This is a genomic window from Bacillus sp. S10(2024) (genome assembly GCF_050473865.1).
Classification (GTDB): Bacteria; Bacillota; Bacilli; order Bacillales; family Bacillaceae_G; genus Bacillus_A.
Genome location: NZ_JBFLUR010000002.1, coordinates 632,335 through 863,020 on the forward strand (window position 1 = coordinate 632,335; position 230,686 = coordinate 863,020).

General features: G+C 34.4%; 214 protein-coding genes and 13 pseudogenes (2 of these 227 running past the window's edge). 181 read left to right on the forward strand and 46 right to left on the reverse strand.

Annotated features, from left to right (window positions below; genetic code table 11):
- From AB1280_RS03275 to AB1280_RS03425, 31 genes are all read left to right on the forward strand, one after another.
- Positions 1-613, forward strand: the 3' portion of a protein-coding gene (locus AB1280_RS03275) for a glycosyltransferase family 4 protein (protein ID WP_429757256.1). The gene continues 533 nt to the left of window position 1, outside the view; only the last 613 of its 1,146 coding nucleotides appear in the window; the start codon falls outside the window, past its left edge; its stop codon occupies positions 611-613.
- On the forward strand, positions 597-1,664 hold the full coding sequence (locus AB1280_RS03280; RefSeq protein ID WP_272188004.1) for a glycosyltransferase family 2 protein: 1,068 nt from the start codon (positions 597-599) through the stop codon (positions 1,662-1,664). Before AB1280_RS03275 ends, AB1280_RS03280 begins: the two co-directional genes overlap by 17 nt.
- A 10-nt stretch (positions 1,665-1,674) precedes the next feature.
- On the forward strand, positions 1,675-2,778 hold the full coding sequence (locus tag AB1280_RS03285; RefSeq protein ID WP_429754863.1) for a glycosyltransferase family 1 protein: 1,104 nt from the start codon (positions 1,675-1,677) through the stop codon (positions 2,776-2,778).
- A 36-nt stretch (positions 2,779-2,814) separates the two neighbouring features.
- Complete coding sequence (locus AB1280_RS03290; RefSeq protein WP_429754864.1) at positions 2,815-3,717, forward strand: glycosyltransferase family 2 protein; 903 nt, start codon at positions 2,815-2,817, stop codon at positions 3,715-3,717.
- 72 nt (positions 3,718-3,789) lie between these two features.
- Entirely contained in the window at positions 3,790-4,860 is a 1,071-nt protein-coding gene (locus AB1280_RS03295; RefSeq protein WP_429754865.1) for an EpsG family protein, read from the forward strand.
- 73 nt (positions 4,861-4,933) lie between these two features.
- Positions 4,934-5,701, forward strand: a complete 768-nt coding sequence (locus tag AB1280_RS03300) for a glycosyltransferase family 32 protein (protein WP_429754866.1) — start codon at positions 4,934-4,936, stop codon at positions 5,699-5,701.
- Entirely contained in the window at positions 5,694-6,302 is a 609-nt protein-coding gene (locus tag AB1280_RS03305) for an acyltransferase (protein WP_429754867.1), read from the forward strand. Before AB1280_RS03300 ends, AB1280_RS03305 begins: the two co-directional genes overlap by 8 nt.
- A 91-nt stretch (positions 6,303-6,393) precedes the next feature.
- Positions 6,394-7,596, forward strand: a complete 1,203-nt coding sequence (locus AB1280_RS03310; protein WP_272187998.1) for a glycosyltransferase — start codon at positions 6,394-6,396, stop codon at positions 7,594-7,596.
- An 80-nt stretch (positions 7,597-7,676) separates the two neighbouring features.
- Entirely contained in the window at positions 7,677-8,708 is a 1,032-nt protein-coding gene (locus AB1280_RS03315) for a glycosyltransferase (RefSeq protein ID WP_429754868.1), read from the forward strand.
- A gap of 17 nt (positions 8,709-8,725) precedes the next feature.
- A complete protein-coding gene (locus tag AB1280_RS03320) occupies positions 8,726-9,886 on the forward strand; it encodes a polysaccharide pyruvyl transferase family protein (RefSeq protein WP_272187996.1) in 1,161 nt (386 codons plus the stop codon).
- Positions 9,887-9,899: 13 nt separating this feature from the next.
- The gene (locus tag AB1280_RS03325) at positions 9,900-11,090 is read left to right on the forward strand and encodes a glycosyltransferase (RefSeq protein WP_429754869.1); all 1,191 of its coding nucleotides are present in this window, start codon (positions 9,900-9,902) and stop codon (positions 11,088-11,090) included.
- Positions 11,091-11,102: 12 nt separating this feature from the next.
- On the forward strand, positions 11,103-12,284 hold the full coding sequence (locus tag AB1280_RS03330; protein ID WP_429754870.1) for a glycosyltransferase: 1,182 nt from the start codon (positions 11,103-11,105) through the stop codon (positions 12,282-12,284).
- Between the two features lie 18 nt (positions 12,285-12,302).
- Positions 12,303-13,490, forward strand: coding sequence for a glycoside hydrolase family 88 protein (locus tag AB1280_RS03335; RefSeq protein WP_429754871.1), 1,188 nt, complete (start codon positions 12,303-12,305; stop codon positions 13,488-13,490).
- 6 nt (positions 13,491-13,496) lie between these two features.
- Positions 13,497-14,057: an acyltransferase gene (locus AB1280_RS03340; RefSeq protein ID WP_429754872.1), complete on the forward strand. Its 561-nt coding sequence runs from the start codon at positions 13,497-13,499 to the stop codon at positions 14,055-14,057.
- Positions 14,058-14,257: 200 nt separating this feature from the next.
- The gene (locus AB1280_RS03345) at positions 14,258-15,427 is read left to right on the forward strand and encodes an acyltransferase family protein (RefSeq protein ID WP_429754873.1); all 1,170 of its coding nucleotides are present in this window, start codon (positions 14,258-14,260) and stop codon (positions 15,425-15,427) included.
- A 103-nt stretch (positions 15,428-15,530) separates the two neighbouring features.
- Positions 15,531-16,457, forward strand: coding sequence for an SP_1767 family glycosyltransferase (locus AB1280_RS03350; RefSeq protein WP_429754874.1), 927 nt, complete (start codon positions 15,531-15,533; stop codon positions 16,455-16,457).
- Between the two features lie 44 nt (positions 16,458-16,501).
- Positions 16,502-17,509 (forward strand): glycosyltransferase, encoded by a 1,008-nt coding sequence (locus AB1280_RS03355; RefSeq protein ID WP_429757257.1) that lies wholly within the window; start codon positions 16,502-16,504, stop codon positions 17,507-17,509.
- 203 nt (positions 17,510-17,712) lie between these two features.
- Positions 17,713-19,260 carry a lipopolysaccharide biosynthesis protein gene (locus AB1280_RS03360; RefSeq protein WP_429754875.1) on the forward strand — a complete coding sequence of 516 codons (1,548 nt, stop codon included), beginning with the start codon at positions 17,713-17,715 and terminating at the stop codon, positions 19,258-19,260.
- Positions 19,261-19,352: 92 nt separating this feature from the next.
- Positions 19,353-22,922 (forward strand): fibronectin type III domain-containing protein, encoded by a 3,570-nt coding sequence (locus tag AB1280_RS03365; protein WP_429754876.1) that lies wholly within the window; start codon positions 19,353-19,355, stop codon positions 22,920-22,922.
- 128 nt (positions 22,923-23,050) lie between these two features.
- Positions 23,051-24,079, forward strand: coding sequence for a UDP-glucose 4-epimerase GalE (gene galE / locus AB1280_RS03370; protein WP_272187985.1), 1,029 nt, complete (start codon positions 23,051-23,053; stop codon positions 24,077-24,079).
- A 593-nt stretch (positions 24,080-24,672) separates the two neighbouring features.
- On the forward strand, positions 24,673-25,263 hold the full coding sequence (locus tag AB1280_RS03375) for a sugar transferase (RefSeq protein ID WP_429754877.1): 591 nt from the start codon (positions 24,673-24,675) through the stop codon (positions 25,261-25,263).
- 20 nt (positions 25,264-25,283) lie between these two features.
- On the forward strand, positions 25,284-25,916 hold the full coding sequence (locus AB1280_RS03380) for an acetyltransferase (RefSeq protein ID WP_272187983.1): 633 nt from the start codon (positions 25,284-25,286) through the stop codon (positions 25,914-25,916).
- A gap of 14 nt (positions 25,917-25,930) precedes the next feature.
- Positions 25,931-27,082, forward strand: coding sequence for a DegT/DnrJ/EryC1/StrS family aminotransferase (locus tag AB1280_RS03385; RefSeq protein ID WP_429754878.1), 1,152 nt, complete (start codon positions 25,931-25,933; stop codon positions 27,080-27,082).
- Between the two features lie 614 nt (positions 27,083-27,696).
- Positions 27,697-28,038, forward strand: coding sequence for a helix-turn-helix domain-containing protein (locus AB1280_RS03390; RefSeq protein WP_272187981.1), 342 nt, complete (start codon positions 27,697-27,699; stop codon positions 28,036-28,038).
- Between the two features lie 1,157 nt (positions 28,039-29,195).
- On the forward strand, positions 29,196-31,136 hold the full coding sequence (locus AB1280_RS03395) for a lasso peptide isopeptide bond-forming cyclase (RefSeq protein WP_429754879.1): 1,941 nt from the start codon (positions 29,196-29,198) through the stop codon (positions 31,134-31,136).
- A gap of 14 nt (positions 31,137-31,150) precedes the next feature.
- Positions 31,151-31,306, forward strand: coding sequence for a paeninodin family lasso peptide (locus AB1280_RS03400; RefSeq protein WP_139207593.1), 156 nt, complete (start codon positions 31,151-31,153; stop codon positions 31,304-31,306).
- A gap of 158 nt (positions 31,307-31,464) precedes the next feature.
- Positions 31,465-32,391: an HPr kinase/phosphorylase gene (locus tag AB1280_RS03405; RefSeq protein WP_272187979.1), complete on the forward strand. Its 927-nt coding sequence runs from the start codon at positions 31,465-31,467 to the stop codon at positions 32,389-32,391.
- A 3-nt stretch (positions 32,392-32,394) separates the two neighbouring features.
- A complete protein-coding gene (locus AB1280_RS03410) occupies positions 32,395-32,700 on the forward strand; it encodes a lasso peptide biosynthesis PqqD family chaperone (protein ID WP_429754880.1) in 306 nt (101 codons plus the stop codon).
- A gap of 39 nt (positions 32,701-32,739) precedes the next feature.
- Positions 32,740-33,192 carry a lasso peptide biosynthesis B2 protein gene (locus AB1280_RS03415; RefSeq protein ID WP_272187977.1) on the forward strand — a complete coding sequence of 151 codons (453 nt, stop codon included), beginning with the start codon at positions 32,740-32,742 and terminating at the stop codon, positions 33,190-33,192.
- A gap of 21 nt (positions 33,193-33,213) precedes the next feature.
- On the forward strand, positions 33,214-34,401 hold the full coding sequence (locus AB1280_RS03420) for a nucleotidyltransferase domain-containing protein (protein WP_429754881.1): 1,188 nt from the start codon (positions 33,214-33,216) through the stop codon (positions 34,399-34,401).
- A gap of 13 nt (positions 34,402-34,414) precedes the next feature.
- Positions 34,415-36,217 (forward strand): ABC transporter ATP-binding protein, encoded by a 1,803-nt coding sequence (locus tag AB1280_RS03425; protein WP_429754882.1) that lies wholly within the window; start codon positions 34,415-34,417, stop codon positions 36,215-36,217.
- A 76-nt stretch (positions 36,218-36,293) separates the two neighbouring features.
- Here AB1280_RS03425 and AB1280_RS03430 read toward each other — a convergent pair whose 3' ends face one another.
- Positions 36,294-37,121, reverse strand: coding sequence for a peptidoglycan-N-acetylglucosamine deacetylase (locus AB1280_RS03430; RefSeq protein ID WP_429757258.1), 828 nt, complete (start codon positions 37,119-37,121; stop codon positions 36,294-36,296).
- 224 nt (positions 37,122-37,345) lie between these two features.
- Here AB1280_RS03430 and AB1280_RS03435 point away from each other — a divergent pair, with 224 nt between their 5' ends.
- The 3 genes from AB1280_RS03435 to AB1280_RS03445 are packed head-to-tail and all read left to right on the forward strand — an operon-like array spanning position 37,346 to position 39,030.
- Positions 37,346-37,657: a PadR family transcriptional regulator gene (locus AB1280_RS03435; RefSeq protein WP_272187974.1), complete on the forward strand. Its 312-nt coding sequence runs from the start codon at positions 37,346-37,348 to the stop codon at positions 37,655-37,657.
- Positions 37,658-37,660: 3 nt separating this feature from the next.
- Complete coding sequence (locus tag AB1280_RS03440) at positions 37,661-38,206, forward strand: DUF1700 domain-containing protein (RefSeq protein WP_272187973.1); 546 nt, start codon at positions 37,661-37,663, stop codon at positions 38,204-38,206.
- 5 nt (positions 38,207-38,211) lie between these two features.
- Complete coding sequence (locus AB1280_RS03445; protein ID WP_429754883.1) at positions 38,212-39,030, forward strand: DUF4097 family beta strand repeat-containing protein; 819 nt, start codon at positions 38,212-38,214, stop codon at positions 39,028-39,030.
- A gap of 24 nt (positions 39,031-39,054) precedes the next feature.
- Here AB1280_RS03445 and lexA read toward each other — a convergent pair whose 3' ends face one another.
- Positions 39,055-39,675 carry a transcriptional repressor LexA gene (lexA, locus tag AB1280_RS03450; RefSeq protein WP_272187971.1) on the reverse strand — a complete coding sequence of 207 codons (621 nt, stop codon included), beginning with the start codon at positions 39,673-39,675 and terminating at the stop codon, positions 39,055-39,057.
- Between the two features lie 141 nt (positions 39,676-39,816).
- On the opposite strand from lexA, the gene AB1280_RS03455 reads away from it, so the two are divergent.
- Both AB1280_RS03455 and AB1280_RS03460 read left to right on the forward strand, forming a co-directional pair.
- Positions 39,817-40,473: a YneB family resolvase-like protein gene (locus AB1280_RS03455; protein WP_272187970.1), complete on the forward strand. Its 657-nt coding sequence runs from the start codon at positions 39,817-39,819 to the stop codon at positions 40,471-40,473.
- A gap of 45 nt (positions 40,474-40,518) precedes the next feature.
- Positions 40,519-40,758, forward strand: coding sequence for a DUF896 domain-containing protein (locus AB1280_RS03460; protein WP_272187969.1), 240 nt, complete (start codon positions 40,519-40,521; stop codon positions 40,756-40,758).
- A gap of 45 nt (positions 40,759-40,803) precedes the next feature.
- Here the strand turns inward: AB1280_RS03460 and AB1280_RS03465 are convergent, their stop codons facing one another.
- Positions 40,804-42,387: a bifunctional metallophosphatase/5'-nucleotidase gene (locus tag AB1280_RS03465; RefSeq protein ID WP_429754884.1), complete on the reverse strand. Its 1,584-nt coding sequence runs from the start codon at positions 42,385-42,387 to the stop codon at positions 40,804-40,806.
- A 148-nt stretch (positions 42,388-42,535) separates the two neighbouring features.
- On the opposite strand from AB1280_RS03465, the gene AB1280_RS03470 reads away from it, so the two are divergent.
- Entirely contained in the window at positions 42,536-43,273 is a 738-nt protein-coding gene (locus AB1280_RS03470; protein ID WP_429754885.1) for a MerR family transcriptional regulator, read from the forward strand.
- A 367-nt stretch (positions 43,274-43,640) separates the two neighbouring features.
- Here the strand turns inward: AB1280_RS03470 and AB1280_RS03475 are convergent, their stop codons facing one another.
- Genes AB1280_RS03475 through AB1280_RS03485 form a run of 3 tightly spaced genes read right to left on the reverse strand, consistent with a single transcriptional unit; the run spans position 43,641 to position 44,801 of the window.
- Entirely contained in the window at positions 43,641-44,033 is a 393-nt protein-coding gene (locus AB1280_RS03475; RefSeq protein WP_429754886.1) for a hypothetical protein, read from the reverse strand.
- A gap of 54 nt (positions 44,034-44,087) precedes the next feature.
- Complete coding sequence (locus AB1280_RS03480) at positions 44,088-44,630, reverse strand: DUF6973 domain-containing protein (protein ID WP_429754887.1); 543 nt, start codon at positions 44,628-44,630, stop codon at positions 44,088-44,090.
- Positions 44,631-44,645: 15 nt separating this feature from the next.
- The gene (locus AB1280_RS03485) at positions 44,646-44,801 is read right to left on the reverse strand and encodes a hypothetical protein (RefSeq protein ID WP_429754888.1); all 156 of its coding nucleotides are present in this window, start codon (positions 44,799-44,801) and stop codon (positions 44,646-44,648) included.
- 805 nt (positions 44,802-45,606) lie between these two features.
- Here AB1280_RS03485 and AB1280_RS03490 point away from each other — a divergent pair.
- The 8 genes and pseudogenes from AB1280_RS03490 (at position 45,607) to AB1280_RS03525 (ending at position 57,543) form a co-directional block, all read left to right on the forward strand.
- The gene (locus tag AB1280_RS03490) at positions 45,607-47,514 is read left to right on the forward strand and encodes an isopeptide-forming domain-containing fimbrial protein (protein ID WP_429754889.1); all 1,908 of its coding nucleotides are present in this window, start codon (positions 45,607-45,609) and stop codon (positions 47,512-47,514) included.
- 680 nt (positions 47,515-48,194) lie between these two features.
- A complete protein-coding gene (locus AB1280_RS03495) occupies positions 48,195-50,156 on the forward strand; it encodes a M6 family metalloprotease domain-containing protein (protein ID WP_429754890.1) in 1,962 nt (653 codons plus the stop codon).
- A gap of 352 nt (positions 50,157-50,508) precedes the next feature.
- A pseudogene (locus AB1280_RS03500) lies at positions 50,509-50,604 on the forward strand (replication-relaxation family protein); the annotation flags it as partial.
- Positions 50,605-50,955: 351 nt separating this feature from the next.
- Positions 50,956-52,956 (forward strand): transketolase, encoded by a 2,001-nt coding sequence (tkt, locus tag AB1280_RS03505; protein ID WP_272187965.1) that lies wholly within the window; start codon positions 50,956-50,958, stop codon positions 52,954-52,956.
- Between the two features lie 205 nt (positions 52,957-53,161).
- Positions 53,162-53,602 (forward strand): sporulation inhibitor of replication protein SirA, encoded by a 441-nt coding sequence (sirA, locus tag AB1280_RS03510; RefSeq protein ID WP_272187964.1) that lies wholly within the window; start codon positions 53,162-53,164, stop codon positions 53,600-53,602.
- Positions 53,603-53,680: 78 nt separating this feature from the next.
- Complete coding sequence (locus AB1280_RS03515; protein ID WP_251226635.1) at positions 53,681-53,902, forward strand: YneF family protein; 222 nt, start codon at positions 53,681-53,683, stop codon at positions 53,900-53,902.
- A 126-nt stretch (positions 53,903-54,028) separates the two neighbouring features.
- Entirely contained in the window at positions 54,029-55,780 is a 1,752-nt protein-coding gene (locus AB1280_RS03520; RefSeq protein ID WP_272187963.1) for an ABC transporter transmembrane domain-containing protein, read from the forward strand.
- Entirely contained in the window at positions 55,780-57,543 is a 1,764-nt protein-coding gene (locus tag AB1280_RS03525; protein ID WP_429754891.1) for an ABC transporter ATP-binding protein, read from the forward strand. Before AB1280_RS03520 ends, AB1280_RS03525 begins: the two co-directional genes overlap by 1 nt.
- 576 nt (positions 57,544-58,119) lie before the next feature.
- Here the strand turns inward: AB1280_RS03525 and AB1280_RS03530 are convergent.
- The gene (locus tag AB1280_RS03530; protein WP_272187960.1) at positions 58,120-58,326 is read right to left on the reverse strand and encodes a DUF3903 domain-containing protein; all 207 of its coding nucleotides are present in this window, start codon (positions 58,324-58,326) and stop codon (positions 58,120-58,122) included.
- A 139-nt stretch (positions 58,327-58,465) separates the two neighbouring features.
- On the opposite strand from AB1280_RS03530, the pseudogene AB1280_RS03535 reads away from it, so the two are divergent.
- The 4 genes and pseudogenes from AB1280_RS03535 (at position 58,466) to AB1280_RS03550 (ending at position 63,296) form a co-directional block, all read left to right on the forward strand.
- Positions 58,466-58,868 (forward strand): annotated as a pseudogene (locus tag AB1280_RS03535) (NUDIX hydrolase).
- 449 nt (positions 58,869-59,317) lie between these two features.
- Positions 59,318-60,214: an acetoin biosynthesis transcriptional regulator AlsR gene (alsR, locus tag AB1280_RS03540; protein WP_429754892.1), complete on the forward strand. Its 897-nt coding sequence runs from the start codon at positions 59,318-59,320 to the stop codon at positions 60,212-60,214.
- A 169-nt stretch (positions 60,215-60,383) separates the two neighbouring features.
- Positions 60,384-62,270, forward strand: a complete 1,887-nt coding sequence (locus tag AB1280_RS03545) for an FtsX-like permease family protein (protein WP_429754893.1) — start codon at positions 60,384-60,386, stop codon at positions 62,268-62,270.
- 450 nt (positions 62,271-62,720) lie between these two features.
- Positions 62,721-63,296: an FtsX-like permease family protein gene (locus AB1280_RS03550; RefSeq protein WP_429754894.1), complete on the forward strand. Its 576-nt coding sequence runs from the start codon at positions 62,721-62,723 to the stop codon at positions 63,294-63,296.
- An 85-nt stretch (positions 63,297-63,381) separates the two neighbouring features.
- Here the strand turns inward: AB1280_RS03550 and AB1280_RS03555 are convergent, their stop codons facing one another.
- A complete protein-coding gene (locus AB1280_RS03555; RefSeq protein WP_429754895.1) occupies positions 63,382-64,290 on the reverse strand; it encodes an EamA family transporter in 909 nt (302 codons plus the stop codon).
- A 479-nt stretch (positions 64,291-64,769) separates the two neighbouring features.
- Between AB1280_RS03555 and AB1280_RS03560 the strand changes: the two genes are divergently transcribed.
- Together AB1280_RS03560 and AB1280_RS03565 are read left to right on the forward strand one after the other, a co-directional pair.
- A complete protein-coding gene (locus AB1280_RS03560) occupies positions 64,770-65,477 on the forward strand; it encodes a cytochrome c biogenesis CcdA family protein (protein WP_272187954.1) in 708 nt (235 codons plus the stop codon).
- Positions 65,478-65,566: 89 nt separating this feature from the next.
- Entirely contained in the window at positions 65,567-66,073 is a 507-nt protein-coding gene (locus AB1280_RS03565; protein WP_429754896.1) for a CcdC family protein, read from the forward strand.
- A 26-nt stretch (positions 66,074-66,099) separates the two neighbouring features.
- Here AB1280_RS03565 and AB1280_RS03570 read toward each other — a convergent pair whose 3' ends face one another.
- Together AB1280_RS03570 and AB1280_RS03575 are read right to left on the reverse strand one after the other, a co-directional pair.
- Positions 66,100-66,531 (reverse strand): DUF2621 domain-containing protein, encoded by a 432-nt coding sequence (locus AB1280_RS03570; protein ID WP_429754897.1) that lies wholly within the window; start codon positions 66,529-66,531, stop codon positions 66,100-66,102.
- Between the two features lie 103 nt (positions 66,532-66,634).
- Positions 66,635-66,934, reverse strand: coding sequence for a hypothetical protein (locus tag AB1280_RS03575; protein WP_272187950.1), 300 nt, complete (start codon positions 66,932-66,934; stop codon positions 66,635-66,637).
- 257 nt (positions 66,935-67,191) lie between these two features.
- Between AB1280_RS03575 and AB1280_RS03580 the strand changes: the two genes are divergently transcribed.
- The 8 genes from AB1280_RS03580 to AB1280_RS03615 all read left to right on the forward strand — a co-directional run bounded on the left by AB1280_RS03580 (position 67,192) and on the right by AB1280_RS03615 (position 76,708).
- Positions 67,192-67,884, forward strand: a complete 693-nt coding sequence (locus tag AB1280_RS03580; protein WP_429754898.1) for an aspartate/glutamate racemase family protein — start codon at positions 67,192-67,194, stop codon at positions 67,882-67,884.
- Between the two features lie 245 nt (positions 67,885-68,129).
- On the forward strand, positions 68,130-68,699 hold the full coding sequence (locus AB1280_RS03585; protein WP_429754899.1) for a DJ-1/PfpI family protein: 570 nt from the start codon (positions 68,130-68,132) through the stop codon (positions 68,697-68,699).
- A 428-nt stretch (positions 68,700-69,127) separates the two neighbouring features.
- Complete coding sequence (gene hutP / locus AB1280_RS03590; protein WP_272187946.1) at positions 69,128-69,568, forward strand: hut operon transcriptional regulator HutP; 441 nt, start codon at positions 69,128-69,130, stop codon at positions 69,566-69,568.
- A gap of 107 nt (positions 69,569-69,675) precedes the next feature.
- A complete protein-coding gene (gene hutH / locus AB1280_RS03595) occupies positions 69,676-71,193 on the forward strand; it encodes a histidine ammonia-lyase (protein WP_429754900.1) in 1,518 nt (505 codons plus the stop codon).
- 16 nt (positions 71,194-71,209) lie between these two features.
- Positions 71,210-72,868, forward strand: coding sequence for a urocanate hydratase (hutU, locus tag AB1280_RS03600; protein WP_429754901.1), 1,659 nt, complete (start codon positions 71,210-71,212; stop codon positions 72,866-72,868).
- A gap of 12 nt (positions 72,869-72,880) precedes the next feature.
- Positions 72,881-74,152, forward strand: a complete 1,272-nt coding sequence (gene hutI / locus AB1280_RS03605; RefSeq protein WP_429754902.1) for an imidazolonepropionase — start codon at positions 72,881-72,883, stop codon at positions 74,150-74,152.
- Complete coding sequence (gene hutG / locus AB1280_RS03610) at positions 74,131-75,102, forward strand: formimidoylglutamase (protein WP_272187942.1); 972 nt, start codon at positions 74,131-74,133, stop codon at positions 75,100-75,102. The genes hutI and hutG overlap by 22 nt, the downstream gene beginning before the upstream one ends.
- A gap of 574 nt (positions 75,103-75,676) precedes the next feature.
- A complete protein-coding gene (locus AB1280_RS03615) occupies positions 75,677-76,708 on the forward strand; it encodes a serine hydrolase domain-containing protein (protein ID WP_429757259.1) in 1,032 nt (343 codons plus the stop codon).
- Between the two features lie 144 nt (positions 76,709-76,852).
- Here the strand turns inward: AB1280_RS03615 and AB1280_RS03620 are convergent.
- Positions 76,853-77,997, reverse strand: a pseudogene (locus tag AB1280_RS03620) (IS4 family transposase).
- A gap of 704 nt (positions 77,998-78,701) precedes the next feature.
- Between AB1280_RS03620 and AB1280_RS03625 the strand changes: the two are divergent.
- The gene (locus AB1280_RS03625) at positions 78,702-79,136 is read left to right on the forward strand and encodes a hypothetical protein (RefSeq protein WP_429754903.1); all 435 of its coding nucleotides are present in this window, start codon (positions 78,702-78,704) and stop codon (positions 79,134-79,136) included.
- A 409-nt stretch (positions 79,137-79,545) separates the two neighbouring features.
- Here the strand turns inward: AB1280_RS03625 and AB1280_RS03630 are convergent.
- Positions 79,546-80,013: pseudogene (locus tag AB1280_RS03630) on the reverse strand (galactosyltransferase-related protein); the annotation flags it as partial.
- Between AB1280_RS03630 and AB1280_RS03635 the strand changes: the two are divergent.
- The 5 genes and pseudogenes from AB1280_RS03635 to AB1280_RS03655 all read left to right on the forward strand — a co-directional run.
- Positions 80,005-80,109, forward strand: a pseudogene (locus AB1280_RS03635) (IS6 family transposase); the annotation flags it as partial. The pseudogenes AB1280_RS03630 and AB1280_RS03635 sit on opposite strands and share 9 nt — an antisense overlap.
- 440 nt (positions 80,110-80,549) lie before the next feature.
- Positions 80,550-80,813: a transcriptional regulator SplA domain-containing protein gene (locus tag AB1280_RS03640; protein ID WP_429754904.1), complete on the forward strand. Its 264-nt coding sequence runs from the start codon at positions 80,550-80,552 to the stop codon at positions 80,811-80,813.
- Positions 80,810-81,838, forward strand: a pseudogene (gene splB / locus AB1280_RS03645) (spore photoproduct lyase). Before AB1280_RS03640 ends, splB begins: the two are co-directional and overlap by 4 nt.
- 342 nt (positions 81,839-82,180) lie before the next feature.
- Positions 82,181-83,398 carry an NAD(P)/FAD-dependent oxidoreductase gene (locus AB1280_RS03650; RefSeq protein WP_429754905.1) on the forward strand — a complete coding sequence of 406 codons (1,218 nt, stop codon included), beginning with the start codon at positions 82,181-82,183 and terminating at the stop codon, positions 83,396-83,398.
- 451 nt (positions 83,399-83,849) lie between these two features.
- Positions 83,850-84,131 carry a MarR family transcriptional regulator gene (locus AB1280_RS03655; RefSeq protein WP_429757260.1) on the forward strand — a complete coding sequence of 94 codons (282 nt, stop codon included), beginning with the start codon at positions 83,850-83,852 and terminating at the stop codon, positions 84,129-84,131.
- A gap of 56 nt (positions 84,132-84,187) precedes the next feature.
- On the opposite strand, the gene AB1280_RS03660 is transcribed toward AB1280_RS03655, so the two are convergent.
- Entirely contained in the window at positions 84,188-84,544 is a 357-nt protein-coding gene (locus AB1280_RS03660; RefSeq protein WP_429754906.1) for a carboxymuconolactone decarboxylase family protein, read from the reverse strand.
- A 173-nt stretch (positions 84,545-84,717) separates the two neighbouring features.
- Between AB1280_RS03660 and AB1280_RS03665 the strand changes: the two are divergent.
- The 3 genes and pseudogenes from AB1280_RS03665 (at position 84,718) to AB1280_RS03675 (ending at position 86,864) form a co-directional block, all read left to right on the forward strand.
- Positions 84,718-85,144 (forward strand): annotated as a pseudogene (locus tag AB1280_RS03665) (ferritin-like domain-containing protein).
- 155 nt (positions 85,145-85,299) lie between these two features.
- On the forward strand, positions 85,300-85,473 hold the full coding sequence (locus AB1280_RS03670) for a hypothetical protein (RefSeq protein WP_001025956.1): 174 nt from the start codon (positions 85,300-85,302) through the stop codon (positions 85,471-85,473).
- Positions 85,474-85,688: 215 nt separating this feature from the next.
- A complete protein-coding gene (locus AB1280_RS03675) occupies positions 85,689-86,864 on the forward strand; it encodes a DUF4272 domain-containing protein (protein WP_429754907.1) in 1,176 nt (391 codons plus the stop codon).
- Positions 86,865-87,072: 208 nt separating this feature from the next.
- Here the strand turns inward: AB1280_RS03675 and AB1280_RS03680 are convergent, their stop codons facing one another.
- The 3 genes from AB1280_RS03680 to AB1280_RS03690 form a co-directional block, all read right to left on the reverse strand.
- Entirely contained in the window at positions 87,073-87,498 is a 426-nt protein-coding gene (locus AB1280_RS03680; RefSeq protein WP_429754908.1) for a GNAT family N-acetyltransferase, read from the reverse strand.
- 203 nt (positions 87,499-87,701) lie between these two features.
- On the reverse strand, positions 87,702-89,258 hold the full coding sequence (locus AB1280_RS03685) for a PAS domain-containing sensor histidine kinase (RefSeq protein ID WP_429754909.1): 1,557 nt from the start codon (positions 89,256-89,258) through the stop codon (positions 87,702-87,704).
- Positions 89,259-89,747: 489 nt separating this feature from the next.
- Entirely contained in the window at positions 89,748-90,557 is an 810-nt protein-coding gene (locus AB1280_RS03690; protein WP_272191233.1) for a YitT family protein, read from the reverse strand.
- 153 nt (positions 90,558-90,710) lie between these two features.
- Here AB1280_RS03690 and AB1280_RS03695 point away from each other — a divergent pair, with 153 nt between their 5' ends.
- From AB1280_RS03695 to AB1280_RS03705, 3 genes are read left to right on the forward strand one after another with little or no spacing between them, the layout of a single operon-like run.
- Entirely contained in the window at positions 90,711-91,514 is an 804-nt protein-coding gene (locus AB1280_RS03695; RefSeq protein WP_429754910.1) for a protein phosphatase 2C domain-containing protein, read from the forward strand.
- 11 nt (positions 91,515-91,525) lie between these two features.
- Positions 91,526-91,999 carry a peptidoglycan recognition protein family protein gene (locus AB1280_RS03700; protein WP_429754911.1) on the forward strand — a complete coding sequence of 158 codons (474 nt, stop codon included), beginning with the start codon at positions 91,526-91,528 and terminating at the stop codon, positions 91,997-91,999.
- Position 92,000: 1 nt separating this feature from the next.
- A complete protein-coding gene (locus AB1280_RS03705) occupies positions 92,001-92,246 on the forward strand; it encodes a DUF2164 domain-containing protein (protein WP_272191230.1) in 246 nt (81 codons plus the stop codon).
- 230 nt (positions 92,247-92,476) lie between these two features.
- On the opposite strand, the gene AB1280_RS03710 is transcribed toward AB1280_RS03705, so the two are convergent.
- Together AB1280_RS03710 and AB1280_RS03715 are read right to left on the reverse strand one after the other, a co-directional pair.
- Positions 92,477-92,947 (reverse strand): VOC family protein, encoded by a 471-nt coding sequence (locus AB1280_RS03710; RefSeq protein WP_429754912.1) that lies wholly within the window; start codon positions 92,945-92,947, stop codon positions 92,477-92,479.
- A gap of 33 nt (positions 92,948-92,980) precedes the next feature.
- Positions 92,981-93,280: a VOC family protein gene (locus AB1280_RS03715; protein ID WP_429754913.1), complete on the reverse strand. Its 300-nt coding sequence runs from the start codon at positions 93,278-93,280 to the stop codon at positions 92,981-92,983.
- A gap of 1,384 nt (positions 93,281-94,664) precedes the next feature.
- Between AB1280_RS03715 and AB1280_RS03720 the strand changes: the two genes are divergently transcribed.
- On the forward strand, positions 94,665-95,156 hold the full coding sequence (locus tag AB1280_RS03720) for a DinB family protein (protein WP_429754914.1): 492 nt from the start codon (positions 94,665-94,667) through the stop codon (positions 95,154-95,156).
- A 9-nt stretch (positions 95,157-95,165) separates the two neighbouring features.
- Positions 95,166-95,381, forward strand: coding sequence for a hypothetical protein (locus AB1280_RS03725; RefSeq protein ID WP_429754915.1), 216 nt, complete (start codon positions 95,166-95,168; stop codon positions 95,379-95,381).
- A gap of 355 nt (positions 95,382-95,736) precedes the next feature.
- On the opposite strand, the gene AB1280_RS03730 is transcribed toward AB1280_RS03725, so the two are convergent.
- A complete protein-coding gene (locus AB1280_RS03730) occupies positions 95,737-96,537 on the reverse strand; it encodes an ANT(4')-I family aminoglycoside nucleotidyltransferase (protein ID WP_429754916.1) in 801 nt (266 codons plus the stop codon).
- Positions 96,538-96,859: 322 nt separating this feature from the next.
- Here AB1280_RS03730 and AB1280_RS03735 point away from each other — a divergent pair, with 322 nt between their 5' ends.
- The 4 genes and pseudogenes from AB1280_RS03735 to AB1280_RS03750 all read left to right on the forward strand — a co-directional run bounded on the left by AB1280_RS03735 (position 96,860) and on the right by AB1280_RS03750 (position 100,571).
- Positions 96,860-98,098: an esterase/lipase family protein gene (locus tag AB1280_RS03735; protein WP_272191218.1), complete on the forward strand. Its 1,239-nt coding sequence runs from the start codon at positions 96,860-96,862 to the stop codon at positions 98,096-98,098.
- A 408-nt stretch (positions 98,099-98,506) separates the two neighbouring features.
- Entirely contained in the window at positions 98,507-99,520 is a 1,014-nt protein-coding gene (locus AB1280_RS03740; protein WP_272191217.1) for a S66 family peptidase, read from the forward strand.
- A gap of 24 nt (positions 99,521-99,544) precedes the next feature.
- Positions 99,545-100,120 (forward strand): annotated as a pseudogene (locus AB1280_RS03745) (GNAT family N-acetyltransferase).
- Positions 100,121-100,397: 277 nt separating this feature from the next.
- Positions 100,398-100,571: a Fe3+ hydroxamate ABC transporter substrate-binding protein gene (locus tag AB1280_RS03750; protein ID WP_272191215.1), complete on the forward strand. Its 174-nt coding sequence runs from the start codon at positions 100,398-100,400 to the stop codon at positions 100,569-100,571.
- Positions 100,572-100,816: 245 nt separating this feature from the next.
- On the opposite strand, the gene alkA is transcribed toward AB1280_RS03750, so the two are convergent.
- On the reverse strand, positions 100,817-101,728 hold the full coding sequence (gene alkA / locus AB1280_RS03755; RefSeq protein ID WP_429754917.1) for a DNA-3-methyladenine glycosidase II: 912 nt from the start codon (positions 101,726-101,728) through the stop codon (positions 100,817-100,819).
- Positions 101,729-101,936: 208 nt separating this feature from the next.
- Here alkA and AB1280_RS03760 point away from each other — a divergent pair, with 208 nt between their 5' ends.
- The 5 genes and pseudogenes from AB1280_RS03760 to AB1280_RS03780 all read left to right on the forward strand — a co-directional run bounded on the left by AB1280_RS03760 (position 101,937) and on the right by AB1280_RS03780 (position 105,188).
- Positions 101,937-102,650, forward strand: coding sequence for a 2OG-Fe(II) oxygenase (locus AB1280_RS03760; protein ID WP_272191213.1), 714 nt, complete (start codon positions 101,937-101,939; stop codon positions 102,648-102,650).
- Positions 102,651-102,891: 241 nt separating this feature from the next.
- Positions 102,892-103,530, forward strand: coding sequence for a bifunctional transcriptional activator/DNA repair enzyme AdaA (locus AB1280_RS03765; protein WP_429754918.1), 639 nt, complete (start codon positions 102,892-102,894; stop codon positions 103,528-103,530).
- A complete protein-coding gene (gene adaB / locus AB1280_RS03770) occupies positions 103,514-104,047 on the forward strand; it encodes a methylated-DNA--[protein]-cysteine S-methyltransferase (RefSeq protein ID WP_429754919.1) in 534 nt (177 codons plus the stop codon). The genes AB1280_RS03765 and adaB overlap by 17 nt, the downstream gene beginning before the upstream one ends.
- A gap of 28 nt (positions 104,048-104,075) precedes the next feature.
- Positions 104,076-104,887: pseudogene (locus AB1280_RS03775) on the forward strand (SPL family radical SAM protein).
- Between the two features lie 115 nt (positions 104,888-105,002).
- On the forward strand, positions 105,003-105,188 hold the full coding sequence (locus AB1280_RS03780) for an Ada metal-binding domain-containing protein (RefSeq protein ID WP_429757261.1): 186 nt from the start codon (positions 105,003-105,005) through the stop codon (positions 105,186-105,188).
- Between the two features lie 170 nt (positions 105,189-105,358).
- Here AB1280_RS03780 and AB1280_RS03785 read toward each other — a convergent pair whose 3' ends face one another.
- Positions 105,359-106,042, reverse strand: coding sequence for a DNA alkylation repair protein (locus AB1280_RS03785; RefSeq protein ID WP_429754920.1), 684 nt, complete (start codon positions 106,040-106,042; stop codon positions 105,359-105,361).
- 430 nt (positions 106,043-106,472) lie between these two features.
- On the opposite strand from AB1280_RS03785, the gene AB1280_RS03790 reads away from it, so the two are divergent.
- From AB1280_RS03790 to AB1280_RS03805, 4 genes are all read left to right on the forward strand, one after another.
- Positions 106,473-107,123 (forward strand): 2OG-Fe(II) oxygenase, encoded by a 651-nt coding sequence (locus tag AB1280_RS03790; protein WP_272191208.1) that lies wholly within the window; start codon positions 106,473-106,475, stop codon positions 107,121-107,123.
- A 348-nt stretch (positions 107,124-107,471) separates the two neighbouring features.
- Positions 107,472-109,085, forward strand: coding sequence for a long-chain fatty acid--CoA ligase (locus AB1280_RS03795; RefSeq protein WP_272191207.1), 1,614 nt, complete (start codon positions 107,472-107,474; stop codon positions 109,083-109,085).
- Positions 109,086-109,195: 110 nt separating this feature from the next.
- Positions 109,196-109,378 (forward strand): HAD hydrolase-like protein, encoded by a 183-nt coding sequence (locus AB1280_RS03800; RefSeq protein ID WP_272191206.1) that lies wholly within the window; start codon positions 109,196-109,198, stop codon positions 109,376-109,378.
- An 89-nt stretch (positions 109,379-109,467) separates the two neighbouring features.
- Positions 109,468-109,752, forward strand: a complete 285-nt coding sequence (locus tag AB1280_RS03805) for an HAD hydrolase-like protein (protein WP_429757262.1) — start codon at positions 109,468-109,470, stop codon at positions 109,750-109,752.
- 19 nt (positions 109,753-109,771) lie between these two features.
- Here AB1280_RS03805 and AB1280_RS03810 read toward each other — a convergent pair whose 3' ends face one another.
- Complete coding sequence (locus tag AB1280_RS03810) at positions 109,772-110,980, reverse strand: alanyl-tRNA editing protein (protein ID WP_272191205.1); 1,209 nt, start codon at positions 110,978-110,980, stop codon at positions 109,772-109,774.
- Between the two features lie 287 nt (positions 110,981-111,267).
- Between AB1280_RS03810 and AB1280_RS03815 the strand changes: the two genes are divergently transcribed.
- Positions 111,268-111,660, forward strand: coding sequence for a hypothetical protein (locus tag AB1280_RS03815; RefSeq protein ID WP_272191253.1), 393 nt, complete (start codon positions 111,268-111,270; stop codon positions 111,658-111,660).
- An 87-nt stretch (positions 111,661-111,747) separates the two neighbouring features.
- Positions 111,748-112,986 (forward strand): MDR family MFS transporter, encoded by a 1,239-nt coding sequence (locus AB1280_RS03820; protein ID WP_429754921.1) that lies wholly within the window; start codon positions 111,748-111,750, stop codon positions 112,984-112,986.
- Positions 112,987-113,113: 127 nt separating this feature from the next.
- Here the strand turns inward: AB1280_RS03820 and AB1280_RS03825 are convergent, their stop codons facing one another.
- Positions 113,114-113,497 (reverse strand): Hsp20/alpha crystallin family protein, encoded by a 384-nt coding sequence (locus AB1280_RS03825; RefSeq protein WP_272191203.1) that lies wholly within the window; start codon positions 113,495-113,497, stop codon positions 113,114-113,116.
- Positions 113,498-113,645: 148 nt separating this feature from the next.
- The gene (locus AB1280_RS03830) at positions 113,646-113,792 is read right to left on the reverse strand and encodes a small acid-soluble spore protein P (RefSeq protein ID WP_020063100.1); all 147 of its coding nucleotides are present in this window, start codon (positions 113,790-113,792) and stop codon (positions 113,646-113,648) included.
- Positions 113,793-113,999: 207 nt separating this feature from the next.
- On the opposite strand from AB1280_RS03830, the gene AB1280_RS03835 reads away from it, so the two are divergent.
- Positions 114,000-114,266, forward strand: coding sequence for a hypothetical protein (locus AB1280_RS03835; RefSeq protein ID WP_272191202.1), 267 nt, complete (start codon positions 114,000-114,002; stop codon positions 114,264-114,266).
- Positions 114,267-114,369: 103 nt separating this feature from the next.
- The gene (locus tag AB1280_RS03840) at positions 114,370-115,038 is read left to right on the forward strand and encodes a polysaccharide deacetylase family protein (protein WP_429757263.1); all 669 of its coding nucleotides are present in this window, start codon (positions 114,370-114,372) and stop codon (positions 115,036-115,038) included.
- A 34-nt stretch (positions 115,039-115,072) separates the two neighbouring features.
- Here AB1280_RS03840 and sspO read toward each other — a convergent pair whose 3' ends face one another.
- Positions 115,073-115,222, reverse strand: a complete 150-nt coding sequence (gene sspO / locus AB1280_RS03845; RefSeq protein WP_020063103.1) for a small acid-soluble spore protein O — start codon at positions 115,220-115,222, stop codon at positions 115,073-115,075.
- 282 nt (positions 115,223-115,504) lie between these two features.
- Between sspO and acnA the strand changes: the two genes are divergently transcribed.
- The 3 genes from acnA (at position 115,505) to AB1280_RS03860 (ending at position 119,477) form a co-directional block, all read left to right on the forward strand.
- Positions 115,505-118,228: an aconitate hydratase AcnA gene (acnA, locus tag AB1280_RS03850; RefSeq protein WP_429754922.1), complete on the forward strand. Its 2,724-nt coding sequence runs from the start codon at positions 115,505-115,507 to the stop codon at positions 118,226-118,228.
- Positions 118,229-118,447: 219 nt separating this feature from the next.
- Positions 118,448-119,092 carry an alpha/beta family hydrolase gene (locus tag AB1280_RS03855; RefSeq protein WP_272191251.1) on the forward strand — a complete coding sequence of 215 codons (645 nt, stop codon included), beginning with the start codon at positions 118,448-118,450 and terminating at the stop codon, positions 119,090-119,092.
- Between the two features lie 241 nt (positions 119,093-119,333).
- Positions 119,334-119,477 carry a group II intron maturase-specific domain-containing protein gene (locus AB1280_RS03860; RefSeq protein ID WP_272191199.1) on the forward strand — a complete coding sequence of 48 codons (144 nt, stop codon included), beginning with the start codon at positions 119,334-119,336 and terminating at the stop codon, positions 119,475-119,477.
- A 131-nt stretch (positions 119,478-119,608) separates the two neighbouring features.
- On the opposite strand, the gene AB1280_RS03865 is transcribed toward AB1280_RS03860, so the two are convergent.
- Positions 119,609-121,120, reverse strand: a complete 1,512-nt coding sequence (locus AB1280_RS03865; RefSeq protein WP_429754923.1) for a DUF5050 domain-containing protein — start codon at positions 121,118-121,120, stop codon at positions 119,609-119,611.
- Positions 121,121-121,282: 162 nt separating this feature from the next.
- Positions 121,283-121,623, reverse strand: a pseudogene (locus AB1280_RS03870) (IS4 family transposase); the annotation flags it as partial.
- Between the two features lie 168 nt (positions 121,624-121,791).
- Here AB1280_RS03870 and AB1280_RS03875 point away from each other — a divergent pair.
- From AB1280_RS03875 to AB1280_RS03885, 3 genes are all read left to right on the forward strand, one after another.
- On the forward strand, positions 121,792-122,193 hold the full coding sequence (locus AB1280_RS03875) for a BlaI/MecI/CopY family transcriptional regulator (protein WP_429754924.1): 402 nt from the start codon (positions 121,792-121,794) through the stop codon (positions 122,191-122,193).
- Positions 122,190-124,145 (forward strand): M56 family metallopeptidase, encoded by a 1,956-nt coding sequence (locus AB1280_RS03880; protein WP_429754925.1) that lies wholly within the window; start codon positions 122,190-122,192, stop codon positions 124,143-124,145. Before AB1280_RS03875 ends, AB1280_RS03880 begins: the two co-directional genes overlap by 4 nt.
- Before the next feature lie 77 nt (positions 124,146-124,222).
- Positions 124,223-124,579 (forward strand): hypothetical protein, encoded by a 357-nt coding sequence (locus tag AB1280_RS03885; protein ID WP_429754926.1) that lies wholly within the window; start codon positions 124,223-124,225, stop codon positions 124,577-124,579.
- Between the two features lie 40 nt (positions 124,580-124,619).
- On the opposite strand, the gene AB1280_RS03890 is transcribed toward AB1280_RS03885, so the two are convergent.
- Both AB1280_RS03890 and AB1280_RS03895 read right to left on the reverse strand, forming a co-directional pair.
- Positions 124,620-124,985 carry a hypothetical protein gene (locus AB1280_RS03890; protein ID WP_429754927.1) on the reverse strand — a complete coding sequence of 122 codons (366 nt, stop codon included), beginning with the start codon at positions 124,983-124,985 and terminating at the stop codon, positions 124,620-124,622.
- A gap of 4 nt (positions 124,986-124,989) precedes the next feature.
- Positions 124,990-125,322 (reverse strand): annotated as a pseudogene (locus AB1280_RS03895) (hypothetical protein); the annotation flags it as partial.
- 576 nt (positions 125,323-125,898) lie between these two features.
- Between AB1280_RS03895 and AB1280_RS03900 the strand changes: the two are divergent.
- The 6 genes from AB1280_RS03900 (at position 125,899) to AB1280_RS03925 (ending at position 134,064) form a co-directional block, all read left to right on the forward strand.
- A complete protein-coding gene (locus AB1280_RS03900) occupies positions 125,899-127,665 on the forward strand; it encodes a LytS/YhcK type 5TM receptor domain-containing protein (protein ID WP_429754928.1) in 1,767 nt (588 codons plus the stop codon).
- Positions 127,643-128,383: a LytR/AlgR family response regulator transcription factor gene (locus AB1280_RS03905; RefSeq protein WP_272191250.1), complete on the forward strand. Its 741-nt coding sequence runs from the start codon at positions 127,643-127,645 to the stop codon at positions 128,381-128,383. The genes AB1280_RS03900 and AB1280_RS03905 overlap by 23 nt, the downstream gene beginning before the upstream one ends.
- A 137-nt stretch (positions 128,384-128,520) precedes the next feature.
- Positions 128,521-129,723, forward strand: a complete 1,203-nt coding sequence (locus AB1280_RS03910) for an L-lactate MFS transporter (protein ID WP_429754929.1) — start codon at positions 128,521-128,523, stop codon at positions 129,721-129,723.
- Positions 129,724-130,211: 488 nt separating this feature from the next.
- Positions 130,212-130,985, forward strand: coding sequence for a Cof-type HAD-IIB family hydrolase (locus AB1280_RS03915; RefSeq protein ID WP_272191195.1), 774 nt, complete (start codon positions 130,212-130,214; stop codon positions 130,983-130,985).
- 41 nt (positions 130,986-131,026) lie between these two features.
- Positions 131,027-131,503, forward strand: coding sequence for a DinB family protein (locus AB1280_RS03920; protein WP_272191194.1), 477 nt, complete (start codon positions 131,027-131,029; stop codon positions 131,501-131,503).
- 1,280 nt (positions 131,504-132,783) lie between these two features.
- Positions 132,784-134,064: a serine dehydratase subunit alpha family protein gene (locus AB1280_RS03925; protein WP_272191192.1), complete on the forward strand. Its 1,281-nt coding sequence runs from the start codon at positions 132,784-132,786 to the stop codon at positions 134,062-134,064.
- Between the two features lie 349 nt (positions 134,065-134,413).
- Here AB1280_RS03925 and AB1280_RS03930 read toward each other — a convergent pair whose 3' ends face one another.
- Entirely contained in the window at positions 134,414-135,040 is a 627-nt protein-coding gene (locus tag AB1280_RS03930) for a class I SAM-dependent methyltransferase (protein WP_429754930.1), read from the reverse strand.
- 312 nt (positions 135,041-135,352) lie between these two features.
- Between AB1280_RS03930 and AB1280_RS03935 the strand changes: the two genes are divergently transcribed.
- A complete protein-coding gene (locus AB1280_RS03935; RefSeq protein ID WP_429754931.1) occupies positions 135,353-136,372 on the forward strand; it encodes a zinc-binding alcohol dehydrogenase family protein in 1,020 nt (339 codons plus the stop codon).
- A gap of 222 nt (positions 136,373-136,594) precedes the next feature.
- On the opposite strand, the gene AB1280_RS03940 is transcribed toward AB1280_RS03935, so the two are convergent.
- Positions 136,595-136,786: an acetyltransferase gene (locus tag AB1280_RS03940; protein ID WP_429754932.1), complete on the reverse strand. Its 192-nt coding sequence runs from the start codon at positions 136,784-136,786 to the stop codon at positions 136,595-136,597.
- A gap of 378 nt (positions 136,787-137,164) precedes the next feature.
- Between AB1280_RS03940 and AB1280_RS03945 the strand changes: the two genes are divergently transcribed.
- The 12 genes from AB1280_RS03945 (at position 137,165) to tlp (ending at position 144,478) form a co-directional block, all read left to right on the forward strand.
- Positions 137,165-137,890 carry a metallophosphoesterase family protein gene (locus tag AB1280_RS03945; protein WP_429754933.1) on the forward strand — a complete coding sequence of 242 codons (726 nt, stop codon included), beginning with the start codon at positions 137,165-137,167 and terminating at the stop codon, positions 137,888-137,890.
- Positions 137,891-138,472: 582 nt separating this feature from the next.
- Positions 138,473-139,033 (forward strand): hypothetical protein, encoded by a 561-nt coding sequence (locus tag AB1280_RS03950; protein WP_429754934.1) that lies wholly within the window; start codon positions 138,473-138,475, stop codon positions 139,031-139,033.
- Positions 139,034-139,159: 126 nt separating this feature from the next.
- A complete protein-coding gene (locus AB1280_RS03955) occupies positions 139,160-139,513 on the forward strand; it encodes an SH3 domain-containing protein (RefSeq protein ID WP_272191472.1) in 354 nt (117 codons plus the stop codon).
- Positions 139,514-139,576: 63 nt separating this feature from the next.
- Positions 139,577-140,104 (forward strand): histidine phosphatase family protein, encoded by a 528-nt coding sequence (locus AB1280_RS03960; protein ID WP_429754935.1) that lies wholly within the window; start codon positions 139,577-139,579, stop codon positions 140,102-140,104.
- Positions 140,105-140,134: 30 nt separating this feature from the next.
- Entirely contained in the window at positions 140,135-140,806 is a 672-nt protein-coding gene (locus AB1280_RS03965; RefSeq protein ID WP_272191474.1) for an HAD family hydrolase, read from the forward strand.
- Positions 140,807-140,954: 148 nt separating this feature from the next.
- Positions 140,955-141,461 carry an N-acetyltransferase family protein gene (locus AB1280_RS03970; protein WP_429754936.1) on the forward strand — a complete coding sequence of 169 codons (507 nt, stop codon included), beginning with the start codon at positions 140,955-140,957 and terminating at the stop codon, positions 141,459-141,461.
- Positions 141,462-141,492: 31 nt separating this feature from the next.
- The gene (locus AB1280_RS03975) at positions 141,493-142,047 is read left to right on the forward strand and encodes a GNAT family N-acetyltransferase (RefSeq protein WP_429754937.1); all 555 of its coding nucleotides are present in this window, start codon (positions 141,493-141,495) and stop codon (positions 142,045-142,047) included.
- 100 nt (positions 142,048-142,147) lie between these two features.
- Complete coding sequence (locus tag AB1280_RS03980; RefSeq protein WP_272191476.1) at positions 142,148-142,723, forward strand: peroxiredoxin family protein; 576 nt, start codon at positions 142,148-142,150, stop codon at positions 142,721-142,723.
- 96 nt (positions 142,724-142,819) lie between these two features.
- Positions 142,820-143,710, forward strand: a complete 891-nt coding sequence (locus AB1280_RS03985) for a 3'-5' exonuclease (protein WP_272191477.1) — start codon at positions 142,820-142,822, stop codon at positions 143,708-143,710.
- Positions 143,711-143,818: 108 nt separating this feature from the next.
- Positions 143,819-143,962: an FbpB family small basic protein gene (locus tag AB1280_RS03990; protein WP_090913336.1), complete on the forward strand. Its 144-nt coding sequence runs from the start codon at positions 143,819-143,821 to the stop codon at positions 143,960-143,962.
- A 42-nt stretch (positions 143,963-144,004) separates the two neighbouring features.
- The gene (locus AB1280_RS03995) at positions 144,005-144,139 is read left to right on the forward strand and encodes an acid-soluble spore protein N (RefSeq protein WP_272191479.1); all 135 of its coding nucleotides are present in this window, start codon (positions 144,005-144,007) and stop codon (positions 144,137-144,139) included.
- Positions 144,140-144,244: 105 nt separating this feature from the next.
- Positions 144,245-144,478, forward strand: a complete 234-nt coding sequence (tlp, locus tag AB1280_RS04000) for a small acid-soluble spore protein Tlp (RefSeq protein WP_429754938.1) — start codon at positions 144,245-144,247, stop codon at positions 144,476-144,478.
- A gap of 17 nt (positions 144,479-144,495) precedes the next feature.
- Here the strand turns inward: tlp and AB1280_RS04005 are convergent, their stop codons facing one another.
- On the reverse strand, positions 144,496-145,785 hold the full coding sequence (locus AB1280_RS04005) for a glycosyl hydrolase family 18 protein (RefSeq protein ID WP_429754939.1): 1,290 nt from the start codon (positions 145,783-145,785) through the stop codon (positions 144,496-144,498).
- 110 nt (positions 145,786-145,895) lie between these two features.
- Between AB1280_RS04005 and AB1280_RS04010 the strand changes: the two genes are divergently transcribed.
- Positions 145,896-146,315, forward strand: a complete 420-nt coding sequence (locus tag AB1280_RS04010; protein WP_272191482.1) for an acyl-CoA thioesterase — start codon at positions 145,896-145,898, stop codon at positions 146,313-146,315.
- Positions 146,316-146,340: 25 nt separating this feature from the next.
- On the opposite strand, the gene AB1280_RS04015 is transcribed toward AB1280_RS04010, so the two are convergent.
- Positions 146,341-146,631, reverse strand: coding sequence for a HesB/YadR/YfhF family protein (locus tag AB1280_RS04015; RefSeq protein WP_098918374.1), 291 nt, complete (start codon positions 146,629-146,631; stop codon positions 146,341-146,343).
- Positions 146,632-146,739: 108 nt separating this feature from the next.
- Positions 146,740-147,333, reverse strand: a complete 594-nt coding sequence (plsY, locus tag AB1280_RS04020; protein WP_272191483.1) for a glycerol-3-phosphate 1-O-acyltransferase PlsY — start codon at positions 147,331-147,333, stop codon at positions 146,740-146,742.
- 266 nt (positions 147,334-147,599) lie between these two features.
- On the opposite strand from plsY, the gene AB1280_RS04025 reads away from it, so the two are divergent.
- The 14 genes from AB1280_RS04025 to AB1280_RS04090 all read left to right on the forward strand — a co-directional run bounded on the left by AB1280_RS04025 (position 147,600) and on the right by AB1280_RS04090 (position 165,073).
- Complete coding sequence (locus tag AB1280_RS04025) at positions 147,600-149,456, forward strand: anaerobic ribonucleoside triphosphate reductase (RefSeq protein ID WP_272191498.1); 1,857 nt, start codon at positions 147,600-147,602, stop codon at positions 149,454-149,456.
- A complete protein-coding gene (nrdG, locus tag AB1280_RS04030) occupies positions 149,453-149,905 on the forward strand; it encodes an anaerobic ribonucleoside-triphosphate reductase activating protein (protein WP_272191484.1) in 453 nt (150 codons plus the stop codon). Before AB1280_RS04025 ends, nrdG begins: the two co-directional genes overlap by 4 nt.
- A 15-nt stretch (positions 149,906-149,920) precedes the next feature.
- Positions 149,921-150,598 carry a response regulator transcription factor gene (locus AB1280_RS04035; protein WP_272191486.1) on the forward strand — a complete coding sequence of 226 codons (678 nt, stop codon included), beginning with the start codon at positions 149,921-149,923 and terminating at the stop codon, positions 150,596-150,598.
- Positions 150,599-150,775: 177 nt separating this feature from the next.
- Positions 150,776-151,984: a S1C family serine protease gene (locus AB1280_RS04040; protein WP_429754940.1), complete on the forward strand. Its 1,209-nt coding sequence runs from the start codon at positions 150,776-150,778 to the stop codon at positions 151,982-151,984.
- 72 nt (positions 151,985-152,056) lie between these two features.
- Positions 152,057-152,470 (forward strand): CoA-binding protein, encoded by a 414-nt coding sequence (locus tag AB1280_RS04045; protein ID WP_272191488.1) that lies wholly within the window; start codon positions 152,057-152,059, stop codon positions 152,468-152,470.
- A gap of 441 nt (positions 152,471-152,911) precedes the next feature.
- The gene (parE, locus tag AB1280_RS04050) at positions 152,912-154,876 is read left to right on the forward strand and encodes a DNA topoisomerase IV subunit B (protein WP_272191489.1); all 1,965 of its coding nucleotides are present in this window, start codon (positions 152,912-152,914) and stop codon (positions 154,874-154,876) included.
- 1 nt (position 154,877) lies between these two features.
- Positions 154,878-157,301 (forward strand): DNA topoisomerase IV subunit A, encoded by a 2,424-nt coding sequence (gene parC / locus AB1280_RS04055; RefSeq protein ID WP_429754941.1) that lies wholly within the window; start codon positions 154,878-154,880, stop codon positions 157,299-157,301.
- Positions 157,302-157,444: 143 nt separating this feature from the next.
- Positions 157,445-158,653 carry a branched-chain amino acid ABC transporter substrate-binding protein gene (locus AB1280_RS04060; RefSeq protein WP_272191491.1) on the forward strand — a complete coding sequence of 403 codons (1,209 nt, stop codon included), beginning with the start codon at positions 157,445-157,447 and terminating at the stop codon, positions 158,651-158,653.
- Positions 158,654-158,719: 66 nt separating this feature from the next.
- A complete protein-coding gene (locus tag AB1280_RS04065) occupies positions 158,720-159,706 on the forward strand; it encodes a branched-chain amino acid ABC transporter permease (RefSeq protein ID WP_272191492.1) in 987 nt (328 codons plus the stop codon).
- 9 nt (positions 159,707-159,715) lie between these two features.
- On the forward strand, positions 159,716-160,999 hold the full coding sequence (locus AB1280_RS04070) for a branched-chain amino acid ABC transporter permease (protein ID WP_429754942.1): 1,284 nt from the start codon (positions 159,716-159,718) through the stop codon (positions 160,997-160,999).
- Positions 161,000-161,009: 10 nt separating this feature from the next.
- Entirely contained in the window at positions 161,010-161,786 is a 777-nt protein-coding gene (locus AB1280_RS04075) for an ABC transporter ATP-binding protein (RefSeq protein WP_429754943.1), read from the forward strand.
- 64 nt (positions 161,787-161,850) lie between these two features.
- Complete coding sequence (locus tag AB1280_RS04080) at positions 161,851-162,552, forward strand: ABC transporter ATP-binding protein (RefSeq protein WP_429754944.1); 702 nt, start codon at positions 161,851-161,853, stop codon at positions 162,550-162,552.
- Positions 162,553-162,692: 140 nt separating this feature from the next.
- The gene (locus AB1280_RS04085) at positions 162,693-163,721 is read left to right on the forward strand and encodes an oxidoreductase (RefSeq protein WP_429754945.1); all 1,029 of its coding nucleotides are present in this window, start codon (positions 162,693-162,695) and stop codon (positions 163,719-163,721) included.
- Positions 163,722-163,921: 200 nt separating this feature from the next.
- Positions 163,922-165,073, forward strand: coding sequence for a branched-chain amino acid ABC transporter substrate-binding protein (locus tag AB1280_RS04090; RefSeq protein WP_429757264.1), 1,152 nt, complete (start codon positions 163,922-163,924; stop codon positions 165,071-165,073).
- Between the two features lie 290 nt (positions 165,074-165,363).
- On the opposite strand, the gene AB1280_RS04095 is transcribed toward AB1280_RS04090, so the two are convergent.
- Together AB1280_RS04095 and AB1280_RS04100 are read right to left on the reverse strand one after the other, a co-directional pair.
- Positions 165,364-165,621, reverse strand: a complete 258-nt coding sequence (locus tag AB1280_RS04095) for a hypothetical protein (RefSeq protein WP_429754946.1) — start codon at positions 165,619-165,621, stop codon at positions 165,364-165,366.
- Complete coding sequence (locus tag AB1280_RS04100; protein ID WP_429754947.1) at positions 165,621-166,709, reverse strand: hypothetical protein; 1,089 nt, start codon at positions 166,707-166,709, stop codon at positions 165,621-165,623. Before AB1280_RS04100 ends, AB1280_RS04095 begins: the two co-directional genes overlap by 1 nt.
- A 1,178-nt stretch (positions 166,710-167,887) precedes the next feature.
- Here AB1280_RS04100 and AB1280_RS04105 point away from each other — a divergent pair.
- The 7 genes and pseudogenes from AB1280_RS04105 to AB1280_RS04135 all read left to right on the forward strand — a co-directional run bounded on the left by AB1280_RS04105 (position 167,888) and on the right by AB1280_RS04135 (position 174,626).
- On the forward strand, positions 167,888-169,906 hold the full coding sequence (locus tag AB1280_RS04105; RefSeq protein ID WP_429754948.1) for a T7SS effector LXG polymorphic toxin: 2,019 nt from the start codon (positions 167,888-167,890) through the stop codon (positions 169,904-169,906).
- 11 nt (positions 169,907-169,917) lie between these two features.
- Positions 169,918-170,307, forward strand: a complete 390-nt coding sequence (locus tag AB1280_RS04110; protein WP_033730812.1) for an immunity 22 family protein — start codon at positions 169,918-169,920, stop codon at positions 170,305-170,307.
- Between the two features lie 429 nt (positions 170,308-170,736).
- Positions 170,737-171,519, forward strand: a complete 783-nt coding sequence (locus AB1280_RS04115) for a recombinase family protein (protein ID WP_429754949.1) — start codon at positions 170,737-170,739, stop codon at positions 171,517-171,519.
- A gap of 156 nt (positions 171,520-171,675) precedes the next feature.
- A pseudogene (locus AB1280_RS04120) lies at positions 171,676-172,911 on the forward strand (IS110 family transposase).
- Positions 172,912-173,131: 220 nt separating this feature from the next.
- Positions 173,132-173,587: a YrhA family protein gene (locus AB1280_RS04125; protein WP_429754950.1), complete on the forward strand. Its 456-nt coding sequence runs from the start codon at positions 173,132-173,134 to the stop codon at positions 173,585-173,587.
- Between the two features lie 266 nt (positions 173,588-173,853).
- Complete coding sequence (locus AB1280_RS04130; RefSeq protein ID WP_429754951.1) at positions 173,854-174,210, forward strand: deaminase; 357 nt, start codon at positions 173,854-173,856, stop codon at positions 174,208-174,210.
- Between the two features lie 197 nt (positions 174,211-174,407).
- A complete protein-coding gene (locus AB1280_RS04135; RefSeq protein WP_429754952.1) occupies positions 174,408-174,626 on the forward strand; it encodes a hypothetical protein in 219 nt (72 codons plus the stop codon).
- Positions 174,627-175,500: 874 nt separating this feature from the next.
- Here the strand turns inward: AB1280_RS04135 and AB1280_RS04140 are convergent.
- On the reverse strand, positions 175,501-176,934 hold the full coding sequence (locus AB1280_RS04140) for an IS4 family transposase (protein ID WP_429754953.1): 1,434 nt from the start codon (positions 176,932-176,934) through the stop codon (positions 175,501-175,503).
- A gap of 307 nt (positions 176,935-177,241) precedes the next feature.
- Here AB1280_RS04140 and AB1280_RS04145 point away from each other — a divergent pair, with 307 nt between their 5' ends.
- The 11 genes from AB1280_RS04145 (at position 177,242) to cdiI (ending at position 185,519) form a co-directional block, all read left to right on the forward strand.
- Positions 177,242-177,601, forward strand: a complete 360-nt coding sequence (locus tag AB1280_RS04145; RefSeq protein ID WP_429754954.1) for a DUF3862 domain-containing protein — start codon at positions 177,242-177,244, stop codon at positions 177,599-177,601.
- A gap of 522 nt (positions 177,602-178,123) precedes the next feature.
- The gene (locus tag AB1280_RS04150; RefSeq protein WP_429757265.1) at positions 178,124-179,416 is read left to right on the forward strand and encodes a hemolysin family protein; all 1,293 of its coding nucleotides are present in this window, start codon (positions 178,124-178,126) and stop codon (positions 179,414-179,416) included.
- A gap of 346 nt (positions 179,417-179,762) precedes the next feature.
- Entirely contained in the window at positions 179,763-180,296 is a 534-nt protein-coding gene (locus AB1280_RS04155; RefSeq protein WP_429754955.1) for a hypothetical protein, read from the forward strand.
- A 24-nt stretch (positions 180,297-180,320) separates the two neighbouring features.
- A complete protein-coding gene (locus tag AB1280_RS04160) occupies positions 180,321-180,824 on the forward strand; it encodes a hypothetical protein (RefSeq protein ID WP_429754956.1) in 504 nt (167 codons plus the stop codon).
- Between the two features lie 727 nt (positions 180,825-181,551).
- A complete protein-coding gene (locus AB1280_RS04165) occupies positions 181,552-182,070 on the forward strand; it encodes a hypothetical protein (protein WP_429754957.1) in 519 nt (172 codons plus the stop codon).
- The gene (locus AB1280_RS04170) at positions 182,067-182,291 is read left to right on the forward strand and encodes a hypothetical protein (protein WP_429754958.1); all 225 of its coding nucleotides are present in this window, start codon (positions 182,067-182,069) and stop codon (positions 182,289-182,291) included. Before AB1280_RS04165 ends, AB1280_RS04170 begins: the two co-directional genes overlap by 4 nt.
- 10 nt (positions 182,292-182,301) lie before the next feature.
- The gene (locus AB1280_RS04175) at positions 182,302-182,670 is read left to right on the forward strand and encodes a hypothetical protein (RefSeq protein WP_429754959.1); all 369 of its coding nucleotides are present in this window, start codon (positions 182,302-182,304) and stop codon (positions 182,668-182,670) included.
- 248 nt (positions 182,671-182,918) lie between these two features.
- The gene (locus AB1280_RS04180; protein ID WP_429754960.1) at positions 182,919-183,569 is read left to right on the forward strand and encodes a hypothetical protein; all 651 of its coding nucleotides are present in this window, start codon (positions 182,919-182,921) and stop codon (positions 183,567-183,569) included.
- A gap of 17 nt (positions 183,570-183,586) precedes the next feature.
- A complete protein-coding gene (locus AB1280_RS04185; protein ID WP_429754961.1) occupies positions 183,587-184,318 on the forward strand; it encodes a PoNe immunity protein domain-containing protein in 732 nt (243 codons plus the stop codon).
- 317 nt (positions 184,319-184,635) lie between these two features.
- On the forward strand, positions 184,636-185,115 hold the full coding sequence (locus AB1280_RS04190) for a CdiA family toxin C-terminal domain-containing protein (RefSeq protein ID WP_429754962.1): 480 nt from the start codon (positions 184,636-184,638) through the stop codon (positions 185,113-185,115).
- Between the two features lie 20 nt (positions 185,116-185,135).
- Positions 185,136-185,519 (forward strand): ribonuclease toxin immunity protein CdiI, encoded by a 384-nt coding sequence (gene cdiI / locus AB1280_RS04195; protein ID WP_429754963.1) that lies wholly within the window; start codon positions 185,136-185,138, stop codon positions 185,517-185,519.
- Positions 185,520-186,334: 815 nt separating this feature from the next.
- On the opposite strand, the pseudogene AB1280_RS04200 reads toward cdiI, so the two are convergent.
- Positions 186,335-186,427 (reverse strand): annotated as a pseudogene (locus AB1280_RS04200) (IS3 family transposase); the annotation flags it as partial.
- A gap of 24 nt (positions 186,428-186,451) precedes the next feature.
- Here AB1280_RS04200 and AB1280_RS04205 point away from each other — a divergent pair.
- Complete coding sequence (locus tag AB1280_RS04205; protein WP_429757266.1) at positions 186,452-186,934, forward strand: ABC transporter substrate-binding protein; 483 nt, start codon at positions 186,452-186,454, stop codon at positions 186,932-186,934.
- A 27-nt stretch (positions 186,935-186,961) separates the two neighbouring features.
- Here AB1280_RS04205 and AB1280_RS04210 read toward each other — a convergent pair whose 3' ends face one another.
- Complete coding sequence (locus AB1280_RS04210) at positions 186,962-187,552, reverse strand: TetR/AcrR family transcriptional regulator (protein ID WP_429754964.1); 591 nt, start codon at positions 187,550-187,552, stop codon at positions 186,962-186,964.
- Between the two features lie 163 nt (positions 187,553-187,715).
- Here AB1280_RS04210 and AB1280_RS04215 point away from each other — a divergent pair, with 163 nt between their 5' ends.
- From AB1280_RS04215 to AB1280_RS04235, 5 genes are all read left to right on the forward strand, one after another.
- Positions 187,716-188,606 carry an ABC transporter ATP-binding protein gene (locus AB1280_RS04215; RefSeq protein ID WP_429754965.1) on the forward strand — a complete coding sequence of 297 codons (891 nt, stop codon included), beginning with the start codon at positions 187,716-187,718 and terminating at the stop codon, positions 188,604-188,606.
- Complete coding sequence (locus tag AB1280_RS04220) at positions 188,603-189,409, forward strand: ABC transporter permease subunit (protein ID WP_429754966.1); 807 nt, start codon at positions 188,603-188,605, stop codon at positions 189,407-189,409. The genes AB1280_RS04215 and AB1280_RS04220 overlap by 4 nt, the downstream gene beginning before the upstream one ends.
- A 711-nt stretch (positions 189,410-190,120) precedes the next feature.
- Entirely contained in the window at positions 190,121-191,824 is a 1,704-nt protein-coding gene (locus AB1280_RS04225) for a peptide ABC transporter substrate-binding protein (protein ID WP_429754967.1), read from the forward strand.
- A gap of 304 nt (positions 191,825-192,128) precedes the next feature.
- Positions 192,129-193,838 carry a peptide ABC transporter substrate-binding protein gene (locus AB1280_RS04230; protein ID WP_429754968.1) on the forward strand — a complete coding sequence of 570 codons (1,710 nt, stop codon included), beginning with the start codon at positions 192,129-192,131 and terminating at the stop codon, positions 193,836-193,838.
- A gap of 296 nt (positions 193,839-194,134) precedes the next feature.
- Entirely contained in the window at positions 194,135-194,854 is a 720-nt protein-coding gene (locus AB1280_RS04235; RefSeq protein ID WP_429754969.1) for a class I SAM-dependent methyltransferase, read from the forward strand.
- 24 nt (positions 194,855-194,878) lie between these two features.
- On the opposite strand, the gene AB1280_RS04240 is transcribed toward AB1280_RS04235, so the two are convergent.
- Positions 194,879-195,190: a hypothetical protein gene (locus AB1280_RS04240; RefSeq protein ID WP_272190220.1), complete on the reverse strand. Its 312-nt coding sequence runs from the start codon at positions 195,188-195,190 to the stop codon at positions 194,879-194,881.
- Between the two features lie 176 nt (positions 195,191-195,366).
- On the opposite strand from AB1280_RS04240, the gene AB1280_RS04245 reads away from it, so the two are divergent.
- The 4 genes from AB1280_RS04245 to AB1280_RS04260 all read left to right on the forward strand — a co-directional run bounded on the left by AB1280_RS04245 (position 195,367) and on the right by AB1280_RS04260 (position 201,836).
- The gene (locus AB1280_RS04245) at positions 195,367-195,702 is read left to right on the forward strand and encodes a hypothetical protein (protein ID WP_272190219.1); all 336 of its coding nucleotides are present in this window, start codon (positions 195,367-195,369) and stop codon (positions 195,700-195,702) included.
- Positions 195,703-196,162: 460 nt separating this feature from the next.
- Positions 196,163-198,259 (forward strand): vWA domain-containing protein, encoded by a 2,097-nt coding sequence (locus tag AB1280_RS04250; RefSeq protein ID WP_429754970.1) that lies wholly within the window; start codon positions 196,163-196,165, stop codon positions 198,257-198,259.
- A gap of 17 nt (positions 198,260-198,276) precedes the next feature.
- Positions 198,277-201,639, forward strand: a complete 3,363-nt coding sequence (locus tag AB1280_RS04255) for a tubulin-like doman-containing protein (protein WP_429754971.1) — start codon at positions 198,277-198,279, stop codon at positions 201,637-201,639.
- A gap of 56 nt (positions 201,640-201,695) precedes the next feature.
- Positions 201,696-201,836: a phosphonate ABC transporter permease gene (locus AB1280_RS04260; protein ID WP_429754972.1), complete on the forward strand. Its 141-nt coding sequence runs from the start codon at positions 201,696-201,698 to the stop codon at positions 201,834-201,836.
- Positions 201,837-202,499: 663 nt separating this feature from the next.
- On the opposite strand, the gene AB1280_RS04265 is transcribed toward AB1280_RS04260, so the two are convergent.
- Complete coding sequence (locus tag AB1280_RS04265; RefSeq protein WP_272190243.1) at positions 202,500-202,991, reverse strand: CarD family transcriptional regulator; 492 nt, start codon at positions 202,989-202,991, stop codon at positions 202,500-202,502.
- A gap of 244 nt (positions 202,992-203,235) precedes the next feature.
- Between AB1280_RS04265 and AB1280_RS04270 the strand changes: the two genes are divergently transcribed.
- The 4 genes from AB1280_RS04270 to shc all read left to right on the forward strand — a co-directional run bounded on the left by AB1280_RS04270 (position 203,236) and on the right by shc (position 207,020).
- Entirely contained in the window at positions 203,236-203,484 is a 249-nt protein-coding gene (locus AB1280_RS04270; protein ID WP_272190242.1) for a DUF1294 domain-containing protein, read from the forward strand.
- Between the two features lie 141 nt (positions 203,485-203,625).
- The gene (rarD, locus tag AB1280_RS04275; protein ID WP_429754973.1) at positions 203,626-204,555 is read left to right on the forward strand and encodes an EamA family transporter RarD; all 930 of its coding nucleotides are present in this window, start codon (positions 203,626-203,628) and stop codon (positions 204,553-204,555) included.
- Positions 204,556-204,633: 78 nt separating this feature from the next.
- Positions 204,634-205,059 (forward strand): divergent PAP2 family protein, encoded by a 426-nt coding sequence (locus AB1280_RS04280; protein ID WP_272190214.1) that lies wholly within the window; start codon positions 204,634-204,636, stop codon positions 205,057-205,059.
- A gap of 101 nt (positions 205,060-205,160) precedes the next feature.
- Positions 205,161-207,020: a squalene--hopene cyclase gene (gene shc, locus AB1280_RS04285; RefSeq protein ID WP_429754974.1), complete on the forward strand. Its 1,860-nt coding sequence runs from the start codon at positions 205,161-205,163 to the stop codon at positions 207,018-207,020.
- A gap of 19 nt (positions 207,021-207,039) precedes the next feature.
- Here shc and AB1280_RS04290 read toward each other — a convergent pair whose 3' ends face one another.
- On the reverse strand, positions 207,040-207,189 hold the full coding sequence (locus tag AB1280_RS04290) for a YfhD family protein (protein WP_429754975.1): 150 nt from the start codon (positions 207,187-207,189) through the stop codon (positions 207,040-207,042).
- 132 nt (positions 207,190-207,321) lie between these two features.
- On the opposite strand from AB1280_RS04290, the gene fabG reads away from it, so the two are divergent.
- Entirely contained in the window at positions 207,322-208,062 is a 741-nt protein-coding gene (gene fabG, locus AB1280_RS04295; protein WP_272190211.1) for a 3-oxoacyl-ACP reductase FabG, read from the forward strand.
- 94 nt (positions 208,063-208,156) lie between these two features.
- Here fabG and AB1280_RS04300 read toward each other — a convergent pair whose 3' ends face one another.
- A complete protein-coding gene (locus AB1280_RS04300) occupies positions 208,157-209,641 on the reverse strand; it encodes an aldehyde dehydrogenase family protein (RefSeq protein WP_429754976.1) in 1,485 nt (494 codons plus the stop codon).
- A 280-nt stretch (positions 209,642-209,921) separates the two neighbouring features.
- On the opposite strand from AB1280_RS04300, the gene AB1280_RS04305 reads away from it, so the two are divergent.
- From AB1280_RS04305 to AB1280_RS04335, 7 genes are all read left to right on the forward strand, one after another.
- Entirely contained in the window at positions 209,922-210,200 is a 279-nt protein-coding gene (locus tag AB1280_RS04305; RefSeq protein WP_429754977.1) for a YhdT family protein, read from the forward strand.
- A gap of 2 nt (positions 210,201-210,202) precedes the next feature.
- Complete coding sequence (gene panF, locus AB1280_RS04310; RefSeq protein ID WP_272190208.1) at positions 210,203-211,642, forward strand: sodium/pantothenate symporter; 1,440 nt, start codon at positions 210,203-210,205, stop codon at positions 211,640-211,642.
- A 312-nt stretch (positions 211,643-211,954) separates the two neighbouring features.
- Positions 211,955-212,242, forward strand: a complete 288-nt coding sequence (locus AB1280_RS04315) for a hypothetical protein (protein ID WP_429754978.1) — start codon at positions 211,955-211,957, stop codon at positions 212,240-212,242.
- A gap of 172 nt (positions 212,243-212,414) precedes the next feature.
- Positions 212,415-213,362 (forward strand): nucleoside hydrolase, encoded by a 948-nt coding sequence (locus tag AB1280_RS04320; RefSeq protein WP_272190206.1) that lies wholly within the window; start codon positions 212,415-212,417, stop codon positions 213,360-213,362.
- Between the two features lie 127 nt (positions 213,363-213,489).
- On the forward strand, positions 213,490-214,590 hold the full coding sequence (locus tag AB1280_RS04325; RefSeq protein WP_429757267.1) for a serine hydrolase: 1,101 nt from the start codon (positions 213,490-213,492) through the stop codon (positions 214,588-214,590).
- Between the two features lie 101 nt (positions 214,591-214,691).
- A complete protein-coding gene (gene argH / locus AB1280_RS04330; RefSeq protein ID WP_429754979.1) occupies positions 214,692-216,200 on the forward strand; it encodes an argininosuccinate lyase in 1,509 nt (502 codons plus the stop codon).
- A 71-nt stretch (positions 216,201-216,271) separates the two neighbouring features.
- A complete protein-coding gene (locus AB1280_RS04335) occupies positions 216,272-217,108 on the forward strand; it encodes a GNAT family N-acetyltransferase (RefSeq protein WP_429754980.1) in 837 nt (278 codons plus the stop codon).
- Positions 217,109-217,137: 29 nt separating this feature from the next.
- Here AB1280_RS04335 and AB1280_RS04340 read toward each other — a convergent pair whose 3' ends face one another.
- Positions 217,138-217,887 carry a (S)-benzoin forming benzil reductase gene (locus AB1280_RS04340; protein ID WP_429754981.1) on the reverse strand — a complete coding sequence of 250 codons (750 nt, stop codon included), beginning with the start codon at positions 217,885-217,887 and terminating at the stop codon, positions 217,138-217,140.
- 129 nt (positions 217,888-218,016) lie between these two features.
- Between AB1280_RS04340 and AB1280_RS04345 the strand changes: the two genes are divergently transcribed.
- From AB1280_RS04345 to AB1280_RS04355, 3 genes are all read left to right on the forward strand, one after another.
- Complete coding sequence (locus tag AB1280_RS04345) at positions 218,017-218,469, forward strand: ferritin family protein (RefSeq protein WP_429754982.1); 453 nt, start codon at positions 218,017-218,019, stop codon at positions 218,467-218,469.
- A gap of 160 nt (positions 218,470-218,629) precedes the next feature.
- The gene (locus AB1280_RS04350) at positions 218,630-219,031 is read left to right on the forward strand and encodes an NUDIX hydrolase (protein WP_429754983.1); all 402 of its coding nucleotides are present in this window, start codon (positions 218,630-218,632) and stop codon (positions 219,029-219,031) included.
- A gap of 85 nt (positions 219,032-219,116) precedes the next feature.
- Complete coding sequence (locus AB1280_RS04355; protein WP_429754984.1) at positions 219,117-219,734, forward strand: acetate uptake transporter; 618 nt, start codon at positions 219,117-219,119, stop codon at positions 219,732-219,734.
- 46 nt (positions 219,735-219,780) lie between these two features.
- Here the strand turns inward: AB1280_RS04355 and AB1280_RS04360 are convergent, their stop codons facing one another.
- Positions 219,781-220,893, reverse strand: a complete 1,113-nt coding sequence (locus AB1280_RS04360; RefSeq protein WP_429754985.1) for a phosphodiester glycosidase family protein — start codon at positions 220,891-220,893, stop codon at positions 219,781-219,783.
- Between the two features lie 480 nt (positions 220,894-221,373).
- Between AB1280_RS04360 and cspD the strand changes: the two genes are divergently transcribed.
- The 8 genes from cspD (at position 221,374) to AB1280_RS04400 (ending at position 229,802) form a co-directional block, all read left to right on the forward strand.
- Positions 221,374-221,574: a cold-shock protein CspD gene (gene cspD / locus AB1280_RS04365; RefSeq protein ID WP_035430809.1), complete on the forward strand. Its 201-nt coding sequence runs from the start codon at positions 221,374-221,376 to the stop codon at positions 221,572-221,574.
- Between the two features lie 121 nt (positions 221,575-221,695).
- On the forward strand, positions 221,696-222,544 hold the full coding sequence (locus AB1280_RS04370) for an exonuclease (protein ID WP_429754986.1): 849 nt from the start codon (positions 221,696-221,698) through the stop codon (positions 222,542-222,544).
- A gap of 794 nt (positions 222,545-223,338) precedes the next feature.
- Positions 223,339-223,887 (forward strand): AarF/UbiB family protein, encoded by a 549-nt coding sequence (locus tag AB1280_RS04375; RefSeq protein WP_429754987.1) that lies wholly within the window; start codon positions 223,339-223,341, stop codon positions 223,885-223,887.
- A gap of 342 nt (positions 223,888-224,229) precedes the next feature.
- Positions 224,230-224,886, forward strand: a complete 657-nt coding sequence (locus AB1280_RS04380) for a PIG-L deacetylase family protein (protein WP_272190240.1) — start codon at positions 224,230-224,232, stop codon at positions 224,884-224,886.
- Positions 224,883-226,208 carry a glycosyltransferase family 4 protein gene (locus tag AB1280_RS04385; RefSeq protein WP_429754988.1) on the forward strand — a complete coding sequence of 442 codons (1,326 nt, stop codon included), beginning with the start codon at positions 224,883-224,885 and terminating at the stop codon, positions 226,206-226,208. The genes AB1280_RS04380 and AB1280_RS04385 overlap by 4 nt, the downstream gene beginning before the upstream one ends.
- Positions 226,198-227,373 (forward strand): carbamoyl-phosphate synthase, encoded by a 1,176-nt coding sequence (locus tag AB1280_RS04390; protein ID WP_272190192.1) that lies wholly within the window; start codon positions 226,198-226,200, stop codon positions 227,371-227,373. Before AB1280_RS04385 ends, AB1280_RS04390 begins: the two co-directional genes overlap by 11 nt.
- Before the next feature lie 5 nt (positions 227,374-227,378).
- Positions 227,379-228,434 (forward strand): phosphotransferase, encoded by a 1,056-nt coding sequence (locus tag AB1280_RS04395; RefSeq protein ID WP_429757268.1) that lies wholly within the window; start codon positions 227,379-227,381, stop codon positions 228,432-228,434.
- A 39-nt stretch (positions 228,435-228,473) separates the two neighbouring features.
- Positions 228,474-229,802, forward strand: a complete 1,329-nt coding sequence (locus tag AB1280_RS04400; RefSeq protein WP_429754989.1) for a glycosyltransferase family 4 protein — start codon at positions 228,474-228,476, stop codon at positions 229,800-229,802.
- Between the two features lie 294 nt (positions 229,803-230,096).
- Here AB1280_RS04400 and AB1280_RS04405 read toward each other — a convergent pair whose 3' ends face one another.
- Positions 230,097-230,686: the 3' portion of a DUF3900 domain-containing protein gene (locus AB1280_RS04405; RefSeq protein WP_429754990.1), read on the reverse strand. It continues 499 nt past the right edge of the window; only the last 590 of its 1,089 coding nucleotides appear in the window; the start codon falls outside the window, past its right edge; it ends in the stop codon at positions 230,097-230,099.

Genomic DNA, 230,686 nt, shown 5'->3' on the forward strand with positions numbered 1-230,686 from the left:
GGTACAAGAAGAATATAAAAAAGATTTAAAGGTGAAATTTGGTTATAAACCAAATGATTTCCTAATGTTTTATGCTGCTGAATTTAACAAAAATAAAAATCAGCAATTTTTACTTCACTCGCTAGCCTTACTAAAGGACGAAGCACCTAATGCAAAGCTTTTACTCGCGGGAAATGGTCCATTAATGGAAGATTGTAAGAGCTTGGCTATTGAGCTTGGAATTGCCGAGATGGTTCATTTTCTTGGATATCGAACAGATATTGCCTCATTATTACCAATATGTGATGTTGCTGTTGCATCTAGTCTTCGAGAAGGCTTGCCTGTTAACATTATGGAAGCTATGGCTTGCGGTCTTCCAGTTATAGCTACTGATAATAGAGGGCATAGGGAGCTTATAATGGATACAATAAATGGTTATCTTGTATCGCCTACAGAGGTAGAGCTTTTTGCCTCACGAATACTAGAGTGTATTCATTCAGGGGCACTGCGTGAAAAGATTGGGATTGAAAATGTAAATAGAATAAAAAAATACTCGATCGACAAAGTAAGTACTGAATTGAATAATATTTATATACCATATATGTTGAGGGATGTAGATGAAACCAAGAATTAGTGTGATAGTTCCTATATATAATGTTGAACAATACTTAAGTAGATGTTTGGATAGTTTATTATCACAAAGTTTTAATGATATAGAAATTATAGCTGTAAATGATGGTTCAACAGACGGAAGTGCAAAAATACTTTATGAATATGCAAAAAAAGATAATCGTATTGTGACGATTGAAAAGGAAAATGGTGGAGTTTCCTCAGCTAGGAATGAGGGGATACGTGTAGCAAAAGGGGAATATATTGGTTTTGTTGATCCAGATGATTGGGTAGATAAAGATATGTATGAGTCAATGTATAAAAGCGCAGTTGATGAAAAAGCTGATATTGTTATGTGTACATATGTTCGAGAGTTTGGTAGTCATTCAAAGATAAAAGAATTCAATCTTCCTGAAAAGGTGTGTTATCACAATAAAGAAGTTCAATTAAAAGTTATGAGACGTTTGATTGGTCCTTTAAATGAAGAAATAGCAACTCCAGAACTTCTTGATGCATGGGGGACAGTGTGGTCAAAGTTATATCGCTTAGATATTCTTAAAGAAAATAATCTTGAATTTGTAGATCTTAGCAAAATAGGGACTAATGAGGATTCGCTTTTTAATATATACGCTTTTTATTATGCGAAAACTTTTGTTTTTATAAATAAACCTTATTATCATTATTGGAGGGTAAACACTACATCAGTTACATCGTCTTATAAGCCTAATTTAATGAATCAGTGGTTTAATCTTTACGGTATAATTGAAACCTTCTTAGATAAAAAAGAAATGGAAAAAGATTTTTATATAGCCTTAAATAATCGAATATGTCTTAGTACATTAGGGCTTGGCTTAAACACAATAAGCAAAGAAAATAAGGGATCTACTTTGATGAAAATCAGTAGGTTACATTCAATATTAAAGGATAAACGCATCAAACAATCCTTTAGGCAATTTGAGATTAAATATTTTTCAATTGCTTGGAGGGTATTTTATTTTTGTGCAAAATTCCGATTCACGCTAGGATTTTATTTTATTTTAGTAGTAATTGATAAACTTAGAAAATTAGTTAGATAGGGGGAGAATATTGGAACCGAATCGTATATTGCAAGTAGTGACAATCATGAATCGTGGCGGGCTTGAAACGATGTTAATGAATTATTATCGAAAGCTTGATCGTAATAAGATACAGTTTGATTTCATGGTACATAGAGAAGAAAAAGGGCATTATGATGATGAGATATTGAGTCTTGGTGGAAGAATTTATCGAATGCCGCAAATAAGACCTGGTAATTATCGTTTATATTTCAAATTACTCGATAAATTCTTTCTTGCTCATCCTGAATATAAAGTAGTACATTCTCATATTAACGAAAATAGCAGTTTTGTACTTGGAGCAGCCAAACGTGCGGGTGTTCCTTGTCGTATTGCGCATAGTCATTTAAGCGATTTGGGTATAGATATAAAGCTACCTTTTCGTTTGTATGCGAGATTTTCTATGAAGGATAATCCTACCAAGTATTTTGCATGTTCAAAAAATGCAGGACAATGGTTATTTGGACGAAAGGTATGTGAATCTAAGGAAGTAACTGTTCTGAACAATGCAGTTAATGTAGAAGAGTTTAAATATAATGAAGAAATCAGGAAGCAAATTAGGCAAGAAATAGGTGCAGAAGATAAATTAGTATTAGGACATATCGGAAGATTTAATAAGCAAAAAAATCATGATTTCTTAATTGATGTGTTTAAAGCTGTGCATGATAAGAATCCTAATTCCCTGCTTGTTATGGTAGGGGATGGTCAATTACGATCATTGATAGAAAAGAAGGTGGCCGCCTTAGGTTTATCGTCTCATGTGAGATTCTTAGGGGTTAGAGGAGATATATCGCGCCTTATGCAAGGGTTCGATTTATTTTTATTTCCTTCGCTTTTTGAAGGGTTACCTGTTGTATTGGTTGAAGCGCAGGCTGCTGGCTTAAAATGTGTTGTATCCGATTCGATAACAGATGAAACGGATGTGTCAGGTCGAATAGAATTTGTAAGCTTAAAGGAAACGCCAGAAGTGTGGGCAAAAAAAATTCTTACTTCATCATATGAACATGAAGATACATCTGATTTATTAAGTAAAAATGGATATAACACTGCTACGATGGCAAAATGGCTAACGGATTATTATTTAATTCATAGTTAAATGTTAAACAAACTTAGATTTCTGGAGGTTTTTTTGATGGGTCCTACTTTAACGGTCTTTACACCAGCATTTAATCGTGCATATACATTACATCTATGTTACGAAAGTTTGAAAAGACAAACTTCTAAAGACTTTATTTGGTTAATCATTGATGATGGATCTACAGATAACACGAAAGAACTTGTGGAAAAGTGGATTTCAGAGGGCTTAGTTCCAATTCGTTATCACTATCAAGAAAATCAAGGAATGCACGGGGCTCACAATACAGCTTATGAATTAATTGACACAGAACTAAATGTTTGTATAGACTCTGATGATTATATGGCTGATGATGCTGTGGAGAAAATTCTTTCGTTTTGGGAACAAAACGGAAGTGATCGTTATGCTGGTATAGTTGGCTTGGATGCAAATCAGAATGGAAACATTATTGGAACAAAGATGCCGTCTGATTTAAGGGCATCTAAACTTTCAGACTTATATGTGAAACATAACGTAAAAGGTGATAAAAAACTTGTATATCGATCCGAACTGACACGTAATTCCCCGCCTTATCCAATATTTCCAGGGGAAAAGTATTGTCCACTTAGTTATAAGTATATTGTTATTGATCAAGAATGCCCCTTACTTATTATGAATGAAGTGTTGTGCTTTGTAGAATATTTAGATGATGGGTCAAGTATGAACATTATTAAGCAGTATAAGAAAAACCCACGTGGTTTTTCTTTTTTTAGAAAAATTGCTATGCAATATGCACCTTCATTTAAAGACAGATTTCGAGAGTGTATGCATTATGTGTCTAGTAATTTGATAATAAAAAACTATAGATTTTTAAAAGAGTCACCGTGTAAATGGACTACCTTCCTAGCAACGCCATTTGGCTTGTTACTTTATTGTTATATTATGAAAACAAATAGAGCTACTGTTTTGAAGAGTAAATAAGACAAAGAGAAGTATAAATAAAAAGAATAGGAATGTAGTAATATATGCTTACGATGTGGAAGTGATTGGTAAATGACTGTGTTATGGATGAATCTTGCTTTAGTTTATTTTTTCTCTTTCTTTGCAAGGTATTTTTCTAAACCGGCTGTTACGGTAGAATCTTTTGTCAAACCGAATAAATTTTTAGCATTTTGCGCTATGACAATTTTAATATTAGTATCTGGCCTTCGTAATAATATTGGAGATACTTTTGCCTATATGCATTCATATGCTACTTTGAATTTTAGCTGGGAAACTATTAAGTCGCAAAAGGACATTGGATTTAATATCTATCAGATGTTTTTACAAAATTTTTCCCATGATCCGCAACTTCTGATTTTTGTAACGGCGTTAATTACAAACACATTAATTGTGATTGTATTATATAAATATGCAAGAATGTTTGAGTTAAGTTTATTTGTATATATAACAGGTGGCATGTTTTTAACTTCAATGAATGGAATAAGGCAATTTTTGGCGGCTGCGATTGTATTTGCTGCAACGAAATATATACTCGAAGACAATTGGAAAAAGTATATTTTAATTATCCTGTTTGCATCAACTGTACATCAGACTGCGCTTATCCTCATTCCTATTTATTTTATAGTTAGGAAAGAAGCTTGGTCAAAACAAACATATATTCTTCTCGTTTGCGCTGTATTTATCGTTATAGGGTTTAATCAATTTATGGATGCTTTATTTACGGTGATAGAAAATAGTCAATATAGTGAGTATAAAAACTTTTCTGAGGGCGGTGCAAATATACTTAGGGTTATTGTTTATGCTGCACCAATTCTTCTCGCTTACCTAGGGAAAGAAAGATTAAGAGAATTGTTTCCCAAAAGCGATTCTATTGTAAATATGTCTATACTAGGACTTGTCTTTATGATTATTTCAACACAAAACTGGATATTTGCTAGATTTTCTATTTACTTTGGATTGTATCAATTAATATTAATTTCTTGGGTTGTAAAAGTTTTTACGAAAAAAGATCAAAAGCTTATTTATTATGCTATTTTATTATTCTATATGATGTATTACTACTATGAATGTGTAGTAAGCCTTTCAGGCGTTGGATATGGAAGTAACTTTATAAAGCTTTAGAGTTATATTTGAATAAGTATAACGAATAGAGCATAAAAAAGGGGACTTCCTACTTTAAAGAGGAGGCTTTAAAGTGAAAAAAATCGAAAAAATACCCAGAACTATACATTACTGCTGGTTTGGAGGAAATGAAAAATCTGATATTGTAAAAAGATGTATAGAGAGTTGGGAAAAGAATCTATCGGAATATGAAATAATAGAATGGAATGAAGATAATTTTGATATAAACTGTAATTCATATGTAAAAGAGGCATATAGATCTGGCAAATTTGCATTTGTAAGTGATTATGTTAGAGTACATGCTTTATATTATTATGGCGGTATTTATTTGGATACTGATGTAGAGGTATTTAAATCTTTTAATAATCTATTGCATCATGATTCATTTTGGGGATTTGAACAAGAAAATTATATAGCTACAAGCACAATAGGAGCAGCTAAAGGAAATAAGTTTATAAAAACATTTCTAGATTCATATGAAGAAAAGGACTTCATTAAAGAGGATGGCAGCTATGATGATTTGACGAATGTGGCTATTGTAACGGAGATATTAAAAAATCTAGGGTTAATAACAAATGGAGAGTATCAGGAAATAGAAGGGATAGGAACCTTCTATCCACAAACGTATTTCTCACCATATGACTATATTAATTGTAGAAAATTTATAACGGAAAATACATATGCCATGCATCATTTTCATAAGAGTTGGTTACCACCTAAAACGCGGATAAAGAGTAAAATAAAATTAATTTTAGCAAAAATTATAGGTGGGGATAATATTGCTAAGTTAAGAAAACATGTGGGGCGAAAAGAAGTTTTTAAGGAGAAAATGCATGATTAATATATTAAAAAAAATATTCCAAACGCTAGCTACAGAAAGTCGTAACAGAGGGTTATACTTTGCGGTGTTGATGAATATTTCACACTTAATCAGTGTATTAAGAGGTGCTTTCTATAAGTTAATATACTTCCGTAATATAAATTGCTCAATCTTTTCACTCCAAACAAAAAGTAGGATAGAGATTTTTAATAAGCATTCAAAAATTAATATCGGGAAATTTGTGTTTGTTCGAAAAAATGCGAGTATTCGCATTGATTTTAATGGGGTACTAAATATAGGCGAGAAAGTGTTTATTAATGATAACTGTAACATTAATTGTATAAATAAAATATCAATTGGAAGAAATACAAAGATAGCTCCTAATGTAAGTATTAATGACCATGACCATAATTATAAGAACATTGAAGATGGTCACTTAATAAAGGGTGAAGTAAAGATAGGGGAGAATGTTTGGATTGGTTCTAATGTAGTTATATTGAGAGATACGTTTATAGGTGATAATACTGTGATAGCCGCTGGAAGTGTTGTAAAAGGACATATTCCTTCAAATACACTGTTTGTAAATAAACGAGAAAACGTATGTATCAATCGCACTAGTTGAAGCGGTTCATGTGAAAGTATCGTCTATATATTTTCAAAATGTATAATGATGTCACTTATATCAAGAACAAAATATGAACGCGGGGAATTACATGAAAAAGAATATTTTAATTTCTATTTATGATATGGAAATCGGCGGTGTGGAAAGAAGCTTAATTAATATGCTAGAGACCTTTGACTATAACAAATATAACGTAGATTTACTAATATTAAATCACACAGGAGATTTCATACATTTAATTCCTAATAAAGTTAATGTGTTACCGCAAATAGGTAAATATACTGTATTTAGAAAATCCATTAGGCAATGTATACAAGAAGGTTATTTTTTAGCATCATTTATAAGAATAGTAAGCAAGTATATTGCAGGTAGGAAATCAAAACAAAGGCAATTTAAAGAAGGATCAGGATACATTCAGATGCAGCTTGTTTCAAAATATGTATCATACTTCTTGCCTAAACAGAAAAAAAAGTATGACTTTGCAATTAGTTATGCATGGCCGCACGACATTTTAGCAGATAATGTAAATGCGAATAAAAAAATAGCTTGGATCCATACAGATTATAGTACGTTAGAAATTGATAATGAAATAGATGTTACTATGTGGAATAAGTTTGATTATATTGCATCTATATCGGATGAATGTACAAAAACATTCTTGACTGTATACCCATCACTGAGAGAGAAAATCTTGCTTATAGAAAATATTACTTCACCAGAGTTTATTCGGAAAATGGCCGCTAATGTTGTAGGTTTTGACAAGGAAGATAATGGAACTTTTAATATCGTATCAGTTGGAAGATTGTCCTATGCCAAAGGATTTGATCGTGCTATAAAAGCACTTAAAGTTTTACATGACAAAGGATTTAATAATATAAAGTGGTATGTGATAGGATATGGCTCAGATGAAGCTACTCTTAAAGAATTAATAGCAAAGAACAATTTAGAAGATAGCTTTATATTATTAGGCAAGCAAACCAATCCATATCCATATATGAAAGCATGTGATTTATACGTGCAGCCGTCTAGATACGAGGGAAAAGCAGTTACAGTTACAGAGGCTAAAATACTTGAGAGACCTATATTGATTACGAATTATCCTACTGCAGGTAGTCAGTTGGAAGATGAGGTTGAAGGTATAATATGTGATTCAAGTATTGAGGGGTTAGTTAAAGGGATTGAAACTCTATATAAAGATGATAAGCTCAGAAATACATTGATTCATCATTTAAAAAGTATGGATTATAGTAATAGCTATGAGTTAAATAAATTATATAAAATTATAGAACACTAAAACAGATTATTTAGGAGATTATATTACAAATATATCAATTATTATAATGCAGGGTATTCTGGTAGAGGCGGGATTTAGGCATGAGCATAAAAGTAAGTGTAATAATACCGGTTTATAATGCAGGGAAATATATTACACAGTGTGTGGAATCACTTTTAAATCAAACACTAGAGCAATGTGAATTTATATTTATTAATGATGGTTCGACGGACAATAGTAGAGAAATTATTGAGGGCTATAAAGAACTAGATCGTAGAATAATACTTATAAATCAAGAAAATCAGGGTGTAAGTATTGCAAGGAATAAAGGGTTGAGTGTAGCAACTGGGGAATATGTTGGATTTGTTGATGCTGATGATTACATAGAGAGAAAGATGTATGAAATATTATATAACTCTGCAAAGCAAGATGATTGTGATGTAGTTATATCAAATATTAACGGCGAAATGGAAGGACATAAGGTAGCGATAAGGTACCCATTTCCAGTAGACACTGTTCTTAAAAAAGAATATATATACCAGGAACTATTGCCTTATTTTCTTAAGACGGATCATTTAAATACCGCTGTGAATAAAATTTATAAAAATAAAATAATGAATGAAAATGATGTGAAATTTCCGGAAAAAGTTACATTAGGAGAAGACGGAATGTTTAACATTGAATTCTTTAGTAATGCAACTAGTATGAAATATATAAATTATGCTGGATACCATTATAGAGAGGTAACGGGCAGTGCCACTAGAAACATAGTAGAAAAAGATTATTTTAAGAGAGCTGTAGAAGTGTATAACATGGACTTGCCACAAATATATACTGATAAGGTCGACAAAGTAATGGTGCACCAGTTAAAATCAATAAAATTTATAAATAATGTAATGTCTTATATATATATTTATTTTACCCCATCTAAAGATGTAAGTTTTAGTATGAGGTATAAATATGTAAAAAATATGATTCGAAATAAATATGTTAGAGAAGCGTTATCTATCTATTGCAGTGAAAATTATAGTAAATTAGGAAGATATGAGAAAGCTGTGATAAACATGATAAGGAAAAAGTCAGCAATTGGACTATATTGTGCTGTTGCTTACAGTAGATTTCGAAGTAAATAGTATTGGGAGAGGTTAATATGAAAATTATGATGTTTGCCCATGGAGGCAGTTTAAATAGAGGATGCGAAGCAATAGTTCGTTCTTCTACGAGTATTATAAAAGAGAAAAAAGATGACGCAAAAGTGTACTTAGTATCAAGTAAACCAGAAACGGACAAGATTATTCCAAAGTTGGATGAAATATATGATGGTTCTAGCAGTGATATAAAGAAGTATTCCTATGATTGGTGGATGGCTGTACTTAAAGTAAAGCTTTTTAATGATGAATCTTATGCATTAGCTAAAATAGAAAATAACATCATTAAACGTATAAAAGATGTAGATGTATGCTTATCTATAGGTGGAGATAACTATTGTTACGGAGAGCAGCCTGCATTGTATGAGATAGATAGAAGAGTAAAAGCACAAGGGAAAAAATTGGTTTTATGGGGATGTTCTATCGGTGAAGAGGACATGTCTGAGAAAAAATTAGAGGACTTAAAGTTGTTTGATGCAATACTAGCTCGTGAAAGCCTTACTTATAATATGTTAAAAAGTAAGGGGCTCAATAATGTTAAATTATGTGCTGATCCGGCATTTACTATGGAAAAAGAGGAACTGGAACTGCCTAAGGGATGGCAGGAAGGTAATACAGTTGGATTAAACTTTAGCCCACTTGTATGGGAGAGAAATAAAGACTCCCAAGGTGCAGTGAGAGAATTAATAAATCATATATTAAATACTACAGATTTAACGATTGCTCTTACACCTCATGTTATAATCGATGGAAATAATGATTATGAAGTTTTATATAAATATTATGAGGAATTCAAAAATACTGGGAGAGTAATCATACTGCCAAATGACTTAAATGCAATACAATATAAGGGGTATATCGCTAGAATGAGATTCTTCATAGGAGCTAGAACACATGCGACTATAGCAGCGTATTCGAATTATGTTCCGACTATGGTGTTAGGGTATAGCATAAAGTCAAAAGGAATATCGAAAGATATATTTGGAGAAGAAAAATTAGTTTTAGGGTTAGAAGAAATATCAAACAGTGAGAAACTAAAAGCTAAATTTGATGAGATGGTAAGCGAAGAAACACAATTAAGACAAACATTACAGAAATCTATCCCTAATATAAAGAAGATGTCGTATAAAGCAGTAGAATATTTAAAAGAATTGGCTAAGTAATTTGAGGTACATTATGAAAAAAAATCTACTGTTTGTTATGCCTAGTTTATCTGCTGGCGGTGGGGAAAAAAGCTTAGTAAATTTGCTATCTCAAATAGACTACAGTTTGTATAATGTAGATTTATTTCTATTCAGTAAAACAGGGGTATTTATAAAGTCACTACCGAAGGAAGTAACTATATTAGATCTGCCAAGTGATTATCAGGTATTTGCACGTAGCTTCCAACATTCAATAGGGAACTTTTTAAAGAATGGAAAAGTTAACTTGGCGTATGCAAGATCGTTATTCGCTATTAAGAATAGAGTGATAAAGGAAGCTGCTATTTCAGAACAGTATACGTGGAAATATCAAAGCAAATCATTTGAAACTTTAGAAAAAGAGTATGATGCAGCAATAGGATATCTTGAAAAATCATCCATATATTTTGTGATTGATAAAGTGCGGGCTAAAAAGAAGATCGGATGGATTCATACAAACTATTCAGATTCAGGAATGGATTATAAATTTGATACTGCCTATTTTGAACAACTTGATCATATCATAACAGTTTCAGATGAGTGTGCAAAATCATTACAAGACAATTTTCCACATCTGACAAATAAAATTGCGGTTATACACAATATAGTAGCACCCCAGATGATACATGATTTATCTAAAAGGGCTACAAAAGATGATGGCTTATTTGATAACAATTATACAAGTATTATAACTGTTGCCAGATTAAGCCGCGAAAAAGGCGTAGATTTAGCAGTAAAGTCTTGTAAGCTACTTCTTGATAAAGGGTACAGGATTAAATGGTATGTGCTAGGAGACGGGGATGACCGGGATACATTAGAAAGATTGATAGAAGACTATCACTTATCAAACCATTTTAAGCTATTAGGAGTTAAAGAAAATCCATATCCTTATATTAGAAAAGCAGATATATATGTACAACCATCTAGATATGAAGGGAAGTCTATTGCAATCGATGAAGCAAAAATACTGCATAAACCAATAGTAGTAACTAACTTTGAAACTGCAAAAGATCAAATTCATCATGGAATTAATGGAATCATTGCTCATATGTCCGAGGAAGGGATAGCAACTGAAATTGAAAATCTCATTAAAAACATAGAATTGCGAGAAAGGCTCATAAACTATTTATCTACAGAAACATTAGGGACCGAAACAGAAATAAATAAGCTCTACGGAATTCTATAAAAGGTGATTAGCATGAAAAAAGACATATTATTTGTTATTAATAATTTGAACTGCGGTGGAGCTGAGAAGTCATTAATTTCTCTATTGAATACGATTGATTACTCTCGTTATAATGTAGATTTATTTCTATTTAAGCACGAAGGTTTATTCTTTAATAAAATACCTGCTCAAGTAAATATATTAGAAGAACCTTCTGAGTACCGGTTGTTTGATATGTCCATAAAAGTAGCTATTATGCAATGCTTGCGGCAAGGGAATATCAATATCGCCTTATCGAGGATTCGTGCAGGCTATATATTTAAAAGTGAGAAAAACAGTGCCCGTTGCGAACAAAGGGTCTGGCGTTATTTAGCTAAATCTTTACAAACTCTTCATAAAACATATGATGTAGCAATTGGGTACTTAGAAAAGAACCCCGTTTACTTTTGTGTAGATAAGGTAAAGGCAAACAAAAAAATTGGCTTTATCCATACCGACTATGACAAGTTCGGAATGGATGCTAACCTTGACATGCAGTATTTTCATTCATTAGATCATATCGTAACAGTGTCAGAAGAATGCGCGAATGTTTTAAAACAAAGATTCCCTATATACAAGGATAAGATAGGTGTTATTCATAACATCGTATCTCCAAGTATGATTTATAAAATGTCGCAAGAAAAAGCAGATATAAAGCATAAGGGGATAAAGCTTGTTTCTGTAGGGAGATTAAGCAATGAAAAAGGATTTGATTTTGCTGTAAAGGCATGTAAGAATCTTGTTCAAAATGGATATGAAATAAAGTGGTATATCGTTGGCGAAGGCGAGGAACGGAATAAGCTAGAAATAATGATAGAAGAGAACCACCTCCAAGAGCATTTTTTTCTGCTAGGAATGAAAGAAAATCCATATCCATATATAAAAGAAGCCGATATATATGTTCAACCATCTAGATTTGAAGGGAAATCGATTGCAATAGACGAAGCAAAAATACTACATAAACCAATAGTGGTAACAAACTTCAGTACAGCTAAAGATCAAATAAAGCACGAAGAAAACGGGATTATTGTAGAGATGAACAGCAATGCAATTGCAGAAGGCATTCAAAAAATGATACATGATGAAAAGTTAAGGAATAAATTAATACAGAATTTATCAAATGAAGAGCTGGGAACCGAGTCGGAGATAGAAAAATTATACACATTATTGAAGTAGTATAGAAAGGACATAATCATGATTATACAAGCAGTAGCTTTTACATTACTTGTTGTAATAGTAATTATCATAATGATTGATTTAGTTCCTATATGTAAAGCTTGGATAAGCAGAATAAAAATAGGAAGATATACGAATCAAAATGTATGGAATCAATCAATTACTAATATAGGTGTGAAATGGCTAAATAAAACACCAAAAATTAAAGTAACGGATAATACAAGATTAATAGCCATTGATATGCTGAAAGGGAACTATACAGAACGTGCTATACAGCACTGGCAAGAAGCAGCTTTACTACTGGGATTGGCGGAATATTTGAAGTGTAACGACGATAAAGAAGTGAAGCATGAAATTACGAAATTTTTAAATTCGAAATTCGATCGTAATGGGCAATGGATAAATAAACCTCAATATGTAGATGGTGCAATACTTGCCTATGCTGTTATGAAGCTAAATTTTGTAGACGTAGATACATACAAACAAGCATTAGATACTGTTTGGGAAATGATCCATGGCCATATAGGAGAAGACGGCACAGTACAATATAGAAAGTTCATGAAGCATTATAGATATGTAGATACTATCGGTTTCATATGCCCGTTTTTAGTTTCTTATGGTGTCCGATATAAAAAAGCTGAATGTATAAACTTAGCAGTAAAGCAGATTAAGGAATATGAACAGTACGGTATGTTGAATCAATATAATATACCGTGTCATGCTTATGATCTGAAGAGTAAAGCGCCTCTTGGATTATATGGATGGGGAAGAGGGCTTGGTTGGTTTGCTATAGGCCTTATCGATGCTTGGAATGAACTTCCGGAAAATAGTGAGCATAAATACGAGCTAGAAGAAAGCGTAAAACGATTTGCCAAAGCTGCCCAGGGTTTTCAGCAAAATAACGGGAATTGGAACTGGATGGTAACGAGGGAAGAATGTACACCAGACTCTTCTACAACAGCAACATTAGGCTGGTTTATGCTTCAGGCAGCAAAAATAGAAGAGATTTCAGAAGAATGTTTAAAAAGTGCAGAAAAGACTATTCAGTATTTAATGAAAGTGACGAAAAGGAATGGAGCAGTTGATTTTTCACAAGGCGACACCAAAGACATAGGTGTATACTCTATGCTGTTTGATATACTTCCCTTTACTCAAGGGTTCTGTATTAGAATGATAAATTCATCTAACAATTCTAAGGTCGTGTGATTAAGTATGATAAAAAGACTGGTCAATTTTTTAAAGGCTAGATTGAAAAAGTTTGTACTAGATGAAATATGGTTAGAAGATTATATAAAGCTGGGAATGAAGATAGGAAATAATTGTTCTATCCAACCAGGAGTAATATTTGACTACTCTCATTGCTGGCTAATAAGGATAGGTAACAATGTTACTATAGCACCACAAGCGTATTTATTAGCCCATGATGCTAGTACAAAAAGATTAAATGGTTATACGAAAGTTGCTAGTATTACTATAGAAGATAATGTGTTTATTGGTGCAAGAGCTTTAATTATGCCAGGGGTTACTGTAGGTAAGAACTCAATAGTTGCAGCTGGAAGTATAGTAACAAAATCCGTACCAGAAGGAAGTATCGTAGCTGGCAATCCGGCAAAAGTCATATCTACGGTAGAGAGCTACATAGAAAAGAATAGAACATTAAGTGGTGTTGCTAAATTTTATGATAGCAGCTTCACTATTCAAGGGAATATATCCCATTCTGATAAGAGAAAAATGTATGAAGAACTAGTGAATGGCACAGGATTTATTGAATAAAGATCTTTCGCAAAAGGATATTTTTATAAGGAATTTTGGGACAGAAATGTATAGCTTACTATGTTTATAGTGGAGCTAATCATTTTCTGTCTTATTTTTAGATATACGGTAGAGCATGTACAAGCGGAATGTATTAAAAATATGAATTTACAGAATAGATCTGAGTTGGTGGAAAGTATTTTTTTAGAGAGGGAGAAATCATGATAAAACGTTATAAAGAGTTAGATTCCCTTAGGGGCATTGCTGCATTAATGGTATTGTTAGCTCATTTTTTAACTGTTTTTCCTATGTTTGGACAAAGAATAATAAGTTCAAATTACAGTAACTATATAAAGATTTTATGGGATGGTCATGCAGCGGTAGTAATGTTCTTTGTACTAAGTGGTTTTGTATTGTCATTGCCTTTTTATCAACATAAAGAATTTAACTATTCTAAATACCTAATTAAGAGGCTATGTAGAATTTATATTCCTTATTTTTTAATTTTGGTTATGGCGATTATTTTCACAAGTATATTAAACTCTAAAATTGATACAATCCCTGAACTAACCGGATGGGCTACTTCTTGGGGCAGTGAATTATCCTTTAAAAATGTAATACAGCATATTTTGTTCTTAGGAGAATATAATTCGGATACATTTATTATGGTGATTTGGTCTTTAGTTCATGAGATGAGAATTTCTATAGTATTTCCTTTCATTATTTTTCTCTTACTTAAAGTAGATTGGAAAATAAGTATTGGAGGAGCAATGATTCTTTCAGCTATTGGTTATTTATTGATGATGAATATTCCAAGCGAGTTTCATGCGCCAGTATCGACGAATTATTTTGTTACACTCCATTATATCGCAATGTTTATAATTGGCGCATTGCTAGCTAAAAACAGAGAGTATTTAATAAGTAAGATTATGGACTCGAAAGTAAAATATCTATTGCTTCCTTTCGGTATTTTATTTTTTAATTATCCGCGTATTCCTTTTATGCCATTATCAAAATTGGTCGGTGAAATGGATTATTCTCTGTATCTTATCGTGATTGATTGGTATATATCTTTTGGTGCAGCCTTGATTATTCTTTCTGCATTAAGTCTAAAACGATTTTCGAAGTTATTAGTAATGAAACCTATTTATTTTATGGGGGAAATATCGTATAGCCTTTACTTAGTGCATCCGATTGTTTTGCTCACGACGATTCATGTTCTTTATGGGAAAATATCTATCCATTTCACGTTATTGGTTTCTTTCGTGATTACGATAGTTGCGTCAATCTTATGTCATAAGTTCATTGAAATTCCATCAATAAAAATAGGACGGAAACTGGCTGCAGCAAATAATAGAATTGCTTTTCCATGGAGGAAAAAGGTCAGTTAAAGGATAGAAAATAATTAAGTGAACTACCTAACCTAAGGATAGCAAGAGAATAATTATTTTATGGACTATCCAATTGAAGGAAATACTTAGAAGGGGGTTCGGTATGGGGAAAATAAAGGCAAAAAGTACGTTGGTTTTTGTTTGGAACACATTGGTTGATATAAAAATTCAAAGCATGAATAGAGCGCTTATTATGAAAGATTGGTTTATGAAAAAATTGTTTAGACCGCCTATCATTCAATCTATAGACGACACCTTAGCCAAAATAATTTATGATAAGGCTTCTGTAGCTAGGTACGGTGATGGGGAGTTTAAATTAATTCAGAATCGAGATATAACATTTCAACAAGCTGATCATTTGTTGTCCAAAAGGTTAAGAGAAATATTGTTAAGCGAAGATCGTCATTTCTTAGTTTGTTTGCCAGATGTCTTTCAAGACCTAACAAAATATGCAGATGAACCAAGGGATTATTGGAGTCTCCATATCGCGAAATTTAGATTAAAGTGGTACAAAAATTTTAAAAAAGGAAAAATATATTACAATTCTTTTATATCGAGAATTTATTATCCTTTCCGTGATAAATCAAAATGTAAAGATTGGTTTATGTTATTAAATTTAATATGGAAGGACAGAGATGTAGTTGTAATAGAAGGAAATAAGAGTAGATTAGGTGTTGGAAATGACTTGTTTGATAATGTTAAATCGCTTGAAAGAATTTTAGTCCCAGAGGAACATGCATTTTCACATTATAATAAAATCTTAACAGCAGCTAAACAAACTGATCCATCTAAATTAATTCTATTAGCAGTGGGACCTACCGCTACTGTATTGGCATACGATTTATATAAGGCGGGATATCAAGCCATTGATATAGGACATGTAGATATTGAATACGAATGGTTTTTAAGACAAGCAAAAACAAAAATTAAAATTGAAAATAAATACGTATGCGAAGCAGGGGCCGGGCAAGGTGTAGGAGATATTCAAGATGAAAAATATTTGAGTGAAATTAAAGCTGTAATAAGATAAGCATAAAGGATGTAGCAGATGGGAGTAATGTAGAGGTGAAAGGATTGTGCGAATTAATAAGTGTGATTGTTCCCATATATAATGTGGAAAAATGGCTACCTCGATGTATTGAAGGCATTTTAAATCAGCCGTTTACCAATATTGAATTAATTCTTGTTAATGATGGTTCGTCGGATAAATGTGGTAAAATATGCGAGGAATATGCAAAAAAAGATAATAGAATTAAAGTAATACATAAAGAAAACAAAGGAGTGAGCAGTGCAAGAAATACAGGGATTGAAGTTGCCACAGGAAAGTATATAGTGTTTATTGATCCTGACGATGAGATAAGTAAAAGCTATTTTACTAAATTATATAGCACTGCGGAAAATTATAACTGTGATGCGGTAATATGTGGATACGAAACAATTCCCAATCATAGTATAATCACTCCTAATTTTAAGTTAAATACTGTTATGAATGGGAGGGACTTTGTATTAAGTTCTTCAAATATTCATTCTAGTAATGATCTATGTTTCTCATGGAGATATATGTATAATTTAAGCATTATAAAAGACAAAAACATCAGATTCAATGAACAAGTGTTTATTGGGGAAGATGTTATTTTTAATTTGGAGTTTCTACTGAAGTCACAAAGAGTATGTGCGCTATCAGAAATTCTATATTTTTATAATGTAAATAATTTAAATAGTTTAATGAGAGCTCCGTATAAACCAAATTTAGAGGGAAGTTTAGTTTTACAATATAAAATAAGAAAACAGCTTTCCAAGGAATTTGGTTTATTACAAGAGAAACATTTTAGAAAAGATATGGCAAATTACTATATAAACAACATATATAGGTTATTAATTAATAATTTAAAAAGCGATCCTTATGCGAATGTGAATAGTGCGTTTCGTAGGATTGTAAATTATGAGATGTTCTCTGATAGTTTCAAGGAAATCGGCTTTTCATATCAATGTAATAATTTTAAAGAGTATCTTTATTATTTAGCGTTAAGGTTTAAGGTGTACCCATTAATTATTCAAGCATATAAAAGAGAAATGATATAAATCGCAATTAAAAACATGATATAAAGCTTTTGGAAGAAAAGTCTAGAGGCGTTCAACTGTAATCCAAAAGGAGAGAGCGGATGCAGGTCGTTATGTATTCGACATAGTAGCAGCGACTTGTATGTCGGAAAATTAAAGTAGCTTTATAGAGATAGTATCTTTCAACGAAAAGTGGTTCTATATTTTTGGAAGCAGGGGGAAAAATGAGAGTTAGAAATTCAATTATCAATATATCAGCCGGCATAGGTAGTCAAGTTATTATTACAATATTAAGTTTTGTCTCAAGAACAATGTTCATTACTTACCTAGGAGTTGAGTACTTAGGGGTAAATGGACTATTTACAAATGTATTAGGAATGTTATCTTTAGCTGAGGCAGGAATAGGATCTGCTATTATATATAATCTTTATAAACCAGTAGCAGATAATGATGAAGAAAGAATCAATGTCCTAATGAAATTTTATAAAAAGGCATATATGGTAATCGCCTTAATCGTCTTACTGTTGGGACTAGCACTTCTTCCTTTTCTTGGATATATCGCTAAAGATGCGAAAGTTGAAAATATTCATGTGATTTACATCATCTTTTTACTGAATACAGCTTCGTCGTATTTATTTTCTTATAAAAGCTCATTTTTAAATGTTTGTCAAAAGGGATATATTGTTACAGGAGTCTACTCTATTTCATCCATTGTGTCTACTTGTATAAAGTTGGGGATTTTATATTTTACACACAGTTATATTTTATATCTCATAATAGATATTATAATAACAATTACTACCTCTGCAGGTTTGGCAATGATGGTAGATAAAATGTACCCATTCTTAAAAAACAAAACAGCAAGTAAATTAGATGGTGAAACAAAAAGTAATATTGTAAAAAATGTAAAAGCCTTAATATTACATAATATAGGTGGATACGCTGTTTTTGGTACTGATAACTTGTTGATTGCTTTTGCTGTTAGCGTGAAAGCTGTCGGTTTATATTCTAATTATTATATGTTAATTAACATTTGCAGAACGTTTATTAATCAAGTTTTTGATAATATGAATCACAGTGTAGGAAACTTAGTAGCAAAAGAAAGCGATGATAAAATTTATAGCGTATTTAAGGTTACTATGTTTTGTAACTTTTGGATTTATTCATTCTTTACAATATCTTTGTATGTTCTAATGGAACCATTCATTACCTTGTGGATTGGTTCAAAATTTATAATGGATACAAGTATATTGATAATATTGATGATTAATTTTTATGTATCAGGAATGAGACGTTCTATATCTATGGTGAAAACAACATCCGGAATTTTTCATGAAGACCGATATGCTCCCTTTGTTGAGGCTACTGTGAATCTTGGTATTTCTATTATTTTAGTTCAATATTTGGGCATAACAGGTGTTTTCATCGGAACGCTTATAAGCACCTTGACAGTTCCGTTTTGGATTGCACCTTATTTAGTATATAAAAAGGTATTTCATCAACCGGTAAGAAAGTACTTTTTAAAATATGTGTATTATGCAGCAATAGGAATTGGAACCTGTCTAATAACAAGTTTTGTATGTAGTCTCATTCCATATGGGGGGTTTTTACAATTAATTATAAGAGGGATTATTTGTTTGATTATTCCCAATGTGCTGTATACGCTTATTTTTTATAAAACAGTTGAGTTTAAATATTTATTTGGAATTGTAAAAAGCATAATAGGAATGCTTTTTGGTAAATTAGGAATAAATAAGAAAATCACCTATTAATCTAGGTAGTATAATTTTACAATATCGTTAACATACCCAATCCGTTGCCTTTATAAAGCATAATATGTAGAAAAAAGAAAAGGTGTGATTGGATGGAGATATATGTAATAGAGTTAGATAGGTGGAATATAAAAAACGATGGGACAAATTCTGTTGCTACTACAAAGGGTATAAATGATGCGTTAGTGTGGGCTAAATCTCAAGGCTATAATCATGTTATATTACCAGCCGGCACATATAAGCTAAAAATCGACAGTACAACTTTTTCATGTATTGTGATGCAAAGTAATATGCATTTTGAAATGGCGGATGGATGTATATTGCAGTTAGAAGCGAATTCATCGCCTTGGTATAGGATATTTGAAGTCAAAGGAATTAAAAATGCAAAGATTAGCGGTGGGAAAATAGTTGGAGATAAACACACACATATATATGAATTAGGAGTGAAATTTGTAAGAGGAGGCGTCAATGCTGACGGTTCATTGAATAATCAATCAAATTTTATTCGCAGTGAAATAATAGATAGATATAAAGATCCAGGATTGTTGAAATCCTTTAGACTATGGCCTATTTCGGGTTTGGCTGCCAAAGTATATAGTTTTTATCAGTATAAAGATACGGTTTCTGCTAGTACGTTGGCCGGTTTTAGAACAAATGTACAATTTGCTTCGATAGAGTCAACAGGAAGAGGGTGGTTTGCACCAATAGCCAATGCTAATAAGATGGTTTTTGTGATTGACATTACCTCAACGCCGTTAAGTGATGCTCAAATTGCTCAACTTACTGCTACAGTTACTAGTGAAAACTATACCCATGAGTGGGGACAAGGCATAGAAATAGTTGGTTCAAATAATATTGAAATAAATAATGTAGAGATATGCGAATGTACTGGGGATGCTATTTCTACGGGATGGCTGCAATATAGAGTTAACCCGGATGAGTATACGCAAGAAGAAATGGGGTCGCATATCTATATTAACGGTTGTGATCTTCATCATTGCAGAAGACAAGGAATTACCCTTGGCGGCTCAAATGATATTTATATTTATAATAATAAAATACATCATATCGGAAAAGCGAGCGATGATGTTACATCGGACTTTCGTAATGGGACTGCGCCAATGTTCGGGATAGATATTGAGTCTCTGGTCAGTGAAAGCAATATACCATATAAATCTCCTTACTACGGAAAAGATGGATTAGAATTAAATTTTAGAATCTATATTTACAAAAACTATATTTATTATAACGAAAGAGGACATTTTGTAAACGCAGACGGTAATAATATAACGATAGAAGATAATACTTTTGAGGGTCGCAATGTTGGGGGCGTTAGTTCATATCCGACAAATATGTATGTAAAATATCTTAACAATATTTTTATTAGATGCGAGCTTTTGGTTGAGGGGGATAATTTTGTTCACGGAGTAATTGGAAATAATGCAAACGTAAAACTAGCCGACATAAGGGGAGCTACAATACAAAATGTTCGCTTAAAAGACGGGATATTTTATGGCAATGGTAGTTATGGATACTTTGGAACATCTGCTGTAGATGTTGAAAACAGCACATTTTCTTTTAAAACGGCTCATGGTATGGGGAATTCTGCTCAAATATGTTTTGAAGAATGGGTAGGAAAAGTTCCTGCTGGAATTAGTGTAGATAAAGTATATTATGTAGTAAATCGAACGGACTATAGCTTCCAGGTTTCTGAAAAGATAAATGGTGAACCTGTAGCGATTTATGATTCAGGAGAATGGGGATTTAATATAAGTAGGTATAATTATGGAAGATGCTATATCTCAGATGTTGTAGTAGAAAGAGATTGGAATTATGACAGTTCACCAGGGTTTGCCCTTATTCTGACAGGGGGGATTATGGAGAATGTCGTAGTTAAGAATTACAATGTAGACATTAAGCCATTTGATAATTATGTGGGGAGACCGAATATAATAGACGGTTTAACTATAGTGGGAGCAGGCGGCAATATAAGTTCCTGCAATATAAGCGATAGTAAAATGATAACAGGAACGTATCGAGATATTGTGCTAGGTTCTACGCAAAATCCTTATATAGGTGTGTATGCAGAGAATTGTTTATTTGAAAACATGGGTGTAAATCTTATTAACGCCGTCATAAGTAATAGTATGTTTATTAATAATTGTACAGTTTATAAAAGCGATAATGTTCTACAGGCAATATTAACAAATAGTTATTTAGAAAATAGTAAAATATTTCTTCACTGGTTGAGTTTACAAAAGGGAGTGCTCATAGCAAAATGTCTATTTAATAATGTAACTACGGATGTTAGTCCAAATACGATTATGATAGATAACTTAGATATAACGAACTCTTTAGCTGACTTGAAAGCGCCCGTTGTTACAGCTACTCCAAGTGGAGGTGTATTTAGCGCTTCTCAAAAAGTAATACTAACTACGAATGAACCAGCTAACATGTATTATACTCTTGATGGAACAACACCTACTACATCCAGTGCTTTATATACGGGAGGATTGACAATTTCACAATCTACTACATTAAAAGTTCTTGCAGTTGATAACGCAGGAAATCAAAGTAAGGTAAAAGCATTTAGATATATCATTAAAACGGCTGCTCCGGCTGATGTTACAAATTTAATTGTTTCTGCTGTAAGGAATTCTAGTATTGATTTATCATGGACAGCAAGTACGTCTAAAGATGTTGTGAAATACGATGTTTATAAAGGGACAACTTTGTTAGGAAGCGTTACAGGAACAACATATACGGCTACAGGGCTTGCTCCAGCAACTCTGTATACATTTACTGTAAAAGCGGTAGATAAGTTTGGGATTGCTTCAAGCGGTGTATCAGTAACAGCCACTACTACTAATGACAATACTCCGCCAAGTGATATAACAAATCTAGTTGCAAGCAGCATTTCAGTTAATACAGTTGGTTTAACTTGGACAAAGAGTGTATCCTCTAATGTTCAGTCATACGAGGTGTATCAAGGAGCTACTTTAATCAATTCTGTTACGACTCCTTACTATATTGTACCAGGATTGAAGGCTACTACAGAATATTCGTTCACAGTTAAAACAAAAGATCTAAATGGCAATCTTTCAAACGGTGTAAATGTAAAGGTAATAACACAGACAACAGCAGTAAATTATGTAACAGACGGACTTCTTTTATACCAAGAAAATCCTGTGAACAATTCAACTATCTTAAATCCGGACAGTTATTTTATAACAAATAAGCTATTTACAATTTCTCTCACAGTTCAATGTCCTATATCATCTTCTTTATTAAGAAGATCAGGCAGTTCAGATAATAAGTTTAAAATTGAACGAAATATGAATAACCAATTTACAGCACAGTTTTGGGCTAAAAATATAAATACGGGCAGTAATGATTATCCTTCAGTTAGTTCAAGTGTTTATACTGATGAAACAGCCTATTATCATGTGGTTGTCTTGCGAAATAGCGCAAATCTAATTATGTATGTTAATAATGTAGAAGCAGCTAGGTATATAATGGGAAGTGATAAGGTGATTAACGAATCCACACTGCCAATGCTTTTAGGTACAAGTGCAAAAACAATAGTATTTAAGAATATTGCTTATTATACCCGAGCGTTAACAACTGCTGAATTAACGCAAAATTATAATGCTTTAAAATAGGAACCGATCGTTAAATGGAATAAGGGCATAGAAAAAGCATTTCAATTTGTTATGTTAGAACAACGAACTGGTATGCTTTTTTTATGTTTTGTGTAAAAAGACATATGATAACAAGGAGGAAAAAACACATGAAAATTTTAGTGACAGGCGGAGCAGGATATATTGGAACTCACACGTGTGTAGAATTATTAAATGGCGGATATGAGATAATTGTCGTTGATAATTTTTCAAATAGTAAACCAGAAGCTTTAAAACGTGTTCGTGAAATCACAGGGAAAGATTTTAAATTTTATCAGGCAGATATATTAGATAAAGAGATGTTAGATAGCATTTTTAATGAAAATCAGATTGATGCTGTTATTCATTTTGCAGGACTAAAGGCGGTGGGCGAGTCGGTTGCGTTACCACTTTGGTATTATCATAATAACATTACAGGTACACTTGTATTATGCGAAGTCATGAAAAAGCATGGTGTAAAGAAAATGGTCTTTAGTTCTTCAGCGACAGTATATGGAATGGCGGAACAAGTACCGATTTCCGAGAATTTTGCACTTGGGGCAACGAATCCTTATGGGCGCACAAAACAAATAATTGAAGAAATATTACGTGATCTGTATGTGTCTGACCATGAGTGGAGTATTTCTCTTTTACGTTATTTTAATCCAATTGGAGCACATAAAAGTGGGCGAATTGGAGAGGATCCAAAAGGTATTCCAAATAATCTTATTCCGTACATTACGCAAGTAGCTGTTGGAAAGCTAAGTGAATTAAGCGTTTTTGGGGATGACTATCCAACACACGATGGTACAGCTATGAGAGATTATATACATGTTACAGATCTTGCGATGGGACATTTAAAAGCACTTGAAAAGATATCGAGATCTCAAGGGGTAGAAGCGTATAATTTAGGGACAGGATGTGGTTATAGCGTATTGGAAATGGCGGCCGCTTTTGAAAAAGCATCCGGTAGGAAAATTCCTTATAAAATTGTAAATCGTCGTCCGGGTGATGTGGCTATTTGTTATGCGAATGCAACAAAAGCAAAATTAGAATTAGGATGGGTTGCTAAAAGAGGAATTAAAGAGATGTGTGAAGATTCATGGAGATGGCAGTTTAATAACCCAAATGGTTATGAGGAAAAAAATTATATATTATAAGAGATGTAAGTGAATAAAAAATTGTTGGTAATAGAGTGGAAAATAATACAAATTTCATTTAAAATAGCTAGAGTTTGTATATGGAAATATATTTCTTAAAAGAGGGTTTAAACATGAACATTTCTGAAAGAATAACTCAGCAGCAATTTAAAGAGATACTCCTGTATATATACAGGAGAGGTGAAGAATCAAAAAATGTGGAAGTAAACCATTTGATAGAAGAAATTAAACACTACCTCATTTCGATTATGTATACATCAAAATAATATATAAATCTAAAAAATAAATAGAGATAAAAAATTGATTCTAAGATTTATTGTGAAATAATATTTATATAAATACGAATTGAAAATCGGCATAAAACCGTTCTTTTTAATGAACTAGCATCTGGTCATGTGTAGATATGATCAGTACTTTTTCTGACACGTTCAAAGTGGAACATAAGAGAGAAAACGAGTATAGGTTCTTTTTTTCTGTATAGCGGCAACTTATATGTTGAAAAATCAAAAAGATTTATATATTACGAAAGCCTTGCATACTATCGCTTTGTGAAAAGGTGCTCACAAAAATCTTGGATAGGAGTATGATTATTAATGAAAAGAACTTTTGATTTATTCATTTCTTTGTTTTTGTTATTGTGTTTATCTTTTGTCATCCTTGTAGTAGCCATTTTTGTTAGATTGAAGTTAGGATCACCTATCATATTTAAACAACAACGCCCAGGACTATATGGTAAACCATTTTATCTTTACAAATTTCGCACAATGACTGATGAAAAAGATAATAAGGGTAATCCTTTGTCTGATCAAGTAAGATTAACTACATTTGGTAAGTTTCTTAGGAAATATAGTTTAGATGAATTGCCACAACTACTAAATGTCGTGAAAGGTGATATAAGTTTAGTAGGACCGAGACCATTGTTAATGGAATACTTGCCTTTATATACTAGTGAACAAGCTAAAAGACATCATGTAAAACCTGGAATTACTGGTTGGGCACAAGTGAATGGGAGAAATGCAATTACCTGGGAAGAAAAATTCGAATTAGATGTATGGTATGTAAATAATCAATCTTTTTTAATTGATATGAAAATATTATTTCTTACACTAATAAAAGTGTTTAAATCAGAAGGAATAAATCAGGATGGTCATGTAACAATGGAACGTTTTAGGGGGATCAATTAAACTGTGAGAGAAGGTAACAAATGAAAGTTGTATTGATTGGACAAGGTGGTCACAGTAAAGTTATAAAGGATATTATTTTGTCAAACAAGGCATATGAAATCGTTGGATATTTAGATGATCAATATGAAGAGATAACTACAGTAGATGATACTTATTTCGGCCCGATTTCAAGTGTATATCACATGATTAACGATTTTAAGCAAGCAAAATTTGTTATTGCAATAGGGAACAATAAAGTTAGAAAAAAAATTGCCGAAAAATTGGATCTGCCTGACAATTGTTATGTCACGCTAATACATAAAACAGCCGTTATAAGTCCGAATGCTAAGATAGGGAATGGTACAGTTGTTATGCCCAATGCAGTGATTAATGCTGGCACTCAAATTGGTAATCATTCTATCATCAATACAGGTTCTGTTGTGGAACATGACAATGTACTAGGTGATTTTGTCCATATTTCTCCACATGCTACACTTACAGGTTCTATCATCATTGAAGAAGGGGTGCATATAGGGGCAGCAGCTACTCTGATTCCAAGTGTTAAAATCGGAGAATGGTCTGTTATTGGAGCGGGAGCGGTTGTAATAAAGGACATTCCCCCTAGGTGTACAGTCGTTGGAATTCCGGCCAAAGTAATTAATAAATTGAACTAATAGGAGTGATAAACATGGTAATAACACAGCAGAAAAAACGAATCTATCTCTCTACTCCGCATATGAGTGGCAATGAGCAAAAGTTTATACAAGATGCATTTGATACAAACTGGATTGCTCCTCTTGGTCCAAATGTAGACTCTTTTGAAAAAGAACTCGCATCATTTGTTGGAGCTAGAGATGCTGCAGCAGTTAGTTCTGGTACTGCAGCTATTCATTTAGCGCTTCGGTTATTAGGAGTTCAAAAAGGAGATAAAGTGTTTTGTTCAAGTCTTACTTTTATAGCAAGTGCTAATCCAATTGTTTACTTAGGGGCTGAACCAGTATTTATCGATTCAGAGCCAGAAACATGGAACATGTCGCCGCAGGCTTTAGAACGTGCGTTAATTGATGCTCATAAAAAAGACAAATTGCCAAAAGCTATTATCACTGTTAACTTATATGGACAGAGCGCGAAAATGGATGAGATATGTTCTTTATCAAATCAATATAATGTCCCTATAATTGAGGATGCAGCAGAATCTTTAGGTTCTACATACAAAGGAAAAGCTAGTGGTACATTTGGTAAATTTGGTATTTATTCATTTAATGGAAACAAAATTATTACAACTTCGGGTGGAGGAATGCTTATTTCTGATGACATTGAGTCATTAGAGAAAGCACGTTTCTTTGCAACCCAAGCAAGGGATGTAGCACCTCATTATCAGCATAGCGAGATAGGATATAATTATCGAATGAGTAATATATTAGCTGGTATTGGAAGAGCTCAATTAGAAGTGTTAGAAGATAGAGTGAAGGCTAGAAGATTAATATTTGAACGGTATTATCAAGAATTATCTAATATACAAGGATTTTGCTTTATGCCTGAATTAGAAAATACTCATTCAAATCGTTGGCTCACAACTTTAACAATTGATGAAAAAGAAACAGGCCTATCTATTCAATCGTTATTGGAGGCTCTAGCCAAAGAGAATATTGAATCTCGTCCTGTGTGGAAGCCACTTCATATGCAACCTGTTTTTGAAGGAGTAGAATATTATTCTCATGGTGAAAATCACAATGTGTCTGAACAATTATTTAAAACAGGTATATGTCTTCCTTCTAGTTCAAACATGACAGAGACGGAACAACAAAAGGTTATTCAATGTATTAAAAGTGCTTTATAAAATTAAAGAGCCTTCTGAATGAGATGTGTAAATTCAGAAGGTTCTTTTTACTTGTAAGGAGCTTAAATACGAGAAAAAGTATATGAATCCATTTTTTTTTGTGATTTTTTCATTTTTTTGTAGAATTTTTCCTTTAATTGAATATCAAGGCAATCCCTATAGAGAATATAATTATAAGTATATATAGCTGTATGGAAATTATTCTTTGACTTTTTATATGCGCGTGTTAAAAGTGAAAACATAATGTTAAACCGAACCCCCCCATTAAATTGTGTAGGTACAAAGAATGATATGTAACTCAATATCTATTTTGCATTACTGAAACTTATTAACTCTAACTATTATGATTATACGATATTAAGGGAGATATATAAATACAAGTTGATAAATTTGCATAAAACTTTCAATAAGGGGGAGGAAGTATCTAACTATGCATAGAATGAGAGCCTATTTCTGTCACATGCGTAGTTAAAACGAGGGTGTAGGTTGCTCAGTTTTCCGCATCATCTGCATGTTAAAAAATCAAAATGGATTTCTATCGTATCCTGTATAGAGAAAAATAAGATGTAGAAAATAGAACTAAAGAACATTTATAAAGGGAGGGCTATAACCGGATGATTGGGAGAAATATTTATCAAATTCGAAAGAAAAAGGGGTTTACTTTATCTGAATTAGCGGAGAGAGCGGGAATTTCAAAATCCTATTTAAGTAATATTGAAAGAAGTATAAATCAGAATCCGTCTATACAAGTGTTAGAAAAGATAGCATTCGTATTAGAAGCAGACCTCAATATGTTACTCGAAGCGAAAACAAATACAGAAACAAAACAGCAGATTGAAAAAGAGTGGATTGATCTTGCTTATGAATTGAAAAAGGCAGGGATTAATAAAGAAAAGCTTGGGGATTACAAAATATTAATTGATTTTATTAAGTGGCAGAATTCAAGGGAGAGATAAGTAATAGAAAGTATGAAATGTGTTAAGTAGTTTATCTTCGGTTAGAAATTGTACATAAAAAGATTGATTTCTCTTCATTTTCTAATGTGCGCACTTAATAAAGAACTCAAGACTACTACCATGAGTACACAAACTTGTTTTTGGCATACATCTGTTCTGTACAACATATTTTAAAATGTTAACAATAACATTTTAATTATCTTTTCACCTCCATCATTCAGATTAACTATAATATTTTTTATTTCATCTAGAATTGTAAGCGTTTTTACGAAACACAACACTAATACCCCACATCTTGAAGTTCGACAAAAAATAAAAAGTTATGCAAGAGATAAACTGCTGTAACATTTCTATATAGATATCATTAAGCTTCTGTTGAAAAAAGCTCATTGTATATTTATCACTCAAGACTGTAAAATAAGGAATTTATTTATGGTATTGGATCTATAATAAAAAATGAAAGAACTAAAGTTAAACTCCTGAATTTTTTGAGTAAACAAGCAAGTTCGTTGACATTCAAATTACAAAGAGGAAGAGGAAGAATATTCCTATGGCTATAAATACTTCAAATTATATAAAAAAATATTTACAAACTGAATATCATTATATAAAATAAAAGCAAGTTCGTTATACAGAACAGAGGTAAACTTAAATGTTTACTTTAAGGAAATATATTTATTTGAATAGTGAAATGTATAATCTTAATCCAGTGTAGATTCATAAGGCTGAGAAATGGATAAAATATACATTTGGAGCAGGAATTCTCTATAAAGAACTTTGAAAAAAAACTTTTAAAGCTGAAAATACGTAATATTATGTTGACATAATGAAATAAGAATGATATTTTATATCTTGTATTTGTTCTATTTATAGAACGGAATAGTGATATAAAAAATTATGTGTATACAATGATTCGTAGATTGTAGCTGTTATTTTTATCAAACAATATAGGATCGTTCTTTAAAAAGAATGAACAGAATTAATAGTATAGAGAGTTTTTTACATATTAGTGGTTATTTATCCTGTATTAACGATTAGTAACCCTTACCTTCAGATTCTGAAGAATTCAGAGAAAATAGGTAAAAAACCCCTCTTTGATAACCGTTTCACTTTATCTGATTGGATTTTACTTATTTGTTGCATAACGGGAGGGAAAAATGAGTGCTATAACTGGAATTTTACATTTTAACAATGAGTCTATACCGATTGAATATGGTATTAGATTAATGAAGGATTTGCAAAAGTATCCTGCTGATGATATTCAAATATGGCACAAAGAAAACGTTTTCCTCGGCTGTCACGCGCAATGGGTCACACCAGAGTCTGTTGGTGAACAATTACCTTTTTATGATAACGAAAGGAAATTGGCGATTACAGCAGATGCTATTATCGATAATCGTGAAGAGTTATTTGAGAGGTTGCAAGTAGATTATGCTGATAGGAAAAGGATAACAGATAGTCAGTTAATTTTGCTCTCCTATCAAAAATGGGGTGAAGAAAGCCCTAAATATTTAGTAGGCGATTTTGCCTTTATGATTTGGGATGAAAAAAACCAAAAATTATTTGGGGCAAGGGACTTTTCTGGGAGTCGAACGCTATATTATTATTGTAATCAACAGCAATTAGCTTTTTGTACGACAATACAACCATTGCTGTCATTACCTTATGTTCAAAAGCAATTAAATGAACAGTGGCTTGCCGAATACTTGGCTATATGTGGAATGGTTGATGTAGCCGATACCACTATAACGCCTTATAAAAATATAGAACAAGTACCACCATCTCATAGCATTATAGTAGTTGGGAATAAAGTAACGCTTTCGAGATATTGTACGTTAGTTCCAGAAAGAAAGCTTCGCTTAAAGTCAAATGAAGAGTATGTAGAAGCATTTCAAGAAATTTTTCAAGAGGCTGTTACATCTCGAGTACGAACTCACCGACAAGTTGGAGCACAGCTAAGCGGAGGATTAGATTCGGGTGCTATTGCGAGCTTTGCTGCCAAGGTTTTACGTGAAGAAAACAAACCATTACATACATTTAGCTACATACCATCAAATGATTTTGAGGATTTTACACCTAAACATCTAATGCCGGATGAGCGACCGCTTATTAAAGAAACGGTACGATATGTAGGAGGTATAGAAGACAATTACTTAGATTTTAAGGGAAGGGATCCATTTTCTGAAATATCGGATTTCCTTGGGATAATGGAGATGCCATATAAATTCTTTGAGAATTCTTTTTGGATGAAAGGAATGTTTGAGGAAGGGTACAAGGAAGACGTTGGAGTCCTTTTAAATGGTGGAAGAGGAAATCTATCTATATCATGGGGATCAGCTCTGGATTATTATGCTCTTCTTTTAAAAAGGCTAAAGTGGATTCGCTTAGCTCAAGAATTGCATCAATATAGTAACAATGTAGGTGGAGCTCGGTTGCGGAGGTTACCATTCATTGCGAGGTTGGCATTTCCGTCTATTGATCGAGCGTTCTCATCAAGTACGCCGTATATATTTCCGATGGTAATTAATCCGGATTTTGCAAAAAAGATGGATGTGTTTAATAAACTTAGGGAATATGGAATTGATGAAACGGGATGGTTTTCTGCAGCGAACATATATGAACAAAGAAAAAGTCACTTTGAAGAGTTGTTTCACTGGAATGCAAGTAATACAGTGGCAACAAAATTATCATTGCACTACTCATTGTGGAAACGTGATCCAAGTAATGACATACGTGTGATTCGTTATTGTTTATCTGTACCAGAAGAGCAATATGTACAGAAAGGTATGGATCGCGCTTTGATTCGTAGATCTACCGAAAAGTATTTACCTGATAAAGTGCGATTAAATCAACACATTCGAGGTGTACAAGGAGCAGATTGGGTTCATCGAATGAGTCCGCACTGGAATATGTTTATAGAAGAATTAGAGCGAATGAGTACAGACCAAAAAGCTTTAGAATTTTTAGATGGTGAAGTAATAAAGCGAGCGCTTCTAAAAGCTAAAGAGGGGCCTCTTTTAGAACGTGCAATCGATCCTGATTATAAGATTTTAATGCGTAGCTTAATTGTTTATCGATTTATTCAACAATTTACTTGAAAGGAGGTGAGAATATGAAAAAGGAATGGCAACAACCTGTATTAGAAGTACTTGATGTTAACATGACAATGGCTTCAACAGTTTATGGTCCATATACTGATGAAGCGTATAACCCTGGTCACCCTGTTGATCCAAAAGATCCTAATACTTGGAATCGCTTTACTAGCTGAGTAAGGAGTAGCATATACAATTTATCTTACTGAATGTATATCTATGAAACTATGTAAAATGTTCTTATTTTTAAGTTCGTATATGCTAAAAAGACCTTTATACTTTTTTATTGTATAAAGGTCTTTCATTTAACCATGGATATATTGGAGTGAAAATAATGCTAGAAACTGAAAAAAAGGTTATGTATAAAGCCTTTGATTTCAAAATTTCAAGTGAGATTCCTTTGCCGGAATTACAACGAATAAATGAACAACAGGTTTCAATAGACATTGAAATTCAAATTGATAATATATTAAGTTTTTCATCTGAGTTAGTAGATACACCATTTAAACATGTTGTTAAAGATGATCAAGTGATGTTTTATGTGCCTGATGTGGGCTTTTTTTCGGCACAATCGGGAAAAAGGATAGCAGTTTGCCCACTCGATGGTGCGGATGATAGTTTGGTCAGGCTCTATATTCTTGGAACATGTATGGGTGTAATATTGATGCAAAAGAAAATACTTCCTTTGCATGGCAGTGCTGTAGTAATTGATGGAAAAGCATATGCTTTTGTAGGTGAGTCAGGTGCTGGAAAGTCGACGTTAGCTTCAGCGTTTATGAAGAGAGGATATAAACTTTTAAGTGATGATGTAATACCTGTATCTCTTTCTAATGATAATGTTCCTATCGTAACACCATCATATCCGCAGCAAAAGTTATGGCAAGAGAGTCTTGATAATTTTGGTATGGATAAAAGTCAATATAAATCAATATATGGTAGAGAAAATAAATACAGTGTTCCAGTTTCTTCTCATTACTTTCCTAAACCAGTGCCACTTGCGGGTGTATTTGAACTAGTGAAGACAGAGAATGAAATAGTTCAAATACAACAAATTGAAAAACTTGAACGTTTACATACCATTTTCCGTCAAACTTATCGTAATTTTCTTATTCCGCGTTTAGGGTTAATGGACTGGCACTTTCACATCTCTACAAACATTGTAAATAAGCTTGCTGTTTATCGATTATGTCGACCGTTGTCTGGGTTTAGTGCTCCGCAACTAGTTGACCTAGTAATAAACACTGTAAATAAAGGAGAATGAGTGATGTCGAAAAAACAGGATACTTTATTAAATCAATTTGTTGCACAAGTCCCAGGGAATATAGTAAGTGATATGGATGGGGAAAAAGTAATGTTAAGTATTTCCAATGGGAAATACTACAATCTAGGTGCAGTAGGTGGAACGATTTGGGCACTTATAGAGAAACCAATATCGGTTACCGAAGTGGTTACTGAATTAATGAAAGAATATGAGATTGATCAGTCTACATGTGAAAAGCAAGTTATTTCTTTTTTGGAACTCTTGTTAGATGAGGATTTGATTGAAATCGTAGCAGGGGCAGCCGAGTAATCTAGCATTTTATCCTAGATAAGAAGTAGGGAAGTATGTATGAATATTATAAAAAAGATACGAACGTTTCTTTCACTAGATATGAAAACAATACTTTTATTTATAGAGGCTTATATTTATTTGGGATGGGCTCGTATTCTTAAAGGTAGGCCATTCTCTAAGATTGCTCCTACATTAGGTGTTCCTATGAATGAAACATCTTTAAGTTATAATGAGTCTAATAAATTTGTATTGAGAGATATTTCCGAAGCGATACATATTATGAGCCGTCATACCTTTTGGGAAAGTAAGTGTCTTGTAAGGGCTATAGCTGGAATGAAAATGCTAGAGAGACGACAAATGGAGAGTACACTATATTTAGGAACTGCGAAGGATGAGAACGGAAATATGATTGCTCATGCATGGTTGCGTAGCGGTCCTTTTTATATTACTGGAGCAGAAGAAATGAAGAGGTTCACTGTAGTTAATAAATTTGCTAGAAAAATTGGTTGAAAAATCTTGAAGGAGAATATCATGCATAATAGTTGTGAGCTTGATTTAAAATGTGTGCCTAAGGAGCTCAAATTGCAGCTGGAAATTATGAAAAGAGAAACTGCTGCAGAGCTACAAGAAATCGATAAGGCTTGGTTTGCAAACATTGATTGGGATAAATTTCTCGAATTAACGATTCATCACCGTGTGTATTCGTTCATTTATCCAAAGATGAAAGAATTGGATGGAAATTTGGTTCCTGTACATGTCATACAAACTTTACATCAATATTTTAAGATGAATACATTTCAAATGCTTCATTTAAGTGCAGAAATGGAACATATGAGTAAATTGTTTGCTCAAAACGAAATTCGTCTCCTTGTTTTAAAAGGTCCTGTACTTGCTGATGATCTTTATGGTGATATTTCTCTACGTACTTCGAGTGATTTGGATGTTCTCATTCCTTTACATAATCTTGATAGAGCGGAAGAACTTTTATTAAACCTTGGCTATGTTAAAGATGATTATATTGAGAGCGTTTTAAACGACTGGAAATGGAGACATCATCATGTAACATATATTCATCCTCAGAAGAACATTAAGATCGAAATTCATTGGAGATTAAATCCTGGTCCAGGAAAGGAACCACATTTTGAGGAACTATGGAATCGAAAGAGAATAAGTTCTCTTACTGGTACCCCTGTTTACATTTTAGGTAGAGAGGATCTATTTTTATTTCTAGTTTCTCATGGTGCACGCCATGGTTGGTCAAGGTTGCGTTGGTTAGTAGACATTAATCAAATTGTAAAGCAACAACTTGATTGGGAAAAAACTATTAAGTTATTGAAGAAAAATTATTACTTCCATATAGGTGGTCAAGCATTGTTTTTAACTTCGCAGTTACTAAAAACTCCATTAATTGAAGAAGTGGAACCATTGTTATTTGGAAACCGTCCGAAGACGTTAGCGCAGGAAGCAGTATTTTATTTGGAAAGAATGGTGAACTTACATACAGATCCAGTTCCAGATGATGTAGCAATGTACCATAGTCGTCACTTATTTTCATTAATGTCTTATCAGCAAAAGTTTTTATATACGATGAGTTGCCTTTATCCCTATCCAATTGATGCTGAAACATTGCCGTTACCTAAGCAACTTCATATGTTGTATTTTCCTTTACGTCCTATTTTATGCATCTGGAGAAAAGTAAGAAAGCACGAATTATCATGAGGAGGACAAAATAGTGGAACATCTCTTATATTTTGCAAAGAAGTTACATTCTTTTTCTGGGAAAATATTGTATATAAATCTATTAGGGATGGCTTTAGTCAGTCTTTTGGAGGGAATAGGAATTCTTTTATTAATTCCTATGATAAGTATCAGCGGAGTTGTAAAGGTAAGTAATGGTTCAACTCCAGTTCCAGAGATGTTTAAATTTCTGCACAATATTCCTGAAACAATAAGTTTGTTGCTTATTTTAGGCATTTATATCTTTTTGGTAATAGCTCAGTCCCTCCTACAGCAAAATCTTACCCTTCGCAATACAAAAATTCTTATGAATTTTACAAACCATATAAGATTAGAAATTTATCGTGCTTTATTACAGGCGAATTGGAGTTTTTTTGTGAAAAAGAGAAAGTCTGATCTTATCAATGCGATGACTGAAGAATTAGGACGCGTTATAAATGGAACAAACTTATTTTTTCAGATGTTAACTGCTCTTATTTTTACACTAATACAACTTGGAATCGCCTTATGGTTATCTGTAAAGATAACAGTTTTTGTACTATTCGCTGGTTTAGTACTTGCCTATTTTTCTAGACACTTTATAAAAAAATCAAGAGTGCTAGGAAATCAAACATCTGAGATAGCTAAAAGTTATCTTGGGGGTATAACAGACCATTTTAATGGAGTTAAAGATATTAAAAGTAATATGTTGGAAGAATCTAGATATACATGGTTGCACAATTGGTGCCAAAAGATAGAGCGAGAGCAACTGGCATTTATGAAATTAAAAAATAGCTCACAACTTTTTTATAAAGTTACATCGTCTATTCTAATTGCATCTCTTGTTTTTACATCTGTAAAACTATTCCAAGCTCAGCCGGGACAATTAATATTAATTATCCTTATTTTTTCTAGGCTATGGCCGCGATTTACAAGTATTCAGTCTAATTTAGAGCAACTTGCTGCAAGTGTTCCTGCTTTTAAGTCTTTAGTCGAATTGCAGGAAGACTGTAACAAAGCCGCGGAGCTGCAGGATATACAACGACAATATAAAAATGTAAAGCCACTGTCTATAGAACAAGGGATTGAATGTCGAAATATTAATTTTCGCTACAATTCGAAGGAATCCTTATATGCTCTTCAAAATATTAATTTCCAGATACCTTCCAACTGCATGACAGCTATTGTCGGTCGTTCGGGAGCTGGAAAAAGTACCTTAATTGATATTTTAATGGGACTCATGCAACCAGAAAAAGGACAAGTATTAATAGATGGCACTCCGCTTACAAGTGATAATTTATTGTCATTAAGAAAATCTATTAGCTATGTTCCACAGGATCCATTTTTATTTAATGCAAGTATAAGAGAAAATTTGCTAATGATTGAACCGGATGCAAGTGAAGAACAAATTTGGGAGGCGCTGGAGTTTTCAGCAGCAGCTGAATTTGTAAAAAGGCTTCCGCAAGGGCTTGATACATTCATTGGAGATCGTGGAGTTAGACTTTCTGGAGGGGAACGGCAACGACTTGTGCTAGCGCGTGCTATTTTACGAAAACCTTCGATTCTCGTTTTAGATGAGGCTACAAGTGCCCTAGATACGGAAAATGAAGCGAAAATTCAAGCTGCGCTAGAAAGATTAAAGGGAAAGATGACCATTATCGTTATTGCCCACCGTTTATCAACGATACGTAATGCCGACCAGGTGATTGTATTAGATAAGGGAGAAATCGTTCAAAAAGGAGCCTTTATCCAATTGGCGAAAGAAGAAAGAGGTATGTTTAGTAAGTTGCTAGGAAATCAGGTAGAAGTTAGCGTCTAGAGATAGTAGTTATTTGGAAACCTGCTGGCGGGATTTTCATCAGTGGGGAATGCTCCCCGCTGATGAAAATTTCACTTTATAGTCTTTGCTTTGTAGTATTAAACATTTTTGGAAGAGTTACGAACCGTGCTCCATTAGATGTGAGATCAGGAATAAACCGGTCAAGAGCGTCTACGGAACCTTGTAATTTCCCCCCTGGTGCAGTGTGTTGTAAGAGGATACTTCCAGGAAAAGTATTCCCTAATACTTTGTTAGTAATTTCCTGGGAATTTAAGCCTTTCCAATCTAATGTATCTACACTCCATTGAATAATCATAAAGTTCTGTTCAGTAGCCCATTTCATTTGATTTTCATTTATAATCCCGTAAGGAGGACGAAAGAATTTAGGGGAGTATCCAGTTAGCTTTTGTAATATTTTTTCTGTTTTTAACATCTGTTCATGATATTGCTTATCATCTATTTTATTTAAATTAGGATGATTATAAGTATGATTTCCTACGATATGTCCTTCATTAACGATGCGTTTTACAACTTCGGGATATCTTTCAGCATTTTCTCCTAATAGAAAAAAAGTCGCCTTTACACCATGTTTTTTCAATTTATTTAATACTTGAGGCGTGTAAACGGGATCTGGACCATCATCGAATGTGAGAGCGACTTCGGCCTTGTTATAAGGTCCTGCAAACGCATATGCATATTTTTCTACCCATGAAAAAGGAGTCCATGAGCCCCTAACTGTCTGACTTTTTTGTAATATAGGAACGGTCTCCACGTAATGTAAAGGATAAAATCTATTTTGAACAAGAGGATAAAAATTTTTAAAAGAGGAAGTGGTACATGGAATATTGTAATAAGGACCATATTGACAAGGCACTACGATTTGAGTTGGGTAAAAATCGTACATCATTAAAATCCCTCCATAAAAAAGATAACAATCTCTTTAAAACTTTTATATGTTAATAATTGCGGTTTGATTAGGAAAGAATGGAGAAGTCTTCGATGAGCGGAAATTTGTTTTGTTTTGGAAAAAACCGGAACAGTACCTTGTAATATTCAATACTAAATGATATATTATTAATAATAAGGTACCTTGCATTGAATAGTACTAGATGGAGAGGAGTATTGCTTTTGAATGTTCAATTTAAAAAAGGGGTATTGGAGCTTTGTGTTCTTGCGCTTGTAAAGAAACGAGATTGCTATGGCTATGAATTAGTTCAGCAAATTTCAAATAAATTTTTAATATCAGAAGGATCAGTGTATCCTTTGCTACGTCGTTTAACGAAAGAAGGGTACTTTCAGACGTATTTGAAGGAATCATCGGAAGGACCTCCGCGTAAATATTATCAGTTAACAAATCAAGGCACAGAGCAGCTTTATGCACTTGTGACAGAGTGGCGTGATTTTGCAAGAGGCGTACAAGAAATTATTGAAGAGGTGTAGAGAATGACTAAAGAGGAATTTTTTCAAGAATTATCAGAACACCTTAGAAAACTACCAGAAGAAGAACGAAACGATATTTTATATGATTACAGAGAACATTTTCAATTTGGAATAGAAGAAGGGAAAACCGAAGAAGAAATTATAAAAGCACTTGGTTCTCCTAAGACAATTGCGAAGGAAACGTTAGCGTCTCATCGTATAGAGCAGGTGAAGCATAATCCAACTTTTTCTAACGTAGCAAGAGCAATTGTAGCAATTATTGGACTTAGTTTTTTAAATTTGGTTATTGTGTTAGGTCCGTTAGTAGCAATCGGGAGTCTTATTTTAACGCTTTGGTCAGTTAGTGCTGTATTTGTTTTCTCACCGCTACTTCTGTTAGCGAAAATTGTTTTCGCTCAAATTTTTATTTTATCGGATGTATTTGCCTCTATTATACTCTTCGGTGTTGGTTTACTTTTAGGGATTGCTGCGTATTATTGTACGATTTGGTTTAAAAGGTTTTTTGTTAAGTACGCCAATTGGAATTTAAAAGTAATTAAAGGAGAGTAGATAAGATGAGAAAAATTGTGCTGCTAGCAATTATTTGTATTGCGATTGGAGGAATCGGTTTATTTTTTACAAGTTCAGCCTTTTTTATAAAAACTGCGAATGGAACAGCAGAAACAAAGAAATTGGAACAGAAACAATTTAAAAATGAGCAAATTAAAAACATTCATGTTGACATAGATGTTGGAGATGTTGTGATTGAAAAAGGTAAGACTGATTTATTTGCAATTCGGTATAGTGGCAATCAGGAAAAGCGAAAATTAGACGTAAATGAAAACGGTGAAGTGCTACAAGTGGAAGTGAAAACGAACAAGAAACATATATTTGACTTTTCTTTTTTATCATTTGATTTGAAAGATGAAAGCTTAACGGTTATTGTGCCTGAACGCATATATAATAAAATTGAAGCAGAGACAGCAGCAGGAACGATTCATGTGCAAAATATTCAAGGTGAAGATATATCTGTGCATTCAGCAGCGGGCGATGTGGAAATGAAGGAAATGAAAGCGCAAAATGTAAATGTGTCATCTAGCGCGGGAAAAGTTGTTCTTCATAAAGTAGAAGGGAAAGTGCGTGCAGATGCGGCAGCAGGAAGTGTAGAGATAACGCAGCATAATCCAGAGTATAGTGTTGAGGCGGAGTCGGCAGCAGGAGATGTCAGTATTCAGTTGCAGGGAATGCCGAAAGATGCTGTTGTGAAAGGTTCTTCTAATGCAGGAAAAGTACAAATTTTCGGGAAGGAAAATAAAGAAATTACTTTAGGTAACGGAAAGGTGCAGATTAAGGGGGAAACAGCAGCGGGTTCTGTAAAAATTGTGGCGAATTAAAAACAGACCAAATTTGGTCTGTTTTTAATGTAAATGACGATAGACACCAATTACTTTTCCAATAACAGAAACGTTATCTAAAATAATAGGTTCTAAAGAAGAGTTTTCAGGCTGTAAGCGGAAATGATCTTTTTCTTTGTAAAAACGTTTTACCGTAGCTTCGTTGTCTTCTGTTAAAGCGACAACGATTTCACCATTGTATGCAGATTGTTGCTGGCGAACAACAACTAAGTCTCCATCAAAAATTCCCGCTTCAATCATACTGTCTCCAGAAATGCGCAACATAAATACTTGATCTGAACCCGAAACGAGATTCGCCGGAAGTGGAAAATGTTCTTCTACACTTTCAACTGCTGTAATTGGTAAACCAGCTGTAACTTTTCCGACAATCGGTACGTGAACGACTGGTTGCGTATCTGCTTGGATAGTGTCGTCTCCTAAAATTTCAATCGCTCTCGGTTTTGTTGGATCGCGGCGAATGTATCCTTTTTCCTCTAAGCGAGATAAATGTCCGTGCACAGTAGAGCTAGAAGCAAGGCCGACTGCTTGACCGATTTCACGTACGGAAGGTGGATAACCTTTTTCTTGAACTTTTTGTTTAATGAAGTCGAGAATGTCTTGTTGCCGTTTCGTTAACTTCTCCATGTTTTTCACACCTCGTTTTCTATAAATTTTCTTGTTTTTATTATAACATGCAAGAAAACATTCTACAAACGTAAGTTCGAACGAAAGCGGGATTTATGGTACACTATGATGTAAGAAGTGAGATAGAGAAGAGGGTATGAAATGAATGCGATTATTTATGCACGTGTAAGCACAACGAAAGAAGCGCAGGAAACATCATTAGTACGCCAAAAAGATGAATTATTGCATTTAGCTAAGCTGTATGAAATGAACGTTGTTAAAGTAGTAGAAGAGAAAGCGAGCGGATATAGCATAGAACGAGATGGTATTTTGGAAGTGTTAGATACCATTCGTGATGAACATGTTGATGTGCTCCTTATTCAAGATGAAACGCGTCTTGGAAGAGGAAATGCGAAAATCGCTTTAATGCATTGTTTGAATAAAGAAAGGATTAAAGTATATACACATGCACATAATGGCGAATTACAGCTTTCTGATTCAGATTCAATGGTGCTTGATATTATTGGTATAGTAGAAGAATACCAGAGAAAGATTCATAATTTAAAGATTAAACGAGGAATGAAACGAGCTGTAGAAAATGGATTTCGGCCCGAAAAAAACTTAAAGAATCGACATTTAAGCACAGGTCGTGAGAAAAAAGAGGTACCTATTGAAGAGATTGTTCGTCTGCGCCGTAATGAGTTAACATTTGAAGAAATTGCAGCAACGCTCCGTGGTTTTGGTCATAATGTATCAAAAGCTACGGTACATCGCCGATATGTAGAGTATACGAAGCAATTGCTTGATAAACAAGAGTAACTGTTGTATGATAATAATCAGTTTTTAGTAGAAAGGGGATTCGAGATGCTAAGTCACGAACTCATTGAACGCATTAATTTCTTAGCGAAAAAAGCAAAAACAGAAGGTTTAACGGAAGAAGAGCAACGTGAGCGTCAATCGCTCCGTGAACAATATTTAAAAGGTTTTCGTCAAAATATGTTAAACGAATTGAAAGCAATCAAAGTCGTTAACGAAGAAGGTAAAGACGTTACGCCGAAGAAGTTAAAAGAATTAAAAAAACAAGATAAAGCAAAGTTAAATTAAAAGATGGGCGCAGCCCATCTTTTTTTAGTTTGATAGGAAAATTTGTTATTTAACAACTTTCCAATTATGATTAATTGTCGCTTTGATTGTTTTTCGTTCTAGTATGTAATTGGCAATGAGCTCAGACATATCAATTGATATATCTTTTATAATGGGCTTATTTTGAAACATAACATAATTTCCGCCGCCGCTTGCACGATAATTGTTCATGACAACGTCATACTCTTGATGCAAGTTAATAGGAGCCCCTTCATATTGCAAGGAAACAACTTTTTCCCCAACTGGTTTTGAAATGTTTAATATGTATGAAATTCCTTCCCACATATCGTAATTATAATGCTGTGTTTTTGGTTCGATATATGCAGGGTTTACAATGATATTTCCATCTGTATCTAACGAGAAATATTCAGCAGTTAGCTCAAGTGCTTCTTTTATATCTTTTCCTGTAACACGAACAACTTTTAATGTATTTGGATAAATATAATTCGAAACAATATCTCTCATTGTAATGTGGTTGGGAAAGCCGGATGATTCATTATGAAACAGACTAGTACAAGAAATATTGACTTCTGCTGCATCCATCTGTACTTTATTTATAAATTCGATAAAGGCGCAATCTTGTAAACGAGATTGCATCGCATCGTGAATCAACATATCACCAGTAATAGTGCCGATTGGCTTATCTAACCATTCTTGTGTTTGTTGCTCATATATTGATACAAGTGAAAGTACTGTCTCATCTGCTGGAATGCCTTCGGTAGGCAATAATTCAGAATGACATTCTTTAATAATCCACTGATTTTGATTCTTTTTTAAAGTGACGTGGACTTTCCCTAATGAACGACCGTTGGACCCAGTTTGTAGAACTGGTACACCATTTACTTTTGTATGAGCAATATAGCGATGTTGATGTCCAGTTAATAATATATCAATTCCTCCAATTTCTTGGCACATTGCATATCCTTGATTTTCCCCTGTTATAATCTCTGTTGGTTCTCCCGTTTGTAAATCACATTCAAAACCGCCGTGGTAGGCTACAATGAGTAAATCCGGTTGCTCTTGTTTTTGAATATACAAAACCCACCGCTTTGTTGTTTCGAGTGCATTTTCGAATATTACATCTTTTATATGCTGCGGCTGTTCCCAATTTGGAATGTAATGTGTTGTTACTCCTAAAACAGCAATTTTTATATTTGGATGTATATGTTTAATTATATATGGCTTTCCAAAGTACGGTTTCCTTGTTTGCTTATTAATAATATTAGCGGCTAGATAGGGCATATTTGCATGAGCAACAGCTTTGTTTAATAGGTTCATCCCATAGTTAAATTCGTGATTTCCAATAATCGCTGCATCATAACCGATATGATTGGCGATAATCGACATTGGATTTTCTTCATGCTGCATGTATTTGGAGTAGTAATAAGTAAACGGAGTTCCTTGTATGAAATCACCGTTATCAATAACGAGTACATGTTCATTTTGAGCGCGTTCCTGTGCAATGCGCGTTGCAACCTTTGCTAGTCCAAGTTCTTCCTTTTCGTTATTTTGATAGTGAATTGGGTAAACTGCACCATGAATGTCACTCGTTAATAAAATAGCTACATTTACAATGGTATTTTGATTCAATGTTATCACCCTTCTTTTATAAAACCCTTACACAGTTAATTTTGAAGTAAACATATGTGCAACTGCGGATTTAGAATTTTTTTATCCTTTCGTGTTGACTCTCACGCTACGTTATACTTTATTGTATGTACTAAGGGAGGGCAAAACAATGATAATGAGAGTGAAAGAAGTAGCAGATTTAGTCGGTATTAGTGTGCGCACACTGCATCATTATGATGAAATTGGGTTATTAACCCCGGAGGAGACGACTGAATCAGGTTATCGCCTTTATTCCGATGATAATCTGGAGACATTGCAGCAAATTCTATTTTTTAAAGAACTTGGCTTTCCTTTAAAGAAAATTAAAGACATTATCAATAATCCTTCATTTGATCGACAAGAGGCGCTTGTTTTACATCGTAAAATGTTGCTTGAGAAGCGTTCTAGATTAGATAAAGTGATTGCGACGATTGATAAGACGATTCAACACTCGAAGGGAGAAATTCAAATGACAAACAAAGAAAAATTTGAGGGCTTTGATTTTAGTCAAAATCCATATGAGCAAGAAGCACGTGGAAGATGGGGAAATGAAGCGGTCGACAAGGCTAATAAAACAGCAAGCAGTATGACGAAAGAGAAACAGGAAGAATATAATGCAATTTATAGGAAGCTTGCGGCACTTCGTGATGGTTCACCTGAATCAGAACAGGCTCAAGAAGCAATTCAAGAATGGTATACCTACTTGCAGAATTTTGGTCATTACTCATTGGATGCGTTTAAAGGTTTAGGACAAATGTATGTTGATGATGAACGATTTACAAAAAATATTGACCAATTCGGTGAAGGGTTAGCGAAGTTTATGCGGGATGCGATGGTAGTGTATGCAGATCGTCGTAATAAGAAGTAAGATGTATGCGTGTAATTTAAGAGGCCCTATTCTCCAAATGGAGAATAGGGGCCTTTTTGGTCGAGTGCGGAGAAGCTGAACTGTGTAGTTGTAAGGCTGTAAATTGTTAGACAAAATATTTTGTTCGAAACGATAAGTAAAGAAAGCGAGTATTATATAAAATGAATAAAGTAGAAAGCACTCTCATGTAAGAAGGTTTTTCTACTTTACGATTCTAGTCTATTATCTGCTTTTAGATAAGGCGCATAATACCGGTTTTAAGATTCTACTTATCAAGCGTGTAGCATTAGATATAGACCTAACAAACGTCCTTTAAATATGATAATTCTTAATTCAATGTATAGGCACGTTTGGTGAACCCATTTAGCTACTTTTGCTTTATTTGTATGTCTAACGTTCCATCTTGACGAATAGACTTAATAACGATATCTATTGCTCCTTTTCCTCTTCCTTCAAAATAACCAAAAATAATTACTTTATGTATTTTTTTATTATTATCTTGATAATTTAATGTTAAACTATTTTCTCCTACATCTTTTAACTTAATTTTAGTTTTATATTGTTTATTGGAATGAATAGTGGGTATTTTAAATTTTTGAAGTCTACGACCATCAGTAATTGTGAGATTTTCAATATCTCGATTTGTTTTATTGTTTATTGTAATATCAAAACCATGATTAAAAAATACAAAATACAATATTCCTATAGTCGAGATACTTAATATTGCTAAAATTGTATAAAACCATTTGTTTTTTTTCATCATGTATACTCTTTTCTTGTTTATAATTTTTTAGTCTGAAAGATAAAAAAGAATTTAATACCAAGTAGGTCTTAAGTTTCCATTTCCCTCAAATACTCTCAAATAACCCCATCTTGCTAATTGTCTTAATTTATCATGTTCTTCACCAGCATGCGCTCTTCCGGCAGCATTATTGTGTAAATCCATCGCTTTATCATTTCCACTACTAGTTGATTCATGGGCAGTAGCAAATTTAGCAGTTAAATCTTGTCCAATTCGATGCGCCATGTGTTCGTTCCAATGAGCATGTCTAAAAGTATCTTGATGATCCCAATATCCTTCATCATGTGGATACATTTGTTTTGACATAGTTAATGCCCAATTCTTTGTTTCATTAACTATAGGTATTGCCCATGGATATTCTTTAACCAAGTATAGTTCTTGAAGTGTTAACTTTGGATAGTAATAGCTGTACCTAACTTTAGAGCCATTACCATTTTCTTCGGATATTTCAAGTGCTTTATTAAAAATTTGTACAGTTTTATCTTCATTTGGTTTTGTGGAATTATCGATATCTTCTATATAGTCTAATAACTGATTAACATCTTCTTCATTCAATTTAATTATTCAGAATTATCCTTCTGAATAAATTTTGAATAATTCTTGCATCTCTTGGTTTAATTGTTTCTCAATTTGTTCTGCCTCAAACTGTATTTGTTGTTCACTTAAAGACGGTTCATTAGTTTCAGCATAAACATTATTAGTAACGGCTCCTAATGATAAAAACATAGATACTGCTCCTACTGTAATTCCTATTTTTTTAACATAGTATCCCCCTTGATATTTTATAATCGCGAAAATATTTTATATTCTAAATATATTTTTTTCAAGTAAAATTTTCCTTTTTTGAAAAGATAGTATTTTTAGTGGGTTAAAAAATATTTCTATTCCACAGATGTAAGAAATAAAGAACGGTCGCTTATTTGCTTGTCACCCAATTGGTGTAAACTTGATAAATTTTATGTAAATTGGCTTAGATAATGAAGAGGGCTGGCTTTTGTGAGTCAGCTCTTTTTTTATAGACTTTTTTTCATTTTTTGAATACAAATTCACTTTAGCTTGATAGAGATGTGGCGATACTTCAAATATCCCTAATATTTCTCAATAACCATTTTATGTAAATGTGGTATATTTTATTTGTAAAAAATAAGGAGGGATGTATGGAAAGAAATGCCCAACTATAGAATTATTGGTGAAGATAGACACAGTTTTCAGATTTGTTATGTTTAATTAGAGATGTGGTATCCTGCTTAAAAAATGATTTAACCTAAAATTCTTAAAGTGAAGATTGTTATTGATAAAGTTTATAAGAATTACATATTTGTTTATCTTCTACTTTATTCATATCACTCTAAATTTCTTTAACTATTGTATTTTATTCAATTAAATTAAATTGACTTGTTAAGAATTATTCTTTTGTGAAGAGAAAGGTATGATTTGAACCACCTTTCCAAAATAAGGGAATGTGTGCGATTAATGTCGAGTTTTAAATGATTTCAAGAAACGAGGCGATAAAATGGCGCGGAGGATCCTATTGTACAAAAAAACTAGGGAACGTTTTAAACAAATTGTAGTATTCTTCATGATGTTTTTATTAGCATTTAGCGGCATGCTGCCTAGCGGTTTGCCGATGCTAAAAGTGAAAGCGGAAGATAATACTAATACAGCAGGTACGTGCTCACAACAACAGAAGCAAGTGGTGTTAATTAATGGTGATTTTGAAACTCCAACTGCAGGAGAACCAGTTTCATTTTTTGATGCTAAAGATGTTCCGGGATGGAATACTACGGATGTAAACGGAGAAATAGAGATTTGGAGAGATCAGAATCCAGCATCTGGACATCAACATGCAGAATTAAATGCATCGAGTTTTGGAATGCTGTATCAAGATGTAGAGACAACACCAGGACAAACAATACATTGGAGACTAGCCCATAAGGGAAGACTAGGGACTGACACTATGAGACTTCGAATTGGTGCAGTGACTGCAAATCCTCTAGAGACTCCAGAAGTGCAACAAATGACTGATGGAAACGAAACATGGGGGCACTATGAGGGAACATACATTGTTCCACCAGAACAAACGGTAACACGATTTGGTTTTGAGTCTGTGTCTGCTGCCGGTGGGGACATAGGAATAGGGAATTTCTTAGATGATATTTTTCTTGGGTCAGGACCTTGTGTCTCAGCGACAAAATCTGTTGATAAAGACGGAGCCGTATATTTAGGAGATGAATTAACATATAAAGTGAATGCCAAAAACTATGGTGGTGACATTGCTTCTGACTCTGTTTTCATAGATACGATTCCTGATGGAACAGAATATGTTCCGGGGTCAATCAAAGTGATGAAAAATGGAACTACAACAGGTATAACGGATGCGATAGATGGTGATGAAGGAGATTTCCAAAATAATAAAGTTACTGTTAAATTAGGAAAGTTACCTTATATAAAAGAGACGCCAGAAGGATTTACCGTACAATTTAAGGTGAAAGTTAAATTAAGTAATATTGGTAAAACAATAACGAATAAGGCGCAGATACAATATCAAGATTTATTAGTAAAACAACAAAAACAAACTGAAACGAACAAAGTTGTTAATGATGTTACCCCAAGAGATTCAAAATTAGAATCAGAAAAAACAGCGAAAAACCTCCAAAATAAAAATACAGAAGTAGGCGATGAAATCGAGTATACGATCAAAACACGTAATACGGTTTCCGATAGCCTAGTAAAAAATCTAGTAATTGCGGATACATTACCGGAAGGCTTAGAATATGTACCAGGCACATTACAAGTAGACGGAAAAGTTGTAACAGATGCAGCCGACACAGACAATGGTCAATATGTGAACGGAACGGTAACTGGAAAACTGGGAAATGTAACAGATACAGAGTGGCATACAGTGGTATTTCACGCAAAAATTAAGTCAGGTCAATTTGGAAAAACGATTACGAACACAGCGGAAGTAACAGGGGAAGGTATATCAATACAAACTCCGAAAACGGACGTATCAGTGGATCCAGAAAAAACAGCTAACAAGCCAGCGATTAATCCAATCAAAGATACAGATAGAGAGATTACGGGTACAGGAACTCCTGGAGACGAAATTGTTGTCAAAGATCCAACAGGAAAAGAGATCGGTAAAACAACTGTAGATAAAGATGGAAAATGGAAGTTAGATGTTCCGGCAGGAACAAAATTAACCAAAGGTGATGAAATCACCGCTGTAGCGAAGAAACCTGGAAGCGAGAAAGAAAGCGAACCAGCAATAACAGTAGTTACAAGTGAAGAGAAAACAGTGGATCCGACAAAACCGATAGATCCGATGAAACTGTTACCAAGTACAGGTGGTCAATTTTCAATAGCACCATATGCAGGTGGATTACTTCTTGTAATTGGTTTACTTTTCTTAGTGAGAAGTAAAAGAAAATATAACTAAGAAGTAGTTAAACTTACCCATTATACAATGGCAGGTTTCATAGAAAGACTTTAGAATTTAAGCAGATGGTTTCGGTAGTGCACCGAAACCATCTTTTTTTAGCATCTAGGCCCATTACCAGCGTTACTGTAAACAGGGGCAAAGTAAATATTTTAAATAGTAGAGTTCTGGCTTCCAGAATTCTTTTTATATGGGGTCTCGCCCATCAACTTAAAAAGTTAATAGTGTCCCCAGAATGAAATTTTGTATTAACTTATAACAAAAAACACATTTTTTCGTTTTGGGGTTGATCTGTTTTCTTAGCTTGGTGGGCATGGGATCACCATATTAAAAAAAGAATATACGTTTAGAAACAATATAACCGATTCCCTGTACGTTAAGGAATCAGTTATATATTTTACTCCTTTTTAAAGAATTTTTATCTTGTAATTAAGGTTTCTATAGAAGACATATGAAGTGTTCAGCCAATTGCAATTACAAAACAAATTCCTTTATTCATTTATAATTCCAATAATCATATTTCTCAACTTATTTTATAAGATTTAAACCTCTTATTTTTTCCATAAAATGTAATCAAAGTTATGCTGTTGAATACTTTTTAAAGGGGGGGAGGTGATTTTCATGAATCTATAGAGGAAACCATTCCAACATGATAACAACTTCTAAAAGGAGGAAGGTTAATGCAAAGAATTTTTAAATTTCTGTTCACGTCTGTTTTTTCTTTGATTTGTGTTTTGTACTTTCAAACGAACGCTTTTGCTGCACCAGCATATGATGGAGTTGTCAAAATGGAGCAACCGTCAGGCGAATCGTTTCAAGCCACGGTGCATGGAGATGAATGGTTTCATTGGGCAAGCACAAAGGATGGCGACGTACTTTTACAAGATCAGAAGGGCTATTGGAATTACGCTGAACTTACATCAGACGAACTGAAATCGACGGGGAAAAAATATAAAATTGACAAGAAGCCTGCAAAAGCGGTAAATGAAAACAATTTGAATAAGTGGATAAAAGAGTATAATCCTCAAGCAAAGAAAAAGCAGGAGCACATGAATGAGCTCCAAAAAGGATCACCAGAAAATATTGACGGAACTGTCACTCCGGTTTCAGGACCCCAAAAATTACTTGTTTTGTTAATTGGGTTTACAGATGTTGATATCGCATATAGCGAGAACGATTGGAGCAACAGATTCTTTTCTGCAAATCAAAAGTCAGTAAAGAATTACTATAATGAAGTGAGTAATGGAAAAGCACAGATCACTCCGGCAGCCGAAACATATGGTACGCAAAATGATGGGGTGGTTAAAGTAAAATTAGATTACGCTCATCCGGATACATCGGGAAAAGACATTAGAACGGTTATAACAGATGCACTGGCTAAAGCTGATCCTCAGGTGAATTTTGCTAGTTTGGATACCAATAATGATCAAGTCATCGACTCTAAAGATGGCTTCTACATTGTAACTGTTCTTGCTGGCAATGAAGAGGCTAGTGGTGGTTCAGCGCCAAATATTTGGGCACATCAGTGGTATGCTCCTAACACAAATCATGATGGTGTTACAGTATCAGGTATGTATACGACGCAGGGTGAAAAACAATATGGCCATATGGCAACGATTGGTATCCCTGCTCATGAATTGGGCCATTCCCTTGGCCTTCCAGATCTATATGGCACTAATAATCATGTGGATAAGCTAAGTATAATGGGTAATGGAGCTTGGAATAGTCTTCCAGGAGAGGATTATGGAGCTACACCCGATCATATGGATGCCTGGTCAAAAGTAAAATTAGGATTTGTAACACCAACTGTAGTAAGTACCGCCAACAATTTTACTCTAAATGCGATCCCAAATAACTATAATGTTTTAAAGATTCCTTTAAAGGATAATACGTATTTTTTAGTTGAGAATCGCGAAAAAGTTGGGTATGATGCAAGCTTGCCAACAAATTCTGGTGGCATCGCGGTTTGGCATATTGATGAATCCATGAGTAATAATTCTAATGACCCTCATCCTTTCATTGATATAGAGCAATCTATCAGTGAATACCAAGATCCGTTCTATTACACGAATAACAATCATGCTGCTTCCTTTGGTCCAGACACCAATCCGAACAGTAATACCTACGCTGGAGAAAAATCGGGAGTAACAATTACGACGACAAGCACAAGTAATTCTGTCATGAATGTAGCAGTCGCAACAAAAGAAGCTAGTTTGATTCCGCAAACAAACTGGACACTAAAATATGTAGATAGCTATAATTCGGGCAATTTAGGTACGTATGCCTTTGATGGAAACAAAGACACGTTTTGGCATACGAACTGGAACCCCGTAGCTCCAATGCCGCACGAGATTCAAATTGATTTAGGCACAACCTATAGCCTCTCCAAATTCAGTTACCTACCAAGACAAGACGGCACACCGAATGGAACGATCAAGAACTATGAGTTCTACGTTAGTAGTGATGGAGTGAATTGGGGAACAGCTGTAGCCACAGGTACCTTTGCAAATGATACCACTTTGAAACAAGTCAGTTTTGCAATCAAGACAGGTCGCTATATTAAACTGCGTGCCTTAAGCGAGATAAACAATAATCCATGGACAAGTGTGGCTGAACTCAATGTATTTGGAGTGGCGCAATAATGTCTTTGTGAGGGTAGCTGTTGAAATCATTGATACGCTATCCAAAAAGTTATCATCTGCTGAGAGTTTCGTTCTGGGGGGCATTATAAAATTTTAAGTTGATGGAGATGTATGGTGACCCCTTCTAAAATATAATTTTACTCATAGAGAAATGAGTTTTCATCTATTTGCGCCGATCTATTCCACACATATACTCAAATTGTATATTTTTCGACTTGGTGTAGGAGATGGCAATAAAAAGCTACTCCTATTTTTTATACACATATTTATTAATAGAAGAAAACAAAATAGCATAGGATAAAGTCTAGTAGGGAATGGGATTTTATCTACAATTTGTAAGTTAAAGTTTGCGATGCGAAGGCACTTAATGCTTGTACATGATATGGGTGGCATTAGAAATGCAAATCGAATACTAAAAGAATTAGAGCGATACGTAGATGTAACAGTTGTATTGTAATTGTCTAGATATTTGGTATATTGAAAAGCCTATAGAATTTCGTTGTGATGGAGAAAATATTTGTATCATTTCAGATGAAATGTTTAAAGATAATGAAGAATTGGATGTAATTATTGATCAATGACAAGACATAAATAATCTAAAGGTATGGGAAAAGAGTATAAAAATCCAAAAAGTATAGCAGATTGAAACCCTATACATTGTGGAAAATAGTACGTTTTTTTGAACAAATACGAAAAAACATCAACATATTTGTCGATACATGTTGTATAATCTTGCAAGGAAAGATATCATATAAATGTGTAAAACGTTTACTTTAATATAAGCGAAGGGAAGAATAGCATGACACATTCAATCGAACAACTTTCTATCAACACGATTCGCACATTATCCATTGATGCGATTGAAAAATCAAACTCTGGTCATCCAGGAATGCCAATGGGTGCAGCTCCAATGGCGTATACATTATGGACGAAATTTATGAAACATAATCCAAAAAACCCAACGTGGTTTAACCGTGATCGTTTCGTATTATCTGCAGGTCATGGTTCAATGTTACTATATAGCTTACTGCATTTAGCTGGTTATGACGTAACAATGGATGATTTAAAGAATTTCCGTCAATGGGGAAGTAAAACACCAGGTCACCCTGAGTTCGGTCACACACCAGGTGTAGACGCAACAACAGGTCCACTTGGACAAGGTATTGCAACAGCTGTAGGTATGGCGATGGCTGAAAGACATTTAGCAGCAAAATACAATCGTGATGAGTATAATCTTGTTAATCACAATACATATGCAATTTGCGGTGACGGAGACTTAATGGAAGGCGTTTCTGCTGAAGCATCTTCATTAGCAGCTCATTTAGGATTAGGTCGTCTAGTTGTGCTATATGATTCTAATGATATTTCATTAGATGGCGATTTAAATCGTTCTTTCTCTGAAAGTGTAGAAGATCGTTATAAAGCATACGGCTGGCAAGTAATCCGTGTTGAAGATGGAAACGATATCGAGGCAATTGCGAAAGCGCTTGAAGAAGCAAAAGCTGACGAAAAACGTCCAACATTAATCGAAGTAAGAACAACAATCGGATTTGGTTCACCAAACAAATCTGGAAAATCAGCTTCACATGGTTCTCCGCTTGGCGCAGAAGAAACGAAGTTAACAAAAGAAACATATGCTTGGGCATTTGAGCAAGACTTCCATGTACCAGAAGAAGTGTATGAAAACTTCCGTAAAACAGTACAAGATGTTGGTGAATCAGCACAAGCTGAGTGGGATAAAATGCTTGATGATTATGCGAAAGCATACCCAGAATTAGCAACTGAACTGCAAGCAGCAATGAACGGTCTTCTTCCAGAAGGTTGGGATAAGAACTTACCAACATACGAAATCGGTTCAAAAACAGCAACTCGTTCATCTTCTGGACAAATTATTAATGCAATTGCTGAATCTGTACCGTCATTCTTTGGTGGATCTGCTGACCTTGCTGGTTCTAACAAAACATATATGAACAAAGAAAAAGACTTCACAAGAGAAGACTATAGCGGTAAAAATATTTGGTACGGTGTGCGTGAATTTGCAATGGGTGCAGCAATGAACGGTATCGCACTTCACGGCGGTTTAAAAACTTACGGTGGTACGTTCTTCGTATTCTCTGATTACCTACGTCCAGCAATTCGTCTTGCTGCGTTAATGCAACTGCCAGTAACATATGTGTTCACGCATGATAGCATCGCAGTTGGGGAAGATGGACCAACGCATGAGCCAATCGAACAGCTTGCAGCGCTTCGTGCAATGCCAAATGTGGATGTTCTTCGTCCAGCTGATGGTAACGAATCTGTTGCAGCTTGGAAACTTGCGTTAGAATCTACAAAAACACCGACTGCATTAATCTTAACTCGTCAAGATCTTCCAACATTAGAAGGTGCAAAAGATGATACGTATGAAAAAGTTGCAAAAGGTGCATATGTAATTTCTTCAAGTAAGAAAGAAACTGCTGATGTAATCTTACTTGCAGCTGGATCTGAAGTAAGCTTAGCAATTGAAGCGCAAGCAGCATTAGCTAAAGATGGTATTGATGCATCTGTTGTTAGCATGCCGTCTATGGATCGCTATGAAGCGCAATCAGCTGAATATAAAGAATCTGTATTACCAAAAGCAGTAACGAAACGTTTCGCGATTGAAATGGGTGCTAGTTTCGGATGGCATCGTTACGTTGGTCTTGAAGGAGATGTATTAGGTATCGATACATTCGGTGCTTCTGCTCCTGGTGAAAAGATTATGGAAGAATACGGATTCACTGTAGAAAACGTTGTTCGCAAAGTAAAAGAAATGCTATAATGATTTTAGAAAAATCTCTCCGGCATGGAGGGATTTTTCTATGTAAAAGAAAATATCTGTTATTTTTGAGGTAGTAAAACTTTATTGATGGAAGTTCGCTTTATTCGACAGAAAAAGTTTTTTCTTTCTCCGCAGTCAGACAATCATTGCATTTTTATTTCTATATAATGAAGGGAATAAAGTTGTCCAATGCGGGAGGGAAAGTATGAGAACGTATGAACTATACTTAATTCGAGAAGATATTACAAAGGCGTATTTCGGTCGGGAGTTTTTATTATTTGATTTGTTTGCTCGTTTTGCACAGTCTCGTTCCCTTTCAGAAAAGAAAGTGTTGTATAAACAAATGAAGTATATAACGTTGCCTTTACAAGTAATGAAATTACATCATAAAATGGAACAAGCGCTGCGAACATATGAGAAATACGAAAGAAATGGATATATGCACATGGTGTCTAATGAAAATGTGTACGGGGAAGTGCGTATTAAACCACAGTATATCCGGATGCATACTTCTGAAAATGTTGAGTTAGAAACGGTTATTTTTGAAGTACTTAGAAAATGTGAATTGACATTTCTTGCGATGGATTATAAGAGTAAACAGTATGGATGGCTAAATCCTCTCAAACAAGCGCGTACTTATATATAAAAAATGTCGAATACAATCTTGTCTTATTGAAAAGGTTTTAGTACACTGTAAGGTAGACAACATGAAGGAGGAAAATATATGTCGATTTGGGTAGGTGTGCTAGTGGGCGTATTAGCACTAGTAGCAGGCGTAGCGTTAGGATTTTTCATCGCACGCAAATATATGATGAACTATTTACAAAAAAATCCACCAATTAATGAACAAATGTTAAAAATGATGATGATGCAAATGGGACAAAAACCATCCCAAAAGAAAATCAATCAAATGATGAGCGCAATGAACAAGCAACAACTGAAATAAGCGCTAGAAAGGGCACTCCTGTTGGAGTGTCCTTTCATTTTGCTTCCTTTAAATGTTTTAAACTTTAAAAAATTCTGTAATTTTGATAAACTGAAAACATCGCTCATTTGGGATAGGAGGTATAAAATGAAAGTTTTTTTAGACTTAGCATGGTTTTTTAAACAAGAAAAGCGAGCGTACATAATGGGGAGTTTTTTATTGTTAGGCGTTGCTCTTCTTGAACTCGTACCACCTAAAATAATCGGGATCATTGTTGATGAAATTAGCAATCATTCTTTAACGACTCAGAAGTTATTACAATGGGCCATAATTTTAGTTGGTGCCGGGGGAATGGTGTATATTTTGCGTTATGCATGGCGAATGATGATTTTTGGCTCTTCTTTAAAGTTAGCTCGTCAATTACGTCGAAAACTGTATGAGCACTTTACGAATATGAGTCCAGCCTTTTATCAAAAACACCGGACTGGTGATTTAATGGCCCACGCAACGAATGATATTCAAGCGGTACAGCAAACAGCAGGTTCTGGAGTGTTAACGCTTGTAGATTCGTTAACAGTTGGCGGATGTGTTCTTTTTGCGATGGGATTTACAATTAGTTGGAAATTGACATTGCTCAGTTTAATTCCAATGCCAATTGTAGCAATCACGACAAATTATTATGGAACTTTATTACATCGTCGCTTTCATAAAGCGCAGCAGGCTTTCTCAGAAATCAATGATAAAGTTCAAGAAAGTATGAGTGGAATGAAGGTAATTCGTTCACTTGGTCAAGAAAAAGAAGATTTGCAATCATTTCGTAATAAATCGGAAGAAGTGGTACAGAAAAATATTCTCGTTGCCCGCATTGATTCATTATTTGATCCAACAATTTCTTTAATTGTAGGTTTTTCTTTTTTAATTGCAGTATGTTACGGTTCTGTATTAGTTGTTCGCGGAGAGCTTACGATAGGAGAACTTATAACATTTACTACTTATTTAGGTACGCTCGTATGGCCAATGTTAGCGTTTGGCTGGCTATTTAATATTATGGAGCGTGGCCGTGCGTCTTATGATCGCATTCAAAATTTATTTATGCAAGTGTCTGATGTGGTGAATAGAGAAGGGGCAAGTGAAGAAGTAGCAAGTGGTGACATCGAGTTTGATATTGATACATTCTCGTATAAGAAAAATGAAGTAATAAATTTACAAGACATTCATTTTTCTTTACGAAAAGGAGAAACTTTAGGAATTGTAGGACGTACGGGAGCTGGAAAAACGACATTATTAAAATGCTTAATTCGAGAATATGATCATTTTGACGGGAATATACGAGTTGGGGGAAATGATATTCGAGATTTGACACTACACGCTATTCGTTCCTCCATTTCGTATGTACCACAGGATCATTTCTTATTTTCTGCAAGCATTGGTGAAAATATTGCATTTGGAAAACCTAGTGCTACATATAAAAATATTGCACATGCTGCTACTATAGCGTGTATTCATGAGGATATTACTAAATTTTCAGAAGGATATGAAACAGTGGTTGGTGAACGCGGCGTTTCTTTATCTGGTGGTCAAAAGCAGCGTATTTCAATTGCGCGTGCATTATTAACAAATGCAGAAATTTTAATTTTAGATGACTGCTTATCTGCAGTAGATGCAAAGACAGAAGAAACGATTTTGACATCATTAAAACGTGAACGTCAAAATAAAACGACTATTATTACAGCTCATCGCTTAAGTGCGATTCAACATGCAAATTTAATACTTGTTATTGATGATGGAAAGATTGTGCAGCGTGGTACGCACGAAAGCTTAATGCAACAGGTTGGTTGGTATAAAGACATGTATGAAAGTCAGCAATTAGAGGCACTAGTTGAGAAAGGAGGAGTATAATGCAGGAGAAAAAACAAAGTGATTTATGGCGTCTATTATCATATTTGAAGCCTTATAAAAAACTGCTCGCTTTTGCATTTTTATTTTTAGTTGGTGCAACTATTGCGGAAATGATCGGGCCTTTTTTAATTAAGGTATTTATCGATGAGCACTTAGTCCCGAAAAATTTTGAGCAAAATGCATTAGTAACGTTATTTATTGCTTATATTGTTTTTCATTTATTAAAGGTGTTGTTTACATATTTTAATTTATTGTATTTCCAGAATATCGCCTTCAAAATTGTGCAAGATTTGCGTATAGAAGTATATGAACATGTACAAAGTTTATCGCTGAGCTTCTTTGATCGTACACCGATTGGAACACTTGTTTCGCGAATAACAAACGATACAGAAGCAATTAAAGATTTCTTTGTAAGTGTACTATCTACCTTTGTAAAGAATATTGTATTTTTAATTGGTATTTTAATATCTATGTTTTTATTAGATGTGAAACTTGCACTGTTTTCATTACTTCTTATTCCAATTATGATTACAATCATGGTTCTTTATCGTCGGAAAAGTTCAGTTTTTTATTTAGAACTTCGCAATCAATTAAGTATTTTAAATGCAAAATTGAATGAATCGATTCAAGGCATGAACATTATTCAAGTATTCAGACAAGAGAAACGAATGCGTAAAGAATTTGAAGAAGTGAATGAAAAACATTATGGAGCGGGGCGTCGTAATTTGAAATTAGACGCTTTGTTATTACGCCCAGCAACAGATCTTGTTCATACTTTGGCAATTGTATTGGTGGTCACGTTGTTTGGGATTGATGCAATGAATAGCCCTGTTGAAGTGGGGGTATTATATGCCTTTGTAAACTACATTCACCGTTTCTTTGAACCGGTAAATGAAGTGATGATGAAATTGTCTTTTTTTCAGCAAGCACTTGTATCTTCATCACGTGTGTTTCATTTAATAGATGAAAAGGATTTAGCGCCAGTACAACAAGGGAATGGAACGCCTTCAATGACCGAAGGAGAAATTGAGTTTAAAAATGTTACCTTTTCTTATGATGGAAAACGTAATGTGCTAAAAAACGTGTCTTTCCATGTAAAACCTGGGCAAAATGTTGCTTTTGTTGGGCATACAGGTAGTGGGAAAAGTACAATTATGAACCTATTGATGCGTTTTTATCAAATTAATGGAGGGGAAATTATAATTGATGGAGCGCGGTTAGAGAACTTTCAAGAAAAGGAAATAAGGAAACGTATTGGTCTTGTATTACAAGATGCTTTCTTATTTGCTGGAACAGTGAAGCAAAACATTCGTATGTATGATGAAAGTATTACAGATCAAGAAGTGGAAGAAGCTGCAAAATTTGTGCAGGCAAATGCATTTATTGAACAGCTACCAAATCAATATGATACAGAAGTAGTTGAGAGAGGAGCGGCGTTTTCAAGTGGTCAAAGACAACTTGTAGCGTTTGCAAGAACTGTTGCAACAAATCCGAAAGTATTAGTGTTAGATGAAGCGACGGCAAATATTGATACAGAAACAGAAGAAGCGATTCAAACAGCATTACAGCATATGCGAAAAGGGAGAACAACAATCGCAATTGCACATCGCCTATCTACAATTCAAGATGCGGATCAAATCTTTGTAATGCACGACGGACAAATTGTAGAAAGAGGAACACATCAAGAATTACTGACCCAACAAGGGTTATATTACAATATGTATTTGTTGCAGAATAAAGGGAACCTTCAGAAAGCTTTGTGAGAAGAAGGTTTTGAAGACTTTTCTTAAAAAATCGTATAAATAAGCTGACTGTATATATCTATTTAATTTTTTGATATAAAAGTCACTGCTATGTAGAATACAACATGAACTGCACCCGGCTTCTTTTTTGGTTTTAAATCGCATGTGACAGGAAAAGGTCCAGATCGCTTCTATGCACGGCCAGATGCTCTGGTATCCCCATTAAAAACAGAGAGGTTTATTAATCTTAGGAATAAAAGATTAATATGTATTACATATTAATTATATATGTAATACATATTTCCGATATGAAGAAGATTACTATATTATAATAGTTGTAACGTTCGAATGTTTGATGTATTACCGGTAATATCCCTATCCCTTTTCTAAAAATGCGAACTAAAATTCCCTTTTTCTGGATGATTTGTTGTAGATTATACAGAAAATATTGTTCGATATCCATTATGGAACGTACATAATGGAAAGATCCCGATCTCATAGAGGATGCCCCTAATCTTCATGTGATAATATGTACGGTAAGAAAATGCAAATGTTTTCTCTGTGTATGATCGGAAAATAGAAGGCTGACCAAAGTGGTCAGCTTTTTGTTGTTTCTGTTATAAATTCTTCTGTTATAACTTCTGTCTTTAATAATAATGTTTTCCCAAAACGTCGCTGACATTCTTCAGTTATTTTTTGAATTGCCAATGTGTTAGAAGAAGCAGCAATAGTCACGGTTGCTTGTCTTGTTCCTCGATCTTGCTCACAAAATACACAATCCACAACATACTTAGAAATTTTCACAGAATCCTTCCTTTCTGTTTTTAGGAATGCGCTATCAATGAAGTTGCTGGAAATATTCGCTAGACTATACGTTTTTTCCTCTTTTTTCAAGGAAGAAATAAGTGAAATACAGAATAAGTATGTATGGGAGGGGAAAGTAGTGAAACGTTGGGTTTGGATCAGCTGCAATTTGTATTAATGATAATAATGAAGTATTGATGGTACTACAAGGAAAGCCAGAAGAAGAAAAATTTTGGTCTGTACCTTCAGGTGGATTAGAAAATGGAGAAACGCTAGAAGAGTGTTGCATCCGTGAAGTATGGGAAGAAACTGGCTATCGTATTGAAGTTATTGAAAAGGTACATGAAAAAATAGGTGTTACGTTTAATGTTCCTGTGCAAGTACACTATTATGTTGTGAAAATAGTAGGGGGAGATCGGAAAATTCAAGATCCAGACGGATTAATTTATAAAATTGAGTGGAAACGACTGGATGAACTTCAATACCTTCCGCTCTCATTTCCGGAAGATTATGACTTGTTACTTAGATGTGTGAATATTTAGTGCACATTAGGAAATGATTGAGGCGAGAAATGTGAAAATGTACATGAACGAATTGAATAGCAAATGAAATGAAATAAAAGAAAACGCATTTTAGTATTCTCTTGTATGCGTTTTCTTTTGTTTGTATAAATATATATCTATTTTAATTTTTGGATATGCAGGTCGTTGCAATGCAGAATACAACATGACCGCTATTTACTTTCTCTATTTTTTTAAACATGGCATGTGGTAGGAAAAGACCCTGACCTCCTATGCGAGGCCAGATGCTCTCGTCTCTCTCAAAAAAAAGGTGTTTTATGTCATTTTTTTACTTATAGATTTGCTATGATTGTTTATATCATCGATAAAGTATTTAGGGATTTTACCGTATGCTTTTTAAAAACATTTGTCTAATATATAATTCTTATGTTATTAATTTATTATACATATTAATAAAAAGGGTGTTCTATATGGAATTACGGCATTTACAATATTTTATTGTTGTAGCAGAAGAGCTTCACTTTGGCAGGGCAGCTGCTCGTTTACAGATGACACAACCACCGCTAAGTCAACAAATTCAACAATTAGAACAAGAGATGGGAGTAACGTTATTTTCAAGAACGAAACGAAGGGTAGAATTAACAGAAGCAGGGGAATTGTTTTTAAAAGAAGTGAAAAAAGCTTTTATACAAATTGAAAAGGCAGTCGAAGTTGCCCAAAGAGCGCAAAGAGGAGAAATCGGTGAGCTGTCTATTGGGTTTGTTGGTTCAGCGATGTATGATATTCTGCCGCCAATTGTTCGGGAATATCGAAAAAAATTTCCGAATGTATCTGTTGTACTTCATGAATTGTCTACACCAGAACAAGTAGATGCGCTTCATGATAGTCGAATTGATGTCGGGATGTTGCGTCCACCTATTACAAGTCAGTTATTACAGTTGGAAACAGTGCAACACCTTCCTTGTACACTTTGTTTACCGAAAGCGCATCCACTTGCGAATAAACAAGTAATATGTATTGAAGACTTGCAAAAAGAAGCTTTTGTTTTCATTACTCGAAATGTTTGGCCGACTTTATATGATAATATTCTTTCATTATGCCGTGATGCGGGATTTAGTCCACAAATTGTACAAGAGGCGACAGAATATCAAACAGTTATAGGGCTTGTTGCTGCTGGGATTGGGATAACGGTAATACCTGTGTCTGCAAATAAATTATATCAATCTGAAGTTGTCTATAAAGAAATACGTGATTCTAAAATTGTTGCAGAACTAGCCGTTGCATACCGAAAAGCGAATATAAACCCAGAATTACAAGAGTTTTTGAGAATAGCGAAAGGCAAGGTAATGAACACATTTACAAAATGACGAGAAAAATGACAAAATTGTAAGAATGCACGAATGCATGTAAGAAAGTTCGATGTTTTCCTTTTTCTTTTTTTATTATAGTGAAAAAAGAAGAAAGAAGAAGGAGATGTCATACTTATGGTGGTACCTATTTTTATGAAAGTAAAAAAAACGTGGGAGGGGAATGAAGATGACGTTTTCTCAACTCGCGTTTAAAAACGTAAGTCGAAACATACGTGCATATGCTGCTTATTTTTTAAGTAGTGCATTTTCAGTTATGATTTTCTTTTTATATGCTTTATTTATTTATCATCCTGATATAGATGGACAAGGTGCTATTCGGCAAGGAATGCTTGTTGCGGAATACATAATTTATTTCTTTTCTTTTTTCTTTATTTTTTACTCTGTTAGTTCATTTTTAAAGATGAGGAATAAAGAGTTTGGGATTTTTGTTATTCATGGTATTACAAATTGGCAATTAATACGGATGATTTTCTTTGAAAATATGATAGTTGGCATAAGTGCTCTTATTAGCGGTATTGTTTTTGGATTTTTATTTGGAAAGCTATTTTTTCTGTTAGCAAGTACAGTAATGGGATTGGGAAGTTTACCATTTTATATGCCATGGCAAGCAATGAAATTAACGGCTGTTGTGTTTTTAGCATTGTTTTTCATTGTTGCTTTTACAACAAGCTTATTTGTGAAAAGTAAAAAAGTAATTGCGTTATTAAAAGGGAATAAGAAGCCAAAACCTGAACCGAAAGCTTCTATTTTTTTATCTATAATAGCAGCAGCTTTAATAGCTCTTGGATATACGTTATCTTTAACAGCAAAGCCTGGAGCTGTCGCGGTTTTATTACTTCCTGTTGCAACCATAGTAATTATTGGCACGTATTTTTTATATTCGCAACTTAGTGTATTTATCATAAAGTTTTTAAAAAAATCGAAGTCGTTCTATTGGAAGAAAACAAATTTATTATCATTTTCTATGTTAGCATATCGGATGAAAGATAATGCACGTATGTTTTTTATGGTAACGATTGTATCGACAGTTGCTTTTTGTGCCATTGGAACATTTGCTGCTTTTATAGAAACGCAAAAGGGCGAGTCGATGAAGAACATCCCATTTGCATTTAGTTTGATTACATATAATGAACATCAAGAACAGGAAGCTCAATATGAAAAGAAGATTGAAGATACTTTTCAAAAGGAAAATGTTATTTTTCGAAAAGAAAGTATGCAGTTGAAATTCCAATCTATTTCGAACGATTCACAAGCCGTAATCATGAGTCAGGATAATTATAATAAATTTGCAAAGCGGCTCGGATATGAAACGGTGGAATTAGAGGGAAATAAAGCGGTTCGCGTTCCTTCTTTTGGATTGGAAAGTAGTGTTATAGATTATTCTAAAGAATCAGATATAACATTGAAAGAAAGTGGAAAACAAATTCATGTTTCTTCTATGTTAAAGCAGAATTTGTTTTCAGGTGGTGTATTTCCTGGAAAGATTTTTGTTGTTTCCAATGAAATGGATCAGCTGATTACAGGTGGGCAGAAAACAGCGAGTTATACAGGATATACAGTAAAGAGTTGGGAAGGGACGACGCGGATAGCAGAGCGGTTAGAAAACCAGCTGAATCAAAAAGGGCAATATGAATTTTCATCACGTGTGATCACGTATAACCAGATTAAAAAAATGACAAGTATCATTCTATTTATCGGGTTGTTTGTCGGAGTTATTTTTTATTTATCTGCCATAAGCTTTTTATATTTCCGCTTGTTTACTGATTTAGAAACAGATAAACAATATTATCAATCACTATTGAAACTTGGTATGGAAGAAGAGGAAATGAAACAAATTGTAACGGTGCAAATGGGCGCGCTATTCTTTATCCCGATCGTTATAGCTGTTTTGCATACGAGTGTTGCCTTGACAGCATTACAAACACAATTTACTACACCAATTCTTCGGTCATCACTAATTGTTATGGGGTTATTTTTAATTGTTCATATTGGTTACTTTTTATTATTAAGAAGATGCTATTTTAAACAATTGAAAAAGCAAATTATGCGATGAAAATGGTGATGTTACGTAGTAACATTGCTGTTTTTAACTTCAATATAATATGTGTATACGTGTTTTTCTCGAGTAATACTCCCGCCTCAAAATTCGGTGCAAACAAAGAATGAAGGTGGGCGATAAACTGCCCGTAAAAACCTGATTGGTTCAGCTTATAATTAGTGGAGGATAAAGAAAACTTCCACTGATTAAAGTTTCACTTTATTTTCTTGAATGAGACGCTATATTGAACGATTAACTTTAAGAGAAGGTACAGACACTGCTATTTTGTTTGTGTTAAAAATTCGTACAACAAGAATAATTTTCTTATTAATACGTACATCGAATTCATATATGTATGTTTCTAAGACTTAAGTCTTAGAAACAATTCCTATTAGAGTGCCATGTGAAAACATGTGTTATGTTATACACTAATGTTGGGATAGCAAGTTGTACGGAGGAGTTGTTATGTCGTTACTTCAATTAGCACGAAAAAATATACAAGAGCATGCAACAGAACGTTTACAACATTTTGTTTTTATTGTTTGTAGTGTGATTATATATTTTCTTTTATTATCTATTCAATATAATGAAGCTGTTGTAGGAGCAATAAAGCATAAATCATTATTAATAAAATTTTTATATAATGGATCAACAATAATCTTCAGTTTATCATGTTTGTTTATACTGTATGTACATACTTGTTTTATGAAAAAGCGTCAAAAAGAATTCCAATCGTATCGATTAACTGGCACGAAACGACGGCAAATAGCGTTTATATTATGCTATGAGCAACTCATGATAGGAGGAGGAGCGCTAATAGTGGGGCTTCTTCACGGTATGTTATTTTTAAAGTTATTTACTGTTGTTATTTTGAGAGTAACGGGTTGTCATGGAATAAGTAGTGCACCGATTACAATATATGGTCTTTTGTATACAGCTATTTTATTTCTTATTATAATTTTACTGACAATGGGACAATGTTATCGATACACGTATCAGTTGACTGTTATAGATTTATATAACATGAAAGAGAAAGTATAAAGAGCAGCTTCCGTCAGTGGGAGTCTTATTGCCCACGAATAGCGGGACAAATAAAAAACCGGGCTTTTTATAGAAGTCCGGTTTTTTATGCTGCAACCTTTTTATGTGTATGCTGCCTTGTGTATCGTCCGCGCATGTTATAAGCAATTTGTGGAATTGTAATACCGATAAGAATAAGGGAAACTCCAAGCCATTGTGAAGTCAGTACAGCTTCTTTTAAAAGAAGCACTGACATAATTGTTGTAACTGGAAGTTCAGCAGCACCTAAAATTGTTGCTAAACCAGAACCAATCTTAGGAATTCCAATTGTAAAAGTAATAGTTGGAATGACAATACTAAATGTTCCTAATGCTAATCCGTATTTCCATAGTCCATTTACAAGTGTACCGTTATATATAAATGTTGGTGGAAAAGCAATCATTACTAATGTTAATGCACCTGCCATAAGCGTTATACCACGAGGCAATGGCGGGACTTCTACTGCTACTCTTCCACTCACGAAAATATAAAAAGCAAATGCTACCGCTGATAATAATCCGAAGAAAATTCCTTTCATGTCAATTGCTCCTGCTGATTGTTCAAGTAAACCACTTGAAAGAAACGTTCCAACAAGCAAGAAAAGTACAGAAATCAATTTTTCTCTAGAAGGAAATGTTTTCGTTGCAACTGCTTCAATGATAACTCCGATCCAAACGAATTGAAATAGTAAAACAATAGCAATAGAAGCAGGTACCGTTTGTAATGCACCGTAATAAAAAATACCTGTTAAACTAGCTGATGTTCCTGCAATGAATAAAATAATCATTTGTTTAAATGGTATACGATGTCTAGAGAATAATAATGTAATCGCAAGTAAAATGAACCATCCGAACAAATATTGACTTCCGATTACTTCTCCAAGCGAAAATCCTTCGCTGTATGCAAATTTAACAAAGATTGCTAAAATACCGTAACTACATGCTCCTAATAAAACGAGTAATGAATAACGAAGCATCTATTTCCCTCCGATCTTTTCTATATAGTAATGTGTTCAAAAACGAACAATAATAGCTAGATGGAAGTATACAAAAATAAAAATGGAGGGTCAACTGAAAGAAAAGTGTGACATTTTATAGAATAATAATAAAAGTACGATATTTATGCATAATGATGAAAAAAAGGAGACAAATTCATTGAGAATATAAGATAAATATGAATATAACTTTCATGATAAAAAAATATTTTCTAATAGTAAATAAAGTGAAATATATAAGTGGAAATTGAAAAAACTCTTTGTTTTTAGAGGGATAAGTGTATTTATCCATGCATGGGATTGGTCAGTCCTTTTTCTCTGCCGCTTGCAAACAGGATTTATACATATAAACGAAGAATAAGATTTAAATATATTCATAGTGATAATGGTATGTTCACGAATTATTCATGGTATTCGCCTTGAATTTTGTTACAATAAATTGAGGAGAAAGGAGGCATAACATGCAAGACATTAATATATTTTTAGCATTTGGAGCAGGTTTTTTATCGTTTATTTCCCCTTGTTGTTTACCACTGTATCCGGCATTTTTATCATATATAACAGGAATGTCTATTTCTGATTTGAAGGAAGAGAATGCAATGCTTCGTAAACGTAGTATGTTGCATACTGCATTTTTCTTAATTGGATTTTCGATTATTTTCATAGCAATCGGCTTTGGAACAAGTTTTCTAGGGAAGTTTTTTGTAGATTATCAAAATTTAATTCGACAATTAGGAGCAATTTTTATCGTTGCTTTCGGTCTCGTTATAACAGGGGTATTTAAACCAACATTTTTAATGCAAAATCGGAAAATTACATTTAAAAGCAGACCGAGTGGTTATTTGGGCTCTACTCTTATTGGAGTTGCATTTGCTGCCGGGTGGACACCTTGTACAGGTCCGATTTTAGTATCAGTTATTGCGCTTGCTGCAACAAATCCACAATCAGCGATGTTATATATGATTGCTTACATACTTGGTTTTGCAATTCCATTCTTTATTTTATCATTCTTTATTACAAAGATGACGTGGATTAAAAAACATAGTGCAGCGTTCGTTACGATCGGTGGTTATATTATGATTGCGATGGGTGTGTTACTATATTTTAATGGCCTTACAAAAATTACAATCTTCTTTTCAGATTTATTTGGTGGATTTAAAGGGTTTTAGTTTTTTTTGTTGAAAAGTTGGAAATACTAACAGAAATGCATAGAATGATACAATATTTTTGCTATTTCCAAAACAAAGGGTGAGTGCGAATGAATTTAGCTCTCTTATCAAGTATTATGGCAGTTTGTATGGCTATTGGAGTCATGTTTATTCGTTTGAAGGCGGCAAAGAAACCAGCAACTTTGAAAAAAATTGTTCTTCCACCAATCTTTATGAGTACAGGGGCATGTATGTATTTGCTTCCTGAATTTCGCTTAACAACATCAGAAATATTAGAAGCGATTGTTGTAGGATTAATTTTTTCAATCTTTCTTATTAAAACATCAAAATTTGAAGTACGTGGACAAGAGATTTATTTAAAACGCTCTAAAGCGTTTATATTTATTTTAATCGGTTTACTTGTTGTTCGTATTGTATTTAAATCATATTTAAGTCAATCACTTGATGTAGGGCAATTAAGTGGAATGTTCTTCTTACTTGCGTTTGCAATGATTGTATCTTGGCGCATTGCAATGTTTCGTTCCTATACAAAATTGCAAAAGGAAATGAAAAAACAAGAAGAGTTTTATAATGAGAAAGATATGAAGTTAACATAAAAAACCTCAAAAATTTTTGAGGTTTTTTATTTTGCTAATAACGATTGATAACGTGAGTAATCAATTTGTTTTTCTTTTAACTTTTTAATTAAAAATTTATGATCGCGCTTTGGAGTTGCTACAATATACCCCTTAATAATTAAATCTTCAGTTATTTTTGATGCTTTCTCTTCTAAAGCTAACTCTCCGATTTTACCGGCAATTTTTGATTTTGCAACATCGCGGAAAAGTTCAGGAACTGGACTTACAAGTTCCTCTAATAATTGTTTTTGCTCTACATCCCATAAGTGTTGTGTTTGATTAATATAATGCTCTTCCCAATCTAAAATAGACATGCCATCTTCTTTTGGTAATCGTTTTAGGAATTTTCTGAACATAAAATATCCACCAATGGACATAAGTCCTAGTAAAATAACCGTCCAGATAACAATAAACCAACTGAACCATCCTTCGAGCAATTTGAACCCTCCTTTATGATCGCAGTCTTCCTTTACTAGTATTATAAGCAGTGAGGTTGATAGAAATCAAGAACGCTTGGCCATTGTGACCAAGCGTTCTGAGTTACACGAAGTATAATTGTTCAACACATAATATGTCATTATCATCTTCTAAATATTCAATGATAAGCGTGCCAACTTTGCGATCTTTGTCATCAGTAGTGAAAATAGAGTAAGAAGTAAAGCGTGCTGCTGATAAGCCGCTTATATGTGTAGGAAGGGCAATATATTCGTTGTCTTGAAAGAAAGTCATAAGTTCAATGTCTTCAAACTGTTTGCGATTTTCAACTGCTGCTCCAGTATGACGCTTTTGTAATTGCTTCAATGTTTCGTTCCATGATCGTATCTTTGTGTCGTATACCATTGTTCAAACTCCTTACTGTATGTAGTGAAAAGAACATATGTTCCTGTATAGTATACCCCTTTTAAAAGAAAAGGAAAAGCAAAAAATAATGTAAGCTTGGGTTTCCAAGCTTACATAGCGGAAAAATACGTTCAAATTAATCTCTGTTTTTTATTATAAGACAGATGGAAAAAGGAAACAAGGAGATAAGAACCTTGTTTATAATTTCGAAAATTCTATATAATTAATGTGAGAGATTTTTTGTAGGGAGGAAAATAATGAAAACGATTGGACTTATTGGTGGGATGAGCTGGGAATCAACTGTAGAGTATTACCGGTTTATTAACGAAGAAGTAAAAAGAAAGTTAGGAGGATTGCATTCAGCAAAATGCGTTTTATATAGCGTTGACTTTGAAGAAATTGAACGTTATCAATCAAAGGATAACTGGAAACAAGCTGGTGAAGTATTAGGTGAAGCTGCATGTTCATTAGAAAAAGCTGGAGCTGATTTCATTGTCATTTGCACAAATACGATGCACAAGGTTGTAGATAATATAAAAGAAAAAATCAAAATCCCTATTTTACATATTGCCGATGCTACAGCTAATCAAGTAAAAAAGGAAGGAATTAGCACGGTAGGTTTACTGGGAACAAAATATACAATGGAGCAAGAATTTTATAAATCTAGATTAGAATCGAACGGCATAAAGGTGATAGTCCCAAATGAAAATGATCGGGAAATTGTAAATAAAGTGATTTATGAAGAACTTTGTTTAGGAAAAGTGTGTCAAAAATCAAGGGATTATTACAAAGAAGTAATTAATCGTTTAGTTTGTAATGGAGCTGAAGGAATTATTTTAGGCTGTACAGAAATTGGGTTATTAGTAAAACAAGAGGATTCTAGTGTTCCGTTATTTGATACGACTTTCATACATGCTGTTGAAGCTGTTAATAAATCTTTAGAAAATTGAGTGAATCCATCGAAAACTATGGAAATATCGCATACAGGTTATTTTATATTTAATTGTTTCAAAAGAAGTGCTACAAAAAAAGAATTTGATATAAGACAACGAAGCACATTTGAAGAACAAATGAAATTAATAGAAATAGAGAAAAGCTGGTATGAACAATTTCCGGTTACGCATTTGAATATAGATGTAAAGTCAGTAGAGGAAGTAGAGTATTGTTCTATAAAATGTTTAGAGGAGACTAGGATATGAGGAAAAAAATACTAGTTTTAATTTATCCTACTTTTGCAGAATTTGAAATTACAATTGCTACTGCTGTTTTGAAAGATTCTTATATAGTTGAAACAGTTGGATTAACAAAAGAGATTGTTGAAAGTGAAACAGGGTTACAAGTACAACCACATTATGAGTTAAGTGAGATATGTGTAGATGATTATGAAGGAATTATTATTCCAGGTGGCGATTTAGTACACGTAAAAGATTCCGAAGTATTATTTGAACTCGTACGTCAAATGCATAAAAAAGAGAAGCTAATTGCTGCGATATGCGGAGGACCATTTGTATTAGTAGTTGCTGGTATTCTACAGTATGTACCGTATACAGTCACATTAGATTATAGAAAGTTAGATTGTTTTTCTAAAACTCATTTTGCATACGAAGGTATAGTTCATCATAAAAACATTATTACAGCGCAAGGACACGCATTTGTTGACTTTGGACTTGTCATAGCTGAATATTGCGGGGTATATACAGAACATAAATCCGACTTTTATCGCGGGAAAAGAAACGTAATGATGGAAAGTATGTTGAAAGAATAATAGATTGACGGAAAAAAGAAAGCTGTCTTTTTCTAAAAGAGGCAGCTTTGCTAGTGTAGAACAATTTTAATTATTTCTTGCAACGATAAATCGTCACAGCCTTCGGATCGCGCCATATACCGTTATGATGTAATTTTACTATATAAATCTATCTTGATTTTTCAATGTGAAGATTGCTGCTATACAGAAAAGAAGGAATCTGTACTTGTTTTCTCTCTTTGTTTGAACTCCGCACGTGGCAGAAAAAGGCCCTGACCGCTTCTATGCATGGCCAGGTGCTCTCGTCCACCTAAAAAGAATGATTTTATGTCGTGTTTTAATTTTGATTTATCTAAATCATTATAATTTAACCATTGACGATTTAAGCGTTTTCATATATTCTTAAATTAAGAAATATTTAAACTATTCAAAAGAAAAGAGAGAGTCACATGCTTCTTCATGAAACACAACGAATTGGTCGCATGGCGATGCTACTTGCGCTTGCGGAGGAACACGAGAGTCCAATTTTATCTCTTCCTAAGGGCTGGAAATATTGTACGGGCAAAGTCGGTTCAATGAATTCGCAAAAAGTTGTTGCCGCAATGGAAACAGCTGCACGTAGTAACCATGTTATTGAAACAGATGTTTACAGAGAAACACATGCGCTTTACCATGCAATTATGGAAGCGTTGTACGGAGTAACGAGAGGACAAATTCAGTTAGCAGACGTTCTCCGTACAGTAGGGCTTCGTTTTGCAATTGTGCGCGGCACGCCATACGACGGTGAAAAAGAGGGCGAATGGGTTGCTGTTGCATTATATGGTACGATAGGTGCGCCTGTGAAAGGATCAGAGCATGAGGCGATTGGATTAGGAATTAATCATATATAAAAAAACTGCCCATAGTTTATTAGTTAATAGGGGGCCTTACAACTTTTTAGGACATTCGTCTGTCTTAAAAGGGTAAGGCCCCTTGTGCTGTTTAAAGGAGGAAAATCATGATTACATTAACTGGATATTCATTAACACTGCAAGAAATGAAACGAATACTGTTTGAAGGAGAGCAGGTAACTGCTTGTCCAAATAGTATGCAAAAAGTTACAGAGTGCAGGCAAGCAGTAGAACAGATTGTTGAGGAAGGGAAAGTCGTTTACGGCATTACAACAGGTTTTGGGAAATTTAGCGATGTCCTTATTCAAAAAGAAGATGTGAAAGCACTTCAACATAACTTAATTCAATCTCATGCATGTGGTGTTGGTGAACCTTTCTCAGAAGAAGTGTCACGCGCTATGCTTGTATTGCGTGCGAACACAATGCTGAAGGGGGTTTCTGGTGTTAGACCACTTGTTGTAAATATGCTTCTTGAACTTGTAAATCGTCAAATCCATCCTGTTGTACCGCAGCAAGGTTCACTTGGAGCGAGCGGTGATTTAGCACCTCTTTCGCATCTTGCGCTTGCTTTATTAGGAGAAGGAGAAGTGTTTTATAAAGGTGAGCGTGTCCATACGATGAGCGCTCTAACAAAAGAAGGATTAGAACCAATTACATTAGAAGCAAAAGAAGGATTGGCTCTAATTAACGGGACGCAAGCAATGACAGCACAAGGTATTGTTGCCTATTTAGAAGCTGAAGCAATTGCTTATCAAGCTGAATTAATTGCTTCGATGACAATTGAAGGGTTACAAGGCATTATTGATGCATTTGATGAAGATGTTCATCTTGCACGTGGATATAAAGAGCAAGTAGAAGTTGCTAATCGTATACGTAATGTGCTTAGTGATAGCAAACTTGTTACGAAGCAAGGAGAACTTCGTGTGCAAGATGCGTATTCACTTCGCTGCATTCCGCAAGTACACGGAGCATCTTGGCAAGTGTTGAATTATGTGAAAGAAAAATTAGAAATTGAAATGAATGCTGCAACGGACAATCCGCTTATTTTTGACGGCGGTCAAAAAATAATTTCTGGCGGTAATTTCCACGGACAGCCAATTGCATTTGCGATGGACTTTCTAAAGGTAGGAATGGCAGAGATTGCGAATATTTCTGAACGTCGTATTGAAAGACTTGTCAATCCGCAGTTAAACGATTTACCACCATTTTTAAGTCCAGAACCAGGTCTTCAATCTGGTGCGATGATTATGCAATATGCAGCGGCAGCACTTGTTTCAGAAAATAAAACGTTAGCTCATCCAGCGAGCGTAGATTCTATTCCATCATCAGCAAATCAAGAAGATCACGTAAGCATGGGGACAATCGCGTCGCGTCATGCACATCAAATTATTCAAAATGTACGCCGCGTATTAGCAATTGAAACGATTTGTGCGATGCAAGCAGCTGAGTACCGTGGTATTGAGCAAATGAGCACGCAAACGAGAGCGTTTTATCATCAAGTTCGCCAAATTGTACCATCTATTACAAATGATCGTATTTTTTCAACAGATATTGAAAATACGGCTCATTGGTTAAAAACAACAAATTGGACAATGGACCGTTTAAACGCAAATACAACACTATAATAAGGGAGAGATAACAATGGAAAACGTAAAACAAACAATCCGCGCGCCAAGAGGTACTGAATTACATGCGAAAGGTTGGATACAAGAAGCAGCACTTCGTATGCTTATGAATAACCTTGATCCTGAAGTAGCTGAAAAGCCTGAAGAGCTTGTTGTATACGGTGGTATCGGCCGTGCTGCTCGTAATTGGGATAGCTATCATGCAATTGTAGAGTCTCTTAAAAATTTAGAGAGTGATGAAACGTTATTAGTTCAATCTGGGAAACCAGTGGCAATTTTCAAATCCCATGAGGATGCACCTCGCGTTCTTCTAGCAAACTCAAACTTAGTGCCAAAATGGGCAAATTGGGAGCATTTCCGTGAGCTTGATCAAAAAGGCTTAATGATGTATGGCCAAATGACAGCTGGTAGCTGGATTTATATTGGTACACAAGGAATTTTACAAGGAACTTACGAAACATTTGGTGAGGCAGCACGCAGGCATTTTGGCGGTTCATTAAAAGGAACGTTAACAATTACTGCTGGTCTTGGCGGAATGGGTGGAGCGCAGCCGCTTGCTGTTACAATGAATGGTGGGGTTGTCATTGCAATCGACGTTGATAAGCGCAGCATCGATCGCCGTATTGAAAAAAGATACTGTGATATGTATACAGAATCTCTTGAAGAAGCATTAGCGGTTGCGAAGGAGTATAAAGAAAAGAAAGAGCCGATCTCGATTGGATTATTAGGGAATGCAGCTGAAATTTTACCGGATCTTGTAAAACGCGGCATTACACCAGACTTAGTAACAGACCAAACGTCTGCACATGATCCGTTAAATGGTTATATTCCAGTTGGATATTCATTAGAAGCAGCAGCAGTACTTCGTCAAGAAGATCCAGAGCGTTATGTTCAATTATCAAAAGAAAATATGAAAAAACACGTAGAAGCAATGCTTGCTATGCAAAAGAACGGTGCGATTGCATTTGATTATGGAAACAATATTCGCCAAGTTGCATACGACGAAGGCTTAAAAAATGCTTTCGATTTCCCAGGATTCGTTCCGGCATTTATTCGTCCATTATTCTGTGAAGGAAAAGGACCATTCCGCTGGGTAGCACTTTCTGGTGATCCAGAAGATATTTATAAAACAGATGAAGTGATTTTACGTGAATTTGCTGATAATGAGCATTTATGTAATTGGATTCGTATGGCACGTGACCAAGTTGAATTCCAAGGACTTCCATCTCGTATTTGTTGGTTAGGATACGGAGAGCGTGCGAAATTTGGTCGCATTATTAACGAAATGGTAGCAAAAGGGGAATTATCTGCACCGATCGTTATCGGTCGTGACCATTTAGACTGCGGATCTGTTGCTTCGCCAAACCGTGAAACAGAAGCAATGAAAGATGGCAGTGATGCGGTAGCTGACTGGCCAATTTTAAATGCGTTAATTAACAGTGTAAACGGTGCAAGCTGGGTGTCTGTTCACCACGGCGGCGGTGTTGGTATGGGATATTCTCTTCATGCGGGAATGGTTATTGTTGCAGATGGAACTGAAGCAGCGGCAAAACGAATTGAGCGCGTGTTAACTTCTGACCCTGGAATGGGTGTTGTTCGTCACGTTGATGCTGGATATGATCTTGCGGTGCAAACAGCAAAAGAAAAAGGCGTTAACATTCCGATGATGAAGTAAGGAGGGGAAACTATGTTAGACATTTTACTAACGAATATCGGTCAATTATTAACAATGGATCAAGAAGATGGATTACTACGGCGGGAAGCGATGAATACGCTTCCTGTCATTGAAAACGGTGCGGTAGGTATTGAAAATGGTGTAATCACATTCGTAGGAACAATGGAAGACGCGAAGGAATTAAGTGCGAAAGAAGTTGTAGATTGTGAAGGGAAAATGGTTTCACCGGGTCTTGTTGATCCGCATACACATCTTGTATTTGGTGGTTCTCGCGAAAATGAAATTGCTCTGAAATTACAAGGTGTTCCGTATTTAGAAATTTTAGAACAAGGCGGTGGCATTCTTTCCACTGTAAATGCGACAAAACAAGCGACGAAAGAAGAACTTGTTGAAAAGGCAAAATTCCACTTAGATCGCATGTTATCTTTTGGTGTAACAACAATGGAAGCGAAGAGTGGTTATGGATTGGATGATGTAACAGAGTGGAAACAATTAGAGGCAGCAGCAGAGGTTCAGAAGGAGCATCCAATTGATGTTGTGTCAACATTTTTAGGAGCTCATGCAGTGCCAAAAGAGTATAAGGGAAGATCGAAAGAATTTTTACAGTGGATGCTCGATTTATTACCAGAAATTAAGGAAAAACAATTGGCAGAGTTTGTTGATATTTTCTGTGAAACAGGAGTGTTCTCTGTTGAAGAATCAAAAGAATTTTTACGTAAAGCGAAAGAACTTGGTTTTGATGTAAAGATTCATGCAGACGAAATTGATCCGCTTGGCGGTGCAGAAGCGGCTGTTGAAATTGGTGCAGCATCAGCTGATCATTTAGTCGGGGCATCTGATAAAGGGATTGAAATGTTAGCTAATTCGAATACAGTTGCTGTATTACTTCCAGGGACAACGTTCTATTTAAATAAAGAAAGTTTTGCTAGAGGGCGTAAAATGATTGATGATGGTGTAGCAGTAGCTTTAGCGACTGATTTTAATCCTGGTAGCTGTCCGACCGAAAATATTCAACTGATTATGAGCATTGCAATGTTAAAACTGAAAATGACACCAGAAGAAGTGTGGAACGCTGTAACAGTAAACTCAGCGTATGCGATTAATCGCGGTGATGTTGCTGGGAAAATTCGTATTGGGCGTAAGGCAGATATCGTATTGTGGGATGCATACAATTATGCGTATGTACCGTACCATTACGGTGTTAGCCATGTGAATACAGTATGGAAACAAGGGAATATTGCATATACACGAGGTGAAAAAGCGTGGAGCAAGACCACTATTTAAAGAAAAATGCAAAGTTTATGGATCGTGAAGTAACGAAATGGAGCGATATCATTAAGAGCTGGGATGAGAGTGAAGAAATCTTCGGCGGGGCATTAATTGGTGCTCCGCTTTCAAAACCATCAATTAGTCACTCAGGTGCATGCTTTGCACCAAAAACAATTCGGGCAATGCTAGATGCGTATAGTACGTATGCAATTACAGAAGAGCATGATATGAAAGAAAGTGTCTTTTATGATTGCGGTGATATTACCATGCATGTTACGGATATAAAAGAAAGTCATGCACGCATTGCGAAAACGCTAGAAAGTCTGACAAAATCGAATCCACAGATGGTACCGATTGTTCTTGGCGGAGATCACTCGATTAGTTTTCCGAGCATAAGTGGGTTTGCACGCAGCAAAGGAAAAGTTGGGATTATTCAATTTGATGCTCATCATGATTTACGTAACTTGGAGGATGGCGGGCCGTCAAACGGGACACCGTTTCGCAGTTTACTAGAGAATGATGTCATTACAGGAAAGCAATTAGTGCAAATTGGGATTCGAAACTTTTCTAATGCTTATACGTATCATGAATATGCAAAAGAGCATGGCGTCACGGTATATACGATGCAACATGTTAGAGAGCGTCATATAAAAGATATTATTATCGAAAGTATAGAATTATTGCGTCGCCAAGGGATTACATCTATATATGTTTCTGTTGATATGGATGTATTAGATCAAGCATTTGCGCCGGGGTGTCCAGCGATTGGACCAGGTGGTATGGATAGTACGACATTACTGGATGCAATGGCAGTGCTTGGGAAAGAACCACTTGTAGCAGGTATGGATATTGTGGAAATCGATCCAACTCTTGATTTTCGTGATATGACAAGCCGCGTTGCAGCACAGGTCATTATGAGTTTTTTACTGGCACGTGAAACGGTGTGTAAGCAAGTAAATATATGAGGAAAAGGAGCTAATTCAAAGTTTCGTTTTGACGGAATGGGGAATTAGCTCTTTTTCTTTCTGGCTATTTCATTGTTCTTTTTTATACGGAAATACTAAGGAGCATATTTGAAGTGAAGTTGAAGGAGATATTATTATGGGTTACAAAATATTTAGAGCGAGCAGCATTATCCATCTGATATTGTAGGAAGCACATTAATTGGAAGTTTAACTAGTATTACGGTGAACGCTATGTTCTGGTTATGAAATTGCTTGGTTTCATGTGTTTTGCGTAGCTGCAATTGTGTATGTGCTTTCGGAAAAATACGTTAATGATGAGTACCGCCACATGCCTATTAAGTTAAGAAACTCATCGTTCTCTAAAACGAAAAAAATGCACTGGATTCTCATAGACAACTGTGATGAGATAAAATTTTTGTTTTTGGGGTACTTTAAAATCTTAGCTTGATGGCAATAGGGGCATCTCAAAATCTTGTCCTGAAAAACTGGACTTTATTCTTTCCTTGTATTAATGAGAAAAAGGAAATTAGTACTAAAATGTAGAATAATAGATTACTATCTATGAATAAGGGGGATTATTTTGAGCAATCGAGTTTTAAACCTTACTAAAGCAATTCATAACATAATAGATGAACAATTTTCTGGAGCTATTTACATCAAGGATAACAATAAAGTCTTATTTGAATCAGCATTTGGTTATGCGAACAGGGCGGATAAAAAATTGAATACTGTTCATACACGTTTTGGAATTGCATCTGGCTGTAAGTTGTTTACAGCTGTTGCTATTTGCCAACTTGTTGAAAAGGGTTTACTATCATTTGAAACTCGTCTTGAAAATTGTTTGAACATAAAATTTCCGCATTTTAACAAAGGCGTAACAATTCATCACCTTTTGACTCACAGTTCTGGAATACCGGACTATTTTGATGAACAAGTAATGGATGACTTTGAAGACCTTTGGAAACAAATACCTATGTATCTCTTGAATGAAGCAAAAGATTTTCTTCCTTTATTTCAAAATGGGGAGATGATGTTCCAACCTGGAGAAAAATTCCACTACAATAATGCTGGATTTATTGTTTTAGGTTTAATCGTGGAACAACAATCAGGACTTTCTTTTACCGACTACATTGAAGCAAATCTCTTCCAACGATGTGGAATGAATGACTCAGGATATTTTCCTTTAGATCGACTCCCTAAAAATACTGCCTATGGGTACATAGATAATAAAGATGAAACATGGAGAACAAATACCTACTCGATTCCAATAAAAGGTGGACCTGATGGGGGGGCTTTTATTACACCATCAGATATGATCAAATTTTGGGAAGCATTGTTAAATCATCAACTTTTAAGTAAAGAATACACAGAAATACTTTTAAATTCACAAATCCATGTTAAAGATGGGGTAGATTATGGATATGGACTTTGGATCACTAAAAGGGAAAATTCTATAATTAAGTATCATGTAATGGGATATGACCCTGGCGTGAGCTTCCATTCTGCTTTTTATCCTAAATCAGGAATCAAGATAGCGATACCTTCAAACAAAAGTTCAGGATCCTTTGAAGTAATGAAGGGGATTGAAGAAATTTTTGAGATATGACCAAACTTTTTTATAAGAGTAGCACCACATTGCTATCAAGCTAAGCTCATACAACGTCAATTATAGTAAAGGTTGAAAGGCTACGTGTAGAGAATTTAAAGATTTGCATACGAAATAAACCCTAATGGGTTTCATTTTTTTAATTTAAGCCGCTTGATCATCAGACATGGTACAATTGTAAACGACACCTAATATATCAAAGACTGTTTTCTTCTTATATCTATGAGATTTTCGTCCGTTTTGCTGTAGGAGGTTGAACAGGCGAATTAGAATCTTTGATAGCTCTTGGGTGTCTTTCTGTATAGCTTGGAAAAGAAGAAAAAAATAGTCTTTAATCATATAAATAGCTTTATATTCACTCAATTCTTGTTTCTTTTTTTTCTCTTATAGTTTGATCTTGTAATCGTTTTTCTTGTTGTTCTTTTGTTAGTCGATGAACAATCACACGAGTAGGTACTTTATCAGTCATTCCTACATAAGCGTCGGATATTTCACATGTTTGTCCTGGCTGAAGAGAGTTCATTAACACCTCCATATCTATCTGTATATACTCTGTACCTTTTTTGATTCTTCCATCTCGAAAATAATTAGGATCGGGATTTTTTTGATAAATACGTGTATTCGACTTGATACGAGAGATATAGAAAGCCTTTTTATCCGGTATATGTTGAAGATCTTTCAAATGAAAATATCCTAAATCTCGAATACATAAATCATTCGCTGTCACAGTTGGGACACACAGGGAACTGTAGGTTCGATCATGTTGTTTACCTAAACCCGTATGAATATGAAGACTGTCCACTTAATAGATCATACTCAAGCTGAATTTTCACCCCTGCTGTATGGCTACATCCTCCTGCACCTGGATAAACGAATGAAAAGGAATCTGGGAGTTGAAATGCAGTTGAATCTAAAATACGAATACGTTTGAAAACAGAAATATATGGAGAAGAAATCGGTATAGATGAGGCCAATTTTTGGTTTAGTAGTTCCGCTAATATGTGTTGTAAAAATTGGACCGCCGCTTTATTAAACCGTTGATTCAATCCCTCAGGACTGATGAGCACTTCTGTTGACGCTTCTAAACAGCTGGATAACTGAGTTAAAGAAGTTGTAGCGATATTTTGGCTCATCCATACACATAAAGCAACTAAATCCTTTGCTTGGTACTTACTGGTTCGCTCTACAAAACCAACATCTCTACCAAGATTTCGTAAGGTATTTGGGGATAAGAAACTTTGAATTTCTTGAGCAAATAGTTGTAATTTATCAGATACAGAAATAGACATACAAAACGCCATCCTTTCCTATGATTCTACAGAAAAAATAGCGTATTTTTTCATTTTAGGGGGTATTTTGTTTTATTAGCTTGATAGCGATGGGGTACCGCCAGCATTTCGGAAAAACCCCATGCTAAGAGCATACAAGAATTTATGAAAAAAATCGGGAGGCATAGGGATCTATGGGGAGGCCAAAAGGCGCGTCAAAATAGGAATGTATAAAAAGATGCATAGAATCATAGAAAAGGAAAAAGGCGAATCCCTTGTAAGAGTAAAGGTCCGCCTTTTTCCTTGCTTCCCATAATGAGACGTTATGTCAACCTTACATGTATGGAATATACATAGTGTTATAAAAAATTCCATCTGATAGAATGGAAGTAATAGGAAAAAGGGAGCGGGGTTATCATGATGGAAATCTTAATACTATTGGTATTACTTTTTATGTTATATGAACTAATTAAAACAAAAAATGAACTGGAATTTTTTAGAAACGATATTAAACGATTATTAGAAAAGGAAGATAAAGATATATAAAATTACTTCCGCTATCGAGAATTATGTCAATTAAAGGTATATTAGGGTGTAATTTTTTAAAAACTACACACGGCTATTCTGTAATATTAAAGATACGTAATAGTATATAGTTTTTTTTAACCAACATCCTATCTATAATGTTGGACATTTTATTTATAAAATGAGGAGGAGAAACTAGATTGAGAGAATGTTGTTTTAAAATAAGTTTATCATTAGAAGAAGCTAAAAAACGTTATTGTGACTGGATGAATAAAGAAATCAAATTTCAATTAGATCAATATGGGAATTTTATCGATGAATCAGTGTATTTTTCTGAACATAAAGATGGATGGACATATTTTGTAGACCTTGAAGGCGAAGCATTCTTTGGTCTATCAAATGTATCTTGGATAGAACTTGCAAAAGATAATTCTGTTACATACGCTTACTATGATGAAAATTTTAATGCAGAACTTGTAATTATAGAAGAAGGTTCATTAATAAGAGAATTTTCACTTTATGAAGATGAACCAGATAACAATATAAATTTCGGAGAATTTGAATATGAAAAAGGTTCAACAATAAAAGAATGGAATGATGTAGTAACTTTTCTTGAAAAAGAATTAATCATTTAATTAATAATGTGTTTAAATATATCTTTTTTATTAAAATTTATTATTCAAGTAACAAGTAGGTTAATTGAATAATAAGGCAAAAGGATCTTCTAATTGAAGATTCTTTTTTACTGTCTAAAATGTGACTTATGTAAAAAGCTAGCATAAATCTAGATTTTTCTTTTTTTGTTTATAGGTATTTAAACTCTTTATTTATCGTGTTTTGAATGTATACTTTTGTCGGTGATTTTGGAGAAAATGAGTAAAGTACGATAAAACCAATAAAATCAAAGTAAACAAATATTCAAAAGTTTGCATTCAACAAAATTAAAAGAATCCTAAATAAATAAGATTCTTTTAGTTTTGTTAAATTTTATTTATCTTGGTTCATTAGTTCATTTGATGATGATTTGTTTAGGATTCTTCACTGTTATCTTTCTTGGTTATCATAATATGTTTTATCTGCGTATTTTTTATCATTTCCCCTTAGATAGGCTAAGATTACTTTTGGATTTTTAAGTAAAGTCCAGTCTCCATATGTATCAAATCTTCTACATGAAGTTATCATTCCATTTTTAATTGTACCGAATTTTTTATTATTTTGTTTTCCCCATTCTTTTAACCGTTTAGCAAAATCTGCATCTTCTGCCATAAGCATGTTTTCATTAAATCCGTTGATTGCCATAAAGTCTTTTCTGTAGCACCAAAAAATCCCTACAGATATAGCTCCATACTTAAAAAATAAGGGGGTTATTATTAATATTGCGGAAATAAATATTCCTAAGGATATTCTTTCAAACTTTCCAGTTACCCCACCGCCAATGTATTTGCCTGAAGCTAAATGTTTATCTACATTAGACAACATAGACTCTGTCATTTGGGTATCAGCGTCGAAGCTATGCATATGATGAGAAAAGGGCAACTTCACCAAAGGGTGAAATCTGCCCGAAATGAAGCTGAATTCATTCATAAATTGTTTGGATTAGCTGTTTAACCTCTCAGTTAACAGAACATTGCCGTTCTATGTTTTTTGTAAAGTATTTTTGCACCAGAACCTATATCCATTTTATTTTTCACTCCATTAAAAATAAAAAACATTTCGAAAAATAACATAAAATTCGTGTTATTTATATGAGTTAGACACGCAACACAAATAATGATTTCACTTTGTATAAAAATTAATTTGTTAGAATATTTCAAGCGCATGTTTTGATTAGTCTCTTTTCAAAACACGCTCGTTTTATTCTAAAATAGCACTGGTCCGCTCTGATAAGAAGTAATAGTATTAATTACCTAAAAATATTACCCTCCCCAAATTTAATTAACTCCATTTGATTTTTCCATAATATAGATGACATAATTCTAAACCCTAAAGGGAAAATTTTATTAATGAAAAACTTTATGCAGTAAATTTTATAAAAAAAAGGTGATCGAATGGAATTGTCTAACAAAAGCAAAACTTATCATACTGGAGATATTGTCTATGTTTTTTATCGCAATCCCCACACTCAGGATGTAGCAAATATACAAGCCGCAGCTGTTGTAAATAGCCCTAATACTCCTAATGAATTAGCATTGTTTCTTTATGAAAATTATTATCCACTTTCACATGAAATGGCTGTTTATTCTTCAGAAGAAGAGGCAAACCAAGCTTACAACTACTATTATGGGGATGCTTCAGAAGGGATGATAGAATGAATAATCCATTCATGCCTAAACTTGTATACTTTGAACCCAAAGCACTGGATTATCCATTAGGGAGAGAGCTTCATGAAAAATTTGCAAAGATGGATGTTGAAATTCGGCATACTACTTCTCATAATCAAGTGAGAGATCTCCCAGGAGAAAACGATTTTCAAAAGTATCGGGTAGCAAAATCTACTCTTGTCGTGGGCGTTAGAAAAACACTAAAATTTGATACCTCAAAGCCTTCAGCAGAGTATGCTATTCCGTTTGCAACAGGCTGTATGGGCCATTGTCATTATTGCTATTTATAAACAACAATGGGAAGTAAGCCATATATCCGTACCTATGTAAATGTCGACGAAATTCTAGAAGCTGCTGACAAATATATAGAGGCACGTGCACCTGAACTGACAAGGTTTGAAGCCTCCTGTACATCCGATATTGTGGGAATTGATCATTTGACTCATACCCTCAAACGCGCAATTGAGCATTTTGGAGAATCCGAGTATGGAAAATTGAGGTTTGTTACAAAATTTCATCATGTAGATCATTTACTTGATGCAAAGCATAATGGAAAAACAAGATTTCGGTTTAGTGTAAACGCTGATTATGTTATTAAAAATTTTGAGCCAGGAACTTCTCCACTAGCTAAAAGGATTGAGGCAGCTGGAAAAGTAGCAAGAGCAGGATATCCCCTCGGATTCATTGTTGCTCCGATTTATCTTCATGAAGGTTGGAAAGATGGATACTATCAGATGTTTGAGCGTCTTGATGCTGAATTACCCACTGATGCACGTGATGATATCACATTTGAATTTATTCAACATCGTTTTACAAAGCCTGCTAAGAGAGTGATTGAAAAAAATTATCCAATGACAAAATTGGAATTAGATGAAGAGAAAAGAAGATATAAATGGGGAAAATACGGAATTGGAAAATACATTTATCAAAAAGAAGAAGAAGAAGATATAAAAAATTATCTTTATTCTTATATGGAGAAGTTCTTTCCCAATGCAAATTTAGAATATTTTACATAAAAGAATACCAACTCTGTTACAACAGTATATAGGTGTTAGAAATAAACACCAGTTTATAACGCCACATTAAATGTATCTCAATTTAACTCCGTTGATTACTTACAAGAGGTTAAATCAATTTTTTATATATAAGTGATAATGTTTTTGTATGGATTTTCAGATTAAAGATGAAATTCATTTATTTGTTAAAGAATTTATGTCAGGTATACCTAGTTAGTTATATTAGTACGAAATAACCTTTAATAAAATTATAAACCGAATTTTTAAAGACAGTATATATTTGAATTAGTTTGGAAATAAAAATGAGGATGTAATTATTTTATATAGGATGGTGTAATAGTAATGGATTTACAGACAGGGAAATTATATTGGAACACAACTTTTCCTAATCCACCTTCTTATCCTTGTTTAGAAAAAGACATAATTTGTGATGTTTTAATAATAGGTGCTGGCAGCTCAGGGGCTCAATCAGCATACTATTTATGTGATTCGGATTTAAGTGTAGTTGTAGTTGATAAACGAAAGATTGGACATGGTAGTAATCTAACCAATACAGCGCTCATACAATATTTGGGTGATAAAATGTTTTTTGAGCTTGTTAATACATTTGGGGAAGAGTATACAGTAAAACATATGAAATTATGTGAAGAAGCAATTAATGATATTGAATTTGCAAATCAAAAATTACCTTTTCATTCTGATTTTATGCGACGTGATAGTTTATATTTTGCAAGCTATGAAGAGGATATTAGGAAATTAGAAAAAGAGCTTTATTACTTACAAAAGCATGGTTTTAAAGCAGATTGGTTATCAGAAAAACAAATTGGACAGAAATATCCATTTAAAAAGCGTGCTGCCCTTTATACATATGAAGATGGTGAAATAAATCCCTATAAATTTACACATAGTTTATTAAAGCAAGCTTTTAATCAAGGAGTACAGATTTATGAAGATACTGAGATTGTTGGGAAAAAATTAGAAAAAGACTTCGCTACTTTTTATACCAAAAGTGGTAATTCCATTACTGCCAAGAAAGTAATCGTAGCTGCAGGTTATGAAGGATTAGAATTAAAAAAAGAAAAGAACGCTACGCTGATTAGCTCGTATGCAATTGTCACTACCCCTGTTGAAGATTTTTCATCTTGGCATAAACGCACTCTCATATGGGAAACCGCTAGACCATATATATACATGCGAACTACAGCAGATAATCGAATTATTATAGGTGGTCTAGATGAAGATACAAACATTGCTGAAGAGAGAGATTCAAAATTAATCCATAATAAAGAAAAGCTATTACATCAATTCAATAAGCTCTTTCCTAATATTACAGTTAAACCTGAATTTTATTTAAGTGCCTTTTATGGTGGTACTCATGATGGTTTACCTATAATCGGAATGTATGAAGAATTTCCTAATTGTTATTTTATCTATGCGTATGGTGATAATGGTTTAGTTTATAGTATGGTACTTTCTAAAATTATCCGAGATGTAATTATAAAAGGTTCTAGTCCTAATTTAAATTTATACTTGCAGTCTAGACCGAAATTAAATAAATAGAATGTATACGTACATAAAAAAATTAGAGATTCAGGAATTAATGTACTTAATGATATAGAAATTACATATTTATAGGTATTATAATGAATAAGGAGAACCAACATTTTCAAATACTAAATTTAAAATTTAGAATGTAAATATTTCGGACAGACCCAAAGATTTAGGGCCTGTCCATTTTTATTAAATAAAGGTTGTTGTGAAGTTTATAAGTTCGCCATCCCAATGTTAAGAAATCTTAATGTTTGTGAGATACATCGCGTTTATTTGAATATATTATTTGAGTTTTTGACTTTTGGATATATAATTAGTATTCTAACTAGAAGGGGTTGTATATGGACAATTTAGGGTATCTTATCTATTGCATAAAGTTAGCGTGATGACGAAAACAGAATTATCAAATCGATTAAAAATATATAAAATAACAGCGCAGAAATAGGCTGTCTTAAAGGATATATCTTTTCATCCGAATGGAACGACACTTTCTCTGGTTGCAGAGAGACGGTTGGTGGACAGACCAAAAGTGACAGGAAGTATCCAACGGTTATTGCAAAAAGAATTTATTTTCACAACACATAATCCAAACGACAAAAGATCGCACCTGATATTGCTAACAGAGAAAACAAAAAACTTGAGTATAATTAGCACACGCTCAAGTTTTTTGTTTTTATTTATTGTGTGGGTGTTTTTGCCCATCCCCCCTTTTCGAGGGGATGGGCAAAAAAATCCTGTGTAAGAATAGTAACACATAAACTCCAGAAATATATTCCTCAATCCATGATGATATTCTTATTACTGCTTTAACTCTTGCATACATTCTTGTACAAGAGTAACTGTCTGACTCATAGTAGCTCCACCACCAAATGCAGCTGTCACTCCCACTGCCTCAAAGATCTCCTGTTCTGAAGCTCCTTGATCTAGACATCCTTTAATGTGATAAATGATACAATATTCATTCTGAGAATAAAGGCTAATACCTAAAGCAATTAGCTGTTTTTGCTTTTTGGATAAGGTGCCTTCTTTAAAGCATTCCTCTGTAAAAGAATTAAATTGTTCAGCTAGCTTAGGCATCTTCTCAGTAAATAAACCCAAACCATACTTATAATGATGAAGTGCAGATTCTGTAGAGTTTCTATCTTCAAATTCCATATTTAATCCAGCTCCATTTCTCATATATTTAAACAAAAGTTAGTATTAACCTAATCCGAATTGATTAAACCCCAATGATATTTATATCAGGAGGAGTGAAAGGTGAGAGAGGATTTAAAGGAATGATATAACAAGAAATTAGCTTAGGATATTGTACAAAAGGACGTGATTATATGGAAAAAAGTATAGTTAATACATTAAATTCCTTTTTAAAAGGTCAGTACATGGGTATTCATGCTTATGAGCATTATATAGAAAATTTAAAAGATCCAGAAATAAAAAAAGGAATTTCAAAGAATACAATAAGATCACAAACAACATGCTTTAAAAGTAGCAGAAAGAATACAAAATCTTGGAGGAGTACCAGTTAATAATGAAGGAATCGTTGGCTTTGTTCAAGGTTTGATAAGTCAATTTACAGTACCAGATACAACAGAAGGAATTGTAAATAGTGCGTTAAAGGGCGAAGATTATTATGGGATTAAAATATCAGAAGAAATTGTACAAGGTGATTTGGATCCAGAAAGTCATAAGTTAATACATGATATTTTAGATAAAGATAGGGAACATGTAAATGTATTAAAACAACTTACGCATTAACATTTTTAGTTACGCTGTATCATAATTAAGTAGAGGTATTTAAAATAGTTCCACATATTTTCCACAAAACAGGAAAATACTAATACTTGATTTAATAATTTAATTTCAAAGTATTAAATCATAATTACTAACTGCGATACTAGGAGGACGTTACTATGAATATTCGTGAAGGATTAATTCCAACTACACTAGGTACAGCAGTTACAGCTGCGGGTTATGCTCTTAAGCAAACTCGTGGGTCTAATAAGATGATTGCAAATACAGTATTTGGATTCGGTTTAGCTCACGTTGTTTTAGGTGTAATTGATCTTGTGGAACATCGTCGTTAGAAGATAGGGCAAGCACCTTTTGGTGCTTGCCTTTTTAATATCGAAAGTGCTTATTAATTTTTAATTTTGTTTATTTTATTAAAGTAATTCAAAAATTAGCTATATATGTGACGTGCCCCCTATTAGTCATGTATAATATGTTAAACAGCTTATGTTCTTTTGTTTTTTTAAATTTAATAGCTAAGTTGAATATAAGCATTAGAGGAGGGGGAAAATTGAGATTTTTCACGATATTTGCATCAAGGAACGATACAAATGATATAGAAGGTTTCATTACTCAAGTTTTCCAAAATGGATTCAAGGTTGTACGTAATAAAAATGAATATACTATTCAATCGAAGAGACTATTTGGCAAAAATAAAATTATTATTCGGGTGGATTCTGAAGAATCATCTCCTGATTATTTTTCCAATAATATTCCTGGAATGATGCATATGTACGATCAAATTGCATTTCAAGAAGAACGCCTTAAGACGATGGTTTTGGCACAGATTTCTGTAATTAATACTATAATTGCTATAGAGACGGAGAAGGATTATAGTGATGACTACGTGGAGCTGTTCCTTAAGTTACTCAATCAGGTAAACGGTATTGGTTTTATCCCTGATCGTACTCTCATCGGGAAGGATGGACAAGTAATCGTATTTCCAGATGGATCCTCTGGTCCTTCAGAATTTACTCCTCATGCATGTACGAAGATAATAATGGGCCAGGAAAGTACTTCTACCGATGGGGAAAAAAGAAGACAGAAATCGATAAGAAACCTGCAAGATAAAGGGATTCCATATATCGAAGGGTTGCCTCAATTGCCGCCTTTGACAAGTATTCAGTTAAGAAATCGAGAAGAGATTACGAAGAGAGCAGTAGCTTTGCTGATTGTTATACAATATGCTTGTGATGTTGTCCAAGAAGGAGATTTGAAAACTTCCAAAGAGTTCGTCATGGAGCTGCTGAAAAAGTTCGGTGTGGTTGAATCATTAACGAAGCAGGAAAGAGATTTCCTAAATTCAGAGCAACCTGACCAGAAAGAAGCCATACAGATTGCATGGCAGTATGAAGCTCAATGGGTTTTACTTTGGTCAATAGGTCTCGTGAATACACTGAAATTTCCAAAAGAAGTCTGTGACTGTCATTACGCAATTAAACTCGTTTCTAATTGTGGTTCTTTTAATGAATTTTATCAACAAACAAGATTACGAAGTGCAGAAGAGATTTTGGACGAGGCCGACCTCATTTATCGGCTTCATTGGGCTTGTGTACATGATAGAATTAATGGGAGAGAAGCGACTGCTGGTGTGCAGGAAAGTATTGTTGTTGAAAGACGAAGGGGCTTGTTCTGGCTAATCAGTTATAAAAATGAAGATTGGGACTGCATCTCCATGGATACATAATCTATATTCTTTGTTCTGTAGAGCTTTTTTATTTCAGATAACGAGAATTATGTAAATGAGCTGTCCATATGGGCAGCTCATTGTATTTTTGCTTAGCGTGTTTTTTTTTCAAAATGCTGGCGATACTCTATATAGGGATAATTTTGTTTTGGGGAACAATTAATTTCTTAAGTTGATGGTAATGGGGCGCGACCTCGATATAAATTTTTTAATCACATTTCGTTATTACAGTAAACATTCCTGTCATACTAGGTGAGTAATCCTTAAAATCATATTTTTCATAAAATTTTTCTTTTCCCTCTGATGCAAATAATCCTACAAACGCTTTATTTGGTGCGTTTTCTTTTAGATACTCTACTAACGCATTTATAATTTTTTTGCCAATACCCATTCCTTGATAATCTGGATGAACTACCACATCTTGAATGTAAAAGTAAATAGCTCCATCCCCAACAATTCTTCCCATTCCTATGGCCTTACTCTCATCCTTAACAGTAACGGCAAAAACAGAATTTTTTAATGATATGTCGGTAACATCAAAGTTCATATAATCTTCCCAACCCACAACTGAACATAAATATTTATATTCTTCTAATGTTGGTGCATAATTTGAGATTGTATATTGTCTTTCCATAAATCCTCCCACTATTTCTCTATAATTTTAAGTTAGCATCTTTGTGTTTCTTTTTTTCAAATGTTCAGATTTAATTATATATCATATTCATGTAAAATTTAACATAATCCCTCTTAGAAGTAGTGCAGATTCCCATATTAGTGAGTATTGTATAAAAAAGAAGAGCAAGCAGAAAAGTAAATTCTGTTTGCTCTTCTTTTTTGTTAAGCTTTTGGGAATATAGGTAACCGAATATATACAGTTGTCCCTTTATTTAATTCACTTGTAATTTGTAATTTTCCATTATGTTCTTCAATGATTTTATAGCACATCATTAAACCTAATCCAGTTCCTTTTTCTTTCAAACTATAGAAGGGTTCACCTAGACGAGAAATACGATCTTGTGGAATTCCACAACCTTCATCGGTAATGCTGATGACTATAGACTGATTTTCTATTTTCATTGTTTGAATGGAAATAGTCCCTCCGTGAGGCATTGCTTCTATTGCATTTTTTAATATGTTTATGAATACTTGCTTGAGCTGATTTCCATCACATTGAATTGCAGGTAAAGAGGACGTGTGATGCATGGTGATATGTGTACCATGCATCATTGCTGTTGGTGAAATAAATGTTACCACTTCCTCGATTAATGTTTGAATTAGATAAGATTGTATGGATATGGCTTGTGGTTTAGACATTGCCATAAATTGATTTGTAATCGATTCCATTTGAGTAATTTCATTTAGCATAACATCAACATACCATTTGTTATTTTCACTCATATCAGGTTCTAGCAATTTTAAAAATCCTTTTAAAGAAGTTAAGGGGTTCCGTATTTCATGGGCAATACCAGCAGTTAGCTGTCCAACAACTGCGAGCTTTTCGGATTTTTTTAATAATTCTTCTGTTTCCTTTAAATTTGTAATATCTTGTCCCATAATGACAATCCCTTTTCGCGATCCATCAGGATGAAAAAGTGGAACTTTTATAATGTTAAGAATGATAGGAGTGGAGTCAGCATGAAGAATAATTTCCTCACGACACATGCTCTCTTTGTTTTGCCATGCATATTGATCGGACTTTTCGCAGTATAAGAAGGAGTTACGATAAGATTCATTATATTGGATGAGCTCACTATCCTTTTTACCGCGATATGGTACATTTTCAAAATGTAAACTAGAAATTGCATAATCATTAGCCTCAAGCCATCTTCCTTTTTCATCTTTCAAAAGAATAAATGCTGGCATCGCATTTATAAGAGTTCGTAAGCGTTTTTCACTTTCTTTTAACGCGAGTTCCATTTTTTTTCGTTCGGTAATATCTCTTAGGCTACTTACAAACGCTACTGCTTCTCCATATGTATTTACAATAGGGGAGATAAAATTAGTGACATGTATTAAACTTCCATTTTTTTGTTGCCTAATTGTTTCTTTCGATGTAAACAGTTTATTATGTGCAAGATTTTGATATAGTTTGTTGTATTGATCTTTTGAGAAATCTGGGATCGTAGGTATTATTTCTCCAAGTATTTCTTGTTCAGTCCAGCCGAAAAGAGTTTCAAAGGCATTGTTTACTTTCATTACACGTAGCTCTAAATCAAGAACAACGATAGCGTCTACTGTGTCTTTAAGAAGTGAATCTAATTGTTGTTTTGTTAATGTGAAATTTTCTTTGCAGTGTGTTGTGTTTTCTATCTCTTTCATTCTATTTTTTGTAAAAGTAGTGCGTCTTTTTGGATATATGCTTTTTTTTCCAGACGTAAATCTTTTCCTCCGCATTCATAATTCCCCCGGATATATTCATATATGTATAACGATTTTGAAATAGGTAATATACTGTATATTTTATTTTAAATACATAACGCTGCAAATGTTATATTCTTTAAGAGTATAGACGTGATATGGATAAATAGTCAATTTCTTATTAAATATTTCTGAATTACAAGTTTTATTTCGGGTTGACAATATGTAAGATAAGTTCTTTCGTTTTTCTTATACACCTTTATAATAGTTGTGGAAGTTATTGTTAAAATAACCTCGGACATAATCAATGATAGTAACGGGGAGTAGATTGTTATGACGTTTTATGTTCAGCATATTGAAGGTTTTTAAGGAAATTTAACACAAAAAGGAGTTTCCGTTATAGTCGATACAGCACGTCCTAATGTTACGAGATTTTGTATAGTAGGATCCATTTGGGAATCGAATTGAATTTATGGAACGTAAAAATAAATAAAAAACGAGGTGGATGCAGTGCCACCTCGTTTTTTATCCTCTTCTAAATAATCCTAATACTTCCACAGTTTCTGTAATATTCACGAATGCTTGTGGATCAATTTCAGAAATCATAGCTTTCATTCCTGCTAGTTCTTCCCTAGAAATAACAGTCATTAGCACACGTTTCTTCTCATTAGAGTATGCGCCTTCTCCATCAAGTAGTGTAATACCTCGAACAAGACTTGAAAGGAGCTTTTCTTTCATTTGTTCTGCTTGACTTGTTACAATCATTAGAGTTACTTTTCGGTGCTTTGTGTGGATGGCATCAATTACTTTCCCAGTAATGAAAATTGATAATAAGCTATTTAAGGCTGTATCCCAATCAAAGAAAAATCCAGAAATAACGATTACAATAGCGTTAAGTACGATTAAGAGTCCGCCAAGTTGAATATCTTTTTTACGTGAAAGTAACATTCCAATAACATCAAAACCACCTGTTGAACCATAGCAGTTGAAAACAAGTCCAATACCCGCTCCGGCAATTACACCACCAAATAAAGAAGAAAGTAGTGCATCTGTTGCCACTGCATGTACAGGAATCACGTATAATGCTGCCGAAAGGGTAATAACGGATATAATTGTATATCCAATAAATCGTTTTCCAAGTCCAATATACCCTAAAATAAGAATAGGTAGGTTTAGTAAAAAGTTCACTAATCCGGTATTAAAGGGAGTTAAGATTCCAACGATAATTGCGATTCCACTAATCCCACTACTTAAAATTTTGTGGGGGATAAGGAAAAGATTAAAAGAAAGTGCTACAACTAAAGATCCTAAAATCACTCCGAGTAATCGATACATATCTTTCCCGTCCTTTATTAAAGATGCTATATACAAATTGACAATAATTCAAAATTATATATGAGATTGTAAGATTTGCGGAAAAACAGTTTATTTTGGTAAGTTAGACTAGTTCGAAAAATGGAAGCGGTTTATACTAAGGGGGAAGGGAATATGAAGGTCCAGTTTTTTCAACAAACAAGTCCATTAAAACAAGAATGTGAAGATGCACTAATTTATAATGAAGTTTTAAGATTATATGGTGTGTGTGATGGGGCGACGCCGTTAATTAATTTTCAAGATGAGAATGGACATAACGGAGCATATTTAGCTTCCCATTTGTTTCAGCAACATTTTGAATTGATTTCAAGAGTGGATTCATTACAAACTGATGTTGCTACAGCTAATCAGTTACTGCAAGAAAAAATGAAATTATATCAGATTGATACGACAAAAAAGGATGAACTTTGGTGTACTTGCATTGCTGTTATTCATATTACAGATAAAACAATAGAATATGCGCAGCTTGGAGATTGTATGATTGTTGCTAAATTTGTTGACGGATCTGTAAAAGTACTTACAAAAGACACAGTGAAAGGCATTAGTAAACGGGCCAAGCAACAACGCGAGGAAGACCGTAAAAAGGGACTTTCTGTTCCAAATGAAGCAATATTTAATGATAAAATAAGGCAATTACGCTACAATCGTTACATGGCAAATACTTTAAACGGATATTCTGTTGCAAACGGGATGAATGAAGCAATATCTTTTATTCAGCAAGGGAAACTGTTACGACAAGAAATTACCAATCTATTTATTTGTTCAGATGGCTTGTTTCATCTCGATTGGCCGCTAGAAACAAGTGCACAATTTGTGTGGGAACATGGTATTAAGAAATACATAAAAATAATAGAAGAATTAGAAGCGAAACAGCTTATTCATCCAGATGATAAAACAGCAATTAGTATTCATTTGTAAAGGGTGAGGTTATGCAAATTCAGAGGGCTCATTTATCTTTTCGTGATCCGCTGAAACCATTGCAAGCTGTTACACATCTTATCATTCATCACACGGCGGAACTTGGCTGGGATGTATATAAGACACATGAATTTCATCAAAATAGTCGAGGATGGAGCGGAATAGGATATAATTATTTTATTGAAGAAAATGGCATCATTTACGAAGGAAGAGGGCTGCATATAGGGGCTCATGCGAAAGGTTATAATACAGAAAGTATAGGGATTTGTATATCTGGAAATTTTGACGTCTATAATCCAACACCAGTACAAATGATTTCTTTGCAGTGGCTATGTAAACAGTTTATGTATCAATTTTCTTTAGATAGTAAGCAAGTACTCGGTCATCGTGAATTAGATGGGGTAACAAAAACGTGTCCCGGAACGCGGTTTTCAATGGAAACACTACGGAATGTTTTATCAACTAATGAAAAAGGAGCTCTATAATATGATGTTTATGAAATTACAAAATGAAAAAAAAGAAACACTTGTAGAACATATTCAAGAATTTTTTGAAGAAGAAGAGTTAGGAGAGATTGGCCGTTTTCAAGCGGAGCGATTAATTGAAGAAATGATAAAAGAACTAGGGCCGCACATATATAATCAAGCAATAGGGGATGCTAGAAAACTTGTTGCAGATAAACTTACTAATATAGAAGAAGACTTATATGTGTTAGAAAAGCCAACTAAATAGAAGCAATGTATAAAAAACACCCCTCGTTCCATTTGATTCACGAGGAGTGTTTTTATTTAGGTTTTGTTTATTGACTATGTTGCCTTTGTTTGGAATTAAATAAGTTATCAATTAGGGGTCACCTTACATGCCCATCAATTTAAGAAATTTTAATACCTTCAAATACAAGAAAACGTAATCCTTTCTAAACAAGCTAGATTAGAAAGGATTACATTTTTTTCGGCTTATAACTACAATTTTATTGATTTTTCTTGGTGTTCCGCATCCCATTCACTTAAATAGGCTGCATATTCTAATTCATCTGGATTATCATGTAACATAGAAATGAATTCCAATTTATTTCCATCACAATCCAGAAAGTATACACTTGCAGCTGGCATCCATCTTTGGACAATTGGCTCTTGATTTCCTTTCCCTTGACTTCCTATCACTTCTATGCCACGCTCCTCTAACCACAATTTAGAAGTCTTTAAAAACTCTAAATCTACACCAAAAGCAAAGTGTTTCGTTTTAAATTTTTCAATATTATGTACTTCCCATAGTCCAAGCATTTGTTTTTTATTTTCTCCTACCCAAAAGAAAGCCACTCTTCTTTTGGATAGTTTTCTTGCTAATGTTAATCCTAGCTTGTTTTGATAGAAATCTATCGTCTTTTCTAAATTTTTTACATGTAAATGAGTTTCGTATATGTTTTGTATCATTATGTTTATTCCCTTCTTTACTATAATTTATAATTATCTTCCGTGTATAAATTCCCACTCTTTCCAAGACATAATTTCAAGTTCCGGTCTTGGTCTATCCTCTAACATAGAAATAAACTCAACTGAGTGACCGTCTGGATCTGTAAAATAAATCGACACAGCAGGCATAAAAGGGAATACCATTAATTCTTCGGAATTTCCACCAAAGAAATTTGCAGATTCAATTCCTAATTCATTTAAATAATTTCTCGCCTTAATAATATCTTTCACATCTACTCTAAAAGCGAAATGTTGACGCTGACTCCGGTGAAGGATAATTTTCTCTAATGCCAAACATAGTTTCTCCAAGTTTTCCGATCCAGTAAAATTTAGATTTTCAATTAGAGTCTTCATACAAAGAAATAATATTAAATAATTTTTCATAGAATTCAGCGGATATTTTATAATTACATACATTAATATGTGTTTCAAAACTCCCTTTAATCATCAAAACTCCTTCTTTTATAAGTATCTGATTATTACCAATATCATTTTATATCTTTTAAGTTCAATATATCTAATCACTATTTTATTAAAAGAAACAGCTAAATGAATCAATCTAAAAGATGAAATTCAAGTGGAAATCCTACAACTTTTGTCGTAGAATCCCCACATATCACCACATTCTCATCCAGTTACTATCTTTAAATAGGCCCTACACAAAAATTTTGTTTTTCTACAGTTAGTTATAAGGATTCATCTTACTTTTTCTTTTTGGGATTGCTCTGTTTTTTTTAGTTGATGGGAATGGGAGAATTACAGGATTTTATTAATGTTCTAAAAATCCTAGAGCAATATCCTATTGTTAGCTCGATTCGAGTGATTATAGATGTACTGGCAGGAGGGAAGGGAGAGAGAAAATTTTTTTTTAAAACGATGGGGTTACTAGAAGAAAGAATGTAATTGTTGAGGTTTATTTAATAAGTGGGAAGAGGTTAATATTATTGAAGTTGAACGAGAAAGTCGCTCTCTATCGATTTTGATTTTATCTTCATCATTAATCTTGTAACTGATAGTGGTACTTGGACCAGCAAATCAATGATAAGTATTGAAGAACGAGGTGTTACGATAGTGAAGACAAAACATAGTAATAAAGGGGGTAAGCATGAAGCTCAAATTTTACTAAATAAATTATTGTAGAAGGGATTCTACCAAAAAATCACGAAAAATATACTCTATGACATGTATTCTCTTTTTATTGAATAGGGACGTTGAAGAAGAATTCCTATTTGATTTCAAAAGTGTAGTCCTACGCACCTTTAAGTCGTCACGAGTTTTAGTAATTCTTAATTACTTCAATAATTTTATTTGAAAATTACTTGAAATTCATTAATTTATAGTTAATTATTTTAAAGTGATTGCTGACGGTTTTATTACATATCCAAATGCTCGCTTTGCTTTTGAAATGTTAAAAGAACTGAAAGTCCTTTAAGAAATATAGTAATAAAATGACTTTATTATTCTTATGAACATTGAGATTTTAACAATGCATGAAATTAAGCATGTTTTGTCGATGTAGTAAAACTTCAGTAATGTTACGCCACTGAAGATCCGGATTGTGGAATAAGGACATTGAATTAAATAACAATGTATCTGAAGAAGGAGTCATATTTTCATTAGTTGAATTATTTAGTGAAAACTTTTTAATGGTTACAATACGCGCTAAGGAGGATTTGGAATGAACAGAATGGAATCGTTACTTCAAAACTGGGACTTTTGCTACGATAAAGAAGATTGGTATCCGCCGCTCACTGATGCAATCAAAGCGCTTACGGCGGAGCAAGCAGATTGGCGCCCGGCTGGCGAGCATGCGAACACGATTTGGGAGACAGTTGAGCATTTGATTTTTTACAAGGAACGGTTGCTCAAAAGAATTACCGGTGAGGAATCGCAGTATCCGGAAGGGTTGACGAATGACGATACGTTTGCAGTCGCTTCGAAAACAGAGAGCGATTGGGAAGCCACGCAAAATAGGCTGAAAAGCGTCCATCTTGGCATCCGTGAGCGTATTGCGAATTTAAGCGTTGACCAATTGCAAGCTCTTGTTACTAATCGCCCATTAGACGAGTGGCTGAACAGCCTCATTCTCCATGACGCTTATCATACGGGCCAAATTATCCTGATCCGCAAGTTACAAGGCTCTTGGCCATCGCGCCGCTCTTTTGAATAGGACGAAAAATTGCACTGCAGTTCGAGAACGTGGGGGCCTATATATCACGAATTACATCAAATATTTGTCGAGCTATTTGACGAAATGTCGGCAACGGAAAAAACGTCTCCTAACAGCAGCTTTAGCACAGATATGTTACTTGACGGCATTAAGCAGCAATTCCTATTTATTCAAAGAGATGAGCGCGGTTATTTACCTGAGGGAATTGCGGAACAGCTCTGTTAACATTTATTTCTGGTTTACGGGTTTAAAACAAATAAAGTAGGTCTGCCTTGAAAAAGTTAAAATAGGATGATTGAGCTAACGAATAAGATACTTGAATGACAGAAAAAAAGCAGGCCAAGACTGAATTATTCCAGTTATGGACTGCTTTTTGTGATGCTCTCACAAGAATACATGTAAACAATGTGCAGAGCCCTATATTTCAAGGTTTTTTCACATTCGAGTACAGATAACCGCGAAATGTTGGCAGGACCCCATGCTCATCAACCTAAGATTTTGAAATAACCCAAATATGAAAATTTGATATCTCTACGGTTATTTATGAGAACTTAGCTCATTTTTTTCGTTTTGGGGAAAGTTATTCTGATTGGGTTGATGGGCATGTATGGTGACCACAATTAGAAGGTATATCATTTGAACATTCTATTATATAACCATTTTTAGCTGTCCAACTTAATAGACCCTTCCAAAAGTTCTCACAGACATTAATTATTTGTTTGGGATCAGAAAGATACCCATACATCACCATTTTGCAAAGTACATCAAATCCTTCTGGCTTATCTGTAAAAGCTATAGCCTCAGGCAATACTTGAGCTGACGTCGTAAAATATCGTTTGTTGTGTAATCCTAAAATCATCGCACCTGTAGTTGCTATTTTTATAGCTAAAGTAGGTAAGAATGTTTCAGGTCCTTGAATTTCTATATTTCTTAATTTCCCAATGTATTCGTACATTTCTTCAACTAATGTTTTACAAATCGCTTCTTGAAAAATTGTGTGATCTACAGAACTTGCTTTTTGTCTTAACTCTTGGAAAAATTCTTCAGGATCATATATTGGTAGTATTGTGAAGAATTGTCCATGAGTAAGAGGCCATTCTTCTTCTACTGTAGTGGCTTCTTCTACAACATCAGCTGCACTATCGAAGTTTACTTCAGCCTTCCAATTACCTGCTGTCCATTCATAGCTATAGCTATCTTCTAAAGAATGCAAAATACATTTTATTTCAATATCTGAAAATGGACCATCTGTTTTTCTAGCCAAAGAACCGTAGATACCAATAGCTTTAACGTTTGAACCGTACTTTTCTAATATTTGATTTGCTATCGTATAAGCGATTTGCATTCTTTCTTCTCTTGTAACTTTTCTTGGACCAATCATATATATTTCTCCTTTTTTATAAAAATATTGAATAAAATCATATATAAATGGTCAAGGAGGTCCGCGGGCTTAACGAGGGATTTTCTCTGATGTCATTTAAATAAACCACCTTTCTAAATTTATAATATATACAAACCGATAAATATAATAACATCCATTTTATGAATTTAATTGTAAATTTTTTAGAGCGTTTAGTCAAAGTAGAATATAAAGAACTCATTTTTGTTAGAACATGTAAGAATAATTGTTGAGAAAAATTTTCACATCTTCAAAAATAACAGAAAATTCAGTAAAATATTATCTAAAATAGAGGAGGTTTTTTATGAGGAGATACGTAAAAGTAATGCTTTCTATTTTACTTATTATTAGTTTATTTTGGTCGCCTCTTGAATTAAAAGCAGAGGAACAAAATCAAAAAGAACCGATTGTTCTTATTCATGGTTTAGGTGGTTGGGGCCGTGATGAATTGTTTGGTTTTAAGTATTGGGGCGGTTTTAAAGATATCGAGACAAATTTGAACCGACAAGGGTATAGAACATATACAGCTTCGGTTGGACCATTTTCAAGCAATTGGGATCGTGCAGCAGAGTTATATTCGTATTTAAAAGGTGGAACAGTTGATTATGGAGAAGCACATGCGAAAGCGCATGGACATGCCCGTTATGGAAAAACATATTCAGGGGTATATAGCCAATGGGATAATCAACATAAAGTTCATTTTGTAGGACATAGCATGGGTGGTCAGACGGCAAGGGTTTTATTGCAACTATTAAAGGAGGGAAGTTTAGAAGAACGAGAGTATTATAAACAACATCCAGAGGTAGGAATATCTCCGTTATTTGAAGGGAATAAAGATTGGGTACGGAGTGTAACAAGCATTGGTACGCCACATAACGGTTCTACGTTTGCGGATGAAGAAACGATGTCTTCGTTTATTAAAGAATTTGTAATAAAGATTGCTAGTTTATCAGGTAATAATCCGGAAACATTTGGCTATGACTTTAAATTGGAACAATGGGGATTAAAGCGAAAACAAGGAGAGAGCTTCTTGCAATATGCGGATCGAATGCTTAATAGTTCTGTTTGGAAAAGTAAAGATATTAGTGCATACGATTTAACGACAGCTGGATCTAAAGAGCTTAATCGATGGGTAAAAACATATGATGATGTATATTATTTTTCTTATACAGGAGATGCGACGTATCGTTCATTACTGACGGGATATTCTGTACCTTTGTTGACGATGAATCCACTGATGTACTTGTCTGGCTTACATATTGGAAAGTTTACACGAGGATATGCAGAGCCAAGTATTAATGAAAAATGGTGGCCGAATGATGGACTTGTTAGTGTTGTTTCGTCACAATATCCGATAGGACATCGAAATCAGCTGTATGCAGGAAATGCTCAAAAAGGTGTCTGGAATTATACCGTGACAAAATATAATTGGGATCATATCGATTTTATTGGAATCGATCTTGCGGATACCTTGGGGATTAGTGATATATATTCGTTTTATAATGAAGTGGCTGGGAATATTTATCGTTTACCATTGAATTAGAGGGGGTACCACACATCCATCAACTAAAGAAATCTCTTGTTCCACAAAATATTAGCTTGATCGTGATGTGGTGCTACTCCAATTAGAGGAAGGAAATTAAAATCCCCTTCATTCATATATGGAGGGGATAAAAATATTATAAAAGTTTCGTCAGAATTGCTTTTGCTAAATCTATATTCATGACATGTTTCATAGCTTGGCCTATTCACCTTTCTTAGTTATCTACAAATCTTCCATTATATTACTTAATATAACGTGTTTTCCCTACTTCCTTTTGAATGTTTTATAAACAGTTTTTAAGATAAGAAGTGATGATTTCAAGCAGTTTGGATTGCATGAAATGGAGGATTTTGATAGTAGTTTAACGAATACAAATCTAAATATATAGAAAAGAATGGAGAAATACATATGATACAATATCCGTTTTTACAAAAAGGAGCAACGATTGGGGTAACGGCACCTTCTTCTGGTGTAGATGAAGCGTTACATAATATGTTTAAACAATCTTGTGCAAGTATGGAAAGAAAAGGCTATACAGTCGTTTGCGGAGAAACAGTTTGGACACAAAAGAAAGCGAAGTCTACTAGTGCGAAAAAAAGAGCAAATGAATTTATGGAAATGATGCAAGATGAGGACATTGATATTATTATTCCGCCTTGGGGGGGAGAACTATTAATTGAAATTCTAGAAGAAATTGATTTTGAAAAGATAAATAAGAAATGGTTATTGGGATACTCAGATACGAGTGTTTTATTATTAGCGATAACTTTAAAAACAGGAATAGCGACTGCTCACGGAACAAATTTCGTAGATGTAAGAGGCGAATATTCTGATGATACAACAGCAATGTGGCAAAGTGTGTTATCAACGGAAGCTGGGGATTCAATCACTCAGTATTCTTCAGAGAAATATCAAGCGAAATGGCAACATAATAATCCATCACCGTGTGTGTTTCACTTAACAGAAAATACAAATTGGAAAACACTTTCGAATGGTAATGTGAACATTACAGGTCGATTGCTTGGTGGATGTATCGATGTGATTAGACACCTCATTGGCACGCCATTTGGTAACTTGCAAGAGTTTAGGAAGAACCATTTTCATGACGATCCACTTATTTGGTATTTTGAAAATTGTGAGTTAACTACTACTGATTTACGACGTACGTTGGTTCAAATGAAACTGGCTGGTTGGTTTGATAATTGCTCAGGTATTTTATTTGGACGCAGTGCTGCCAATCATCCAGTAAATGAATATACCGCTGAAGATGTATATGCAGAACTTACTAATGAGCTGCAAATTCCAATTATTTATGATGTAGACTGCGGTCATAGGCCTCCGCAAATTACATTTATAAACGGGGCGTTTGCAGAAGTTGAAGTAGAAGAGGGTAAAGGAGTAATTACACAGCATTTTAAGTAGAAATGTAGAAAGGAACTGACATGAATGGAATATAGAAATATCTTAGAAAAATACCCAACACTCATTGCAGAACGATTATGTTTACGACCGTTAACAATACAAGATGCTGCTGATATATTTGAATATGCTTCAAATCCAGAAATTGCGACGTATACAGTATGGTATCCGCATGGAACTTTACAGGATTCACAAATATTCGTACAGTCGATCCTAGATCAATATGAAAAGGGAGAAATGGCGGCTTACGGAATAGAACTGAAAAACGAAAAAAAGATCATAGGGACGTGCGGTTTTATCGAGTAGGACAAAAATCATCATAAGGCGGAGCTAGCGTATGCATTATCGCCAAACTATTGGGGACAAGGCATTGCGACGGAAGCAGCAAAAGCATGTATTCGATATGGATTTGAAGTATTACAGTTAAACCGTATTGAGGCAGGCTGTCATGCTAGTAATGTACAATCAGAACGAGTGATGAAACGACTAGGAATGCAGTATGAGGGAACGTTGCGTAAAGATATGTTTGTGAAGGGAATATATCGAGACACGAAAATATATGCGATTTTGCGAGAGGAATATAATATACAAAAGAGAGAGTAATAGAGAAACAATTTATCAAGACCTAAAATGTAAAAGGTCATGACTATTATGTGATATCTTTTTACTTATTGGATCTGTTCCTTATTCATGTTGATATTTACTAAAAATACAAAAAATCTATTTCAATCCTGAATGATTTGTTAAATTACTACATTATTTAATTGAAAAAAGTTGCGACGTTTCTATCAAAGAATTCTAAATGAGATGTGTTGTATAATAAAAGTAGGGATAGTTTGGAATATAGTGTAAAAATAGGAAGTTGAAAGAGGGGATTAATGTGGCATTGATAGTTCCGAAATGCATCTACTGTAAGGAAGATATTAAAAAGGACGAACAAGCATTAGTAATCGTACCCTATCCTAAGAGAAAAGGGTTTACAGAAATTAAAGCCTATTTAAATTTAGAGGGGAAATTTATTTGCGAGAACTGTAAAGACAAATTTAATATATAATCAGGGCTGTTTTTAATGATTTTCTTATTGAAATTATTAATCTTTTTTATAAAAAATTTATGTATAAACAATAATCCCTCTATATTTTGTTTAATCTTTGTTCAAAAAGTAGAGGGGCTTTTTAGGATGGAATCAATGTTATAAATTACTTTTTAATCAAACTTTATTCAAAACCAACAGAAGGAATTAGGTTTTAAAGTTCATTCTCTTTTTATAGAGTACATTTCCGTTTAAGTTGTAATTTTTTAGTAAAGGACACGCCATAAATAAAAGGTAGCGTATGATTCCCAGTTTTTCCATGGAAACGATATTTCTAAGATTTCATCTTTCGTAGGCTTTCGGTTCATATTACGTAATATTTTTATCGAATTAATAAGGCCCACATCATCGATTGGAAAAGCTGTCTGAAACCTGAGGCAGCGCATTAGAACATAATTGGCTGTCCAAGGACCGATTCCTCGTATTTTAATTAAGTTTTTTTCAGCATCTGTAAAGTTCATTTTCATTAATTTTTCCCTCGATAATTCTCCACTTGCCATTAATCTGGCAATTCCAATGATATATTCACTTTTTTTTACCGTCATTTTAATATCTGCTAGGTCGGTAGGTGTTAACTGTGCAATTCGTTCGTACGGTGGGAACACCCAATACTTTTTATCATTCCATTCGATGGAATCGCCAAACCCTTCTACAAATTGCTTCTTTAAGGAGTACGCGAAGGCTAAGTTAATTTGTTGCCCTAAAACTCCCCAACATAAAGCTTCAAATAAATCGGGAATGCCGACAACTCGCAATCCATAGAATTTTCGGGCAGGCATTTTAAGTAATGGGTCTGCTTTTGCCATTTCATAAAATGGTGTTAAATCGTTATCAAGATCAAACCATTCATGAATATATTTTACAATCTCTCCCCGTTTCCACTTTTCAATAGGTCTAGAATCATTTAGGAATTGAACAACCATTTGTTTATTATTGATTACGCTTACCTGTACTAAGGACCGAATTTCCCCAATCGCTATAACTTTTGTAATTATATCGTTCTCTATTTCATACATGCATTCATTTTTTTCCCTTGTTAGATAGCCTAGGTTAGCATTCATGTCGAAATTTTCAGGTAATGTAATTGCAATAACATCATTGACTTCATGCCATGTCACTTTTTCATTCTCCTCATCTCATTACGATTTTCTATACTATTTACAAAAAAAATTATAAGAAAACTCACACTGATTGAAATTTTACTTTATCACATAATAATCTTTATTAATTTTGTTATCTTGCTATTACATTCTAAACACCTTATTTTTTTCTATTTATGAGGTTATAGTGTTAGTTATCAAGAATGCTAAATAGGAGTGGGTAAAAATGGTCCAAGATATAAAAACACGTGTCGAAAACTTAAATTGGGATTCAATTCAAAATGAATTAGATGAGCAAGGATTTGCAAAGCTTCCGGTGATTTTAACAAAAGAGGAATGTGAATTCTTCATAGAATTGTATTGTGAGGAAGAGTCATACAGAACGATAATCAATATGACGAGATATCGCTTTGGGGATGGGGAGTACAAATACTTTTCCTATCCATTACCTGAAATCATCCAAAGTTTAAGAGAGTCCTTTTATCTAGAATTGGCCAAAACAGCCAATCGATGGTTGGGTTATTTAAAGAAAACAGAACAGTTTCCAGATCATCTTCAAGATTTTTTGAACACCTGTGAAAAATATGAACAAACTAGACCGACACCTTTAATATTAAAGTATGAAACAGGCGGGTTTAATTGTTTGCATCAAGATTTATATGGCGACATATTTTTCCCGTTTCAAGTAGTGTTTGTATTAAATCAACGAGATAAAGACTTTTGCGGTGGAGAATCTCTATTAGTGGAACAAATTCCTCGTGCTCAGAGTAGGGGACATGTAATTACTTTAGAACAAGGCAGCGCGCTGATCTTTCCTACTAACCATAGACCTGTTCTAGGTAAAAAAGGATATTACAAAAATACGGTTCGTCACGGAGTAAGCACGGTTACCGCTGGAGAACGATACGGTCTTGGAATCATTTTTCACGATTCTAAATAAAGTGAAACTTTAATCAGTGGGGTTTTTCTTCATCCCCCACTGATTAAAAGCCCTCATCAATCGGGCTTTTACGGGTAGTTTATCTCCCGCCTAACTTCTTTGCTTTTGCTGAATTTTGAGGTGGGAGTATTACTGCTCGTTAATGCGGAATAAAAATTAAACTTCAATATCTTGCTATTCCATTCCTAGAATTGTACATTCTGAATTTATAGGGAGTATATTGTAAGGAGAGGTGAGATAAATGCTGGATAGTATCAATAACGGACATAAAGAGAGCCATGATCATAGAATTTCGAATGATATAGAAATGATAACAGATGAAAAGTGGCAAGCAATTATAAATAATGATGCAGCGTACAATAATCAATTTTTCTACGCTGTAAAGTCGACAGGGATATTCTGTAAACCATCCTGTAAATCTCGCGTTCCGAAAAAAGAAAATGTATGCATTTTTCCAAACGCAGAAGAAGCTCTCGGCGCAAATTTTCGCCCTTGTAAACGTTGCAAGCCCACTAATGAAAATCTGCCTGATAGCGAGTGGGTTGATTTAATTACTGAATACATTGATAAAAATTTCACAGAAAAATTAACTCTAGAATCGTTAGCAGATATTTGTCATGGGAGTGCGTATCATATGCATCGAACATTTAAAAGAATTAAAGGCATTACGCCGGTTGAGTATATACAACAAGTTAGAGTACACACGGCTAAAAAGTATTTGATTCAGACAAATAAAGCGATTGGAGATATCGCCATATGTGTGGGGATGGCTAACGCGCCTTATTTTATTACTTTATTTAAAAAGAAAACTGGACAGACACCAACACAATTTCGTCAAATGAGTAAAATGGAGGGAAAGTACAATGGAAACAAAGAATAAACCAACCCTTTATTGGTCTTTATTAAAGTTTAAGGATTGGAATTTTTATATTGCTTCAACTACAAAGGGGCTTGTGTTTGTAGGTTCACAGAACAAACCATTCGAGGAATTGTTCGAATGGGCTAAGAAACGCTTTCCAGGAAGTTCTCTGGTTGAAGATGATGAAACGCTTGAACCCTATGTCGTTGAAATGACTCAGTATCTAGAAGGAAAGCGGAAAACCTTTACTGTTCCATTTGAGTACGTAGGTACGCAATTTCAGCTAGCAGTCTGGAATGCACTTTGTGAAATTCCTTATGGACAGACGAAATCCTATTCCGACATTGCAAATGATATAAATAAACCAGCAGCTGTTCGTGCTGTAGGCACGGCTATTGGGGCTAATCCGGTATTAATTACTGTACCGTGCCATCGTGTAATAGGAAAGAATGGCTCATTAACTGGCTATCGGGGCGGATTAGAAATGAAGACACTGCTCCTGGATCTGGAAAAGCGAGCTTCATCTAGCAATGAGTAATTATTGCTAGATGAATGGAGGTTCCGTCATGAAAAGTGAATTATTCTATAAAAGTCCGAAAACCATTCTAAATAAAGGGACTGGCTTTCTTTCTGGATATACTCATTCACTAAATCCTTATACAGGCTGTTCATTTGGTTGTTCCTATTGTTATGTACGCGAAATGCCTGTATCTCTTTTTCGGAAGGGGAATGGGGAAATTGGGTCGATGTTAAAAAAGGAGCTGCGAATTTATTAAAAAAGGAACTTTATCACGCCAAAGCCAAAGGGAATGTAACCATTTTTATGTCATCAAGTACAGACCCGTATCAACCAATAGAGCATAAGGAAAAAGTGACGCGATCTTTACTAGAAGTTATGGTAGAAGATCCCCCTGACTTCCTATTAGTACAGACTAGAAGCCCACTTGTAAGTCGAGATATCGATTTGCTGCAACATTTTAAAGATAAAGTTCGAGTAAGTATGACAATTGAGACAGATTCGGAAACGATACGTAAACATTTTACTCCAAAGGCCCCCCCAATTCAGGTGCGCTTTAAGATATTGGAAAAATTAGTAGGAATACCGACCCAAGTTGCTATAGCCCCCATCTTACCGAGTGGGGAATATTTTCCTGTTAAATTGAAGCCATTCGTCGATCGGATATGTATTGATGACTACTTCATGGGCGATGGCAGGGGTGGAAAACGCACAAGAAAACTTGATATTGAGAAAAAATATGCCCAAATTGGTTTAGAAGAATGGTATGGACCACATGTAATTAAAAAAGTATATAACCGATTTATTGAAATCTTTCCGGAAAATCACGTTTATGTGAGCCAGGCTGGGTTTGAGCCGTAAAAAAATAGGAAGTGATTGCATGTATAAAGATTATGAGAAAAGTGCTGAAAATAGAAAAAAGACATTCACCCTGTTGGGTGCCGATATGCATCCATATTAAAGTGATACACCGGGAATTTTTGGTGGGTATCGACCGAGTAAATTATATGGAAGATTAGATTGTCCCTCAGCGCTTAGAGCTATAACAAAAGTTAAATACTGCATGTTTTTTGCTGATGAACAGATGGCTATATCAGCAGGTTTTAGGCCATGTGCAGTTTGCATACCTGAAAAATATGCACGATGGAAGAAAAAGAAATGATAAGAGGGCTAATGAAAATGTTTAAAACGCATGACGAAATTTTGGATTATTATGATATTGAATCAGTTCGAATTTTTTGTAAATAGAATCGCAGTGATACATAAACGTACACTTTTCATATGCAAACTTATTTTTCATGTTGTCTCAATTTCATTGACCTCTTTATTTTCCTATCCCCGTTTCATACTGCGGATAATACTTTTTGTTTCTTTATCCACACGATTAGATTCCGTAATTTTTTGCAAGGCTTTATTATATGTAAAATCATCGAGCATGTTGTTTCTTAAATATTCCATTGCTAAATCGGGAAGTTTCACATAACAGATAGAGACAGCCCACGCAACCGCCATTTTGGCATAAAACCCTTCATGCTTTACACGATCCAGGAGGTTGAGCACCCTTTCGATGTATTCAGTCTCGATATAAAAGTCTAGGAGCATAACCACTCCAAATCGTATCTCATATTCTTTCTTAGAAGACAGATAGGGCTGTAAAAACTCCCATACACGTTCTTTATTTTCCTTTGTAGATTTAAGACCTATACAAAAGCTGTCACAGACCGACCAATTATCAATTTTCGGCACGAACGAAGCCACATAAAACAGGAGTTCTTCAATATCCGTCTTAACATAGCCAATGACCATACCTTGCAGCATGATTTCCTCAAAATATTCATCTTTTGCAGTTGCAAGGTAAGTGTGCCAGTCCCCCTTTGCAATTTTTTTAGCTATTTTACGAAGCTCTGGCAGCCGAACACCTAATACATTGTTAATAGTAGGTATAAGTGCGGCCGAAAACTTCTGATAGTCTGTATCAATGAGTTCAAAGATTTGTTTTCTAATTATATTTTCCATTCGGGCTCTCCTATTTATTTGATTTCTTTACATTTACTATTTGACAACCTCACTATAACTGATTATTTTCTGGAAAAGTCAAGAATTGAATATAACAGCAAGATATCGAAACAATATTATTAGTTACTTTTAAATATTCCCTTGTATAAATAAAACTGGATAAATAAAAGCTGACTAATAATAATTCATTGGAAGAGCGTTAAACCTTCAAATTCTCCGAGAGTTCGGTTTTTATCCCACTCTTCTTAACGTAATATGAGATAGAGAGAAAAATTATGAACCTCGATTCCAAAGTGAGTCGAGGTTTTTTATGCAAATAGTTAAAATACAATAAAGAACAGTCGTTGATTGAATTCTCTTAAAAAACCGAATAAAAAGAAAAATATGATATATTTATACTATCCAATCATTTTTAAGGGAGATGGGGAACATGACAAAGGAAAACCGAACAGCTGAAAATAAGGAACTCACGATTTTTAACCACATTGGAAACACAATTGTAACGGAAGATAGAGAAATTCAAATTATTTCAAGAATAGAAGAGCCTCTTATTGTCGTGTTAGCAAATGTACTAAGTGATGAAGAGTGTGAAATGTTAATGGGAATGTCTAGGAATAAAATGAAACGTTCTAAAATTGGTGTTTCGCGCAATATAAATGACATGCGGACGAGTAGTGGTACGTTTTTAGAAGAAAGTGAGGTCACTACTAGAATCGAAAGACGAATCGCTTCGATCATGAATGTTCCTATTGAACATGGAGAAGGGATACAGATTTTAAAGTATACAGTTGGCCAAGAATATAAAGCGCATTATGATTTTTTCGCAGAAAACAGTGCGGCAGCAAATAATAATCGTATGAGTACCCTTGTCATATATTTAAATGATGTAGAAGAAGGCGGAGAGACTTTCTTTCCCAAACTCAACCTTTCTGTATCTCCGAAAAAAGGAATGGCGGTATATTTCGAATATTTTTATCAGGATACATCATTAAACAAACTCACTTTACATGGCAGTGCACCTGTTATCAAAGGTGAAAAATGGGTTGCGACGCAATGGATGAGAAGAAGGCATTTATATTAAAATATCACTCTGAGCTGTGATTTGAAAGAACTCCACACCGTCAAGATAAGCTTATTTGGTTTCTAAAGAGTATTTCTTCATAAAAACTGCACCTCCAATTATTCTTGGTATCTAACAATTGGAGTACAGTTCAGAATAGGGTCTCTTTTAGTCAATATCAACATTAATGTTTAGCCGTGTTTATTTTTTAAAAAAATATATAAATATTTATCTAAATTTTCTAAAAATATTGACAAAAACACTTTCAATTTTTATACTTATGGCAGCTTGTATGAATGTAATGGACTGTTAATAAGTCATTTTGTAATATTTAATAATGAAAGCGTTTTTATAAGGGGGAGAAGAAATATGATGATGGATGTCCCATTAACAATTAATTCGATGATCGAAAGAGCAGAGAAGTTATTTCCAAAGAAAGAAATTATCTCTCGTACACATAGCACAATTACACGATTAACGTATAAGGAGTTAGGTGAGCGGACGAGACGGTTGTCTAGTGCGTTGCAAAAATTAGGTGTGAAGCAAGGGGAACGAGTTGGCACATTAGCATGGAATCACCATCGTCATGTAGAAGCCTATTTTGCGATTCCTGGTATTGGTGCTGTCCTGCATACGATTAACATTCGTTTATCCCAGCAACACATTTCTTATATTATTAACCATGCAGAGGACCGTATTTTACTCATAGATGAAGATATGGTACCGCTTATTGAGAAAATTCAAGGGGAATTATCAACTGTACAAGCTTATATCATCATGACTGATGAAAAAGAACTTCCAGAAACTTCACTTCAACCTGTATACCACTATGAAAAACTTCTTGAAGAAGGAGATCCTAATTTTCCATTTTTAAAAGATATTGATGAAAATATGCCAGCTGGTATGTGTTATACATCGGCTACGACAGGTAATCCGAAAGGCGTCGTATATACGCATCGCAGTACTGTTTTGCATAGTATGTCGCTTGGACTTGCAGATACAACGGCAGTTTCTGAAAGTGATGCTGCTATGCCGATTGTTCCAATGTTTCATGTAAACGCTTGGGGATTGCCGTTTGCAGCAACATGGTTTGGATCCAAGCAAGTTCTTCCTGGGCCGATGTTTACACCGAAGATTTTATTAGAAATGATGCAGGAAGAAAAAGTAACAATCGCAGCTGGTGTTCCAACAATTTGGCTTGGTGTGCTGCAAGAATTAGAAAAAAATTGTTATGATTTATCAAATATAAGACGATTTTTATGCGGCGGAGCAGCTGCGCCGAAAAGTGTGATTGCAGCATTTGAACAAAAATACAATGTTCCGTTCGTACATGCATATGGAATGACAGAAACAAGTCCGCTTGTTACGCTTGCACGTTTGAAAAGTTATGAACGCGAACTACCTTATGAAGAACAACTTACAATACGGGCGAAGCAGGGTTATTTAGTGCCTGGTGTAGAGATGAAAGTTGTTGGAGAAAAAGGAGAGGTAGCATGGGACGGACAGCAAATGGGCGAGCTGTGTTTACGTGCTCCTTGGATTGCGGCAAGTTATTATAAAGACGAACGAACAGTAGATGGATTTCGAGATGGATGGTTATATACAGGAGATGTCGTTACGGTGGATGAAGAGGGATGTATTAAGATTGTTGATCGTACGAAAGATGTAATCAAAAGCGGAGGAGAATGGATTTCATCTGTTGATTTAGAAAATGCCTTAATGGCACATGAAGCAATATTTGAGGCGGCTGTTGTCGCAGTTCCTCATAAACAGTGGCAAGAGCGTCCTGTTGCATGCGTTGTTGTAAAACAAGATCAATCTGTTACAAAAGAAGAATTATATGACTTTTTAAAACCGCAATTTGCAAAATGGTGGTTACCAGATGAGATTGTTTTTCTGAAAGAAATTCCAAAAACTTCAGTCGGGAAATTTTTGAAGCAAGCACTTCGAAAAGAACTAGAGGAATTCTATATAGAAGATTAATTTTTTGTAAAGATAATCATATTTTGTTAGTAGTGTAAAATAGCGTATGTATGAAAAATTATAATAAGAAGGTATGTGACTTTATACATCGTTATCAATGGAGAATGTGTATGAAAGTAAATATAATGTGGGATTTTGATGGTACTTTAGTAGATAGTTATCGTGTATTTGTACGTATGTTTAAAAGAGTTGTAGAAGAACACATACATGAAGATGATATTATGAAACATTTAAAGATTTCATTTACACATGCAGTAAAATATTATGGGTTATCACAGCAACAAATTGATTAAATATTCTCATGGAAAGGTCTGTGCATCCATGAGAGTATCAACCGTTTCCTAGAGTAGAAAAAGTATTACAAAGAGCGCATCGTAATTGTATTGTAACTCATAATTCGAAGAAAGAAGTATTGCGGATATTAAAATATTATGGATGGGAAGATGGATTTCTTAAAAAGCCAAATCCAGAATCATATGTTCATATGCAAAAGAAATATGCTATCAATTTCGTTGTGGGAGATCGTGAGTTAGACATTATACCGGCTACAAAACTAGGAATTACAACATGTGCTTTTCAAAACGAAGCAATCCCAGGCGCAGATTATTACATTGATTCATATCATCAGTTATTTCATATTCTGAAGGAGAAGAGTATGCAAATATAAAAGAAACACAAGAAGCAATTTATGCTTCTTGTGTTTCTTTTTGCGTATGAATAAGGTGTGATAAAAATGCTTCGCCTGTCACAGTTGCTTTACCGCCGCCGCGTGCGCTTTTTGGATTCCCTCCGCCTTTTCCTTCTATTAGAGGAAGGGCTGTTTTTAAAAGGGTATTCATATTTAGCTTAACGGCTGGACCACATGCACAAATGCATTGTAAGTTTTCGCCGTTTTGTGTAACAAGATATGTAATGGCGTGGTCATCTTTCTCTGTAAGGATAGCTGCTAATTTAGCAAGTTCCTGCATAGAACGCTCTGTATAGATAACGGCAATTTGTTTGCCATATGAAGTTTCTTCTGCTTGCTGTAACAATTCATTTGCTTCTACAAGAATGAGTTTTTCATTGGCTGCTTGCAACGCTTTTTCATTTTCCTTTTGAGCAGAAAGGAGCTGTTTTATTTTGTTTGCAATATTGCTTTCTTTACTATGTAAATGCTGTGCGGCATCTTTCAAGAGGAAATGATTGCGCTGCATTAGTTCAATTGTACGCCATCCGCAAACAAATGTAAGGCGAATGTTTCCTTTATGACGCTCCCAATTGATAATTTGAATTGGGCCGACTTCGCCCGTTTGTTTTGGATGCGTACCACCACATCCGTTAAAATCAAGATTTTCAATAATCACAACACGAATATTTTCTGTTACAGTTGGTTCTTTTCGCAAAGGAAGTTGCTTTGCTTCTTCTAGATTTACCCACCGAACTGTAATTGGACGGTTTTCAAGGACAATTTGATTTGCAAGATTTGCAGCTTCCTCAGCTATTTCGAAAGAGAGGTCAGAAGTTTCTAAATCAATTGTTACAATTTCTCTTCCTAGGTGAAAACCGATCGTTGGAATATTGAAGTGATCCCAAAATATCGCGGACAAAATATGCTGCCCGGCATGTTGTTGTATATGATCGAAACGACGTTTCCAAGAAACATATCCCGTTACTTCATTTGTATGAATCACTTCAGTAATGTAATGACGAATTTCACCATCTATTTCTTCCACATTTATAACAGGAGTGTCATTTAATTGCCCTGTATCATGGGGCTGACCACCGCCCGTTGGATAAAAAGCTGTTTGTGTTAATACAACATATAAATTGTCGTCTTTGTCACGTTCCTGTTTTGTAATTTGAGCTGTAAAGGTTTGTAAATATGGATCTTTATAAAATAATTTGTGATTCACAACCTTACTCCTTTCAAACTTAGCTTTATAAATATAAATTTAAAAATCGACATAAAACCCCACTTTTTTCTCCCGCAGGAAAGGTTTAAAGCAAAAGGAGAAAGCTAATGGCAGTCCTGTTGTATTCTACATAGCAGCGACTTATATGTCGAAAAATTAAAATGGACATATATAGTTCTATTGTAAAACACTACGTATAATTTTCCTAATATTTCATAAGAAAAATTCTCTTTTTTAGAATTTTCTTGCTATAATGAGAAAAAGGGGACATAACGGGGGTGGATGATATGTTGTATGAAAATGGCGTACGCAAACTGATTCATCTAAACACAAATATTTCTGAACTATATCGAGAATTGAATGAAATGACCCGTCATTTAAAAGAATGTAACCGTGAAAGTGTAATATTTGATCGGTTATATGTGAAAGAATTATTATGGAAAAAAGAAGAGATAGTTTCTATGTATGATCAGCTCCTCGTTCAACTTTGCATCAATGAATGTTTTGATATGAAAAGTTTCATTTCTGGAGAATATGCTTATACACATGAAGAAGTAGAGAACTATGTAGCAGAATTTAATAGTAAACATAATGTGAATATTTTAGTAGAGGAAGTATTAAAAGAATTACAGTTTACATATGGTATTGATATGGAGCTGAAACGAACAGTTCGTGTTTAAGAAAATGAAAATTATGGTTTCAAAGGAAGCTGTTTTTCAGCTTTCTTTTTCTTTACGTTGCATTTAGATATAGAGAAGGTGAAAGAGATGAAGGGGAAGTTAGGAAGCATTCATCCAATTGGGATGACTATCATTTTTGGAACATTATTTGCAAGATTTGCAACATCGATGAGTATTCCGTTTTTAGCAATTTACTTAACGAATGCAAAAGAAATATCAGCAGGCGTTACAGGAGCAATTATTGGAACAAGTGCATTAGTGGGGGTATTTGCAAGTTTTATTGGCGGGAATTTATCAGATCGTTACGGGCGAAAGAAGATTATGTTATCCTCTATTATAGTTTGGATTCTTGTCTTTATTGGGTTTGGATTTGCGGAGCATGTTGCTGCATTTTTCCTCCTAAATGCACTAAATGGGATGTGTCGTTCATTTTTTGAACCAACGTCCCGCGCTTTATTATCTGATTTAACAAAACCGGAGCACCGCTTAATGGTGTTTAACTTACGTTACGGTGCTATTAATGTTGGTGTTGCGATTGGACCACTTGTTGGTCTTCAGATTGGCAGTGCTGAATCAACAACACCATTTTTTATAGCGGCTATTATGTATGTTCTTTATACAATTATACTTGTATTACAATTTCGAAAGTATCATGTTGGAGAGGAAAAAACAGAAGAGAGAGAACGAGTTACGTTTATAGATTCCTTGCGCATTATAAGAAAAGACATTGTTTTTTTAGTTGCATTAATTGGAATTATTATTAGTACAGCAGGATACGCACAGTTTTCATCAACGCTTTCTCAATATTTTGCGAAGTCTCATCTATTTGAAAATGGAGTGGAATTATTTTCTTATGCATTAGCATTAAACGCAATTACTGTAGTAATCGTTCAGTACCCACTCATTCAAGTTTGTAAAAAATATACACCGCTCGTATCAATTATGATCGGTACAATATTTGTTAGTACAGGATTATGTGGATTTGGATTCGCGGAATCAATGTGGGCTGTTTTTGTTTGGACGGTCATATTTACAATTGGAGAAGTATTAATGTTTTGCATGACAGATGTGTTTATTGATCAAATTGCGGTTGCGAATTTAAAGGGAACATATTTTGGGGCAATGGGATTTTCAGGGATCGGATCTGTTATTGGGCCATGGTTTGGTGGGCTTCTGTTAGATTATTACGGTTATCACAGTGGTTTTACGATTTTTGTAATTTTGGCGATTTTTTCTATGCTTGCATTTCCAATTCTTTTATTGACGAGAAGTTTGCTTCGTAAAAGAACGATGGAAGAAAAAATAGGAAGTACAAATGTAATGTGATTTAGAATTAAGGTTCCGAAATGAAAAAGGTGGATAATTGTAATCAGCCACCTTTTTTCGTATACATTTATATTTTTTCGGTTGCAGAAAGGGCATTTCTTATATGACTTAATAAATTTGTATACAATTATTTTATAAGGAGAACAGTTCTTTCTGTTAGTTGCGCTGCTTCTGTTTTAGATATGTGAATGGCAAGAAGACCATTTTCAAGATAGGCTAACATTTTTTTATATATAATAGTAGCTGGTAAGAAAATCATATGCTGCAAGGCGGAATTATTATTAGATATGTTAATTTGTAGACCTGTCTCCATCTTTTTAATAAAAATATTTTGCTCAACTATGTTCGGGATATCAGCTTCTAAAATATATTCTTGTTCTGTTTCAAAAAGGTCAACGTGAATATCGTTTGGTGAGGGGGAGTTTGTGTATAAATCGGAGCAAAATTGATTCATCCATTCTTCAAAGCCATCAACATGAAAAAGGCAGTCTTTTTTCTTTTGCTTGCCCATTGTAAGAAAACCTCCGTAAAATTTCATTCATAATACGATATTCACTTTGAAATTAGAGGTGAAAAGGAAAGAGGAAATGTGCTTTTCAAAAAGGGGAGATAGTATAAATATATGATAAATAGACAGTGCACATGCACTGTCTATTTTTTTACATATCATGGTGAGCGTGATTTTTTTGGCGGGAATGTTTTCGATTTTTTACTTTGTGTGATCCGCTTAATGGTTCCGGTTGTCCGCCAGAAACCTGTCCTTGCGGTGAATTTTTACGAATGGATTTGCTGTTGTTTTTCTCCATTTATACTACCCCTCTTTTTATTAAGCTTTAGCGATTAATCAAATCAACGATAAAGCTCGATTAGCGAAACGTATCAGCTGAGGAAGAGCACTACGCCTAAAGTTTCGCTTTATCTTAGGATGAGAGAACTTCATAAATTTATACGAGAATGTTTTTTGAGAAAAAGGTAAAAGATAATGGAGAGTAATGACAGAAAGGGGAATGATTATGCCGTACCACAAGGATAAACAACAAGCATTTCAAGCTGCGCAGCAAGGAATAACAGATGCAGAAAACGTGTATAACAACATTGTGAAAAACGATCCGAATTATGCCCAGGACTTAAAACATTTACGTCAAGAAGTGCAAGAAGCATATGAACAAATCCAAAATGCATTAGAAGTTGCTTCTGAAACACAGCGAACGCAATTACAACAGTATGAACAAGATTTAGGGCAGATTATGCAAAATGTGGAGGAAGCGCGTGATTATTAGGTTGTTGAGCTTCCTCAGCAGCCTTTTCACATAAAAAGAGGTAATAATGATAAATAAAACGAACCGCATTATAATCAGTTGTCTAATCATAGTGTTAAGCTTGATGGAAATTGAGAAAGTCGATGCAAAGATGTTAATGAGAAAAGAGTTAGAGCCTACTGGTTATGTAACGTGGGAAGTACCAACGAATGAGAAAATAATAGCAATTACTTTCGATGATGGTCCGGATCCTACATATACACCGCAAATTTTAAATGTATTACGCGAATACCACGCAGAAGCGACTTTTTTTATGATTGGCTTCAGAGTTCAGCGTAATCCATATTTAATCAAACAAGTACTAAAAGATGGTCATGAAATTGGAAATCATACAATGAACCATTTGTATGCACGGAATACAAATGGACAAAAGCTCGAGAATGATATTCTAGAGGGGAAAAAATATTTGGAAAAGTGGGTAGAGAAACCACTCCTTTTCCGTCCACCTGGTGGTTATATTAATGAATCGGTGTTTAAAACAGCGACAGAAGCAGGATATCAAATTGTATTATGGTCATGGCACCAGGACCCAAAGGATTGGTCTAATCCTGGGAAAGATAAAATTGTACAACATGTACTAAGCAATGCAAGAAGTGGTGATATTGTTTTACTACATGACGGCGGAGCTGATAGAAGTCAAACTGTTGAAGCATTAAAAGAAATTTTGCCAGTCTTACAAAAACAAGGGTATCGCTTTGTGAAAGTGTCAGAGTTATTAAAGTACAAGCATTGAAAAATCCCAAAAGATTATCTTTTGGGATTTTGAGTTATTGATTCTTTTTACGCTTTTTATTGTTTTGGCGTTGTGCAGGTGTTAATGGCTCATTCGAAAATTCCTCATTGTATCCTGTACCTTGTCCTTGTGCAGAGGCAGCATTCATTCCAGGAATGACATGGTTTGCTTTACGTTTTCCCATTATTATCCCCCTTAGTCAGCCATGAGAATTTGAATAGTTCGGTTCATTTATAAAGTAAAATACCTTCTTAAAAGAAGTTTCACTTTATAGGAATAGTATCTGTTAACGGGAAAATTATTATACAGCAACGAGGTTATAAAGAAAACTTATGATAAACCATAAGTTTCTTATTGTTTACTTATCCTTTAAGTTGTAATAATATATTATCGTAAGGTATTGAAAAATTCGTCTACATTTTATATTCAGACAATTTCAGTCACGTTTAACAGGGGGGTAACCATAATGGTAAAACACAATCCATTTAACACTCGCGCAACATTTGAAGTAGATGGAAACACGTATCACTATTATAGTTTGAAAGCGCTTGAAAATGCAGGGGTAGGTAATGTTTCTAAATTACCTTATTCGGTTAAAGTATTACTTGAGTCAGTACTTCGTCAAGTTGATGGCCGTGTTATTAAAGATGAACATGTTGAAAATTTAGCGAAATGGGGAACGAAAGATATTCAAGATATCGATGTACCGTTTAAACCATCTCGCGTTATCTTACAAGACTTTACAGGAGTTCCAGCTGTTGTTGATTTAGCTTCTCTTCGTAAAGCAATGGCAGATATGGGCGGAGATCCTGATAAAATCAATCCAGAAATTACAGTTGATCTTGTTATTGACCATTCTGTACAGGTTGATAGAGCGGGTTCAGCAGATGCGCTTCAATTTAACATGGATTTAGAATTCAAACGTAATGAAGAACGTTATAAATTTTTGAGCTGGGCACAAAAATCATTTGATAACTACCGTGCAGTTCCACCAGCAACAGGTATCGTTCACCAAGTAAACCTTGAGTATTTAGCGCCAGTTGTGCATGCAGTGAAAAATGCTGAAGGTGAACTTGTTGCATACCCAGATTCATTAGTAGGAACAGATTCTCATACAACGATGATTAACGGTATTGGCGTTCTTGGATGGGGCGTTGGTGGTATTGAAGCAGAAGCTGGAATGCTTGGACAGCCTTCATACTTCCCAGTACCAGAAGTAATCGGTGTGAAATTAACAGGTACACTTCCAAGTGGTACAACAGCAACAGACGTTGCATTAAAAGTAACACAAGTATTACGTCAAAAAGGTGTAGTTGGAAAATTCGTTGAATTCTTCGGTAGCGGTTTACAAAGTATGCCACTAGCTGACCGTGCAACAATTTCTAACATGGCACCAGAGTACGGCGCGACTTGTGGATTCTTCCCAATCGATGATATTTCATTAGATTACTTACGTTTAACAGGAAGAAGCGAAGAACAAATTCGTATCGTTGAAGAATATTGTAAAGCGAACGGCTTATTCTATACAGCTGATAGTCAAGATCCAATCTATACAGATCTTGTTGAAATTGATTTAAATACAATTGAGTCTAACCTTTCTGGTCCGAAACGTCCACAAGACTTAATTCCTCTTTCTAACATGAGAGATGAGTTCCGTAAAGCTGTTGTGGCACCGGTTGGTAACCAAGGATTTGGCTTCGCAGAGCAAGAATTTGATAAAGAAGTGAAAGTAGTATTAGAAGATGAAGAAGTAACGATGAAAACAGGTGCAATTGCAATTGCTGCGATTACAAGCTGTACAAATACATCTAACCCATATGTATTAATTGGTGCAGGTTTAGTTGCGAAAAAAGCAATTGAAAAAGGACTTAAAGTACCTGGTTATGTAAAAACTTCATTAGCACCAGGATCTAAAGTTGTTACGGAATACTTAGATAAGTCTGGATTAACAACTTATTTAGATCAATTAGGTTTCCAAACAGTAGGTTATGGCTGTACAACTTGTATCGGTAACTCTGGCCCATTAGCACCAGAATTAGAAGAATCAATCGCTGCAAATGACCTATTAGTAACATCTGTATTATCTGGTAACCGTAACTTTGAAGGTCGTATTCATCCTCTTGTAAAAGCAAACTACTTAGCATCACCACCGCTTGTAGTTGCATATGCACTTGCTGGTACAGTAGATATCGACTTGAAAAATGATGCAATCGGTAACGATGCAAACGGCAACCCAATTTACTTTAATGAAATTTGGCCAACAGCGGCAGAAATCGAAGAAGTTGTACAAAATGTTGTAACATCTGAACTATTTAAGAAAGAATATGCACAAGTATTTAACAGCAACGAACGTTGGAACGAAATCCAAACTTCAAACGAAGCGTTATATACTTGGGATAATGACTCAACATATATCCAAAACCCACCGTTCTTTGAAGGATTATCTAAAGAACCAGGTGAAGTAGAAGCACTTTCAGGACTACGCGTTGTTGGTAAATTTGGTGATTCTGTAACAACAGACCACATTTCACCAGCAGGATCTATCGGTAAAAACACACCAGCAGGCCGTTACTTATTAGAAAATGGCGTACAGCCAGTTGACTTCAACTCTTACGGTTCTCGCCGTGGTAACCATGAAGTTATGATGCGTGGTACATTTGCGAACATCCGCATTAAAAACCAAATCGCACCTGGCACAGAAGGTGGATTCACAACATACTGGCCAACAGGCGAAGTGACATCTATCTATGATGCAGCAATGAAATACAAACAAGACGGCACAGGTCTTCTTGTAATCGCTGGTAAAGACTACGGTATGGGAAGCTCACGTGACTGGGCTGCAAAAGGTACAAACCTTTTAGGCATCAAAGCAGTTATCGCAGAAAGCTTCGAGCGTATCCACCGCAGTAACCTAGTATTAATGGGCGTATTACCATTACAATTTAAAGATGGTGAAAGCTCAGAAACATTAGGTCTTACTGGTCAAGAGTCATTTGAAATTCAAATCGATAAAACAGTAAAACCACGCGACCTTGTAACAGTAGTTGCAACTGACCTTGATGGAAACAAAAAACAATTTGAAGTTGTAGCACGCTTCGACAGCGAAGTAGAAATCGACTACTACCGTCACGGCGGTATCTTACAAATGGTTCTTCGTGAGAAATTAGAAGAGTCTAAGGTTTCTAACTAAGTTTAGATTTCAATAATTTTAAATGAACAATAGTTTAGTAGTTTCTAGATTAGTATAAATATTTACACTGTATGAAAAAGGGAAGCTAACGAAAGTTATCTTCTCTTTTTTTATAATTGCGAATCGGCTCGGTATCGTTAAAAAGATTTTTGACATAAAGGAAATAAAACAATCGGTAATTTTTGTTGTTATATTATAAAAGTTTCGGAGGGAACAATGATGAAAGGAAATAAAAAAGAGCTACAAATAAACGACAAATCGATTCGTTATACACATTTCGAAATGGGTTCCAAAACGATTTGCTTTATGTTTTCAGGTTCAGGTTACAATTACGATAAACCATTGTTTTATTACGCGACAATGGCAATGCTCCAAAATAAAATTGATATTGTCCATGTCCATTACTCCTATAATGAGCAACCAACGAAAAATAATATTGAAAAGATAACAAAGATAATGATGGATGATATTAATCCTGTGATTTTAGATGTTTTAAAAAATGGACAATATGACAATTCTATTTTTTTAGGAAAATCACTCGGAACAATACCAATCGCGAATGACTTAATGAAGAGAGAAGAATTCCTAAAGTCAAAAATGATTTTATTTACTCCTCTAATAAATTTTGATTCGATCTTTGACTCAATCTTGAATAGTCAACATCAAGGGCTTTTCGTCATCGGGGATAAAGATCATTATTACAATGCAAATCAAATTGACCAATTAAGTAAATCGAATTTAAAAGTTGATGTAATTCAAAATGCAAATCATTCCTTAAATGTTGGAGAATATGAAACAACAAATTCAATTTTAGCTTTATCAAGGGTAATAGAAAAACTCCAAGAAACCGTTAGGACAAATTAGTGATAAACTGATAGGATCAAAAGTGCTAATTGCACCTCTTTTGCATTTTGTACTTCAAATTTAACCCCGTTACTATTCAAAGAGTTGCATTATTATGCTTTTAAACTTTCAGCACCTGAAGATGCAGGTTGCTGTTTTCCTGGTTTCACAAATACCATGGCTAGCATAGCAATAACGACTGCAATCGCAGCAGCAAGGAACATGGCTTGATATCCAGAAGTACACAGAGCCTAGAAATAAATTGTACTTACAACTGAATGAGTTGGTGAAAGGGTTAAATCGAATCTTACAAGGATTTAAAAATTACTACAGCTTATCTCCAATTGTTCAGAAATGGCTTAGCAAAATAGACTGGTACGTTCTAGAGAGATTCAATCTTTTCTGAAACAAGCAAAGAAATATTCGAAAGAAACATGGTCGTTTTAAGGACATGATAAAGAAAATACCATACACACTCGTGAAAGTAGGAAGCTAGAATAAACTGAAAACCAAAGAAATTTGTTTCAGTTTTCTACTCTACTCAAAACTTGGCATTTTATTTATCACCCATTGATTATTTTCATAACTGAATTCTATTTCTACATCTTTTGTTACATTTGCATACTCGTTATATGTCTCCACTTTTGCTGCTAACTTACCATCCTTTAATTGAGAAGAAGTAATCTTTATATATTTAGTTGCAGCTTTTGAACTTGGATCTCCAATAACATAGTGCATTTTTCCGTCTATTTCTTTTACATATTCACTTTGCATATATTCCGTAATAAATTGTTTTGAGAAATATGTAGACAATGTAGTTTCTAACGCTTTTTTTGTATTATATGCGGGGATGAGCAATTCCCCGTACGAAAAACGCCCCATTGATTTTGAATTCCCTGTGAATGCTCTCGTTTGGATATAGGTGAGTTCTTTTTGTGCATTTAATACTTTGTTTAACATTGCGTCATTAGGTAACGGTTTATCTTTTATTTCATTTGATTTTTTTGTCTTCAGATTTAAAATAACGCCATTATCTGTATATAGATACATATCTCCTGCTATAAAATATAAATAAGATTTAGAAGGTTCAAGAGCTTTGTTATAGATTAATTCTTCACTTCCACCATTGATTTTTCTCTTATACACACCGTCATTTTTTACATAATAAAAAGTATCCCCTGTTATGTTCATCTGTAAGACGTCCTGTATTAATAGCTTTTCTGTATTTTGCTGAACGTCTAACTCGTATATACCGTGCGTAGCTTTATGTGCTTCAAAAGGGAGCGAAAAATCTACAACAGCATATAGTTTTTCATCATGATATACCGCACTAGATATTTCTGCATACTTTTCCTTTGACCAGGTTTTGTTATTCTTGGTAACCTGTCTTCCACGATTTTTATTCCAATGTAGAATACTATCATCTATTGTTTGAGCCCAACCAGTGTATTTAGGTGTAGTTTCCTCTTCTTGTCCTGTTTTCAAATCCATTTTTATAATCCCTACAATATCAAAACCACCATGCTCCGAGTATTTTTTCGGATAAAACAAAGTTTGATCTTTTATATATACGTAACTTGTATCTGTTTTCAATGTATCGAGTTTTTTAGCTGAAATGTCATACTTCATTAAAGAAGGCAGTTCATTTGAACCTGTATTATCATTTGTCGCCATATGGATAAAATATAAAGATTGATTGCTTATATTTATATAAGAGGCATTTACATCTTTTACTAAAAGTTCTGATGTTTGAAAATAATCCTTTGTACGATAAATACCTTTTGTATTCTTACTTCCATTGACCGCATAATAAATCCAACCATCACTTTCGACCATTTTCCCTTTGTTAGAAATGTTCCCAACCGTATTTCCTCTTTTTTCAGCCTCTTTTATTTGCTGCTGTACTATTGAATCAGTTTGTGTATCCTTTTTTTCTTTCTTGACATTTGTTGTATTTGCTGTTTTGTTTTCTGCTTCACAACCAAAAAGAGAAATTGAAATGGCCATGGTTGCAATAATAACTATTGTTTTTTCATAAATGTTCCCCATTGTTTGCCTCCTTATGATATTTCAATAGAATTAAATATTGGTAGTAATTGTCTACTTGCGTTTGATTATACGTGCTTTTGTGAATAAAAACAATTTTCTGTTTATTTTCCATTTGAAGCCGATAACAAGAATTAGTTTTACAAAAGGCACAAAATGTTAAACTCAAAAAAACAGTAATTTTATGTGCATGTACTGATATCGCTGTTTTTTGTATAAATATTCAAAACATAATATATCAAAGACTGTTTTTTTCTCGTATCGATGAGATTTTCGTCCGTTGTGTTGTAGGAGGTTAAACAGACGAAGCAAAATCTTTGATAGTTCCTAGGTGTCTTTTTGTATAGTTTGGAGCAGAAGAGAAAAATAGTCTTTAATCATATACATAGTTTTATATTCACTTAGCTCTTGTTTCCTCTTTATGAGAAGTAATTTCCGCATTTGAAACATAATAGAGGACAGAGTAGAATGGCAATTAGTTCCCCATACAAACACGCTATTCTTTCCTATGATTCTATAGAAAGAATAGCGTATTTTTATTATTTTTGGGATTAATTTCTTGATTTTCATGGAAATGTATTTATAAATCCAAAATATGGTTGACATTACGCGATTACATTCGTAATATTTAATTATAGATTACAAATGTAATACGAGGGGTGGAATTCTATAAAATGAAGAAATTACCTAAAATATCGGAAGCTGAATTGGAAATCATGAAAGTTCTTTGGTCAAGGTCGCCTCAAACAGCCAATGAAGTAATTGAAGTACTTGATGAAACGATGAATTGGAAACCGAAAACGATTCGAACGCTTATTAATCGATTAGTCCAAAAAGAGGCTGTTTCTTACCATCAGGATAAAGGGCGTATGTATGCATATTATCCTTTAGTGTCGCAAGATAGTTATCTGCAAGTAGAAACCAAATCGTTCCTCAAAAGTTTCTGTGGTGCAGCATTTAAACCTTTACTTGTGAATTTCTTAAAAGAAGAAAAACTTTCTTCAGAAGATATTAACGAACTCAAACGTATTCTGGATGAGAAGACTGTGGAAAGTCAGAGGAAGGATAGAGGATGATAGATATGTTTGTAAATGTCTATCTACCTCGATTTTTTGATTGGGTGATAGAAACATCAATTATGGCAAGTATATTAGTCGGATTAATCTTATGTGTCAAAATCTTGCTTAGAAACAAGATAACTCCGCGATGGCAGTACATGTTATGGATGATTTTAATTGTAAGACTTCTATTACCATGGTTACCAGATAGTTCCTATAGTATTTATTCTCTTCTTTCATATAGCTCTGGCGTGTCTGAGATTTTTCAAAAGGATACTACTCCAGCTATACAACAAAAAAGCGTGTCAGAAGATAAAGCGAATCATTCAGTAGCTACAAAAGGAGATAATTACAAATCTAACTCCGTAAATGCAATGAAAGAGAGTGACCAAATAGATAGTAATAAAAAGAAAGAAGATACTACATTTTCCGTTTATAAAGTTACGTTATATATTTGGCTTTTTGGAGTTGCTATTCTAGCGACAATAACTTGTATTACGAATAGACGATTATATTCTTACATAAAAAAGCAATCCAATATTACGGATGAAAAAATTGTTGGGATTTTTGAAAACTGTAAACAATCTATGGGAATTAAAAAGCAAATTCCATTACGGTTGGCTGGGAAAATCTCAAGTCCGACTGTTTTTGGGCTTTTTCGCCCGAGAGTATTATTATCAAGCAGACATATGAAAGTATTGAATGAGCAACAACTACAATATATTTTTTACCATGAGCTATCTCATCTGAAACGAAGAGATATAGCTGTAAATTGGGTTTTGTATAGTTTAATCATCTTAAATTGGTTTAATCCGATTCTTTGGTATGCCTATTCATGTATGCGAGAAGATCAAGAACTAGCCTGTGATGCATTTGCGCTCACCTTTATAGAATCAGAGGAACAAATTGCATATGGACATACAATTATTACTCTTTTAGAACATTATTCAAGTTATTATCAAGCACCGAATCTAGCCAATTTAAGTAGAAATAAACGAACGCTAAAGAGGAGAATTCTTATGATTAAGAAATTCCAAAAGAAATCATATCGCTGGTCTGTGCTTGGAATTATTGCAATAGTTGCTGTTGCATCTATTTCTTTATTCAATGCACCTGTAATAGAAGGAGATCAAAGGCAGAAGGGACAAACGATAGAAAAAAGTCAGAAATCTAAAGATGCTTTCCAAAATGCTGTAGACAGGCTATTTGGTACAGAAGAAAATGCGAGAAAAGAGTGGGGTTTCTCAAAAAGAACATATGAAAGTCGAACGGACTTTTTATACCATGCTGAAAAGGCTTTAACAAAAGAAGAATTTGAGAAGTATGTGCAGTTATATAAAGAGATATTACATATTGAGAAAAAAGGATTAATTAAAGTAAACATGCCTGAAAAATTCCAAGGGAATATAAAAGAGGTTAAAGAAGAGCGTTTAAGCGTAGAAAATCGTGAAAAATTAAATGAACTTCGTAATAAATCTAAACTTTATGAGGATAAGGTAGGGAAGTATCTAACATATACAGTTGAAGAAGCGCAGCAACATGTGGATTTCCAAATTAAGAAGCCAGCTTATACAATTGAAGGATACACCCTCAAGGACGAAAAGGTGGGTTATTACCTTAAAAGAAAACCAGAATTAGTTATTAAATTAGAATATGCGAACGGAAAAGGAAATTATACAATTTCTCAATCACAAGTATTCGGAGAAAGTAAAGATCCGTTCCATCATTTGTTTGTAGTAGAAGAAAACATTGAACAATACGAATTAGAAGGCAATCAAGTATTCTACTCTACTCATAACTCACATAGTAATTTACAAGGTATGAAGATGATTGTTCCTGCAAAAGGGAAAAATAGTGCGTATCAAATTGTCATTATTAATCATAGTTTAGACAATCCAGGGGAAGCAGTGTTCGATAGGAATGTAAATAAAGTGGAACTGGAAAAAATAATGCTTTCAATGCTGAAATAATAAAGAGGTGTTTTGAAGGTTTATATCTTTAGAACACCTTTTAGTTATATTAAGCCTAAATACTAGGAGGAAAAGAAATGCGTTCAAACAAATATAACACCTTAGCATTACTTTGTATGATGTTGTTTTTTATTACTTGGGCATTAATATTTTTATATGGGAATTATAACTATTCTGCTGATGATGCGGGCAGTAATTTTACTCCTGCTGAGATGAGAATATCGATTGTACTTGATATTTTACAGATGGTATTCCTTGTGATGTCTTTTGTATTCGGATTGATTGCATATTATGTTTCAGAGGACAATGGAGGATATGCAGGAATATGTATCTTAACATCTCTCGTCTTGTTTATAGTTTCAGGGTTTTATGATGTTGTAATAGTTTACATATTAGTAACTGATCCAATACATTGGAAGCTTTTTTTCATGTAATTATTAAACAAGAAGTGCTGGTGAAAGATAATATCTCTTTCTAAATAGGATAGCGCCATAGGCCCATCAACTTAAGAAAAATAAACGCCCCAAAACGAAAAAAAATGAGCTGACTTCTCAAAGTAACTACCTGTAGAGAAAGAAAATTTTCGTTTAGGGGGTACTTCAAAACCTTAGCTTGTTGGCATGGTGATGGTGTATCACCATGTTCATAAGAAGGGGAACCACCGTGATCTCCTACAGATTTATTACTTATAACACCAAAACCACCAGGATCTTTTACAGATTTATTACTGATAATACCACCGTCACCTATATTGGTGTCACCTTTGTTTAATGTTGTAACATTAAAAGCTATAATTCCAATTAGCACTAATCCTGTAACCGTTAATCTAAGCTTTTTCATCATTTTAACGCCCTTTTACTGATAACCTTTTTCTTGCTTCATTACTCATATAAAAATATTTACTAGCCTTCATATGATTTTCTTCTGCATAAAATTTATTGGCTAGTCGTTCTGCATATTCTTCAATACAATTCCATAATTCTTCTTTTTTAAAGTATGAAACTCCTGCTGATACAGCGTTTTTCAATTCTGTAGTGATAGATGTATTGTTCATCTTTTCTAAAATTTTAAAGCGATATTGATATTCTTTATTTTTTAAATCATTACAAATAGTTAAACCTTTTTCAATGAGTTGAGATGCAATTTCTAAGTTACCTAATTTTGAAATTTTATCAGCACCTTTTGTTCCTGCCACTAATTGAACAGTTGCTAGCTCGACTTGGGCCTCTACATTTCCAAAACATTTAGCTCTGCTATTCCAATCTCCGTTTACAACATCTTGATTCCACGAATCAGAAATAGCTTGTTTTACAGCATCGAATGTTTCGTCTAGGTGAGAAATGGCATACATAGCAGTATGATGTTTTTTCGTCCCTCAATTTTTAGGAGTCCTTTTTTATTAAAGCTGTTGGGTTTGAGCCACTGGGTTATTGGCAATAGAACAAGAACAGAGATAAGCAAAAAAGGGGCTTTCTCTCCCTTGTGGGAAGTCGCTATTTTTTTATACAACAATTGTTGTGCTAACATCAATTTGATGTAGGTATGGTTTTGGTTGTCCAAATTTGGATAGTGGATTAAACTAATGTTCAGTGTCCGAAAGGGTTTGGAGTTGTATTTTTTTAAGTAATGAGATTGCTTGAAAATATTGATATAACAGCCTTTTTGACACCTATTTCCTTCTGTTATATATAGACCTTGATAGACATAATGATGTACTATATTGAATGAAAAATACATGAAGGAAGGACATAAAATGGGGAATTTATTATTGATGATGATTGAACGCGTTGGTTTAATCGTCATTTTAGGATATTTACTTTCGCATATTAAGGTGTTCCGTTGGCTACTGTATAAGCAAGAAGGCTATAAGGGAAGCTTTATGTTAATTGGCATATTTTCATTATTTACAATTGTAAGCAACTACACAGGGATTGAGATTTCTGGTAATACGATTTTGAATGACAACTGGCTACGGGGCGTCTCTTCTTCTAGTACGATTGCGAATACGCGTATTATGGGAATTGGGATTAGCGGGTTACTTGGAGGTCCAATTGTTGGAATAGGAGTAGGATTTATATCTGGTATTCATCGTTATGTGCTCGGGGGAACGACTGCATTAAGCTGTGCACTCTCTTCTATTTTAGCTGGTATTGTGACAGGTTATATTGGCTATTTATATCAAAAATGGAATCGCGTTATAACCCCAAAGTTTTCTTCAGTGCTTAGCATCTGTATGGTATCGCTGGAAATGCTTATGATTCTTTTCATAATCGATGACGGCTGGAGCATTGTGAAAACTATTGCAATCCCAATGATTATTGTAAATGGTTTTGGAAGTTATATTCTATTGTCAATGATTCAGTCCATTATACGACAAGAAGAGCATACGAAGGCATTACAAACGCATAAAGTATTGCTCATTGCTGATAAAACGCTTCCGTATTTTCGCCAAGGGTTAACGGAAGAATCATGTACGCATGTGGCACAAATTATCCATCGCTTTACAGGAACAGATGCAGTATCTTTAACAGATACAGAAAAAATATTAGCACATGTTGGAGTAGGATCTGATCATCATATTCCTTCCCATAGCTTAATTACTGAATTGTCCAAAGAGGTGTTAAAGGGCGGAGAGATTATGAAAGCAAAGTCGCGCGAGGAGATTAATTGTCCGCATGAAGGGTGTTCATTACAAGCGGCAATCGTGATTCCGCTCACATCTCATGGAAAGACCATTGGTACGTTAAAGCTTTATTTTAAAAATCCGAATTCATTAAGCCCCGTTGAGGAAGAGCTGGCAGAAGGATTAGCAAAAATCTTTTCAACGCAGCTTGAGCTTGGAGAAGCAGAACTGCAAAGTAAATTATTGCAAGATGCGGAAATAAAGGCGCTGCAAGCACAAATTAACCCTCATTTTCTTTTTAATGCGATTAATACAGTCTCTGCTTTATGTCGTACAGATGTAGAGAAAGCAAGAAAACTATTGTTGCAGCTAAGCGTGTATTTTCGCTGCAATTTACAAGGTGCAAGGCAGCTTCTTATTCCGTTGGAACAGGAATTAAATCATGTACATGCGTATTTGTCGTTAGAACAAGCAAGATTTCCGAATAAATATGAAGTGAAAATGTACATTGAAGACGAACTGCATACTATTTTGCTTCCACCGTTTGTGCTGCAATTATTAGTAGAAAATGCTCTTCGTCATGCATTTTCTAAAAAACAGCCGATATGCCAAGTTGAAATTCATGTTTATGCTAAGCGAAACAGCGTACATTTCAAAGTAAAAGATAACGGTCAAGGGATTGAACCAGAGCGATTAGAGCGGTTAGGAAAAGCAGTTGTATCGTCAAAAAAAGGAACGGGAACAGCATTATATAATATTAATGAACGGTTAATAGGGTTGTTTGGAAAAGATACAACGCTTCATATTGTAAGTAGACTAGAAGTAGGGACGGAGATTTCCTTTACGATTCCAATTCAAAGAAAAGGGGGAAGCGATATTGAGAATATTAGTAATTGATGACGAAATGTTAGCGCGTGACGAATTAAAATATTTATTATATCGAACGAAAGAGGTCGATATTATTGACGAGGCAGACAGTGTAGAAGAAGCGTTAGAGAAGTTGATAGAAAGTAAACCGGATCTTGTTTTTTTAGATATTCAGCTGTCGGATGATAATGGATTTGAGATTGCTAATATACTAAAGAAGATGAAAAATCCACCTGCTATTGTATTTGCAACGGCCTATGATCAATATGCCATTCAGGCTTTTGAAGTAGATGCTTTAGATTATATTTTAAAGCCGTTTGACGAAGAGCGCATTGTTCAAGCGATTAAGAAATTTAAAAAACGAAAACAGCATGAAATGGCGGAAAAACAAGAAGTACATGCGCCCAATGTATCTAGCAGAATGGAAAAATTAGCGCTACCTATTGATGAATCGATTGTATTAGTGAATATAGAAGATATCGTATATGCTGGATTGTTGGACGGAAAAGTAATTGTGAAAACGATTTGTGATACGTATGTGACATACGATACACTTGCCATTTTAGAAAAGAAATTGCTGCAAACGAATTTTCAGCGTGTTCATCGTAGTTTTATCGTAAATGTAAATCATATTTCTGAAATCCAGCCGTGGTTTAACTCTACGTATAATTTAATTATGAAAGAGGATTCAAAAGTGCCTGTAAGCCGCACATATGCAAAAGAATTAAAGAAGCTGCTTCGTATTTAACGAGCAGCTTTTTGCATTTCATCCTTCCTTTTCTGTAATTGATTTCATATATTTGACGCTCTGTGTTGTAAGTACCTACACAATCGTTTACATCCTATACAATAAAGGCATCAAATCGAAAGAGGTGGAAGGATAGTATGAAAAAATCATCTATTAATCCATGGCTTGTTGTACTTGGTACAGTTATTGTACAAATGGGACTTGGAACGATATATACATGGAGCTTATTCAATCAACCTTTAGTTAGTAAATACGGATGGAGTCTTAATGCTGTTGCGATAACTTTCTCAATTACTAGCTTTTCTTTAGCATTTTCAACTTTGTTTGCGGGTAAATTACAAGAGAAATTGGGACTTCGTAAGCTCATTATGATAGCCGGATTAGCCTTAGGAATTGGCTTGATGCTTAGTTCGCAAGCTTCTTCATTACCAATGCTTTATGTACTAGCAGGGGTTGTTGTAGGTTACGCAGATGGTACAGCCTATATCACTTCACTATCCAATTTAATAAAGTGGTTTCCAAAACGTAAAGGTTTAATTGCTGGCATATCTGTCTCCGCATATGGCACAGGTAGTCTAATTTTTAAATACATTAACGCAAAGTTCATTGATTCAGTTGGCGTATCACAAGCGTTTTTATATTGGGGCTTAATTGTTGCAATTATGGTAGTGATAGGTGCTTGTCTAATCCATACAGCCGCTGAAAAAGATACAGTTCATGAAACAAAAAGTCATGACTTTACAACAAGAGAAATGCTAAACACAAAACAAGTTTATCTGTTATTCATCATGTTATTTACATCATGTATGAGTGGCTTATACTTAATTGGTATGGTAAAAGATATCGGTGTTCAACTCGTAGGACTTAGCGCAGCAACAGCAGCTAATGCTGTCGCTATGGTTGCGATCTTTAATACGATTGGCCGAATCATTTTGGGACCGTTGTCAGATAAAATCGGCCGTTTAAAAATTGTTTCCACAACGTTTGTCGTCATAGCTATGTCTGTTTTTGTACTCAGTTTCGTGGATTTAAATTATGGTATCTATTTTGCCTGTGTAGCAAGCGTAGCTTTTTGTTTTGGTGGAAATATCACCATTTTCCCAGCTATTGTTGGTGATTTCTTCGGTCTAAAAAATCATAGTAAGAACTATGGTATCGTGTATCAAGGTTTTGGTTTTGGAGCACTCGCAGGTTCCTTTATTGGTGCAATTCTAGGTGGATTTAAACCAACCTTTATGGTAATTGGCGCGTTGTGTGTTGTATCATTTATTATTGCTATTTCAATTCGACCACCTAGTCAACAAGAAGAAAAACAAGAAAATTATCGTAGTGCAGCGTGAGTATTTTGAATATTGATATATTATAAAAAGAGGCTCATTTAAAGTTTAAAGATAAAAAAAGAGGGATTCGCTTTTCTAATGAAAAGTAAATCCCTCTTTTTATTTAAATTTATAAACATATATGATCTTAAAATTTAACCTATTTTCAAAAGAATTCCCCTTCCTCAAGGAATGAGAAGGGTGTGAAGACCAATGAGTAGGGAGGGGATGCATTTTGGTTGGTATAAGCCAAAGGAATGAAAATGGAATTTCCTCAAACCAGATAGAATTGTGGATAGTTTACGTTGATAATCAGTATGTATGAATGAAATTATCAAGTCATAAAGATTAAACACTTTGTTTCACAACACATTATGTTTTCTTATTTCTAGAAATGTTGAAAATTAATATATTTAAGGTTATATTATCAGAGTGAATAATAATCAGATTTTTTAGTTTTTGGGAACTTGCCTTTTTATTTGTATATTTATCTTTAAAGGAGCTATTTTATGAATTATAAGATTGTATTTTTTGATGTTGATGGAACTCTTACACATCATGAAAATGGAAGTATTTCAAATAATACGAAAGAAGCTATAAAAGCGTTGAAGAATAAAGGGATAAGGGTAGTTGCAGCAACAGGAAGACCGTTATCGATGTGCGATGAGATAAGAGAATTAGGAGTCGATACATTTATTACAGCAAACGGAGCTTATGTGAAGCACAATCAAGAGGTTCTTCATAAGGTACCAATAGATAAAAATATCATTCGAGAAGTGGTTGAATTTGCATCTATAGAGAATACCGGGCTGTCATTCTTTACAGAAGATTTTAGTATGAATGGTGTAGAAGATAAAGCAATATTAAAAGCATTGAATGAAACGTTGTCATTGAATACTTATCCAACTACAAATAAACACATTTATAATCAAGAGGTATATTTGATGTGTTTGTATGCTTCTGATGAAACAGTAGAGAAATACATTCATAAGTTTCCACATTTAACGTTTAGCAGATGGCACCCTTTTGTTTTAAATGTATTACAAGAAGAAGTATCCAAATCTTTAGCAATCAAAAGTGTTTTACGGTATTTTGGCATTGATAAATCCGAGGCTGTTGCGTTTGGGGATGGAGGAAATGATATAGATATGTTGGAATTAGTAGGTCTTGGGATTGCTATGGAAAATGGGAATGAACAATTAAAAACCGTTGCAGATTTCGTCACGAAAAAGTCAAGTGAAGATGGGATCGATTTTGCTCTTAGAAAGTACGGAATTATTTAAGTATTAATAAAGAATGGATATTTTTGTTTGGAGTGATTTCTTTGATAGATTTGTTTCAATATAATTGGCAAGTTAGAGAAGAATGGTTTAAGTGGTGTGAAGCAGTTGCGAGTGAAGAGTTGACGAAAAAACGTACAGGCGGTATGGGTAGCATTTTACATAATTTATTTCATGTGATTGATTGCGAACAATTATGGGTTAATCAGATGCAAGGAACTACTGTCATTAAAAAAGATATTAATACAATTTCTAGCCTAAGTGATGTCAAGATATTTTCTAATATAACAAAACAAATAACACAGAGATTTCTTGAGTCATATACTCTTGATACTGGTGAGAGAATTTTAGAAGTTAAGAGTAAGAATGGTAATTCAATTTCATTTACTTATGAAAGAATTATTCGTCATATTATTACTCATGAAATTCATCACATTGGACAGTTGTCTGTTTGGTCGCGAGAAATTGGCATTGAGCCTGTTTCATCTGATTTATTAATAAGGGATTATGTAAGAATTTAGTTCGCTTCTGTTTCCTCATAGAAAAAAGCAATCGGTTGAATTATTAAAGTTGAAATTAAGATCCATATGGCAAGGATAAGAAATGGATTCGTCATTGGACTTATAAAAATTAATAAACAAGTTAGTAAATGAAATAGGACATAAATCAAAAAAGATTTTTTTGTTACATGTAATGTTGTACCGCAGTTTGGACAAAAAAGCTTGTGAGTGTTATTTCGTAAAAAGAAGGTTGTCTTTTTTATTTTGATATGGCATTTAGGACATGTTTTCAGTTTTGTTTCACCTCATCACTTCTTAATTTGAAGACTACAAAATTCTTTGTATAAAATAAGAAAAGGAGTAGAGTAATTCAATTTTTTTCTTTCCCTATAAATTTACGTAAAAGAGAGTATATTGCTAGAAAAATGATGATATAAATCCCAAAATCAATTGTAAATAATAAAATGTCGAATTTATCCCGGAATATGTTGTAATTTAGATTGATATGGGAATATATGAATTTAGAAATGAAATTGGAAAGCAAGATAGAAAAGAACACTACAATGAAGTCCTTCATTAATTACTAACCTCCTATAAAATTCCATATACGTATGATAATTATACTGAAAATTCTAATTGTATTCAATGGATGAATAAGAAACCTTTGAAGGGTTTAATTTATTTTGCTCATTCTGTGACCAAATGAACTCAATATAAGTAGAAATACTACATGTAAATGTTTTTCTATCTAATTGTGGAACAGTAAAGATTCTTTTTTTTAGGAAAAATGGATAAATTCCGTGTCATTTCTTTGTTACCTTTATAAAGGAGGCTACAGTAATGAGGAAAACTTTTCTCTTTTTTTAACTCTCTTTGTATACTCCGGAGAGCCTCCTTTCTAAATAAAATTTGGGATATAAACGTCGGATTTTAAAAATAACCCCTTTGTTTGCATTTGTTCTCCAGAGTGCCTTTCATTCCTTGAATCGTTTTTGTTTTCTTAAAGGCTTGCTTGCAATGCAAATATCTACGGATAGAAAAAAATGTTAAAAGAGTTCAAAAATGCTTTGTAATCGCTTACAAATTGTTATACTATTAAATTATAATAATGAATTATCATGATGATTTATTATTATAATTTAATACAGAGGATATAGGAGTAATAAAGGACGAAGATGTTAAACACATCTGAGCTAACTATATACTGTTATTTACAGAAGATTAAGGTGAAAATAATTTTTTTTGTGAAAAATTGCTCATTAATTCACATGATGGGCAGTTGAAAGACTGGGGGATAATTTGTGAACAAGAATAGTATGTTACGTGTGTTAGAGAAAGAATTAGTTGTAGCTTTAGGGTGTACAGAGCCAGTGTCGATTGCGTTAGCCGCAGCTACTGCAAGAGATTATATGAAGGGCGACATGCAGTCAATCGAAGTACTTGCAAGTGCAAACGTCATTAAAAATGCAATGGCGGTTGGTATACCAGGAATGAAGGCTACTGGAATTGACTTTGTTGCTGCTTTAGGGGCGTTAGCAGGAGATAGCAAAAAAGATTTAGAAGTGTTAGCCGGAATCTCAGAAGAAGATGAAGAACAAGCAATCTCTTTAGTAGAAGCGGGGAAAGTGTCTGTAGAATTAGCAGATACGTCTAAAAAGCTATACATTGAAGTGAAGCTTACGACAGACGAGGGATATGCAAGGGCTATTATTCAGGATAATCACACATTTATCGCATTAGTAGAAGCGAATGGGGAGCTTGTTTATAAAAATGGATGTGGAAATACACACTTTGCCACTTCTGAAGAAGAACGTGATGAATTAACGATTCCAGAAATCTATGAATTTGTTACGACTGTAGATGTAAAGGGATTGGCACTTGTAAAAAAGAGTATTGAACTGAATCGTAATGTGGCATTAGATGGCTTGTCGAATGAATACGGCTTACAAGTTGGAAAAACATTAAAAGCAAATGTATTGAAAGGAATTCTATCAGATGACTTAACAACTCATGCGATGGCATTAGCAGCTGCTGGTTCAGATGCGCGTATGGCCGGTTCAACAATGCCAGTAATGGCTAACTCAGGAAGTGGTAATCAAGGAATCGCCGTAACGATGCCTGTAGTAGCCGCAGGTGAGAAATTAAATGTTTCGGAGGAAGAGTTAATTCGTGCTGTTACGTTAAGTCATTTATTAGCGATTTACATTAAAAATCAGTTTGGACGTTTGTCTGCACTTTGCGGTGTAACAGTTGCTGGTGCAAGTGCCTCAGCTGCTATTACATATTTATTAGGTGGAGATATTGAAAAGATAAAGTATGCAATCCAAAATACACTTGGAAATGTGACAGGAATGATTTGTGACGGAGCAAAAGCAGGATGTGCGATGAAAGTAGCAACTTGTTCAAGCGCAGCTGTACAATCTGCACTGTTAGCCTCACAAGGAATGTGTATCTCTGCTACAGATGGATTTATCGAAGCAGATGTTGATAAAACAATTGAGAACTTTTGCCGATTAGGAAATGAAGGTTCATCGAATATGGATAAGATCATGCTAGAGATGATGATTAATAAAAGAAAATAGTAGGGATGTATCACCTTGTACGCGACGAGTATGTGTATATTCCATTAACAACAACTGCGAATAAAATTGGTCGTATTTGTTGGGTAGGGTTTAGCAAAGTAAGGATAAGATATGAATATACAAAAAGCTCAGATGATTTTTCTTGTCAACTGAGCTGTATATTCTTTATTATGTCTACCAATTTTTATAATTCGAAGACACATTATACAGCATAAAGCATATGGAATTAAAAGAGCATACAAGTGGAATAGTCTATTCATTTTTCAATCAAATAGCTGATTATGTTTTGAAAAAACTATAGAAAAATTATTAAGAAAAGAACGAAATGTATTACTTTACTTCCTAAAACTCACTTATAAGCTAGTACGGCCCAGTGACATGGTGCTGTTTGTCTCCAATTTACACTAGAGAAACCGCTCATTCTTAACATTGTATCAAGTTGAGTTATTTGGGTATAATCTTCTGTAGGGTCCCAACGTTTTCCTATTCGTTGTTTTGCATCTTCCATAGCAATTTTGGATGCGAACATAATGTCTAATAAAAGAAAAGTCCCGTTTGGTTTCAAGATACGATATACCTCATTGCATGCTTCTTCTCTTTGTTCGGGTAAAACTTCATGAAAACAAAAACTTGAAATAACAGAATCGAAACTCTCACTTTTTTGTCCTGTATTCGTAAAAGTACCAGTTTTTAAGTGGAAGTTTGGATACTTATTTTGGCATTGTTCTAACATTTTTTCTGACAAGTCAATTCCAAACATATTAGAATCATTTTTACTTACTAAAGCTGCAAAAGCACCTGTACCGATGCCAATGTCAAGAATTCTATCTTTATCGTTAGTATAAAGCATTTGCTTTGCTTCAAGTAAACTATGATTGTATCCATAAAGCGGGCCATTTGGATTTTCTAAACTTTCATCATAAGTTTTTGCCCAATCATTAAAAAGTTTTTGAGTAGTTTCAAACGTTCGTAGCAAATAAATTGCCTCCTTTATAAATGGTCTACCTCAGTTTTCAATGTGTAAGTAATCTTCATATTCATCATTGTTATCACTCCAACTAATATGTACTAGATGAATATCTTCGATTTGAAATTTTGAAATCCTTCTATAGTGTTTAAAATCAGTTTTAGGTAACAAACTGTGATAGGGGGGATTTCTCTTAAAAAGGTGGTAATCTATAGTAACATTAGTGATGCTATGTAACATAAATGTGCCTTCTTACATAATTAAATTTTGCAATTTATAATGTAAATAGAAGTTCAATTTTATTAAGTGGAGGAAACGAACATGAAAGCAGTTGGTTTGTTAGAATACCTACCTATTGAAAATGAGAACAGTCTAATCGATATTGAATTACCACGTCCAATACCGAAAGAAAGGGATATACTCGTAAAAATTCATGCTATTTCGGTTAATCCAGTTGATACAAAAGTTCGAGCACCAAAAGACAAGAAAGAAGAAAATTATAAAATACTCGGATGGGATGCAAGTGGTGTTGTTGTGGGAGTTGGAGAAGATTGTACTTTGTTTCAGCCAGGCGATGAAGTTTTCTATGCAGGAAGTATTATTAGACCAGGTACATACAGTGAGTATCATCTAGTGGATGAGAGAATTGTTGGAGCAAAACCGAAAAATTTGACTCATGCCCAATCAGCTGCTATTCCTTTAACTGCAATTACAGCGTGGGAAGGATTATTTGAGCGCTTAGCAATTGATTTTAATAATAAAGAAAAGAATAAATTGAAAAATATTTTAATTATTGGCGGTGCAGGTGGTGTAGGTTCTATTGCCATCCAATTAGCAAAGTGGGCTGGTCTAAACGTTATTACAACTGCCTCTCGAAAGGAAACGAGAGAGTGGGTGGAAAGTTTAGGTGCTGATTATGTTATCAGTCACAGTGAATCATTTAAAGAACAATTATCGCAAATGAAAATAGAAGAAGTTGATTATATTTTCTGTTTAAATAATACAGATCAGCACTGGAACGGCATGGCAGAAGTAATCAAACCGCAAGGGAAGATTTGTTCGATTGTAGAAAATGAGAAACCGTTAGAGTTAGGGATATTAAAAAGTAAAAGTGCTTCATTTGTTTGGGAATTCATGTTTACAAGAGCTATGTACCAGACTGAAGATATGATTAACCAGCATCTTTTGTTAAATCAAGTTAGTGAGTTACTGGATCAAAAAGTGCTTAAGACAACTTTAAACAAGACGCTATCACCAATTTATGCGGCTAATATTAGAAAAGCACATGAGATGATTGAAACAGGAAGTACGATTGGAAAGATTGTATTGGAAACATTTTAAAGGTATATAAGTGAATACTACCAAGGGTGAAATATGAAGAATGGAGCTGTATGTACTACAGCTCTATTTTTATTTTGTGTAGGTTTGAAATGCTGTTATTAATTTTGATAAATCATCAAAACAAGCTCTTCCCATGGTAAATTAAATAGTTGTTTTATAAAAAAGTTTGACTGATTTGTGTTCCTTTTTCAGCTAACACACCAACTAGTTTAATGTTCTTCTTTAAAAGTTTTGTGGTTTTTCAACATATAAACCTAAAATATATCCACAATTTAAACAGAAATATGAAGAGATTGGTGAAGATTGACTTCTTGGATTGTTATAGGAAAACATATGAACTACTCCGTTGCCTGCATTTATAATCCCTTTCTCAATTTGATTAGCATTACACTTAGGACATACTTTCTCTTTCAACGCTTTTCACTCCATTCTTTTATTCAAGTTCCATTCTCATATATATTTTAACAGGAATTTGAAATGTGTTGCTCTATTAAACTGCATCTTTAGTTCCTTAAGATTAAGTTGGAAATTACAAAGCGTTTTCAGTTAATCTTTTTTCAAAACTACAGTTCACTCACGTCTAATATGTTAAACTCCCGCATATATGTGAATTTGAAATAGAGTCACGATGTTTAATAGCAAGAGCTGATCCTAAAAATATTTAGTGTCGGCTTTTTCCAATTAATGTAGAATAATAGTGTGAATATTCATTTTATATAAATTGAGGACAGAATTTTTTCATATTTATGATGAAATAAAAGTGAAACTATAAATTCTGAAGGGGTAATTGGTATGAAATTTGCTATAATGGCTGACATTCATGGAAATAAAGATGCCTTACAAGCTGTACTAACAGATATTAATAACCGAGGGATTCAATCTATTTATAATTTAGGGGATAGCTTATATGGTCCTTTATTTCCACTGGAAACCTATGATCTTTTAATGAACCAAAATATTCAAAGTATTAAAGGGAATTGCGATCGAATATTATTAGAGTCTAATACGTCTAATTTAACAGTTCAATATGTACAGAATTTATTAGAGGATGAGCATAAAATGTGGATTTCTAATTTGCCTAATTTCTTACAAACGGATGATTTTTATTTTTGTCATGGAACACCGACAAGTGATGAAATATATTTGTTAGAGGAAATGAACGCTAGTGGATCAGTGCTTAAAAAGACAGAAGATATTATGAAATTAGTAAGTGGTATTCCACAAAGGCTTATTTTTTGTGCACATACACATATCCCAAGAGTCATTTATCTTCCAAATGATAAAATAATTATTAACCCAGGAAGTGTTGGGCTACCTGCTTATGAAGATGAATTACCAATCTATCATAAAATGGAATCAGGTTCACCATTTGCTAATTATACAATTGTTACAAAACAAGAAAATGATTGGATGATAGAGCAATTACATATTCCTTATAATCGAGATGGAGCAATTAACAAAAGTGAAATAAATGGTCGCTTAGATTGGGCTAGAGCAGTGAAAACAGGAAGAATATAAAGTTTTATAAACTGAGAAGTATGATGATGATAACCTTTAGATATAATTACGACTAAAGGTTTTTTTAGTATAAAAAATGAAACAAATACAAAATTACAAGGAGACAAGTTTATGGAAAATAATAAAAATGTAATACTCGCTTTGACTGTTTTTGCTTTAGGTTTAGCATTTTTTGTTGGTGGCATGGTTTATTCATTATGGGGATCATTTTGAATGCTTAAATTGTCGGTTTGAAACAAAGATGCATCGTTTGTAAAAAAGTCGTATCTTTTTTATAAAAATTTTATAACCATTCACAAGAAAAGACTTCATTTTGCGCAATCTTTATTTCAAAATGAAGTTTTTCTTATACAAACAAATATGGTTTAATAACATTCTTTTAATTAACCTTTATTTCAAAGTTATAACATACATATTATTTTAAAGAAAGTTCTTGTAAGAAACGTTTGATTGTTGCAAATGCGTAAGTTTCTTTATTTTTTAATGCGCAGGAAAATAAAGGGACGGTGTGAGAAAGTGCTATAAGGAACGAGATTCATAAAAAAGAAACGATTGCTTTTTCATATCAAAGGAGGGAATCGTATGTATATTGTGTTCGGGATTGGACTTTTAATTGTAGTTTTTATCTTTTTACTAGCAGAAAAAATTACTCCAAACTCAGCGATGATGGTAAGTTTTCAAGGAAAACAACTGAAAAAGTTTCTTATAGGATTAACAGCTATTGGTGTTCTTTGTACTGCTTACGGAGTATATCAGAAAGTGACATATAAACTTCCCTTTGTTGATATTACGGTAAATAATGAGAAGTATACTATCTTTGGAAACATTGGGGAGTTAGGATATTATTCCGATGAATTGATTAAGAAGGAAAAAGAAACACATATGTATATAACACTTTGGGAAGATATTCGCCTAGCGGATACTCGAATGGTTATCACATATCCATCTGGAAAAGTGGAAGTTTGGGAACCGCAAATCTCTTTGTTTACAGGTACAACGAAACAAAACGTGAATAAAAAGTTTAAAATCAAAGGAATTTATGAGATGTCTCCTTACACGTTTAAAGAATCGGGAATTGTAAAAGTAACTTTAAAAAATGGAGCGGATACAATTGGGAGCATGTCAGTGAAAGTGCAAGAATGATTTTCGAAGTGTATGCATCTTACTTTTTATGTAAAAGGATTCATTATACTTTTTGTCGAATTTACAGGAAATAGGTGGGTTTATAGTATTACTAATAAAGTGTAGATAAGAGAGAAGGGATTCGTAGTGAATTATGTAGTTTTAAAAAGTCATAGGACGAATTATCCGAATCCTATTAGCTTAGTTAAAGGGCAGTCATTTAGTATTGGTGAAAAATATAAAGGATTAGAGAATTGGGATAATTGGTACTTCTGTACAACAATCGATAAAAATGATTCCGGGTGGGTGCCAGCGCAATTTATTCAATGGAAAGGAAAAGAAGGTATTGCTATGGAAGATTATACCGCAAAAGAGTTGAATGTTGATGAAGGGGAACAACTAGTAGGGTTAAATGAACTTAATGGATGGATTTGGTGCAAAAGAGTTCTAACTCTAGAAGAAGGATGGGTACCAAAAGAAAATGTAAAGCTCGTTATATAAATAGTAAGAAGAGCGATTAATCAAGGGGAATAAAAATTTGCAAGTAACTGGGAGGCTGGAGCAGTGATTTATGTAGTTCGACACGGACAAACCGATTTGAATAAAGAAGGAAGACTGCAAGGAAGAGCCGGATTACCTTTAAATGAACATGGTATAGAGCAAGCGAAACGTTTAAGAGACAAATTGAAAAATATAAAATTTGACTACGTATTTTGCTCTCCGCAAGAAAGAGCAATTCAAACAGCGGAGATAGCAACCGGTATAAAAGTAATAATTGATGAAAGACTTGATGTTTTTAATTTAGGAGAAGCGGATGGATTAAAAAAGGGTGAAGTAAAAATGGCTGGAGCTGTGCCAGATTCCAGTGTTTATAACGGTGTTGAAGAACCTAATCGTTACGTGAAAAGAATCTTTGGTTTCATGAATGAACTTGAAAGTAAATATAGGAAAAACGAGCTGAATATTTTATTATCCGGACATAGATGTACAACAGGGTGTATTGCTGCTTATTTTGAAGGGATACCAGAAGACAGTAATATTCTTAGACTTTCATCAAATAATGGAGAATATAAAGTATACAACTTCAAATAATCTAAAGATTTTGAAATGAGGAGAAGCTATATGATTAAAGCTATTATTTTTGATTTAGATGGAACTCTATTAGACAGAGATCAGTCTCTTAAACTGTTTATTAGAGACCAATATAAAAGATATCTCGGTGAACTTAAGCATATATCTGAAGAACAATATGTAACTAGGTTTATTGAATTAGATAATAAGGGTTATGTTTGGAAAGACAAAGTATATGAGCAATTACTTAGAGAATATGGTATTTCCAGTTTAACTTGGGAGCAGTTATTAGAGGATTACATAAAGAGTTTTCAGCATCACTGTATGCCATTCCCTCATATGGAGAACGTTTTACAGGAGCTCAAAAAAAGAGGGTTCTTATTAGGCATGATTACAAATGGATTTACTGAATTTCAATTACTGAACATTCGTGCTCTTGGAATTGAGAAGTATATGGATACTATATTAGTGTCCGAGCAAGAGGGGATAAAAAAACCACAAGCTGAAATCTTTCTAAGAGCTTTAGAAAGATTAGGTGTCAAACCTGAAGAAAGTATATACATAGGCGATCATCCAGAAAATGATGTAATCGGGGCTAGAAATGTAGGGATGCATGCGATATGGAAGAAGGATACATTTTGGGGACAGCCTTTTACAGGTGAACATGTTATTGAGGATTTAGAAGAGTTGTTGGAAGTAGTGAATATAGTTTCAAAAGTTTAAATGATTTCTAAGAATAGATTGTATTGAATATGGAGGTATTTATGAAATTTGTTTTATTATTTGGACCGCAAGAGGTTGCTAAAATCATTCAGGAAAAGTTTCAATTATAAATTTGTAATACAGATGCACTACATACAAGGGGTGTTATATGTTGCGTATTAGAGAGGCAACAGAAAGTGATGCAGTGGAAATTTTATATATTCGAAAGAGTATTATTTCTCAAAATAAGTTTTTTATCCCTACAAGCGAAGAATTTCATGTTGATGTTGAAGCACAGAAAAAGAAAACAATTACAAATAGTCAGCAGGGCGGCGTAACATTTGTTGCAGAAGATGGTAGACGAATTGTTGGTTTTTTAGTGTTTACAAGAAATTCTATGAAACGTTTAAATCATACTGGCTCATTTGGAATGGGGATTTTAGAAGATTATCGTAACCGAGGTGTAGGAACAAAATTGCTTTCACAATTAATAGATTGGACAAAAACACAAGAGGGTTTAGAAAAAATTTGTTTAGGTGTTTTCTCAACAAACGAAAGAGCAATAAATGTTTATGAGAAGATCGGTTTCAAAGAAGAAGGTCGGGAGAAAGGGCAGATTAAATTTGAGGATGGAGGATATGCGGATAATGTTCGGATGGCGTTGTGTTTACAATGATAAATGAAGATTGAAATAAAGGAGGGCTTTTATGACATTTCCAATCCTAGAAACAGAACGTCTACGCTTAATCGAGATAAACGAAACCAACAGCCAAAATATATATGACATTTTTTCACTTGAAGAGGTAACACGTTACTATGGGATGAATCCTTTTAAAGAGAAAGAGCAAGCTGTTCAGATGATTAATTCTTTTGCGAAAAATTTTCAAGAAAAACGAGCAATTCGTTGGGGAATTGTTATAAAGGAAACCGGTGATTTTGTCGGAACAGTGGGTTTTAACAATTTACAAGTTTGGAGTAAACGAGCTGAGATAGGTTACGATATTCACTCTGCTTTTTGGAGAAAAGGGTATGCATCTGAAGCAGTAAAAGAAGTGTTAGCATATGGTTTTCAAGAGTTAGATCTATTTCGGATTGGAGCGATTACATATCCTGAAAATATGGCATCTTCACATTTGTTATTAAAATTAGGGTTTCAGAAAGAAGGATTATTAAGAGGTTATATTTATCAAGGAAACCAATCAATTGATGCTTTAGTTTATTCCATTTTGAAGACGGGTTGGAAGAAAGAGAGTAATCTTTAATGTTGAATATTTCCATCTTTCTCCGTATAAGCTAAAATAAAGTAAAACTTTCATTTTTGAGGACCTGGGGGACAAAGATAAAATATAAGGAATGATGTAAATGTGGAGAAAATTAGCAATTGTTGTTGTGTTATTAGGTTTAGCTGGCTATGCAGTCTATCAGCAGTTTGGGAAAGAGAAAGTAGAAGTTGCAGATAATCAAGAGCAAAGTACAGTGGATGAAAAAGAAGTAATTGCGCAAAATGGTATTGAAATTGGAAAAGTGGCACCTGATTTCGAATTGTCCAAGCTAGACGGTACTAAGGTAAAGCTTTCTGATTTAAAGGGTAAGAAGGTTATTGTGAATTTTTGGGCAACGTGGTGCGGTCCATGTCAAAGGGAAATGCCAGATATGCAGGAGTTTTATAGTAAATACCAGAAGGATGTAGAAATATTAGCAGTGAATTATACAGCGTCAGAGGGAACTGAAGGAAAAGAGAAGGTCCGAAAATTTGCAGAGGAAAAAGGGGTAACCTTTCCGATTCTTCTTGATACAGATATAAAGGTAACAACTACTTATAAAGTCATTACGATTCCAACGTCATATTTTGTTGATACAAAAGGTGTTATCCAAGATAAAATTATTGGACCGATGACGGTGAAGGAAATGGAGAAAAGAGTTGCAAATTTAAAGTAAAGATGCAAACAGGAATGGAATGTGTGCCATTCCTATTTTCTATTTAAAAGCCAATTCATTAAGTTATAATATAAATAAAAAGCTGAGGAGAAGGTTATGGGAACTTTTATAGGTGATTATGTTGTAATTGATTTTGAAACAACAGGATTCAATCCTTATCAAGATAGTATTATTCAAATGGCTGCAATTCGATATCGAAATCATATATGTACGGATCAATTTGTTTCGTATGTGAATCCAGAGAAAATGATTCCAAGTCGTATTACGATGTTGACGGGGATTCGGAATTTTGATGTTGCAGCTGCGCCGACAATTGATATTGTATTACCAGAGTTTGTTTCCTTTCTTGGAGAAGATACAATTATTGCTCATAATGCTTCTTTTGATATAAGGTTTTTAAAGAGTAATATGGAACGATTAAGACTTGGCACACCGAAAAATGTCGTGATTGATACACTTAGTTTAGCAAAACGATATATAAAACATGTACCAAACCATAAATTAGAAACTCTTAAACAATTGTTACAAATTGAAGTAGCCTCTCATAATGCATTAGATGATTGTCTCACTTGTGCAGCTGTATATCAAAAATGTGCAGAGCTAAAGGGTGGAAAAGTAAAAAAGGTAATTTCTGAAGGTGTAACAAAGGACGAAGAAAGAGCATATGAGATCGTAAAAGAAATACTGGAAAAGCATAATAAAGATACAACAGTGATTCGTCACGCCTGTGTCGGGAATTATTTGGACATTAAAGCAATGAGTTCCTTTGCAAGAATTAAGCTAAAGGGAAGAAAACGATACGTATTAATCAATAAAGAACAAGATGAAATAGTAGCATTGTATCCGAACGTTTTATGTGAGGGTGCTACGAAAAGTGAATGGGGCCTTACAAGAATCATGATTGATCAGCCTGAAGATTTAGTTGCTTTTGCAGATGTGATACTTGAAGCATATGAGACAGGAATGCAAACGTTGCAGCGTTCATAAAGAGAAGTTATGTGAATTGTATGTGCAAAAAATAAAATTTTCTCACAAATCTGATTAGGGTGTTTTTTTACTGTTCATACTAGTAATACGAAAGTGAGGGTGAACAGTATGAGACGAACACGACGAAAATCGTTTGAAGAACTTGTGAAAGAAAATAAACGGCAACTACTCAATGATCGTGATGCGATTGAACGGATTGAAGAAAAATTAGAAAAGCGTTACGAAATACGTATTTTTAAACAGGCTGAATAATTCTTACAACTAGAATGATACTAGTTGTAAGGAGGCGATATGATGGGTAATCCAAAGAAAAAACCACAAGATTTTGCACCAAATCAAATTGGGATGCAATCAAGAGCAGCAGGCGGTAATAAAGGAAAACAAATGCAAGATAAATCAGGGAAACAACCGATTGTTGATAACGGTTAAAAAGAGGGAGAATGGAATCATTCTCCCTCTTTTTTTGCATACATAATTACAGGTTTTTTTTACAAACTAATGTTGTATGTATTTTCAATAAAGGAGGAAGACAAGATGCCAGAACAATATAAAACAAGTCCAAACCCAGATGATCGCAGTGATAACGTTGAGAAATTGCAAGAGGCGGTATATAACACAATTGAAAATATGAACGAAGCAAGAGAAGCTGCCGAGTTCTCAAATAAGAAAGACCGCGCAGAAATCGAAGCGAAAAATGAGCGCCGCATGGAAAGTATTGAAGGAATGCGAAAAGAAATTAAAGAGGAATCTGCGTATCGTAATCAGTAAGAAAAGGCTGACAATTGTCAGCCTTTTTTTGTAATGGAAAAGTTTTCTGAAAGGAGTCGCCAATTTTGCGGGAAAGGTAAGCCGATTTTCCAATAACTGATACCGCGAATTCCTAGTTCTTTTATTAAATTAAACTTACTTTGAACAGATCTAGCATCTTCAAACCATACTTCATGTTTTACTCCATTTGCATCGTAATAATTGAAGTGAGGAGCTTGAGAAGTGAAGTCATATTGAATTGGGACATTGTATTTGCGGGCAAGTGCAACGGCAGCAATAGAACTAACTGCTTTTGCAGGAGGATTTCCTGGTTTAAACGGAACAATCCAATCAAATCCGTATAAGTTTTGCCCCATCATAATTTTCCGCGGCGGCATTTGTGATTTTGCATATTGAAGAACTTGTTTTACAGGACCAATTGGAGATACTGCAAGAGGCGGTCCACCTTGCCATCCCCAGTCGTATGTCATAATGACAACGAAATCAACAATTTCACCTTGTGCCTTATAATCATGAGCTGCAGCTGGACCTTTTTGAGTTGAACTTGTTTTTGGGACGACAGTTGTACTGAGTGTATATCCTTTTGGTAAACGTGTTTTTACTTTGCGTAAAAATTGATTATATGCTTCGCGGTCTGCTGGTGCAAAGTTCTCAAAATCGAAGTGGACATCACGCATGCCGTATTTTTGAGCGGTTTGTAAAATGTTTGTAATAAACGTATTTTGAATGGTTTCGTTGCGTAAAATAATGCTTGCTAACTCAGAGCTAAAACTTCCATTTTCAAGGTTTGTAATAACGAGCATTGGAATTGTCTGCCCTTGTTTTGCAATTGAGACGATTTCAGATGTTTGTGTGGGTTCTTTCAGTGTTCCATCACGTTTTGCTTCAAAACTAAAGTAGGCCAAATAGGTTAAATATGAATTGATCGCTTTGGTGGAAGCAATTAAGCTTTCTTTAATCGGAATTGTGGATGGTTGTAAATAGGCAATGGATTCAATAATTTTTTTTGTTCCTTTTGGTACATATAATTGCTGTCCGACTTGGAGTGGGGATTTTAATGATAAATGATTCACTTTTGCTAAACTGGCAAGAGGTACGTTGTAGGTTAAGGAAATTTTATATAAGCTATCGCCAGGTTGTACATAGTAGGTATTTCCATGTGTATTCACAATTAATGCTTGCCCCACGACGAGTGTTTCACCTGGGTTTAATCCATTATCTTTTACAATTATTTCTGCTGTTGTTCCGTACTGCTTAGCTAATTTATACACGTTATCTCCGCTTTGTACAGTTATGATTTGTAGCATATGCTCACTCCTTTAAGGAAAAAAGATCCGCCGCTTCTATTTTATTTTCAGATTCTCTGTATTATGATTAAAGGTGTAGAAAGAAATGCAAGCGAGAAGGAGTTAACATGATGTTTATAGCAGAACAGGAGATTGACATCCGTTATGCAGAGACAGATCAAATGGGTGTCGTGTACCACGCAAACTATTTAGTATGGTTAGAACTTGGCCGTACGAAATTAATTCAAGACTTAGGGTTTTCGTATGTTGAAATGGAGAATGATGGAATTGTATCTCCTGTACTTGATTTGCAAATTACATATCGAAAAGCAATGCGTTACGGAGAAAAAGCTATTGTGAAAACATGGGTGGAGTCTGTGAGCCCACTACGTGTTGTATATGGCTATGAAATTTATAATGGAAACGGTGAGCGTTGTATTACAGCATTTACAACGAATATTTGCGCGAAAAAAGAAGGTTTTCGTCCAGTGTCATTTAAAAAATTGTACCCAAAATGGTATGAGATGTATGAGAAGATTAAAAAGCAATAAAAAAACGTGGCGTAGGCCACGTTTTTTATTTTACATAATGAAATTGCGGGAACTCATCATCAGCGCTAAGTGTAACAGACAAGTCATGACCATCAAAGAACCATTCATCATCGCCTTCAATAAAGAAAGTAATACCATCTTCTTGGAATTGTACGACAGGAGTAGCAGGATCGTCTTTACGAATTCCTAAAGAAAGACCTTTTTGAACGGTACTACATCCACCGTATTGTACGAAAAAGCGAAGACTATCACCGGTTTGTAAACCAAGCTCGTTTTTATACCAGTTTAGTGCTTCTTTTGATACTGAAATGTTCATCTAGTATTCCTCCAACATAATCACTTTTTCTTTTAGTATAAAAAATAACGCAAAAAGACGCCATTTATATGCTTCGCGTTTTCTTTTTGCGTTATGTGGGTCACAATCTTATTTTTGTTTTTTTGTTAATTTTGCTTTTGGTTCTGTTTTATTTATAATTCGTCCAATATTTGCACGGTGTCTATAAATAACCATTCCAGCCAATAAGCACATGGCAATAATGAAGATTTTATCCCCGTTTATAAGTGCTGCAATAACAGCGAAGACGGCTGTTATCATAGAAGAAAGTGATACATATCTCGTCGTAAATAATAGGGTGAAAAAGATAGCCGCTAATATTACAAAGGAAAGTGGTGCGTAGCATAATAATACACCGGCAGAAGTAGCAACTGCTTTTCCACCGCGGAACTTTGCAAAGATGGGGTATACATGTCCTACCACTGCAGCTAATCCAAACCATAGGGGATGGATATTTAACCCAAACATGATCGGTAGCGCTGTAGCCAAAGTCCCTTTTAAAATATCAGCAATTGTAACAATAAAACCTGCCTTTTTCCCTAATGTACGAAATGTATTCGTTCCTCCTAAATTTCCGCTGCCGTGTTCGCGAATGTCGATTCCATAACCAATCTTTCCAACAACAAGTGCAGATGGAATCGAGCCGAGTAAATAGGCAACGATAAATACAAGATATGTAAGCATAAGTTCAGTCTCCTTTATTCAAATGTGTTGATAAAGGGTAAAAAGAGTTTTTCCCGTATATTGTACCACACATTTGTAAAGATCACATTTCTTTTTTGTAAGGTAAAATTTCAACTCGGAAATATGAGGAAAAATGGATTCAAAAGATCTTAAAAAAACTTTCACAAGAATGTTACATTTTTCACAGATTCACTCTTACTATATGTTGTATCATTTTGATAGTAAATGAACAAGATGTTGTTGGGGGTTAAGGAATGAATCAAGAAATGAAAAAAAATAGTGAATATGATGAGAATCTAAAGGGGATTTTCGCGAAAATTGTTCATGCAAATGAACAAGATTTAATGCAAGAAAATGCAAATGTTGATGGTCGATCTCCAATGGGAATGATGGGAAAATTTGCTTCTGAAAGTGCAAGGTATTATGCGATAGAAGAACTGCTTTCTGAGAAAGTGAAACAAGCAATTGATCAAAATATTTTATATCCGCATGACTTAGATTTTTATGCAACAGGTACGACAACCTGTTCGCAAATTCCGTTAGCGCAAATGCTGCAAAACGGGTTTCATACAGGGCACGGGCATATGAGGCAGCCACAAGATATTAAAAGTGCATTGGCGCTTTCTTCTATTATTTTTCAAGCGAATCAAAATATGCAGCATGGTGGACAATCATTTGCGCTATTCGATGTAGATTTGGCGCCATATGTGAGAAAAACGTTTGAGCGACATAAAAAACGTTTAGCAACATATCCGTTAACAGCTGAGCAAATAGAAGAGTTTGCGTGGAAAGAAACAGAAAATGATACGTATCAAGCATGTGAGGCGTTTATTCATAATTCGAATAGTATGCATAGCAGAGGTGGGGGGCAAGTTCCGTTTATTTCCATTAATTACGGAACAGATACAACAAAAGAAGGAAGATTATTAATTAAACAATTATTACGAGCGACTCAAGCTGGATTAGGAAAAGGAGAAACACCAATTTTTCCGATTCAAATCTTCAAGTTAAAAAAGGGAGTAAATTTTGAAGAGAAAGATCCAAATTATGACTTGTTTCAATTAGCAATAGAAACGACAGCGAAACGATTATTCCCAAATTTTTCATTTTTAGATGCGCCATTTAATGCAGCGTATTATGATGGACGTCCTGAAAGTGAAGTGTGTTATATGGGGTGTCGTACGCGTGTTATGTCTAATATTCATGGGGAAGAAACTGCGATTGGAAGAGGGAATTTATCGTTTACTTCTCTTAACTTAGTGAAATTAGCGTGTATAAGTGGATCGAAAGAAGCATTTTTTGAAGCCTTAAATTATTATGTGGATCTAGGTATTTGTCAATTATTAGAGAGGCTTTCCTATCAATCAACGAAAAAATCAAGAGATTTTCAATTTTTATATTCGCAAGGAGTATGGCGTGGCGGTGAAAAATTGAAGCCTGAGGATGCTGTTGCTGAAATTTTAAAACAAGGTACATTAAGTATAGGTTTTATAGGTCTAGCGGAATGTTTAGTTGCTTTAACGGGAAAACATCATGGAGAAGACAAAGAATCTTGGAAGCTTGGATATGAGATTATTGAATATATGAGAAAGAAAATGGATCAAGCAACAGAGGAACATCAATTGAATTTCTCATTAATTGCAACTCCGGCAGAAGGATTATCTGGAAAGTTTATCAAACAAGATCGAGCTGAATTTGGAACAATTACAGGTGTAACAGATCATAATTTTTATACAAATTCATTCCATATCCCTGTTTATTATCCTATTCAAGCCATTGATAAAATTCGTTTAGAAGGACCATTTCACGCGCTTTGTAATGGTGGTCATATTACGTATATTGAGCTTGACGGAGCGGCTATTCATAATCAAAAAGCATTACAGCAAATTGTGAAGGCAATGGCTCAATATGGCGTAGGGTATGGATCAATTAATCACCCGGTCGATCGCTGTAAATGTTGTGGTTATCATGGGATAATTGGAAATGAATGCCCAAGCTGTGGGAATGAAAATGAACATGACTTTGAAAGAATTCGCCGCATTACTGGATATCTTGTAGGAGACATGTCAAAGTGGAACAGCGCGAAACGCAGTGAAGAAAAGGAGCGGGTGAAACATTCATGAGAGTAATGAACATCATTCATGATAGTGTGGTAGATGGGGAAGGGTTGCGGACAGTCGTATTTTTTGCGGGCTGTCCGCATCGTTGTTTTGGCTGTCATAATCCACAGTCTTGGAATATTTGTAATGGGACTGAGATGACAAAAGAAGAAATAATAAATGAGATTGAAAAAAATCCCCTTACTGATGTAACATTTTCAGGTGGAGATCCATTTTTCCAAGCTGCTGAAATAAAAGAACTAGCAAAAAACGTGAAAGATTTACAAAAAAATTTATGGATTTATACAGGTTATACGTTTGAAGAGATACAGAATTCGCAAAATAATGATATGATAGAGTTATTGCACTATGCTGATGTGCTAGTAGATGGAAGATTTGAGCTAGAGATGCGAGATCTCACCCTGCCGTTTCGAGGGAGCTCGAATCAACGTATTATTCGATTGAAAGAGTAAAAGGACGGGATAGGATTGAATAAGACAGTTTTACTTGTTGAAGATGAAAGAAGATTACGAGAAATAGTTAGTGATTATTTTCGTAATGAGGGATTTGAAGTGATCGAAGCAGAAGATGGCAAGCAAGCATTAGAACTGTTTGCGGAGCACACTGTGGATTTAATTATATTAGATATAATGTTACCAGAAATTGACGGTTGGTCTGTATGTAGACGTGTAAGAAAGGAATCAGCTGTACCGATTATTATGCTAACAGCTCGCTCCGATGAAGATGATACTTTACTTGGTTTTGAACTAGGAGCGGATGAATATGTAACAAAACCGTTTAGTCCGAAGATTTTAGTTGCTCGTGCCAAAACATTATTAAAGCGTGCAGACGGTGCAGTAGGGCAAGCGGAGGAAAATACGCTTTCATTTGCTGGTATCGATGTGAATCGTTTGTCACGTACGGTAACGGTAAATGGTGAAGAAGTAATATTAACACATAAAGAATTTGAGTTGCTTGTTTACTTAATGGAGAATAAAGGAATTGTATTATCTCGTCAGCATTTGTTAGATCAGCTTTGGGGATATGATTATTTCGGAGATGATCGTACAGTCGATACGCATATTAAGAAACTTCGCAATAAGTTAGGTGATAAAGCAACACATATTAGTACAGTTATTCGTGTAGGATACAAATTTGAAGAATAAAACATCTGTTCCCAATTAAGCATCATTATATTCATTGCATGTACAATTTTTTGTATCTTTGTCTACAATGAATATGATAGTATTTTTTTGTTTGGATTTCACGATGAGTTCACAGAAAGGACACACATCGTGTATATACTAAAAATACGATATCAGCAGAGAGGGGATAAGTAAATTATGGGATACTATGACCAACCAGAAACGAATGAAACTCGGACGGAAATTGTAAAATCAAAAAGCAAAAAAGGATATTTTTTCACGGGGGTTGTCGGTGCTGTCATCGGTGCCGTTACAATTAGCGTTGCAACTCCGTATATGCCTTGGGTAAGTAACAGTGTAGTTTCACAATCAAAAGTAGAGGGAACAGTGGTTCCAGTTGTGAATAAAACAAAAGGTGAAACGGATCTTCCTGGTATGATTGAAGGATCAAAAGAAGTAGTTGTTGGTGTAATTAACTATCAAAAAACTGTAGATCCATTTTCCGCTGATCAGCAAGGGCAAGAAGCTGAGGCGGGATCAGGATCAGGTGTAATTTATAAAAAAGTTGGAAATAAAGCACTTATTGTAACGAATAACCATGTTGTAGATGGTGCGAATAAATTAGAAGTAAAGTTAAGTAACGGAACAAAGGTTGAAGCGAAATTAGTAGGGAAAGATCCATTGTTAGATCTTGCTGTTGTTGAGATTGATGGGAAAAACATTAACAAAGTTGCAACTCTAGGAAATTCAGATAAAATCCGTGCAGGAGAATCTGCAATCGCAATTGGTAACCCGCTTGGTTTTGATGGAAGTGTAACAGAAGGGATTATCAGTAGTAAAAATCGTGAAATTCCAGTTGATATTAACAATGACAAACGTCCTGATTGGCAAGCGCAAGTAATTCAAACGGATGCAGCGATTAACCCAGGGAATAGCGGCGGTGCATTATTTAATCAAAATGGTGAAGTAATCGGTATTAACTCTAGTAAAATTGCACAGCAAGAAGTAGAAGGAATTGGCTTTGCGATTCCAATCAATGTGGCAAAACCAGTTATTGATTCCCTTGAAAAATTTGGTGAAGTAAAACGACCTGTAATGGGTGTTGGAGTAAGGGGTCTTGAGGAAATTCCAAGCTATGCATTAAGTCAATTGAAATTACCGAAAGATGTAACAGGCGGGGTTCTGTTAGCACAGGTTGATCCAGCATCACCAGCAGAAAAAGCAGGATTGCAAAAGTATGATATTGTTGTTGGCTTTGATGACCAAAAAATAGAAAATGCAGTTCAATTCCGTAAATATTTATATGAGAAGAAAAAAGTTGGCGATAAAATCGAAGTGACAGCGTATCGAAATGGTGAGAAAATAAAGAAAACAGTCACATTAGCTGCTACTGCTAACTCGAATTAATAAAGAAAGTCTCTTTCATGTTGAAAGAGACTTTCTTTATCGGCTATACTAAATGAACAGGAGGGATTACATATGACTATTGAAAATCCAACTCGTACGGAAATTGGAGAGGTTTTAAAAAATAGTAAGACGATTGCAGTTGTCGGATTATCTGCTAATCCGGAACGTACTTCCTATATGGTGTCAAAAGCGATGCAAGATGCAGGATATCGTATTATTCCTGTTAACCCAACGGTAGATACTGTATTGGGAGAAAAGGCGGTAAAATCGCTAGCTGAAATAAAAGAACCTGTTGATATCGTCAATGTATTTCGTCGTTCTGAATTTTTAATGGATGTTGCAAAAGAGTTTGTGCAGATTGAAGCGAGTACATTTTGGGCACAATTAGGTTTACAAAACGAAGAAGCATATCATTTTTTGAAAGAAAAAGGTTATACTGTCATTATGAATCGCTGCATTAAAGTTGAACATGCAATGACAAGATAAAGTGAAACTTTAATCAGAGGGGGGAGATTTATCCCCCGCTGATTACTGTCCGCGAATAGCGGGATAAGTCTTATTTGTGAAGTTTATTGAATTCCTATTCATTCAATAGGGAAAAGCAGATGAACGAGGTGTTCATCATGAAGTTTTTTAAAGGTTGTTTTTGGGGATTGCTGCTTGTTACTCCATTTTGGATGATTATCATTTTGTTGATTTTAAAATGGTGGAGTATGTAGTTGTTTTGGAATACATATCCATATTTCGTTGACAAACGATTACTTTTCTGAAATAGTAGCGTAGAGGAATCCTTGTGACAAACAAGGATTTTTCTTATGAAAATAGTATATGAAAGACATAACGTGACTTGCCAAAAGCAAGGAAAAGGCGTTATTCTATAATAAGAAACATATGTTCTGATTTTTTGGATAGGAAGGGGCAAGGAGTTTGGCTAAGCGTCAGTTTCAATATGATGAAGATGCAATTCAAGTGCTAGAGGGGCTTGAAGCCGTTCGGAAACGCCCGGGTATGTATATCGGGAGTACGGATAGCCGCGGATTACATCATTTAGTATATGAGATCGTAGATAATTCCGTTGATGAAGCATTAGCGGGTTTTGGCGATGAAATTAAAGTGATAATACATAAAGATAATAGTATAAGTGTAGTAGATAAAGGGCGTGGTATGCCGACAGGAATGCATAAGCTCGGAAAACCTACACCAGAAGTTATTTTAACTGTACTTCATGCTGGTGGTAAATTTGGACAAGGTGGTTATAAAACGAGCGGTGGCTTACACGGTGTTGGTGCTTCAGTTGTAAACGCGCTGTCTGAATGGCTTGTTGTTACAATTAAACGAGATGGTTACGTATACGAACAACGATTTGAAAAAGGGGGTGTTCCAGTTACAACTCTTGAAAAAATTGGAAAAACAAGAGATACTGGAACAACAATTCATTTTAAACCAGATCGAACAATTTTTAGCACAACGAATTATAACTATGAAACGTTATGCGAAAGATTACGTGAATCAGCCTTTTTATTAAAAGGTATGAAAATTGTACTTCAAGATAAACGTAATGATTTGGAAGATGTTTTTCATTATGAAACAGGAATTGAAGCGTTTGTTTCATATTTAAATGAAGAGAAAGACTCTTTACACCCGGTTGTATATTTTACTGGAGAGCAAAACGGTATAGAAGCAGAATTAGCTTTTCAATTTAATGATGGGTATTCTGAGAACATTCTTTCTTTTGTAAATAATGTACGTACGAAAGATGGCGGTACGCACGAAGCTGGGTTTAAAACAGCGATGACTCGTGTTTTTAACGAGTATGCACGTAAAGTTTCGTTGTTAAAAGAGAAAGATAAAAATTTAGAAGGAACAGATATTCGTGAAGGATTAGCTGCAATTGTTTCCATTCGTGTTCCAGAAGAGTTGCTTCAATTTGAAGGGCAAACGAAAGGGAAACTTGGAACAAGCGAAGGGCGTTCAGCTGTTGATGCTGTTGTATCAGAGCACTTAGCATATTTTTTAGAAGAAAATCCAGATGTGGCAACGCTTCTTGTGAAAAAAGCAGTCAAAGCAGCACAAGCACGCGAGGCAGCAAGGAAAGCACGTGAAGAAGCACGAGGTGGTAAGAAGAAAAAACGTTCAGAAGGAACATTAAGTGGTAAGCTGACACCAGCACAATCACGTAATCCGCAAAAGAACGAGCTATATTTAGTAGAGGGCGATTCCGCAGGTGGTTCAGCAAAGCAAGGTCGTGATCGTCGTTTCCAAGCTGTCCTGCCACTTCGCGGTAAAGTAATTAATACAGAGAAAGCTAAACTAGCGGATATTTTCAAAAATGAAGAGATTAACACGATTATTTATGCGATTGGCGGCGGTGTTGGAGCAGAATTTTCAGTTGAAGATATCAACTATGACAAAATTGTTATTATGACCGATGCAGATACAGATGGAGCACACATTCAAGTGCTACTATTAACATTCTTCTATCGTTATATGAAACCACTTATTGAAGCTGGGAAAGTATTCATTGCACTTCCTCCTTTATATAAAGTAAGTAAAGGAACAGGAAAGAAAGAAGTCATTGAATATGCTTGGTCAGATGAAGAGTTAGATGGCACGATCCAGAAGGTTGGTAAAGGTTATACAATTCAGCGTTATAAAGGTCTTGGTGAAATGAATGCAGATCAATTATGGGAAACAACGATGAATCCAGAGACGCGCACATTAATCCGCGTGAAAATTGATGATGCTGCAAGAGCAGAACGACGCGTGACAACATTGATGGGTGATAAAGTAGAGCCCCGCCGTAAGTGGATTGAACGCAATGTTCAGTTTGGTATGCAAGAAGAAGGTAATATTCTAGAAAATGAAATGATTATGGCAACGGAGGTGGAATAACATGCAGGCAGAGAAGTTTCATGACCTCCCGCTTGAAGACGTGCTCGGCGATCGCTTTGCACGTTATAGTAAATATATTATTCAAGATCGTGCGCTTCCAGATGCGCGAGACGGTTTAAAACCAGTACAACGCCGCATTTTATATTCCATGTATGTGGAAGGAAATGTTCACGATAAACCATTTCGTAAATCGGCAAAAACAGTTGGTAACGTAATTGGTAACTATCATCCCCACGGTGATTCTTCCGTGTATGAAGCAATGGTGCGTTTAAGTCAAGATTGGAAAGTACGAAACGTATTAGTTGAAATGCATGGGAATAATGGTAGTGTCGATGGTGATCCAGCAGCAGCAATGCGTTATACAGAAGCTCGTTTATCACCGATTGCTTCTGAGTTATTGCGTGATATTGATAAAGAAACAGTGGAATTTGTTTCAAACTTCGATGATACAAGTGAAGAGCCGGTTGTATTACCAGCTATGTTTCCCAACCTTTTAGTGAACGGATCTACGGGAATTTCAGCTGGTTATGCAACTGAAATTCCACCGCATCATCTTGGGGAAGTTATCGATGCTACGATGATGCGCATTGATAAACCAAACTGTAATGTCGAGGAGTTATTAACTGTCATCAAAGGACCAGATTTCCCAACAGGCGGAATTATTCAAGGCCTTGATGGTATTAAGAAGGCGTATGAAACAGGAAAAGGAAAAATTATCATTCGCGGTAAAGCAGAAGTGGAAACAATTCGCGGCGGAAAACAGCAAATCGTTATTACAGAAATTCCTTATGAAGTAAACAAAGCGAATCTTGTTAAGAAAATGGATGAACTTCGTTTAGATAAGAAGTTAGATGGAATTGCTGAAGTACGTGATGAAACGGATCGTACTGGTCTTCGAATTGTTATTGAATTGAAAAAAGATGCAAATGCAGAAGGTATTTTAAATTACTTATATAAAAATACAGAACTGCAAATACCATACAATTTCAATATGGTAGCGATTCATAATCGCCGACCAACCTTGATGACACTTCCTAAAATTTTAGATTCTTATATTGGGCATCAGAAAGAAGTTGTAACACGACGCTCACAGTACGAATTAAACAAGGCAGAAAAACGTCAACACGTTGTTGAAGGTTTAATGAAAGCTCTCTCTATTTTAGATGAAGTCATTGAAACAATTCGTGCTTCAAAAGATAAGCGTGATGCGAAAGATAACTTAATTGCGAAATTCTCATTTACAGAAGTACAAGCAGAAGCAATTGTGTCGCTTCAATTGTACCGTTTAACAAATACAGATATTACAGCTCTAGAAAAAGAAGCTGATGAATTACAAAAGAAAATTGAAGAGCTAAAGGCCATTCTACAAAGTGAGAAGAAGCTTCTTCAGGTAATTAAAACAGATTTGAAGAGAGTTAAGAAAACGTTTAGTAACGATCGTCGTTCTGTTATTGAAGAAGAAATCGAAGAAATTAAAATTGATGTTGAAGTCATGATTCCACAAGAAGATGTGATTGTAACAGTAACAAAGGAAGGGTATGTAAAGCGTACAAGTTGGCGTTCTCATAATGCTTCCAATGGAAAAGATTTTGGTATGAAAGAAGGCGACTTATTATTAGATCGTTTTGATACGAATACAACGGAAATAATTCTCTTATTTACAAACAAAGGGAATTATATTTATCTTCCAGTTTACGAAATGCCGGATATTCGTTGGAAAGACCTAGGACAGCACGTTGCGAATATTGTCTCACTTGACCGTGATGAAACGCTCGTCTTTGCAACTGTTGTTCCGAATTTTGAGGAAGAGAAGCGATTTATTACGTTTGTCACTAGAAATGGCATGATTAAGAAAACAGAATTGAATCAATATAAAGTGCAGCGTTATTCACGTGCATTTGTCGCGGTTAATGTAAAGAAAGATGATGAAGTCGTCGATATTTTTGTTACAGATGGAACGCAAGATATTCTTCTTGCTACGCATGGTGCCTATGCACTTATTTTCAATGAAGAAGAAGTAAGCCCAGTTGGTGTACGGGCAGCTGGTGTGAAAGGAATGAATGTGAAGGAAGATGATTACGTTGTATGCGGTCTTCCTGTTAATTCTGAGAAAGATGGGCTCGTTCTTATTACACAACGGGGTGCGGTAAAACGATTAAAGGCAGCAGAAATTGAAAAATCAACAAGAGCAAAACGGGGCCTTGTTATCTTTAAAGAATTGAAAAAAAACCCATATCGAATTGTCGGTGTGGAAGTCGTTCGAGATGATGAAGTCGTTTGTATGCGGACAGAAAAACAAATCATAGAACAAATAGATCCGCAAACACTTCGGAATAAAGATCGTTATAGTAACGGAAGCTTATTAATAGATGTAAGTGATGTTGGCCTTGTTGTCGAAACGTGGTCGCATAAGAAGAAACAGTAAGAAGACGCCCGACTTATATAATAAGTCGGGCATTTTTGTCTAAATTTGTATAAGGAATAGTAGTTGTACAAATAAAACACTTCTATTATTATTTAACTAAATATTTAAAAAATTTAGAAAAATAAAATTACGGAGGTGTATGAGTGAGAAAACAAAAAAATTTCGCTTTCTTTCTATCGGCGGTGTGTATGTTTGGTTTATTAACAGGATGCAGTGATAAAACAAATGGTAATACCGATACAGCAAGTACGAGTGGCGGTGGTGGAAAGGTTATAAAAATAGCGACGCAATCACCACTTTCTGGTGGTTCTGCAACGCAAGGAGAAGCAATTAAACTTGGTGCGCAATTGAAAATAGAAGAACAAAAAGAAGAGTTTAAAAAGTTAGGATATGAACTAAAGTTTGTGCCATATGATGATCAAGCGGATCCGAAAAAAGGCGTTGCAAACGCACAAATTATTGGTGCCGATAAAGAAATGCTTGGTGTCGTTGGACATATGAATTCAGGAGTTGCAATCCCATCTTCTGAAGTGTATGAAAAAAATAATGTTGTTATGGTATCACCTACAAATACTGCTGTTGAAGTAACGGATCGTAATTTGAAAGTAGTAAATCGTATTTGTACAAGAGATGATTTTCAAGGTCCTGCCGGGGCAGAGTTTGCATTGAAAACATTGAAGGCAAAAAGCGTCTTTATTATTGATGATAAAACAGCTTATGGAACAGGTTTAGCTAAAGCATTTAAAACAGAAGTTGAAAAATTAGGTGGAACCATAGCGGGTTATGAATCTATTACGGTCGGAGAAAAAGATTTTAACGGTGTGTTAAATAAAGTACTCGCAAAAAAACCTGATTTAATTTATTTTGGTGGTCTTTATGCAGAAGGTGGACTGTTAGTGAAGCAAGCTCGTGAAAAAGGCCTTATGGTTCCGTTTATGGGCGGTGATGGTATGGATTCAGCGACGATGGTAGAAATTGCAGGTAATTCTATTGAAAATACGTATTATACTTCTATCGCTGCTGACCCGAAAACGACGGAAAAAGGAAAGAAGTTTGCAGATGATTATAAGAGAAAATTTAATAAAGAGGTAGAAGGATATTCAGCTTATGGATATGATGCTGCGGGTGTACTACTGCAAGGAGTGAAAGGTGCGATTAAAGCAAATAACAACAAAATGCCAACAAGGGAACAAGTGCGTGACACTGTTCGGAAAACAAATAGTTTTGAAGGAGCGGTAACAAACGTAGGGTTTGATAGCAAGGGGGATAATAAATTTGCAAAAGTATATATTTATAAATTTGCAGAGAAAAAATATCCAGGAAGACAAGAAGGAGAAGTAGAGAAAAAGTAAGATGATATGGGTACGGTGCTTATGTTCCGTACCTTTTTTAGAGAAAAATAAAGGGGAGGAATTTCTATGTTCGGAGAAATCATGCATACCCTTCCTCAAGTGCTAATTGATGGATTAACACTTGGTGCAGTGTATGCAGTTGTCGCATTAGGATATACGATGGTTTATGGGATATTAGAACTTATTAATTTTGCTCATGGAGAAATTTTTATGACGGGTGCTTTTATTGGTACAACAATTTTTCTTGTTTTTATGGGGTTTGGCCTAATGACGGTTATGCCAGCTTTGTTAGCATTGTTACTTGTTTTAGTTGTAACATCTCTAATAACGGGTTTTCTTGGGATGGGCATTGAAAGGGTTGCGTATCGACCGCTTCGAAAAGCGCCGAAACTGATTACGTTAATTACAGCAATTGGTGTTTCTTTTCTATTGCAAGATATCGTTCGCTTTATTGCTGAATTAAAAAAAGGAAATTACATTATAACAGGTCCTACTTTATTCACTGATCAAATTACAGTACAGGCTTCAGCAATTATGTCCTCTTTTAATAACGCCAAGCTTAAAACATCCTCACTTATTCTACTCGTTCTTGCGGTTATTATGATGCTCTCTTTAGACTTTTTCGTCAATAAAACAAAATGGGGAATGGCGATGCGTGCTGTTGCACAAGATCGTGATACTGCTTCATTAATGTCAGTAAATGTGAATAAGGTAATTTCTCTTACGTTTTTTATCGGTTCCGCACTTGGCGGAGCAACAGGTGTTTTGTTTGCTGTACAATATGGAACAATAGATCCATACATTGGATTTATTTTAGGGTTAAAAGCCTTTACAGCAGCGGTTTTAGGAGGGATTGGTAATATTCGAGGTGCAATGGTTGGTGGTATTTTGCTTGGACTACTAGAAATGTTCGCCGCTGCAAATTTATCTATTTTATCTTCTGGAATATTGGGAGCTGAATATAAGGATGTATTTGCCTTTGGAATTTTAATTCTTGTTTTAATTTTTAAACCAGAAGGCATTTTCGGCAAAGCAATTGCCGAGAAAGTGTAGGTGATCATAATGAGAAAACAGTTAGAAATGATAAGGGAAAATACGAAGATGCAACTTATACTATTAGTCCTTTATATGGGGATAACTGCTGCAAGTTTATATTTTGCACAAAAGTCAGTAACGGCATTTCTACTATTATTATCGTCTCTTTTATTATTGTATTATACAAATTTGCATAGTAAATGGAAATGGTTAATAGGATTATTTGTGTTAGTTATATTGCTTCCATTCACAGCAAGCGGTGGTCCTGCTTATCAGTCATATATGGAAGTGGCAACATTAGTTGGAATTTATATTGCTATGGCGCTGGGGTTAAATATCGTTGTCGGCTTTGCGGGATTGCTAGATTTAGGATTTGTTGCTTTTTTTGCAATAGGAGCTTACACATACGGTATTTTTGCAACAGTACAAGCAAATAATTTTATGCCATTTGGTCATTACCCATTGTCAGGAGAAAGTTTTTGGATTTTTATTTTACTAGGCGGTTTTATTGCGGCAGTGTTTGGGGTCCTACTAGGCATCCCGGTGTTACGTGTAAAAGGCGATTATTTAGCGATTGTGACACTTGGATTCGGGGAGATTATTCGTATTATTTTTAATAATTTAGATAAACCAGTCAATATTACGAACGGTGCAATGGGGTTATCTTCTGTAAAACCACCTTCTTTATTCGGGTTTACGTTTTTGCAATCGAGTCAAGTGTATTACATTGTGCTTATTATTTTACTATTCGTAATCTTTATTGTAAAACGATTAGAGTTTTCGAAAATAGGTCGCTCGTGGAAGGCAGTTCGTGAAAATGAAATTGCAGCTCAAGCGATGGGGATTCCGCTTGTGAAAACAAAGCTGCTAGCGTTTGCAATCGGTGCTTCATTTTCTGGAATGATGGGTGTTGTCTTTGCTGCAAAACAAACTTTTGTTGATCCAACAAGTTTTACATTACTAGAATCGATTACTATTCTAGTTATGGTATTGCTTGGTGGTATGGGGAGTGTACCAGGGGTAATTTTAGGAGCTGCTGTTATGACAATTTTAAATTTACAAGTACTTACTGAACTAACAAACTGGTTAAATCAATTAAACTTAAGTGGAACGATTGCGATTCCGGATGCACTTTCTCCGGCCAAAATGCAGCGCTTCATCTTTGGAGGTATTTTAATCTTATTTGCTTTGTATCGACCACAAGGGCTCATCCCTGCAAAAAATCGGAAATTTAATGAAGAGCAGCTGAAAAAAGACGGGATAAAACAAATCGAATCACAAAAACAAAAAGAGAATGTATTTGGAGCCTAGGGGTGAGTATATGACGATTTTAACAGTTCAAAATATTACGAAGCGGTTTGGCGGACTTGTTGCAGTGAAAAATGTTGATATGAAAGTAAAAAAAGGATCGATTACAGCTATAATTGGACCGAACGGAGCAGGGAAAACGACGTTCTTTAATATGGTAACTGGTGTGTATAAGGCAGATGAAGGGGACATTCTACTTGGAGAAGAAAAGATAACTCATTTGAAGCCGCATGATATTTCAAAGTATGGTATTGCTCGCACGTTTCAAAATATTCGTCTTTTTAACAATATGACAGTACTTGAAAATGTGATGGTAGGACTTCACAATCATCTGAAAAGTAACCTGTTAGGGGTTTTGTTACATTTGCCAGCGGTAAAGAGAGAAGAAGAACGAGCGCAGCAGAAAGCATATGGGCTTTTAGAATATGTTGGTTTAGCCCACTTATTAAATGAAGAAGCGCAAAATTTATCGTACGGGGCACAGCGTCGCCTTGAAATTGCTAGAGCGCTTGCAGCGAAACCGCAAGTATTACTATTGGATGAGCCAGCGGCCGGAATGAACCCAAAAGAAACGAAAGAATTAACAGCTCTTATTTATCGTATGCGTGAAGAACTGGACATAACAATTGTATTAATTGAACATGATATGAAACTTGTCATGGAGATTTCCGAGCATATCATTGTATTAGATCACGGTGAAAAAATTGCAGAAGGAAGCCCGGACGATATTCGGAACAATCCAAAAGTTATTGAAGCGTATTTAGGAAAAAGTGCCGTGTTAGAGAAGTAATGCGGAATAAAGTAAAAAAATGATGTGAAATTCTTCGGAAAAGATAAAAAAGGAGGGAAGTATTTTGCTAGAGCTTATCAATATAAATGCGTATTATGGTGGGATTCACGCGTTAAAAGGCGTTAATATTTCTGTAGGAAAAGGCGAAATTGTAACACTTATCGGATGCAATGGAGCTGGAAAATCCACGACATTAAAGACGATTAGTGGCCTTGTTATACCAAAGTCAGGCGAAATTTCGTTTGAGGGTAAACAGATTACGAAACAATCCCCGCACATAACGGCTTTATCAGGAATTGCTCATGTACCAGAGGGAAGACGTATTTTTTCGCGCTTAACAGTAAAAGAAAATTTAGAGATGGGAGCATTTTCAGTAAAGGATAAGAGAATAGTGAAGGAACGGATGGAGCGTACCTTTCACTATTTCCCAAAGTTGAAAGAACGGCTAGAACAAAAGGGCGGTACGATGAGTGGCGGGGAACAACAAATGCTTGCAATTGGACGTGCGCTCATGAGCGGGCCTCATTTACTTATGTTAGATGAGCCTTCAATGGGACTTGCGCCAATTATTGTTGAACAAATCTTTGAAATTATTTCAGAACTTAATAAAGAAGGAATGACGATTCTACTTGTTGAACAAAATGCGTATCAAGCGTTGCAGATTGCGCATCGTGGATACGTGATTCAGACAGGAGAAATTAAAATGGTAGGAGAAGGGAAAGCACTGATGCATAATGAATTTGTGAAAGAAGCGTATTTAGCTTAATATGAGGGCTACCCTAAGTAGGGTGGCTTTTTTGCATGTTCATCTATGTTGCCATTATAAAAAGCAAGATATTATGTAGAAATAAGATAAGTTGGTATAATAAAAGTCATCATATTGCATACATAATTTGGAGGGGTTTTATGAACAAAATAGGTGTTGGGATTGTAGGTTACGGTTTTTCTAGTACAACATTCCATATTCCACTACTACAAACAATCGAAGACTACGAAATCCGTGCGATCGTTTCTTCACAAGAAGAGAAAGTAAAAGCATCATTTCCACATGTTGAAGTTGTTACAACAATTGACGAGCTTGTAATGCAAGAGAACATTGATCTTATTATCATTACATCACCTAACACAACGCACTTTGAATATGCAAAAAAAGCAATTCTCCGCGGTAAACATGTAGTCGTTGAAAAGCCTTTTGTCGTTTCTGTTGAAGAAGGGGAAGAATTGATAAAGCTAGCGAAACAGCATGACGTTGTATTAAGTGTCTATCATAACCGCCGCTTGGATAACGATTTCAGAACGGTTCAAAAACTATTACAAGAAGATACAATTGGAAAAGTTTATACATATGAAGCTCATTTTGATAGATTTCGTCCGAATGTTCGCGATCGTTGGCGAGAACATAAATTACCAGGGTCAGGAATGTTGTTTGATTTGGGTTCACATCTCATTGATCAAGCGTTATATCTATTTGGAATGCCGAGAGCAGTTTATGCAGATGTTATCAATCAGCGCCCAGAATCGCAAATAGATGATTATTTTCATATCATTCTTCATTACGAAGAAATGCGTGTTATTCTTCATAGCAGTAGTCACGTTAAATATGCGGGACCACATTTTAGCATTCACGGTGAAAAAGGCTCGATCGTGAAATATGGAATGGATTCCCAAGAAGATCAACTAAAGGTAGGAATGAAGCCTGGTGATGAAGGATATGGAGAAGATGCTATGCAGATGTATACTGTTCTTTCTACAGAGGAACAAGAGATTCGTGTTCCAACAGAAATAGGGTGTTATGAGAACTATTATAAAAGTGTCCGAGATGCGATACTGAAACAAGAAATGCCACCTGTTACAGCAGAGGAAGCTCTAAATGTAATTCGTGTTATTACGGCTTGTTTACAAAGTAGTCAGCAAGGAATAATAGTGAAATGGTAGAGTCAGTGCATGCACTGACTCTTTTTCTATGTTAGTTGCTAGCAAATCGTGTCGGAATGATACGAGAAAACGCTAACGATTTTTATTGTACATCTTTTATGTATAGATTAATATTTTAAATATTAAAAATATTGAAAAGCAGGAGGGTTACTGTGAAGAAAAAGATATCGCTTTTGTTATCAAGTGTTTTATTAGCGGGAATGATGGCAGGGTGTACGGGTAAAGGAGATGATAATTCAGCCTCTACGAAAAATGAAGCAAGGACAAGTAAAGTAATTAAAATTGCCTCTGAATCCCCTCTTTCAGGTGGATCGGCTGCGTTTGGAGAATCTATTAAGCTTGGAACACAGCTTGCAGTAGAGAAACAAAAAGAAGAGTTTAAAAAATTAGGTTTTGAATTACAATTTGTTCCGCAAGATGATCAAGGTGACCCGAAAAAAGGGGTTGCTAATGCTCAGTCTGTCGCGGCTGATAAAGAAGTTTTAGGCGTTGTTGGACATTTAATGTCAGGTGTATCAATTGCCGCTTCAGAAACGTATGAGAAAGCAAATCTTGTTATGGTATCACCATCAAGTACGGCAGTTGAATTAACAGAACGTGGATTAAAGACTGTTACACGCCTTGTTGCAAGAGATGATTTCCAAGGTCCGGCGGCAGCGAAATATGCGCTTGAAACAATAAAGGCAAAAAATATTTTTGTAATTCAAGATAAAACGGCATATGGTACAGGGTTAGCTGACGCATTTAAAAAAGAAGCAGAAAAGCTAGGAGCAAAAATTGTCGGTTATGAAGGGATTACAGTTGGTGAGAAAGATTTTAGTGGTGTGTTAAACCAAGTTGTCGCGAAAAAGCCAGATCTTGTGTATTTTGGTGGTATGTATTCAGAAGGATCAGTTTTAGTAAAGCAAGCACGTGAAAAAGGAGTTACAGCACCAATTATGGGTGGTGACGGTATTGATTCTCCAACAATGGGAGAAGTTGCAAAAGATGGATTAAAAGATACGTATTATACCACAGTAGCGACAGCACCAACAGTTACAGAGAAAGGGAAAACATTTGTAACAGAATATAAAGAGAAGTTCAAAAAAGATGTAGAAGCATACTCTGCATATGGATATGATTCAGCTGGCGTTATTTTACAAGGAATAAAAGATGCTATTAAGAAAAATGACGGTAAGTATCCAACACGTGAACAAGTACGCGATGCGGTTCGGGCTATAAAAGAATACGATGGCATAATTACGAAAGTAGCTTTCGACGATAAAGGTGATAACAAATATGCTAAAGTTTACATTTATAAGTACGAAGGTGCGAAGTATCCAGGAAAGCAAGAAGGAGAGGTAAGTAAATAATGGAAAAACCCGGCATCTGATATTATCCCCTTTAAGTAGACATTCAAAAAAACCTTCATGATAAGATGAAGGAAAGAATGAAACTTGGAGGGGATTTTTCTATGAAGAAAAAGGGACAACAATTTCAATCTAAACTCAATTAGCGTGCGCTGATTGAGTTTAGACACGCACTATCTGCATAGCTTTCTATATTGTCTACTTGACAGGGATAAGACTAACACCAATATAAATAAAAAGGAAAAGCCGCTCATTTTTAGATGGGCGGCTTGTTCTTTAAATCTATTAAAATGTTACGCTTGTGCTATAATAGCAGTATTTCCGTCAGCTTCATTACTTACTATATGACCGCCAGGATCTTTTACAGCTTTATTACTTACCATACCACCGTCTCCTCTATTATCAGCAGGAAACCAAATTTTTCCATGTGCATAAGCCAAGTCAGGTCTTTGTGGTGCTCCACCTGTGTCTCCTTTATTGAATCCTATAAATCCAGCTGTTATAGATACCACAAATGTACAACCTATTGTTGTTAAGAGGACTTTTTTCATCATTTTAATGCTCCTTTTTCCATTTGTTTTTGTTGTGCTGCCTTACTCATACGATAATATTTGCTTGCTTGTTTATAGTTGTTTTCATTATAAAATTTATCGGCTAAACGATCTGTATATTCTTCAATACAGTCAAATAATTTTTCTTTTTCAAAGTACGCAATTCCTTCTAAAACAGCTTTTTCTAATGTATCTGTATTTGTATTCATTTCTTTTAAAATCATAAAACGATATTGATATTCTCGATTTTTCAAATGATTACAGATGTATAACCCTTTTTCTATTAATAGTTCAGCTATATTTAGATGATTTAATTTCAAATTTTCATCAGCTTCTAAATACAATGCTCGGAAATGATTTGGAGATTTCTTTGTTACTTCTGATAGGTGACGAAGTGCTAATTCTGATAAATTTTGATTTGCATAAAGTAATCCTAAGTTGTTGCGTACCATAAGGCTATATTTTGCATGATTTATTTTTTGGAATAAATTTAATGCTGTATTTAATGCTTCTTCAGCTAATTCAAATTGTTTTAAATCGATACAACATAGTCCATATATATTTTCACATAAAGCAAGATTAATCTCATATCCATCCTGTTTAGAAAATTCTTCTTTTGCATTTCGAATACAATCGATGGATTTGAGGTGTTGATATGAATGATAATAAAATTCTCCTAAACGATAATGAAACTCAGCTTTTTCAAAAGGATTTACAATGTATTGTAATAGTGTTTCGGCTTTATCAAACTGTTCTTTTGCTTCAGTATAGTTAGTAATAAGTCTTAAGTGAAGAGCTTTGAAGAAATGATAATAATATGCTAAAAATTTATCTGTTGGAATTTCAAAGGATTCTACTTGATCAAAACTGTCTTCTTTAATTGAAACCCAATCAGTTAGAACATTGTAGCGAAAATTCAATAATGCATGATACAAAGATACATTATAGTCTGTTTCTGTATTATTAAATTTATTATCAATTTCTTGCTTTAATTTTGTTGCTTTTGAAACTTGTTGCTGTAACATGGCTTGATGCCAATCGTTAAGCAATTTTGTAATCTGCTCATTCCCCTTCATTTGAATGTTCATAATATCCTCCTTATCCATATATTATTGGTTAAATATTAACATAATTTGGATAAACAAAATAAAAGAATTTCTATTTTTTCAAGAATAAATATAATATTCAGACTTTTATCCTTTTAGATTGGACATTTTTTCTAAAATACTTGAAAAGAGGCCTTAAATTTCTTGAGAAAATAGTTGCAATTCATCAGATGCGGAAATAGGCATAAAAAAACGCTATCCTTTCTGTATATTTCTACAAAAAGAATAGCGTTTTTTTGATTATATGGATACAAATTTATCTTAGCTTGATAGCAATGCGGCTGTATGCCTAAAGGAGTATGAGTCGGGATTATTGGATACGTTTTTATGAAGTGACTACAAAGGTCATCTCATTAAAAAAGGTTATGATATGAAAGAGTTTTTAAGTAACCTAGTTTTTTAAGTATTCTTTTCAAGAATGCATTTTAATTAATGTAAATAATATAATTCTACAAAAAAGTGTATCTTCATTTGTTCATAAAATACGTTATGATCTATGTAGAATTTTTCTCGTTTATTTTTCTTAAAGCATCTCGACTTCCCACAAGATATTGTTTCTTTTTTAATGATTTTTGGTGTTAATTCATCTAACAAATAGAAATTATTCCGTATAATCCCAAAAAATTGACCATTTCTTACCATTCCCTTAAAATTACCTTATACATATATACAATATACTAATAAGTAATTTTCTTTATCTTGATTCTATATATTTGTTGTTTCCTGTTACAGAATCCTGATGATAAGGGTTCTTTTTTTGTTCCATTTGATTTGGAATCTATTCAGAAATTTGTGGTCTTTTTCTTATTTCATTTTGGACGGATATTTCCAATCATGTTTTTTCTTAGAAACAGTTGAAGAAACTACCCGGAGATCAATCGAGATACGTGTCATTTAGAGCCAACCATTGTTTTATCAGAACTATGTGGGATATATATTTTTAAAAGTATTGATGAAATAGTTAAGAATTCGCTGGTTTTTTCGCATGAAAAAAGAACCCACTATAAGATGGATTCTTTAGGGGATTGTTTCGTTTAAAGATCGATATGTCTAATAAACATATAAATAGAAGAGATAGATTACTATATATGTGTACATTAAGAGTTTCAATAGTGGATTTAGGGCGATGTTGCCGTGCCCCAGAAAGAGAGGCGGATTAAATGGGCTTTCATGTAGATTTAAAGGAATTCAAGGAAGTACTGGAAAAACTCCAAAACGAAACCAGTAAAACCAATGAGCAACTTGAACAAGCCAAAAACGCATTGAATGGGATTATTCAGGCCGATGCCATGCAGGGTGAAACAGGAAACGCGATTGTCAACGACATCAATAATAACCAAAATGCAGTTGTGATTGGGTTGAAAGATACTAATATACATCTTATTGCGGAAATGGTGACAACTTTCCAGGATTTTCAATCAACAACGGGAGAAACTGATGAGAATGCAGTTATTCTGGAAGATGCATTACTGCAAACACAAAACAAACTTTCCAATCTTCAACCCAAGAAATATGAACTTGATAGTCGCATCTCTACTATTTACAACAGCGTGAACGATTTGGTTTCACTAAGTATGCCGAACAGCCAATTTGATGAAAAATTGGTTGCAGCCAGCAAAGAACTAGAGGATACGATTCAAAAAGTACAGCAATTTGAAAGCAAAAAGGCAGAAAGCGATGCGGGAAAATTTCTCGATCAACTAAACAAACAAGTTCAAATGGCAAGGGAAATGGGTAGTTTATCTTATACTGATCCGCAACTTCAAGCTTTCTTTGCGCAAGATGCGTTGGCAAAAAACATTCATGAAATGGATACACAAATCACGAAGGCGGAAAAAGAAGCGAAACTTGAAGCTGAAAGAGAAATGAAGAAAAAGCGAGAGGAATGGGCGGAAAATCATCCATTGGAGGCTTGGCTTCAAGACCTTTCCAAGAGTGCCGGTGAGAAATGGGATGTATTGAGAAAGGGTACAAAATGGGTAGGAGACAACATTCCTTTACTGAAAGACCTTTCTAATAAAGCCTTGGTGTTAGAGGGTTTTATAGGCGCCGCAGGTTCCGCTATTAGTGGGATAGCGATAGGTGCAACGAAATTAGGTTTCCTAATCGCAGAGCTTGGTGAGTGGGGCTTTAATTCGATACGTGGCGTAGAAACAGAACAATGGAAACTGGACGATATTTACGGAGCAGGTAATACGATAAAAAGTCTTGGACAAGCCATCATCAGCTGGCAGGATTATCCTAAGTATGGTATGACACTAATTAACTCCGTAAAAGGTTATGTAGAAAAAGCATTGACCGATCCTTATGCTCTTGGCGGTGCGATATTTGATATTGGCAGTTGTTTTATCGGCGTCGGTGAAGTAACCGCCGCAGTGAAAGGAACAGCTGCATTAGGAAAATTCGCAGAGGGTACAAAAGTCTTTCAAGCAGCCGCGAAAAGCGGTAAAATAGTTGGTAAGTTGGAAGAAATAACGGCATTAATGAATAAGTTGCCGAGGAATACCTTGGAGAAGATTAAAAATATTGAGATCCCGAGTTTCGGTCCTAGACCTGCGTTGGCTAGCGCTGGGTATGGAGGAGGCGGAAGATTAGACTCTCTGAAAGATTTTTATCAATTTATGAAGGAGACTGGGGAGAAGGTTTTTGGTAAGGGTACGGGTGAAACTACAGTAAAAAGACAAACTCCAAATCAAAGAAAATCGGAGGTTATTCAAAATAATTTTGTTAAAATTACATCTCGTACTAATATTTATAACCCAAAAGATATTCCTAGTGTAAGAGATGGTGAGTTTATTAGGTGGTTTGACAATATAACTTTAGATGAATTAGAGATAGCATGGGCTAATCCTGAAGTTAAAAAAGTAATTTCTTCAAGATTGAGATCGCCTGGGAAATTACATGAATGGTTAATGATTGCAAGAGCACCTACTTTTAAAAGATGGGGGATAAGTGCTAAACAAATCCAAGAATTGAGAACACCAACAAAAGATGTTGAGTTTATTAATCCACCAGGGAAACATCATCGTGCGCCGGGTTCTAAGCGAGCGCATAATGAAATATTAGAGATAATAGACACATCACTTGACTATGATACATTTGTAAGAAGGTTACAGATGTGGTCTCATTATAGATACAAGGGTGGAGTAGAAGGATTACCAGGTACTCTAAAAAAATGAGGAGTGATAATATGGAATATAGTGGAATGGCTTCAGTGTGGTTTGGAGTTTCTAAATCGTTTGAAAATCTTGAGGAGTATGTTGATATAGAATATACGGAAGATGGAGATTCAATAGACTCAAAGTTTGGAACAAACTTTGAATTTGGTTATTATGATGAAGATAACATTGAAATTTGTTTTTATGAAAATCCTAAAAATAATGTAGACGATATTTTAAATGATTTTTCTTATAGCGAACTAATTATCCCAAAAATAAAAGAGTTAATAAATGGCGATAAATTAGCATACAGTATTAATTCTGTTATTGTACTCTATGATTTTCAATACAATGAAGCGAAAAGTGGAGATGAATCCGAAAATATAGAAATTAAATTTATTGGTACTGTACCATACAAATAGCTCGTACAAGTTCGTTAGTTTAAACGTACTATTTGTCATGAAATACAAAAGATTTCATATTCTCAGTATCAAAATTGTACATACAAACTTAAAGCGACTAGTGACTTGAAAACTTAGAAAACATGTGAACTTAAAGCACTTGATTGTCAATTAAAGGCAACAAGTGCTTTTTTGTGTTTTAGCGTAGAAATTTCAAAGAGCACTATAATTTTATAAGTGCATTAAGTGTTAAATTTTTATTGTTGTTTTATAGACTGTAGTGGCTGCGAACAGTGTACGACGATAGTAGAGGAAAAAATAAAGGGTTGTGTTACTTGTTGAAGTCATCGTAAAGTACGTTTTAACGGATGGACGTTATGCACACGTTATCCGCAAAAAACGGGTAAACGTTACAGGGACTTTAATTGCTGTAACGGGAGAGGACTCAATATGGAAGAGAAAGTAGTTGGTTATGTACGTGTTTCAACAGAAGGACAAGTACGTGACGGATACAGCTTAGCGTATCAAGTAGAAGAAATCGAACGTTACTGTATGGAAAACAACTTACAATTGCTTCATGTATATGAAGATAGAGGACTAAGTGGCGCAACTGTTGATGAAAATGGATTAACAGTTGAACGTGAAGGCTTACAAGAACTATTGTCAGATACGGCATATCAACAAGTGAAGCACGTGATTGTACTCAATACATCTCGGTTATGGCGCTCTGATATGGCAAAAGTATTAATACAAAGAGAGCTAAAGAAACATGCGGTTGATGTGAAAGCAATTGAACAACCAAACTACAGTATATATGCACATGACCCAAATGACTTTTTAGTAAATGGCATGTTAGAACTACTAGACCAATATCAACGTCTCGAGATTGCATTGAAGCTAAGTAGAGGTAGAAAGAAGAAAGCGGAACAAGGTGGGTATGCAGGTGGCGGTGTGATGTTTGGTTATAGAGTAAAGAAAGGACAGAAAGGGTTAGAAGTAGATGCGGAGAAAGCAATTATTGTACGCAGATTATTCGAATTAAGATACTTTTTTAGGCACTGGTCGTTAGCTCAATTGGCAGAAAGACTGAATAGGGAAGGGTATCGTACTGAGAAAGGAAAGTTGTTTACGAAAGTGCAAGTGAAATGCATGTTAGACCGAGAGAACTTTTATCGAGGGGTATATACATACGGGCAAATACAAACAAATGGGAAACATCCAGCAATTATGTAACAGTCGTACTTAAAGAAATCGCTCATTTTACTATATGTACTTATGAAATTATGAAAATGGATAGGCTTGCGTACCTATGCGCATCGGAAGATGAACGCTCGAACTAAGGTTGCCGACATTTTTATATGACTAAATCATTGAATAGAGGGATGAGTTATGCATAATAGGCAGAACTATTTGTATGTAGGAGTAGATTTACATAAGCAGCATCATACGGCTGTTATTATTAATTGTTGGCAAGAGAAATTAGGAGAAATACAATTTGAGAATAAACCATCTGCATTTTCGAAGTTTTTATTAGAAGTAGAGACATATGTGAGTGATGGGATAACTGTTGTATTTGGTTTAGAAGATGTTGGTGGTTACGGAAGAGCGTTAGCGAAATATTTAGTAGACCATGAACGAGTAGTGAAAGAAGTAAATCCAGCTTTATCATTTTTAGAACGAAAAAGCCAAGTGATGATACAAAAAAATGATAGTTGGGATGCGGAATGTGTGGCACGCATATTGGTAAACAAATTTGAGCAATTACTAGATGCAAAGCCACACGATTTATTTTGGTCGATACAACAACTAGTTTCAAGAAGGAATGCATTAGTAAAAGCACAAGGTGCGTTAAAGAACCAACTACATATTCAATTAAACCATCATTATCCAAGCTATAAAAAGTTTTTCTCAGAAGTAGATGGGAAAACAGCACTAGCATTTTGGCAGCAATATCCGTCACCCTCTTGTTTAGAGGGGGCGAATATAAAGCAATTAATAGCTTTTTTATTAGATGTTAGCAACAATACATGTTCAGTAAAGAAAGCAAACGGCATATTAAAACTTGTAAAAGAAGATGGACATACAATGAAGGGATATCAAGAAACATGAGACTTTTTAGTAAGAAGTATTGTACGGGACATTGAGTTTAAAAAGAAGGAAATGAAATATATCGAAAGAGAATTAAAACAGTTAGTGAAGATGCTAGATTTCCAATTAGAGACGATGCCGGGAATAGAGCTTGTGACAGCATCAGCATTAATAGCTGAGATAGGAGATATAAGGCGATTTTCAAATGCCAATAAATTAGCACGATTTGCGGGGATTGCGCCTGTTTACTTTGGTTCTGGTGGGAAAGGTAAGACACATAAAAGCAAACAAGGAAACAGGGCGTTACACGCTTTATTTTATAATTTAGCAGTACAGCAAGTGCAAGTAGCGAAAGGAAGTAAGACGCCACGGAATCCAGTGTTTCATGCATACTATCAAAAGAAACTAAAAGAAGGAAAAACAAAAGGACAAGCGTTGGTATGTATTATGAGAAGGCTTGTAAATATTATATATGGCATGATGAAACATAAAACGGCATATGCATTGCCGGTAGTACAAGAGAAGGAAGTAGTTTAATAAGGTTTTATATGGTTTTTTTTATTGTGAGAGTTTAAGATTACAACATAGGGTACGGGTAATGATATAAAGGAAACTAGTAAAGTTAAATTTTCAGCAATGACAGCAGATGAACAAATAAAAATAGCCAAAGAATATAAGATAGTGGATTTTCCTATTCCAGAAGGAGGCATTTATCCTCCTAATAAGGAATAAATAATAATATTTAGAAGGTGATTATATGTGGAGAGAGCAAGTTAGTCAGATTTCCAAAATAAGAGAGAAACGAAATCGAAAACTCAATTTACCTACCAATGAAAATGAGTTATCAAGATTTCGTAAATCTGTAGTAGAAAAATTTGGTGAAGATGTACTGCCACACCAATACTATGAATTTTTACAAACAGTTAATGGAATTGAATTTAATGGACTTGAAATTTATGGGATTGACCAAAATTTTTTGGATTCTAACCCAATAAATCAGGTGGATAGTTTTTTTGATGCCAATGAAACATGGGAGTCAATTAAAGACGAAGATGAGCTAATTTTTTTTGGAGATTCAGATATAGCTTGGTATTGTTATAATGTTTCTAAAAAAAGTTTTGTTGAACTAGATAAGCCTTCAGGTGAGCATATGGAAACTTTTTGCGATTTTAATACTATGCTTGAATCTGCTTTCTCCGCAGAACTTAGTTAAATGTAAAATCCATCGAAAACTTTTGGCGGATGGAGAGGTTCGTGTAGCACACAAAACCTGATTAACGGCTAATTGTTTAAGGATATAATAGCATATGAATCTGGTTACTTATTATCGGAATTGATAAAGAAATTAAAGATTATAAATCACTATTTCTGACCTTGATTGGCTCATGCCTTTCAAGGTTTTTTGATTATTAAATAAATCGTTAATATTTGATTAAATATAGACACACTAGTCATGTATAAAGAGGGATGAGGTAAACTGTGGGCAATAAGACTTATTTTGGTGTAAATTCAACTATTACTAAAGAGTCACATAAAGCAACTAGAGAGTTACGGCAAAAGTGGTTAAGAGAAGTAGAGTGGGTGCCGCCCAAAAAGAATAATCCAAAACATTTGGGACATGCACAGTCTCTTACTCATGCAGAGTCACATTCTTTAATAAGAGCATTTGAAAAACAAGGAAGCTTGCCTGAAAAAGTTACAATGTATGTTGACCGAAAAACTTGTAATATATGTCGTGGTGAATTGCCAGCTTTATTAAAAAGATTGGGTGTAGATGAGTTAGAGGTTTTTAGTGGTGGGAATACAAAACCAATAATAATAAAAGCTACAAAATAAGGAGGAATAATAATGATTATATATAACGGACCAGTAGAGGACCGATTGAAAATCCAAGCGAGAAATTTATAAGAGATCTAATATTTGATAAGGATGAGATTTATTGGAAACAAGGTAGTGGGGATTCATGTTTTGAAGTTGAAGGGTGTGAGGAACGATTAATACTATTTTATGATGAACCATATGGTTTTTTTATAATGCGACATCCAGATTATTTAGTAACACTTAATAAAAATGTTGAAATAGAAATAGTTGAACATTTAGTAGGAGGAGAACCAATGAAGATACCTACTTGTAGTTATGTGGATCGTAAAATGGCGTATCGTATAATAAAAGAGTTTATCACAACCAAGTCAGTACCCAAATTTATAGAATGGATTGATTTATATGATATAGATTTTGATCATGGATTTTAAATAACTAATATTTATGAATAACTTTAAAGCTTTTTTGCTCTAAGTAATACTTATGTTTAAATTATAGTTTATAACAGTAAACAAATTAGTTTGGTTATAATGATTTTATAAATATTACAACCTATGATACTAGATTTATAGCTATGTACAAGAGCAAAAAAGTTTGTAGTACTAAAATTAAAAATATGAACACATATAAGACAAGTGAACTCAAAAGAACAGGCTGTAAAAAGTAAAGAATCATGATGGTTGTACCATCATGGAGTACTGTGTGTAATGATAGAATAGAAAAAGAAGTACACGAGCTTAGGCAGGATGACATTTTACATGGCGATGAATATAAACACATGGAATGGACATAAAACTAACGAACTTGTAGGTTTTAACGTAGTAGTTGTCATGACATATGAAAGGTGTCATACTATTGCTATAAAACTTACAAAATGAATGCTACTTAAAAACATATGAACTTAAAGCACTTTATTGTCAATTATGGCAACAAGTGCTTTTTTGCATTTTAGCCTAGAAATAAGTCGGTACACGTATAATTTGGTTCTGGTGTAAATATAGGAAGAGGAATATGGATAGTAGATTTATAACGGAATTATATTTTATGCTATAAGAGGTCACCATACATGTTCATCAACTTAAGATCACATAATACCCCCATAATGAAAATTTTTTGTATTTTGCTCGTTTTTATTGTTTTGGGGTAACCTGTTCTTCTTAACTTGATGGCAATGGGGTATTACCCCATACCTATCAAGCTAAGGGAGACAAGGGGGTATATGTGAATGTGTTTTTTGAAATTTCTACGACTACACTAAAGATGTGCATAACAAATAAACCTATTAAATAGGTGTTTTTAAAAATATTATGCAACTTGGAAACTTTGTGACAACGTACAATCATACACAACACCTAAGATATCAAAGACTGTTTTCTTTTCGTAACGGTGAGATTTTCGTCCGTTTTTTTCTAACAGGTAAAACAAACGCAATAAAGTTTTTAATAATTCATGGATGCCCTTCTGTAGTCCCTCATAAAACAATAGATAATAATTCTTTATCATATAGATGGATTTGTATTCACTTAGCTCTTTCTTTTTCTTATCTAAGAGTAACTGACGCATTTTGAACATCGTCGATGAACAGAGTAAAATACTAATGAGTTGCCCATATAAATGACATTCTAAGCGTTCTTTCTTAATTTTTTTGCACCTGTCAATTTGAAAAAAAGATTTCCATGTTTTGAACAAAATTTCAATTTGCCAGCGTAATGAATACAAGTCATGGATATGTTCCGTTGGAACATTTTCTGTAGAAAGATTCGTAATATACACGTTGATCCCACTCAACCGTTTACTTCGTTCTTTGTAGGTAATACCTTTCTTCTTTTCTTTTTTGGCTTGTTCCTTCAACCTTTTCTCTGTTTGTTCTTTTGTTAATCGATGAATAATAACACGAGCTGGTAATTTTTGATACTGTCCAATGTATGCCTCTGAAATCTCCATTGTTTGACCAGGGGACAATTGATTCATGAGTTCTTCCATATCTAACTGAATATAGAGTGACCCTTTCTTCAGGATCCCATTTCGAAAATACTCTGGCTTATCATTCTTACGATAGATTCGAGAATTTAATTTCAAACGTGAGATATAGTAAGCTCCTTTATCATGGATATTCTGTAAGTCATGTAAGTCAAAATAGCCTAAATCTCTTATATACAAGTTTTTTGGTCGAATGGTTTGTAGGCTTGCTGAACCAAAGGTTTTATCATTTTCTCTTCCTTCTCCTACATAAACGTGCAGGAACTTCCCACTCAATAAGTCATACTCTAATTGAATTTTGACTCCTGCCGTATGGCTACTTCCACCCGAACCTTGATAATGTGAAGAAAACTTATCTGGAAGCTGAAATGTTGTAGAATCTAGAATCCGAATGTGCTTAAAGGTCGTGGTGTATTGATGAATTATTTCTTGTGTTGAATGAATTCTTTGAGTTAGAAGGTTAGCTAGAACTTGTTCAAGAAACTGTACTGCGGAAGCATTAAATCGTTGGTTAAGCCCTTCAGGGCTGATAAGAACACCTGTAGATACTTCAAGACAGCTACATAATTGTGTGAGTGATGTACTTGCAACCTGTTGGCTAAGCCATACACATAAAGCAACTAATTCCTTTGCTTGATATTTACTCTTTCGATGAACGAATCCTTTTTCTTTAGCTAAGTGTTCTAGAACATGAGGAGACATATGTCGTTGTAATTCTTCAGCAATCGGTTGAAGTTCGTCAAGAATCGAAAGATCCATAAAAAACGCCCTCCTTTCCTATGATTCTACAGAAAGGATAACGTCTTTTTTGCTTTATAGATAGTGCAGAATCTTAGCTTGATAGCGATGGGGTAGCACTCCTAATAGAATTATTTAGGACATCAACATAATACACCTTTTCGAACGGGTAGAATAATTCCTTTAATTTGTTGAGTATAGTTTTATTGATATAAAATTTCTGAAAATAATATAATTTCTTTTAAAGAATTTTAAAAATAAAAACAATTATGTTAAAATAAGGTTTGTGTTGATTAGCGATATATATAGAATTTTGAGGAGTGATACAATGAAGAAATTTTTATATGTACCTTTAACTGGTTTTTTACTGTTTAATTTAATTGCGTGTAGTAACAATGATAATAAAACTAATAATGTTGAAGAAAAGAAAGTAGCGAGTCAAGACGAGAAAAGTAAAAATAATTTAATAGATATTGAGAAATATTCAAAAATTAAACCTGATATGACATATGAAGAAGTAAAAAACATTATTGGTAGTGAGGGAGATAAAGTTGTCACAGATGGGACAGAGGGGTCGGCTAATTATAAAGTTACATATGCTTGGAAAGGTACAAAACCTAAATCAATGGCGCAAATAACATTTTTGAATGGAAAACTAAGGTCAAAAACTCAAAACGGATTAGAATAATTTAAATCACTTGGAATTCCGAAACGAAAAAAATGAGCCGAACTCTTATAAATAACTGTGAAAAAGTAAAATTTTCGTTATGGGAGGTTTCTCAAAATCTTAGCTTGATGGGTATGCGGCAGCACTCCTAATAGAATTATTTTGGACATCAACATAAATATGAAGGTTTTTTATCTATATCTCTGAGGTGAAAATTTTGAATTACAGAGGCTTCTCGGTAGTTAATTTAATTTTCAAAAAAAACAGTTTAATGTTTGACGGCGCTTTATGTTACATGATAGCATATAGATAATTTAATTAAGGCGGTGGAACATTATTGGAATCAGATGGTGACGCGGATAGGTGGCTGAACTACCTCAATTTTCTCAGAGTACCCCTAATAATTATGAGAATTTAAGTTATATACAATTATATTTTAGATTGTATACAGCAGTATTAAGGGAATGAGAAAAATTTATCAGGAGGTGGATCCTTTAGTTTCAAGGAAGCTAAGGGGATTAGTTGAACATATTAAGTTTAATCATGGTAGTAGTTTTAATCGCTTTTACAGCATTTTTCGTCGCAATAGAATTTGCCATAGTAAAAGTACGAGGATCAAAGATTGACCAATTTGTATTAGAAGGAAAGAAGGGTGCGCTGGCGGCTAAAAAAGTGACCACAAACCTGGATGAATATTTGTCAGCTTGTCAATTGGGGATTACAGTGACAGCAATGGGACTAGGTGCACTAGGTGAACCAACCATCGAAAGACTTTTACACCCTTTATTTGATAAATGGAATATCAATCCTTCCATTACAAGTTTTTTATCTTTAGGAATTGCCTTTATTATCATGACGTACTTACATGTTGTAGTAGGAGAATTAGCACCAAAAACATTCGCGATTCAAAAGGCTGAAAAGATTACTTTATTACTTTCGCCTCCGCTTATTTGGTTCTATAAAATCATGTATCCATTTATACGATTGTTAAATGGTTCTGCAAGGATGATAACAGGACTATTTGGCTTAAAACCAGCATCAGAGCATGATGTGGCTCATACAGAAGAAGAATTACGACTCATTCTCTCTGAAAGTTATGAGCGCGGAGAAATTAATCAAGCTGAGTATAAATATGTAAATAATATTTTTGAATTTGATAATCGTATTGCTAAAGAAATTATGGTCCCTCGAACGGAAATTATAGGGCTACATGTAGATAATTCTTTAGCAGATCATGTAAAAATAATTCGTCATGAAAAGTACACACGTTATCCTGTATTTGGAGAAGACAAAGATGAAATCATTGGGATGGTGAATGTGAAAGACTTCTTTATTCGTTACATGAATAAAGAAACTAAAAAATCCGATTCAATCCACTCGTATACACGTCCAGTAATAGAAGCGATTGAAAGCATTCCGATACATGATCTTTTACTGCAAATGCAAAAGAAGCGTATTCCATTGGCTGTATTATATGATGAATATGGCGGTACAGCTGGTATTGTAACCATTGAGGATATTCTAGAAGAAATTGTAGGAGAAATCCGTGATGAATATGACGAAGATGAACGTCCACCCATTCAGCAGATGAATGAACAACATTTCGTAGTAGAAGGTAAGGTACTTATTAGTGAATTAAACGATTTACTAGGATTACATATGAATGATGAGGATGTTGACACGATTGGTGGTTGGATTATGATGCAGAATTATGATATCCAAGAAGGACAGACAATAAAAAGTGAAGAATATGAATTTAAGGTTCTTTCTAAAGATGCCCATCAAATCAAAAGTGTCGAAATAAAAAAAGAAATTGAGCAAGCAGCAACTTTATAGTTGCTGCTTTTTATTTGTGGCGAAGTTATGGTTCTTAAATTTACAAGAAAGAGTTGTAGGAGAATGGAGCGTATTTTATATGTCTTTTTAACTATATAGGGGGCACTATACATCGCCATCAAGCTAAGAAAAGCAAATACCCCAAAACGAAAAAATGAGCTTTTTTGTTACAAGTTAGTACAAAATTTCGTTTTGGGGGTACTATAAAATTTTAGCTTGATGGGCATGGGGTATTACCCACATTTTATAAATAAATTATAACCATAATTTCACACATCCTCAATATTTAATTGTTAAAATTTTACACATAACATTAACGAATAAGTCGCCGGATATGAAGAATGCCTTGGAGAAGATTAAAAATATTGAGATCCGGGATTTATCCCCTGAACCTTCGGCAGCTGGCGTTGGGAGTGTAGAGGAAAGAAAAACACTTGGAGAGTTATTTTCTGTTGCTAAGGGTGAAACTAAGGGGCAAGCGCAAAATGCAAACCGGTTATCTGGGGAGAAACTTCCTGCAGAGGGGACGGGTAATGCTAGTAAGGCAGTATGGGATAATATAAAGATTACTCAGCCTATGTATGATGGTACTAAAATACCTAAATCATTCGAGTTAACAGCTGGTGGAGAAAAGTTCTGGGTACATCCAAATGGTACGAAACATATGGTTGAATATATAGCAAAAGACCCTATGTCACACGGAATGCCTATAAATAGTCAAACTCTACTTTCAAGCTTTCAAAACTCAGTTTCAGGTGCAGTTAAGCAGGGCGTTAAGTATAATGAAATTATGAATGTAGGAAATTGGGAATTGATTTTTAGTAAACCAAGAGGAGATGGATTATTGCCAGTAATAAAACATGCTGTTTATAGACCATAACCAAATGAAAGGTAGTTGTATAAGATGTTAAAAGTATTTAAACATGTAGAAACTAAAAAGGAAAATATTGAATTTGATATATATACACCAATAAATATAGAATTCGGAGTGTGGAATATTTCAAAAGAACCAACTATATACTGGAGAACAGGAGATTTTAGTGGCTCATTAATTGAAATAGGAATAGGGCAGTATAAGAAAGATATACGTTCTGTAACATTAACTATATGTAAAAATGTATATGAAGTAGATAATTACTCTGAGAATAACTTTAATATATTTAAAGGAAGTCCCATATTAGAATTAGAAAATATTAATGATGAAATTTATACAGATGAAAAGGGGACATTAAAAGTGTATATAGAAAGTAAAAGTGTAAGTATAATATTTTCAGAAAATAAAATTAATGATTGCTTGCAAAATGATAATGTTTATTTCTATTTAGATGTGAACAAATCCCTTGTAGGATTAAGAGTTAATAATATTAATGAGGAAAATAAAGCTATACTTAAGGAAGCATTAGTATAGTTTATAGGTTACTGTAAAATTAATAAAATTCTCACTTCATAATAAGGAGTATTTCGTAATCTTGTTAAATGAATAAATGATAAACTAAACTCATAATCTAAATAATGCATTGAAAAGATGAAATGAACTAGCTGAAATTGAGTAGGCTAGTTCATTATTTTTTTAGTGGTTAACATATGCTATAAACACATCATTCAAAAGAACTATATTAAAAAGCAACGACAACATATCAGAAAACAGAGTTTTAAAAGGCTGCGAATAAGAGTGGCATTGAATTTAAAAGGTGATGAATAAAGGTTAAAATAACTGATTTAATAGAAATTGATAGGTGATTAAAATCTTTTTAGTAATATCCAAGTATAAGCATCTGATAAAGGAGTTCTTATGCAAAATAGTACATTTAGAAGACGGTAAAACAAGGCTAATAGCAATAGTTACCTTGATGAGCTAGGAAAACCTAGGATTAATAATTATGATTACAAGTTAATTGGTTTCATAACAATAGTATGTGTAGGATAAAACCTTTAATGATTCAACAGATAAAGGACTTCCTAGCTAATTAAGTCAAGTGACTTTAGAAACCAGCAAATCGATTATAAAAGAGATGTGTAGCTTGATAAGCTAGGAAATTCTAGGTTCAATAATTCCACTTGAAAGTGTTCCATATTTTCGAACTCTTGTAAGTAAAGTAATACAGAATTTAATAATTCAAAGAAATTTTCGATGATTGTGTTATCTAAACAATTTCCCAGCTAATTCTTTAGCCTACACTTACGTTGCTGCTGCCGCTGATGGGGTCAAAACAGTTCTTCGCGGAACGGATTTGAGAGGTTCAGTGAAAGCGACCTTTGAAAATAGGAAAGAGTTTATTCAGGATTGGATTTCGAAGTTGGAAGAGAGTGGCGTTAAGGGTACGGTAAAAGATGTTACTTTTAAAAAGGGTTATGATACACATTTAACCGAAGTGGAGGGTTTTAAAGCAAAACCGAATATTGGAATAAAGGGTGGTCACAATCTTGAGAACTTTGAACAATTTATTTTAGATAACTTTGGTAATCAAGTTAAGGATATTAATCAAGCTGTTACTAAAACGTCTCATCCTGATATTTCAGGAATTTATGAGGTAAAATATAAGCTTCCTGTTTATGATGGATTGAGTAAAGAAAATGGTGGAAAAGGTAACTTTACTGGACAGTGGAAAGAGTATATAAAAATGGAACAAAAGTTCAGTATAATTATAAGTTGAAAGATGGAACAATTGAGTTGAGAACTGGCTATGTAAAATTTATGAAAAATAGTAGTCTAACTAATCCTAAGGATGTACCTATAAAAAGTTACGCTAAATTTGAGTTTGTAGGAACAAATAATTTTGGGGAAATTACAACATATCATGTTGAAAGTGGCAAAACTTTCTGGAAAATGATGAATAATGGTGAAAATATTCCTGTTATTAACCCAGTAGAATAGAGGAGATAATATGAACAATAAGATAAAAATATGTAGAATTGCCCCATTAATTGAAGAAGAAATAGATTTTTTAGTGAATAATCAAGAAGTTACAGGATTTAATGCCTCGCCTCAAGAATTAGAGGTAAGTAAAGAGTATGAAGCTGAAATAGATATATTTGTAAATGATGTTCTCACAATCGAAAAGCAGGAAAACAGAAATTTGAAAAAAATTGAACGCATTGATAATTATAGCTATGTTCTTTTTGGAAAAATGTTGAAAGATAATGTTTTGGATGCGGGTTTCTTTATAACTAGTGATTTATTCGATGATTACCGATATTTGGAAGGTGAATATGTTTTTTTACAAGTTGATAGATTACAATTATCTTTTGAATAGCTATTTTGCTAGATTCTGAGGGCAAAAAAAGATTTTAAAAGAACAAGATAAAATGTAAAAACAAAAGGTGGACATGTTATGCTAGTTATGTTCGAGGAATTAACTAAGGCATTAGCCCTTTTATGGATTCCTCGGGCGCTGAAAAAAATACATGCCCAATAAAAGAAGTCAACAGCGACGTTAGGAGAACGTAGTGGTCTGTTGGCTTTTTTTATAATGTTATAGCATTAACGAATAAGTCGCCGGATATGAAGAATGTCTTGGAGAAGATTAAAAATATTGAGATCCGGGATTTATCCCCTGAACCTTCGGCAGCTGGTGTTGGGGGTGTAGAGGAAAGAAAAACACTTGGAGAGTTATTTTCTGTTGCTAAGGGTGAAACTAAGGGTACGGGTAATACTGGTGAGATAGCCAATGAAGCTGAAAAATTAGCTCGAAAATTGGAAGAGGCTAGAGCACAACAACGTACGGTAATAGAATCAGTAGAAAGTGGCGAAGTAGTATTAAAAACAACGAAGCGTAAAGGGAATTATGGTGAAATGAAGATGGATGACTTTTTTGAAAGTCAAACCTATACTAGAATTAGTGATGATCGTGTATTAACATTGGATCAAAAAATTGTTAAGGGAATAGATGCTGTATATGAAAATGCATCTCCGCCACCTAAGTATGTAATAGCAGAGGCTAAGTATAATACCTCCAAATTGGGAAAAACAAATGATGGTAAGCAAATGAGTGAGGATTGGATTCTTGGAAGCGAAAGATTAGATAGCACTTTGTCAAAAGAAAAAGCAGATGAAATTGTGGCAGAAATGTTGCTGAATCCAGAAAATGTTCAAAGAGTTGTTATTCAAGTTATGCCTGATGGAACAATAGTGAAGAAAATTCTTGAAGTATAAAAGGTGGGAGAGAAATTATGCTAAGGGATAAAATCAAAAATGATATATATTTTAACGAATTTATCAATTATGAGGAAAAGCGAATAGAAAAGTTTTTATTATTGGTTGAAAAGGTTATTGAGGAAAGAGGCAAAGATGATAAAGGTGTAAAGAATGGATATATAGCGTTGCAAGGTTATCATTTTAATAAATTAAGGGCAATGTACTCTGCGGGCTGCTCAATTCAAACTATTCGTGATTTTTTACCTGAAGTAATAGATATAATGGAAAAAGTATGGAATAAAGAAAGTGGATATATACGTATGTTATGGGTGACATCTATAGCAGTAATGCTAAATATTGAAGATAAAGAATTTAATAGACTAATAGCAATGGTAAGGAAAGAAGGGTTAAATGATTATTTGATTAATTATTTTATTGCTTTTAGAAATGATGAGCCATCAGATTTTTATGAGCAGAGTGAGTTTTATGTAAAAGACCCATATTTAAAATTAAAAGAAGTAATTGAGAGTAATAAAATTTCACAAGAGAATTCTATAAGAAGTTTAGAGGAATATATAAAAGAGTATTGGTATAAGGGACATTCAGAGGAAGCATGGTATGATGCACATGAAAATAAACATGACATTTATAGTGGTTACTGGAGTTTTGAAAGTGGAGCAATCGCAAAAATTTTAAAATTAGACGACTCAAGTTTGAAAGATGCTCCATATTATCCTTATGATATGGTACATTACCAAGAAAAGTAAATGTAGGAATCCACAGTGATAAACTTTTAAACTGTGGATTTTTTAATTTGTGTTTAAGTACTTATTAAGGGAACGGGTAATCTTAAATTTAAAGAAGGTTACTATGTTGAACATACAACAGAACCAGTTGAAAAGTTTACTGAACGTAATTTAAAAATGTTGAGATCCGGGATTTATCCCCTGAACCTTCAGCAGCTGGCGTTGGGAGTGTAGAGGAAAAAACACTTGGAGAGTTATTTTCGGCTTTTAAGAGTGGCACTAAGGGTACGGTAAAAGATGTTACTTTTAAAAAGGGTTATGATACACATTTAACCGAAGTGGAGGGTTTTAAAGCAAAACCGAATATTGGAATAAAGGGTGGTCACAATCTTGAGAACTTTGAACAATTTATTTTAGATAACTTTGGTAATCAAGTTAAGGATATTAATCAAGCTGTTACTAAAACGTCTCATCCTGATATTTCAGGAATTTATGAGGTGAAATATAAGCTTCCTGTTTATGATGGATTGAGTAAAGAAAATGGTGGAAAAGGTAACTTTACTGGACAGTGGAAAGAGTATAAGAATCCTAAGAAAGTATATGACCCAAAGGTTTTTTCTGATGAACAGATATTAAAGTTGGGTAGGGAAGCAATGGAAGAAGGTATTAGTAATAATAGGATAATTCAAGGTGGAGATAGGTCGCCAAGTGATATGGTAGAAGGGTATGTCAATGTAAATGGGAAACAATTGAAATTTATGGGCTTTAAAGACAAAAATACAGGTGAGATTTCGAATTTCTTCTCAGTTCTAGATTAAATGTTAAAGGAGTGTTTGTTATGAGTGAGGAAGTTTTTATTATTGAAGAATTTTCAGAAAAAGTTGAGTTGATGCGTCTATATTACAAAATAATAGGTGATGGGAAGTTTATGGAAGCGATTGAAAATTTCAAAAACAAACAAGGTTTTGGGATTGATCCAGTATGTTGTATTTTTGTAAATGAATATCAGCCAGGAGAAGAGGGATATTTTAGTGAAACTGGTGTTAACTTCAGTATACAACCTCCTATGGCTGAAGTTGAGGAAAATGCTATTGTATATGAAAATGTATTTTTTCAATATTTAACAGAGGCTGGGGAAGACTATTTAACAAGACGACCTCAAGATCGAACAAGAGTTGAAGTTTCCTTAAAAGAACTAAAAGAAATTTTAAATTTATCATAATTTAAGATGGAGAAGAAATAGATATTTCAAGACACATTTACCAGATTTTAGATTAATCAAAAGTACTAGTATATATGTGAGAAGAAGTATTATTTGGGTTAATTGTGTTAAATGTTAAATTTGGAGTAGGAATAAAATTATTTTTTGAATATTTAACTATCACCTTGATAGGCTAACTACCTTTCAAGGTTTCTTGTTATGGTTAAAACAATACGACTTTAGGAAGACAACCCATATTTACTGTGAGAATTCGTGGTTTACAGTGTAGGTGTTAAATAAAGCTCCCACATTTACAAAATCAATATGTCATGAAGGCATTACCATCAAGAGTGTTACCCGATGATAAAAAGCGTGAGAAGTAAGCGAGATGACATTTTACATGGCGAGGGTATATGATGGGGCGGGGAATGGTTAATAACGAATGATACTGACAAAGCTCGTGGCGATAAATACAAGGTATAATATGACAGAGGCATTTAAAACTTGTTTACGGTTAAAGATTCCTTGAATTTGAATTAATAACTCATGAAGGCTAGACCATCAAGGAGTGCTATTTTAACAATTAAGCAATAAGAGCGAGAATAGGCGAGATGACAATTTATTTACAAGGACCACTTATGGATGGCATAAGCAACAAACACACGAGATTAAACAAGCTAAAGGGTTTAAACGTTACACTTGCCATGTGGTAAAAAAGATGTCATACTGTCAATACTAAACTAACTTATAAAACTTGCAAATATTAATAAACTTAGAAAATTTATAAACTTAAAGCACTTGATTGTGAAGTGAACCCAAAAAGTTAGACACATATTTTAAGCAGCTAATGAGGAATGCGTTCTGTATTGTACAGGGCTCATTCCTTTTAGTTTTGTTTTGATTCGATCATGATTATAGTAGTGAATATATAGTAATTATTTATAATTCAAAGTATAGGCACGTTTGGTGAAGGATCCGTTTTAGTAAAGCAAGCACGTGAAAAAGGAGTTACAGCACCAATTATGGGTGGTGACGGTATTGATTCTCCAACAATGGGAGAAGTTGCAAAAGATGGATTAAAAGATACGTATTATACCACAGTAGCGACAGCACCAACAGTTACAGAGAAAGGGAAAACATTTGTAACAGAATATAAAGAGAAGTTCAAAAAAGATGTGGAAGCATACTCTGCATATGGATATGATTCAGCTGGCGTTATTTTACAAGGAATAAAAGATGCTATTAAGAAAAATGACGGTAAGTATCCAACACGTGAACAAGTACGCGATGCGGTTCGGGCTATAAAAGAATACGATGGCGTTATTACGAAAGTAGCTTTCGACGATAAAGGTGATAACAAATATGCTAAAGCTTATATTTATAAGTACGAAGGTGCGAAATATCCAGGGAAGCAAGAAGGAGAAGTAAGTAAATAATGGGAAAACCCGGCCATGGCCGGGTTTTTAGTTTGGATTAGAAAGTCCGTAGAAAAGCATTGTAAGGATATCTTTTGTTTGTTGTTCGCGATTTTTACCGACTAGGTGAGTGACGAATTGATCACTCATCTTAGAAAACATATTGATATATAACAAAATCATATCTTTTGAAAGACTTGGATTAATTTCTTCTTTTTGCTGTGCCTCTTCAATAAAGCGAAGAAAAAGGGGAAACGCTTTATCATTTTGATATGTAAATAGAAAATTACGCAATTCTTCATCCGTTTGCATTGCTTGTTCAATCATTTCAGGATGAAAAGTGCTCACACTTTGTAATTTTCGAGTGATTATACGATGTATTTTTTCTTGAAAAGATAAGTCGCTCTTAAACAGTTCTTCATAATAATGAACTTCTTGAATTGTAAACTCTTGAATGAGCTCACGAAATAAAGCATCTTTACTTCCGAAATGATTATATATTGTAACTTGTGAAACCTTTGCTTGTTTTGCAATATCTTCTATTTTTACATCTTTATATCCATGTTTTGAAAACAATTCTAATGCAGCCATTTTAATAGCCTGCTTTTTCTTCTTTTTCACTTTTTCAAAACCGTTCATATGAATCACCTCCACTTAAATATACAAGATGATAAGAAAGGAAACAATATTTTTGAAATATAGACTTTGATAAATTTCAAAAAATATTGCTTCTCTTATAACAGGGGAGTATAATGATTTTGAAATATAAAATGTATAATATTTCAAAAAATGAGGTGGGATCATGTTAATCGTTCAAAATGTAACGAAACAGTTTTCAAACGGAAAAGGTTTATTCGATGTTTCATTTCAAGTAAAAGAAGGGGAAGTATTTGGTTATTTAGGCCCCAATGGAGCAGGGAAATCAACAACAATTCGCAATCTAATGGGGTTTATACAACCTACTACTGGATCAGCGACGATTTTTGGACTCGATTGTTGGAATGAAGCAGCAAAAATTCAAAAAAGTGTTGGTTATTTACCAGGAGAGATTTCTTTTATAGAAGGAATGAACGGACTGGAATTTTTACAACTTATGCAAGGAATGCGTGGGATGAAAAATAACAGTCGCCGTGATGAATTAATTGAACGTTTTCAGTTTGATGTGAAAACACCTATTCGAAAAATGTCTAAAGGAATGAAACAAAAAGTAGGGATTGTAGCAGCCTTTATGCATAATCCGGAAGTACTCATTTTAGATGAACCAACTGCAGGTTTAGATCCACTCATGCAGCAGTTATTTGTTGATCTCATATTAGAAGAAAAACAAAAAGGGAAAACCATTTTTATGTCTTCGCATATTTTTACAGAAATTGAACGAACTTGTGATCGAGTGGGGATTATTAAAGAAGGACGATTACTAACGGTTGAAAATATTCATGATTTGCGAGCGAAACAAAGGCAAGTAATCGATGTGACAGTATCTTCGCACGAAGATTTGCAATCATTAAAGAAAACATCGCTGCAAATTGAGAGTGTACAAGGGAATACAGCTTCTATTATCGTACAAGGAAATTATAATGAACTTCTTCAAACATTAGCGCAGCACGATATAATTGGTTTTCAGGTGAGAACAATGGATTTAGAAAATATCTTTATGCATTATTATGATGCAGAAGGAGAGAATCGGTTATGAGTAAAACGTTATTTGTTGCAAGTTTAAAAGCAAATGCAAAAATGATTTTGAACTATGCTGTTGGCTCTGTTCTATATTTATGGTTACTCATTTGGATCTTTCCATCGATTTCAGCTGCAAAGGGAATAGATGAAATCATGAAGGCAATGCCTAAAGGGGTTTTAAAAGCAGTTGGCTTCGAAAAAGGATTTGAACAATTGAATGATTTTTTAGCTGGAGAATATTATGGTTTAATCTTTGTTTTGCTCTTAATGGTATATAGTATTTTAGCATCGACGCAACTTGTTGCTCATCTAGTTGACAGAGGGTCAATGGCATATTTATTATCTACATCTGTCTCGCGTACAAAGATAATTTTGACACAAGCGTCTGTTTTAATCATTGGATTATTTACAATTGTTATAGCGACTTATCTTGGCGGTTTAGTTGGGGCAGAATGGCTAATTGAAAAAGTATCTCTTGATAAAGTGCTATTTTTAAAACTTAATTTTCTTGGTGGACTTGTATTTCTTGTTATTTGTGCTTACTCATTTTTCTTTTCCTGTTTACTTAATGATGAGAAGAAAGCATTAAGTATTTCTACAGGTATAACAGTACTGTTTTATGGATTGGATATGCTTGGGAAATTGAGTGAGAAATTAGAATGGATGAGAAATCTATCTATATTTAACCTGTATCGTCCGCAAGAAATTGTGGATGGAACATATAACATATGGCCGGCAAGTATTGGTTTACTTGCAGCATCTTGTATTCTTTTTGCAATGGCTGTTATGCTGTTTAAGAGAAGAGATTTACCCTTATAAAGATGCAATACACGTTAAATATTATAAAAAATACAAACAATACAAACAACCTTATTTCGCTATTCAACTGAGATAAGGTTGTTTTTGGTCTGTTATTCTTGTAATAACTGCTATATTTTCAAAATAGGAATGCTTGTTTCTGAGAATGTTTATTTAAAATGATATATTCAAGTGGAACAAACGAGATAAAAATCCTTTCTATATTAGGGGAGGATGAGAGCATCTGGCTGTGCATAGAAGCGACTTATATGTCAAAAAATTAAAATGGATTTATAAAGTGGAAAAAGAATAAGAAGGTTGCTATTGTTGTGAGTAGTAAAAATGAGTTTTTTAGATAAAATAGGAGAAAGTTTTTTCAACGTTATAAGAGGAAAAAAAGGGAAGGGTCAAAAAAGACGATATGTATAAGAATACAATATTATCCGAATAATTGTATTATATGAGTTTAACAAATTAGTAATAAATAAAAGAGTTAAAGCATCACATATAGTGAGGAGATAGTTTTTTAAAAGTTTATTTCATAGAGTTATTATAAATATTACTGTAATAAAATAATTTTTAGAATTTTCAATAATATAGCTTTACAAAACAGAAAAAAACAGTAGAATATTAATTAATAGAAATTTCTGATAAATATATAGAAAGATGTAAAAAATTATCAGAAAATTCAAAACTATAGGTATCGTACATAAAAATTAGGGAGGGTACAAAATGAAAAAAATGAAAAAAATTGCAGCTGTAGTTGCACCAGTATTAGCAATGAGTGTGGCGCTAACAGCTTGTTCTGGGGCAGGGGACAAAAAAGCAAGTACAGAGCCGAAAAATGGAGACAAAAAAACAGAAGGTAAGTTAGCAGCAAAACAAGTGCTAAACTTAGTAGAAGCAAATGAAATACCTTCAATGGATGTTTCAAAATCAACAGATACTGTTTCTTCTCTTATGTTAGGGAATACGATGGAAGGGTTATATCGTCTAGATAAAGATAATAAGCCGATTCCAGGTATCGCAGAATCTTATAAAAAGAGCGATGATGGTAAAAAATATACATTTAAACTACGTAAAGATGCAAAATGGTCAAATGGAGACCCTGTAACAGCAAAAGATTTCGTTTTTGCATGGCAACGTCTGTTAAATCCAAAAACAGCAGCTGAATATGCATTTATTGCATACGATATAAAAAATGCAAAAGCAATTAACGAAGGAAAATCACCAGTTGATTCTTTAGGTGCAAAAGCAGTAGATGATTATACATTAGAGGTAGAATTAGATAATCCTGTTCCATATTTCATTGGCTTAACAGCATTTACGTCTTTCTTACCGTTAAATGAAAAAGTTGTAAAAGAACATGGAGATAAATACGGTTTAGAAGCTGATAAAATGGTTTATAATGGTCCATTTAAAATGACAGAATGGAAGCATGAACAAGGTTGGAAAGTACAGAAAAATGATCAGTACTGGGATAAAGCAAATGTTAAGTTAGATGAAATCAATTGGAGCGTTGTAAAAGAACAATCTACTCGTGTGAACTTGTATGAAAGTGGTCAACTTGATCGCGTTGGTTTAACAGCTGAATATGTTGATAAATATAAAGCGAATAAAGATGAATTTGGAACACTGCTAGAACCGTCAACGTTCTTCTTACGTTTAAACCAAAAACGTAATGGCCAAGATACAGTATTTAAGAATAAGAAAGTTCGTGAAGCAATTGCAATGGCATTTGATAAAAAAGCGTTAGCAAATATAATATTAAATGATGGTTCTAAACCAGTAGATTCCTTGATTCCAGAAAAATTTGCTGCTGGCCCAGATGGAAAAGACTACCGTGAAACATCTAAATCTACTGGTATCAAAACTGATGTAAAGAAAGCGAAAAAAGTTTGGGAAGAAGCGAAAAAAGAATTAGGTAAAGAAGAAGTAACAGTTGAGTTCTTAAACTATGATACAGACAATGCAAAGAAAATTGGTGAGTACTTAAAAGAACAGCTTGAGAAAAACTTACCAGGTTTAAAAGTGAATATGAAGCTTCAGCCGTTTAAGCAAAAGTTAAAATTAGAAACAGCGCAAGATTATGATCTGTCTTATGCGGGCTGGAACCCAGATTATGCGGATCCAATGACATTCTTAGATATGTTCCAAACAGGAAATCCACAAAACGAAATGAGTTACTCAAATGCAAAATATGATGAAATTATTAAGAAATCTCAAGGTGAATGGCTAACAAATCCGAAAAAACGTTGGGAAGAAATGGGGAAAGCTGAAAAAATCCTACTTGAGGACGAAGCAGCACTCGTACCGATGTTCCAAACTGGAAGATCATTTTTACAACGTCCTACTGTACACAATATTTATAAGCATAACGTTGGTAGCCAATTCAGCTACAAATGGGCATATATCACTGAAAAAGAAGGTAAATAATTATTTGAAAAGAGGAGGGTACGATATCGTATCCTCCTTTCTCTGTTTATATTTTGAAGGGTGATGAATACATATGCAGTACGATACGAAATGGAAGTTTCATTTCATTATTTAATAGAATGATTATAAATATTACTGTAATAAAATAATTTTTTGATTTTTTTTAATAATAGGACTTTACAAAGTTTAAAAAAACAGTAGAATATTAATTAATAGAAATTTTCTGATAACTATATAAAAACATAAAGTTATCAGAAAATTTCTCGTGGTTAGTATCGTACACATAAATTAGGGAGGGTACAAAATGAAAAAGATGAAAAAAATCGCAGCTGTAGTAGCACCAGTATTAGCGATGAGTGTGGCACTAACAGCATGTTCTGGGGCAGGGGACAAAAAAGCAAATACAGATTCGAAAAGTGGAGACAAAAAAACAGAGGGTAAGTTAGCAGACAAGCAAGTATTGAATTTATTAGAGACGAATGAAATTCCATCTATGGATTCTTCTAAATCGACGGATCAAGTTTCATTTATTGTGTTAAACAACGTAATGGAAGGTTTATACCGCCTTGATAAAGATAATAAGCCAACTCCAGGTGTGGCAGAATCATATAAAAAGAGCGAAGATGGAAAAAAATATACATTCACGCTTCGTAAAAATGCAAAATGGTCAAACGGAGATCCTGTAACAGCAAAAGATTTCGTTTTTGCATGGCAACGTCTGTTAGATCCAAAAACGGCTGCTGAATATGCATTCATTATGTATGATGTGAAAAATGCACAGGCAATTAACGAAGGGAAAGCATCGGCTGACTCACTAGGAGCAAAAGCAATTGATGATTATACGTTAGAGGTAGAATTAGAAAATCCAATTCCATACTTTATTCACTTAACATCATTTGCTTCATTCTATCCAATAAATGAGAAAGTTGTAAAAGAAAAAGGTGATAAATACGGCTTAGAAGCTGACAGTTTAGTATACAACGGACCGTTCTCTTTAGCTGAATGGAAGCATGAGCAAGGATGGAAATATAAGAAAAATGACCAATATTGGGATAAGCAAACTGTGAAGCTAGAAGAAATTAATGTTAGCGTAGTTAAGGAGCTATCTACTCGTGTTAACTTATATGAAAGCGGCCAAGCTGACCGTGTTGGGTTAGCAGCAGAATATGTTGATAAATATAAAGGAAACAAAGATGAGTTCAAAACAGAGTTAGATCCATCAACATTCTTCATACGCCTAAATCAAAAACGTGGCGGTCAAGATACACCGCTGAAAAATTTGAAACTTCGTCAAGCAATTGCAAAAGGATTTGATAAAAAAGCGTTAGCGAACGTCATCTTAAATGACGGCTCTAAGCCAGCGGACTTCCTTGTACCAGCAGAGCTTGCAACTGGTCCAAATAAGAAAGATTTCCGGGATGACTTCGGCGCTTCTATTAAAGACGTAGCTTTTGATGCAAAAGGAGCGAAAAAGCTTTGGGAAGAAGCGAAGAAAGAATTAGGTAAAGAAGAAGTTACACTTGAATTATTAAACTATGATACTGACAATGCGAAGAAAATTGGTGAGTACTTAAAAGAACAATTAGAGAAAAACTTACCAGGCTTAAAAGTTAACTTGAAAAATCAACCATTTAAACAAAAATTAAAATTAGAAACAGAGCAAGATTATGACTTCTCATACGGTGGTTGGGGTCCAGACTATCCAGATCCAATGACATTCATCGACATGTTTGAAACAACAAACTCTCATAACCAAACGGGTTATTCAAATAAAGAGTATGATGAAATCGTGAAAAAAGGTAAGAAAGAACTATTATCTGACGTAAAAACTCGTTGGGAACAGCTTGGAAAAGCGGAGAAAATCTTACTTAAAGACGCAGCAATTGCGCCGATATATCAACGTGGTAACTCTTTCTTAGTACGTCCGTACGTACATGACATCGCTTCTCATACTTTTGGCGGCGATTTCAGCTATAAATGGGCATATATTACTGAAAAAGACAACAAAAAATAAGAGTCAGTCAAAAAGAGGATATAATACAGCATTCTGTGGAAAAATCCTCATAGTATAAAAGTGATAGCTTTCTTGATCTATATGAGGAAGCTATCACTTTTTTTTTGTATAAATGGTTGTACTCCTTCAAAACAGTGGTATGAATAATTTTTGAAACAACAATTTCTTAACCATATTTCTTTGTGCACATTTTGACATATGATGAATACATATGCAGTACTACAATAAAGCGAAACTTTTATCAATATGTTATCTATTTAATTCCATCGCTAAGTTTAAGATAGAAGGAGATACTTATGAAACAATATTCTTATTTAGATTTCCTTGCAGCATTTGGTGTTGGCAGTGCACATCCAGGGGGGTTTACGTTAACAAAGCAGTTATTAGCACAGCTTTCACTAGGACCATATACAAAGTTATTGGAAATTGGGTGCGGAACGGGCAGGACAGCCTCCTATATTGTGAAACAACATGGATCGGTGGTAAGTGCAGTTGAAATGAATGAAACGATGGTTGAAAAAGCAAAAAAGAGATGGAATAAAGATGGAGTAAATATTGAACTTATAAAAGGAAGTGCAGAAGCACTACCGTTTCACGATGAAGCGTTTCATATTGTATTAGGAGAATCTGTTCTTGCTTTTACAAATAAAAGAAAAGCGATAGATGAATGTTATCGTGTTTTACAACGCGGCGGGGTACTGCTTGTTATTGAAATGGTAACTGAGCAACACCTATCAGTGCGTGAGGAAGAACAGATTATAACTTTATATGGAATGGAACAACTATTAACAGAGCAGGAATGGACCGCACTCTTTCAAGAAGCAAAATTTACAACAGTACGTGTGGTAGGAGGCGGAACGATTGCTGAAACAATTTCTGCACACGTAGAACAACCAGAGTGGGATATATCGGATTATATTTCACAAGATTTGTATGATTCCTGGATTGCGCATGAACAAATTTTACAGCAATATAAGCATAGATTAGGACACCGAATTTTTATTTGTGAAAAATGAAAAAGCCAACACATGTTGGCTTTTTTATATGAAAAATAGAGCAGCTAATGTAATGCCAAAAATGAATCCCAAACCAAGTTCAACAACACCGCATCCAAATCCACCACGGCCAAATCCGCAATTATCACATTCGCCTAAACCACCGCAAACATCACACCCACAGTCAGAATAGCCAAATCCGTAGTCGAATCGTTTTTGATGAACGGGTTCAATCCATACTGATTTATTCGTTACATCGACAATTCTTCCGATATGAGTATTGCCGTCATAGTCTTCAATTCGTACCACTCGTCCGTGATATCGTCGACATGTTTGATAATGTTGATAAGAACACATATAATTTTTCCCCTTTCTCTTTCCAGTATTACGATATGATAAAAGGACAAGAGCGGCTTGTACGTTTGTCTATTCTTTCATAATTGTGATGAAAAACGGGAAGGATAGGGAAAGAATGTTTTCTAGTAACGAAAAATCCTAAGGCCTGTTAGATGAAATAAAAAGGAGAGAAAAAAATGAATCGTTCAGATACGTTTCAAACGTATGAAATGTCGTGGGAGGAACTAATAGATGCACTGCGAAAAGAAATGGCGCGTCAAGTTGGAGCCGATATTATTGATAGTATTGTCTGTGATTTAAAAGATGGCTTTGAAGTGTATACATATGTACAAGGGGATCTTGCGTTTGAATATAAGGAAGCACTTGAACGAAAATATGGAACAGATAGCAAAATTCCTAACCTATTAACTATTTTATTGCTATCAACTATTTATGATACGAAAGAAAGTAATATTCGCCTTCATGCTGATAGTAAAGAAAATCCAGTTGTAGAAGTATATGTGAAACAATAGGAGTGCTTATAGATGGCACTCTCATTTTTGTTATAATAAAAAGAAACTGAGAAAAGTATGCCTGATGGGTCTATCATGATTGTCATCGCAAAGGCCTCCCCATTAAGTGATAGACAATTATATCGCATAGCAAAATATTTATAAATGATAGGTATTAATAATTTGATTATGTAAACTGATCTTTAGTTATTACATTCCTATATAAACTACAAGGTGTAAATGTCAGTTTTTGACCACTATACAGAGATAAATATATTGATTTGAAATTTAAATGGAGAAGTATAGATGAGAAGAAGGTTGTTATAGAGATTAGAAATAATAACAAGCAATCTTCTTAATAATTTAGTTTACATAACAATATTATATTCCTATTCATTTTTCGAAATACAAGTCATATCTTGTATTTCTTCTCATAAGTTTAAACATAGGAATTTGTCTACAAAGGTGGCGAAACTTCAACATGTATACTCGAATCATAGCCACATCTATTTTGTTTTTGCTCCTCGTATGTATGAACCCTTTTTCTAGTTTGGCGAAAGGAGAAGAAGGAAGGCAGCGTGTCGTTTCACTTGTATATGATGATTCTGGAAGTATGCGTAATAATGATCGATGGAAATACGCTAATTATGCATTGCAAAGTTTGATTGCATTGTTAGATGAAAAGGATACGTTTTCTTATGTACCAATGAGTCATCCAGCAGAGGGGATATCAGTTTCTTTGGGGAATAATAAGCGACAAGGAGAGATTGATAAAATCCAAACATGGAATGAGCAAGCGAATACACCTTTTCAATCGGTAGAAACAGCAATTCAATCGATGAAGAGGGAGGTTCAGGCGAATGCAAAGCGAGAGTTTTGGCTTATTGTTCTAACAGATGGTGCTTTTAATGAATTAGAAAAACAAGATGATAGTGAGAAAAAGCGCATTTCAGAAATGTTAAGTAAGTTTAAAAAAGAAATGGAAGCAAAAAAAGTTTCTTTACATGCGGTATTAATTACGATGGAAGAAAATTTAGGAGCGCAAGAACAAGTACAAATGAACATTTTTAAAGAGATTTGGAAACAACAAACGAATGGAATCGTGCTACCTACAAGCGGAGAAGATGGTGTTATTCATAGTGTGAACCAAGCGGCTGCATTCATTGCGAATCGTGATCCATTTTCATCAGTAGAAGAGGCGGTAAAAACAAATATTGTAGGAAACAAAATTGAAATTACAACACCATTTCCATTAAAACGGATTACGCTTGTTGATCAATCTTCTCAGAAAGTGCCGTATCGTATTCAAAATATAAAAGGGTCACTCCAGTTACAATCAAAATTTTCAATTCAAGCGCCGGCAGGAATGGGGCTATATGGTGGTATTACACAAATTATGTCTAAAAATAATGCTGTAATCGAACCAGGTGCCTATATAGTAGATATTGATCAAGTAGTTGCAAAGGAAAATATGAAAGTTCTTGTTGAACCCGCATTAGATTATACGATTTCCACTTATGAAAAAGAGCAAAAAAAGACAACAGAGCAATTCTATGAAGGTCAAACAGCAATTATTGAAGCAAAACCAACAAATGTACCAGTAGATGCTTCGTATTTTACCGCTCAAATAGAAATAAACGGTCAAATGTATACGATGAAATGGAATGGAGAGCGGAAAGCTTTCTACTATGAAACAAAGATAGGAACAGAATCAGTACGTGGAAATGTGCACATGAATATAAAAGGCTTTTATCGTCAAACGAAAGAATTTTATATTCAATCTGTTCCAAGACCAAAACTATCATTACAAGTTATGACAACAAATTATATAGAAAAAGTAACAAATTTAAAGCATAGCGCACCATTTATCATACAGCCGCTATTGAATGATGAAGCAATGTCAGAAGCAGAAGTAAAGGAATTATTGAAAACAGCTACTGTTTCATTTCATAAATCTATCAACTATGAGATAAAGCAACATAGAAACCAACTGTACGTCTATCCTCGTCCTTATTACTCCAACACATTTAATTTTACAGATACCGGCACCGTAGAAGCTACCATCACATTACGAGATTCACAATTACAAAAAGTGAGTAAACAATTTTCACTTTCTATTAGCGATGTCCCTTTTTTCGAGCGTTATGCGATCATTTTTCAGTTTGTTCTACCGTTTAGTATCATTTTACTCATGGTTGCAATTCTTATTATTGGATGGGTGGTTCGTCCGCGTTTTCATAGGAAGGCGCTTATTTATTATGAATGGGATCAATCTATTGCGGAAGATTGGCTATATAAATCTGAACCAGAACCACTTCGAACAAAATGGTGGAATCATTATTTTGGTATTCCATTTCGAGCAGAACGGAAAACGGTACAGTCCGTTACATTTGTTGCAAAAAAAGCTTCAAAATCTATATTTGTGACGAAAGATTCGCAAGTACCAGGTATGGTGATTGATGGTATGTTTTTAACAGATGAAGAAGCAGGACATGAACATAAAACGTTATATCCGAACGAAATGGTTGTCATTGATCGTGGATATGGAAAAGAGTTATATAAGTATGAATGTGAATAAATAGGAAGGTGATTCACATGGATTTTCAAGTGCCGACAATTTTAATTGGACTAGGGGGAATTGGCAGTACGATTACGCATGATATTTATCGAAAGCTTCCACTAGAACGGCGCAAAAAAGTAGCGATGCATGTCTTTGATACAGATATTAATACGTTAAGTCATTTTCAGCATATACGTAAATTTGTGACGCAAACAAGTTCTAGTAAAACACCGCGCGAATATATAGCAGAAGATCCAACAATCCCAGACTGGTTTCCAATTGATCCAACGATACTAGATAAACCGTTAACAGAAGGTGCAGGTCAGCTTCGAGTTATTTCTCGATTAGCACTTCGTGCGGCAATGAAGGAAGATAAATTAACATCGTTTTGGCAGGAAATCGAGAAGATTTTTCCAGTCACAAGTGATAAAACAGAATACGGCGTACGGGTTATTATTATTACATCATTAGCTGGAGGTACAGGTTCGGGGATGTTTTTGCAAATTGCTCTATATTTACGAGAAATGCTTCGGAAAAAGTTGCAACATCACAACATTTTAATTCGCGGCGCGTTCTTGCTTCCTGACGCTCTCGTAAAGACGCGTACAATAAGCGGGAAAGAGTTTGAAGCGGTGCAAGCAAACGGCTATGCATCATTAAAAGAATTACATGCTATTACATTAGGATCGACAGGAGAATTATCTCGCCGCGGGGGCGTTACAATTGAGTTAGAATACAGACCTGATCAAGTGGATGAAGATGGTCGTACAAATCATACAATTATGCAACATCACTTACCGTATAATTATTGCTTTTTATATGATTATGAAAATTTACATGGACATCATTTAAATAGCTTGTCAGACTATATGGAACAAATGACAAATACGATTTATTTGCAACTATTTAGTCCAATGTCAACGAGTCATTTCGCACAGGAAGATAATCAAATTCAGCAACTTGCTGATTCAAATGGTAAAGCCCGTTATTGCGGAGCGGGAGTCGCGAAACTTATTTATCCGTATGAAAATGTTCTTCGTTATTGTGCTTTGAAATGGGCAGTGCAAGGGCTTGATGAATCATGGCTTCATTTAGATCGACTCTTTTTAGAGAAGAAAAGTCGGTATGAGCAAGATGTTCGCCGCGGTATGCAACGTGAAAAACCAGAGCGAGGGAAAAGCTTCTTAGAGGATTTAGAACATTTAGCGACTCGTCCAGAACAAGCACATGTATTTTATAAACAAATGTACTATGAAGCACGTGAAGGAGCAGAAGGTGGAAAAATTGGTATATCAAAGGCAAAATTGTTTCTTGAGTCGGTAGAAAGTTATGTGCAGCGTACGGTGCAAAAAGATGAAGAGTTAAATCGTTTGCAACGTGAGTGTAAAATTTCGGCTGCAAAGTTGAAAATTGCGGAGCAAATGAAAGGAGAAGTAGCGCGAGTTGATCATGCGGTGCGGTTATATGCGTATGCAATCCCAAGTCGTGTACATGAGCATGTCACAACATTAGTTTACGACATAATTGAAGCAGATCGTTTTACGCCAAGTGGTTCAGAAGGCCAGTCCTATCAGTTAAACACATGGTTTTTGAAGAAAACTGATCCGGTTCATCCTGTAGCTGCAAAGTATATGTTATATGAAATTCGTAAATTGTTAACGGAGAAAATGAATCGTTTGCACGAAAATAATGAACAAAAGCGTAATCTCATTCAAAATTATGATAAAAAGTTTAATGTGAGTAATATTGAAGGAACCGTAACAGCTGTACGGCGTGTTGAACTCGCACAGCAGCAAAGTTGGATTGGAAAGGTACTTCATAATGAGCAGCGTGTATTCCGAAAAGAATTTCAAGATATCGCCACCCAATATGTACACAAGTTAAATGAATACCGAAAAGAAATGTTATTAGAACTTGTGTATCAATCTTTATATCAAGCTGTAGATAAAATGATTCAATATTGGGAGCGTTTCTTTGATAATTTACAAGAAACTCGTGAAAACTTATTATTAGACATTCAAAAGCGTAGTAAAGAATTTGAGGGGAAAACAAACCCAACAAATGTATACGTATTAGCAGATGAAAGAATGCAGGAAGAAATATGGAATGATATTCATCACCATGTAAACAATGGTGTTCTGCCAAAAGAGATATCTGCTGAAATTTATATGAGTTTATATCGTGAGTATTGCCGGGAAGCAGGGGCGGAGGAAGGGCAATCTCAAAAAGTAGAAGATTTTTATCGAAAGCACATTTTAACGTATTGTGAAAAGGAGCTGCGAGAACGATACAGAGATAAACTAGAATTAAATATTATTGAAGCGCTTCGAAAAGAAGCTACGATTCAAAGACGTGATATGACAGAGTATGTCAGTGAAAAAATAGAAGATTTATTACATCTTGCAAGTCCATTTATACCAAAAGTTGCACATCACCGTGAATTACAATATTGGGGTATTCATCCATTTGTTCATCAAGAATTAAATGAAGAAGCGCTCCAAGAAATGTTTCAAGAAAAAGAAACTGTTGATAAAGCCTTTTCGCCGTATGAAATTGTATGTTATCGCGCACATTACGGGTTATCGCTGCAAGATTTTCCGAAGTTATCGTCCGGGCATCTTGTAAATGGTTATGTGAATGAGAAGGGAGACTACTTTCAAGCGTATTATCGCCGTGTAAATAAATTAAACATTCGTAAATCAAATTTAACGCCTCATCTCGATAAATATTGGCATTTACCAGCGTTTATGCCGGATTTAAATGCAACACAAACGAAGTTGGATTATGAAAAATGTAATCGAGCTTTATTATATGCATATATATTCCGTTGGATTAGCCTTGCTGCGGTAGACGGACAGTTTGTTTACCAATATAACGGAGTGGGCCGAAGTTCTCTTATTCAATCGATGGGGAAAAATGTAACGAATGAAGGATATAAATTACACCGTGCCTTGCTTCATAATCCATTTATATATGAAAATATCATTTCTCGTTTTGAAGAAGAACAGGAAAAAGCATTACAGCATGGGGGACATTTGTATACACATTCATTTGTATTAGGTATGCAGGATATAAGATGGCTTCGAAAAGAACATGTTCATAATATTTTAGACATTATTCTGATGTATGATAAGGAAGCGAAATATGATCCAACATTAGAAGAAACTTCTGATGAGTTATTACGATTACTTGTTGATGAAATTGAACAGTATTTTAAAGCATATTACGGGACTGGTGCAGAATCAGTGGCCAAAAAAGAAGCAACTTTATTTGTAAAGCAACTATGGAATCGCTCATACGCAAAAGAATTTGTCGATCCTAACAGTGCACCATATAAGAAATGGATACATCTTCTTAATATCGAAATAGAAGAGGAAGATACAAAAACGAATGTTTAGGGGGAAATAGGGAATCCTTAATTTTGGAATGTACTATTTAGAAAAGAGGGATTCTCATGCCGTTTCTTGGAAGTGTGTACCAAGTGTTTGGATTGTATGCAGAAATTTATCATGCAATGGTTTGTATGGAGAATAAAGATACCCAATCTATTGATGATGGTATTAGTAAAGATGAAAAAGAAACTGTAGAAGAATAATAAAGAACATGCAGCAAACTGTTGCATGTTCTTTTCGTTTTCATATAGTTTTACAACATTCTTAGGTTTTGACCTCTGTTAACTTGCTTGCATGCAAGTTGTTGTTAACATTACTACCGTTTGATGCTTTCATGCATTCAAATCCTTTTTCACTTTAAAACCATTGTACTGTCCTGGTTGTTTTCATATAAACAACCTTTAAAATATTACTAAAGGTGTGTCTCTTATTTATATAAACCAAGCAAATATATGCATATATTTAAATTTGTTATCGTTTTTATGTTAAAACGGAAGATAAGAACAGTAAATGTTCATTATCGTTTTTGAAACCTCAAAACAACGAAAGCCCTACCTCTCTTTCGTCCTTACGGCTCCGATGACCGCGCCAGTATGAATCGGGATATCCAAAAACAATGATTGGATAAATGAACCTCATCGTATACTTAGAAGTATGGGAATAAAAAGTGGTGAGAATAATTCATTTAGAGGAAAAAGAATTTTTTTAGAAGGTAATGTTCCTATAATCAAATCGTAATTTTAATCATAGCATATTTACATTCATAAAGCAAAAAAAACAAAATAGATGTTAGGCTATTTTGTCGTTTTAGGTATCTTATATACTTATAAATCTAGTTCAAAATGGTTTTAAAAGAAGTTCTTTACCTAGCCGACTTTCGTATTTAATAACTCAATTGCCTGATTTTCAGTAATTCCTTTAATTAAACTCAATTCACTAATTAAAATTTTTTGTGCGTTGTCTAACATTTGTTTTTCACTTGTATTAAGTGCCCTTACTTTATTCCTGCGTATTAAGTCACGAACTACTTCAGCACCTTCTTGTATTTCACCCGTCTTCATTTTCTCCATGTTTTGGGTATATCTTTGCTTCCATGAGAGTGAGTTATCTGATTCACCGTACTGAAAAATAAGTAATACATTTTCTAATGTAAGCATATCGGCAATTAATCGTATACGTGATTGTATCATTTTTCTCATCGGAATCATTACTTCCATATTACTAATTGGTATTCTTATTACATAATATTTTTGTTTTTCTCCTAGGATTTCTTTTTCTTCTATGGCTTCAATCACACCTGCTCCGTGCATTGGATAAACAATTTTATCGCCAATTTGAAACAAATAATCCACCTCCATATATGGTAACTTATCTAAGGTTATCATATATGAGATGATAAGTAAAATTTTTTATAATATCATAAAATAATTATCGAAGTCAATATATTTTTTTTGATTAGATAAAATTATTGTTATATTTTTATAAAACTAAAAAAAATGAGTGTATAATAAATTGAAATTCCCGTCATTGGGGGTTTACTAATCGTAAGTGCGGGATAAATAATGGATTGAAAAAATGTATGAAAGAGGTTTTCATAAAATGGTGAAATGGAGTTATTTTGTTTTTATTAATATTTTTGCTTTTATAATGATGGGACTAGATAAAAGGAAAGCGAAGAAGAAGCAGTGGCGTACACCAGAGAGTACGTTGTTTTTAATTGCAGCAGCAGGGGGAGGTATTGGAGCTTGGGTTGGGATGTATATGTTTCATCATAAGACACATAAAAATAAGTTTGTGTTAGGTATTCCAGTTCTTGCTGCTGCTGGAGTATATGTCTTTTGGATATTATAATGGGTTTATCCCGCTATTGGTGGGCTTTAGAAAACCCCACTGATGGAAGTCTCACTTTATATGAAAAAGTCATGTAGCGGAAAATTGTAAACAGATAGAAGGACATTTTATAATGAAGAAAAAAGAAAAGAGGAGAGTCAAATGGAAGCGCAAAAAAAAGGGATGATATATGCGACAAGTGCATATATGATGTGGGGAATCCTGCCGCTTTATTGGAAATTGATAGACGACGTTCCCGCAGACGAGATTTTAGCTCATCGTATTGTTTGGGCATTCGTTTTTATGTTATTCGTTTTATTAATTTCTAAACGTTTTGGTCAGTTTACAAATGAGTTTATTCAACTTTTTAAACGCCCTAAATTATTCATGTCATTAACTATTGCCTCTATATTAATTAGCGTGAACTGGTTTGTGTACATATGGGCTGTTAATCATAACCATGTCATCGAAGCAAGTTTAGGCTATTATATTAATCCGCTTGTTAGTATTTTACTTGGGACGCTTGTTTTAAAAGAAAAACTCAACTTTTGGCAATACATTGCTGTGGGATTAGCGGCATTTGGTGTTGCAATTTTAACAGTTCGCTATGGATCGATTCCATGGATTGCAATTTCGTTAGCATGCACGTTTGGGTTATATGGTTTGTCAAAGAAATTATTAGATTATGATTCAATGATTGGACTGACAATGGAAACGATGCTTGTAACACCGATAGCTCTCGTATATTTAGGAATATTAGGTGCCGAGGGGATGCGTTCATTTGGAGCGGTTTCACTTACATCGACATTACTTCTAGTAGGGGCTGGTATTGTTACTGCACTGCCGCTTTTATATTTTGCAAAAGGTACAAAGCTTATTCCGTTATCAATGGTCGGATTTTTGCAATATATTGCACCGACAATTAGCCTTGTATTAGGAGTTTTCGTCTTTCATGAACATTTTACTACTGCACACATGACAGCATTTTTCTTTATTTGGATTGCATTATTTATCTTTTCGATAGCCAAAACGAAATTTATGTTAAATAAGCAACCGAAATTTATAAAAAATAAATCTGCAAAAGTTTCGTAAAACGGCATAGTATTATGTATGCCGTTTTCTTTATAATGAAAGTAAGGATATTCCATTATAAGCGGTGAGGTGTGAATTATGGAAACAATTTTACATAACAACCCATTAATGTCTGCGGTCATTGCATGGTTTTTAGCACAACTTACAAAAGTGATCATCACCTTAGTAAAAAAGAGAGAATTTGATTTTGCACAGTTTTTTGCTTCTGGCGGAATGCCGAGTTCTCATTCTTCCACCGTCACAGCATTAGCAATAGCAATCGGAATTGAAGAAGGAATGACTAGTTCTATATTTGCTATTGCAACGATTTTTGCGATTATTGTCATGTACGATGCATCCGGAGTGAGACTTGCTGTTAGTAAACAAGCGAAAATTTTAAATGATTTTTTTCATGGAAGACAAACGGAGTATAAAAAATTGAATGAACTTGTTGGTCATACGCCATATCAAGTCGTTATCGGAGCGCTTTTAGGAATTGTTGTTGCGATTTGTTATTGTTCGTAAGCAAAGTAAGGTATGCATCTTACTTTGCTTTTTTTGTTTTGCACATATTTACGTATCTTTTTGAATATCGTATATGGATTCAGTGAAGAAGGGGGATATCTATGCTATTGTATGACAAAGTAAAATATGAAATGGAGCGCCAGGTTACAGCGTTACGCACGATGCAGCAAAGAGATGGAACATGGCGCTTTTGTTTTGAAGGATCCCCACTTACGGATTGTACAATGATTTTCTTGTTACGTATGTTAAGAAAAGAAAAAGAAATAGAGCCATTCGTAGCAAGACTTACTTCTTTGCAAGCAAATGAGGGAACGTGGAAGTTGTATGAAGATGAGCCAAGTGGGAATCTTTCAGCTACCATTCAAGTTTATGCGGCATTGTTAGCTTCTAGAGAATATAAGAAAGAAGACAGAATTATGCGCCGTGCAGAACAATTTATTCGCGAACAAGGTGGAATTACAAATGCTCACTTTATGACGAAGTTAATGTTAGCATTGCATGGACAATACAATTATCCTCCATTGTTTCACTTCCCTATGCCTTTTTTCTTTCTACCGGATCATTCCCCGTTTAGTATGTATGAGGTGAGTAATACTGCTCGTATCCATTTCGTGCCTACGATTATTTGTTTGAATAAGAAATTTAAAGTAGATGAAATTGATATTCCTGATTTGAATCATATAGTGGGTGCAAATAAATCAAATTGGTTTCATTCTAAACGCTCTTCAGTTTGGCAAACAATTTTATTGGAAGGAAAAAAGCTAATTTCGTATCCATATACACTTCACCATAGAGGATATAAAGCAGCGGAGCGTTTTATGTTAGAACGTATAGAAGGAAATGGAACACTTTACACGTATGCGAGCGCTACTTTTTATATGATTTACGCCCTCCTTGCCCTCGGTCATTCTATACATTCTCCTATTATTGCGAAAGCTGTATCAGGGATACAGTCGTATATATGGAATACAAAGAATGGGGCCCATTTGCAAAACTCACCTTCAACTGTGTGGGATACTGCTCTTTTAAGTTACGCTTTGCAAGAAGCAAATGTGTCAGAAGATGATGCGATGATTGAACGAGCAAATCGTTTTTTATTAAAGCAGCAGCATACTTCCTATGGGGATTGGCATGTTCATGCACCTTCTTTACCTCCTGGCGGATGGGGATTTACTGATACAAATACCATTGTACCAGATTGTGATGATACAACAGCAGCGCTGCGTTCGCTTACTTCAATCGCGAAGAAAGATAAGAAAGTAAAACGAGCTTGGGATAAAGGGATACATTGGCTTCTTGGAATGCAAAACAATGATGGAGGCTGGGGAGCATTTGAGAAGAATGTTGATAAGCAGATGTTTATGCATATTCCTCTCGACAGCGCAGAAGATATGATTCTCGATCCGTCTACAGCAGATTTAACAGGAAGGGTAATCGAATTTTTTGGAACGCATGCACCGAATGAGATAAACAGTTATGATTTACAACGTGGGGTGCAGTGGCTTCTACGCAATCAAGAACAAAATGGTTCTTGGTATGGAAAATGGGGAGTTTGTTACATATATGGCACATGGGCTGCTGTAACAGGCCTGCAGGCAAATGGCTTGCTAAAGAATCATCCAGCAATAGAAAAGGCAGTACGGTGGTTAGAAATGATTCAACATCGTGATGGAGGTTGGGGAGAATCGTGCAAAAGCAGTAAGGAGAAACGATTTATTTCCACAACTTTTAGTACACCTTCTCAAACTGCATGGGCATTAGATGCATTAATTGCTGTACATGATACAGAGACACCAAGCATTCAAAATGGAATCAATTATTTGTTAGAGCATTCTTTTCAAAATATTGAATATCCGACTGGAACAGGACTTCCAGGGGAATTTTATATTCGTTATCATAGTTATCATCGTTTATTTCCTTTACTAACCTTGGCACATTATGTGAAAAAATACAGAGAATAAACCGAGATATATTCTCGGTTTATTTTTTGTTACGTTGCTGTTTTTGACGTGCATCTGCAGCATCTGCACGCGCTTGTGCTTCTAAGTCATCTTGATCAGCAAGTTCCCTAGAAAATTCAACATCAATACCGTCAGATACTTTGTTTTGTTGTTCATTCTTTTTGTTCATTTTACACAATCTCCTTGTGCTATGCTAAGTTACAATTATAGTGTGACACAAATAGACTTTTTTATACAAAAAGGAAAATGAAATACATAAGACGAAATATATAGAAAATATATTGGAAAGTGGGGAAGAAGAATGAACTTTTTAGAGGGAAAAACAGCTGTTGTCACTGGGGCGGCACAAGGAATTGGAAAAGAAATTGCACGTGTATTTTGTGCTTTAGGAGCAAAAGTATTGCTAAGTGATATGAATCAAGAAGTTCTAAATAGCACGACAACCCAATTGTTACGGGAAGGATATGATGTAAGGGCGTATGTTTGTGATGTAAGCAGTCATACAGATGCAAAATCGCTAATTGAGTATGCCATTCAAACATACGGTGCATTGCATATTTTAGTAAATAATGCCGGGATTACCCGAGATGCAATGCTGCATAAAATGGAAAAAACAGCATGGGAACAAGTGCTGCAAGTAAATGTAACAGGGGTCTTTAACTGCATGCAACCAGCGCTCCTACATATGCGTAAACAACAGTATGGCCGCATTATTAATATTTCTTCGATTAGTTGGCAGGGAAATATCGGCCAAGCAAACTATGCTGCTGCGAAAGCAGGTGTAATTGGATTAACAAAAACAGCATCAAAAGAAGCGGCTGGATTTGGTGTTACATGTAATGCAATTTGTCCGGGATTTATGGATACCGATATGACGAATGCTATACCCGACAAAGTAAAGGACAAGATGGTCGCCGCAATTCCAGCAGGGCGAATCGGAACGCCGCAAGATATTGCAAATGCAGCTGCTTTCCTAGCGTCAGACTTTGCTTCTTATATTACTGGAGAAGTGTTGAATGTAAGCGGCGGATTACAAGTATAAGGTAAAACTTCAATCGATGAGCGGTTAATAGAAAACGCTCATCGATCATAATAAATGAAGAAAGAAGGCCTTGCCAATTGGCAAGGCCTTTCTTCTAGTTTAAGTTAATCCAAACACTTTTTACTTCTGTATAGTTATTTAACGCATAAGAACCCATTTCGCGTCCAAGACCCGACTGTTTATAACCGCCAAATGGAGAGGCTGCATCAAATACGTTATAGCAGTTTACCCATACCGTTCCAGCACGTAATTTATTTGCAACATAATGCGCATTTTTCATGTTCTCTGTCCACAAACCGGCTGCTAATCCATATGCTGATTTGTTAGCGCGTTCAATCACTTCATCAATGTCATCAAATGGCATTGCCGCAACGACAGGGCCGAAAATTTCTTCTTTTGCAATCGTCATTTCATCTTGTACAGCTGCGAAAATTGTTGGAGAAACATAATAACCATTTTCAAAAGGTTTCGTTCCGCCAACTAATATTTCTGCGCCTTCATTTTTTCCTTTTTCAATATAGCCCATTACGCGATTTTGTTGTTCTTCTGATACAAGGGGACCGATGTTAGTTTGTGGATCTAATCCCGCACCCTGCGTTAAGCTTTTTGAATATAAGGCAAGATCTGCCACAACATTATCATACATTTTCTTTGGAATGAATAGGCGCGATCCTGCGCAACATACTTGTCCTTGATTAAACATAACGCCCGAAAGTGCAGCTGGAATTGCACGGGACAAATCAGCATCAGGTAAAATGATATTTGGTGATTTCCCCCCGAGCTCTAAAGTCACGCGTTTTAAAGATTGAGATGCTTCTTTCATAATATGTTTTCCAACTTCTGTTGAACCTGTGAAAGCAATTTTATCGACAAGTGGGTGACTGACAAGAGCTTGACCAGCTGTTTCTCCGTATCCAGGTACAATGTTAATCACACCATTTGGAAATCCAGCTTCTTCAATTAGTTCAGCTAAATATAGCGCAGAAAGAGGAGTTTGTTCGGCAGGTTTTAGTACGACAGTACATCCAGTTGCTAGTGCTGCTCCTAGTTTCCACATCGCCATTAAAAGAGGGAAATTCCAAGGGATAATTTGACCAACAACACCAACTGGTTCATGGCGTGTATAGTTAAAATAATCTCCTGAAACAGGAATTGTTTGACCAACTAGTTTTGTTGCCCAGCCAGCGTAATAGCGCATATGTTCAATTGCAAGAGGTATATCTGCAGTTGTTGTTTCTTGAATTGGTTTTCCATTATCTAATGTTTCGAGCTGTGCAAGCTCGTCTTTATGTTTTTCCATTAAATCAGCAAGCTTGTACATGAGACGGCTGCGATCAGCACCGCTCATACGTGACCATGGACCTTCGTCAAACGCCAGGCGTGCTGCCAGGACAGCTTTATGAATATCTTCACGGCCACCTTCACATACAACGGCTAATGTATCGCCGGTTGCTGGATTTGGTGTTTTAAATGTTTTTCCTGAAGCGCTTTCAATAAAGTTTCCATTTACATATAACTTTTTTGTTCCTTGCAAAAATCTCTCTACTTTTTCATGAAGGTTCACAGCTAGTTGACTCATTGTATAACCCCCTTAAAAATATATAATGTAAACGCAGCAAAATACTGCGTTTATTCCAAATAAAAGAGGAGGTGTCAGATAACTAGGTGAATGACATCTAATTCCAATCGTAACCCGAATAGTTTGAAATTTCAATCTTTATTTATGTTGTAATTGTTAAAAATATATAATTTTCAAATATATGTCCAATATTTTTCGTGAAAGATTTTCATTTTGTTTTTTGTAGGAAAAACTATATAAAGAATGTTACAATAATACATCGTGAAAGGAGGGAAAAGAAATGAATCGACATCATGAAGATCCGCGTTTTCGCATTTCACATCGTGAAGCGTTGATTGGACTTGGACTTGCTGTGATTAACTTTCTGATATGGTATGGTTTTGCATATGGATTAGGTAGTGGCAACCCGAAAGAGTATACGTACATATTAGGATTCCCAGCCTGGTTCTTTTATAGTTGTATAGTTGGATTTGTTGTAATGGTTTTACTGATTGTCTTTGTTGTTCGTTTCGTCTTTCAAGATGTTTCGTTTGATGAGGAAGAAAAGAGTGAGGAATGAAAATGAACTGGTATGTAATTATTCCAATGATGTTATCTTTTATTATTGTATTTTTAATTGGTCTATATGCATCGAGACGTGTGCAAACAACCGCGCATAACAAATTTTTACAAGAATATTTTCTTGGTGGCCGCGAACTTGGTGGATTATTGTTAGCGATGACAATGATTGCGACTTACGGAAGTGCAAGTAGCTTTATCGGTGGGCCTGGAATTGCCTATAATATAGGACTTGGTTGGGTATTATTGGCGTCTATTCAAGTTGTAACGGGTTACATTGTATTAACTGTACTTGGAAAGAAATTTGCAATTATTGCAAGGAAAATGGAAGCTATTACGTTAATCGATTACTTGAAGGGACGATATAATAATAAAGCTGTTGTTATTTTATCAGCATTATGTATTATTATTTTCTTATTTTCAGCAACTGTTGCACAGTGGGTTGGCGGAGGAAGATTAATTGAGTCATTAACGGGTATGTCATATACAACGTCTTTATTTCTTTTTACGTTTTTTGTACTTGTTTATGTATTAATGGGGGGCTTTCGTGCTGTTGCACTTTCAGACACAATACTCGGTCTCATTATGTTGATTGGAACGACAATTATTTTAATCGGTACAATTGTTGCAGGCGGTGGTATTTCAAACATCATGCAAGAGCTTGTGCAGATTAACCCTAATCTTATTACACCGTTTGGAGCAGACGGCAGTTTAACAAAAGTATATGTGTCATCATTTTGGATTTTAATTGGTGTTGGAGTAGTTGGTTTGCCGCAAATTAGCGTGCGTGCTATGTCGTATAAAAATTCAAAAGCGATGCATCAAGCTTTAATTATTGGTACTGTTGTTGTTGGCACAATTATGATTGGTATGCATTTAACAGGTGTATTCGCCCGTGTCGTTTTGCCAGGAGTGGATGTACCAGATAAAGTAATGCCATTGCTTGCGATGAAAGTATTGCCGCCTTGGCTTGCTGGTGTTTTCTTAGCGGCTCCAATGGCAGCTATTATGTCGACAGTGAACTCATTGTTGTTACTTGTGAGTTCTTCCATTATTAAAGATATTTATGTAAATTATATAAACGAAAATGCTGCGGATCAAACAGTAAAACGCGGAACGCTCTGGATTACAGCTATTGTTGGCTTGCTTGTTTATGCTGCAGCAATTAAACCGCCTGACTTTTTAATTTGGTTAAATTTATTTTCTTTTGGTGGTTTAGAAGCAGCATTTATTTGGCCGCTTGTACTTGGTTTGTATTGGAAAAAAGGGAATGCTGCCGGGGCACTTGCCTCTATTGTTGTTGGAGTTGGTTCTTATATGGGATTCCATTTGTTACTCCCTAATCCTTTTGGTGTTCATACAGTCGTATTTCCGGTCTGTTTAGCATTTATTGCTTATATTATAGGAAGCATGTTGTTTTCACGTAAGTTGCAACAAATTTGAAATCTCTTTGTAAGAAGAGCTAGAAAGTATCATTAAACGTACAATAATTAGAAGAGGATGCGATGTCAAATATGAGAGCGTAGTTCCTCTTCTTTTTTGCATTCTTCACCACATATTCGGAGTTTAAAAAGGAGGTCTATGATGTATTAAATATTAAAGGAACGTATTGGGATCGATAGGAAAAGTTTTTTCAATTAACACGTACTTGAATTGAGTGGATTTGTTTAAGGGAAATTGATGTTTTATAAATATAGGTAATATAGTAAAATGAAATAATAATTATGAAATATCAAAAAAATAGGGAGTTGAAAAATGAAGTTAAATAAAAAGGTATTTGAAATAATAAATTCGGTAGAAAACTTAGATGATGGATTTGAAGATATATTTGAATTATCCATAAAATGTAAGTTTCCTAACTGCACTCATATAACCGAGCCTGGCTGTGCGGTTAAAAAAGCGATTTCTGAGGGCGTTTTGTCAGAGGGAAGTTTTAATAACTACTATAGATTTAAAAACGAAGCAGAATATGTTTCTGAACAAAAGAATAAAACGAAGGCTATTGATTATATGAAACAATTGAAACTTTTCCAAAGGTCTTAGCTAAGTTCATTTAAAATTTATTACACAGCAATACATATTTTATATGTATTGTCTTTTATTTATTATAAATGATTCATCATTTGTTTATAATATTTTTGGCATGAAATAAAAAATGCTTATAATTTACTTCTGTACACTTTTTTCCGTTCATATAGTAATAGCAATTGATATGATGGAGTTGAATGCCTTGAAAAAAGTACTGTTTCTTGGAGATCCAGGTATTGATGATTCATTGGCAATTATATACGGTTTATTACATCCTGATATTGATATTGTTGGTATTGTAACAGGCTATGGAAACGTTACGCAAGAACAAGCGACGAATAATGCAGCATATTTATTACAAATAGCTGGAAGAGAAGATATTCCAATTATTAATGGGGCAAAGATTCCTTTATCAGGAGAATTCATAACATATTATCCAGAAATACATGGGCAAGAAGGATTAGGTCCTATTCGTCCACCAGAAACGATTAAAGCGAATGTGAAGCCGTTTTGTGAAATATTTGAGATTATTAAAAGATATAAAGGAGAGTTAATTATCGTCGATGCAGGGCGCTCGACCAGCTTAGCAACGGCTTTTATTTTAGAGAACGAACTGATGAAAAGTGTAAAAGCGTATTACATCATGGGGGGAGGATTTCTTGTTCCAGGGAATGTTACTCCTGTTGCAGAAGCAAATTTTCACGGAGATGCAATTGCCTCAAATTTAGTCATGCAATATGCTGAGCATGTTACGTTAATCCCGCTAAATGTAACGAATGAAGCGATCATTACTCCTAATTCTGTTACATATATTGCAAAGAAAACAAAAACAAATTTTAATGAATTGATTGAACCGATTTTTAATTATTATTACGCTGCCTATAAAAAATTAAATCCTAAAATAGGGGGAAGTCCAATTCATGATGTTGTCACAATGATGGCTGTTGCGAATCCTTCTTTGATGGAATATGTATACCGTCGTGTTCAAGTTGACGTAGATGGTCTTGCGAAAGGGGAAAGTATAGCTGATTTTAGACCGCAGCCAAGTGCAGAAGCGATGAAAAATTGGGTGAAAATTGGATGGAAATTACACTACAAACAATTTCTTGAAGATTTTATTCGGATTATGACATAGACAATATGCAAGTTTACAAGTTACAATAGAGGCGATCTTATTACAGATCGCCTCTATTGTTTTGCGTATGAATTATATATAATAGATTACAAGATAAAGTTTAGGAGAGGAATTCCATTTGAGAACAATTGGATTATGTGTAGGAATAATTGGTTTATTTGCATTTATTTTCTCAGGTAATTTTTTAGTAAAAAAAGTATGGAGTTCAAATTATGATGATGCGCAGTATGTTGCGTCATTTGTAGAAGAAAATAAAGAGCAAAAAAACAGCGCGTTGTTAGTAAAACGAAATGATAAATTAGTATATTCCGTAAACTCTAATGTTGTATTACCTGTAGCGAGTACAATGAAGCTAATTGTAGCATTAGAATTCACAAAACAAGTAGGAGAAGGGAAAATTGATCCGAATGAGCTTGTATCATTGGACGATGTAAATCGTTATTATATTTCAAAGACAGATGGCGGTGCTCATGAAAGATGGCAAAAAGTTTTAATGAAAAAAGGACTCATAGAGGAAAATGCTGTTACGCTTGAAGATATCGCAAGAGGGATGATGAGATTTAGCTCAAATGCCAATACAGAGTATTTAATGGATCGTCTTGGTATCGACAATATAAATGCAAACATAAATAAGCTGGCATTGCCATCACATCAGCCGTTATTTCCGATTGTTGCATCTTTATATATTCCGGGATATTTACACAAGGAACTACATGTTCCAAAAAATCAACTAGAAAATAAGTTGAAAAACATGTCGCAAGAAGAATATCGTAAATGCGCGATATTGATACATGAGCGTTTAAAGCAAAAAGGCTCGCAGTTGCAAAATGAAATTCCGCTTTTCTTAGGAGAAAAGTACGAAAAAATATGGTCAGATCGGTTGCCAGCCGCTTCTGCGAATGACTATATGATTTTATTAGAGAAAGCAAATCATAAGAGAAATCTTACAAAAGAAGAAGAGAATGAGTGGGCACAACTCGTAGAATCAGATATGCAAGGGAAAAAGTATCGCCAAGTTTTTCGACATGCCGGTCAAAAAAATGGCTATACACCGTGGTCATTATCTAAAGCTGTATATGCAACAGACAAACAGGGGAACTGTACAGAAATTGTCTTTTTGGCAAATAATGTAAGTGAAGACGACAGTGCGGAATTACGTAAACATTTACTTAATTTGCATTTTCAAATATTACAAAGTGATAAATATAAAGCAACTATTATTAAGTAAAATCGATGTGTATGCATCGGTTTTTTTGTTTGGATAAACACATTATTTTGAGTAGGTGGGTATGATGATTAATAATTAATAGTCGAGGGGAGCTATTTGAAATGCAGGAGGGGAACAAGGAGTTTTTGCAACGGGAAGGGGTAAACTTTCCTGGTAAGACATATGCAGATTGTATACTACAACACATATTCTATTTTCAGAGAAATTATTTATTAGAGGACATGTTTCGTATTCATCATGCACATGTCATTATGTTAAAAGAAGAAGGTTTGTTAAAAAAACAAGATGCTAAAAAAATTGTAATGGCAGTAGAAAACGTAAAAACTATTTCATTAGACAAGCTTGAATATAGTGAAGAGTATGAAGATCTCTTTTTTCTAGTTGAGCATCTGATTCAAAAAGAAGCGGATAGCGATAGTATTAGTAATATGCATATTGGACGAAGTCGAAATGATATGGGAGTGGCGATGTATCGGATGAACTTACGACGTTATTTACTACAATACATCGAACATTGTATGGTACTGCAAGAGGGGATTCTAGGGCAGGCTAAAGAGCATATGGAAACGATTATGCCAGCATATACACATACACAGCCAGCTCAGCCAACAACGTTTGGACATTATTTGCTGGCCATTTATGATATGATGGGACGTGATACGGAGCGTTTATGGAGCGCTTATCGTGCTGTAAATCAATCTCCACTAGGAGCGGCAGCGCTTGCTACAACAAGTTTTCCGATTAATCGAAAACGGGTTGCAGATCTTCTTGGTTTTTCAAAAGTAATTGAAAATTCATATGACGCAATTGCAAGTACTGATTATTTATTAGAAACAAGTAGCGCACTTATGATAATGATGACAAATACAAGTAGATGGCTTCAAGACTTTTTATTATTAGCTACGAAAGAATATAGTGGCATTACAGTTGCAGATCCTTATGTGCAAATTAGTAGTATTATGCCACAAAAACGAAATCCAGTATCAATTGAACATGCTAGATCTCTCGCGAGTAGTATTTGGGGAGAAGCGTTTACTGTTTTTCAAATGATTCATAATACTCCGTTTGGAGATATAGTCGATACAGAAGATGATTTACAGCCTCATTTATATGAAGGGTTTGAGAAAGCAATTCGAGTTGTTTCTGTAATGAATGCGGTGGTACGTACAATGACAATTGAAAAGGACATCTTAAAAAGTCGTGCAAATAAGCATGCAATTACGATAACTGAATTAGCTGATTCATTAACTCGCAAGTATGATGTTCCATTTCGCCGTGCTCACTGCGTAGCTAGTTATATAGCAAAATTTTCAGAAGAACAGAAAAAAGACTTATATGAACTAAAACTTGTCGATATTAATGTGTATTTACAAAAAGAACTAAAAGTAGTACTTACAGATGAAGAGTGGAAGGAAATGACTTCACCTCATTCATTTGTTGCAAAGAGAAACGTATACGGAGGACCGAGCCGTGAGCAAATGCAACGGATGATTAGAGAAAGAAAAGAGAATGTTGCAAACCAGAAACAAATGTTAGAAGATGTGAAGAAGCAGCTTAGTGAAGCTGAAACACAATTGAATACAATTGTTGCAACTATTGTAAACTCATGAAATAAAGAAGGATTTCCCTTTTAAATCGCCAATATATCACTATATATTTAGGAAAGAAAGAAGAGATTATAGTGATACGACTTCATATATATACAAATTTTACGCAATTTAAAAATGATGTTCTTCCTTTTTTGGAAACATATGAGCAAGAGAATAACTTAATATTGGGTGTGTTACGATCCTCTCAGCTTCCATTATTTATGGCAACAGCTATAAAAGAGGAAAAGCTTGTATTCGTCATGCTTCAAACACATCATCGTCAAGTAATTGTCTCGAAATCTGCACCTTTAGAAAAAGATGATATAAGAGAGCTTGCAGGGCAACTAGCAATTGCTTATCCTGATGTACCCGGATTAATTGGGGAAAAACAGGTGGTGGAGCATTTAGCAGAACAACTTGCAAATTTTCAAAATAAATCAATTCAAACCAAAATGAATCAAGGTGTGTACGGGTTAAAGTATGTAAAGAAGAAGGCTGGAAGCAACGGGGGTTTCCGCCGAGTAGAATTAAAAGAAAAAATTTTAATTGAAGATTGGGTATACCGTTTTTGTGAGGAAGTACATTTAGCGCTCACAAAGGAAGAAGCAGTGCATACTGCCGCTGAATTAATTGAAAGTCAGCGTCTGTTTGGATGGGAAGTGGAAGGGCGGTTAGTTTCAATGGCTGCAGTCACTAGACCGACGAAACGTAATATCACAATTAATTTTGTATATACTCCAGAGGTAGAACGTAAACAAGGTTATGCTTTCAATTGTGTATCGGCACTGAGTCAACGTATGTTGGACAATGGATATGAAATGACTTCGTTATATACTGATTTAGCAAATCCTACATCGAATAAAATATATAAAGAAATTGGTTATGAATTAATAATGGAGTCAGTTCTATTATTTTTAGAATCTAAATAATAGAAAACTCGCTATTAACGAGTTTTCTATTATTCATCGATACGTATAATGCCACCTTGATCGAACTGATTTGTTTCTAATAAATCAATAACGGCCTTTGCTACATAATTTGGTGAAAGTAAATGATCGTTTTCTTTTAAAGATAAGAAACGTTCCACTTGAGTAAAATCTTCTTTTGGTGTTTGTCTAATTTCTGTCTGCATCTCTGTATCTACTACACCTGGGGCAAAAGAAATAACTTTTACTGGGTATTTTTTGTCAATTTCTTCTAGCGCAATACATTTTGTAAGCATATTTACACCGGCTTTCGTTGTGCAATATGCCCCCCAGCCGAAGTAGGGATTCTGGGCAGCACCAGAAGAGATGTTAATAATACGTTTATCTACATTCCAGTCTTTCGTGTGTTTCATAAATGCTGAAGAGAGTAACATCGGCGCCACTAAATTTACATGTACATTTGCAATTAATTGCTCGCTTTCTGAGCGCTCAAGTGGTTTCATTGGCGCTAGCATACCGGCATTATTAATTAGGTGAATAGAAGAAACGGTGGTTACATCAATAGTTGAAAAAATCTTTTCCATGAGTGACTCAATTTGATGAATTTCTTGTAGGTTAAACGAATAAAAATCAAAGGGATTATTAAAGTGCTGTGCTTGCTTCATAAGTTGTTCGTTTTGGTTGCGTGATATAGAAATGAGTTTCGTTCCTTGTTCTAGTAATTGCAAGGCAATTGCCTCGCCTAAACCGCGAGAAGTTCCTGTTACTATTACATAACGCATATATTGTAATCTCCTTTCCTTATACATGTATTAGTATAAAGCATTCTTTTTCATAAGCGAAACGAAACTGAACGAAATAATTACCTCTACATACAATATACTAATGAATTGTTTTGAGGGGGAGTAGATATGTACTATGTAAATCCTAACTCGTATAATCAATTTTATCGAGTAAACGAAGGGGCTTATAAACAAGTATCGCAAGCGATTTTAGAAGCGATTAAAGGGGAAGCGGCCGCAATTGATTTTTATAGTCGGCTTGTAAACGAAGCACCAAATGCGAAACATAAAAAAGATATTTCTCATGCATTAGAAGATGAAAAAGTACATTTACAGCAGTTTATACAATTGTTTACAACATTAACGGGGCAACAGCCAACGTATCAAGTGGTACAAACGCAATATTCTTCTTATAAAGAGGGATTAGAACGCGCGTATGAAGATGAATTAGAAGCGTATGAAGACTATCGTAATGCTTATTTGTTAACGCAAAACTTAGCAGTTCGGGATGTTTTTTTTCGAGCGATGACAGATGAAATAGAGCATGCTATACGTTTTGGTTTTTTACGATCTTCTTTATAAAACTAGACGATGGTGTCTAGTTTTTTTTCGTTATTGAAGGACAACCTTACTATTATATTGAGAGAAGTGATGAAGGAAATTCTCATTGATAGAAGTTGTGTCTTAATAATAAATGTAGTTGCTGAAAGGGGCAGAAATTAATATGGTGAGGAGATCTAGAATGCGAGATCGAGGCGCAGCAATTCTTATACAAGAAGGAAAATTAGCTCTTATAAAACGGATTCGGGATAAAGAAATATATTACGTGTTTCCAGGCGGCGGAATTGAGGAAGGAGAAACCTCAGAAGAAGCAACAGTTAGAGAAGTATATGAAGAACTTGGGGTACATATACAAATAAAGCGGCTTGCAAAGAAGGTGAACTACAATGGGGCACAATATTACTATGAAGCAATAATTGTAGGTGGTACATTTGGTAATGGAAAAGGTGAGGAATATATAAATAATGACAGTGGCTGTAACAAATATATTCCGATGTGGGTACCGATAAAGGATGTACTAAATATAAATATTAAACCGTTAGAAGTGGGAGAATATGTATATCGTTTATATGAAAATATGTAATTTGTGTGAATACGATAAAAAAGATTGACAGTACCCTCTGATTTCAGTATTGTATTCAAGTATGTGTTTAAATCAGGAGGGTATTATGGAAAAGCAAACTACACATCATGTGAAAATGACAACAGCAGATCCGTCTGCACTAGGTTTATTTGGACTTGCAATGGTTACACTTGTGGCGTCCTCACAAAAACTTGGCTTAACAAGTGGTGTTTCATTTGTATTGCCATGGGCGATCTTCTTAGGAGGTTTTGCTCAATTATTTGCTTGCATTAACGATGCAAAGCATAATAATACATTCGGTACAACAGCGTTTGGTGGATTTGCATTATTTTGGTTTGGTGTTGGAACTTCATGGCTAATTCAACTTGGCGTATTTGGTGAGAAGTTAGCAGAAACTGTGGATCCAAAACAACTTGGAGTAGCATTTGTTGGCTACTTAATTTTTAGCTTGTTTATGACAATTGGCGCAATGGAAACACATAAAGTATTATTTACGATTTTTGTACTTATTGATTTCTTATTTATAGGCCTTTCATTTAGTACTTTAGGTGTTATGCCACATGCAATGCATAAATTAGCAGCAATTTCTGAATTGCTTATTTCACTGCTTTCATTCTACGGATCAGCAGCAGCAGTATTAAACATACATTTTGGAAAAGTTGTATTACCAGTTGGTAAGCCTTTTGGTATCTTTAAAAAATAACAGCATAAATAAAACAGAAAAGAGCAGTTAAGTATCTGTAGGATACTTAACTGCTCTTTGTTTCGTGAGAAGCAACAGCAGATGTTCCTGTCAATTCTGCAATCTTTGAAGTTTCTGCAGGATGACCGTCAATTGTAACATCCACTTTTTGATTGTTATTGGTAGTTACAACCCAACAGTTTGGAAGGTAACGAGACTTATGAGATAGAGTAGAAGGGATGTTTAATATATCTCCTAATGCATACATAGTTGCAGAAGAACCGCCATCCATAGCCATCGCGTTTTCGGCGCCCTTGTCATATAAAAGGTCCTGACAATCTTTTAAAGAAGCACCAATACTGTGAGGTTGTCTACCATCTACGATAAGAAACATAATTGAGCCATCTTTTTTTTGAGCCATAATACTTCTAGGACCATATCCCCAGCCACCATCATTCGTAAGCATTTTTTCACCATTTACGATAAGCTGGGGCATAAAACCAGCTGCAGAAACAACACTTTTATTCAGCAATTGCTGTGCAGAGTAGTCGCCTGTTATCATTTGTCCATATTGTGTTAAACCAGTGATAATATCTGGTGTAGTTTCATTTTGAGGTGTATGAATAATTTGTCCGTTTTCGATCACAATACCTAGACCAACTTTACCGCCGCCATGTCCTGTTTCATCTGAAAATCCACTTGCATTTACCGCAGCAAGTGCGTGATTCCGCTTAGCCATCACATAAATTTTCTCACCAACATCGCTACCTTGCGTACCTTGCTGTGTTACAAGTTTTACATTAAGAGGATTACTAATTGTCATAAGTTTTCCTTCAAAATAATGATCCTCATATTTTTTTTGAATGGTTTCGATTTTTACATGAAGTGGCATATGTTTTTTCGCTTCTAATTGTTGTTTTGTAAGTTTTTGAAGCCCGTCGGATTGGCTGTTTTTCCATTTGGGATTATTAATAGAATTTGAAATATCATTCAACTCTTGTTGAGATAGAAAAGTGAATTTTGCCAAATCACGATGTTGTGAAGTTAAGATGCTTTCCGCAGCAATTACACGTAATTTATGTCCATACGGCGTACCGAACAATACACCAGCACCAATTACAATGAAAACAAATAATAAAATGGAGGATAGTTTTAAAGCTTTTTTTAGATGTTTTTTCATTCTGAAAACTCCTCTTAAATAGTTCAGCTTTTCGCTTTTTTTGTGTGCAATCACTTCTTATTTAAATAGCGTAGATTCCTTTACAATATGATGATATAAACAATTTGGCAAGAGGAAAATATGAAACTGTATCGTTAAATCATAATAAAAACGGTCAGATTAATAATGACGGAAAAAATAAGTGAATCTCGTTTGGAAAGACATAGAAAAAGTAAAGGGAAAAACAGATAGTATGATTCGTTCACGTCATATAATACATAAATAAAAAATAAAAATTTGCATTTATGTTAATAAAGGTGTATAGTTAGGTTAAACCATTTTACTTTTAATACCATAGAGATTTAAATAAGCTGTAACTTCAGAGGGGGATAGCAATGTTAAATCTTCTCTGGGTTACAGTTTTTTATATCTGATGATTATTTGTAAAATGGTAGAAAATGGACATGTACATTAAGGTACATATTTTAGGAGGATTTTTTCATGCAAAACGGTAAAGTAAAATGGTTTAACGCTGACAAAGGTTTCGGTTTCATCGAAGTTGAAGGTGGAGAAGACGTATTCGTTCACTTCTCAGCTATCCAAGGCGACGGCTTCAAAACTTTAGAAGAAGGTCAAGAAGTTACTTTCGAAGTTGAACAAGGTAACCGTGGACCACAAGCTACTAACGTAACAAAAAAATAATTGAAGTGAAAGAGAAGGGAACCCCCTTCTCTTTTTTAATACCTTAAATATGAGTGATTGTTAATACATATTGGAAATAAGGGATATACTGTTAAGAAGTGATAAGGAAGAGGTATGTGGTATGTATGAACCAAAATATTATATTGTATTTGATATTGAGCGGAATTTTAGACCTTATCAATCAGATGCTCCAACGGAAATTGTTGATATCGGAGCCGTCAAGATTGAAGCAAGTACAATGAGCATCATCGAAGTTTTTTCGTCATTAGTGAAACCAATGGCATCCCTATCTCGTCATACAACAAAATTAACAGGAATTACAAAACAAGATGTAAAAGGTGCAGAAAAATTCCCGAAGGTAATTGAGCGCTTTCGTAAGTTTCTGGGAGAAGATTATATGTTTGTAACGTGGGGAAAAGAGGATTATGGATTTCTAACAGAAGATTGTGCACGATATAATGTGAAATGTCCTGATCTTGAGAAAGAAAGAAGATTTGATTTACAGAGATTTGTATTTCATGCATATAAAGAATTATTTGTAAATCCACCTAGTTTGAAACTTGCAGTAGCACAATTGACTTTAGAATGGGAAGGAAAACAACATCGCGCCTTTGACGATGCCAAGAACACCGCAAATATTTTTCTTACAGCAGCTAAACAAAAAGACATTCGTAAACGTTACAAGAGAAATGTGGAGCTAATCCTTGTGAAAAGTGGCTCTTTGACTGATAAGGGTAGAAAGAAAATGAAAAGATGGGTATTTAAAGAGGTGAAAAAAAGAGGGAATTCCCAAATGACATGGGATACGTTCATAAATAGTAAGACATGGGAGAATGTATCAGAACAATATTATTTTGATCATGCGACTTTACTACTACTACAAAATTACTTTCCTACTGCTTTAAAGAAAGCAAAGCAGCAACTTCAAATATTGGCTTCAATGAATAACCAAGAGAATAAAACAAATTAGGTGCGGATGCTTTATGCTACTGAAAAAGATAGATTATGTGCGGTCAGTGGAGGTGAAAAGAATCCACTGATTGCAATTTCACTTGAGATTAGTGATCTGTTAATAATTGCTTCATGCAGGAGAGGTGTTCCATCCAAAGAAAAAACGTAACTTCCCCAGACTCTCTGTGGAGCTAATTGATCTACATGTTTTTCTAAATTCCTCATTTAATAAACATATACATTAAGGCTAAAGAAGAAGATTAGCCCTCCTCATTATACAGATTTTTCATGCCGATACAAAAGGATAAAATTCTAAAGATAGCATAACGACTTCTATTGTTATCATAAATAACTAAGAGTAAATCTCCATTAAAATATGCTAAGATCAACCGTGAAATGCTCCTCCATACTAGAAATATTAAGACATCCTCGTTTATTCTGCTATTCGTGGGCAGTAACCCTCCACCTCAAAACGTAGAGAGAAATGAAGAAGATAGTTCAGTGAATGAAGGCGAAGAAATCTTTCTATGAATATTCCAATACTAGTAAGAATAGATATAGCAAATTTTTTCACTTTATATCTGACAAAACACTATTAATTTGTTTAATGGTAAAAATGTAATAAAAAACAGCTAGTAGTACGCCTCTTGTTAAAACAAAGTCCCCCACTACTTTTCAACCACTAATCTTTTTTAAAATTGAATCCATTTATAAAAATATATACAAATTTAGGGTACATATGCGAATGAGGAATCATAGAATATGAGATGAAGCGATTACAAAATTATGAAATCTCAAATAAGGAGAAATGAAATGAAAGCATATTTTAATAAAAGAAGAGTAAGTAGAAAAGATATAGAAAAATATAAGCTCATTGGGAGCGGAAAAGATGGGGAAGTATATCAATTAAATGATAATAAATGTGTGAAAATATATTATCTGGAAGAAACTCGAAAAAAAGAGTTAAAAGCGCTTGCAATTGGACAATCTTCCCCTATTATTCCACGACTTTATGAATATGGAGAAAATTATATCGTTATGGAATATATACGTGGAATTTCACTTGCGCGTCACTTGAAAAGAGAAAAAAAAATTACAGAAGAATTAACTGGAAAAATATTAATAATGTTGAGTGAATTGAAAAAGCTAGGGTTTACTAGATGGGACACTGAAGTGAGACATGTTTTAATAAATGAAAAAGGTCAATTAAAAGTTATTGATCATAAAAGAGCTTTTACTTTAAATAGAAAGACACCTATTAAGTTATTAATGGGTTTTGAAAAATTGGGGCTCGCAGAGGATTTTTTAAAAGATGTGAGGAATATACAGCCTTCCGTTTATAAAACATGGATGAAACGCTAATAAAAAATGAAGTGTTTTGTATTCCATACTTTTTCGTATTCAAGTCACCGTTATATTGTTTGGATTCCTTCTTTTTAAAATGTATGAGTGATAAGGCTCTTCTCTGAAAAGTGTTAAATATTACAAAAGAAATGTGGAAGATAACGGTTAGTATATACCTAATTATCAAGAGCTTTTCACCAGTGATGAAAAGTTTATTTATCACATAGGGAGAAATGCACATATGAATGTATGCCTAAACTAGTGGTTATTAGTAATAAATAAAAACAAGTTTTCCGCTAATGACAGTTTCTTTTTACAGTATCAATCATAAATTAAGTAGTACAAGGAGTGAAAATACTAATGAAAGAGTGTATTTTAGTCATTGGCGCACATCCCGACGATGAGTTATTAGGAACTGGCGGGACTTTAAAAAGATTAGTAGAGGAAGGACATCAAGTAATTTCAATTATTACTGCTCTAGGAAGAAAAGAGGAAGCTCATCACATACAGCAGCTAGGCCGGTGTGCAAATAAGGAAATTGGTATTGAAGAAGTGATATTCCTCGAACATGCTAATTTAGAGTTAGAATTAATTCCACTACATCAATTAACGAAAGAAATTGAACAATTAATACAAATTTACAAACCAAGCAAAATCTTCACTCATCATTATGGAGATCTGAATATTGATCACCATATTACTTTTCAAGCGGTTTTGACTGCGACTCGCCCTCTACCAAACAAACATCCGATAGAATTAATTACATTTGAAACCGTTTCTTCTAGTGAGTGGAATATACACACGAATGATAAATCTTTCAAGCCTAATTATTTTGTTAACATTACAGATCAAATAGACTCAAAGATTGCAGCGCTTAAACATTACGATGTAGAAATGAGAGATTTTCCTCATCCTCGTTCATACGAAGGAGTTGAGTATTTAGGAAGAGTTAGAGGAATGACGATTGGCGTACCATATGCCGAAGCGTTTGAAGTGATAAGGAGGGTTTGGAAGTGAAAAAGAGATTTGAGTTCCCTTATCCTTATATAATCAAAACATTGGATAAGTATTATGGAGTTCAGTCATACTCATTACAAAAAAAGAAAAGTAAAGCAGAAGAGCGTTATACAGAGTCAAAGGGGTCTAAAAAGAAGAAACTTTCAATATTAATCGCTACATTTTGGGACTATCCTCATACTGGCGGGCTATCTAATTATATTACAGCACTTAGTGAAGGATTAAGAAAACAAGGACATCATGTCGATATTATCTCTCCTAATCACTTTTCTAGCAGTCAAGTGGAGAGGTTGCGCGAAGGGATTGTTCCTGAGTTAAAAAATTTTTTAAAAGAACGTTATGGAAGTTATAATAGCACAATTATCAAAAATCAAAGAAATATGTATATATACGAAAGAATGATTCGTGAAAATATCAAATTTAAAAAATATGATGTCTTCCATGCGCAAGATTTGTTTACAGCTAATATATTAGGAAGAATTAATGAATATTTTGGAAAAAAAATGATATTTACTCCCCATGGAATGTTTACTTTTAATCGAGTAAAGTTCGGTATGTTTAAAAAGGATTCAGTGGAAGAATTCTATCATACGGCATTAGAAAGAAAAGCAATTGAATTTGCCGATCATCTTATTATTCTCAGTGATTCATTTCGTCGCCCGTTAATGAAGTTAGGGGCAAATCAAGAGAAAATGACAACCGTACTGACAGGCATTGATTATCCTGATAAGTATCAAACAAAAAATACATCTTCAACCCGTAAGAAAATTGTTATTACATGTGTGGCTAGATTAGGACCAAGAAAAGGTCATAATGTATTACTTGACGCCTTTTCACAGATAGAAAGCAAATATAAAGATAAAATTAATTTGCTTATTGTCGGAGATGGTGAGATGAGGGAGAAATTAGAAGAACAGGTTCATTCTTTGAATCTTTCCATGGTGGAATTTTTAGGGCAAAGAGACGATGTCCCAGATATTTTAAGTAAGACAGATATTTTTGTACTTCCAACTTTAAATGACAGCCTACCAATTTCTATTATTGAGGCGATGCATAGTGGGATTTGTGTCATTTCAACGCCATCGGGAGGTATACCTGAACTGATTAAAGACTCTAAGACAGGCATTCTTGTCGATGCAGGAGATACAAATAAACTGGCGCGCGCATTGCAGTTTGTTATTGCAAATCAGCAGGAGCGGGAAGAGCTGGGGAGAAATGCAAGAAAGTTTGCTCAGAAGTATTTAACTAGGGAGACTATGGTAGCAAACATCGAAAACATCTACAAAAAGTATTTAAGTAAGGAAGAGTTCAATGAATCATGAGAATGCAGCGGTTGTACTGGATTTAAGTGCAAATGGAATTGGGATTATTAGAAGTTTGGCGAGAAAAGGAATTAGCGTTTATGCATTTGATGTAGAGAAACCTTATAAAATAGGGAAATCGCGCCTTGCTACATGTGGAATATGCCCAAGCCCTTTGTATGAAGAAAAAGAATTACTAACTTTTCTAATCAACTTGGCTAAAGAATTTAAAGTGAAACCTGTTTTGTATACAGGTGCAGATGATTATGTAGTATTCATTTCAAAATATCGAATGGAGCTATCTAACTACTTTTTATTTTTGTTCCCTGAACATTCGTTGATTGAAGAAACACTAAATAAACAAAAAGCGTATGAACTAGCAGTTAAACATAATATTTCGTGTCCAAAAACGTATGTAATTACGAAACAAGAACAATTGGAAGAAGCGATATTAAACGTTGAGTTTCCATGTATATTAAAGCCGGTTTTAGGTCATGAGTTTCGAAAAAAGATAAATCAAAAGGCTATCCTCATTCAGAATGCAGCTCAACTTAGAAATGAGTATCAATCATATCGACAGCATGGAAAGCTCATAATTCAAGAAATTATTCCTGGTGATAACCAATGCTTTTATAAGGTTGCGACATTTTATGACGACAACATGGAGTTGCTTGCGTTATTTTCCTTACAAAAAAATCATCAATTCCCAGCTGAATTTGGAACAGGAGCACACATTGTTAGTAAACAAGTTCCAGAATTAGTGGATATATGTTTGCCTTTTTTTAAAAACATCGGTCTTAAAGGTATTGCTATGGCAGAGTTTAAAAAGGATCCTCGGGATGGTGTTTATAAGTTTATTGAAATAAACCCACGCTTTTGGTTAACTCATAGTCTCACAGGGCCAGCTGGTATTGATTTTGTTTATATGTATTATTTATATTTGACAAAGCAAAATCCAACGCCAAGACTTAAACAAATAGACGGAATTAAATGGATTTATCTTGTTCGATATTATTTAACATTTCGTCATAAGAAAAGAAGAGCTGAAATGAAATGGAAAGACTTTTATAAAGGATTGAGAGGTAAAAAAGAATTTGCTTTGTTTGCGTGGGATGATCCAATGCCATTCATTAGAAGTGCATGGTCGCACTTGGTAAACGCCTGGAAACGAAAGCGAAAGGAATGAAAATATTGTACGAGGCAGAAGTATTGTCCGGTTACTTTGAAAAGTTGAGAATTGAAGAAAAACTCTCTTATTCAATGAATAAGAGAGTTGTAATAGATTCTGATAAAATCGAGTGTTTAAAATCAACAAGAAGAAGTAGTATTTATAAATTATTTATTCAAACAAAAGATGATTCCTATCCTATCATTTTAAAAATATATAATTCAGCAGATTACAAAAACGAAATAGAGATTAATATATATAATAGTGCTTATTCTATATTGAAAGAATTTCTTCCTGATATATATCATATTGAACAAAATAGAAATGAGACTTGGATATTTATGGAGTTTGTACGTCAAATACGTGGTCAGATTACCTTTTTACCGAAACATTTTGACTACATTATTCCTACTGTTGCTAAGCTTCACGCGCACACATTTGAAGACAATTATAAAAAACATAAATATGTTTGGAAATCTTGGCTCCCTATTTATGAATCGAACCGCATGAGGAACGATCGAACGAAACAAATTGAAAAGACGATTAATTTTCTTGATGATGGAATGAAAGACGATCGCTTAAAGGGAATTATTAAGCCTCATTATAAATCGTTAGTAAAACTATGTAACAAAGGGCCAGATTTTTTTCCGGAACTATTTGAAAATGGTTCGTCAATAACGCATGGCGATCTTCATTTGCAAAATATTTGTAGTAATAATGTAACACTTCATGCACCGTGGCATATTCAGTTTATCGATTGGGAGTCAACTAAATATGCACCTGTCTGGTTTGATATGGTTGTTCTAGTTGAAATTTTATTGGGTTTCAGAAAAGATTGGCAAGGCAGTGCAGAAGAAATTCGTACACATTGTGTAGAAGTTTATGCAAAAGAAATGCAGAAGAATGGCATAAACTTTAAAACAAAGCCAATTGATCTTTATAAAATGTCATATTTGCAGAGAACATTAGAAAAAGGACTGCATACTCAGCTGCGAAGAATATTTGATAACCGCGGCGGTGAATTATTGCCATATCATCTTGAAAAAATATCTACCTGGGGAAGCGAATTAGGTTTATAGCATATATACATTTTTCATCATCAGCTGAGTTAGGAGGAGATGCTTCTGAATACAGCAAAGGAAAGACGAAATGAATGTAATGTTCCTTTCCATACGAGTCTACTAAAAATCATGGATGAATACTATCAAATAGATAATAAAAAGGATCGTATTACCGAACCGTTTGAGACGTTTGGAATTAAAAAAGATGGCACACTAAGTAAAACAAGCAAACTAAAAATTCTTTATGTAACATTTTTGAAATATCCTAATACAGGGGGATTATCAAACTATATTACTTCTTTAAAAACAGGCTTTGAAAAGTATGGTCATGACGTAGCTGTCATCTCTCCTACTCAAATGACAGCAGTTCATTTAGAACAAGACATTCCGAAGGCTGCAGAACATGCAAGGGATTTTATGTTACAACGATACGGTATAGTGAATGAAAAAATTATAAAAAACACGAGTTTTTTGAATGTATTTATGTCTTTCTTAAGAGAAAAAAGATTAGAGCAATACGATGTCTTTCATGCACAAGATTTATTCGCTGTCTTTTTATTAGGACAACTAAACTTAGAATATAAGAAACCACTATTTTTTACACCACATGGGCATTTCACAAAGAGTCGCTTAAAATTTGATAAAATAAAAAAAGGATCAATTGAAGAAGCGTATTTTAGTGAAATTGAAAAACAGGGAATAAGAGCGGCTGATCAAATCATAACGATTAGTACTTCCTTTCATTCTCCTTTAAAAGCATACGGAGCAAAGACAGAGCAATTGATTACTGTTCATACAGGCATAGATTTTCAGCAAGATTCTAAATCTAAGCCGAAGTGTACTAACAAACTTGTCATTACTTGTGTTTCTCGCCTCTCTCCTAGAAAAGGTCATGATATTCTCCTAAAAGCACTCTCACAAATTCAACAAGATTTAACAAATGTAGAGGTTTGGATTGTTGGGGATGGTATCATGCGAGAAAGGCTAGAAAATCAAGTTATCCATCTCGGCCTTAATAATGTTAAATTTTGGGGCAGAAGAGCAGATATACCAGAAATACTTTCTTCTTCTACAATCTATGTTTTACCTACTATTAACGATAACTTTCCAATTTCAGTTATTGAAGCTATGTTTTCACGCCAAGCTATTATTACAACAAATTGCGGTGGCATACCAGAAATGATTCAAAATGGAAAAACAGGGATCATTTGTGAACCGGGCAATGTGCAACAACTTTCTAATGCTCTTAAATTGCTTTTAACGAATAAGAGTCTTCGTGAAAAATTGGGAAGAGAGGCTCAGGCCTATTCACGGCAACATTTAACTCAGGATGTAATGGTCACAAAGATAGAAAAAGTATATTACTCTTTTATGGAGAATAAATAGAACTTGTATAAGATACATTCATATTTAAGTTAAAAAACAACATACCGCCCTTAAGGGGAGGATAGGAACATCTAGTCGTATAGAAGCGGTCAGAGTCTTTTCCTATCGTACGAAAAGAAAAGGGGAAAGTGAGTGCAGTACATGTTGTTTTTGCAAAATAGCGACTTATATGCAAAAAAATGAGTGCGTGTGTTTATGGCACACATGCACTCATTTTTTATTAATATAGGAAATCTTCTACAAGATAAAAAGCATAGTTAGGTCAATAAAACGTTCGAAATTGTTTTAATGAACTTATTCTTCTCCTATACCATACCCGTAGTGTTGTTTCTTCTCAATCCGCTCAATAACATCTTGCAGCTCATCAGGCTTTAAAAATTCAATAGGGGAGAACCCTTTTTCAAACGTAAGCGTGTCCGCTTCAATCATCAGTACATATTTATCATTAACCTTCGCAATATGAACTTGTTCACCAAAATCCGCAAGCAATGCCTTCACAGAAATATGGTCTGCCTTTAGCTTTAATTCTATCTCAGGAGTATGCTCCACAATTTGCGCCGTAGCTTCCATTACTTCTTCTGTTGTGAAATGCTCCATAATTTCACGTTTAGGACTTGCAGCCCACACTTCCATCGCTTGGTCGAATTGTTCACGTTCTTCTGTACCTTCTTCAAAGACGTCTTCAATTTGGTCGTATACCATGCCCATAACTTGTGTTTTCATAATTTCTGGCATGGAACGCTCGTATTCTACGAATTTTAAGAAGTCTTCGAAGTAGCGGGCGTGTGATGCTTGATGGATTTTTAGTTCGCCGTGCTCCACGATGCCTTCTTCTGGCATGTATGGATATTGAATCGACTTCATATTTTTCGTTGTAATGGCCA

What these genes read in the sequence shown, in the direction of transcription:
- AB1280_RS03280 (WP_272188004.1), top strand. Translation starts at nt 597, where the DNA reads ATGAAACCAAGAATTAGTGTGATAGTTCCTATATATAATGTTGAACAA.
- AB1280_RS03290 (WP_429754864.1), top strand. Translation starts at nt 2,815, where the DNA reads ATGGGTCCTACTTTAACGGTCTTTACACCAGCATTTAATCGTGCATAT.
- AB1280_RS03295 (WP_429754865.1), top strand. Translation starts at nt 3,790, where the DNA reads ATGACTGTGTTATGGATGAATCTTGCTTTAGTTTATTTTTTCTCTTTC.
- AB1280_RS03305 (WP_429754867.1), top strand. Translation starts at nt 5,694, where the DNA reads ATGATTAATATATTAAAAAAAATATTCCAAACGCTAGCTACAGAAAGT.
- AB1280_RS03310 (WP_272187998.1), top strand. Translation starts at nt 6,394, where the DNA reads ATGAAAAAGAATATTTTAATTTCTATTTATGATATGGAAATCGGCGGT.
- AB1280_RS03315 (WP_429754868.1), top strand. Translation starts at nt 7,677, where the DNA reads ATGAGCATAAAAGTAAGTGTAATAATACCGGTTTATAATGCAGGGAAA.
- AB1280_RS03320 (WP_272187996.1), top strand. Translation starts at nt 8,726, where the DNA reads ATGAAAATTATGATGTTTGCCCATGGAGGCAGTTTAAATAGAGGATGC.
- AB1280_RS03325 (WP_429754869.1), top strand. Translation starts at nt 9,900, where the DNA reads ATGAAAAAAAATCTACTGTTTGTTATGCCTAGTTTATCTGCTGGCGGT.
- AB1280_RS03330 (WP_429754870.1), top strand. Translation starts at nt 11,103, where the DNA reads ATGAAAAAAGACATATTATTTGTTATTAATAATTTGAACTGCGGTGGA.
- AB1280_RS03335 (WP_429754871.1), top strand. Translation starts at nt 12,303, where the DNA reads ATGATTATACAAGCAGTAGCTTTTACATTACTTGTTGTAATAGTAATT.
- AB1280_RS03340 (WP_429754872.1), top strand. Translation starts at nt 13,497, where the DNA reads ATGATAAAAAGACTGGTCAATTTTTTAAAGGCTAGATTGAAAAAGTTT.
- AB1280_RS03345 (WP_429754873.1), top strand. Translation starts at nt 14,258, where the DNA reads ATGATAAAACGTTATAAAGAGTTAGATTCCCTTAGGGGCATTGCTGCA.
- AB1280_RS03350 (WP_429754874.1), top strand. Translation starts at nt 15,531, where the DNA reads ATGGGGAAAATAAAGGCAAAAAGTACGTTGGTTTTTGTTTGGAACACA.
- AB1280_RS03360 (WP_429754875.1), top strand. Translation starts at nt 17,713, where the DNA reads ATGAGAGTTAGAAATTCAATTATCAATATATCAGCCGGCATAGGTAGT.
- AB1280_RS03365 (WP_429754876.1), top strand. Translation starts at nt 19,353, where the DNA reads ATGGAGATATATGTAATAGAGTTAGATAGGTGGAATATAAAAAACGAT.
- galE (WP_272187985.1), top strand. Translation starts at nt 23,051, where the DNA reads ATGAAAATTTTAGTGACAGGCGGAGCAGGATATATTGGAACTCACACG.
- AB1280_RS03375 (WP_429754877.1), top strand. Translation starts at nt 24,673, where the DNA reads ATGAAAAGAACTTTTGATTTATTCATTTCTTTGTTTTTGTTATTGTGT.
- AB1280_RS03380 (WP_272187983.1), top strand. Translation starts at nt 25,284, where the DNA reads ATGAAAGTTGTATTGATTGGACAAGGTGGTCACAGTAAAGTTATAAAG.
- AB1280_RS03385 (WP_429754878.1), top strand. Translation starts at nt 25,931, where the DNA reads ATGGTAATAACACAGCAGAAAAAACGAATCTATCTCTCTACTCCGCAT.
- AB1280_RS03390 (WP_272187981.1), top strand. Translation starts at nt 27,697, where the DNA reads ATGATTGGGAGAAATATTTATCAAATTCGAAAGAAAAAGGGGTTTACT.
- AB1280_RS03395 (WP_429754879.1), top strand. Translation starts at nt 29,196, where the DNA reads ATGAGTGCTATAACTGGAATTTTACATTTTAACAATGAGTCTATACCG.
- AB1280_RS03400 (WP_139207593.1), top strand. Translation starts at nt 31,151, where the DNA reads ATGAAAAAGGAATGGCAACAACCTGTATTAGAAGTACTTGATGTTAAC.
- AB1280_RS03405 (WP_272187979.1), top strand. Translation starts at nt 31,465, where the DNA reads ATGCTAGAAACTGAAAAAAAGGTTATGTATAAAGCCTTTGATTTCAAA.
- AB1280_RS03410 (WP_429754880.1), top strand. Translation starts at nt 32,395, where the DNA reads ATGTCGAAAAAACAGGATACTTTATTAAATCAATTTGTTGCACAAGTC.
- AB1280_RS03415 (WP_272187977.1), top strand. Translation starts at nt 32,740, where the DNA reads ATGAATATTATAAAAAAGATACGAACGTTTCTTTCACTAGATATGAAA.
- AB1280_RS03420 (WP_429754881.1), top strand. Translation starts at nt 33,214, where the DNA reads ATGCATAATAGTTGTGAGCTTGATTTAAAATGTGTGCCTAAGGAGCTC.
- AB1280_RS03430 (WP_429757258.1), bottom strand. Translation starts at nt 37,121, where the DNA reads ATGTACGATTTTTACCCAACTCAAATCGTAGTGCCTTGTCAATATGGT.
- AB1280_RS03440 (WP_272187973.1), top strand. Translation starts at nt 37,661, where the DNA reads ATGACTAAAGAGGAATTTTTTCAAGAATTATCAGAACACCTTAGAAAA.
- AB1280_RS03445 (WP_429754883.1), top strand. Translation starts at nt 38,212, where the DNA reads ATGAGAAAAATTGTGCTGCTAGCAATTATTTGTATTGCGATTGGAGGA.
- lexA (WP_272187971.1), bottom strand. Translation starts at nt 39,675, where the DNA reads ATGGAGAAGTTAACGAAACGGCAACAAGACATTCTCGACTTCATTAAA.
- AB1280_RS03455 (WP_272187970.1), top strand. Translation starts at nt 39,817, where the DNA reads ATGAATGCGATTATTTATGCACGTGTAAGCACAACGAAAGAAGCGCAG.
- AB1280_RS03460 (WP_272187969.1), top strand. Translation starts at nt 40,519, where the DNA reads ATGCTAAGTCACGAACTCATTGAACGCATTAATTTCTTAGCGAAAAAA.
- AB1280_RS03470 (WP_429754885.1), top strand. Translation starts at nt 42,536, where the DNA reads ATGATAATGAGAGTGAAAGAAGTAGCAGATTTAGTCGGTATTAGTGTG.
- AB1280_RS03475 (WP_429754886.1), bottom strand. Translation starts at nt 44,033, where the DNA reads ATGAAAAAAAACAAATGGTTTTATACAATTTTAGCAATATTAAGTATC.
- AB1280_RS03485 (WP_429754888.1), bottom strand. Translation starts at nt 44,801, where the DNA reads ATGTTTTTATCATTAGGAGCCGTTACTAATAATGTTTATGCTGAAACT.
- AB1280_RS03495 (WP_429754890.1), top strand. Translation starts at nt 48,195, where the DNA reads ATGCAAAGAATTTTTAAATTTCTGTTCACGTCTGTTTTTTCTTTGATT.
- tkt (WP_272187965.1), top strand. Translation starts at nt 50,956, where the DNA reads ATGACACATTCAATCGAACAACTTTCTATCAACACGATTCGCACATTA.
- sirA (WP_272187964.1), top strand. Translation starts at nt 53,162, where the DNA reads ATGAGAACGTATGAACTATACTTAATTCGAGAAGATATTACAAAGGCG.
- AB1280_RS03515 (WP_251226635.1), top strand. Translation starts at nt 53,681, where the DNA reads ATGTCGATTTGGGTAGGTGTGCTAGTGGGCGTATTAGCACTAGTAGCA.
- AB1280_RS03520 (WP_272187963.1), top strand. Translation starts at nt 54,029, where the DNA reads ATGAAAGTTTTTTTAGACTTAGCATGGTTTTTTAAACAAGAAAAGCGA.
- AB1280_RS03525 (WP_429754891.1), top strand. Translation starts at nt 55,780, where the DNA reads ATGCAGGAGAAAAAACAAAGTGATTTATGGCGTCTATTATCATATTTG.
- alsR (WP_429754892.1), top strand. Translation starts at nt 59,318, where the DNA reads ATGGAATTACGGCATTTACAATATTTTATTGTTGTAGCAGAAGAGCTT.
- AB1280_RS03545 (WP_429754893.1), top strand. Translation starts at nt 60,384, where the DNA reads ATGACGTTTTCTCAACTCGCGTTTAAAAACGTAAGTCGAAACATACGT.
- AB1280_RS03550 (WP_429754894.1), top strand. Translation starts at nt 62,721, where the DNA reads ATGTCGTTACTTCAATTAGCACGAAAAAATATACAAGAGCATGCAACA.
- AB1280_RS03555 (WP_429754895.1), bottom strand. Translation starts at nt 64,290, where the DNA reads ATGCTTCGTTATTCATTACTCGTTTTATTAGGAGCATGTAGTTACGGT.
- AB1280_RS03560 (WP_272187954.1), top strand. Translation starts at nt 64,770, where the DNA reads ATGCAAGACATTAATATATTTTTAGCATTTGGAGCAGGTTTTTTATCG.
- AB1280_RS03565 (WP_429754896.1), top strand. Translation starts at nt 65,567, where the DNA reads ATGAATTTAGCTCTCTTATCAAGTATTATGGCAGTTTGTATGGCTATT.
- AB1280_RS03575 (WP_272187950.1), bottom strand. Translation starts at nt 66,934, where the DNA reads ATGGTATACGACACAAAGATACGATCATGGAACGAAACATTGAAGCAA.
- AB1280_RS03580 (WP_429754898.1), top strand. Translation starts at nt 67,192, where the DNA reads ATGAAAACGATTGGACTTATTGGTGGGATGAGCTGGGAATCAACTGTA.
- AB1280_RS03585 (WP_429754899.1), top strand. Translation starts at nt 68,130, where the DNA reads ATGAGGAAAAAAATACTAGTTTTAATTTATCCTACTTTTGCAGAATTT.
- hutP (WP_272187946.1), top strand. Translation starts at nt 69,128, where the DNA reads ATGCTTCTTCATGAAACACAACGAATTGGTCGCATGGCGATGCTACTT.
- hutH (WP_429754900.1), top strand. Translation starts at nt 69,676, where the DNA reads ATGATTACATTAACTGGATATTCATTAACACTGCAAGAAATGAAACGA.
- hutU (WP_429754901.1), top strand. Translation starts at nt 71,210, where the DNA reads ATGGAAAACGTAAAACAAACAATCCGCGCGCCAAGAGGTACTGAATTA.
- hutI (WP_429754902.1), top strand. Translation starts at nt 72,881, where the DNA reads ATGTTAGACATTTTACTAACGAATATCGGTCAATTATTAACAATGGAT.
- AB1280_RS03640 (WP_429754904.1), top strand. Translation starts at nt 80,550, where the DNA reads ATGGAATTGTCTAACAAAAGCAAAACTTATCATACTGGAGATATTGTC.
- AB1280_RS03650 (WP_429754905.1), top strand. Translation starts at nt 82,181, where the DNA reads ATGGATTTACAGACAGGGAAATTATATTGGAACACAACTTTTCCTAAT.
- AB1280_RS03660 (WP_429754906.1), bottom strand. Translation starts at nt 84,544, where the DNA reads ATGGAATTTGAAGATAGAAACTCTACAGAATCTGCACTTCATCATTAT.
- AB1280_RS03670 (WP_001025956.1), top strand. Translation starts at nt 85,300, where the DNA reads ATGAATATTCGTGAAGGATTAATTCCAACTACACTAGGTACAGCAGTT.
- AB1280_RS03680 (WP_429754908.1), bottom strand. Translation starts at nt 87,498, where the DNA reads ATGGAAAGACAATATACAATCTCAAATTATGCACCAACATTAGAAGAA.
- AB1280_RS03685 (WP_429754909.1), bottom strand. Translation starts at nt 89,258, where the DNA reads ATGCGGAGGAAAAGATTTACGTCTGGAAAAAAAAGCATATATCCAAAA.
- AB1280_RS03690 (WP_272191233.1), bottom strand. Translation starts at nt 90,557, where the DNA reads ATGTATCGATTACTCGGAGTGATTTTAGGATCTTTAGTTGTAGCACTT.
- AB1280_RS03695 (WP_429754910.1), top strand. Translation starts at nt 90,711, where the DNA reads ATGAAGGTCCAGTTTTTTCAACAAACAAGTCCATTAAAACAAGAATGT.
- AB1280_RS03700 (WP_429754911.1), top strand. Translation starts at nt 91,526, where the DNA reads ATGCAAATTCAGAGGGCTCATTTATCTTTTCGTGATCCGCTGAAACCA.
- AB1280_RS03705 (WP_272191230.1), top strand. Translation starts at nt 92,001, where the DNA reads ATGATGTTTATGAAATTACAAAATGAAAAAAAAGAAACACTTGTAGAA.
- AB1280_RS03710 (WP_429754912.1), bottom strand. Translation starts at nt 92,947, where the DNA reads ATGATACAAAACATATACGAAACTCATTTACATGTAAAAAATTTAGAA.
- AB1280_RS03720 (WP_429754914.1), top strand. Translation starts at nt 94,665, where the DNA reads ATGAACAGAATGGAATCGTTACTTCAAAACTGGGACTTTTGCTACGAT.
- AB1280_RS03730 (WP_429754916.1), bottom strand. Translation starts at nt 96,537, where the DNA reads ATGATTGGTCCAAGAAAAGTTACAAGAGAAGAAAGAATGCAAATCGCT.
- AB1280_RS03735 (WP_272191218.1), top strand. Translation starts at nt 96,860, where the DNA reads ATGAGGAGATACGTAAAAGTAATGCTTTCTATTTTACTTATTATTAGT.
- AB1280_RS03740 (WP_272191217.1), top strand. Translation starts at nt 98,507, where the DNA reads ATGATACAATATCCGTTTTTACAAAAAGGAGCAACGATTGGGGTAACG.
- AB1280_RS03760 (WP_272191213.1), top strand. Translation starts at nt 101,937, where the DNA reads ATGGTCCAAGATATAAAAACACGTGTCGAAAACTTAAATTGGGATTCA.
- AB1280_RS03765 (WP_429754918.1), top strand. Translation starts at nt 102,892, where the DNA reads ATGCTGGATAGTATCAATAACGGACATAAAGAGAGCCATGATCATAGA.
- adaB (WP_429754919.1), top strand. Translation starts at nt 103,514, where the DNA reads ATGGAAACAAAGAATAAACCAACCCTTTATTGGTCTTTATTAAAGTTT.
- AB1280_RS03785 (WP_429754920.1), bottom strand. Translation starts at nt 106,042, where the DNA reads ATGGAAAATATAATTAGAAAACAAATCTTTGAACTCATTGATACAGAC.
- AB1280_RS03790 (WP_272191208.1), top strand. Translation starts at nt 106,473, where the DNA reads ATGACAAAGGAAAACCGAACAGCTGAAAATAAGGAACTCACGATTTTT.
- AB1280_RS03795 (WP_272191207.1), top strand. Translation starts at nt 107,472, where the DNA reads ATGATGATGGATGTCCCATTAACAATTAATTCGATGATCGAAAGAGCA.
- AB1280_RS03800 (WP_272191206.1), top strand. Translation starts at nt 109,196, where the DNA reads ATGAAAGTAAATATAATGTGGGATTTTGATGGTACTTTAGTAGATAGT.
- AB1280_RS03815 (WP_272191253.1), top strand. Translation starts at nt 111,268, where the DNA reads ATGTTGTATGAAAATGGCGTACGCAAACTGATTCATCTAAACACAAAT.
- AB1280_RS03820 (WP_429754921.1), top strand. Translation starts at nt 111,748, where the DNA reads ATGAAGGGGAAGTTAGGAAGCATTCATCCAATTGGGATGACTATCATT.
- AB1280_RS03825 (WP_272191203.1), bottom strand. Translation starts at nt 113,497, where the DNA reads ATGGGCAAGCAAAAGAAAAAAGACTGCCTTTTTCATGTTGATGGCTTT.
- AB1280_RS03830 (WP_020063100.1), bottom strand. Translation starts at nt 113,792, where the DNA reads ATGGAGAAAAACAACAGCAAATCCATTCGTAAAAATTCACCGCAAGGA.
- AB1280_RS03835 (WP_272191202.1), top strand. Translation starts at nt 114,000, where the DNA reads ATGCCGTACCACAAGGATAAACAACAAGCATTTCAAGCTGCGCAGCAA.
- AB1280_RS03840 (WP_429757263.1), top strand. Translation starts at nt 114,370, where the DNA reads ATGGAAATTGAGAAAGTCGATGCAAAGATGTTAATGAGAAAAGAGTTA.
- sspO (WP_020063103.1), bottom strand. Translation starts at nt 115,222, where the DNA reads ATGGGAAAACGTAAAGCAAACCATGTCATTCCTGGAATGAATGCTGCC.
- acnA (WP_429754922.1), top strand. Translation starts at nt 115,505, where the DNA reads ATGGTAAAACACAATCCATTTAACACTCGCGCAACATTTGAAGTAGAT.
- AB1280_RS03855 (WP_272191251.1), top strand. Translation starts at nt 118,448, where the DNA reads ATGAAAGGAAATAAAAAAGAGCTACAAATAAACGACAAATCGATTCGT.
- AB1280_RS03865 (WP_429754923.1), bottom strand. Translation starts at nt 121,120, where the DNA reads ATGGGGAACATTTATGAAAAAACAATAGTTATTATTGCAACCATGGCC.
- AB1280_RS03875 (WP_429754924.1), top strand. Translation starts at nt 121,792, where the DNA reads ATGAAGAAATTACCTAAAATATCGGAAGCTGAATTGGAAATCATGAAA.
- AB1280_RS03880 (WP_429754925.1), top strand. Translation starts at nt 122,190, where the DNA reads ATGATAGATATGTTTGTAAATGTCTATCTACCTCGATTTTTTGATTGG.
- AB1280_RS03885 (WP_429754926.1), top strand. Translation starts at nt 124,223, where the DNA reads ATGCGTTCAAACAAATATAACACCTTAGCATTACTTTGTATGATGTTG.
- AB1280_RS03890 (WP_429754927.1), bottom strand. Translation starts at nt 124,985, where the DNA reads ATGAAAAAGCTTAGATTAACGGTTACAGGATTAGTGCTAATTGGAATT.
- AB1280_RS03900 (WP_429754928.1), top strand. Translation starts at nt 125,899, where the DNA reads ATGGGGAATTTATTATTGATGATGATTGAACGCGTTGGTTTAATCGTC.
- AB1280_RS03910 (WP_429754929.1), top strand. Translation starts at nt 128,521, where the DNA reads ATGAAAAAATCATCTATTAATCCATGGCTTGTTGTACTTGGTACAGTT.
- AB1280_RS03915 (WP_272191195.1), top strand. Translation starts at nt 130,212, where the DNA reads ATGAATTATAAGATTGTATTTTTTGATGTTGATGGAACTCTTACACAT.
- AB1280_RS03935 (WP_429754931.1), top strand. Translation starts at nt 135,353, where the DNA reads ATGAAAGCAGTTGGTTTGTTAGAATACCTACCTATTGAAAATGAGAAC.
- AB1280_RS03945 (WP_429754933.1), top strand. Translation starts at nt 137,165, where the DNA reads ATGAAATTTGCTATAATGGCTGACATTCATGGAAATAAAGATGCCTTA.
- AB1280_RS03950 (WP_429754934.1), top strand. Translation starts at nt 138,473, where the DNA reads ATGTATATTGTGTTCGGGATTGGACTTTTAATTGTAGTTTTTATCTTT.
- AB1280_RS03965 (WP_272191474.1), top strand. Translation starts at nt 140,135, where the DNA reads ATGATTAAAGCTATTATTTTTGATTTAGATGGAACTCTATTAGACAGA.
- AB1280_RS03970 (WP_429754936.1), top strand. Translation starts at nt 140,955, where the DNA reads ATGTTGCGTATTAGAGAGGCAACAGAAAGTGATGCAGTGGAAATTTTA.
- AB1280_RS03975 (WP_429754937.1), top strand. Translation starts at nt 141,493, where the DNA reads ATGACATTTCCAATCCTAGAAACAGAACGTCTACGCTTAATCGAGATA.
- AB1280_RS03980 (WP_272191476.1), top strand. Translation starts at nt 142,148, where the DNA reads ATGTGGAGAAAATTAGCAATTGTTGTTGTGTTATTAGGTTTAGCTGGC.
- AB1280_RS03985 (WP_272191477.1), top strand. Translation starts at nt 142,820, where the DNA reads ATGGGAACTTTTATAGGTGATTATGTTGTAATTGATTTTGAAACAACA.
- AB1280_RS03990 (WP_090913336.1), top strand. Translation starts at nt 143,819, where the DNA reads ATGAGACGAACACGACGAAAATCGTTTGAAGAACTTGTGAAAGAAAAT.
- AB1280_RS03995 (WP_272191479.1), top strand. Translation starts at nt 144,005, where the DNA reads ATGGGTAATCCAAAGAAAAAACCACAAGATTTTGCACCAAATCAAATT.
- tlp (WP_429754938.1), top strand. Translation starts at nt 144,245, where the DNA reads ATGCCAGAACAATATAAAACAAGTCCAAACCCAGATGATCGCAGTGAT.
- AB1280_RS04005 (WP_429754939.1), bottom strand. Translation starts at nt 145,785, where the DNA reads ATGCTACAAATCATAACTGTACAAAGCGGAGATAACGTGTATAAATTA.
- AB1280_RS04010 (WP_272191482.1), top strand. Translation starts at nt 145,896, where the DNA reads ATGTTTATAGCAGAACAGGAGATTGACATCCGTTATGCAGAGACAGAT.
- AB1280_RS04015 (WP_098918374.1), bottom strand. Translation starts at nt 146,631, where the DNA reads ATGAACATTTCAGTATCAAAAGAAGCACTAAACTGGTATAAAAACGAG.
- plsY (WP_272191483.1), bottom strand. Translation starts at nt 147,333, where the DNA reads ATGCTTACATATCTTGTATTTATCGTTGCCTATTTACTCGGCTCGATT.
- AB1280_RS04025 (WP_272191498.1), top strand. Translation starts at nt 147,600, where the DNA reads ATGAAAAAAAATAGTGAATATGATGAGAATCTAAAGGGGATTTTCGCG.
- nrdG (WP_272191484.1), top strand. Translation starts at nt 149,453, where the DNA reads ATGAGAGTAATGAACATCATTCATGATAGTGTGGTAGATGGGGAAGGG.
- AB1280_RS04040 (WP_429754940.1), top strand. Translation starts at nt 150,776, where the DNA reads ATGGGATACTATGACCAACCAGAAACGAATGAAACTCGGACGGAAATT.
- AB1280_RS04045 (WP_272191488.1), top strand. Translation starts at nt 152,057, where the DNA reads ATGACTATTGAAAATCCAACTCGTACGGAAATTGGAGAGGTTTTAAAA.
- parC (WP_429754941.1), top strand. Translation starts at nt 154,878, where the DNA reads ATGCAGGCAGAGAAGTTTCATGACCTCCCGCTTGAAGACGTGCTCGGC.
- AB1280_RS04065 (WP_272191492.1), top strand. Translation starts at nt 158,720, where the DNA reads ATGTTCGGAGAAATCATGCATACCCTTCCTCAAGTGCTAATTGATGGA.
- AB1280_RS04070 (WP_429754942.1), top strand. Translation starts at nt 159,716, where the DNA reads ATGAGAAAACAGTTAGAAATGATAAGGGAAAATACGAAGATGCAACTT.
- AB1280_RS04075 (WP_429754943.1), top strand. Translation starts at nt 161,010, where the DNA reads ATGACGATTTTAACAGTTCAAAATATTACGAAGCGGTTTGGCGGACTT.
- AB1280_RS04085 (WP_429754945.1), top strand. Translation starts at nt 162,693, where the DNA reads ATGAACAAAATAGGTGTTGGGATTGTAGGTTACGGTTTTTCTAGTACA.
- AB1280_RS04090 (WP_429757264.1), top strand. Translation starts at nt 163,922, where the DNA reads ATGATGGCAGGGTGTACGGGTAAAGGAGATGATAATTCAGCCTCTACG.
- AB1280_RS04095 (WP_429754946.1), bottom strand. Translation starts at nt 165,621, where the DNA reads ATGAAAAAAGTCCTCTTAACAACAATAGGTTGTACATTTGTGGTATCT.
- AB1280_RS04100 (WP_429754947.1), bottom strand. Translation starts at nt 166,709, where the DNA reads ATGAACATTCAAATGAAGGGGAATGAGCAGATTACAAAATTGCTTAAC.
- AB1280_RS04105 (WP_429754948.1), top strand. Translation starts at nt 167,888, where the DNA reads ATGGGCTTTCATGTAGATTTAAAGGAATTCAAGGAAGTACTGGAAAAA.
- AB1280_RS04110 (WP_033730812.1), top strand. Translation starts at nt 169,918, where the DNA reads ATGGAATATAGTGGAATGGCTTCAGTGTGGTTTGGAGTTTCTAAATCG.
- AB1280_RS04115 (WP_429754949.1), top strand. Translation starts at nt 170,737, where the DNA reads ATGGAAGAGAAAGTAGTTGGTTATGTACGTGTTTCAACAGAAGGACAA.
- AB1280_RS04125 (WP_429754950.1), top strand. Translation starts at nt 173,132, where the DNA reads ATGTGGAGAGAGCAAGTTAGTCAGATTTCCAAAATAAGAGAGAAACGA.
- AB1280_RS04135 (WP_429754952.1), top strand. Translation starts at nt 174,408, where the DNA reads ATGCGACATCCAGATTATTTAGTAACACTTAATAAAAATGTTGAAATA.
- AB1280_RS04140 (WP_429754953.1), bottom strand. Translation starts at nt 176,934, where the DNA reads ATGGATCTTTCGATTCTTGACGAACTTCAACCGATTGCTGAAGAATTA.
- AB1280_RS04145 (WP_429754954.1), top strand. Translation starts at nt 177,242, where the DNA reads ATGAAGAAATTTTTATATGTACCTTTAACTGGTTTTTTACTGTTTAAT.
- AB1280_RS04150 (WP_429757265.1), top strand. Translation starts at nt 178,124, where the DNA reads ATGGTAGTAGTTTTAATCGCTTTTACAGCATTTTTCGTCGCAATAGAA.
- AB1280_RS04160 (WP_429754956.1), top strand. Translation starts at nt 180,321, where the DNA reads ATGTTAAAAGTATTTAAACATGTAGAAACTAAAAAGGAAAATATTGAA.
- AB1280_RS04175 (WP_429754959.1), top strand. Translation starts at nt 182,302, where the DNA reads ATGAACAATAAGATAAAAATATGTAGAATTGCCCCATTAATTGAAGAA.
- AB1280_RS04180 (WP_429754960.1), top strand. Translation starts at nt 182,919, where the DNA reads ATGAAGAATGTCTTGGAGAAGATTAAAAATATTGAGATCCGGGATTTA.
- AB1280_RS04185 (WP_429754961.1), top strand. Translation starts at nt 183,587, where the DNA reads ATGCTAAGGGATAAAATCAAAAATGATATATATTTTAACGAATTTATC.
- cdiI (WP_429754963.1), top strand. Translation starts at nt 185,136, where the DNA reads ATGAGTGAGGAAGTTTTTATTATTGAAGAATTTTCAGAAAAAGTTGAG.
- AB1280_RS04210 (WP_429754964.1), bottom strand. Translation starts at nt 187,552, where the DNA reads ATGAACGGTTTTGAAAAAGTGAAAAAGAAGAAAAAGCAGGCTATTAAA.
- AB1280_RS04215 (WP_429754965.1), top strand. Translation starts at nt 187,716, where the DNA reads ATGTTAATCGTTCAAAATGTAACGAAACAGTTTTCAAACGGAAAAGGT.
- AB1280_RS04220 (WP_429754966.1), top strand. Translation starts at nt 188,603, where the DNA reads ATGAGTAAAACGTTATTTGTTGCAAGTTTAAAAGCAAATGCAAAAATG.
- AB1280_RS04225 (WP_429754967.1), top strand. Translation starts at nt 190,121, where the DNA reads ATGAAAAAAATGAAAAAAATTGCAGCTGTAGTTGCACCAGTATTAGCA.
- AB1280_RS04230 (WP_429754968.1), top strand. Translation starts at nt 192,129, where the DNA reads ATGAAAAAGATGAAAAAAATCGCAGCTGTAGTAGCACCAGTATTAGCG.
- AB1280_RS04235 (WP_429754969.1), top strand. Translation starts at nt 194,135, where the DNA reads ATGAAACAATATTCTTATTTAGATTTCCTTGCAGCATTTGGTGTTGGC.
- AB1280_RS04240 (WP_272190220.1), bottom strand. Translation starts at nt 195,190, where the DNA reads ATGTGTTCTTATCAACATTATCAAACATGTCGACGATATCACGGACGA.
- AB1280_RS04245 (WP_272190219.1), top strand. Translation starts at nt 195,367, where the DNA reads ATGAATCGTTCAGATACGTTTCAAACGTATGAAATGTCGTGGGAGGAA.
- AB1280_RS04250 (WP_429754970.1), top strand. Translation starts at nt 196,163, where the DNA reads ATGTATACTCGAATCATAGCCACATCTATTTTGTTTTTGCTCCTCGTA.
- AB1280_RS04255 (WP_429754971.1), top strand. Translation starts at nt 198,277, where the DNA reads ATGGATTTTCAAGTGCCGACAATTTTAATTGGACTAGGGGGAATTGGC.
- AB1280_RS04260 (WP_429754972.1), top strand. Translation starts at nt 201,696, where the DNA reads ATGCCGTTTCTTGGAAGTGTGTACCAAGTGTTTGGATTGTATGCAGAA.
- AB1280_RS04265 (WP_272190243.1), bottom strand. Translation starts at nt 202,991, where the DNA reads ATGGAGGTGGATTATTTGTTTCAAATTGGCGATAAAATTGTTTATCCA.
- rarD (WP_429754973.1), top strand. Translation starts at nt 203,626, where the DNA reads ATGGAAGCGCAAAAAAAAGGGATGATATATGCGACAAGTGCATATATG.
- AB1280_RS04280 (WP_272190214.1), top strand. Translation starts at nt 204,634, where the DNA reads ATGGAAACAATTTTACATAACAACCCATTAATGTCTGCGGTCATTGCA.
- shc (WP_429754974.1), top strand. Translation starts at nt 205,161, where the DNA reads ATGCTATTGTATGACAAAGTAAAATATGAAATGGAGCGCCAGGTTACA.
- AB1280_RS04290 (WP_429754975.1), bottom strand. Translation starts at nt 207,189, where the DNA reads ATGAACAAAAAGAATGAACAACAAAACAAAGTATCTGACGGTATTGAT.
- fabG (WP_272190211.1), top strand. Translation starts at nt 207,322, where the DNA reads ATGAACTTTTTAGAGGGAAAAACAGCTGTTGTCACTGGGGCGGCACAA.
- AB1280_RS04300 (WP_429754976.1), bottom strand. Translation starts at nt 209,641, where the DNA reads ATGAGTCAACTAGCTGTGAACCTTCATGAAAAAGTAGAGAGATTTTTG.
- AB1280_RS04305 (WP_429754977.1), top strand. Translation starts at nt 209,922, where the DNA reads ATGAATCGACATCATGAAGATCCGCGTTTTCGCATTTCACATCGTGAA.
- panF (WP_272190208.1), top strand. Translation starts at nt 210,203, where the DNA reads ATGAACTGGTATGTAATTATTCCAATGATGTTATCTTTTATTATTGTA.
- AB1280_RS04315 (WP_429754978.1), top strand. Translation starts at nt 211,955, where the DNA reads ATGAAGTTAAATAAAAAGGTATTTGAAATAATAAATTCGGTAGAAAAC.
- AB1280_RS04320 (WP_272190206.1), top strand. Translation starts at nt 212,415, where the DNA reads ATGGAGTTGAATGCCTTGAAAAAAGTACTGTTTCTTGGAGATCCAGGT.
- argH (WP_429754979.1), top strand. Translation starts at nt 214,692, where the DNA reads ATGCAGGAGGGGAACAAGGAGTTTTTGCAACGGGAAGGGGTAAACTTT.
- AB1280_RS04340 (WP_429754981.1), bottom strand. Translation starts at nt 217,887, where the DNA reads ATGCGTTATGTAATAGTAACAGGAACTTCTCGCGGTTTAGGCGAGGCA.
- AB1280_RS04345 (WP_429754982.1), top strand. Translation starts at nt 218,017, where the DNA reads ATGTACTATGTAAATCCTAACTCGTATAATCAATTTTATCGAGTAAAC.
- AB1280_RS04350 (WP_429754983.1), top strand. Translation starts at nt 218,630, where the DNA reads ATGCGAGATCGAGGCGCAGCAATTCTTATACAAGAAGGAAAATTAGCT.
- AB1280_RS04355 (WP_429754984.1), top strand. Translation starts at nt 219,117, where the DNA reads ATGGAAAAGCAAACTACACATCATGTGAAAATGACAACAGCAGATCCG.
- AB1280_RS04360 (WP_429754985.1), bottom strand. Translation starts at nt 220,893, where the DNA reads ATGAAAAAACATCTAAAAAAAGCTTTAAAACTATCCTCCATTTTATTA.
- cspD (WP_035430809.1), top strand. Translation starts at nt 221,374, where the DNA reads ATGCAAAACGGTAAAGTAAAATGGTTTAACGCTGACAAAGGTTTCGGT.
- AB1280_RS04370 (WP_429754986.1), top strand. Translation starts at nt 221,696, where the DNA reads ATGTATGAACCAAAATATTATATTGTATTTGATATTGAGCGGAATTTT.
- AB1280_RS04375 (WP_429754987.1), top strand. Translation starts at nt 223,339, where the DNA reads ATGAAAGCATATTTTAATAAAAGAAGAGTAAGTAGAAAAGATATAGAA.
- AB1280_RS04380 (WP_272190240.1), top strand. Translation starts at nt 224,230, where the DNA reads ATGAAAGAGTGTATTTTAGTCATTGGCGCACATCCCGACGATGAGTTA.
- AB1280_RS04390 (WP_272190192.1), top strand. Translation starts at nt 226,198, where the DNA reads ATGAATCATGAGAATGCAGCGGTTGTACTGGATTTAAGTGCAAATGGA.
- AB1280_RS04400 (WP_429754989.1), top strand. Translation starts at nt 228,474, where the DNA reads ATGCTTCTGAATACAGCAAAGGAAAGACGAAATGAATGTAATGTTCCT.